Here is a 230,686-nt window from a genome sequence, read left to right on the forward strand (position 1 = left end):
GTGAACGGCTCCGCGAATCGGCTTTTCTGTTAAAAGGATTCAAAATAGAGTTAATCGATAAAAGACATGATCGTCACGATACCTTTCATTATGAAACAGGTATTCAAGCCTTCGTTTCATATTTAAATGAAGAAAAAGATTCACTTCATCCAGTCGTCTTTTTTGAAGGGATTCACCATAATATTGAAGTTGAATTTGCCTTTCAATTTAATGATGGTTATTCTGAAACCATTTTATCATTCGTTAATAATGTTCGTACCAAGGATGGTGGAACGCATGAGTCCGGTGCAAAAAGCGCTATGACGCGTGCATTTAATGAATACGCCCGTAAAGTAAGCCTGCTAAAAGAAAAAGACAAAAACTTAGAAGGAACGGATATACGAGAAGGCTTAGGAGCCATCGTTTCTGTAAGGATACCTGAAGAGTTGCTTCAGTTTGAAGGACAAACAAAAGGAAAGTTAGGTACAAGCGAAGCTCGTTCGTCTGTAGATGCAGTTATTTCTGAAAAACTTGCCTATTTCTTAGAAGAAAACCCGGACGTAAGCTCTCTTCTTGTAAAAAAAGCAATCAAAGCTGCTCAAGCGCGTGAAGCAGCACGAAAGGCGAGAGAAGACGCAAGAAACGGGAAGAAACGAAAGCGTCAAGAAACCGTTCTAAGCGGAAAGTTAACGCCTGCGCAATCAAGAAATCCTCAGCGAAACGAACTGTACTTAGTCGAAGGGGATTCCGCCGGAGGTTCAGCAAAACAAGGAAGGGATCGCCGCTTTCAAGCTGTGCTGCCACTGCGAGGGAAGGTTATCAATACCGAAAAAGCCAAGCTTCAAGATATTTTTAAAAACGAAGAAATTAGTACGATCATCCACGCGATAGGCGGAGGAGTAGGAGCAGATTTTGCAATTGATGATATTAACTACGATAAAATAGTCATCATGACCGATGCGGATACGGATGGCGCTCATATTCAAGTGCTTCTGCTAACGTTTTTCTACCGCTATATGAAACCGCTTGTGGAAGCAGGAAAAGTATTTATTGCTCTTCCACCGCTTTATAAAGTAAGTAAAGGGTCAGGTAAAAAAGAAGTGGTTGAATATTCATGGAGTGACGAAGAATTGCAAGGTGCTATCGATAAGGTAGGAAGAGGGTATATGATTCAACGCTATAAAGGTCTCGGTGAAATGAACGCAGATCAGCTGTGGGAAACAACAATGAACCCAGAGACGCGTACGCTGATTCGTGTCCGTATTGATGATGCTGCTCGCGCTGATCGTCGTGTGACCACTTTGATGGGCGATAAAGTAGAACCTCGCAGAAAATGGATTGAAAGCAACGTAGCGTTTGGATTAGAAGAAGATCCAAATATTTTAGATAATGAAAATGTATTAACGGTCGCAGAGGAGGACGTACAATGACACAAACAGAACGCTTTTTAGATTTACCTCTTGAGGATGTACTAGGCGACCGTTTTGGTCGATACAGTAAATATATTATTCAAGAGCGTGCACTGCCGGATGCAAGAGACGGGTTAAAACCCGTTCAGCGCCGTATTTTATATGCAATGCACGTAGATGGAAATACAGCAGAAAAAGGCTTTCGCAAGTCAGCCAAAACTGTAGGGAACGTAATTGGTAACTATCACCCTCATGGTGATTCATCTGTATATGAGGCCATGGTTCGAATGAGTCAAGAATGGAAAGTTAGAAATGTATTAATCGAAATGCATGGAAACAACGGAAGTATTGATGGAGATCCCCCAGCAGCAATGCGTTATACAGAAGCTCGCCTTTCATCGATTGCTGCAGAACTTCTACGAGATATTGACAAACAAACGGTTGAGTTTGTGTCTAACTTCGATGATACAAGCAGCGAACCAACTGTGTTACCGGCTATGTTTCCTAACTTGCTAGTAAATGGATCCACGGGTATTTCAGCTGGTTATGCTACAGAACTTCCTCCTCATCATTTAGGTGAAGTAATTGACGCAACGATCATGCGAATTGATAAACCAACGTGTACAATTGAAGAGTTGATGACGGCTATTCAAGGTCCTGATTTTCCTACGGGAGGAATCATTCAAGGGGTAGACGGGATTAAGAAAGCCTACGAGACAGGTAAAGGAAAAATTATTATTCGCGGAAAAACGGAAGTGGAGTCCATTCGCGGCGGAAAACAGCAAATTGTTATTACGGAAATTCCGTTTGAAGTAAACAAAGCCAACCTTGTTAAGAAAATGGATGAGCTTCGTTTAGATAAAAAAGTGGAAGGCATTGCTGAAGTTCGCGATGAAACGGATCGTACCGGTCTACGCATCGTAGTAGAATTAAAAAAAGATGCAAATGCTCAAGGAGTACTTCACTATCTCTATAAAAATACGGATCTGCAAGTACCTTATAATTTTAACATGGTTGCTATTGCTAAAAAGCGACCAAAGCTTATGAGTTTGGCTAATATTCTTGATGCTTATATTGATCATCAAAGAGAAGTGGTAACAAATCGTTCTAAATATGAACTGCAAAAAGCACGTGAACGTGAACATATTGTAGCGGGATTGATTAAGGCCCTGTCGATTTTAGATGAAGTTATTGCGACGATTAGAGCTTCTAAAGATAAGCGCGACGCTAAAAATAATTTAATTGCCAAATATGAATTTACAGAACCTCAAGCAGAGGCGATTGTATCGCTTCAATTATACCGTTTGACAAACACGGATATCACAGCTCTACAAGCGGAAGCCGAAGAGCTAGGTGCTAAAATTAACGAGTTAGAAGAAATCTTACATAGCGAGAAAAAACTTTTTAATGTAATCAAAAAAGAATTACGCCGTGTAAAGAAGCAATATAGTACAGAACGCCGCTCAAAAATTGAAGCGGAAATCGAAGAAATTAAGATTAATCTAGAAGTGATGGTTCCATCTGAAGAAGTGATGGTGACAGTCACAAAAGACGGATACGTAAAACGAACAAGCCTTCGTTCTTACACCGCGTCTAACGGGCAAGACTTCGGTATGAAAGATACGGACCGAATTTTAGCGAAGTATGAAATTAATACAACCGAAACGCTACTCATCTTCACAAACAAAGGGAATTATTTATATATGCCAGTGCACGAACTTCCTGATATCAGGTGGAAAGACATGGGGCAGCATATCATGAACATTGTTCCAATTGATAAAGAAGAGCAAATTGTACGGGCGATACCGGTGAAAGAATTTAAAGAAAATCAGTATCTGCTTTTCTTTACGAAAAATGGTATGGTCAAAAAATCAGAATTACTTCAATATAAAGCACAGCGCTACTCCAAAGCTCTTGTCGCCGTTAATTTAAAAGGCGATGATGAAGTAATCGATGTATATCAAACGGATGGTAAAAAACAAGTGTTTATTGCCACTCGTTCTGGCTACGGACTGCGTTTCCGGGAAGAAGAAATCAATATTGTAGGAACTCGCGCTTCTGGTGTGAAAGGAATTAACTTAAAAGACGATGATTATGTTGTAAGCGGCGTTATCTTCGATGAAGATGAAGCTCTATCAACTGAATTATTTATCGCCACGCAGCGAGGAGCTGTGAAAAAGACAAAAATTACTGAGTTTGAAGAATCAGCACGAGCAAAACGAGGGCTAGTGATGGTCCGAGAACTAAAAGCTAATCCGCATCAAATTGCAAAAGTAAAAGCAATCTCTAAAGAACATTACATGATAGTGGAATCATCTAAAGGTCAAATCGAGCAGGTTGATCCGTCTACAATGCGAGCTAGTGACCGATACAGCAACGGTTCATTCGTATTGGACCAAAGCGAAGCTGGCAATTTAGTTGATGTGTGGCTGGAAGAAAAATAACAAAAAAAGCAGTAAAGTTTTTAAAGCTTTACTGCTTTTTTCACTTTATATTTTTAAATTAAACTATGTTCTAAATAAACAATATAAAAGAATTACTCTACTCCTCATCCCAAATAAACATTATACACATCCTACACAGGCCTATAAGAAACTTTTGAATGTTCCAATTGTCCTAAACATATATATATAAGAACAACTAGGAGGTGTTATACATGAACTATTTTATTCACGTAACTCCTAAGACTAAACTTTTTGTTCGGGATATCGGAAAAGGGGAACCCGTTCTTTTCCTTCACGGGTGGCCTGTTAACGCTAAAATGTACGAATACCAATTTACAACATTGCCGGCCCGAGGTATTCGATGTATCGCTCCTGATCTTCGAGGATTCGGAAAATCAGATGCGCCTTTCACCGGCTATTCTTATAATCAATTAGCGGATGATGTTCGCATGTTAGTAGAAAGATTGGAGCTTAAAAATTATACGCTCGTAGGCTTTTCTATGGGGGGAGCCATTGCCATTCGATATATGAGCAGACATTTAGGATATGGCGTGAAGAAGTTAATTTTATTAGGAGCAGCGGCTCCTAGTTTTATTCAAAAAACTGATTTTCCATATGGACTTCCTTCTGAAGAAGTATATACAATTATTCAAAATACGTATAGAGATCGTCCTAACATGCTTGAAGAGTTTGGGAAAAAGTTTTTTAATCAGCCAACCAGTTCAGCTTTTAGAGGGTGGTTTCAAGATTTAGGTTTAGAGGCATCCGGTCATGGAACGATTAAAACTGCGGTGTCTTTACGAGACGAAGACTTACGGGAAGATTTAAGTCAAATTTTCGCTGAGACATATATATTACACGGAAAAAAAGATCAAATTTGTCCATTTGATCTTGCAAAAGTTATGAATCGTCATATTTCATTTTCTACACTTCTTCCATTTGAAAATAGTGGACACGGCCTTTTTTATGATGAACGTGAGAAAGTAAATGACACTCTTATTGAACTCATTGCTAAAAGCTCAGCCTATAAGTAAGGATATACACTTAAAACCGAACTGGCAGCCAAATAAAAAAAGTAAAAACCCGGCACCTAACGTAATGAAACGAAGAAGCTTAGGTGTGATAAATTTTCTTGTGAAATGAATGCTGCAGGCAATATTTAAATTCCAAAGAAGGATGCCAAAGATAATAAAGAAACTGTGAAAAAAGACAGATAGCCACGTTTGACTGTGGAGGCTTTCGCTTAAGCTTGACCCAAATACACCAAACCAAAACACAATATTTAAAGGGTTCATAAGAGCAATGAAGAAGCCTGAAAAAAACGATTTATCTCCTTTAATAGAGGGTTTATTTACATCGACTGAAAAGGAACGAGAGACAGCTTGTTTCATACTTTGAAAGCCAACAAATGTGAGCATGACAAAACCAGTTGCATACAGGGAAACAGTAACAGCCTGCATCTGAACAAAAGGCGTTAACCCTATTAAAATGAGGAGCATAAATAAAATGTCGGCCGTCATGCCTCCTAAACCAACTAGCCAAGAAGCCCAAAAACCTTTTGTCAGCCCTTTTTTAATCATCTCTATATTAATTGGACCTACCGGTGCTGCGAGACTAATACCTAGAATTATTTGTTTTATAGCAATCAAAAACCATTCCACAAACACAGCCTCCTTTCTAACTTGTCCAATAGTAGCTTATATATATATAGATTAGAGTTTTAAAATTTAGAAGCGACATTTAGTTAAAAATGCTCATAAACTTTCTTTTCTTTAATACACATGTAACGTTGAGTTCCATAAGGAGGGTTTTAATGGCATCAAAAATACTTTTTCGAGCCAATGAGGTTTTAGAGTCAACGCATGTCCCGTTTTGGGGAAAAGATGCTTTTCAATATTTCCAAAGCGATATATTATCAGAAGAAAATCCATTTCCTTGTATATTAGGGGTAGAAGGCTTTAAAAAAGATTTACTGCGGTTTTCATTTGTGACTACTCCTTATAACTACCAAGATATTAGGAATGCAGCGTCGGCACTTAGAGAATACATAGATACTTTTAAAACCATAGGTCGCTATACATCCTTTGTGTTATTCTTTAAGCCTGAACATAAAGAACGTTCAATGGAAGAGTACGAAACGATGTTTTGGGATACGCTGACGTTTCTTCATCAAATTGATCAAAAGAAATGGCCGCAAGACATTCCAAAAGATCCAAAAGATCCATTGTGGGAATTTTGCTTTCACGGAGAACCTACTTTTGTCGTCTGTAATACGCCTGCTCATTCTTTACGTAAAAGCCGTAAGAGCAGAGGATTTATGATTACATTTCAGCCTCGATGGGTGTTTGAAGGAATGACAGGAGATTCAAAAATAGGGAAGCACGTACAAAAGGTCGTCCGTGATCGGTTGGAAACATATGATGACGTATCAGCTCATCCTGAATTAGGATGGTATGGACAGCAGGAAAACCGAGAGTGGAAGCAATATTTTTTGCGCGATGATAACAACTATACTACCGGACAGTGTCCGTTTAAATTAAAAAGGAGTGAGCAGCATGGACGTAAAAAAAGCCTCTATTAAAAAAGGAGTTGGCGGAAAGTTTGAAGAAGTAATTAAAGAACTGCTTCCGGCGTATACTGGATACGTTGAAGTACAGCACGATATTGCTTTTCAAACGCACCCATCTCATACCCATCCAACTGATGAAATTCTTCATATACTTGAAGGATCTATTTACTTTACAGTTGAACATGATACGGTTCTATGTCAGGCAGGAGATCGGATACATTTACCGAAACAAACGGTTCATTCGTCAAAAGCCGGATCTGATGGGTGCACATACGTTATTTCCATTTTAAAATAAAGATGAAAGAAGATGATGCTTATGCTACGTTCCCGGCCAGTGCTGCTGCTTATTGATGTACAAGAAGGATTTTATTCACCACAGTGGGGGGAAAGAAACAATCTAGATGCAGAAAAACATATGCTGACACTACTGCAAGCATGGAGGCGCCAAGATTATCCTGTCATTCACGTACAGCATGCATCAGAAAATCCAGATTCTCCTTTACACCCAAGTTCAAAGGGGTTTCAGTTCAAAGAAGGGTTTGGTCCACAAGAAGACGAATACTTAATTCGCAAACACGTGAACAGCTGCTTCATTGGAACAGAGCTAGACAGTTATTTAAAAGCAAATGGCTATGATACGCTTATCTTAATAGGACTAACTACTAATCACTGCGTCTCTACGACTGCCCGCATGGCTGGAAATCTAGGGTACAGGACGTACGTTGTAAACGATGCAACAGCTTGCTTTGATTGTATGTCCTACGATGGAAAAACAAGGCTTCCTGCAGAAGATGTACATACATTCGCACTGTCTTCTTTGCATGAGGAGTTTGCGACGGTCGTTTCTACAAAAGAGACACTTCAAGTTCTTCAAACCTTTCAATATGCTCAAAATCACAACTGATGTGCATGCGCACATCGGTTTTTTATGTAGATTATGTTTATTAAAAGAAGTAAAATAAAGATAATTCTATACTATAAGGAGTTTGTACATATGATCATTCGTTATGCTAAAGAAGAAGATTTACCTATGCTTGTTGAAATTTATAACCAGTCTGTTCAAACAAGTGCTGCTACTTTTGACTTAACGCCTGTAACGGTAGAGCAAAGAAGGAGCTGGTTTAATAATCATATTAGCAATGAACTTTTTCCGCTTATTGTCGCAGAAAAAGATGGGGTAGTAGCGGGCTATGCTTCGCTTTCTTCTTATCGAGATAAAGAGGCGTACATTCAAACGGTAGAGCTATCGATTTATATTGATAAAAACCAGCAGGGGCATGGCATTGGAAAAAAGCTTATGAAGCGAATTTTGGAATTAGCTAAAGAACTCAACCATCACGTTGTCATTTCAGGGATTACAAAAGGGAATGATATCAGTATCAAAATGCATGAGCAATTTAATTTTACATTTTGCGGAGAATTTAAAGAAGTAGGCTGGAAATTCGATCAGTGGCAAGATGTTCTTTTTTATCAGCTTATTTTATAAGATGTATGACACCTTTACACATTGCAACGTTTTAGTTTCATGTGTAAAGGTTATTAAAATAATAAGTCGTTTTATTATTTTAATACGAAAGGTGTTAGCTATCATGAATACACATGTTCAATATCAGCATCTAAGAGCTATTCCAAAAAAATGGTCCAAAAAAGAACTGCATATCCAGCTGAATAGAATCAAACACAACTCTGAACTATCTACTATAGCAGCAGATCCGCTTTTTCATCTGTTAGAATGTACTCATTCGGGCCTTCAAACTAAACAAGAAATCATAGACTACATCCAAAGCATTCCTACTCATCAACTTCTATCTTTTGTAACCCATTTAAGCAGGTTAATTCAGCATATTTATTATATAGAAGCTGCTGATTACTGTAATCGCCCCCTCAAAGGTTATATGCTTGTTATGAAAAATCAGCCCGCCTATATATCTCTTCATTTTGCTGATCAGGTCACATAAAAAAGCTCTCTATTCAAAAGAATAGAGAGCTTTTTTTATTCGTATTTTTTTACTGTTACTTGGCATTCTTTTAACGGAATAAGTTTTGACTTTTTCGTCCATTTGTATCCTAACCAAACAATTAAGAATAAAGGAAGTCCGATATAAGAAACAAGTACACCGTACCAGTCAATCGAATCACCCGTAAACGCCGAATAGTTTTGACCTAAAATGACAACAGCACATAAAATAAAGGCAAAGATAGGACCAAACGGGAAAAGTTTTGCATGATATGGAAGTTCACTCAAATCATGACCTTGGGCAACAAATGCTCTTCTAAAACGATAGTGGCTGATGGCAATTCCTAACCAAGCAATAAAACCAGACATACCAGAAGCGTTAAGTAACCACGTGTATACCGCACCGTCTCCAAAAAATGAAGCACCAAATGCAAGTGTACCGACAAGTGCCGTTGCGATTAAAGCATTAACCGGAACGCCTCGTTTATTTACTTTTGCTAAGAACCTCGGTGCTTTTCCATCTTTCGCTAAGTTCCACAGCATACGCGTAGAAGCATACATACCTGAGTTACCAGCAGATAAAACGGCTGTTAAAATAACGGCATTGATAGCTGATGCTGCAAACGCCAGACCTGCTCGTTCGAATATTAAAGTAAATGGACTTACCCGCACATCATCACTTGCTAATGAATCCGCTGTGTATGGAATAAGCATCCCGATAACAAAAATAGCTAAAATATAAAATAACAAGATGCGCCAGAAGACTTGTTTAACTGCACGAGGAACCGTTTTTTCCGGATCTTCACTTTCTCCAGCTGCGACTCCAAGCAACTCTGTTCCTTGGAATGAAAAACCAGCAGCCATAAAAATACCTAAGACAGTAAAGAATCCACCGTGAATGGGTCCATCACCAAGCGTGAAGTTTTTAAAACCTGGTGCTGCATTGTTAAAGATACCAAAAATCATCATAATACCAATAACTAAAAAGATGATAACCGTTACTACTTTAATTAACGAAAACCAAAATTCAGATTCACCAAATCCTTTTACAGAAAGGTAGTTAAGCCCAAACATAATTAATAAAAACAGGGCACTCCATAAAATAGAAGAAGAGTTTGGGAACCAAAATTTCATAATAAGGGCTCCAGCAGATAATTCAGCTGCAATCGTAATAGCCCAGTTATACCAATAGTTCCAGCCGAGAGCGAAACCAAAGGATGGATCTACAAACCGAGACGCATACGTACTAAACGAACCGGCTTCAGGCATATAAGCTGCGAGCTCCGCTAGGCTGGTCATCAAAAAGTAAACCATGACACCAATGATAGCGTAAGCTAAAAGCGCTCCCCCAGGTCCTGCTGTGTGAATTGCTCCACCACTTGCTAGGAATAAGCCGGTTCCGATGGCTCCTCCTAATGAAATCATCGTTAAGTGGCGAGATTTCAACCCACGTTTTAATTCTTGCTGCTCTTGCATAGATAAATACTCCTTTCGAATGTACGGAAAGAGACGGGATAACATAAAAAAAGCCCGCAGTATATGTGCGCGCTTTTAAATCTGAAAACCGCGTCAACCTTCCGTGAAGATAGCTCTTCACATCACTCGCATGATGTGACAGTTCTGTTCCTGTTCGGAGACAGCCCCAGCTTAAATCAACCGAGAAGTGATCTAAACTTCGGCAATTTTTCCTTTCAAGCAACATCCTCAATGTTCTCTGCATTTCCGTTGCTTTACTATTAAAAACTGCGACCTCTACCTCATCGATTAGGATGAGGGTTTTTTATATTCATTTGACATAAAAGAAGTATACCAAATACTAAAACGATTGTCATTATAAAAAATAGATTCAGAAAATAGAAACATCTTTGAAATCTCTCGAATCTATTTTGTTACATATGATATAATGAATGTTGTCATAATACTACATAAATATCCGAACGTACCACAGGGGGAGCCGCCGTGCTGAGAGTGAACAAATTGTTCAGACCCTTCGAACCTGTTAGTTAACGCTAGCGTAGGAATGTGGGAATAGTAGCATATATTTGCTTACTCCTGTGTAAACCGTTTGATATGAATGATTCAAAAACAGGAGTGAGAAACGTGAATAAAGCATTACCTTTACAGGCTAAAATTGAAATAGCTATTTTTGCAGCATTAGCACTTCTACTTGATCTTTTGCCTTCCATTAAGATTGCAACGGCTGTGAGTATTTCGTTCTCCATGGTGCCCATTTTTATTATGTGCTTTCGCTGGGGAGTAAAAGGCGGGGCTCTATCTGGTCTATTATGGGGGCTTTTACAGTTGGCAACAGGAACGGCTTATATTTTAACAGCGCTGCAAACGTTTATTGAATATATTGTGGCTTTTGCTTTTATAGGTTTTGGAGGTATTTTTTCGCAATCTATTAAAACAAATTTAGCTAACAATAACAGATCAAAAGCTTTTGTTTTGATTGTTTTATCCCTTATTATCGGCAGCTTCGCACGGTATTTCTGGCACTTTATTGCGGGTATTATTTTCTGGGGATCATATGCGCCAAAGGGCATGTCCGCTCTATGGTATTCTTTTTCAATGAACGGGATTTCAATGGTAGGATCACTAATAGCCTGCTTAATCATTCTTTCACTATTAATTCCATCGGCATCAAGAATGATTATAACTAAATCACACTCATCATAAGCAAAAAGACTAAATCTACCAAGATTTAGTCTTTTTTGTCATTTGTCACCTTTGTTTACACAAAAGTGTGTCAGGTTTGATAACATAGTTAGTGAAATATTCAAAAAACTGTTTTATGATAATCACCATATTCAAACGAGATAAAGGATTGATAGCATGCTACAGAAATGGATCACGAGCATAGGTTTAGATATTGGAACAAGCACAACGAAACTGATTGTAAGCAAGCTGTTAATAGCAAATCAACAAAATCAGTTTACGCTGCCAGGCTGTCAAATTATTGATCGTCGCGTAACCTATGCAAGTTCTATCTATACCACCCCTATGCTAAACGATGTTGAAATCGATGTTCAAAGATTAACGGTACTACTAGAACAAGAGTATAAGAATGCAGGAATCTCCTTAGATCAAGTGGAAGCAGGTGCTGTTATCATCACAGGAGAAACGGCCAGAAAGCAAAATGCAGAAAGTATCGTTCACTATCTAGCCGAACATGCTGGGGATTTTGTTGTTGCAACAGCTGGCGCTGACCTGGAAGGAATATTAGCAGCAAAAGGATCAGGAGCAATCGAACATTCTGCTGAAACAAATGCAGTAATTGCCAATATTGATGTAGGAGGAGGAACTGCTAACATCGCTTTATGTCAAAATGGAAAAGTTATAGAAACGTTTACACTGCATGTGGGGGGAAGATTAATTCGTCTGAATTCAGACGGTTTTGTCACCTACGTTTCGTCTCATTTAACTGAATTTTTGGAAAATAATTCTTTAACACTGCGAGAAGGTGAAAAAGCAACATTTGAAAAGCTCTCGTCTATCTGTCAATTACTAGCTGAAGAAACCGTGAATTATGTAAATGCGCTGAATCAAAATTCCTCGCTTCTCGTTTCTCCTCATACAAGATTTTCTATCCCCGAAATGATCATGGTTTCAGGAGGAGTAGGAGCAATGATGGAGAAGCAAAAGCCAAAAACAGTGAAAGAAGTGGCCATACATGGAGACGTTGGTCCGCTTCTAGCATATCATTTTCAATCCATCCAAGTTTCTCAAGCCGCTGAGACAACGCGCGCTACTGTAATTGGGGCTGGTATGCAAAATACAGAAGTTAGCGGATCAACTGTATACATTGGGTCGAAGCGGCTGCCGTTAAAAAATATCCCGATTGTAGAGATACCTGTTCAGCAAGAAGAGAAATGGAATCCGCTGATGTTTCAAGAAAGAGCTCGAGCGGCATGTATGCAGGCTTCAACTATTTTCAGCGCAGAAGATCCCCCCGCTGCTATTGCTTTATCTCATTTTCCTTACTGCAGCTATAAGATGCTTCAAGAATTAGCAAAAGTAATAAGCGCTGAATTTATTGCTTGTTTTAAAGGAGCTAAGTGCCTCGTTGTTCTATGCGAGCAAGATATTGCAAAAGCTTTAGGACAAGCATTAGCTAAACAGAGGAAAGAGTTAGAAATTATTTGTTTAGATCAAATTGATTTTACACACGGAGATTACATTGATCTAGGGTTACCAGTAGCTGGAGAAGCGATCTCCGTTTCCGTTAAAACGCTCGCTTTTTCATCATAATCTACTAAATATAGAAGGAGGAAACGATGTTTAAAACTACACGATTGTTAGGAGAAACATTTTCATTTTATAGCTTAAAAGAAATCATGGCCAAAGCAAACGAAGAGCGTTCTGGAGATCAACTCGCAGGAGTTAGCGCTGAGTCAATGAAAGAACGAATGGCAGCAAAGCAAGTTCTAGCTGATATCACACTTGCTGATATCAGAAACTACCCGCTGCTCAGCGCAGATGAAGACAACGTCTCGGCATTAATCGAAAGTCAGATTGATTCATCTGTTTACGACATTATTAAAAATTGGACAGTAGGGGATTTAAGAGAATACATTTTATCCGATCAGCATAGCGGAGAAGACCTTCTTGCACTTAGCAAAGGATTAAGCAGCGAAATGATTGCGGCGGCTACTAAAATTATGTCCAATTTAGATTTAATTCAAGGAGCTGACAAGATAGAAGTGCAAACTACTTGTCAAACGACTATCGGCCAAAAAGGAGTATTGGCTTCTCGAGCCCAGCCTAATCATCCTTCAGATAACTTAAAGGGAATGAGAGCATCTCTATACGAAGCGTTAAGCTATGGAATTGGAGATGCGGTTATCGGAATTAACCCTGTTATTGACACAACGGATAATATCTACGCGCTTTTGAATGAAACAAAAAATATAATCAATGAATGGGCAATCCCGACTCAAAACTGTGTGTTGTCACATGTGACGAGTCAGATGAGAGCAATTGAAAAAGGAGCATCTGCTGACTTGATTTTTCAAAGTTTGGCAGGCACAGAAGCCGGTAATGATTCATTTGGAATTTCACTGTCTATGCTTGATGAAGCGACAGCGTTAATTCATGAAAAAGGGACGGCAAAAGGTCCGAACCGCTGGTATTTTGAAACAGGACAAGGTTCTGAACTGTCATCAGAAGCTCACTATAATATTGATCAAGTAACGCTCGAAGCTAGATGCTACGGCTTAGCTCGTCACTATAAGCCTTTCTTAGTTAATACGGTTGTTGGATTTATTGGACCTGAATATTTATATAACAGCAAACAAGTTCTACGAGCTGGGTTAGAAGATCATTTTATGGGCAAGATGCACGGCCTGCCTATGGGAGTAGACGTATGTTACACCAACCACATGGATGCTGATCAAAATGATATGGATAATTTAAGTATGCTTCTGGGAACAGCTGGAGTGAACTTTGTCATAGGAGTGCCCATGGCTGATGACTGCATGCTAAACTATCAGTCTCTTAGTTATCATGACATCGCAACGGTGCGTAATGTGTTAGGCCGCACCCCAACGCCGTTATTTCAAAAGTGGCTTGAAGAACAGCGTATTGTGGACAACGGGCGCTTTACATCAAGAGCTGGAGATCCAACTATTTTTATGAATTTGATTTAAGGAAGGTGCTTACTATGATACCAAAGTCAAATCGAGATCCACTAGAAACACTTAAACAATTTACCCCTGCCCGCATAGGTGTCGGACGTACAGGAACAAGGCCGCTAACAAAAGACGTTTTATCTTTTCGCACGGATCATGCTGCAGCCGTCGACTCTGTATATGGAGTAGTTTCAGAAGATATTTTAGCCGAGTTTAACCTTTTCTCTGTGAATACACGCGTGAAGTCAAAAGAACATTATTTAAAACGGCCGGATCAAGGAAGGTTATTAGCAGATAACGCTAAGAAAGAAATTTTTAAAAACTGCGTGCACCGGCCTGATATACAAGTAGTAGTCTCGGATGGGCTGAGCGCCAAGGCAATTGAAGAAAATATAAGTGACGTCTATCCAGCTTTAATTGACTCCCTGCAGTCATATGGACTTCATATCGGGACTTCATTTTTTGTAAAAGGGGGAAGAGTTGCGTGTATGGATGAAATAGGCGAGATCATAAAGCCAAAAGCACTTGTGCTATTGATTGGGGAGCGACCTGGACTGGTCAGTGCTGAATCAATGAGTGCTTACATGTGCTATGAACCTAGCAAAGGCAAAAAAGAGTCTGATCGTATGGTCATTTCTAATATTCATAAAAGAGGGACGCCTCCTATTGAGGCAGCCGCACATATCGGTACTATGATTGACAAAATGATTAAGCAGCAAACAAGCGGTGTACATCTTATTGTCTAAACATCAAAAGGAGGAGAACGTATGGCGTTACAAAAACAATTAAAACCTATTCATTTATGGGCTATTTCAGTTGGTATGGTTATTTCAGGACAATACTTTGGGTGGAATTACGGGTTTGAACAAGGCGGGATTATCGGACTTGCAATTGCAACCTTAATTGTAACTGTGTTTTACACCACGTTTATGTTCAGTTATGCAGAGCTTTCAACATCTATCCCGCAAGCAGGTGGACCTTCAGCTTATGCAAGAAGAGCACTTGGACCTTTTGGGGGATATATCGCAGGAATTGCCTGCTTGCTTGAATTTATTTTTGCTCCTCCTGCTATTGCGGTCTCAACAGGAGCATACCTACACTTCCTTATTCCAGCCGTTAACCCTGTATACGCAACGGTAGGAGCTTTTATCTTCTTTGTTTTATTAAATTTAATCGGGGTAAAAGAAGTAGCAGTGATTGAGCTTACAGCTACCATTGTTGCACTAATTGGTTTATCTATTTTTTATGTAGCTGGTTTGCCTCATGTACAAACATCGAATATTTTTAATGATCATTCATTTATTAATGGGCCAACAGGGGTACTAGCAGCGATTCCGTTCGCTGTTTGGTTTTATCTGGCAATAGAAGGAGGAGCAATGGCAGCGGAAGAAGTGGAAAATCCTAAGAAAAACATTCCTAAAGGATTTATTGGAGCGATTATTACTCTAGCAACCGCAACGTTGTTTACACTATTTGTAACAGCAGGACTTGGCGGAGGAAGCGGGAAGCTAGCCGATTATCCACTTCCACAGGCGCTGTCTTCTGTATACGGAAACGGCATTTCAACCGTTGTTGCTATTATCGGGCTATTTGGCTTGATTGCTAGCTTAAATGGAATCATCATGGGATTTTCAAGACAAACCTATGCGCTTGCACGAGATGGTTACTTTCCTAAATTTCTCGCTAAAACGAATAAAAAAGGAGTTCCTGTCGGCGGTTTGTTGATTCCGGGAGCAATCGGCGTGATTTGTGCAGGATCTGCAACGTTTGCCAATGCACTTATTATCTTATCCGTGTTCGGAGCAATGATGATGTACTGCATCAGTTTAGTTTCTCTTTTTATTTTACGCAAAAAAGAACCTAACCTGTCCCGTCCTTTTAAAGTAAACTACCCGGTCGTGCCAAGCATTGCCTTAGTATTAGGGATTCTGTGCTTGTACAGCATCATAAAATACAGTGTTCTTACAACAAATTTAATGCTGTTTGGCGTTTCTCTACCTTTAATTTATGTGATTCTTGGAATTTTCCTTCTTTCAATTATTTACTATGTCTTTTATGGCTCTAGACAGCTCAAAAAAGAAGCAGCCAATTCATATCAAGAAGCATCCATTAAATAGGAGGAAAAACGGCTCGCTGTAAAGGCAAGTCGTTTTTCTTGTGAAATTAAAGGGTTGAGCGTTTTTTTGTAGAATGATATACTAGGTCTGTTTGTTGGAAGAATATACATACATTTATTAGATAAAGAAGGGGCAATTATGATGAACAAACGTAATACAATCATTATCACGGTTGTTTCATCTATTCTGTTATCAGCCTGTCAGCAAGAAGAAACATTAAAAGACGGAAATACAATGATAGTAGAAAAAGATGCAAAAAAAGTACTAAACGAACCAAAAACACAGGTAGAAAGCATTCAATCGATTGATTTAAATAAAGAAGCAATGAGCGGGAAATTTATTACAGCCTGGATGACTGATTACTTTTCAGCGTTTGGAAAAGCAGTGGATCAAAACTCTTTTGATGATTTAAAAGTTTTTTTGAAAGCGGGCAGTTCTTTTTATAAAGAGCAAAACCTTCTTGTTGAAAATTTCACACGCCAAGGCATCGAGCAGAAGAAGCAAACGTTTCATATTGTTAATTGGTATGAAGAACCTAACCATGTGTTCAAAATACAAACCCACGAAGAAAGCTTATTAAAACAGCCGGGTAAAGATCCTTATACTAAAATTTGTGACCGCCTTTATACAGCCGTTTATCAAAACGATACGTTAAAGTTATCGAGTGTAGAACCATTTGACTTTTCATCTAAACCAAATGCAAGCACTGAAACTCCCACTACACAAACAACAGATTTACACGACTACGATGGAAAATGGACCACTGGCAATGATAACGGATCTCCTATCATTCAATTTCTTGCTACATCAAACTCGGAAGCAACGATTAAAATAAATTCGTACCAGCCACCTAGCAAAATCCGCGTGTCAACCGTTGAACAAAAAAATATTCGCTTTGAAAATAACCAAGCCGCCATTGAATATGAAAATGATGGACAAGGAAATAAAGGAACAATTGTCATTACGCTCAAAGAAAATTCCATTTCATTACTTGCTAAAACAGATCAAAATAAAAAGGCAAAGTGGGGAATTCCAAGCGGTGATTACGTGCTCGATACGTTTGAGAATTAAAGATCATTTTAAAAACAGACTAAATTCGGCATTGAGGAGGACACCTTATGCATAAAAAATGGACGATTGCATTCGTTCTACTGCTGCTAATGGTTTTAACAGCCTGTGAAGAAAAAGAAACAGTTAAGTTATCCAAACCAACCGAACCTTCCTCAGATGAAGTGATCCCAAAAGATCAAGCTAAGTCATCTATCAAGCCTGACCTTGTATCAGAAAAAAAAGCAGAAAAAACTGCGGTTGAGACGATGAACAAAATTTCAAGTACTTATAAAGAATTAGGCGAAGAGTACGAATGGGAAAATGAATCTAACCCTGCTGATTATGAAACGCTAAAAAAAGCGTTAACGCCATATGCAACTTCATCTTTAATTGCAACAAAGCTAAAAAGTATTTCTACTAATTATTACTGCAAAGAATGCAATATGAGCTTTTTTCCTGATGTAACTCATCTGATTCGATTTGAACTTATTAACAATCATGCTGGGCAATTTTCAGTCTCGGCTATTGAGCCAATTAGTAAAGAAGGAAGCGGCGGACTGACCATTTACATGAATTTTAAATACGTTAATAAGCACTGGAAGTTAAACGAATGGGATGAAGTCACCTATCATCAAAAATACCTCAACATTACGGCCGATGAATATATCGAATACGTAAAGTCAATTAATCCTTCTAGTGATATTTCATACCAAGGTAAAACGACCCGTACAAATGAAAAAGGGGAAAAGGAAGAAATCTTGGTTTTCAAAGAGAACAACACAAAGTATGCCATCAGCAAAAACAGCTCTCAGCGAATCGACAATTTTAAAGAAGATGAAAAAGAAAAAGAAGAGAAGGAAGAAAAAGATTTTAATTTAAAAAACATCCAAAAAGTTGATCAAGAAACAGCGGATATTTTTATTGAACATTACTTAAGAGATTTAACAAAGTCCATTAACACAAATAAATTTGAATACGTACAGCCTTATATCGAACAGGACAGTGTTTTATGGAATGATCAAAAGCAGCTTGTGAAGATGCTGTATGAAAGAGATATTCGAGAAGAACTCGTTGATTATTCGGTATTAGATGTTGAACTCTCAAGTGAAGAAGAAAGTGAATCGGTCTATGCAATCCGAACAAAAGAAGTTATTTCTATTACAACGAACGGACAAAGTCAAGAAAAAGAGTATTACCGAACCTATACCGTTTCTTATAATAACAAACAGCTCCACCTGACTAAAATTGAATCACTTTAGCAAACATCACGCTCTGCGTGATGTTTTTGTGTATACACAATTTGCGGACTTCTTACGAAGATAAATTTTAGCGTTCCAGCATAAAAAAGCATACTTTACTTTTGAAAGCGTAAAAAGCATATCCTTAGAAAGAAGCTTTTTTTTAAAAAACACTTTATCATACTAACGCAAGATAACTCTTCCTTATCAAGCGTTCGTATGATAAAGTAGATAAATAAGCAGAAAACAGAATTTATTTTACATATAATGGATTTTTTTATTAAAATCTTTAAAAAACCGGCTTTTTAAATTGAGTTTTGAAAGGTTTTTAAAAATTTTTAATGGTATTTGTTGTGGATTAATAAAAGTTCGTTATACTCCATTTTGAATCATTTAAAAGACATGTATTTATTTTTAATCATTAGGAGGGATAAAGTGGAAGAATTTGAATTGTCGCCTGTTAAAAATTCGTTTCGCCAGCTAAAAGAGCAGTGGGAAGAAGCAGAACTGTTAGATGAAGATAACAACTTGAATTTAAAGCACGTTTCAGATGAAGAATTTATTCAGCTCTTTTTTTCAATGCGTATTATCAAAAAATCACTTTCTCCTCATACAATCAGATCTTACAATCAAGACATGAAAACGATTCTGTCTTTTTTCTACGAACGAGAGATTACATTAAAATCGATTGGATTTATGGAAGTCAAATTATTTAATGAAGAAATGATGAATCAATATGCCAATCGCACCGCTGCAAGAAAGCTAGAATTTTTTAGAAGAATGCTAGAGTTTGGACACGCTACTCATTTTTATCCTTCGCTGTATACGACGTGGATTGAAAAACCATCTATTGCTAAGGGACATTACAGCGACAAGGAAAAACAAAACCGCACCGAGTACCGAGAGCTAACCGACCGCGAAGCCCAGGTGATTGTAAATGCGTTAGAATCAGTCGTGCGCATTCGTCAGCATGAAAAGGAATTTAAAGTGCGCAATCGCTTAATGGGAATGCTTTTGTATATGAGCGGAATGCGTTCAAGTGAACTGCTGAGTTTAAATTGGGGAAGCTTCCGCGAAGACCGCCGAGGAAATCTGGTTGTAGATGTGATTGGTAAAGGAAAAAAAGAACGAACGATTCCCGTGTTTGATGATGTGAAAGAAACGCTTTTCGCTTACCGGCAAATGTTAAATGAAAGCACTGAACTAAGTCCTTTTGACACCGAACCCCTTTTTTATTCCATTAAAGAGTACTATCGTACCGGGGAAAAGAAGCGACTGTCCTATACAACGTTGTATCGAACGATTAAATCAGCTGTTTATAAAGTAAAAGGAAACGAATCTATTTCTCCTCATTGGTTTCGTCATACCTTTATTACAAATAGTTTAGCTAATGACGTTCCGCTTGCGGTTGTGAAACAAGTAGTAGGGCATTCTTCTATTGCTACAACGAACATTTATCTTGAAAAACTTCAAGAAGATACGGTATACGACGCGTTTCGAAAATCGGGTTATCGCTAATTACTTATAATATTTTTATGTAAACTAAAAAACATATATTTTCATTTTTACTGCTTATGCGTATGAAATAAGTTGTATAAATGAATAAGTTACTTTTCCTACAATATAATGGTAGAAAGTCGATAAAGGAGGGAGCTACCTATGACGGCTAAACATCCGCTTCACTACCATTTCGGAGAAGTAACGGAGCTTTTTCATTACATATACGAAGTTTGTGAAACAGCAGGTATTTATATTGACTGGAGCGGAACAGCCCAAACCGTTCAGCTATATAGAAGCAAAGAATCTTTTTTATCCGGAGAACGCTACATCGGAGCGATTCAGTATGAGGGAAGCAATCAGTTTCAAAAAAGATGGCCTTCTACCGTCAGTTTGAGATTTCGACGTGCGAACTTGTCGTTTATTTTAAAATATTGTTTAGAACAAATTGAAGACTACCGCAAAGACACGAACAAAGAACCCTTCATTAATCCAAATGCAGAATCCATCGCGTTTAAATTCACCTCTTTAACAGATGAAACCAAACAAGTGATTTCAAAAATCAAAGAAGTGCTATGCATCGCCAACTACGTGTAAAACCCCGCAGAATGTTAGCTGTGGGGTTTTGGGCATTTAACGCAGGTCTTCTGTGTCTTGAAGCAATTGTTCGGCGCGGTATTCAAGTTTTTGTAAAGTTTCGGTATAAATTTTCACCTGCTGCTCGTTTAATTCGGACGTTAATTCGAAAAATACCTGCTCCACAGCAGGCGTTACTTCTGCTTTTAAACGCAGGCCGTCTTCTGTTATTTGAATAAAAAACGAGCGGCGATCTTCTGGATTTCTGATACGCTGAATCCAATTTTGCTTTTCTAGTAAATCTAAAATTTTAGTCAGCGTCGCTTGATCTTTATCCGCTCGTTCAGCTAATTGTTTCTGCGTACTATATTCAGCTTCTGATACGCGTTTTAAAACGGTCCACTGTTCTGGTGTAATCCCAAAAGGACGCAAGCGTGCGGCAACTACTCTACTTAAGCGCTTACTTGTACGAACGGTGGGAATGCCGAACATTTCTTCTAACGATTCCATATAAAACCTCCTGCATACATACATGCTGTGATTATATCAGCTGTTTTTATTTCTGTAAATTTGTTTGTAAAGAGGACGCTTGATAAAAATAAATTTACAGAATAAATCGCAAATACACTAGACTTATTGTGTGTATCCTTGTAATCTAGTGTAAGAATAGTTAAACTTTTTCAAAAACAGTAGGGGGTACACACATCCATGATTAAAGCGGTATTTTTCGACTTAGACGACACGCTACTTTGGGACCAAAAAAGCGTAAAAGAAGCATTCGTTGCAACCTGTACATATGCAAGTGAGAAATATAATTTAAAACCTGAAGAACTAGAAGAAGCGGTGCGTAAGGAAGCAAGAGAATTATATGCTTCGTATGAAACCTATGAGTTTACGCAAATGATTGGCATTAATCCATTTGAAGGATTATGGGGAAATTTTTTAGACGATCATGATGAATTCCGCAAAATGAAAGATATTGTTCCTGCTTATCGCAAAGAAGCTTGGACTCGAGGTCTTCGTACCCTAGGAATTCACGACGATGCTTTTGGAGCAGAGCTAGCTGAGCGTTTTCCGTTAGAGCGCCGCAAAACACCGTTTGTATACGAGGAAACGTTTGAAGTGCTTGATAAATTAAAAGGAAAGTACAAGCTGCTGCTGTTAACAAACGGTTCACCTGACTTACAAAATACCAAATTAGATATTACATCAGAACTAGTTCCATATTTTGATGAGATTGTGATTTCAGGTGCATTTGGCCGAGGTAAGCCTGATCCATCTATTTTCGACCATGCTTTATCACTTATGGATTTAAAGAAAGATGAAGCGATTATGGTTGGAGATAATTTAATGACAGATATACTGGGTTCTTCTCGTGTTGGAATGAAATCTGTATGGATTAATCGTCACGATAAAGAGCGAAATGAAGTCATTCCTACTTATGAAATTACCCATTTAAGTGAACTGCATTCAATTTTAGATGAACTAAATTCATAATATGAACAAACAAAAAAGAGGCGTAAATCGTCTCTTTTTTGTTGTAAAAATAAGCACAGCAGTCTTTGAAGGTTCTATATCCGTTCCAAATCTCACTGACTTCATTCACATTGCACCAATATTATCCTTTATTCCTAGATAAATACCATGTAGCATAGTATATAGACTAGTCATTGGAGGAATAACATGAAGAAAATAGTTACCAGAAGCCTTATAGGGGCTGCTTTGTTCACAAGTCTCGCCGCTTGTGAAGACAAACAAGGCGATACGCACGTCACTTATAAAAACACTCAACCTAAACATGCCCCTGGAGCAGACACCATTTCAGCAGCCGATGAAACGATGGCTCCTGTAAGTCGGGTAGCTCAAGAAGATGAAACCGATGATCGATTAGCATTTGGAGAACGATCAAAACACGGTCAATATTATGTGTCCACAACGGATGCGCAATTTTATCCTGTTAAAGGAGCTAAACAAGTAAACACCCATTACATTGTCGTATCCGTTCAGTTTCAGCGAACACCTAATGAACATTCGACTGTAGTATTAAACGACACGACGCTTACATTACAAGACACAGCAACTTATCAAACCTACGAACCGTCTGATGGAGGAAATTTATCGACAGAAACCCCGCACACCCTGTGGACAGCTTTTTCATCACCGTCACTATCTGACGATGAACCACTTAACCTCGATGTTGCATTTAAAATTCCAAAAAAGGCCAACCGTACGTATAACCTATTAATTACACAGCAATCAGAACGAGCGGATGTGTTTAAGTTTGAAGAAGCCAAACAAGATTATTAATTACATACAAAAAAATGCCTGTCTTTTGTTTTATAAAAAAAGAAGGCGTTTTTTTGTAAAAACCATCTTGTTTCTCATAGAAAGAGCAAACGATACTACAACTCCTGAATCAAAAGAAGGAATATACAAGGGAAGCGGAGCAAACGATAGACATAAAAAGAAAAAGAGAATAGACATGAAACGCGTTAGTGTAGTCAAGTTCAAAAAGAACGTGTATCATTGTAACTGCTGGTAACAAAAGATAGACATAAAATATAAATAACAAAGTTATGAGAAAGGAAAAGGTGCGTACATCACGTTAAAGACATATGAATCATAAACATACAAAAACAACTACTGAATTTAGTAATAAAAAAATAAACATGCATTTGAATAGAAAGCTATCAGCCGCTATTACAGCTGCGTTTCTTTTTACTTTACTTTTTTGTTTTATGCCAGGTATAAAAGAGTCAATTCCCAATTTTTCTATTAAAAAAACCAGTCCGCATTTCATTGATTTATTTCCTTTATACCTTTTATTTTTTACACCCTTCTTTTTAATAATGGGGACGTTAGGCACGGTTATCGTTGATTTATTAGTCAGTGCTTTTGTAAAAGACCGTAGTAAAAAAATTGATTTTATCATGTCATTCATGTTTCACGCCATTTTTGGGTTATTAATGTTTGAATTCGGAATGCTGGGCGTCATTCTTATTTTTATTGTTGATCGCATTCTTTCAATCCGTAAAGAAAACTACTCTTATTTATATCCACTGGGTTGCTTAATACTGTCGGCCATTATTGGAACTCTCGTCTATTTCATTTTTGCTATGGTTTAATAAAAGAATACTAAAAAAGAGACCTCAAAAAGTTAGATGCAGCCTAACAAATGAGGTCTCTTTTTTTGCTTTTTTTCTTCTTTTAAAAACACTATTTGGGTAAGTTGTTTAGTTTGCTATGCTATCGTTTGATAAACCAAAAAGATATTTAAACAAATGACTAATGCAGCTATCCCCCAAGCTACAGCCGTTGTAGCTTTATGATTAACCAATCCGCCCATGATTTTTTTGTTGCTTGTAAACATGATAAGAGGAACGAGCGCAAATGCAATTCCGAACGATAAAATAACTTGACTGACAACTAGTGCACTTGTTGGATTTACGCCCAATCCGATAATCAAAAGCGGCGGAATAATTGTAATGAACCGGCGAAGATATAAAGGGATTCTGCGTTTGATAAATCCTTGCATGATGACGTCTCCAGACATTGTCCCGACCGAAGAACTTGAAAGTCCTGAAGATAATAATCCAACTCCGAACGCAATAGCTGCAAAGGGACCAATTAAATGTTCAAATTGTGTAAAAGCCACGTCCAAATCTTGCACGTTTAGTCCGTTTTTAAAGAACAGAGCGGCTGCGACAATCAGCATGCTTGCATTAATTGCACCAGCGATAATCATGGCAATCACAATATCGATAAATTCAAAGCGGAAAATCGCTTTTTTCTCTGATTCTGTAGTTCCTACCACGCGGCGCTGCGTAAGAGCTGAGTGCAAATAAATCGCGTGTGGCATAACTGTAGCACCTAAAATCCCAGAAGCTAACAGCACGCTGTCTGTCCCATGAAACTGAGGGACAAATAAGCCGTGGACAACACTTGCGCCGTCTGGATGCGCAAGAAACATTTGAGTCCCAAAAGCTAATACCACAATAAAAACCATCGCTGCAATCGCTACTTCTAGCAGTCGAACACCTCGTCTTTGTAACTCTAAAATAGCAAAAGAACCTACCGCTGCGATAAGTGCAGCTGGGAACAAAGGAATATGAAATAATAAATAAATTCCAAGAGCAGCCCCGATAAATTCTGCTAAATCCGTCGCCATAATGACCAGTTCCCCTTGTATCCAAAGCCCAAAAGAAACGAAGGACGGGAAGTGTTCCTGTGCTATCTCGGGTAAATTCAAGCCCGTCGCAATCCCTAATTTAGCTGATAACGATTGAATTAAGACAGCCATTAAGTTAGAAATTAATACAACCCAAAGCAGCATGTATCCGTATTGAGAGCCCGCTGCAATGTTAGTAGCAAAATTACCTGGGTCAATATAAGCAACCGCTGCGATAAAAGCAGGCCCTAAGAAAGGCAATAATCGCTTAATTCCTTTTGTTTTACCCGACAATACGTCTTGAGCACTTAGCTGCATAGCCGATAATGCTTTACTGCCGTTTTGATCTTTCATGTCTAGTGCTCCTTTCTTTGATGAACAATAAATAGCCCAAGCTAATTTTTTTATATGAAGTATAAAATGTTTCCTTAATGCAAATTATATGCTAGCAAAGGTTCTTTTGACAATAAAAAAGTTTAGCAAAAAATATAGATCATCTTCAGCTGTTTTTCATCCCGTTTGGCACAATTCTTTAAATGCACAGCCGTGACAGGAGGCAGGCATATCTGTTTGAGGGAAATGCTCAAGCGGAAGAGGCTGATTTACCTCTGAGTCTCCCAAAAAAGTTTTCATATAATCAATGCTTGTATCAACTTGCTGAAGAACAGCTTCAATTTCGTGAAGAGTAAGCTGATACGTACGCGCACTGCCTGAAAGCAAGTATTCGTTCCGGACTTTTATCTGATCAACGGAAATATTATATTCGGCTAGCACGTAGAGGGCGTATATCGCCAGTTGAAACAAATCATCTTTTGTTTGTTTACTTGTTTTCCAATCAACAATCGTAAATTCGTCTGTGACTGGATTTTTAAAAAGAGAATGAAAAGGCGCATATACTTTATGATCGTACACATTTATAGAACGAAACGACTGGTGGGGCTCCACTTCTAAAAAAGGTGAAGATACGATGTCGCCAAACGATTTACTTTGTAAAAAGTGATGTACACAAATTTGTACCCGTTTTTGCATGTTTTTAAGATCTTCTTTAGAAATATAGCCGTTTTCGTAGAATTCTAAAAGCATCTTATACTGAGCGGGCTTATGATACCAAAGCTCTCCATAGTCAGTAGAATCACGCAGTGCGTTATTTAGTAGCTGCTGCGCTTTCTCCGTTAAGTTCTGTTCATCCGGAACAATCTGTGTAGAGGTATAGTCAGAAATGGCCTCTGTAATCACTTGACGAACGGCTTGTCCGGCGTACATAGATAAAGTGGAAACCTTTTTTAGACGATAAGCGCTCTGAGACTGAGCAGAAGCGCTGTCAAGCCATCCGTTATGTGAGACATAATAATGATAGGCATACTTTCGTTTGCACTCTGTGACCATTTTATGCCTGGAGTACGACCATGAAAATTCAGGGAAATCAGTGATTTGAAACAAGCTATTCACATCCTTTTTCAAAAACTGCGCATAGGTTGGTCTATTAGTATATTCGTACATGAGTTAAAATAGACTCGAAATGTAGAAAGTGAATAGCTACGCATGCATATTATTTTGTGGATTCTCGTGAAATATGTATAAATAGAAAAAACTATTTAAAAATTGATTGCTTTTTTCTGTGGCGGATGTTATATTAATAAAGCGATGAGCTAATTTGTGTAAGTCGAAGGACATGCTTTCGAGCTAAACGTGTGAATGTGGTCACACGGTCCCCGCCACAAACGCATCAAAGACGTCCTGCGTGGACGTCTTTTTCATTTTATAAAAAAGAGAGCGCTAGCGCTCTCTTTTTTTGTGGGATTATTTTCTGAAAAAGTTAAGGGCTGTTATTTGAATGCTTTCACTATATTTTTAATATTTCTTTTTTATTCCACACATCGTTTCCTGCTTGCAACAAGAGTTTTCTTATCCGATTTTCTCGACCAAACGTAAATATATAAAAACTTACTGTATTTGCACATTTGCCGCATATTGCATGGTTCCTCTTGTAGAGTTAATTGCAATATCAACAACGTACAAACCTTGATTTTTAGGAACCTCAAATTCATTATTTTTGACAAACAGCTTGGTTTTTTCACCGTTATCTCTCCATATATGCACACTCACACTACGAATATAAGCACCGTCTAAATTCGAAAAATGGAGCTTAACTGATTGCTGCTGCTTCAATGGTATGCTTTTTTGCTGCGATATGTATGTATATAAATCATATACATTTATTTCTTTTTTTGTTGTTGAACGGCCGTTTGACCAGTTAATAGAACCTTTGTGAAGGTGATAGGTATGTTCGTTGACCGCAAGCGCAGCTTCAGGTTTGTTTTGATCGTATTCTTCCTCTAGAAAGAAAGCACTGTTCTTAAGTAAAAGTAAGAAGAACACAATAACAGCTCCTAGACCGCTTAAGACATATACACCACATTTTGCGGGTTGTACTTTCATAATAATTTCCTTTCACAGACCAATAATTAAGGAGGATAGGTACATAAAATTTCCACTTTTTCTATTCTAAACGATTACAAGTGAAATTACATTTATTGCTTTCTTTCTTCACAAAAAACAGGATAATAGTCATGCGTTTTTTATAAAAGGTCTCCTTAGATCAAAATCAAACCTATAGAAAAGGAAGATAAATGGAAATCAAAAGAGGGAATCTAAAAAATTTACAGAAGTTGATAAGTGATTTAAAATTATACAAAGGAAAAAAAGTATTTCAAAAAAAGGGAGATTAGTAGGTTTTTTGTTCTACTCCCACTTCTTAAAAAGTCGTATTTTTCGTAAGAAACTGTAAAGCTATATTTTATAAAGGTGAACCAATACATATACAAACAAAAGGGACACAGAAAAAGGGGGATCAGCATGGAAATTAGAGAACTAGAATTACATGATGCTGCAAACTTTGTAGATTTGCTTAAACAGATTGAAGAAGAAAGTAAGTTTATGCTGTTTGAAAGCGGAGAGCGAAAGCTGAGTACAGATCAGCAGGAGAAAAACATCGAAATCTTTAAGCAACAGCCAAACTCTACGATTATTGTAGCAGAAGAAAGCGAGATGCTTGTGGGATATATAGCTGCAACAGGGGGGGGAGCTAACCGAAACGCTCACATCGCTTCTTTGACATTAGGCATTCGAAAGACGTTTCAAAATCAAGGAATTGGGACGGCTTTAATCGGTGCTCTTGAAGAATGGGCGAGAGAACATCATATTCATCGTCTTGAACTGACAGTCGCTATACAGCATGAAAAGGCTCTTTCTTTATATGATAAAGTAGGATTCGAAATTGAAGGAACAAAAAAACATTCACTCCGGATTGGCGGTTTGTTTATTGATGAGTACTATATGTCTAAATTGCTGAACTAAAAAAGAAACGACGTTTAAAGACGCCGTTTCTTTTTTTAACTTCCTCTATAAATTTGGTATCCCCACGGTGACACAAGCAAAGGGACGTGATAATGTTCTTGTTCAGAAGACAATCCGACTCGAACAGAAACTTGATTTAAAAAGGGCGGATTTGTTGTTTGGACTTCTTTTTTTTTATAATATTCCCCGATATGAAACAGAAGTTCGTAATCTCCTGATTCAAACTCTTCAGAAGAGAAGAGCGGAGTTACTAACCTCCCGTCTTCATTTGTAGTACCGTGTGAAATTTTTATTCGTTTACTTTCCGACTGAATATGATAAAAATCAACTTTGACAAAAGCAGCCGGACATCCGTGGGTAAGATCTAAAATATGCGTTGTGATTTTAGTCATGCTCGTTTCTTTGTCCCCTTATCTTCAATGATTTTATCAGTTAAGCGAAAGAAAGCAATCTTATATACTTCTTCTAATGCTGTATCAAATTCCGTTTGCTCGGTATTTAGTAAACGACTTTGCATTGCCTCGTATATATCTTCTTTTTGTTTACCTCGTACTGCCAAAATAAAAGGAAACGGAAACTTCTCCATATACGTTCCATTAAGAGAAGAAAACTGTTCATACTCATCTTGCGTTAAGTTTTGTAAGCCTGCTTTGGTTTGTTCTTCAGTAGAAGCAGATGTCATGGCAATATTTTCACCTAGATTTGGATGAGCTTGCAGCAGCTTCAGCTGTTTTTCTACAGACGCTTGCGCTACAATTTCTTTCATCATAGCATGAAGTTGTTCAACGGAAGAGAAAGGACCTTTAGAATAAGCCTCTTCTGCAACCCAAGGTGAATGTTCAAATATATCACCAACTAGTGAAACAAAATGCTTCTTGCTAAGCTGATTTACATACTGCACAGATACGTTATTCATACTACACCACCTTTATTATATTTCTGAATAATCGGTCTTCTCTAAAGAGACAGAAGGTACTTTTCGTTCAATTGATGCGTTAAAAAAGAGATTTAATAAAATGGCAGCTAAACTTCCCGTAATAACTCCATCGCTTACAATTACGCGCAAAGCATTTGGGAGCTGAGCGAATAGATCAGGTACCACCGTTACACCAAGGCCGAGTGAAAGAGAACACGCAATAATCAGCAAATTTTCTTGTTTGGACAAATCAACAGCACTTAGCATTTTGATGCCTGATGAAATAACTAAACCAAACAACACGACCATTGCTCCTCCTAAAACAGGGGTGGGAATAATGGTTGTAAAAGCAGCGATTTTCGGAACAAGCCCCAGTAATATGAGAATGAAGCCGGCTACTACCACTACATTTTTTGTTTTTACTTTCGATAATTGAACCAGTCCTACATTCTGAGCGAATGTATTGTAAGGGAAAGCATTAAATAGCCCTCCAAGGACAATGGCGATTCCTTCTGCACGGTAGCCTTTTGTAAAATCTTTTTCCGTTAATTCCCGATCACACAGCTTTCCTAACGCTAAAAATACGCCTGTAGACTCAATGATAATGACCAAGCATACGAGAATCATTGTTAAAATAGGGCCGATTTCAAAAGTAGGCATCCCGAAATAAAAAGGAGTGGGAATGTGCAGCCAAAAAGCTTCATTAAAATTAGCAAAATCAACTTTTCCCATTAATACAGCGGCTATTGTTCCAACTACAATTCCAATCAACACAGAAAGAGAACGAAGAAAACCGCTGAAAAATCGATTTAAAATTAAAATAAGCGCTAGAACACCAAAAGAAAGAAGAAGATTAGAAAGAGAACCAAAATCTTTGCTTCCCACTCCTCCTGCCATATTTCGGACGGCGGATGGTACAAGCGATAAACCAATCATCGTCACAACCGTTCCCGTGACAACGGGAGGGAAAAATTTAATAATTTTGCCTAAAAAACTTGCTGCCAGTACGATGAAAATACCACCGGCAATAATCGCTCCGTAAACGGCACTAATTCCATATTGAGTTCCAATTGCAATCATAGGAGTCACCGCTACAAATGAGCTTCCAAGTACAACAGGAAGACCAATCCCAAACCACCTGTTCGTCCAAGCCTGCAGCAGCGTAGCTAGTCCGCAGGTCAGTAAATCAATGGCTACGAGATAGGCTAAGTCATGTGCATTTAAATTTAATGCGCGTCCTACCATCAGCGGAACGAGAATGGCACCCGCATACATAGCGAGTACGTGCTGTAATCCCAATGAAGCTAGTCGAAACGGTCGATTTTGGTTATCCACCTAAAAACCTCCTTTAATTATATCACATGTAATGTTAATAAATATTACATTTAGAATGATACATTAATAGTAAAATGTTTTTTAAGGGATGTCATTAGTCAAGTTGACCAAAAACAGAGGTTTCAATATCTACTTTTTTACAATATACAGAGAAGCAGGTAAGCTATCGTGTAAAAAGATGTTACATTTATTTTTTAGTACCAGATATTAATATCAAGTGATATAATTTTGTATATATTTTCAAATAATAGAGGGAAGAGGAAATGTTTATGTATAATCTTGCGGCTCACGCATGTAAATTTTTATTAAAAAGAAGAGGTAAGCTTTACATAAGGAATAAAGAGTTTTTACCAACAGACACAGGTTTTGTGATCGCTTGTTCGCATAAGGGATGGGTAGACGTTGTAGCGCTTGGTGCGGCTATTTTGCCTCACCAAATTCATTTTATGGCAAAAAAGGAGCTTTTTAATCATATACTCACTAGTAATGTATTAAAAAAACTTAACGCATTCCCAGTAGATCGTAACAACCCCGGACCCAGCAGCATTAAAATACCTATTAAATTAGCAAAAGAAGGACATATCGTCGGGATTTTCCCTAGCGGCACGCGAACAGAGGAAGACGTTCCTCTGAAAAGAGGGGCAGTCACTATAGCGAGCATGGCAAAGGTTCCTATTGTACCCGCAGTTTACAAAGGACCTGCAAATGTAAAAGAACTATTTTCGAAGGATCCTATTGTTATCTCCTTTGGAAAACCTATCTACCTTGGGGAAGATAAACTGACAAAGGATCGCCTTGAGGACGTGTCAAACCATTTAACAGCTTCAATTCGTGCGTTAGAGGAAACAGCAAGATAACTTCATAGCGGAGGTGCACCATGAAGGATTGGGTACAGAGAAAGCTAAACGATGTAATTAGTGATGATGTGCAGGCAAAAATGAAAGAAAAGATGGCTGAAAGCGGGGTAACCGTTCCTATATCCGCTTCTATGCTCATGCGAATTTTTCAAAAACAAATGACAAAGCAAGATCAAATTCAGCAATTTTCTATTTCATTTCAAGACTCCTATATTCACGTGAATGGAATTATTAAAAAATTTCTGGTGAGAATTCCATTTTCTATTGTGCTAGAACCCCTTGAGGCAAAAGAACGTACGCTTCTATTCAAAATCCATGAAATGAAACCTCTTAATCAAAATTGGATCAACTATCGAATTTTTCACAAGCCGCCTGTTACTACGTATGAAGAAAAACAAATTCATATCAATCTCAATGAAATTGATAAAGTGAAGGTCATTCCAGTGGGGAAAATCAAACAATTTTCAATACAAGATGAAAAGCTTCGAGTGAAAATTGGTTTATAAATAGTTGTAAATAAAATGTAGAAATAGTTTTTTCAGAAAGAAAACCTTTTCAGTTCAGCACTTAATTTGATTAGGTGCTATTTCTTTATAATTTTTATAAAATTTTTAGAATTTTTCGTCTCTAACTATTGTGACACGCTTCCCTAAAGTTGTACAATGTAACTTATATAGAGGTTTAAGCGCAAAACCCGTAAATATAAAGAGCAAGGAGAAACAACTATGACAACTTATTCAATCGATGTAACACTAAGTCAAACAAAAAAAGAAAAGCCGCAATCTGATCAATTGCAATTCGGGAAAGTCTTTACGGACCATATGTTCATTATGGATTATACAGAAGGCCAAGGATGGCACGATGCTCGTATTGTACCTTATCAACCTATCACATTAGATCCGGCATCCATGATCTTTCATTACGGGCAGTCTGTTTTTGAAGGACTAAAAGCATATGTAACAAAAAAAGAGCAAGTATTATTATTTAGACCAGATGAGAACTTCAAACGTTTAAATAAATCAAACGATCGTCTTTGTATTCCTCATGTTGATGAAGAATTAGCGCTAGAAGCGTTAAAACAGCTGATTACAATTGACCGCGAATGGATTCCTACTGCTGAAGGTACATCACTATACATTCGCCCGTTTGTCATCGCAACAGAGCCTTACTTAGGAGTAGCGCCGTCTGACCGCTATCAATTTATCATTATTCTTTCTCCAGTTGGTTCATATTACAAAGAAGGGATTGCTCCTGTAAAAATTGCGGTTGAAAGCGAATTTGTTCGTGCTGTAGCCGGAGGGACAGGAACGGCTAAAACAGGCGGAAACTATGCTTCAAGCTTAAAAGCTCAGCAGCTTTCTGACTCAAAAGGATATTCACAAGTACTGTGGTTAGACGGAGTTGAACGCAAGTACATTGAAGAAGTAGGAAGCATGAATATTTTCTTCAAAATCGATGGAGAAGTAGTAACGCCATCTGTGAACGGAAGTATTTTGGAAGGAATTACGCGTAAATCGATCATTGAGCTGTTAAAACATTGGGATATGCCTGTAACTGAGCGCCGTATTTCTATGGAAGAAATTCAGCAAGCTTATTCCGAAGGCAAACTAGAAGAGGCATTTGGAACAGGTACAGCTGCAGTTATTTCTCCAATTGGCGAACTATTTTGGAATAACGAGAAAATGGTCCTCAACGGTGGAAACACGGGAGAAGTGTCACAAAAACTGTATGACACTCTAACAGGTATTCAAAATGGTACAGCGGAAGATCCATTCGGCTGGGCAGTGGAAGTAGAATAAATTTCGATAATCGAATATCTTTTTACGTAAAAGAAGCGGGACAGCTCCCGCTTCTTTTTTTATTTGTTGCCGAATAGTCCAAAAGAAACAAGTTATTTTTTGAATATTTAGAACTATTTATATACTTTTATTGTAAAATAAAATATAATTATCCTTATAAAAACGATACTTTGTCTTTATTGAAATTCACAGCATTACTTATTCGTTATAAGGGGGAGAACAAAATGCTTTTTTTATCACATGATGAAAAAATTAAACAGCTGGCTTCACACTTAGCTGAACGACTCGAAAGAGAATTAAACCAAGAAACCTCAGGTGAACAAATGCACGTGCTCATCGGCTATTTATTTGCTTCTCATTTAATCGAGCACCGTCCTACGGGTTATTACGTAAGGTCTCAATACCCTGAGCAGCTAAAAGATTTATATGAAACTTTACACGTCCACCAATAAATTATCTCTTCCTCTTTTGTCCTATATCGTGTAGAATTTTAGAAAATATATGATTTTCTAGTTGATGGCAGAGCTAGGACATAGTGTGGTGTGGCATTTACCTTTAAATGATTAAGTAATGGCTTTAGAGGTGAATAATGTTAGCGCAGATCAAAGAAATGAGTTTAGATAAAAATCGTCGTAATCCACATTACCGCGTATTGTTGCAGTGTCCAGACGGGAGTGAACTATTCATTCACTTTAATTATACATACCGATCAAAAACATATTGGTCAAGAGATGTATATCACAACAATGTTCATAAAAAATCTCAGCTTGCTTGGTATACCCAAAGCGTAGAGGAAATGACTGCTCAGCAGTTTCTTGAAGAGCTAGGAGCTAAAGTAAATGAACATTTCGATTTTACACTGCGACGATAACCCAAAAAAAGCACCCCTTCATATGGGGTGCTTTTTTTGGTTGTTTTACACAAATAAGGACAGAATAATGTATATTCTCTTTTTTGAAATGAAAGGTGGAATGTTCATGGCGCAAATTGTAATGTGGGTGTTTTTTATCGGTCCTTGGCTATTGCTTTTTGCAGTGGATAAAGAGCGAGTAAAGCGGTATATGGCTGTATCACTATTCGGAGTGGTATTGTTAACGATGGTTTTTCAAATTGCAGATCGCTTTAACTGGTGGGAAGTGAATAAAACTCTTTTTTTCTTTGTTAATATGACGCCTTTTCCTTTTGGCATATTTATAATAGGCACGCTTTTTATTTTTTATTTTACCTATCCTGGCTTTTGGATGTTTATGATTATCAATGCAGCTTTCGATTTATTTCAAGCACTTGTCATGAGTCCTATCTTTGAAAAACTAGACATTTATACACTCAAGGAAATGAATCATTTTTTATTATTTGTACTAATGATGGTTATTGCTGTTCTACTTTTTCTTTATCAAAAGTGGCAAGATACTGCGTTTAAGTTATCTATCAAGTGATAGATAGAGAGCTTGTGTTTTATCGCTAACTTTTATATAATGATCGTATAAAACCCTCTATTTATATCGGAAATAGAGGTGTTTTTACTATGGGAAAGATACAAAATGGCAAAATATCTGCGGATGAACATCATTTTTCGCAAAAAAATTAAAATAATGTAAAAGTTTATGTTAAAATGGCAATGTTGCGTGAACGAATTAACTAACTTTACGCAAGAATGCTATTTACATACGTAAGAAGGAGAGAGATTTAAGATGGCAAAGACGTTAATTTTTGGACATAAAAATCCTGACACAGATACAATCTGTTCTGCAATTGCATACGCTGATTTAAAGAATAAATTAGGTGTAGACGCTGAACCAATTCGATTAGGGGATATTAACGGTGAAACGCAATTTGCTCTTGAAAAGTTCAACGCTGAACTACCACGTTTCGTTGATGAAGTATCTAAAGAAACAAATGAAGTTATTTTAGTGGACCACAACGAACGCCAGCAAAGTGCAAACGATATTGATCAAGTTCGTGTGCTTGAAGTAATTGATCATCACCGTATTGCTAACTTCGAAACAGCAGATCCTCTATACTATCGTGCAGAGCCAGTTGGATGTACGGCAACGATCTTAAACAAGATGTATAAAGAAAACGGCGTAGAAATCGAACCTAACATCGCAGGTCTTATGCTATCAGCTATCATTTCTGATTCTTTATTATTCAAGTCACCAACTTGCACAGACCAAGACGTTGCAGCTGCTAAAGAATTAGCCGAAATTGCAGGCGTAGATGCAGAAGAGTACGGATTAGCAATGCTGAAAGCTGGAGCTGACTTAGGCGATAAAACAGCTTCACAATTAATTTCATTAGATGCTAAAGAATTCAGCATGGGTACAAGCAAAGTAGAAATTGCACAAGTAAATGCAATTGACGTAAACGACGTTTTAGTGCGCAAATTTGAATTGGAAGAAGCTATTACTAAAACAATCGAAGAAAAAGGATTACAATTATTCCTTTTAGTTGTTACAGATATTTTAAACAGCAACTCTACTGCATTAGCATTAGGTTCTGCTGCTTCAAAAGTAGAAGAAGCATATAACGTAACGTTTGAAAACAATACAGCTGTCTTAGAAGGCGTTGTATCACGTAAAAAGCAAGTAGTGCCTGTATTAACATCTGTATTTGCTTAATAAAAAACGGTTCGTGTCTAAACACGAACCGTTTTTTTGTCCATTTGCACTTCAAGCCAATTTAGTATATAGTCTATCACTTCATCTTTATTTAATTCATTAAGCAACTCATGACGGCACTGTGTAAAAAAGCGGTAGCTTACGTTCTGCAATCCGGCTTTTTTAAAGTCGTTATATACTTTGCGTACACCTTTTGTATAGCTGCCTACTGGATCATGTTCTCCAGATATTAAATAAACAGGCAGGCTTGATGGGACTAGCTTTATATTAGCTAAGTTAGAGATTTGTTTGATTCCTGTTAATAAGTCATAGAAAAATCCCGCTGTAAAAACTCCTCCGCAGTTCGAATCATTTATGTAGGCATCAATCACTTCATGATCTCGGGTAAACCAGTCAAACGACGTGCGAGCAGGTTCAAACGCCTTATTATATTCCCCGAAAGATAGCTTATTAAGAAGAGGACTTGGTGACCGTTTTCCTTTTACTTTCATCTGTAGGTTAGCTATAAGTATACCTCCGGTTCTAGCTACAGTATGAACCGTTCCTGTACCTTCTAAAATAACTCCATGAATATTATCCGTATTCAATTGAATATATCTTCTCGTTAGAAAAGAGCCCATGCTGTGACCGAAAAGAAAGATTGGTAAGCCGGAGTGTTCCCTTGAAATGTGCTTAGTCAGAGCAATCATGTCGTAAACTACGGTGTCAAAACCATTTTCTTCAGCAAAAAAACGCTTTTCTTCATCTTTTAAAGCTGTTTGACCGTGACCGCGGTGATCATTTCCATATACGATATAGCCATGTTGAGTTAATACATTAGCAAAGTATTCGTAGCGTCCAATATGTTCGGCCATCCCATGGGCTATTTGGACAACGCCTTTTGCAGAATTGTTTTCAACATTCCATTTTTGTGCAAATATTTCTTTTTCCTGATGACCTCTGTAGTAAAAGGATTGTTTCATGCTCAGCATTCACCTTCTGCTTTCCTGTAAAATAAGGGATATATGTATATATTATACTAATTTATGCAGATGATTTTACTATTTTAAAATAAAAAATGATTATTTTGTCATAAACCTTTACAAACCTTTATGTGATTTGTTAAATTAGTATTTATATTAAAAATTATTAAACAATTTAAAAAGATTTAGTTTTTAATAGGTTAGATGAATACGGAGGGAATTATTGTGGCAGAATTAAGAAGTAACATGATCAAAAAAGGATTCGACAGAGCACCGCACCGCAGCCTACTGCGTGCAGCTGGTGTAAAAGAAGAGGATTTCGGCAAACCGTTTATTGCGGTTGTCAATTCATATATTGATATTGTACCAGGTCATGTTCACTTACAAGAGTTTGGTAAAATCGTAAAAGATGCGATTCGCGAAGCTGGTGGCGTACCTTTTGAAATGAACACTATCGGTGTAGATGACGGTATTGCGATGGGACATATCGGTATGCGCTATTCATTACCAAGTCGTGAAATCATTGCTGACTCAGTTGAAACGGTAGTATCTGCTCACTGGTTTGATGGAATGGTATGTATTCCAAACTGTGATAAAATCACGCCTGGGATGTTAATGGCTTCATTACGTCTGAATATTCCGACAGTTTTTGTTAGCGGCGGACCAATGAAGGCTGGCGTAACAAGCGACGGTCGTAAGATTTCTCTTTCTTCAGTATTTGAAGGCGTAGGAGCTCATCAAGCTGGTAAACTTGATGATAAAGGATTACTTGAATTAGAACAATTCGGCTGTCCGACATGCGGATCTTGTTCAGGAATGTTTACAGCGAACTCAATGAACTGCTTAGCTGAAGCGTTAGGACTTGCTTTACCTGGAAATGGTACAATCTTAGCAGTTGCTCCTGAACGTAGAGAATTTGTTAAGAAATCAGCTAAACAGCTTATGGAATTAATTAAATTAGATTTAAAACCACGTGATATCGTCACAGAAAAAGCAATCGACAACGCATTTGCTTTAGACATGGCGTTAGGTGGTTCTACAAATACAGTTCTTCATACGCTAGCTCTTGCGAATGAAGCTGAAATTGATTATCCGTTAGAGCGCATCAATGAAGTAGCGGAACGCGTGCCTCACTTGGCAAAACTCGCTCCGGCTTCGGATGTATTTATTGAAGACTTACATGAAGCAGGAGGCGTATCGGCTGCTCTAAACGAGCTATCTAAAAAAGAAGGAGCTCTTCATTTAGATACGATGACGGTTACTGGAAAAACGCTAGGCGAAAACATTGCAGGATGCGATGTAAAAGACTATAACGTTATTCATCCAATCGATAAGCCGTTTACAGAAAAAGGCGGACTTGCTGTATTGTTTGGTAACTTAGCTCCAGACGGCGCGATCATTAAAACAGGCGGTGTTCAAGATGGCATTACTCGCCACGAAGGACCGGCAATTGTATTTGAGTCTCAAGACGAGGCGCTGCACGGTATTGCTAACGGAAAAGTAAAAGAAGGACATGTCGTAGTCATTCGTTATGAAGGACCAAAAGGCGGACCGGGAATGCCTGAAATGTTAGCTCCAACTTCTCAAATTATGGGAATGGGACTAGGTGCAAAAGTAGCACTATTAACAGACGGACGCTTCTCTGGCGCTTCACGTGGATTATCAATTGGCCACGCGTCTCCAGAAGCTGCTGAAGGCGGCCCACTAGCATTTGTCGAAGATGGCGACCACATCGTGATTGACATTGAAGATCGTTCGATGAATGTTCAAGTTTCTCCAGATGTTTGGGCAGAACGAAAAGCAAACTGGAAAGGCTTTGAGCCAAAAGTTAAAAAAGGCTATCTTGCAAGATATTCTAAACTTGTAACTTCTGCAAGCACGGGCGGAATTATGAAAATCTAATAGCACAAAAAAGGCTCTCTGCTGAGAGCCTTTTTCTTTACTAAAGTAACGGTGCAAAGAAGCATTTTTAACACGAAAATTCTTTTTTCATAATAACGTGTGGAATACCGTCTTCCATAAAGACATCAGAAACAGTCTTATAGCCTAACTTATGATAAAAAGGTTCAGCCTGAACTTGACCGTGAAGCTTAGCTTGAGTTAATCCTTCTTTTTTCGCTGCTTCTTCTAAGCTGGCCACCACTTCTTTTCCGAGCCCGTATTTTCTAAATTCCTTTAATACGCATATTCGCTCTATTTTGGCGTAATCGTCTACTATGCGGAATCTACCAGAAGCTGCCGGTTTATTGTTATAGTAAATCAACATATGTTTTGCCGTTTCCTCATGTTCATCAAATTCATCTTTTAAGGGCACGCCTTGTTCTTCAACAAACACTGTTTTACGTATACGGAATACTTCTTCAAGCTGCTCTTTTGTTGTAACATGCTCAATTTTCATTAAAATCCTTCCTTTTCTACGAATTTAAGCTTCTTTTTTGTATAATAAAAATACGTGATATAAAAAGAGTATAAAGGAAAAATAAAATGTTGTAAATGCAACAAAAATTAACTAATGAACATATTACACAAATTTGTGGTCATTGCTCACTGTTTAAACGACTTCAGAAATAATAAAATCAACTGAAACATGTTAAAAAAGCAAAGAAAAGGGATTATGAAGCGCTGTGAATCTACATAACTTGTAAAAAGAGAAATATTTAAAATAGTAGTGGGATGAAAAAGGGGAATGTATCATGCAAATAACCTTAGTGTATAAAGATGAGCAATCGAATAAATTTTGGAAAGTTGAAAGAAGAGACAGCAAGTTAGTCATTCACTTTGGAAAAGTTGATACAGCCGGTCGCATGCAAGTGAAAGAGTTTGCTTCCAAAGAAGCTTGTGAAGCGGAAGCTGAAAAGCTGATTCGTGCAAAAATGCAGAAAGGATATAAACCTTTAACTTGTTCAATGCAAGTAATGAAAGACAGCACGATGTCAGAGGATCTCTTTTGGGAACTGATAAAAAAGGCGAAGACAAAATTAGATGTCGACGAGCAAATGGAATGGCTCCGCTCAACGCTAGCAAAGCGTTCTGAAAAAGACATTTTCCGCTTTGATCAGCTATTAAATCAGCATTTTGATCAATCCTATACTTCTTCATTGTGGGCAGCAGCTTATATTGTAATGGGCGGTTGTTCAGATGATTGTTTTGATTATTTTAGAGCGTGGCTTTTATATCAAGGAAAAGACATATATTATAAAGCAATTGAATCTCCTGAGACGATGATTTCTGTTCTTCAACCACTAGAAGCAGAAGGCTATGCTCCTCAATTAGAAGAATTACTTGCTGTAGCGTGCGAAGCTTACGAAGAAAAGACAGGTTTAGATAACGACTATTATTATGATAAATATGACCAGTTTGACCCAATGTGGTACGATGAGCAAGATTTGGATCTTGATTGGGATGAAGATGATGAGGACGGTTTACAGATGCGATTCCCTGTGCTTTGGAGTCGCTATTGGAACAATCACCTCGAATATTAAAAAGAAGAGATGAAAATCTGTTTACAGACTTTCATCTCTTCTTTTCTTATTTTGATAGAGTGGGTGACGACGCGGTCTGAGATAGTTTTGTTTTTTTGTTTAGCATACTGTTCATAATCATTCCAATTACGATTATCGTCATACCAGCTAACGCAATCCCTGTTGGCATACGGCCATTTAATAAAAACACTTCGCCAAGAACGGTAAAAATCATGCTGCCTGATTGAGTTGCTTCGACCGCTCCAAGCAAACCTAAATTTTCTTTTGCCAAGTCTGTTGCGTAAAAGAACGTCATCGTAGCAATTACACCTGAACTCATTGCCAAGAGAAAGGCTTGAGAAAATTGAGGAGCACTCGGAATACCTGTAGTAAAGAAACCGTATATTGCGTAAATAATGCTTAGGGGAATGCTTCCTAACGCCATTCCCAATACACGTTGGAACGTATCGAGCTTTCCGCTGCATATTTCCATCATTTTTCGGTTTCCAAGCGGGTATAAAAATGCAGCGACAACAACAGGTAGAAACCCTAGAATAAACTGCATAGCCGTAATATTTTCTGCTTCTTTTACCTGCATAAGAATCACGCCTACTAAAATAAACGCTGAAACGCTAAGCGTTTTTAGCGGAATTTTCCCTCTTACTTTTTTATATCCTTCTGCAGTTTGAACTTTTATAAAAAACAACGGAGAAAGAAGAGCTCCAGCTAGAATGGTCACTTGCCACGTTCCTGCCACTAGCCATGATGGTCCGAAAAGTGAGGAAAAACTTAAGAGAGAATAAAAGCCTACTCCTGCAAGTGTACCCCAGCCAAGCCAAGCCCACGGATGTTTTTTCATTTCCTTCCACAGAGGCGTAAATTTCTTTTGCAGCAGCACTAAAATGAGTAAAATAGGAATAGCGAATAAAAAGCGGAGGGATGCAGTCCATGCCCAACTCGTTCCAGATACATTCATTGCTCGGTTGACGATAAACGTAGCGGAAAAGAACATGGAAGATAATAGTCCCCATATTATTGCTTTCATTGTTTACCCTCCTTATCAAATATATTATAATATGTTAATTACTCAAAAAAGTTTATCATAATATACATCAGAAAGGAAGGAAGAAATGCATACAGAAGACATGATTAAAAAAGTAGGCAGTGAATTACGAAAAATCAGGATGCAAAATCATTTGACGCTGGATGAACTGGCTGAAAAGACAGGAGTCAGCAAACTCACATTAGGAAAAATTGAAAGAGGAGAGACGAACCCTACTTTAGGGGTGATGTGGAAAATAACCACAGGTTTAAATATTCCTTTAACCAAATTAGTGTCAGTAGAACCTTCAGTATCCCTATCTAAGTGCGGAGGGGGATTTTCTCTTAAAGGACCAGATGAAGCTTGGAAAATTGAGTTTATGTTTCAAAATCAAATGGATTCGACGATTGAAATGTACCGAGCATTTCTTTCACCTCTTGCTACATACAGTCCGGAACCGCATCACAAAGGATTAATTGAAGTAGCAACGGTAATGGAAGGAAGAGTTGAAATAAAGATTGAAGAAGAGGTATACGAGTTAAACCAATTTGACTCGGTGAAATTTGAAGGAAGTCACACGCACTCATACAAAAATCTCGAAGAACGTCCCGCTGTGCTGCATCTACTAGTAAAATATGAGCAATAAAGCGGCAGAGCCGCAGTAAAACGAACCATAAAAAATAATTCGTTTTACTGCGGCTCTAATAGCTGTTTATTCATCAGCTTGTTTTGGTAGCTAATATATTTTTTTACTTTAATGATACTTAATGAATATTCTTCAATTAAACGGTGGATAGATTGAACCATACACTCTGGATAATGATGTTTTTTCTGTAAATATACTTTATACTTTCGAATTTGTCTTTCAAAATATAAAATAACTTGTTCAGGCGTTTTCACCAGTAAAGATTGCATGTATTCATTTACTTGCGTTTCAAGAAAAGAATAGCGATTCGTGATAAAAAATGTCTTCATCTTATTTTCCTCCCTATATGTTAGTGGTACAAAAAAGAAACCCTTGTGCTAGGATTTCTTTTTTGCTTTTTATTTGAATCAGCTGTGCGCAACTTTTAGGCACTGATACTTGAAATCGAAGACTCTCTATATTTTTTTATTTTGCATTTTATATATGTAGGCGTTTCGCCGAAAAGATTTGCTACGTGTGTAATAGCTCCATAATACGTTTTAGCATCCATCATTTCTTTATTCACAATATAGTCATACAGGGATGATTCAATATCATCAACAAAAGCTAAAATGTGACGCTTTTCGAATAGGAGTTGATAAAGTTCATTAATTAAGTATGGGCTTTGATCAAATTTGTCTTGCAGCTGCTCTACTCGGTACTTTGTCATAGGCACTTCACACAAGATAATGTATCGTAACTCTTCTAAAAATAATTTATTCATCTTTCTCACATCCCTATTCTGTTAATAATTATATAATAGCACTATGCCTTCATATTTGGAAGCGTTTTCAATGTATTAATTTTAATATTTTTTTTCTTCTCATTTCCTTTCGTTTTTTCTTTTCTTACGTGAATTATCTGTAGTATAGTTCGTTTTACGTAAAGACTCTAGCTAATTGTTAAACTACCTGACATACTTTTTGGAATTTTTATTATTGATGTCAAAAACTCTTACATACCTAAGCGGAAACACCTTAAAAATAACATCCTATGAGCCGGAATCGTCTGTAATTGTGATAAAATAAAAAATGGAAAATACATCATATAGGAGAGAGGCTATGGAAAAAGATCATATTTCAGAGCTTAAGATTTTAAAAGACATTGCCGAGATTTTAAATGAAGGCACTAATTTACATACAATGCTTCACGATGCTCTTTTAAAACTGCTGCAAATAACAGATTTACAAACAGGCTGGATCTTTTTTATTGACGAAAATGGAAAACATGAGATGATTGCCGCTCAGCATTTGCCGCCGGCTTTATTAAATAAAACCGCTCAGCCTATGTGTAACGGAAGCTGCTGGTGTGTTGATCGGTATATGGATGGCCGGCTTCAAAAAGCATCTAATATTATGGAGTGCAAGAGACTTGAAGATTCCGTCATTCATGAGTGGGGAGATACACACGACATTACTCATCACGCAACGGTTCCTTTACAAGCAGGGGATGAGCGCTTTGGATTATTAAATGTAGCTGCCCCTCATAAAATTCATTTTGAACAGCGAGAGCTTGATTTATTAGGATCTGTCGCTCTTCAAATTGGCACGGCTATCAAGCGGATTAAGCTGACTCAATCTCAGCAGGAAGTAAAACTTATTGAAGAAAGAAACAGACTGGCCAAAGATCTTCACGATTCTGTTAATCAGCTGTTATTTTCGATTAATGTCACAGCCAAAGCCGGAAGCAGCTTAGCGACAGATGGGCAGTTAAAAGAGACTTTTTCCTTAATCCAAGAAACCGCTCAGCATGCTCAAGTAGAAATGAAAGCATTAATTTGGCAGCTTCGCCCTCAAGGATTGGAAAACGGCATTGTCAGCGCGTTAAAAAGCTATGGTCAAATGCTAGGTCTTAACGTAAAAGAACAAATTAAAGGAGTGTCCGTTTTGCCTGCTGTGATTGAAGAGACACTGTGGAGAGTCGGACAAGAAGCTTTTAATAATTGTCGAAAGCATGCGGATACGGCAGAGGTACATTTAAACGTAAATATAAGCAAGGAACAAGTAATTATGAAAATTCAAGATAGCGGCAATGGATTTATATATAGCGCTTCAGCAGAATTGCCGACGCTTGGGTTAAAAACCATGCAGGAGCGAATAAACAGATTAAATGGCAATCTATCTGTTACAAGCAGCATAGGAAACGGAACGGTTGTGGAAGTATCTATTCCTCTTTCATAACAGAAAGGAGCGCACATGAAAATAAAGATTCTAATCGCAGATGATCACCACGTTGTCCGAAAAGGACTAGTCTTTTTCTTACAGACGCAGCCCGACTTAGAAATTGTAGGAGAAGCTTCTAACGGAGAGGAAGCTTTAAAGTTAGCGACATCTCTAGAGCCCCATATTGTTTTAATGGATTTATCGATGCCCGTTCTCGACGGAATTGAAGCAACAAAAGAATTAAAAAAACAAGCACCGCATATACAAGTTATGATTTTAACAAGCTTTTCAGATCAAGACCATGTGATACCGGCACTAGAAGCTGGAGCTTCAGGCTATCAGCTAAAAGAAAGTGACCCAGATGAACTTGTAGCCGCTATTCGAAAGCTAATGAACGGAGAAAATCAGCTTCATCCAAAAGTCACCACACACTTGCTGACACGGTTAACCAAAAGCAGCGAAAAGAAAGTCAATTTTATTGACCACTTAACGAAACGAGAAAAAGACGTATTAAAAGAAATTGCAAAAGGTAAAAGCAACAAAGAAATTGGTGCTTCCTTACATATTACAGAAAAAACAGTAAAAACACATGTATCTAATATTTTATCGAAACTCGGTGTTCAAGACCGCACGCAAGCTGCTCTATATGCTGTGCAGCACGGCATTTCCTAACCTACGACTTTAGTTGTAGGTTTTTCTCCGTGCTTCTCCGTCTATATTGGTAGCTTTCTTTCTATCAATAGCATGACGAAAAAAAGTTCAATCATCCCTATACTATACATATAACCAAACGACAGAGGAGTAGATAAGCATGAACATACTTATTATCAATGGAAGTCCTAGAGAAACAGGCCGAACAACACAAGTGACGAGAGAGCTTCACAAAAGCTATCAAAGTTCTTTTTTAGATTTAAGCCAATTATCGCTTCCTATATTCACAGGTGAACCTCATCAATATGAAACAGAAGAAGTACAAGAGCTAATTGAAAAAATAGAAAAAGCGGATGGTATTTTACTTGCGACGCCCGAGTACCACGGAGCTATGAGCGGAGCGTTAAAAAACGCATTTGACTTTTTAAACAGTGCGTATTTTGCGCATAAGCCCGTAGCACTTTTAGCAGTATCAGGAGGAGGAAAAGGAGGCATTAATGCTTTAAATAACCTTAGAACCGTTACACGCGCTTTGTATGCGAATGTTCTATCTAAGCAGCTGGTATTAGACCCTGCAGACATCGTGGAAAAAGGGACTTTACGAAAAAATGCAGCTGACGGAATTCATGAATTAGTTAATGAGCTGACTTTGTATACACAAGTGTCTAAGCAAATTTTAGAAGCTAAGCAAAACGTTTGATGAAGGCGCTTTATAAAGACCGTCGCTTTCAAGCCGTAGTTGCTGCAAATGTTTTATCATCGATCGGTTCTGGTATTACGATGATTGCCATTCCTTTACTGTTAGTTGCATCTCCAGATGGAAATAGACTATTTGGTACGATTATGCTGATTATGACGGTGATTAGCTTTGTGGCTACTCCGTATATTGGTGTTCTTATTGATCGAATGTCACGAAAGAAACTGCTGTTAACCGTAGAATTGATAGGTTTTATCACGGTCATGTTATTTGTAATCGTCGGTTTTGTTACAGACTATTCAACGATTCACTACGTCATTTTGTATGGAACCGGAAACCTTTACTACACCTTTTTTTATCCAACGATTTTTGCGTTAAATCAAGAAATTTTTTCAAAAGATGCGTTTCACTCATTAAACAGTATCATGGAAATACAAGGTCAGCTATCAAGTATGCTTGCAGGAGCTTTGGCGAGTCTAGTCATTACTCGTTGGTCGCTTCAATGGATTTTAACAGTCGATGCAGCTACGTATATAGCTGCATTTCTTTGTCTATTGAGTATTCCATATAAACAAAGCAGGGAACGAAGCGACAAGAAAAAGACTGCTATGAAAGAAGGGGTAACATTTATAAAAGAAAATCGCTCGGTCTCTCTTTTTTTACTGCTTTCTTTTATGCCTTTCATCGCTGTGATGATGACGAACTATTTATTTCCTATTTATCTGACTCAAGAATTAAACGCAAGTCCAGCAGCATATGGGATTGAAAGTGCTGTATATGGTTTCGGGGCGTTAACGGCAGGGGTATTTATCGTATCTATTATGAAAAGAACAGGCACAGAGCTAGCGATTATGCTGAATATAAGCCTTTTTGCACTCGGAATATCTATCATCTTCTTTATGAAGCTTTTACCCATTTATTTTTCTATTGTGTTTCTTCTTGCTTTTGCAAATGCAGGTACAAGAGTAGCTCGAAATACGTTTATGATGCAAAAAATACCAAATATCATCGTGGGAAGAGTCGACAGCTGTTTTCGCTTTATTACGTTAGGAATTCGGATTGTACTGATTTTCTTCTTTACGTACGTTACGGCTAACGATCGTATAGGACTGGCTTTTTTAGGGCTGAGTCTCCTTTTATTATCATCGGCTGGAGCGGGCTGGATACTCTACAAAAGAAAACAGCGAAAACAGTCTGCATTGCTTAAGAGTGTTTTATAATGTCTGTTGCATGTTATAATAGAGGAATTGACAAATAATGTTCAACGTTTATGACGTTGAACATTATTTGTTCTGAATAGAAATTAAACAGCAACAGCATTGACTGTTATGCGATTGGAAGATTGTGAAGCGATGATAAATAAAACATTAAACAAAGAACAATTAAAAGATTCGTACTCAAGCAGAACGTACTATAGAGGACACACGTATTACAAGCAGGGACGTGTGCTTGATTTGGAATACAATGAACAGACCACTACGTGGACAGCATCGGTTCGAGGTGCGGAAATGTATACAGTAATGGTTGAACAAAAAGGAAATTCTTTTTATTCATTCTGCGATTGTCCTGCTTATCACGAGTTTTCAGAATGCAAACACGAAGTAGCTGTTTTATTAACCATTTGCGATGAGCGAGCAAAGCCGCAGCCAATTAAAACAAAGCCTTTTCGCCAAAGCAAAGAATACGAGAATGTAAATCACTTTATCGACTTATTTTCAAGCTATCAGCAAACCATAAGTGACCATAGGAAATATGCCGATAAAGATCCGTTGAAAGTAGAATTTATTTGCAAGTCTTACTCAGAAGAATTTTTACGTTCAGAAGGAATGTACGTAGCGCTTGAAATGAAAGTGGGCGTCGACCGGACGTATGTAGTAAAAAACATTCAAGAATTTTTAACAGACGTTAAAGAATTCCAAACTCACGAATTTACCAAGCGCTTCGAATATGACCCGGCGGAACATTTTTTTATAGAAGAAGATAGAAAAATCATTGAGCTGCTGATGGATATTATGACAAATGAATCATTTTATAAAAATTCTTATTCCATGTATCGTTCGTCTGCAAATAACAGAGAACTAATCATTCCTTCCATCATAGCCAAAGAGTTATTTCAATTGCTCAAAGATCGGAACTTTACATTTATTCATGACGAGCACTCATATGAAAATATTATCTTTGCTGAAAGCTCAGCTCCTTTTTCGTTTCAGTTAAATAAGCACCCGGCAGCTGGATTTGAACTAGACTTTACGGAGCTTCATCAAGCTTCGTTTTTTGATCGATACGGGTGGCTATTTTTAAAGGGGACGTTTTATGAGCTATCTCAAGATCAGTGTATGCTTCTTGAAGGGCTTCGAAAAACGGCGCCTTTGAAGCCAGTCGTACCTATAGCAGAAGAACAGATGGGCAATTTTTTATCTCACGTCGTTCCAGGACTGAAAAAAGTGGGGAAAGTGGATATCGCAAAAGAAGTATCCCATCAGATTATTGCACCTGAACTAAAAGCAAAAGTATTTATTGACCAGGAAGATGAACAGCTGTTTGTGACACTTGGGTACCACTACGGAGAGATTTCAATTAATCCATTTTCACCTCAACCTGAAAAGTACGATAAAATCTTAATACGAGATTTAGAAAAAGAAGACCGCGTGATGGATTTAATTGAAACAGCTCCTTTAAACATTTATAAAAATCAGCTGTATTTAAATCAAGACGAATCATCTTTATATGAATTTTTGTTTCATATTGTTCCAAAGCTTGATGAAATAGCGGATGTGTATATTACGGATGAGATGAAAGATTATGCTTATACGGATTTTTCTGCGCCAGTAACAACGGTTGACATCAAAAACAGCAATGGATTATTAGAAATTAATTTTGATTTAGGAGACATTAATCATCAGACCGTTCAAGATGTTTTAAAATCTGTTTTAGAAAAGAAAAGCTATCATCGTCTAGATAACGGTGCGTTTATTCCTCTTGAAAACGAAGGCTTTGAGCATATTCAAAATCTGTTTCGTGAGCTGAACGTAACCGAGAAAGACTTAAAGGATAACTCATTGCAAGTACCTTTATACAGAGGGATGCAAGTAGAAGAGATTATGAGTGCGGGTGATAAATCAGCGGCTAAGTTCGGCTCAGCATTTAAAAGGTTACTTACACAGCTCAAATCCCCAGAGGAAATGGATTGGGAAGTACCGGAATCCTTGCAAGCATCCCTGCGTGATTATCAGTACAATGGGTTTAAATGGTTTAAATCTCTGGCTCACTACTCTTTAGGAGGCGTGCTGGCTGATGATATGGGGCTTGGAAAAACGCTTCAAAGCATTGCCTATATCTTATCTGAAAAAGAGCTTGATGAAGACAGCAATGCCTTTTTAATTGTTGTGCCGGCTTCCTTGATTTATAACTGGCGCAACGAATTGGAGAAATTTGCACCGAATTTAACGGTTCAAACCATTACAGGAACGCCGAGCGAGCGTGAGGAGAAGCTAAAACGCACAGCTGACGTATGGATTACATCTTACCCAACGCTGCGTCAAGATATCGATTTGTATCAGCATCTTCATTTTCATGCTTTAATTCTAGATGAGGCTCAAAGTATTAAAAATCATACAACGAAGACAGCAGTAGCTGTTAGGACTATTTCAGCTAAAAAACGTTTTGCGCTTAGCGGTACGCCTATTGAAAACTCACTTGATGAGCTTTGGTCAATTTTCCAGACCATTCTTCCTGGCTTATTTCCAGGACTTCGCCAGTTTAAAAACATGTCATCGGAGCAGGTCAGCCGAATTGTAAGACCATTTTTACTGCGACGAGTAAAAAAGGATGTGTTAAAAGAACTGCCTGATAAAATTGAAACAACTCATTTATCTGAGCTGACTAAAGAACAAAAAGAGTTATATGTAGGCTATTTAGAACAATTAAAATCATCTTTAGCCGGTGAAGATTTTAACAAAAACCGAATGAAGATCTTGGCGGGACTAACAAGACTTCGCCAGATTTGCTGTCATCCGTCTTTATTCGTTGAAAATTACGAAGGGGATTCAAGCAAATTAGAGCAGCTGCTTGAGATTACAAGAAATGCGGTTGCCAACGGAAAACGCTTGTTAATCTTCTCTCAGTTTACAAGCATGCTTCACATTATTCGAGAAGAGCTCCAAAAAGAAAATCTCTCATACTTTTATTTAGACGGTCAAACGCCATCAAAAGAACGAGTGGAAATGGCGGATCGGTTTAATAATGGAGAACAAGACATTTTCTTAATTTCATTAAAAGCCGGAGGCACGGGTTTAAATTTAACGGGAGCCGATACGGTTATTTTATATGACTTATGGTGGAACCCGGCGATTGAAGAACAAGCGGCAGGCCGTGCACACCGCATTGGACAAAAAAATGTTGTGCAGGTCATCAAGCTTATTTCTCAAGGAACCATCGAAGAAAAAATTTACGGCTTGCAGCAAAAGAAAAAAGAACTCATCGAACAGGTTATTCAGCCGGGAGAAACAATGCTTTCTAGCTTGACAGAAGAAGAGCTTCGAGAACTGCTTAGTATGTAGCAAAGGACGTGTAAAGAATGAAAAAATGGGCGTTTGTATCAGATTTTGATGGCACAATTTCAAAAAAAGATTTTTACTGGATTGTGATTGAAAAGTATTTTCCAGAAGGTGAAGAACTGTTCCACCGATGGAAAGCAGGAGAAATAAAAGATATTGATTTTTTATCTACTGTTTTTCAATCCATTCACCAAGAAGAACCGAAAATTTTAGAAGAAGTAGCGAATATTCCAATTGATGAATACGTGCCCGATTTTATTAAAGCTGTTCAGGAAAACGGCGGAGATTTTTATATTTTAAGTGCTGGAACAACGTACTATATTAAACCGATTTTAGATAAATACGGTGTTGAAAAAGTGGAAGTTTATTCAAATGAAGGATATTTCCATCAAAACAACGTTCACTTGCGTCTAGACCCTGCTCACAGATGGCATTCAGAACGCTACGGCATTGATAAATCGGCTGTTATTAAAGAACTAAAAGAGACATACGAAACGATTTATTTTGCTGGAGACAGCGAGCCGGATTCGCATCCGGCAAAATATGCAGACGTCACATTTGCAAAAGATTCTTTGCAAGATTTACTGCGCGAACAAAACGTTTCATTTGTTCCAGTTGAGACATTTGAAGATATTGAGCAATATTTAATACAACACAACGTGATAAGAAAAGGATAAAAACAGCGGTATTATTTGATTACTTCAAATAATACCGCTGTTCCTATTCCGCCTCCGCTTCCTAAAGCCGCTATGACATATTGCACGTCACGGCGCTTGCTTTCATAAAAAAGACGCGTAGTTAAAATAGCTCCTGATGCTCCGTACGGGTGTCCTAGCGTCAATGCTCCACCGCGAATATTTACTTTTTCTTTTGATATCCCCAGTTCTTGCATACAAGCAACAACTTTAACGGCAAAGGCTTCATTGATTTCAAATAAGTCAATATCATCTACCGTAAGAGAATTTCGCTTCAAGATATTTTTAATCGCAGAAATGGGTGCAATAGCAGGGTAAAGAGGTGACACTCCTGAAATATCGGCGTCGATAAAACGCAAAACGGGCTGAAAGCCTAAGGCGCGTGCTTTTGTCTCTTCCATCACAAGGGTAACGCAGGCACCGTCGTTAATTCCACAGCTGTTGGCTGCGGTGACGGTGCCTTCTTTTTTCAAAAAGACGGGGCTGGCTTTTTGCAGCAGCTTTGTTAGGTTTCGTTTTTTCATAAATGCTTCATCGTGCATCATGTTTGGAAGAGGAAGCGTTTCTTCTTCAAACAACTTTTTTTCAAAAGCCTCCCAGCTTCTTTCATGACTTAAAAGAGCATATCTGTCCTGCTGATCTTTAGATATATTGTATCGCTGAGCTACGTTTTCTGCTGCAATCCCCATGTCAGGGTCACCAATTTTATCAGGAGAAAAACGTGCTCTTTTTTCAAAAGGAGAAGTACTTGTACTTTCAACGCCTCCAGCTAAATAACACGTTCCAGCGCCTGCTTTTATCAAATAGCTGGCCATTCGAATCGCTTCTAAGCCAGCTCCGCACTGACGATCAATGGTCATTCCCGGGATAGAAAAAGGGAGGTCTGCTTCTAAAGCGGATAGCCTAGCTACGTTTCCTCCTGGACCTACAACATTCCCTAAAATAACGTCATCAATTTCATGTTCAATTCCAGCGCTAAGATGTTTTAATAAAGGAGCCGTTAGCTCTTGAACATGAAAATCTTTCAGTAGACCGTTTTCTTTTCCAATGACCGTACGCTTCGCTTTTACAATTGCTGCTTGATAGATAAGTCATCACTTCCTTACATAGAAGCCGTGTTAGAACGGCCAGGTACCGCTACTGCTTTTCGAACTTTTGTAATTAGATAAGCCGCGACCACTGCTTTTATACAGTCACCTGGAAGGTAAACGAAGCTTAGCTGAAGAGATTTTAGAAATGGAGTGTGAAGCTGTAGTGCCTGTACAGGAATGCCGCATGCATATACCAACCCAATCCCAAATAACACATTTACGGCAAATGCTTTTGCAACCGTTACATTTTTTAATCGTGACAGCGTCCAGCCAATAAAGAAAGCTGCAAACACATAGCCAATGATATACCCAGCACTCGGACTCAAAAATACCCCGATTCCTCCGCGTCCTCCAGCAAGTAAAGGAACGCCAGCTGCTAGCAAACATAAAAAAAGAAATTGACTTAAAGCTCCTAACCTAGCTCCAAGGATTCCCCCCGATAGCATGACACCCATAGGCTGAAGAGTAATTGGAACGGGTGTAAAAGATAAAAAAATAGGAGGGACGAGTCCTAGAGCTCCCATTATAGCCGTGAATAATGCAACGTACGTCATATCTTTTGTTTTCATCGTAAACCTCCGCTATGTATGATAAAACATGACTATCGTATCTTATTAAACTTAAATTAGTCAACTCAATTTTTATTAAAGTTTACATTTTTATTTTCTCAAACCCGTATTTACGGTACACTAAAAGTAAAAGAAAAAGGGAGTTTAAGCAGTAATGAAACGAATTGAAGAACTAATTTTTTATCAGTGTCAACAAACGCCTGGAAAACTGGCACTATCGGATTCTGTTAATAAACTAAGCTACGGTCAAATGTGGGATCATGTATGCAAAGCCGAAAATCAGCTGAAAGAAAAAGGGATGGAAAAAGGAGAGGTCGTTGCGTTAAGTATGCCAAACAATGCAGAAGCTGTTGTGTCATTTTTAGCGATTTTAAAAGCGGGTGGAATTGTGATGCTTTTACATAATGAGCTAACAGAGGCTGAAGTAGATACCTATTTTTCTATTCAATCCCCGAATTGGCTATGGAAAACATTTTCTTTAACTAACATAACAAAAGAAAAACCAATCCTGCCCGTACGGCGAGTGAATGCACTATCCGATTTATTTTTATTTGGATTTACCTCTGGGTCAACAGGGAGACCAAAAGGGTTTGTAAAATCGCATTATTCTTGGTCTTCATCATTTCAAGAGTGGTCAGATATATTTTCTTTAGAGCAACACCACAAAGTGCTTGTTCCTTTACATATCTCGTATTCTGCCCAGCTTTACCCAGTTTTGCATGCGCTTTGCAGCGGTATGCACGCTATCATGCTAGAAGCGTTTACACCTTCGGCTGTTTTTAACAAGGAAGCTAGCTGTATGTCTATTACACCTGCATTAATTTCTCCGTTGCTTCGTTATGTACAAAGCAGACCAAAAGAAAAACGACTTCTGCCAAAAACCGTGATTTCAGTAGGCAATAAATTATCTCCTTCCGTTCGAAAGAAATTTTCACAAGCATTTCCTAATGCCTATCTGTATGAATATTACGGATCTTCCGAAATGGGATTTGTTACGGTGCTTTCACCACATACAGCTAAAACGATGCCTCATACAGTAGGCTATCCTGTTAACAGCGTAGACGTTTTAATCCTGACCGAGCGTGGAAAAGCAGTAGAAAAAGGAGACAAAGGAACACTATTCGTGAAAACAAATCAAGCATTTGAAGGGTTTGTTAATGACAGCGAAGAAACGAACCGCTCATTTTTTAATGGATATGTTACGTCGCATGATATTGCGGTTCAGCTTCAAGACGGAAGCATTACCATCGTAGGAAGAGACAAAAATGTAATCAAAAGCAGCGGAAGCTTAGTGTATGCCGAAGAAATTGAAGAGCTGCTTTTACAAATACCGGGCGTTAGCGAAGCAGCCGTTTTTAGCGTAGCGGATGCTGAACGTTCAGAAGTAGTAGGTGCAGCAATTGTTTTAGAGAACATTGCTCTTTCTGATGTGAGACAAGCGCTGACACAACGAGTATCCCCTTATAAAATCCCGCGCGTATGGAGAGTTTTAACGTCCTTTCCGCGAATGAAAAATGGTAAAATTGATAAAGCAACGATATACAGCTACTTTACAGAGAAAGAAGGGAAGACATATGATCTCATTTGAACCTATTACAGCTGACACGATGTATATTGTGTCAGAGATTATCAATTCAAACGAAGCTTATAACGTGTTAGAAAACGGTAAAAAAGAGCGGAGTGAAGAAGAGCTTTTTAAAGAATATACGAATGAAAAAACGGACAGTTACTTTATAAAAGCCGACGATACATACGTAGGGGTTATTGATTACATGAAACAAAACCCAAATGATGACCGTCCATGGATTGGGGCTTTTATCATTCATAGTGCCTACCACAATTTTAGTTTCGGAACGCAGGCGTATCTAGCGTTTGAAGACAAGCTAAAAGAAGAAGGAGTTTCCGTTCTTCGCCTTGGCGTTCTGTCTCAAAATCCTAGAGCCAAGCTGTTTTGGGAACGCCTTGGTTTTACACATTATGCCACTAAGCCGCTGCATCATAATCAAGTTAACTGTTTGGAAAAAGAGCTGTAAGAAAATCCCTGGATTATGGGACTGACCCCATAGAGTGAGACAAATAAAAAACACCTTTAAGTTAAAAACCGGTATGTAGTACCTAACAATAACTTGGAGGTGTCTTTTCTATGGGAACAAGAGTGAGCTATCCAGTAGAAGTGAAATTAAAAGCAATTGAAATGAGATTGGCAGGAATCCCCGTCAAAGAAGTGATGGAAACGTTACAGATTCGTAATCGTACACAGCTTAAAACAAAGAAAGAAGTGGCTTGGGTATATATAATCTGTACACTTTATTACAGAACAGCTGATTTAGTTGAACTCTTCTTTAGTTAATAAACTTTCTTCTGCGCACGTTGACACCCCTAATCTTTCTGTATATAGGTCAATATCAATCGCATACGGAGGCCTCTTTTTTACTTCTATAAATATCTTTCCAATATATTCTCCTACTACTCCAATACTTATTAACTGTATGGCACCTAACAACCAAATAGAGATCATTAGAGAGGTCCAGCCTATACTTGTATTGCCTAATACCTTTTGAATAAACGCATAACAGCCTGTCATCACACTTATAAAAAATAATAAACACCCTAAAAGAGTAAAGGCTCGGATTGGAACCACACTAAATGAGGTAAGACCATTAAAGGCAAAAGAGATCATCTTTTTCAGAGGATATTTGGTTTCACCGGCTAAACGTTTTTTTCGACTATATGTTACGTTTGAGGAGTTAAATCCAATCAAAGGAACAATTCCTCTTAAAAACAAATCTGCTTCTTTATAACGCGAAAGTTCTTCAATCGCTCGCTTGCTCATTAACCGATAATCTGCATGGTTGTAAATAAGGTTGATATTCAACTTTTGCATAAGACGATAAAAACATAAAGCAGTATTTCGTTTAAAGAAAGTATCTGTTTCTCTGCTATCGCGTACACCATATACAATTTCATCTCCCTCATGATACTTTAAGAGGAAACTTCGAATAACAGAAACTTCATCTTGTAGGTCGGCATCAATGGAAATGACACAGTCCGATTTAGATTTAGCTTTTTCTAGTCCGGCAAGAAGAGCTTTCTGATGCCCTACATTGCATGATAGCTTTAGTCCCGTTACATAGCTATTAATGGTACTTTCCATCGCAATTAATGACCATGTCCGATCTTTACTACCGTCATCTACAAATAATATCTTACTGCTAGCTGAAATTAACTCTTCTTTTCTTAAATCATCTAAAACAGAGGATAGTTGAGTAATGGTGTCTTTTAATACTTCTTGTTCGTTGTAACATGGAACCACTATTGTTAGTAAGGGCCGCATTGACTTCAATTTTTATACCTCCTACATTACTTGATACAAGTAAATCTTCCATGCAGATTCTTTATGATTAAATTCCTTCAAGAGCGAAAGGTTATTATCTTTCGCGTTCAAAATAGGGACCGATGAAAAGATATATCGACCACCCATTTTTTTAAATTTATTCGTGTTTAACTGTAGATGATGTATCTCTTTTTTCTGGTCTTTTCTGAACTCATATCTTTTACCAAGTTCATCAACGAAGAGATAACAACGGCTTCCCCATTCATCGTAATATTTTCTTAACTGCTTATTTTTGTCTAACTCTTTGGCTATTATCTTTCGAAATTTATACTTATATTCAAGGGGATATACATTGTTATAAGTATCTAGGGTATAAAACCCATTGTATTGTGAAATAGCTGGGTGAATTCCAATACTTGCTACTCGGTACGAATCTTGAGAATCCCCTATATATTTCTTTATCTCGTTGAACTGTTTTGTAGCATAAAACTCCCTAAAAGAAGGAGAGTGAAAGTAATGGCCATAAAGAAGTTCTTCATTAAACAGGAGAAGTGTTATGATTTGACTTATAATTGCTAAAGTAGCTATTTGCCTCCAAAACTTTCCTAATGACCATAGAACGTAACAGGCTAAGCTGAAACTAAGGTAAATAACAATAATTCGTAAGAAATGAAACCTCGCAAAGTTAAATGTATTTAAAAAGCTGATCTTTTCTTTGAGAGGGATCCATAAATTATTAAACCAAAAAGCGTACCATATCGATAAAGCAAAATTTAAAAGAAATAAAAAAATGAATATTTTGTTATATTTTATCTTCCTCTTAAAAGCTAATAGAATAAGGGTCAAAAATAATATTGGGAGAATAACATGCGTATGAACAGTCATAACATGTGTATGCCCTATAAGAAAGTTTTTAAGGGAAAGGCGCATAGAGTGCCAAAAATCATGTCGTGAAGATATAAATTCCATCCTATGATTTGGCTGTTCTGAGATAATCATTGAATAGACAAGGCGATACTCAATTAAAAGGTAAAGGAATGTCATAAAAATAAGGCTAAATAGAAACGGCCAATTCCACTTTCTCTTTCTAATTAAGTCATAAATCCATAAAAAAGAAATCGCTACTAAAAAGAAGAAAAAGCCAAGTACAAAGCTTGAATAAAAGGGTAGAAGGAAAAGAACCACCCATTCCTTCCATGAAAAATCTCCAGAACGAATATTCAAAAATGCCCATAAAGCAAGAGGGTAGCCTAATGTACTTAACATGCCTGAAGGCCAAAATGGAGTAAGTGCAAAGGCAAGTGAAACACCAATACGAACAAAGTGGGCATCTTCGTGTTTAATAAAGTGCTTCTTCAATAGTAAATACATTCCACAAAAAGCAACTAACCGAGTAATCGTTTGGCTTAAAGCGTAAGCAGTCATGGAAGGAAAGAGAGCATGAAGCCAAACAATTCCACTAAATGCCGTCCCGAACGCATCACGCGGTAATCCATTAATAACCTGGGGGATCGTAGAGTGAAGGTCCCCAAATATCTGACCACTTTCAGCCAGCACCTTATACCAGGCAATATTAGAATCTAAATTATCATGAACACGTATGTGAGCATTTTCTCCTAATACATACATAGGAAGAAAATAAAGAAAAAGTAGTACAAGTGCAATAATGATATAAATTTTCTCTTTTCTCTTTCCTGTTGTAGACACTGACATCTATTACACATCCATTGTATTATTTTTAAAGCGTATTGATTCTTTTTGGAGATTCTACTCATCCAAAATATCTGTTTGTTACTATTCCCATCCTTATAACGAAAATGTATGTTAGAGAAAGATTTTGAAATCATCATGAGACCATATGAATAAAACTCCTTAATCCTTAAGGAGTTTTACCATATGCATAGAATATTTGACGTTTAGTTAACTTCAATTAGACCTTTTTATCTTTGTGCGCCACCCTGCCCATGCTCCTATAAGAAGGCCTCCTAAAGTATCGGCAATTAAATCAATCATCGTATCTTTATTTCCACCACCCTGTAAAGTCATTCCGAAAAGTTGATCTGAGCTAAATTCGTATATTTCCCAAATGACGCCTCCAAGTGCAGCAAACGAAAAGGTAAATAGAAAAACAAACCATGCTGATATATACTCTCCTGCACTTCGATGTATCAATCGTTCATATAAAGCGATCCCCACAAAAGCAAGGATAGCACCACTTATTAAGTGTAAAAATGTATCCCACCATCCTAATCCATACCAACCTACAATTGAACCCAGGTACTGTGAGCAAAATAAAAAAACTAAGTAGGAAATGATGATAGGCAAGTTAAATTTAAGCTTAGTAAAAAAAGCTAACAAAAGGGGGATTAATCCGCATGCAAAACCACCTATTGAAACCATGGTCTTAAAGGATTCATTACTCACATAGTAAAATGCTGTCAAGCACCCCATAAAAATAACGTAAATCAAACTAAACAATATAACAAGCTTACGTTTCATTTCAACACCTCCTATATTATTTATAGTTTTTCTCGTCGTTTCATAGAATAAATAGCAGTTAAAAGAGCTGATGTCATACCTAAGATCATGTCATACATAGTATCTGTATTTCCTCCTGATTGCATAGTGTGAGTAAAAGTCAAATCACCTAAAAACTCATAAACTTCCCACAAAACTGTAGCATTCACGGAGATTGAAAGTACAAATAAGAAAATGGCCCATCTAGAAATTTCAGCTTGTATACGAGTAGCTATAAGTCGCTTATAAAGAGAAATTCCTACAAATCCCATGAAGATTCCTTTGTGAAAATGTAGAACAGCATCCCACCATTTAAAGCGATTATAAAAATCTTCAATTGACCCTAAAAACAGGGTGCAAAAAAGAAAAACATAATATCCCACTATAAGAGAAATTGGGAAGGGATTAACCTTCATAAACAATAACAAGATTGGTAATGCGCTTACTATCACCCCTCCCAATGCTACCTGCCAACGAGAGGAATCTCCTTTAATTAGATAAAAAAAGAGTAAAAAAAGCATAAATGCAATAAAAGCTATACTAAGAATTAAGATTATTTTTGATTTCAAGTTTTCACCCCATTTGTCAAAAAGGTTCTTCTTCGAGTAAGCACCATATAGCTAGTTCTTAAGATCCAAGGAATCCAATTTTCTCTATATTTTTTGATAAATAATAAATGCATATACTCTTATTAAAAGAATTTTAAAAATTGTATTGGAATGGATGGAGAATAAAACAGCATTCTTTACGTCAAAAGGGAAAATAACAGCTTAAAAAATAAAAAACTCCCTTCGATTGGAAGGGGATTTTTCTGCTACATTTATTTGATTAAAGGACTGATGCCTCACGGCGTCCTGAGTAGTTTGCTCTGTATACAAAAGTTTATTACTCCTTGAATTTTCAAGGTATTTCTTGTAATTATTTAAAAAACAATGTAAACCTTAATACGTATATTACTATTAGAAGGAGTGAAAAAAGAATGAAGACAAAAAAGTATGTACTGGGACTCTTATCAGCTATTTTATCAGTAGGATTTCTTTTTGGTTGTAATGATAAAAAAGATGAAGCTGAGCCTGATCCAACTGAAGAACCGTCTGAACAAAAAGCTCAAAATAATCGTGATAACAATGATCTACGAGACGTGGGATTTCAACCCGACGGTGTTCAAAATAATAATGTAGATAATAATAATCAGACACGATTAGAGGTAGCTGATAAAGCTGCGGAGCGTATTGCTAAATTAAATGAAGTAGACACTGCAAATGTGATTGTTACAAACCGAAATGCATACGTGGCTGTTGTTTTAAAGAATGAAGCAAACAATGAAGTAACCGATCGTTTAAAAAAGAAAATTTCAGATCAAGTTAAAGCTACAGATAAAGATACTCGAAATGTGTATGTGTCATCCGATCCTGATTTTGTAAATCGTATGGAAGAGTACGGAAACCGAATTAATGAAGATGCGACAAGAAATGGCTTATTTGAAGATTTTACTGAAACTGTTAAAAGAGTCTTCCCTAACAATCGTTAAATAAAAATGATGCGATATAACAAAGCAATTTTTTATGTTTTAAAAAGAGAGGCCTCCTTATAGATTAAGGAGGTTTCATATATTATAACTGGATTTATTTAAGACAAATCCTGTAATTAGCTCATTAAATTGAACCCACTTTTTTGTAGGCAGTTGATGACCCTGTTGTGGCAAAACGAAGAATTCAGCATGCTTACATTTATTTTTATATTCTTTCATATAATGGGTAGTCCAATCCTTTTTCCCACCATATATACACAACAAAGGCATAGTTAAGTGATGAAGTTTGTCTAAACAGTTATAGTGTAATGAATGATTATAATACTGATACCATGATTCTTGATCTGCTTTTTTCATATAACTAACTAGGCTCTTTCTTAGTGTCTTGTCCCGAGTATGACTTATAGAAAGGCTTTTTATTAATATATTTAGGTGTTCTTTCACCATATACATTCCTATTTTATGTAATAGTTGTCCAGGTATATCTCTTACTATAGGGTAAGTTCCTGAGAAAACTAATAATTCGATTCTATCGGGATGATAAATAGCCAGCTCTTGAGCAATTAGACAGCCAGCAGAATAACCACATATAATAGCCTTGTCTAAATGCAGCGCATCCATAAAACACAATACTTCGTTTGCATAGAAGGAAATTGATACAGTTTGTTCAGCTTTAGGACTTCGTCCATGACCACTTAAATCTGGAAAGATGACTCTCATATGTTTGGATAAATCGTATTGATAATGGAAGACTTTATTTCCCATGCCAGGTGGATGAATAAAGATGACTGGCATACCCTGTCCACGCTCTTCATAATACAAGTATTTATTCGTGTCTATTTCAATAAAAGGCATGATTATTTCTCACTCCAAAATCCATTAATAATTACTTTTTAGTTAAGGTTAATCTAGTTTATGAAAATCAAGATCGTTTTTCATCTTACGTTTAACTCCATATAATTAACTATTTGTTCTGTATTGTTTAAAATCAAAGATCCTTTTTATTATTTATTATGAGGTTATTATAGTGAGACTATACAGACTAAAAAGGAGGAGATTTTAGAATTGTTAATAGGATTTCTGATAATGCTGATTATGTGAACTAAACATGTATACAATACACAGCTTAAAAAGCAGAAAAACTCCCATCGGTTGGAAGGGAGTTTTTCTACTTTTTAGGAGTTTGCTATAGTATTATGATTTGTCCATCTTGAGTAGTTTGCTTAAAAGATAAACTTTTATTCATTTACATAAAAAGAAAAAACATTCATGACAGGGAGCTAAAGCTTATACATATAGTAAGAGATAAATTGATTAAAAAGGTGATTATTATGTTTCAAAAAATACCGGTTGTTCTTGTCGGAAGCTTATTGTTAAGTATAGGAATTAATGGATTTTTAGTTCCTCATTATTTGTTAGATGGAGGAACAATTGGAATTGCTCTTATCCTTCACTATTATTTTGAATTTCCTACAGGTGTAACGATGATTATTTTGGGCTTACCATTATGTTGGTTTGCTTGGGTCTATGAAAGAACTTATTTTTATAATAGTTTTTATGGATTACTTATTTCTTCTTTATTGATTGATTGGCTAGAGCCTCTTAAAGACCAGTTTCAACTTTCTGTTTTTCCTAGTGTAATCTTTGGAGGAATATGTATTGGGACGGGAGTTGGTCTTATGCTTCGATACGAGACAAGTACTGGAGGAACAGATTTACTAGCACAACTTATATCAAAAGCTTTTTCCTTAAACATTGGGATGGTTATTTTAATTATAGATGGTTTTATCATAACAGCAGCTCTTCCTTTATTAGGACCTAAAACGTTTCTTTTTTCATGTTCGACAATTTTTATAGGTGGAATGACGACTTCGTTAATTACAAAAAAGGAATAATTCGGATTATAAAGTTAGTATTTTCTATCCTCCGTTTTTTGCCCCTCCCTTTCTACAACCTTCAATCGCTTTATAAGTTCATGTTGACTATTTTGACTTATAAACCTAAAATCCTTCTAAAAATGGCCTTCTTTTAGAGTGATCTAAAATACATAAACCTTTTCGTGAAAATTAAGGAATGCTGCTATGACATTTGTTTGATTATAAATTGAATACCATATCTCTTTCTAAATCATACTATATAAGTACATTTGTATTTATATGAAAATCAGGAGGGTCTATTAATGAGCAATGGTAATACACCGGCAATTGGATTCATTTACAACGGTGAATTTTACGAGATACTTATAAATAAGAAGTCCACAACATTTAAGGAAAACATTAGCCCCCAGGAATCTAGATTACCTACGAAGTTAAACTTTCCTGGTGAAGACGAAAAAAAATTAATTTTTGTTTCCTATAATTCCACCGGAAATGGTCAGACACCAATAATACTTGAGAAATCTAATCAATTACCAGAAAACGCTATAAAAATGCTATTAGAATACAGTATTGATTCATCTAGACCTTTCTTATAAAGAAGACTTAACGTGGAATCTATTTTCAAAAAAATATAGCATAATTCTTCATAAGGACTATTTTTATAGGAACTAACATATTATATAATGCAGACTTTTTATGCATTCACCTTCCACTGGGGTATCGAGAAAACGTAGTCATATCAAGGGTGTATAAAAAGCTGCATGAACGAGAAAATATCCTCATCGAGAACCCTTACTGCCACAAGGGTTCTTTTGCTTTCTTGCTTCCTTCCTTGAAGAGTGATTATGTTAAGTATATCCATTTAAATTTCATCGGTATATAATATCTTCAAGAGTTTATTAGATTGGAGAAATAGATTGCATAAACTGAAAAGCATATTATTAATGATATTTGTTTTTTTAATTTTTCAGGGGAATGAAGAACCAAGTCTAGCAGAGGAAGATAAAGAAGAAGGAGAATATATGACAATGGCTTATGATAAAGCAGAATGGCATTATGAAGGTGATTTTCCAGAAGGATTGGATGAAGATCAAGGATTTGTACATACAGGAATGTATTTAGGTTGGGTTATAGATAACAACTTGTATAGCAAGGAGTTTAAAGAAGTGTCTTCTAATGAAATAACAAAGTTTAAACAAAGTCAGTTATCAGGAACGGAAATATATATGAATTGGGATGGCGTACTAGCTAGTGACATGTTAAGTAAAGAAGGAAATGATTTTACAAAAGATTATTATGATTCAGGAACATATTTCGAAGACTATGCAGACCTATTTCCTGATGTTAGCTCTGTTTATGAAGTAAATGATACATTGGATAACTATAATATCGTAAAAAATAAGCTTAATGAACGTTTTAAAGAATGGAAAAGCGAGTAGTTTTATAAGTTTTAAAACCCTAAAAAATTTACTTTCTTAGGGCTTTTTATTTCCGATAAATGGTTTTATGTTAACTAATGTTGTATATGATATACACCTTTAAAAAACAAAAAAAACCTACTGATCATCTCTGCAGCAGGTTTCTTTGTAACGCAATCTTATTTTTGATGAGTCCGTTCATCTTGAGTAGTTTGCATAAATTATCAATAACTTATGTATTAAAAAGAAAAAACTACTGAACAGGGATCAGTAGTTTTCTCATGAAGCATCTTGTGAACTCAAGAAGTAGTGATGATTTCCAAATAGAAGCTTCACAGCGTCTTAAATAGTTTGTTCAAAGGTTGCCAGAGATATGCAACCTTTACATAGCAAATATGTTTTGAAAATATTTTTTATATTAACTATAAAGTAAAAAAGCTACCTTTGGTGCGGTGGGTTGATCAATATGGACTAGAAAAAGTAAAAGCCATTGAACTGAGAATAGCCGGTGTAGCTGTAAAAGAAGTATTATTGCAACTAAACAACTAATTACCTCTACAATACAGAAAATTGGTTATTTAAAAAGTGTTTTGATCCCTGTCTCAAAAACAGGGGTCAGCACTAAGAAGATACAAGCTTTTCCCTAATTTGTTGTTTAAGTAGAGATAAGTACTTACTTTAAACTTAAGGTTACTTCTTCATTTAGATATGGAGACGTAAAAGTTACTGTTTTTTCATTTTTCCATTGGGCATTGTCAGCTCCTAGAATATTTAAATCTCTCATATTCGTACCTCGTGTTATAACATGAATAGGTTTCTGGTTGAGTCGTTTTTTTACCAACGGAAATCCCGTTTGTTTATAAAAGTCATAGTAATGATTAGTTTCCCCTAGACTCCAATTAGAATATCCAATAACGAGTTTTTGTGTATTATTAGGGGAACTTAGATCGTAATAGTCAACTTTATTAGTATAAAAGAACGCTAGCCATCCAACGATTGCTATAGGTATAAGAAAGAATGGGGAAATTACACCCCAAAGAACTTTAAATGCTTTTGTTCTGATAACGCTTATAAGGGCTATGTATAAATAGACGAAATGTATTACGAACACACAAAAATATATTGAAACACTTGTGGAAAGAACATATAAGTTATTCAGTGCTAAAAGATAAAAAAGTATATCTATAGCAAGTAAAGCAATAACTAAAACTTTTAATATACTTTTTTTATTTTTATATTTCATTAACTACAAATTCTCCTCATTCGATATACTAATCATCTTTATCGATAGAATTTAATTTTCGTTGTTAGATACATGTATAAATTGTTTTCTTTAATGAAAGAGATAATATATCAATTATATCTTCTATTGTGATAATTTTATTAAGATTTCTAATCATAAAAGATATACCTTTTATTCCTATATTAATTAATAATTTATTATATTAAATCCATGTATAGTTACAAATTATAAGTTTTCAAAACCTATATGTAAATAGCATAACTAACTTATAAAAATATATGTTTTATTATTTACACTAAGTGACGACAAATAGAACCTTTTCTACAAGGTATGTAATAGACAAAATTATTTTTAAGTAAATAATTTAAACACTACTCAAAGGTAGTAGATGTTTATGTGCAAACTAATGATTTAAGGAATATTTATTTTTATATTAAGAATTATTTTTTTATTCAAAAAACTACGTTGACAAAATGAGTAGATAGATATAATATTGCATGTAATCAAATAATAATAAGCAAAGATTGGAAATAGTAGAAGGATATATAAACTTGTCAGAGAGCCGATGGTTGGTGAGAATCGGTAGTTATTGCCTTTGAACTCATCCAAGAGCTACTCCCTGAATATTATAAGTAGGGGATGTCGGTTTTCTACCGTTATGAAGATAGGTGGTGATAGCTGCCGAAAATGAGTGGGTTAATTATGTAATGATTGATCAATTAGAGTGGTACCGCGAGCAACGCCTCGTCTCTATGTTTTTATAGAGACGGGGCTTTTTTTTATACATTAATATGACAAAGGAGTGTTTCTGAAATGACGAGAAAAATTTGGATGTTTGATACGACTTTAAGAGATGGCGAGCAAGTTCCGGGGGCTAAGCTGAACCTGTATGAAAAACTAGAAGTAGCACAGCAACTAAAGAAGCTGAAAGTCGATATTATCGAAGCTGGTTTTCCTTCATCTTCAGCTGGTGATTTTAATGCTGTGAAAGAAATTGCTATGAAAATAGGAAATACAGACGAAACGATCATTACAGCGTTAGCAAGAGCAGTAAAGACTGATATTGATGCTGTTTATAATAGTGTGAAATATGCTGAAAAACCGTTAATCCATATAGTGTTAGGCGCTTCAGACATTCATGTAGAAAAGAAGTTTGGAAAATCGAAAAGTCAAATCTTAGATCTTGGTGTTGATGCAGTAAAATATGCCAAAACATTTCTACCAAATGTACAATATTCAACGGAGGATGCGTCTCGCTCCGATTTCGAATATTTATGGGCAACGATCGAAGCTGTTGTAAAGGCGGGGGCTACCATTATTAATGTGCCCGATACAGTTGGCTATGCCGAGCCGGAAGAGTTTGGTGAACTAATCTTTAAAATAAATGATCGCTTGAAAAATTTGAATGATAAAGTGCTTTTAAGTGTCCATTGTCATAATGATCTTGGTATGGCGACTGCGAATACGTTAGCTGCAATTAAAAATGGGGCAGATAAAGTTGAGTGTACGATAAATGGCATTGGTGAACGTGCAGGCAATGCTGCACTAGAAGAGGTCGTGATGGCAATTAATACACGCTCATCAGTTTATAATGCGTACACAAATATTAATACAAAAGAAATCATGAATACATCTAGATTGGTAAGTAGTTTAATGGGACTTGATGTACAAGTAAATAAAGCCATTACGGGTGATAATGCTTTTGCTCATTCTTCAGGTATACACCAAGACGGCTTATTAAAAGCAAGAGATGCTTACGAAATCATTAGCCCGATTGAAGTTGGTTTAGATGATATGGAACTTGTTTTAACCGCCCGTTCGGGACGTCATGCGGTGAAAAATGCTCTTGAATCATTAGGCTTTAATGAGATGACTAACATGCAATTTGAAGGGATATTTGAAGCTTTCCTTGCATTGGCAGATGCAAAAAAAGAAGTATATAATCATGACTTATATGTCATCGTTGAGAATTATTATGCGAAAAATGATATTCATAATCAGGATATAATGCACTATAGTAATCATTTTTATGAACTAATCGACTTGCAAGTGATTAGTAATACAAATTTCCCGTCTGCAAGTGTGAAGATTAAAAAGGGTGATCAAATATTGAAAAGTAGTGCAGTCGCTTCTGGCCCGATTGATGCCTTGTATTCAGCTATTACAGAAATTAGTGATTTAGATATTAAATTGATCGAATATAATATTAGCAGTGTATCAAGAGGTAAGGAAGCATTAGGGAAAGTGAAGATTCAAGTGGAATATAGAGGAGAAAAGTATGTTGCCAAAGCAACAGATACGGATGTTATGAAAGCAAGTGCATTTGCTTATATCAATGCTGTAAACAGTATTGTGGTTGATACGTTGCTTCCGATTGAATAAATAAAAGGAAATATTTAACGGAATGTACTTAGTTTGTTAAGGTATGGACTTGTCAATATTTACTGGATACTAAGTTAGGCTACTATAACGAATGAAAAGAAACATGAATACAAAGAAAACCTTAGGAATCTATAGATTTCTAAGGTTTTTGTATTCCGGGAACCTGAATTATTTTAACTAAAATTGAATATGACACATCGTCTATAAAGGTAAATTACTTTTTGTTCGTCCAAAAAGGTCTAATTTATTAACTAAATAGACCTTATATCATTTGAAACTACATAGTCTAAAAAGGTGTACCTTTCTGAACCATCTATATTAAAAAGCCTTTGTGAATTACACAGACTTTTTATTTCCGATAAAAATGTTTTATGTTAATCAAATTGATGATTATTGATTATTTAAGAAAATAATTATTTTCTTAAATTTTTTCCTTTTATATTATAAAAAAACTTAAAATGATTGTACACTTTTTTACTATGTATACGTTATAACACGGAAAAAAAGATTTAACACACTATATATTATTAAAGTTTCACTGTTTACACTTGCTGACGATAAATGCTTTATTTTTTACAACTTATATCAATCATGTAACTATTTTTAAAAGAAGGCAGGGCGGATGCGCGAGTACGACAGTTGTAGCATAGGAGGAATAAAACACCTCTACGTGATTACCAAGTAATCACGTAGAGGTGTTTTTAATTATTTTATTAAAACCGTTGTATTAGCCGGAATTACAAGCTGATTTTTGACTTTTTTAGCACCTTTTTCACTAGCAAAAATCAATTTACCTTTCGCTGCTACAGATACTTTTACAGGTTGATTTGAAATATTATGATACACGCTAATCGAGTTGCCTTTATACGTGCGACTATAGGCAACCACTTCTTTACTGTCTACTGAAATAGATTGAAGCGTTCCTTTTACTAACTCTTCATGCTGCTGACGCACGCGAATCATTTCACGATAATGATTTAACAAAGAATCCTTTTGTTTGGTTTGTACTTCTACAGACACGCCGTTGCCGCCTTTGTTATATACAGGTGTTTCCCAGCTAGTTTGTCCAAGTCCGTTTCCTTCGTACCAGCGGAATGGTTCACGGATTAACTCATCAGGCTTTTCACCGGTCATGCCAATTTCTTCACCGTAATAAATATACGGGTTGCCAGGAAGCGTAAGTAAGATAGAAGCAGCTGATTTTGCTTTGTTCACATCGCCTCTCAGCTCACTCATGACGCGATTTTGGTCATGGTTGGTTAAGAAAATGCCGTCAATTTTATTTGGATTGTATGATTTGAACAGTTCATCTGTTGCCGCTGCTGCAGTGGCGATTCCTTGATCATTTCCTGCTTTTACAGAGCTGACAATTTTTCCTGCTAAATCAAAATTAAATAAAGAATCAAGCGATTGATAGTAAGGAGCTACCACTTCAGGCTGATCCCATACTTCACCCGTTAGATATACGTTAGGGTTTTCTTTTTTCATCGCATCTCTAAACTCATTCCACCACAGGATATTTTTCTTAGCGCCTTCAGGTGTTTGACCTTTAAAAATATGAAGCGCAGCATCTAAGCGGAAGCCATTAACGCCTTGCTTTAGCCAAAACTTTCCGACGTTAATCATTTCTTTTCTTACTTCAGGGTTATCGTAATTTAAGTCAGGCATTCCTTCCCAAAACGTTCCGTAAAAATACTCTCCGTTTGGAGCTTTATGCCATACTTGCTGCCCCCAAGATCCTTTTTCATTCAAATCGGTATTTTTATCAGCCCAAATATAGTAATCTCTGTACTTGCTGTTTTTATCTTTTAATGCAGCTTGAAACCAAGGGTGTTCGCTGCTCGTATGATTCACAACAAGGTCCATAATGACTTTTACGTCTCGTTTGTCTGCTTCTTTCATCAGCTTGCGAAAATCTTGCAGATTTCCGTACTGAGGATCAATGTTATAATAGTCCGTTACATCATATTTATGATAGCTAGGAGAAGGGTTGACTGGCATCATCCAAATCCCGTTTACTTGAAGATCATTCTTTGTATGAGAATTGCCGTCATTTAAATAATCCAACTTTTGTGTCAGACCTTTTAAATCACCATGTCCATCTTTATTTGTATCGTAAAAAGAGTTTACATACACCTCATAAAAGACACCGTTTTTATCTGTTGCTTCAGACTTACCTTTATGTACGGTTTCGGCGTGAACGCCTGTTGATAAGCTAGCAGCCAGCGGCAGTGTTAGAGCTAAAGCTGTCCATTTTTTCCCTTTCATCGTTTCATCCCCTTTTTTTTGCAATCGTTTGCATAAATTGACTACAATTGAAATATAGCACCTATTTGAAAACGATTACAACGAAAATTTCATTTTGATTATTTTGAACTAGTAATTATTCTGACAACCTAGTTATTTACTGTGTCCAATGACATTGAGCGGCTGGGTTATATTAAGGCTATAGATAGAATATAGCAATAAAATAAGGTAGTATTATCCAAGTGAAAATAATGACTATGTCAAATATTCTGACAATGTTGTTGTTCAATTCATCATCTCGTGCTAAAATCCAAATATAACTGAAAAACGGTACTGTGGTTCCGGAAAACGGAACTAAAAGTATTGATGCAGATAATAAAGCTTGAATTTTATTTACTATCTGTAAATGATTACGCTTACATTAAAGGGGTTAAGGGGGAAGAACGCATTGAGTAAAGTAGATTTAAACTGTGATTTAGGGGAAAGCTTTGGTGCTTATCGTATTGGCAATGATGAAGCCATTTTAGATCACGTGACGTCTGTGAACGTAGCCTGTGGGTTTCATGCAGGGGATCCGAGCGTCATGAGAAAAACGGTAAAATTGGCCGCTGAAAAAAAAGTGCAAATTGGGGCTCACCCTGGTTTGCAGGACCTTATCGGTTTTGGACGCAGAAACATCAATATTTCGCCTCAGGAAGCCTACGATATCGTGGTCTATCAAATTGGGGCATTAAACGGTTTTTTGCAAGCAGAAGGGCTATCGATGCAGCATGTAAAACCTCACGGTGCACTATATAACATGGCTGCTAAAAACAAAGCGTTGTCTGAAGCAATAGCAAAAGCTGTTTATAACATAAATCCTGAGCTGATTTTGTTTGGGTTATCTGGAAGTGAGCTGATTCAAGCAGGTAACAGAATTGGTTTAAAAACGGCTAACGAAGTATTTGCAGACCGTACCTATCAGTTAGACGGTTCTCTCACTGCTCGTACAGAACCAAATGCTTTAATTGAAAATGACGACGAAGCTGTTTCTCAAGTTATTACAATGGTGAAAGAAGGGAAGGTAAAATCTCAGCAAGGTAAGGATGTAGAATTGCAGGCAGACACGATTTGTATCCACGGAGACGGGGCTCACGCACTTGAATTTGCTCGTCATGTGAACCGTTCTTTACAAGCATCAGAAGTGGTAGTTAAGGCTATTTCACAATAAAGACTACATACAATCAGGAGGAAGATGATATTGGAGCCAATTAAAAAATCAACACCTCAGCAAAAGCTTTCGGCTGCACCTAAAGTAAACTGGACGTTAATGCTTGGAGCCGCTTTTTTAATGGCCACATCGGCTATTGGACCAGGCTTTTTAACTCAAACTACCGTATTTACACAAAATTTAGCTGCAAGCTTCGGATTCGTTATTTTAATTTCAATTATTCTTGATATCTTTGCTCAAACCAACGTATGGAGAATTATTGCCGTTTCTGAAAAACGCGGACAAGAAATCGCCAACATGGTATTTCCCGGATTAGGGTATGTGCTCGCTATTTTAATTGTTATTGGAGGACTTGCATTTAACATTGGGAATATTGCTGGTGCCGGGCTTGGATTAAATGCGATTACGGGTATTTCTCCAACAGCCGGCGCTGCAATTAGTGCAGTTATTGCCGTGCTAATCTTCGTTGTAAAAGAAGCTGGAAAAGCAATGGATCGTTTCACACAAATTGCAGGTTTTGTCATGATCGGGCTGATGCTATATGTAGCGGCTACCACTTCACCTCCCGTTGGAGAAGCTGTAGTGAAAACTTTTGCTCCTGACAAAATCGACATCATTGCAATCGTTACGCTGGTTGGAGGAACTGTCGGTGGTTACATTACCTTTGCTGGTGGACATCGTCTTTTAGATGCCGGCGTAAAAGGCATCGATTCTTTACCTCAAGTAACAAAAAGTTCTGTAACAGGAATTCTCATCACTTCTGTTATGCGAATCGCTTTGTTTTTAGCTGTACTTGGCGTTGTGTCTAAAGGTTTACAAATTGACCCAGCCAATCCTCCGGCATCCGTGTTTCAGCTCGCAGCAGGAAACGTCGGTTATAAAATCTTTGGTATTGTCATGTGGTCTGCCGCTATTACGTCTGTGGTAGGAGCTGCTTATACATCCGTTTCGTTTATTCAAACGTTTAGTGAAAAACTTAATAAAAACTCAAACTGGATTATTATTGGATTTATTATTATTTCAACTCTGTCGTTTGTCTTAATTGGAAAACCTGTAAAAGTTCTTCTTTTAGTTGGAGCAATCAATGGATTAATTCTGCCGATCGCTCTTGGGACGCTACTGGTTGCTGCATACAAAAAAAGCATCGTCGGCGAGTATAAACATCCTTTATGGCTTACCATTTCTGGTGTACTTGTCGTTATTGTAATGGCTCTAATGGGCGGCTATACCTTAATGGATCAACTTCCTCAATTATTTAAATAAAACAAGGTGCCCGCGCGTAAGTTGCGTGCGGGCAATGATGGGAGATAGAAATATGACAACCCTTTCACAACTAACTCCAGCTGAACTTCGTCAGCAAATCCGTAACAATCAGCTTATTCAACCAACAGCAGGCATGGCAAACGGCTATGCTCAAGCTAATTTAGCTATTTTACCAAAGAAACAAGCTTTTGACTTTCTATTGTTCTGTCAGCGTAACCCTAAATCGTGTCCTCTTTTAGATGTCACAGACGTTGGATCTCCGGTGCCAAAATTTGCAGCTCCATCTGGAGATATTCGTACAGACATTCCAAAGTATCGAATCTATGAAAATGGGGAACTAGTAAAAGAAGTAACCGATATCACAGATTACTGGACAGAAGATATGGTAGCTTTCCTTATCGGCTGCAGCTTTACATTTGAACACGCACTGTTAAACAACGACATACCTGTTCGTCACATTGAAGAAAATTGTAATGTTCCTATGTATAAAACAAATATTTCATGCGCTGAAGCGGGAATATTCCATGGCTCGACGGTAGTTAGTATGCGGCCAATTCCTCAACAAGATGTAGTACGGGCAGCCCAAGTAACTTCACGTTTTCCAGCTGTGCACGGAGGACCTATTCACATTGGAAATCCCGCTGCGATAGGCATTGAAGACCTTCACTCTCCGGATTTTGGCGATGCTGTTTCAATTAAGGAAGGGGAAGTGCCCGTATTCTGGGCTTGTGGTGTAACTCCTCAAGCAGTAGCAATGGAAACAAAACCTTCTATTATGATTACACATGCTCCGGGGCATATGTTTATTACAGATATTCGAGATGAAAAACTAGGTGTTTTATAAAAGAAAGAGGTGTAGATATGAATCAAACTGTAACAAAAGCATCGGCTGTTATTTCTCCGCTTGGCGACTCAGCGCTTGTTATAACGTTTGGAGATAGCATTCAATACGACATTCATAAACAAATTAAAACGTGTAAAGATTCGATAGAATTAAATCCTTTTCCTGGATTTGTTGAGTGCGTGCCGGCATTTACAAATCTTACAATTTTCTACAATCCTCTTGAAGTTGTAGCGGCCGTGGGGAAAAAGCAGAAGAAGGAATTTGTTTCTCCTTTTGAAGTAGTGTCGTCTATCATTCAACGTAAAATAGAAAACGAACAGACAGAAAAAGAGTTAAACCATCGTACGGTTTCTATTCCAGTTTGCTACGGAGGAGAGTATGGACCTGACCTTGAATATGTCGCTCGTCACCATAACTTAACAACTGAAGAGGTAATTAGTATTCATTCTGAAGGCAAATACTTAGCGTACATGATTGGATTTGCTCCTGGATTTCCATTTCTCGGAGGGTTATCTGAAAGAATTGCTACGCCTCGCCGGCCATCTCCTCGCACCTCTATTCCTGCTGGCTCGGTTGGTATTGCGGGGATGCAAACAGGGGTGTATCCTATTTCCACTCCCGGAGGATGGCAGTTAATTGGTCAAACGCCCGTTAAATTATTTTTGCCGGAACAAAACCCACCAAGTTTGCTGCAGGCTGGAGATATTGTAAAGTTCGAGCCTATCTCTAAAGAAGAGTATCAAGAAATGAAAGCAAAGGAGGAGGGAAAATGAGTATGCGAGTAAGTAAAGTCGGCTTATTAACGAGCATTCAAGATTTAGGAAGAAGAGGGTTTCAGCAGCACGGTGTGATTGTAAGCGGTGCAATGGATTCTTATTCCCTTCGAATTGCTAATTTACTAGTTGGTAACGATGAAAAAGAAGCAGGACTTGAAGTTACGCTAATGGGGCCTACCCTTGAAATAGAAAATGATTGTTTAGTAGCAATTACCGGAGGAGATTTAACTCCTTCGGTCAACGGAAAGCCAGTCCCGATGTGGAAACCTTTATTTATTCCAAAAGGGAGCACTTTATCATTTGGTCCTTGCAAAACTGGGTGTCGTTCCTATCTATCTGTAGCAGGAGGATTTGCTATTGATGAAGTGTTAAATAGTAAAAGTACGTATTTAAGAGGTGAAATCGGGGGCTACAAAGGAAGAGCATTACAAACAGACGATGTTTTACCCCTATCTGTTCCTGATGCTTCAAAGCCTGCTTTTCTTTCAAATGAACTGATAAACGGAGTATATACTTCTTCATGGTCCGTAAATTATAAAGAACTTGTTCACTTTACAAAGAAACTAGGTGTCCGTGTTATTAATGGCAGTCAATACGATTTATTTACAGCTGAAAGCAAAAGTCATTTTACGAAAGAGCCTTTTAAAGTATCAAATCAATCAGATCGAATGGGCTATCGAATGGACGGACCTTCTCTTCAGCTTCAAGAAAAAAAAGAGTTATTGTCTGAAGCTGTTTCGCAAGGTTCTGTTCAAGTCCCGCCGGATGGAAATCCCATCATCCTGTTAGCAGACCGTCAAACCACGGGGGGATACCCTAAAATTGCTCAAGTCATCACAGCGGATTTACCGCTTTTAGCTCAAGTAAAGCCCGGAGAATCCATCTATTTTTCTCACATTTCGCTTCATGAAGCGGAAAAAATCTATTTAGAAAAAGAACAGATGCTTCAAGAATTGAAGATTGCTATTAATCTTGCGTCAACTAAATAACACAAAACGGGAGTGACAAGAAATGATAAACGTACGTGAATTGCAAGAAGTTGTTTCATTAATGAATGAATCTGGTATTCAAAAGCTTCATATTGAACATGAAGGAACAAAAGTTGTCATTGATAAAGCGGGAATTCCTTTAGAGGACACAGCTGTTACAGAAGTGAAAACAGATGAAGTAAAAGCCTCTGCCACTGAGCAAGCGCCTCAAGATTCTATGTCTGTAAGCGCAGCAGACAATAATGAAAAGCAAATCTTATCACCAATGGTCGGAACGTTTTACGCCAAGCCAGAAGCAGACGCCGATCCCTTCGTTCAAGTAGGACAAACAGTTGAACGTAAAGATGTTGTATGTGTGATTGAAGCGATGAAGCTGTTTAACGAAGTCGATGCGGGAATAGAAGGAGAAGTGCTTGAAATTCTTGTAAAAGACGGGGATGTTGTTGAGTTTGGACAGCCATTATTTACCGTAAAATCACACTAAAGTATACATACTGTCAGGAGGAGTCATTATGTTTAAAAAGATCTTAATCGCAAACCGCGGCGAGATTGCAGTTCGTATCATTCGGGCTTGTAAAGAGATGGGGATTGCAACCGTGGCGGTTTATTCAGAAGCAGACAAAGATGCACTTCACGTGAAGCTAGCAGATGAGTCATTTTGCATTGGCAAAACGTCTTCTAAAGAAAGCTACTTAAACATTCGTAATCTGCTTACCGTAGCGCAAGTAACCAAGGCAGACGCTATTCATCCCGGCTATGGATTTTTAGCTGAAAATGCTGATTTTGCTGAGATGTGTGAATCCTATGATATTACCTTTATTGGTCCAAAAGCGGAAGCCATCCGTAAAATGGGAGCAAAAGCCGTAGCGCGAGATACAATGAAACAAGCCGGCGTGCCTATTGTACCTGGAACGGAAGGGCTGATTAAAGATAGCAGCTCAGCTATTCCAGTAGCACGAGAAATAGGTTATCCAATTATCGTAAAAGCCACAGCGGGCGGTGGCGGAAAAGGAATGCGTCTAGCTCATAGCGAAGAAGAGCTAGAAAAAGCAATTCGTCAAGCTCAGCATGAAGCAGAAACTGCCTTTGGAAACGGCGGCGTATACCTTGAAAAGTACCTAGAAGAGCCAAAACACATCGAAATTCAAATCATTGCGGATGAAGAAGGGAGTGTGGTTCATTTAGGGGAACGAGATTGTTCGATTCAACGCCGTCATCAAAAATTGGTAGAAGAAGCTCCGTCTCCTGCGGTAGACGAAAACCTTCGTGCTAAAATGGGCAAAGCGGCTGTCTCGGCAGCTAAAGCAGTTGATTATACAGGTGTCGGAACAGTTGAGTTTCTGTTGGATAAGCACGGGCATTTTTACTTTATGGAAATGAACACGCGAATTCAAGTTGAACACCCTGTTACAGAACTTGTAACAAACATTGACTTAATTAAAGAACAAATTTCAGTAGCGGCAGGCTACCCGCTATCATTTACTCAGCAGGATATTCAGTTAAAGGGATGGGCAATTGAATGCCGGATCAATGCAGAAAATCCGGCTAAAAACTTTATGCCTTCTCCTGGAAAAGTCGAGATGTATTTACCTCCTGGCGGCTACGGAGTTCGTGTAGACAGCGCCGTTTACCCAGGATATGAAATTTCCCCATTTTATGATTCAATGGTGGCGAAATTAATTGTAACGGGGAAAGATCGAAATGAAGCGATTCAACGAATGAAACGCGCGCTCGAAGAATTTATCATTATCGGTATTCATACAACCATTCCTTTTCATTTAGAATTACTGAACCATCCTTCTTTTAAAGAAGGGGATTTTACAACCAAATTTCTAGAAAGTAACCCTATTTCAATTAAAGAACTAGAAACGGTGTAAGAAAGGAAAGTGCTCTTATAAGGGAGTGCTTTCCTTTTTTTCTTCATGTATAATAAAAAGAACATATGATTAGCTAGTAAGCTATACGTCTATCAAATACATGTATTCGCACAAATAAGGGAGAAGGTTTTATGCAAGCTAACAATAAAACAGTCGTTAAATCCATGCAGGTTCTCACTCTTTTTATCAAGCACCCTAAGCTTACCTTCACAGAAATGATGGAATATTCAGGCGTTCCAAAAACTTCTTTGCACCGGATGGTTGGTTCGCTTGAAGAAATGGGATTTTTAACAAAAGATGAGCAAGGATACTATTCGCTAGGACTTTTATTCTTGCAATTTGGTCAGCTGGTGGCTAATCGCTTAGATATTAGAAATATCGCAAAGCCTGTAATGGAAACGCTCCGAGACGAAGTAGAAGAAGCGGTTAATTTAATTGTACGAGATGGGAATGAAGCTATGTATATTGAAAAAGTAGATACGCTTCATCCAGTGCGTCTTTATACATCAATTGGAAGGCGTTCACCTCTTTATGCAGGAGCTTGTTCACGCATTATCTTGGCGCATTTACCCGAAAAAGAACAAGAGGAATATATTACTCAAACGGAGCTAGCTCCAATAGGAATTGGAACCATTACAGATCAAAAAAAGCTAAGAAATGTATTAAAAGAAGCAAAAGAAAAAGGGTATACCATTAGCACCTCTGAATTAGAAAACTTTACAACATCCGTGAGCGCGCCGATTGTAAATCATCAAAATGAAGTGGTTGCAGGCATTAGCGTAGCGGGAATTGAAGCGAGATTTCAAGGAGACAGACTGCCGTTCATTATTCAAAAAGTAACAGAAGCGGCGAGCCTAATTTCTGAAAAACTCGGTTATCAAAGATCATTAAAGTAGCATACATAGAAAAATGGAGGTAGACCATTGAAACGATTAGAAGGAAAAACAGTCGCACTCGTAGGTCAGCGTAAAGTAGAAGAAATCAGCAAAATTGTTGAAAACCTTGGCGGCACCCCGCTTGTACGACCTGCACAAGGAACAATCTTTTTAGATGACACACATTTAGAAGCAGATATTAAAGAACTGGTAAAAGGAAATTATGATTGGTTTATTTTTACGACAGGCGTCGGGACGGAAATTTTATATAAAACGGCAGATAAGCTAGGCCTGGCGGATGAATTTCTTTCTTCTTTACAAGCAGCTCATATTGCTGCACGCGGGTATAAAACCGTAAATATGTTAAAAAAGCTCGGTGTTACTCCAACCGTTCGAGATGATGATGGAAGTACAGCGGGACTAGTCAGGGCGCTTCATTCGTTTTCTTTTGAAGGAAAGCATGTAGCGCTTCAGCTTCACGGAGATCCTGCACCAAAATTAATTGACTTTCTATCGAATCAAAAAGCCCAATTTAAAGAGGTTTTACCGTATCAGCATATTCCGCCACAAGCAGAAGTCATGGAACAGCTTATAAACGAATTAATAAGCGGAAAAATTGATGCTGTTAATTTCACAAGCGCTCCGCAGGCCCGCTTTTTATTTTCATTTGCAAGAGAACACGGACAAGCTGATCACATTCGCGAACTCTTTAAAAGCTCTGTAGTAGCTGTATCCGTAGGAAAAGTAACCGCTGCTGCTTTAAAAGAAGAAGGAGTAGATCGTATTGTTATTCCTGATCAAGAAAGAATGGGAAGTGCAATTGTAGCTTTAGAGCATTATTATCAGCAGCGTGATTAACAAAAGACCTTCTCGCCTCACCGTGAGAAGGTCTTTTGTATGACTTCATCCAAACGTTGTCGAATATTGTTTGATAATTACCTATCACACTTTTTTTAAACACGTGCAAACAACAGATAAACATAGATTTGTTACTATTTCAGAAAATCATTTTCAAATATTGTAAAAATAGCAGAAAAAGGTAAAAAACAGACGTGGATGTTAAAAAATTGTTACGTTTTTTTTAGCAACAACTTATATCCAACCAGCTTAAAAAATATTGATCTCCTATTTTATCATGTTAAAAACATTGCTGTGTAAAGCCCGGTAGATTATTTGTTTTAACAGGGATATAAAGGTATATTTTTGCAGGCGAAAGATGAATGTATACATAAGCTTTAAATGTTACATTACTGAAATACAATTGTAATATTGTTATTCTTTTTTTCAACGTTTATCGTGGTATAATTTTCGTAGATTTTCATTAGCATATTTAGCTATTTATCGACAAATACAGTGAACTTTACATAAATTGTCAGACTTTTATACATATTGATACATAATTAGAAATTACTAGTTTAACAGAGCGAGAAAGCGGAGGAATTCATATTGAAAAAGAAAATGCTTTTACTTAACACAACGGTTTTATTAGGCCTAGGAGGAGTTTTATCAACTCCAGCGTATGCCTCTACCATTCAGGATATGGAATCACAAAAATCTCAACTTCAAAATCAGCGTCAAGATGTGCAATCTAACATCAAAGCAGCTTCTGATGAATTAACAAGCCTTCAAGCAGAACAAGATCAAATGAAAGCACAGCTTGAGCGATTAACAATAGCAGAAGAAGAAAACAATAAAAAAGCCCAACAAACAGAAGCCGATATTAAAGAAACGTCTAAACAAGTAGAGCAGCTTGAAAAAGAAATTAAGCTGCTTCAAGAAAAACTTGAAAAGCGAAACGATATTTTAAAAGATCGTGCACGTTCTCTGCAAGAAAGCGGCGGTAACGTAGAGTATTTACAAGTTTTACTTGGTTCTTCAAGCTTCAGTGATTTTGTAGACCGCGCGCTAGCTGTTTCAACTATTGTAGATGCAGACCGTGGTATTTTAAAAGAAACTAAAAATATGCAAGACGAATTAAAAACAAAACAAGCTGATGTTAAATCTAAGCTTGCTAGCTTAGAAGACATGAAGGCAGAACTAGATGAAATGACTGTCCAGCTAGCAGCTCAAAAGAAACAAAAAGATGCACTGGCAAAAGAACTAAAAGACAAAGAAGCAAAAAATGAAGAACTAAAGGCTTCTCTACAAGCAAAAGACAGCTCTCTTGCAAATGAACAGTCTACGCTTGAACAAAATATTAAAGATCAAAAAGCTGCAGAAGAAGCAGCAAGAAAAGCAGCTGAACAAGCGGCTAAAGAGGCGGCTAAGAAAGCAGCTGAGCAAGCTCAAAAAGCAGCGGCCGCGCCAGCTGAAAAAGCCGATTCATCTTCTGCTAAGGCAGAAGCACCAAAAGTAAGCAGCAATGACGTGGCACCTACAAGCGCTCCGGCTCCAAAAGCTAGCAATGTTGTAACAGTAGGAAACCGCTGGATTGGAAACTCTGCTTACGTATTTGGCGGAGGACGCAGCCAGTCTGATATTAGCCGCGGTTTATTTGACTGCTCGTCATTTGTACACTGGGCATATTCTCAAGTAGGCGTTAATCTTGGACCTCTTGGATCTGTAAGTACAGAGACGTTAAAGCATGCTGGAACACAAGTGTCTTCTAGTCAAATGCAGCCTGGCGATCTTGTTTTCTTCGATACATATAAAAAAGACGGCCACGTTGGCATTTATGTAGGAGGCGGCAAGTTCATCGGTGCTCAAAGCTCAACAGGTGTTGCAATTGCAAACATGAGCAGCGGCTACTGGAAACAAAAATTCAACGGACGCGTAGTTCGTATTTAATAGGGTATAGTAAAAAGAAAACATCCCATCTGGATGTTTTCTTTTTATATTGTAAGGAGCGTATGACTATGAATTCTATTTTTGATCATATACAACCCAACTTAGATATTTTATTTGTCGGTTTTAATCCAAGCATCCGTTCAGGTGAAACGGGTCATCATTTTGCGAATCCAACCAATCGCTTCTGGACGATTCTTCACAAAGCAGGTTTGACAGATCGTAAATATCATCCGGAGGAAGATCACTCGCTGCTCCAGCTGGGGTACGGTTTAACAAATATTGTAGAGCGTCCTACAAAGGCAGCTGATGAGATTACAAAAGAAGAATATGCAGAAGGCAGAGAAATCTTAAAGGAAAAAATAGCTACATATACGCCTAAAATCGTTTGTTTTGTTGGAAAAGGTGTCTATCAGCAGTACAGCGGACGCAAGCAAGTAAAGTGGGGTAAACAAGAGAAATCGATGGTATCAGGAATAATGGACTTTGTTGCCCCGTCTTCAAGCGGGCTCGTTCGAATGAAAGTAGATGAAGTAGTCGCCATTTATGCAGAGCTTCCGACGTTGCTGCGTACGTTAAAATAGAGAAAGCCCTAGGGCTTTCTCTATTTTGTAAACGAAATATCAATTTGAATAATTTCCGATCGGCTCCCGATTCGAAGCGGAGGACCCCAAAAGCCAAATCCTGAAGAGACAATGGTATGCAGTTGGTTATTTTGCTTGTAGCCCCAATCAATTTCAAATAACCGCTTTGTGATCAAATGATTAGGTGCCATTTGCCCTCTGTGAGTATGACCGCATAGCAGCAAATCTACACCTGCTTGTTCCGCTTCTTTTAAGGAAAGCGGCTGATGATCCATCGCAATGACAGGTAGGGAACGATCCGCTTCACTCGCTAAATCGAAAAAGCTGTCTCGGTTTTTATCCGTCTTATCTTTTCTTCCAATTAAATACAAGCTATCACCTATGTTTAAGACTTCATCCATTAAAATAGGAATGTTCATTTCTTTCATTCTTTCCACAAACTGAGGAATCTTCCCGCCGTAATACTCATGGTTTCCCAAAATTCCATATGTGCCTAAAGGCGCTTTGAGCTGCTTCATCATAGTATCCATTTCTTTTTTAAAGAATACGTGGGGATCATCGTCAATAATATCTCCAGGAAGTAAAATAAGATCCGGCTGTATCTTTTGTACATGAGTAATTAACCTCTGCAAATGTTTTTTGCCGGACAATGTGCCAAAGTGCATATCGGATGCTACGGCAATGCGAAGGTTTTTCCGATTCGTCTTTTTAGCAAGCGAAATCGTGTATTTTCTTACCACAGGACTGTAAGCATTATACGTACCGTAAGCAAAAATGAATAAAAAAGCGGCAATTATGAAAAATCCAATTGAATCGATAGCTGTAGAAAGCGAAGCGCCTAGAAGAGTAAGAATATATACGGCTAGATTACTTATAGGAAGCAAAAGCACCGAATATTGAATAAATCCTAACCAGTACGATCCCACAATTTTAAATATGCTCACTTGTTGAAACGCCCGACTGATGATAAAGGAATAAGCAAAAAAGACAACGATCACTGTAAGAATCCATTTGTTTTCCACTTCAAACATTGTGTGAAGCCACATCCAAGCGTTCCATCCGATGTACAGAACGAACAAATTATATAAAATAACAACTAAAATAGACCTTACTAACACACTTACTTTCATACGCTAACCTCTTTTCTTTCATCCGTAATTCCACTATAGCTCATTTTTATTGCTTCAACAAAATTTTATCTCTTCTTCTTATCAATAAAATTTTTGCTTGTCACACAAACGAAAAAACACACCTATAAAACAAGGTGTGTTTTTTGTATTAATGATGGTGATGCGCGTGGTGAAGGCTGCTAATCACAAATTCAGGCTCTGGAACGTGGAAATATTGAATCCATACGCCTTCTAAAAATTTCTCGCGTTTATCTAAAACGATATCGATATCTTTATCTGTTTTTACGATTTCATCATGTTCAGTCGGCGTATCGAATTTCCAATCATAATGCGCGTGATCACCGTGGTCGATAGTTACATATACACGAATCATTTTCCCTTGACCTTCTGGGCTAGCCAATGCATTTTTTAACACTTTTGCTGCGTTTCGATTAATTTTTACTTCCATTTTGAAAACTCCATTCTGTAACTTGGTATGTAACGTATTTTCGCAAACTTAAACGAAAAAGAGAAATTTTTTGCCTGACGCTCCGGATAGAGTTGCTTCATTCCAACGTAATACGCTACACTACACCATATTAAATGAAAAAGGAGCGTATCATAAATAAAGATTGTTATTTTAGGTGACACCCATATTCCAAAAAGAGCGAAACATTTTCCGGAAAGACTCTTAGCCGAACTGAAAACAGCTGATGCTATTATTCATACGGGGGATTTTCAAACGATAGATGTCTACAATGACCTGCGTGTGTTTGCTCCTGTACACGCTGTAATTGGAAATGTAGACAGTGAAGAGCTTCAGGAAGTACTTCCATCTTCATTACTTCTTCCGTTTGGCGACGTTACGATTGGCGTAGTCCACGGTCATGGCAAAGGAAAAACGACTGAAAAACGTGCACTTTTGGCATTTGAACATGAACAAGTAGACGCAGTGATTTTTGGTCATTCTCACATTCCTACTCATAAACAAATTGGTGATATTACGTTGTTTAATCCAGGTTCCGCTACTGACAAACGGCGGGAAAAGCAATTTTCGTTTGGACTTCTGTACATACAAAAAAACACGCTGCGTTTTGAACATGTTTTTTACGATTCTAAAGACTAAAACAAGAGAGGACTCTTGTTTTAGTCTTTTTACGTTGTATGGTCTAAATGAGCAATATACTCGTGAAGCTTATTTTCTTCGTAATCATTTAAGTCATGCATCGGAATAACCTGCTGAGTTTGAGGATCCGTTCCTCTTACTTCTACAATTTTTACTCCTTCTTTATAGATATTAAAAATATCTTTTTCTTCCCCGCGCTTAACCTTTTCTGTTTCAAACATTGAAAAAGACTTGCTGTTTTTACTTTCTTCCATTAAAATCACCTACTTTTTTTATCGTACTCTTATCTTTTCACTCCCATTGTTAATTATGTATACACTCGATGACTAAAGGAATATGAAGTCTTGCCGATAGAAAGAAGGTGCACGATCACTTTTAACTACGGAGAGAGAGGCTACATAGCATGGAGAGAGTAAGAAAAAAAAGGTCCCTTAATAACTTTAAGATAAAGCTGGGGCTAGCATTTGCAGCGATCTTATTAGTGCCATCTGTTACGATAGGTGTATCAGCTTACATAACAGCGAAACATGAAATTGAAAACCAAATTATTAACACAGCACAGCAAAATGTACAGTCTATTAATTCAGTGATTGACGATACCATTGGACCAAAAATTCATGATGTAGAGTTTTTTGCATCAGTGGTAAACAACGAGCGCTACAATGAAAAAGATATGGCTACTTTAAGCAAAGATTTTAACTTATATGCTTCGCTTCATCCAGAAGCCGTCAGCATTTTTACAGGAAATCAGCAGGGGAAGTTTATTCAATCGCCTAAAAAAGTGCTACAAGCAGGCTATGATCCCAGAAAACGAGATTGGTACAAGCTAGCCATGCAAAACAAAGGAAAAACAGTTGTCACTGAACCTTATCCATCAGCCTCTACAGGTCAGACCGTTATTACTGTAGCGAAAACATCGGCGGATGGCACAGGGGTTATTGCTTTAAATTTAGATATAAGCCGCATCAATAAAGCTGTCAGCAAAGTAAAGATCGGAGAAAAAGGATATCCATTTCTTTTAGATGGAGAAAGAAAATATATTGTTCACCCTACGGAAAAAGCAGGTACAAAAGCGACAGATTCTCTTTTTGACAAGCTTTATGCCAAGAGCTCTGGGTCTTTTGAATATACCTTTAACGGGGATGAAAAAAAGATGGTCTTTACGACAAATAAAACAACAAACTGGAAAGTTGCAGGCACTATGTATTCATCAGAAGTTAGTGAAGCTGCACAGCCTATCTTTTACAAAACACTATTTATTATTGTAACTTGTCTGATAATAGGGAGTCTTACCATTTTTGTGGTATTGCAATCAATTATTAAACCGCTCAAACAGCTTAAGAATCAGGCTCTGAGCGTTAGTGAAGGAGATCTGACAACAGCGATTACCGTCAATTCAAAGGATGAAATCGGCGAGTTAGGGTATGCTTTTAGTCAGATGCAAAACAATCTTCGCACATTAATTCAAAATGTTGAAATGAGTGCAGAACAAGTGGCTGCTTCATCAGAAGAGCTAACGGCCAGCTCACAGCAAACGAGCGCTGCGACTGAACAAGTATCAGTTGCGATACAAGAAGTGGCTTCTAGCGCGGAAAAACAAACGGCTGTTATTGACCAAAATGCAGCTTCTTTAGATGAGATTGTACAAGGAGTTTCTACTATTGCTCAGCGTACAGAAGCTGTTTCTCAGCTATCAAATCACACAACGTCTGAAGCTGTAGAAGGCGGAAAAGCCGTGAGAGAAACGGTAGAACAAATGGAATCCATTTCTCAATCCGTCGAGCTGTCTAATACAACGATTCGTACTTTGTTTCAACGTTCAAAAGAAGTTGGAACCATTTTAGAAGTAATCAGCGGTATTGCTGCTCAAACAAATTTACTAGCCTTAAATGCTGCAATCGAAGCGGCACGAGCTGGAGAACATGGAAAAGGGTTTTCCGTTGTAGCAGCAGAAGTAAGAAAGCTGGCAGAACAATCACAAGTGTCCGCGTCTCAAATTTCTGAGCTTATTCAAGCTATTCAACAAGATACTCAGGAATCTGTACATACAATGGAGCAAGTTACAAACAAAGTTGAAGAAGGACGAACAATTTCACAAACGGCTATTCAAAAATTCGAACAAATTCTAAGCAGTATGAATGAAACGACTCCGCAAGTAGAAGAAGTGGCTGCGACTGCTCAGCAAATTGCAGCAGCGGTTGAAGAAGTGGCTCGTACAGCAGGTGAAATGGCGATCCTTGCTAAAGGAAATGCAGCTACATCTGAAGAAGTGGCCGCATCAACTGAAGAACAGCTGGCTTCAATGGAGGAAATTGCCGTTTCCGCACAATCTCTGTCTCAAATGGCAGAACAATTAACAGCGCTCATCAGCAAATTTAATTTGTAAACTTTCGTCAAATCGTCATAGACCTCTTTTATATTGGAAAAAGTAGAACATACACACATGAAAGAGGTGACAGTATGATGGAGCAAACAAAAATGACCTTTGAGCCAGCTTCAATTAACGATGATATGCATGCGAAGCTTAAACAGCTAGAAGAGCAGTTTCAACAAACATTAGGAAAAAGAGTAGCTTTAGTTGCATACGAAGCTGAAAAATAAAGAGACAAAAAAAGAAAAGACACTAGGTCTTTTCTTTTTTTATTTCAATAAGGTTAACATACATTAAATTACAAGTTTTCTTCATTTTTAGTGTAAAATTACACTATATTAGTGTTATTTCACTTTTTTATATGGTATAATTTCACAGAAATAAAGAAAGGAGCTTACAGTTTGTGATGAAGAAAAACGTGTTGTTAGGAACTTTTTTATCTTTTTATCTAGTAGGTTCATATGCCTCCTATCATATTTATAAACAGCAGCAAAGCCGTCCTGTAACGAAAGATGTTGCTCGGCTTCTTCCTACAAAAGTCAAAGAAATAAAGCATGGAACAACTGAAAAACAGCTGAAAGATTGGGTGAAAACCGCTTCACAGCATCATGAAAAAATAGCGATTGCAGGCATGCAGCACAGTCAAGGAGGGCAGACTTACTATCCGAATGCTATTTTACTTGATATGAAGCAGTACAATAAAATTATAGATTACAAGCCCCGTCAAAAAGAAATTACGGTTCAAAGCGGGACAACGTGGAATGATATTCAGCAATATATACATAAAGACGGTCTTGCTCTTCAGGTTATGCAATCACAAAATATTTTTACCGTTGGAGGTTCTATTAGCGTGAACGTACACGGCAGAGATATTCGATACGGTTCTTTAATGGATACGGTAAAATCTATGCGTCTTTTGCAGGCCGACGGATCTATTATCGAAATTAGCCGGACAAAACACCCTGAGCTGTTTTCTTTAGTAAACGGAGGCTACGGGTTATTTGGAGTCATTTTAGATGTGACGCTTCGTTTGACGGACGATGAATGGTACGAAGATGAAATTATCCGCTTAGATTATAGACAGTATACAGCGTATTTTAAAAACTACGTACAGCATAACCCAGACGTTCGTATGCATATGGCGCGTATTTCTATTTCTCCTAATCAATTGCTAACAGATATGTACGTCACAAACTATCGCTTATCTTCTCAAAATACTTCTACTGTAAACGAACCGCTCAAAACAGAAAAAATAGTGGCGCTTCCTAAATTTATGCTAGGGCTATCTCGTTACAGTGACTGGGGAAAAGATATGCTGTGGGAAACGCAAAAGGCTTATTTCTTAAGACAAAATGGCCGGCTTGAAACAAGAAATAACGTTATGCGTTCTGAAAGTGATTTTATGGAATACGAAAGTGTTAGCCGGACGGAAGTTTTACAGGAATACTTCGTTCCGGTTGATGAATTTGCTTCTTACATCGATGATTTACGCGAAGTGTTAGCAACAGAGAAATTAAATTTACTGAACATTACTGTTCGCTATGTAGAAAAAGACAATAAAGCCGTCATGTCTTATGCAAAAGACGACATGTTTGCTCTCGTTTTCCTTATTAACCAGAAAAAAGATCATCAAGGCATGGCTGATACACAAAGAGTTGTCAGAAAAATGGTGGATGTAACGCTGCAGCATCAGGGAAGCTATTACTTGTCTTACTACGGCTACCCAAGCAAGAAGCAATTAGAAGAGGCTTACCCTCATACAACCGCCTTTTTTAATTTAAAAAGAAAATATGATCCAAAGGAAACGTTCGTTAATTTATTTTATAAGGAGTATGGAAAATGACGTACAAACAACTCTTACACTCACAAAGCCTGATGATTACCGCAAGCAGTATTGTTTTTCCTTTTTACCTGTTACTGCTTCGAAATCTTGGCGATAGTTATTCACAATTTGGCTTAGCTTACGGAATTTTCGCTTTAACCGCAGCTTTGAGTCACCCTTTAATCGGTTCATGGAGTGACAGAGTAGGAGAAAAGCGCTTGCTCATTTTATATACGTTTGGGATGGCTGTTGTTATGCTTGTGATTCCCGTTCTATCAACTATTACGCAGGTGTATATCATTCAAGTTATAATGGGGCTACTTGGAGCTCTTCAAAAAACAGCAGAAAAAATAGCGTTATCTAGGCAGACAGATCGTGCTCATACGGGAAAACAAGTAGGACACTATCATTTATGGACCTCTATATGGGCAGCTTTAGCCGTAATTGCAACAGGGTATATCATTGATTTCCTTACAATCGGCAGCCTTTTTTACATCACTTCGTTTATGTATGTAGCGGCAGGGGTATTAATATGGCAAAAACCAAAAACAATCGAGCTTGAACGCCACCATTCGCTGTAAAAGCATATATGGACAGGTCACTTGAATTTTTTAGTTCGTATTATAAGATACTATAAAAAATTTATGTTCTCCCGATATAAGTACTGAAAGGAGAAACGTTTATGCAAGGTATAAGTATATCAGGGCAAGATGCATGGTCTTCTATTATAGTATCGTTCGCTATTTTCATCATTATATGGGGTCTGATTCCAGGCTTAACTATAAAGTATGTATGTAAAAGTCAAACACTAGGTATAGCAAGCTTTTTCGTTGGCATTGCCTATGGAGTTAAAGCAGGTCATTTCATTATTTAAATACGATTTGGTGTAGGTAAGGAAGCTTGGACCGCTATTAGCTAAGTGGGAATCCCTTTTGTTTCCTGTTATTTTTTTAGAGCAATTCTCCATAATAACAGTTAAAGAGGTGAATCCAATGACAGATAACAATGTTGGGTTTGGAGTTAGCGGAGGCGAAGAGACGAGAAAAAAATCTACTGTTTCTAGTGAAGCTCCTATATCTAATGATGTAAAACAAAATCAGAAACAAGATAACTACGAAAAGCTTAGCCACCAACTAAATTCATTATCTGATGATGAATTTAGAGCAGATCGTGATGAAGATTAAGGGTTTCCTATCAAAAAAGAATATTTAAATTAAATAAAGTATTATGAAAGTAAACTAATTGGATTCCATGACTTTAACGTGATAGCATTAAATACTGGTACAAACATACCACTTGACTATTTTGACATGCTATTTTGTCAAAATTCTTAGTTATTTCTTTGATAACTGAGAATCCATTTGTAACCTTTAAGTAGAGATATAAAGGTAATCCTTCACTTTAATAAGTGAAGGATTTTTTTTATCATTTCGTAATGGTTTTGCGATTGTTTGGATTAACAGGGATAAAACATTTACATTGTATACAATGTAAATGTCGTCATGTATAATGTAACTTGTTCTTAGTTGAAAACTTGAATGAGCAGGGTAGACATACTCGAGATAAGCGGAGGCATACACCAGTGTCTAAGAAAATACATGATTTTAATGATATTATCCGAAAGCTGCGCAAAAAACTTTTTGGAAAAGGTCCAGAACGAATTCATACTGTATTTGTTCAAAATATGGCTATTTCAACTTTGTACGGCAACTTAACGCCAGCTGAACAATTTATCGCGAGAACAACCGAAGGTAAAGAGACGGTACATATGGCAAGAACAAAGCTTATTCAAAACCTTTATGCTTCATCTCCTCCAGAGGGGCTTGAAGACTTGTTAGGAGCTAAGCTGGAGTACTTATTTTCTGATATCAAAGTAGAAGAAGATATCGCTGTTTCTGTGTTTGTGTTTGAAACCAATATTCAGTAGAACAACGCAAAATACATAATTTAATTAAATGAAAGAAAGAGGAGTAGGATCTGCTTGTTTTTTATTTGATTTTATTATAGATAATGATGACTGATATACTGTAAAGAAAGTGCAGGATTATTAGGCAGCATTCAAAAACCTTATGTAAAAGGTTTTTTTGAGTGCTGCCTTTTTTAGTTAAGGAGGAGTTTTATGGCATTTCACAAGCCGGATAAAATGTTACACATCGCTTTAGAAGCGGGGATTTCAAAAACGAAGCTGTCCCTTTCTTCCATTCTCATGCTTGGGTTTTTAGGAGGCGCGTTTATTGCGCTTGGTTTTTTACTAGATGTACGCGTCATTGGTAATTTACCAGCCGAATGGGGAAGTTTATCAAATCTTTTAGGAGGCGCCGTCTTTCCTGTAGGTCTTATGCTGGTAGTACTTGGGGGAGCAGAGCTCATTACGGGGAATTTAAAGGAGAGTGAAAAAATTGAAGTTCATGTTTGCTGTTTTATTAATTATATTTGGCAGCATTTTAGTTGGATTGACCAGTAACAGTCTAGGCGCGACAGGTAATAACATCATGCATTTAGCTGGAATTGGGTGCCTTATAGCAGCTATTTTTATAGTAAAAGGAAAAAAAGATACTAAACGCCGTACAAAAAGGGAATGCGATGTTTAATCACGCATTCTTTTTTGATGTAAGCAGTTCTAGGCCTTTGTCGTCCACTTTTTCTTACGATTATTATAAAATAGAAAGTAACAGCGATACATACAGCAGTAAGGTGGTATTCAATAATGAAACAATCTAACAAAACGATCGGTATTGCAGCGCATGTCGATGCAGGAAAGACAACGTTTTCCGAACAGCTTCTTTATCATACCAAAAGTATTAAACAGCGAGGAAGAGTTGACCACAAAGACTCCTTTCTTGATACCCATACGATTGAAAAAGAACGAGGAATTACGGTATTTGCCGATCAAGGAACTTTTTCATATAACGGTTCTACTTACTATTTAATTGATACGCCGGGCCACGTCGATTTCTCACCTGAAATGGAACGTTCTATTCAAGTAATGGACTATGCGATTGTTATCTTAAGTGCAGTAGAAGGAGTCGAAGGCCATACAGAAACCGTTTGGCAGCTGCTTCAAAAACATCGTGTGCCCGTATTCTTTTTCATCAATAAAATCGATCGTGTAGGAGCAGATCCTGAACGTGTTATAAACGATATTAAACATAACTTAACCCCCGATGTTTTTGACATAACGTCAGAGCTTATAGATGGCTCGTTAAGTGAGGAACTTATTGAATTTATAGCTGAAAAAGATGAAGAGCTTCTAGATGCATTTATGGAAGGCAAGAATGATCAAGCTTATTGGAGAGCCGCTATGCAAAAGCTTATTCAAACCAATCAGCTTTTCCCGTCTGCGAGTGGTTCAGCTTTACAAGATATCGGCATTGAAAGTTTTTTAGAGAATCTCGATTTGCTAACAGAAACTCGCTACGCGAAGGAAGAAGCATTTTCAGGTCGTGTATATAAAATTCGGCACGATGAAAACGGCATGCGCATCACGTTTATCAAAGCTCTAAGCGGGACAATGCAGGTGCGTGATGAAGTGGCTTATGAAAAAAACGGAGAGCTATACGAAGAAAAAATCACTCAAATTCGTGCTTATAACGGACGTACATTTAAAAACGTAAATGAAGGTTCATCCGGCGAACTTTTTGCCGTTACAGGGTTGTCTTCAGCATCGATTGGAGACGGTCTTGGAACATTAAAAGAAAGCCGCTCCTACGAACTTTTGCCTACGTTAAAATCAAAAGTTGTTTTTGAGCCTTCTGTTCATCCAAAAGAAGGAATTAAACTTTTTCAATTATTAGATGCTGAAGACCCTTCTTTACATGTGACGTGGGAAGAAAGGACTCAAGAGCTTCATATTCATGTGATGGGAGCAATTCAGCTAGAAGTCCTCGAAAAACTGATAAAAGAACGTTTTAATATAAACGTACAGTTTGAAGAACCAGAAATTTTGTACAAAGAATCCATTCAAAATACAGTGATGGGCTACGGGCATTTTGAACCGTTAAAACACTATGCAGAAGTTCATTTGAAAATAGAAGCAGCGGAACGAAACAGCGGAATTACTTTTGAAAATGCTTGTCACGCCGACGATTTATCCGTGGGGTATCAAAATCTAGTCCGTCAGCATATATTTGAAAAGCCGCATCATGGTTTGCTGACAGGTTCACCTATTACTGATATAAAAGTGACATTATGTACTGGACGAGCTCACAACAAGCATACAAGCGGAGGAGATTTTAGAGAAGCAACGTACCGTGCACTGCGACAAGGGTTAGAAAAAGCAGAAAATATTGTGCTAGAACCGTATTATGATTTCAAAATTAAAGTGGATATTGATCAAATGGGGAGGGTATTAGCGGATGTTCAAAGTGCAAACGGTCGCTTTGATTCTCCTATAACAACCGAAAATAAAGCGATTATTACAGGTAAAGTTCCTGTTGCTACTTTTATGAACTACGGTTCGACGCTAGCATCTTTTACGCATGGAAAAGGAGCGATGTCTCTATTATTCGGAGGGTATGAACGCTGTCATAATGAAGAAGAAGTTATTGAACAAATCCGCTACAATAAAGAGGCGGATCCCCAATACAGCTCATCCTCCGTCTTTTGCGCAAAAGGACAGGGCTATACGGTTCCTTGGAAAGAAGCAGAAGAAAAAATGCACTGTTTATAAAAAGCACTGTAGCGATGGCTACAGTGCTTTTTTCGTAGTAATCTTTCAACAGCTGTTTTCTCCATACCTTTACAATAAAAACCACATTATAGTATAGTTTACTTATATTTCTAAAAACGAGGTGACAGAAACGTGGATGCTACTGTTAAAACAACTAAAAGCGGGATAATAGGAGGGATTCTTGGAGGGATTTCACTTTTATACGTCATTATTAATACTTTATTGATCCTTAACTTTTTTACAGGACTTATTGCGGCTGAAAAGCTTCAAGGACTGCCTATTATCGCACCTATCTTTTTAGTTCCGCTCATGATTGTTCCTGCAATTATTGGGTTTTTTATAAAAAAAGACAAGCTCTGTCTATGGGCAATTATTTTAAATATCATCTTGTTTCTTGTACCAATTGGCTACCATGTCATCGGTACATTAGTATTCGGCCCTTAATTACAAAACGAACAAACTTCAATATAAAGTTTGTTCGTTTTTTTATATCACATAACCACTATTGAGCCGGAGCAGTAGCTGTACTGCTATTTTCGTCTTTCACCATCATCCTTACGCCTTGTACAACCGCAATTCCTTCCCACTTATCAAGATCAGGTTCAAGAAATTCTAAAGCAAACGTGTGGGGACGTAATGACAGAAAAGAAGAGAGTGTGCGGACTTGAATAATAGGAACGCCGGAACACAAAACGTCGAATTTACGATCTGTTATATTCCCCGTAATTTCATATGTATCGCCATCGTTTCTGATATAAAGGTACTTCTTTTTAAAAAAAGTGAATTTCCGCTGAATCATGCCAACTTCATTTCCGTGGTGATCTGAAATGATCAGCTTTGGCATAAGGGCAAACATTTTAGATTTACCTGTAAATACGATCTCTTCGTCCTTTAAAATCTCAAATTTATTAGCAATAGATAACTTATATGCGACATTTCCAATAACGTCTTGTGATTCATTATAAATAGGAGATTCGCCTAACTCGAAAAACTTGTCTTGTAAGATAATCCCTTGTTTCTCCATTTAAAAACCTCCTTTTACAATATATTACCATATTTTACACCTTTTGAGTTTGGTAAGACCATTTTCATGGGTATTATTAAATAAAGTTTGTCCTTACGTGCTACGGATAATGAAAAGAATGAAAATAGGTTTCAAAGCTCATAATGTGTAAAGGAGACCTGCTTGTTACAACACCATGTGGAACGTAAAGCAATTTGTTAGATATACATAAGGAGATGATACTTTATGCCTCAATGGCATCCGCATCGTGAACAAAAAAATTTACCTGATGAATTTCCTGTTAATCCGCTTTTTTCTCGACAAGGAGAAGTGACGATTCCAAGGCTGCGTATCGGTGATCAAGGTATGCTTCCAGAAACAGCTTATCAAATCATTCATGATGAAATTGCTTTAGACGGAAATGCCCGTTTAAATTTAGCTACGTTTGTTACTACTTGGATGGAACCTGATGCAAAGCGTTTGTACGGAGAGTCTTTTGATAAAAATATGATTGATAAAGACGAGTATCCGCAGACAGCGGCTATTGAAGAGAGATGCGTACGTATTTTAGCGGATTTGTGGAATTCACCTAATCCTGATACAACGATGGGCGTTTCTACTACAGGTTCATCTGAAGCTTGTATGCTTGGTGGACTAGCGTTAAAAAGACGCTGGCAAAAACTGCGTAAAAGCAAAGGTCTATCAACAGAACGGCCGAACATTGTATTTAGTTCATCCGTTCAAGTGGTGTGGGAGAAGTTCGCAAACTATTGGGACGTAGAGCCTCGTTATGTGAACATTAATGCAGATCATCCCTATTTAGATCCAGAAGGCGTCATTAATGCGGTTGACGAAAATACAATTGGTGTCGTACCGATTCTTGGAGTGACGTATACAGGAGTTTACGAACCAATTGCTGCTATCGCAAAAGCATTAGATGAGTTACAGGAAAAAACAGGGTTGGATATTCCTATTCATGTAGATGCTGCTTCTGGAGGTTTTATCGCTCCATTTCTTCAACCAGACCTTATCTGGGATTTCCGCTTGCCGCGAGTAAAGTCTATTAACGTGTCAGGACACAAGTATGGTTTAGTTTACCCTGGTTTAGGGTGGGTGATTTGGAGAGAAAAAGAAGACTTGCCTGAAGATCTTATTTTTCGCGTTTCTTATTTAGGGGGCAACATGCCAACTTTTGCGCTCAACTTTTCTAGACCAGGAGCACAAGTTCTTTTACAGTACTACAATTTCTTGCGTTTAGGTAAAGACGGCTATTATGCTGTGCAAAAAACCTCCCAAGAAAACGCGCTGTTTCTCAGCAAAGAAATTGGAGAAATGGAAGCATTCGAAATTATCGCGGATGGTTCAGATATCCCCGTTCTTGCTTGGAAACTAAAAGAAGGATATACACCAAACTGGACGCTTTATGATTTGTCTAGACAACTGCGTACGTACGGATGGCAAGTTCCTGCTTATCCGCTGCCTGCAGACATGGAAGAAATAACAATCATGCGCATTGTTGTTAGAAATGGATTTTCAAGAGACCTTGCTCATTTATTTATGGTTAATTTCAAACAAGCCGTTGAATTTCTTAACTCGTTGGATAGACCTGTTCTTAAAGACACGAAATACGACAATGGATTTCATCACTAACATCTGTTACGAAAACACAAAGCCGTGTTATGAAAAATTGCATGGCTTTGTGTTTTTTATGCATAAAAAGATAATCTTTTCAAAAAAATACCATGAATTAAACAAGAAAATATTCTTATATTTTCTTAATTTTGGTATAATAACCCCTAAGGTTTTATAGTTCTTTAGAATTATATAAAACCTAAAAAAAGATAAAAAAGGGGATAATAGTCTATGAAAATGTTGAAAGTTGCTTTTGGTATTCCATTATTAGCTATATTGCTAGCAGCCTGTAGTGATAAATCCAGTGAAACGGTATCGCAAAAGGAAGAGCCTACAGAGAAATCAACAGCGGTTCATACGAAAGAAAATGGCAATAAAACGACTGTAAAAGAATCATCGCCGAATACATTACAAACAAAAGCATCAACAATTAAAAAAGCAGTTAATTCTAAAGAAGCTGATCGTGATTACTTATTAAATGTAATGAATGGTTATCAGTATATCCAAGTAGGTGACAATCAGTATATTTACTATGGCATTAATCAAGAGCAAAATGTTTTTTGTATGATGGAAGTTAATTTTGACGCCAGTGGTGATTATGTAGAAAACATCAATTTTGTTGATAATGCTTCAGAAGAACAAATTGCTTTGCTTCAAAATCAAATACAAGAACAACAAAAGCAATTATCAGACCTTGAACAGCAGCAAATGGAAAAAGAATTAGATGATTACTATGCGCAGCTAGAAGAAGACCGACAAAAAGAAGAAGAGGCGCAGGCTAAAGCTTCTGCAGAAGCTGAAGCTCAGGCAGAAGCAGATCGTAAAGTGGAGGAAGAACGTTTAGCGGAAGAAGAGAAGAAACAGCAGGAGGAAGAGGAAGCTCAGGCAAAAGCGGACGAGGAAGAAGCTCAGGTTGACTCAGAAGATGAGGCCCAAATGGACTCGGAATCAGAACCAGAGCAAGAAGAAGATACAGAAGCCCTTGAGGAAGAGGAAACAGCGGAACAAACAGTTTCCAAAGAGCAAGCTATCCAGCTAGTTCGTGATCAGCAAGGCATATCTGAAGATTCACCTCTCCTTGTAGCATATGATCACCTTGACGACTCAGGAAACTATATTATCCATGTTTATGAAAATGTTGTAGATAATGAAGAAACAGGAGAGGAACATACAGCTACACAGGGTTGGTATCAAGTAAGTCCTAGTGATGGGTCAATTACTGATGTTACGGTAGATGGTTACTAATAGAAGAAACAGGGGTTATTAAAAGAAGCATTTCTAAAAGGGGGTTGCATAGTAAAAGCCTACTTAACTAAGTAGGCTTTTTTAGAACCACATTTTTTTACACGTATTTTTACGATGAATGTCATATATTTGGCTGATGCCGTGTTTATCAAATTTATCAAGTAGCTTATCAGTTCCACGCTTCATTTTATAGTTCATTTCACTTTCAAGAGTCGTAGAACAAGGGATGCGAAGCTTAAAGCTTATATTCAAGGTGCTAAGAAATATAATTTTCTTATAATATGGGAATATGACTTCTAGGGGTTTTCCATAAAAATATTACAACAGGTTTATGTATAAAGGGCTTCAAATTGAGTTAAGCTCTGCATTTACAATCAGTTACCACTTTGGTCCAGTAGGTATTTCTTCAAGCATCATCATATGCTTTACTTTTGTCTTAGCATGTTTAACTTCTTTTTCAACCTTTTCCAGAGTGTCAATCTTTTTAGTAAATGTATCAAAATAGGACTCCATCTCCTGTTGAAAGGCATCTTTTGCATTACCGGATTTCCAAGTAGTTAGTTCTTCTACTTTGTTTTTTACTAGTAGTTGTTCGGCGCGTAGGTTGGAAATGAAAGAGTCTAACTTTGTACTTAACGTATCCAAATCCTCTAATTCTCTTTTATATTTTTCTAATTTCTTTTCGTCTATCATTTTAAAACATCAGCCTCCACAAATGATGCCGCTGCAGCATTCAAGTTATTTGTCATTCGAGAGGTATCCTCAGCAAACCAACTACTAAGATTGTGTGCTTGTCCAATTACTTCGTTCACGACACCTTCAGATATTTGAATACCATCTAACATTGTTGCATCCCGTTTAAAGGAAGAACAAAGCTCTTTAACACGTGACACATATCCTTCAAGCTCACTCGCTAAATTAATTAAGTGTTCCGGCATAACATTGATTGTTGCCATTTCTCCAGAAGTATATCTAGGGGACTGTGCTAAAGACTGACCAGTTAGAACGTTGGTAAGAATAGGGTTGTCTAAATTGCCTACACTATCAAATTTGAAGTGCTTCATAGCATGATAACCTTCTCCAGCTAGTGAACCCCATGCTCTTGAAACAGGATTGTATCTGTTTTTTGAGTTCGCAAGATCAAAAGAAGAACCGATGTAATATGCGGAACCAATGTATCTTTTATAAGGGTTAACAGCTCCAGAACTTATAGAGTCCTTAGGGTGAATGTAATTTACGATTTGTTTATCAAATTCTCCCTTAACTGCTTTCTCCTTTAAATCTTCAGGAAGCAGGTTGATAACACTTGGTCCGTTAAACGTAACAGCTTCTACATTATTTTTAGCAGCTGCATAAGATGCAACGGAACCAGCCAAAGAGTGTCCTGTTAACTTAATATTGTGATCAGGATATTCTTTCTTTACATCTTGAACAAGTTTATCTCCTTGTCGGAATTGATTCTTCTCGTGGAAATCAACAGACAATTCACCATTGTCATATTCAATATTTAACCCCAGACGATCAACTGTCTTACCCCGAACAATATATGTATAATCTGTTTTAACGTCTGGCCATGCGCGTCCTTGTTTAACATTCTCTATTGAGTTTGCTTCAGTGCCACGATAGGCAATAACAATATTCTTTTCGTTTTTGACAACTAATGCATCAAAACCAGTATCCACATCATGTATTTTGAATTTTTTATTATGAATTACCGTCCATTTTTCCTTACCATCTTCATAGTTAATAGTATAGGATTTCCTCGGCTTAATATCATAGGCAAAGCCGCTTAGTTCCCTATAGGTTCTATCCCTTATATCTGTAATCATAATTGAAGCCTCTTTCCCTATTAGTGTATAATTCTATTATATAAGAATTTCCAAGAATTTGGAGAGATATGGATGATTAAAAAGAAATTGTTTGGTATTATTTTTATAATTGGAACTTTATTAATAGCAGGATGTGGCAGGGAGGACGACAAAGATATGAAAGAGATAGAGGAAACTGCTTCACATGTAGCTTCGGAATACATGAAAGTAGAAGAGAAGATGGATTTTATTGTTACTAGTGTAGATTTTTTCGATGGTCAAGGGGTAACAACTGTAGCTGTTAATGGACATGAAAAGGGGAAGAAGAAAGAACTAGCAGTTATCATTGATTATGGTGATGATTATAGAGTACAGGGAACAGCGGAGAATTAAATAAAAAAAGCAAAACTCCCGGTAGTTACGTATACCTGGGAGTTTTGCTTGTGAAATATATTATCAATAGTAGCTACGATTATTCTAACTGTGCAGTTTAGATTAGGACATTATGTAATGACTTAGCATTGACTTCGTCAAACAGTGTATCTAGATGGTAGAGAAATATACAAAAATCTTAAAGTTTGTTTTCCGCTTTCTTATAATATAAGGGGTGACTAGCTTTGAAGATTGTAGAGACGACTATTTTTACCATCGAACCTGATGATAATTGTTTAAATATCATTAATGCAGATTACAAAGATGAATATGGACTGGTCTTAGTTCAAAAACGCCATAATAAATTCGAACTGTCTGTAAACGGTACTACACTTTATCCACGTTTAAAAATAAACTATCCTTTTGTCAGATGGATTGATCATAAGCATTTTTTGATAATGAATCCCAGAACCAAGGGAGAAAAGCACAATTTGTTTATTATGAATATTGAGGGAGAAGTCATGCGGTCATTCTATTGTGGTAAAGCTGTACAAGACATAGCTGTTAGTAAAGAAGGAATATGGTGCAGCTATTTTGACGAAGGCGTTTTTGGTGAAGGGATATCGACAGAAGGGTTAGTATTATTTGATCATACAGGTTTACCAACTTTTCAATATCACTCTTATTTACCAGATGCTCCGTCCATTGAAGATTGTTATGCAATTTGCAGAGGTGAAAATACAACACTTTGGTTATATCCATATACAGATTTTGAGTTAATTCAAGTAAATCCCGAGAAAAATTCCTTCATTGTATATCAAACTCCTGAAACGTTACATGGATCACAAGCTATAAGTATTAGAGGAAAATATAGTTATTTTTACAGCCCATACAACAAGGGGGGAACTTTATACAGTTGGAAACCAGGAGAGAGCAGTGTTAAAAAAATAGGTAAGTTAAGCGGAACCCTTAGAGGGCTAGATGCAAGGCAAAATGCTCATTTTATAGGGATTGAGGAAAAGAACATAAAAGTTTACACCATCTTGAACCCGAAAGAGTATTAAAACATAAATAAAGTATTTTAAATTATATAAATCAAAGAGGTAATGTATTGTATGAAAAATTGGTTCAAAAAATATTCTAACAATAAAAAAATTGAGGATAATACACCTTGGCAATTAGATAATGTTTACAAAAGAAATAAAGAATCTCCTTATACATTTTACAAGCCAAGCAAAGCGGTGACGGATAAATTAAAAGCGGGAGACCTAGTGAAGTTAATTTTCTTTAGTGATTCAGATCAAGCTGGTTACAAAGGAGAAAGAATGTGGGTGGAAATTACGGATAGAAACAAAGAGAACTTTGTTGGAAAGCTTGATAATGAACCTTATCATTTAAAGAGCTTAAAACTTGGTCAAACCCTGCATTTCGATACTGAACATATTTGTGATACTGAATATGAAGACGATGATGCTGCAAAGATGGACTATTACTTTGATACCCTCGTAACAGTTAGCAATGATGTTTTAGAAAGAAACGAGTTTAATTTTTTGTTAAAAGATAAACCAAACGAACCGAATGATTCAGGATGGGTTATCTTTAGCGGACACGAAGAAGATGAGTTCAACAGTAATCCAGATAATTTTCAAATTGTAGCTCTAGGAGTCGTTTTAAATGTTGATGACTCAATTTTAGCTTTTATAAATGAATCACCGCTATGTGCTTACGAAAGAAGTGAGTTTGGGCAATTTGATAAAATTCATGACTACGATTGGGAAACATACCTTAGTGAGTGAAGCCTTGAAACTAGTAACTTGAAAAGTTTGTATGACAAGCGGATGGAGGGTAAGAAGTTGTTCTTTTTCCTTTTTTTTCGCTTCTACATTAGATCAACTACTATCACACTGATTCATAGCTACTTTAAACTTGGGATGCAAAATTGTAAAGTTCTAGGATAAATCATAAGGCATTACTTAATTACATATAAAATGATACGTACTGGCGTACTCAGGCGATTGTGATTAAGCGAGCGGTCATTTTAACCATTTCTAAGATATAATCTATAGCTTGTACATATTTCAAACTCATTTGACTTTAAAAGCATACTTCAGTCGATTTTTAAGAGTTCTGTTTACAGCCCCAAATTAAAATCATGAGAGCAAAATCAGCTAAACCTACACACTTTAAAGAAAAAGCAAAAGGTGATAGACATTCCAACGTTCTAAGAGCAAGGGAGACTCTAACGATTTTATTTCTTTTTCTAGTTTACATAATATATATTCTAGGAACCAATAGATAAAATACGAATTCTGTCTCATTATAAAAGTATACTTATGATAGTGAGACAGAATTTAAAAATGAGATAGGGTTTGCGTTTATATGATTAAACTCACTAAACTACTTATCATCAAGATTTGTTCAATTAGAACAAATCTTGATATGATTTTATAGAATGCATATTGATTTCACCAGATTGTTTCTGGGTTTAATCAGTTCGACTTATATTTTATAGATTTTGAAAAATGAATGAGTTTATTTGTAGGATTTAGATTTTACACTCATTTATTTTTTTCTCATCGTATTCTCAATGAACTCTTTGCAAAACGATGAAATCTGTTTGTGTTTGATATCTTAAGGATTTATTTGCTACTGAACGTATATTTTTCATTCAGTACATATGTTTGCATTAAATGGATTTTTATTCATTGTCAAAAGTAAAAACCTCGTATTTTCTGCAATAAAATACATCAGTTAGTATTTTTATTCTATAAAATTCTGTATTAAAATCACAACAAACCCCTTTCCTATCAGCTTTTTAGTGATTTTAGTTGTAGTTTCCTTTTTCATCGGGTATAATATTAAATAAATAGATGACGGTATAAATTGGATGTCATTATCCAGTTTTAAAGGAGCGATACTCATGAACATTACAATTTATTATGGAAATCATGAAGATAAAACAATTCATACAATGGATTGTCACGTAGATATCGATTTAGATGACGAAGATATGGTAGCTTTAACAGAAGCTCGTTAATGAATATATAAAAGGCTGTGGATGCTTTTCATCTGCAGCCTTTTATTTTTTTGCTCTCCCCCTTCTTCTTTAACTTCTACTAACCGCTACGTTTTACAAATCTTAGTTACTTTTATTATAAAATTTCAAATTCTCCGTTAACTTCTCTTTACTTTTCGACACATTTTTTGTATCATTAAATAAGAACGTATGTTCGTTTTATTTTTATCGTATTGATGATCACAAGGAGTGTTTTTGAATGACGGTACGAAAAAGAAAAAGAAAGAAGCTCCCTCCTACCCTATCTAACACTGGCTTTATTGGAGCAACGTTTGCTGATACAGATGAATTAGCACGCAATGAATATCACTTTCCTCGTAAGCAAATGAAAATTACCCATCATGTCTTAGATGCCTTGCTTCAAGGGGCAACGCACTTATTTCAACAGCATAAAGTTGAAGCCGCTATCTCATGCGTGTATTTACCTAAATACAAAAAGATTGGTTTGGTTCTTTCTAAGCAGCCTTTTGGTCACGATGAAGGCATTGGATACTTTATTAATTATTTAAAAGAAATCGGACATATTGAGTGGGATGAAAAGACGAAAGACTACGAAATACATAATACGAGTTTTATCGGCGTGGTATTTGCAGACCTAGAAAAAATTGCTAAGTTCACTTTTGATTTTGAGCTGGAATTGCTGTCAAAGTTCGTCAAAGACTTAATTATTCCCGCTAAAGAGCTGTTCTTGCAGCATAATGTAAAAGCGTATCTCTCAGGCGTTGAAAATGAAGATCAGCATAAAGTAGGGTTTGTTTTATCCATCAAGCCTTATGATGAACGTAAGGAAGCAGACTTATATTTTGTGGAGTATTTAAAAGAACGTGGTTTATACGAAGAGGACGAGTCTGAAGAAGAGCTAGTACCTATTCATACAAAATGGAGCTTATTTAAATAACATACGTTATACCCGCTGTCTTAATAAGATAAGCGGGTCTTTTTTTGCTTTTTTACTAAAACCTAAAACAAATTAGTAGCAAGTACTAATAGTTAGTAATATAATAATAATAATGATAAAAAATCATTGATATCTATAATATAAGGAGTCGTTTTTATGATTCAACTAAAAGATTTAGTTCCAAGTGAACATTACAACTTAACAGAGGAAATTGAAAAACATGCATCGGATCAGCTTGCGCTAAAGTGGCAGGACGCTGACGGTGTGCGTGAGGAAATTACATATAACGAACTTTTAGCAAAAGCAAATAAGGTGGCAAACGGGTTAACGGAGCTAGGATTAACAAAAGGCGATCATGTTTTGGTTATTGCACCTCGCCTTATTGAATCGTATGCTATTTACTTAGCATGCTTAAAAGCAGGTATTATTGTAATTCCTTCTTCAGAACTATTACGCGCAAAAGATATCCTATATCGTTTACATCACGCTGAAGCAAAAGCGATTATTTCTTACCATCCTTTCTGCAATGAGATCGATAAGATTGAAAACTTCCCTACTTCTCTACAACATAAAATTACGTTTGGTGCTGATGTTACGTCATGGACGCGCTTAGAGTCACTTACGGCGGATGCATCAGAACAGTTCCAAGCAGCTAAAACAACTAAGGATGATACGGCATTCCTTCCTTATACATCTGGTACAACAGGACAGCCAAAAGGCGTTGTTCATACTCATGGATGGGCTTATGCTCACCTTCGTATCGCTGCTGCTGAATGGCTAGATATTAAAAAAGGCGATACTGTCTGGGCAACAGCAGGTCCTGGTTGGCAAAAATGGATTTGGACTCCGTTTTTATCTGTACTTGGACAAGGTGCAACAGGCGTTATCTATAACGGACGTTTTGAACCTAAAAAGTTTTTAGAAATTTTACAGGATGAAAAAGTCAACGTACTGTGCTGCACGCCAACAGAGTACCGCTTTATGGCTAAAATTGATGAGCTTGAACGCTTTGACCTGTCTCACCTTCATAGTGCTGTATCTGCCGGTGAACCGCTAAATGAAGAAGTCATTAATGTGTTTAAAAAATATTTTAATATCCAAGTACGTGATGGATACGGTCAAACGGAGAATACTCTTTTAATCGGTACATTAAAAGGTGTAAAAACAAAGATTGGTTCAATGGGTAAACCGATGCTTGAAGGATTTGTAGAAATCATTAATGAAGACGGCGAACCTTGTGAGCCTGGAGAAGTTGGAGACATTGCCGTTCGTAGAGACCTCCCTTCTCTTTTCAAACATTATTATAAAGATATAGAGCGCACTGAGAAAACGTATAAAGGAAACTACTATTTAACAGGTGACCGCGCTTCTAAAGATGAAGAGAACTATTACTGGTTCCAAGGACGCGGAGATGATATCATTATCAGTTCCGGCTATACAATTGGGCCATTTGAAGTTGAAGATGCATTAATTAAGCATCCAGCGGTGAAAGAATGTGCCGTTATAGCTAGCCCGGATGCTGATCGCGGCCATGTTGTAAAAGCATATGTTGTTCTTGTCGATCATGTAAAAACAACAGACGCAGGGTTTATTAAAGAGCTTCAAAATCACGTAAAGACTTTAACTGCACCTTACAAGTATCCTCGCGTAATTGAATTTATTGATGAATTGCCAAAAACTAATTCAGGTAAAATTCGACGTGTGGAGCTTCGTGAACGCGAGCAACAAAAAGCATAATAAATAAAAAAAGACGTATCTGTTAGGATACGTCTTTTTTTATTAGATGGAACGCTGTGAAGTACGAACATCTACCGTTAAAACACCGGTATTTACGTTTGCGTACGCTTTAATGATGACAGGATAATCTTTGTTGTTTGTGAACTTAAAATCAGGTCCGCCCCACGATACGGTTGCATCTCTTCCTGCAGGTACATAACCTACATGTTTTGAATGGTGAGACCTAGCTGTCACTTGAAGACCAGCGCCGTCAATCGCATTAAATAGCGTAGAAGATGTTTGACAGATCCCTCCGCCAATTCCCATCACCAGCTGTTTATTGATAATTTCAGGAGCAGGCTGATAGCCTCTTTCTGCTGTGCGCTCCCCAACTGTTTGATTATAAGAAAATGAATCTCCTGGTCCTAACACAACGTTGTTAATTGCTTCTGCGGATAGCTGAACATTTCTGTTTCTGCTTGTATCACTTGGACGGAAACGTGTAGAATACGAAGCTAGCGATACATCAGCGATCCCTTTAGCAGATGCTGCTGTGACATTTGGAGCGGTTTCGTAAATCGGAACCTTTACATCCAATTGTTTCGTATTTAAGTTCTGCAGATTTTCAACAAGTTCTGCTTCTTTTAAGATGATTTGCTTGGACCCGCCAGTCAACGATCCATTTTCATCTATTTTTATGTTTTGCATAGGTGTATCGATCCCTTTTGCCAGCTCAGACGCTAACTGTTTAATTTCTTGGTCGTATACGTCTTTATCCTTGTAATGAACCGGCTTGAATTCTTTCATTACTTCTCCTGTACGGGAATCTTTTAACTGATACGTCAGTTCTTCGACTTTAAGGATTGGCTTTTTCTTTTTCTCAGCCTTTTTTTCTGGTTTTTTAGCCGCTTGTTTTTGTTCTATCGCAGCTGTTTGCTTTGCAGAATGATTGGTATACATGCCGTACGCAATAAACGCACTAACAATTGTCGCGCCAAGCAAAAGCGCCCCTAAGACTTTCTTCATGTAATTGAATCCCCCCATATCTCGGCTTTACCTCAATATGTTTTTTCTATAAAAATATGTATACATTCATTTTATACAAACATCTTAGAAAAGACGATATGTCAAAGTGAATAATCACCATTTTTTATATTTTTTTCTTTGTTCAACACATGAGGTAAAGCGGAATGATGTTCATAGACCCCATTTTTTCTTATGAACTCAATAGAAAACAAATGTTGTATGCGTTTCCTGTTATTACTATTCTTATATATAATAGCACGAAAACAAGGATTTTTTAACGAATTATGGTAATTATTTTAAAATTTTTCTGACAATTTTCGCGGTGTTGTTCATTTTTCTATGGGCCTTATACATGGTATAATGGTGAAAATGGAATTTGTTTTATGAGGAGGATTTACGCTTGACTGAACGTTATAGCAAAGAAGAGATTAGTCATCAGCTAGAAAGTATAGATCATGTAAAAGAAGCTCTTTTAAAATATAAAAACACCGTAATCGGTGAGAAATATGATTTGCTTCCCTACCATTTAACTTCAACAAAAGAGGCAATCTTAAAGACCGTTCACGATAAAAAAAGCTGTATTGTTAGCGATATCACAAAAGTACTTGGGCTCTCACCTGGTGCTATCACCATTGTATTAAATCAATTAGAAGATGATGAGCTTGTGAATCGTATTTATAAAAAGCAAAACCGCCGAAGCGTGTGGGTGGAGTTGACGGAAAAAGGCGAAAAAGTTGTCGAAATATTGCAAGCTACTCGTGTCGATTTTTGGTCAGATTTACTTTCACACTTATCAGAAGAAGAAAGAGATCAATACTTTCACATTATGAAAAAAATATCTCAAAAATTACAGCAATAAATATAAAAAAGCGGCTATAACGGCCGCTTTTTTATTATGCGTGTGCTAAGGCTTGTTTTTTCACTTCGTTTTTCAACACTTTTCCTACGCTGTTTTTAGGAAGTGATGAAACAAATACAACAGTTGGCACTTTATATGGTGCTAATCGTTCTTTACAGAAGTTCACTACATCTTCTTCAGTTAAAGCGGATGCTTCTTGTTTAACAACAAATGCATATGGAACTTCTCCGTACACATCATCAGGCATGCCGACAACTGTCGCTTCTAACACACCATCTGCTGCTAGGACAACTTCTTCTACTTGATCTGGGTAGATGTTGTCTCCTCCATATACAATTACATCTTTATAGCGTCCTTCAATGTAGAGAAATCCGTCTTCATCTAATCGACCTGCATCGCCCATCGCTAACCAGCCATCTTGTAAGACAGCGTTTGTTGCTTCTTCGTTTTGCCAGTAGCCTTTAAATAGATAAGGGCTTCGTACAAGTACTTCACCCTTTTCTCCAGTTGAAACTTCTTGACGTGTTTCGGGATCTACAATTTTAACTTCCACATGTGGAGCAGGTTTTCCAGCAGAGCTTACCTTCTTCCATCCCATTTGAGGATGCCATGAACTGATAATCCAAGCTTCTGTGCTTCCGTACCCTTGAGCTAAAATCATTCCATTACGATCATATTGTTCAATTAAAGACTCTGATACTTTTGTTCCGCCTGACACAGCAAGTTTTAGAGGGAAATCATAGTGATCTCCTTTTTCAAGCTCTTCTACGATGTATTTTAATGCTGGTGGTAGTGCAAACAGCATTTTAATGTTTTCTTTTTCGATTACCTCAATTACTTTAGCTGGATCTGTTTCTTCAGAACATACCATTGTGTTTCCTGTGTTAATGCACATAAATAAAATGCTCATCGAACTCATGTGGAAGAATGGATGAACAAATAAATAGCGCATGCTTTTATCAATATTTGCACGTTCTTCCTGTCCACCAGAGTTTAAAAAGGCACTTACCGATCCGTGTGCAATCATACATCCTTTTGATTTACCTGTTGTACCTGATGTAAACATCATTAATGCTAAATCTTCAGGAAGTACTTCAGGAAGTGCTTCTGGTGTGTTTGTGTTATACGCTGAGAATTGGGTTGTAAATTCTTTTGCATCCTCAATTTTTAACGTAAAGCTAAGTCCAGCCGTTTGTTCCGCTTTTTCTAATACAGACGTAAATTCATTATGGTGGATAATCGCTTTTAACTGTCCGCTTGTAATAATGCTATCAAGCTCATAAGGTGTCATGCTCTTACTTAATGGAACAACGACTGCTCCCACTTGTAAAATCCCCATTGTAACAACTGGGTAAGCAATGCTTGTATGAGCTAAAATACCAATACGATCTCCTTTTTGAATTCCTTTCTCTAAGAAGTAATGAGACAATTGATTTACTTTTTCATGAAATTCATTAAATGTATAACGTTCATTATGTTCAACTAGTGCTTCATGTTGAGGAGAAATCTCTGCACGTTCTGCGACTAAGTATTGTAATGTGTTCATTTTATCCTCTCCTTTGTCCGCTTGGACTAAATATTTCGTTCGTGAATATTTTAATGACTAAAACATAATAACAAAAAATTTTTCCGAAGTAAAAGTTTAAAATTATCAAAATGTGTTTATATAGGTTGTATCGGGAAATGTTAAAAGAGATACTGTTTTTAAGAAATGTTGTATTACCAAGGGTTTGATAAAATTTTACAAAATTTAAATAGTTCAGACACTGGGTTTAACGAACTATTTTTTTCCTTTTTTTGTTTGTAAATTAGTTTTTATTTCTTGTTTTTCATTTTTTTAATATATTTTCTTACTTTCCCCTTATTCACCGGATTTTGAGCTCATTTATTGAATGAAAACGGTGAATATGAAACAATAATATATAAGTATTTGGATTTGAAAGGAGCAAATTTAGACATGAAAGTTCTTGTAATTGGTGCGAATGGTCAAGTAGGTAAACATATTGTAAACATTTTGAATGAAAGTGATGTGCACACTGTACGTGCGATGGTTCGTAAAGAAGAACAAGCAAAAGAACTTGAAGCAAGAGGTATCGAAACGGCTTTTGCAAGCTTAGAAGGCACTGTACATGAAATTAAGGAAGTGATGAAAGGCTGTGACGCCGTTATCTTTAGCGCAGGATCAGGCGGAAATACAGGCCATGATAAGACACTTTTAATTGATTTAGACGGTGCGGTAAAAGCGATGGAAGCCGCAGAAGATCTAGGTATTAAACGATTTGTGATGGTAAGCGCACTTCAAGCACATCACCGTGAAAATTGGAATACTTCACTAATTCCTTACTATGTAGCCAAACATTATGCAGATAAAATCTTAGAAGCAAGCGGATTAACATATACAATTGTTCGACCAGGCGGATTGTTAAATGAACCAGGAACAGGACGTGTAGATGCTGGGGAGAACAAAGAGCGCGGATCAATTCCTCGCGAAGATGTAGCGCGTGTTGTAGTAGAAACGTTAAGTGAAGATCATACATTTGGACGTTCTTTTGATTTAGTTTCAGGCGATACGCCTATCACAGAGGCTATTCAATCTATTTAATATAAAAAAAGCAGCGAATACCATTCGCTGCTTTTTATTTATCATTTAGTACATGTATTAAATGATAAATCACTTTTGCTGTCAGTCCCCATATGACTCGATCTTCATAGTAATAAAAATGTTCTTCCATCTCTCTTGTTTGCCAATTATAATTTTCGCCACCAATAATCGCGTCATAAGGAAAATTATGTTCGGGTTCTACTCTGAAATGGATATTGTGTATATCAGGTTCGGTACGCTGAAAAAAAGAAAGAGGCACGGTAAATACTTCTGCTACTTCCGAAGGATTCGGTCGAAGTTCAAGCGACTCATCAATGAAACCTACATAAGGATAAATGATTGTTCCGAATTGAGAAACAATATAATCTAAAGCTTGTACTTGCTGAATAGATTGGAGCGTAATCCCTAACTCTTCAGAGGTTTCGCGGATAGCCGTTTCTTTTTCATCTGCATCCGTCTTTTCAACACGCCCTCCTGGAAAACAAATTTCTCCGGGCTGCCTACGTAAATCGAACGCTCTTACTTCAAATAAAACATGCAGTTTTCCTTGTTTTTCAATAAGCGGAACAAGAATGCCGAAGCGGGAGAACTGCTCCATCCCAAGGATTGTCGGCATCCGGTTTTCTAACTTAGCTATAATGCGGGATGCATCCATACGTCCACTTCCTTTCACAAAATGAATTATCAAAAGAATAGCGAGTTATAAGCTGCGATGTCAACTAACCTGCAAAAGAAAGCTGTTATCTTTATTATATGAAGAGATGTATTGAATTGACACTACAATTGATAAAAATATATAACATGAATATAAATAAAAACAGATAGCACCGGCTACCTGTCTTTTTGTCTTGTTTTTAACAACCCATAAATAAGTAAAAAGAATGCAACCACACTGATAAGCAATCCTCCTACTTGCTTATCAGTGAGTCCAAAACGAAGCTGAAGCCAAAAGATAACCAAGCAAATCAAAATGACGCTGGTAGCTAAATAAAAGTAAATGCTGTAGAAAAACGGATTCGTTCTTTTCCGTTTGTAGACAAGTAGTGAGATACCTATATACGTACCTAAAAGTGTGAGTAATACAACAACTTCCGTTAATGTTCTCACTGCATTCTCCCCTCTCCCTTTTTTCTTCTATACCCCGTTTCTTCTTTTATCAAAAGGTAAAAAGGTATTCATAAAAAACCGCTCTTACGACATAAGGCGGCTTTCTCGATACGCTTTATCTTGAATTATTTGCTTTTTTACATTGGTCGTTTTCCTGTTGCTAACATCAGCTGTTTTTTTACAAAGGCGTTTGTACTATACATCAAGAGCAAAGGTAATGACCGCTTCACAAGCTAATTCCCTGCCTACAAATGCTTTTCCTTTTCCTTTTACAATCTTTCCGCGCTGCTTAAGAATCTCAAATTCTAAGCGAAGTGTATCTCCTGGCCTTACTTGACGCTTAAAGCGGCATTCATCTATCCCTGCCAAAAAAGCAAGTCTTCCTTTTGGTTGGTCATCCGCAGCCATAGCAAATCCACCAAGCTGAGCAAGAGCCTCGACAATAAGTACCCCTGGCATCACCATATAGTCCGGAAAGTGACCTTGGAAAAAAGGTTCATTTGCTGTTACTTGTTTAATTCCTACAGCAAGCTTTCCTTCTTCTTGCTCTAAGATGCGATCAACAAGTAAAAAAGGATAGCGGTGTTGAATGGTATGTTTTATTTGTTTTATATCTTTCATATGTATCGCTCCTTTTTCTTATAATAAGGGGTCCTTGCCGTCAAATGCAGGAAACGTATCTGGATGAAGAAGAGGCGCGAGTTTTTTTAATCCTAACAGCAACCGAGGTGAAGGACGACAATACAGCCATTCTTCTAGTACATGTACGCGATGTTCTTTAATGGCACACATGTCAGACCAGTTGGGTCTTTTATGTAAAATAGTCGGATTTACTTTGTTTGTCTGCACTCCTACCCAAGCCAGACAAATATGTTGTGGATTTCGTTTGAACACTTCTTCCCAATTACTCTGTACATTTGCTTCTTTATGATCAGCAAATATATTTTCTCCTCCCGCTAACTCACTAATTTCAGTCAGCCAGTTTGCTTTGCCAGGAGTAAAGATAGGTTTTGGCCACCATTCCCAGTATACAGTGGCTTTTTCATCAATTTGATTTGCAATCCCTTTATATGTAGAAAGAAACTGATCATAACGCTTTAACAGTTCAGCTGCTTTTGATTCAATGTTTAATCGCTGACCTAAATCCTGTAGATTGTGACGGATATCTTCTAGCGAATTAGGATTATATACGACATAAGGAAGCTTTCGTTTTTTAAGTTCTTCAATATTTCGCTCCATTCCAGGAACGCTTAGTGATGCTAGGACTAAATCGGGTTTAGCTTCTTCCACCGCATCCATATTAATAGATAAATCGGGACCTAAACGCGGCAGACCTTGAATAGACTGCGGCCAATCGGAATAATCATCAATTGCTACGAGCAAATGCTCACATTTTAAATACGCTATTAGTTCTGTATTGCTTGGACAAAGCGAAACAATTCGCATAGTTCCCCTCCTGCATTCATTTCTTTTTTTCTATTATACAATAGATCCAAATATAAAAAGCAGAGACTTTCACTGAAGTCCCTGCTTGTGGTGCTCTCTCTTATCCGCCCATCGCGTGATAAAAGAAGTAAAAGAAACCTAAACAGCCAAGTGAACTAATGCTTGTAGTTAAAATGCCGATTGAAAGCAACGCCTGTCCGTCTTTTTTTCGTTTATATCGCAGCATATAATAAAAAGCTAAACAGGTGCCAAGAAGTAAATAAATAGCCCATATGTAAGGTAGATTCTGTAGCTGAAAGATGTATCCTTGATTAAATAATAAACAGTAAATAAAAAAAAGATTTACGATAAAAAATATAGGAAGTACACTTTTCTTCATCTATTAAACCCTCTTCTATTCTTTATTTTCTGCTATAGTTGCTCTGTTTTGATTTCTCAGCTCATCCCGTATTTCACGTAAATATTGATTTCTCTCTTTCATTCGCTTTAACACTATAACGATAACAGCTATAATACCAGCAATGATTCCTATATAAAGAACTCCAAACACTAAGATAGGTACTACACCCCAAAGCTCCATCTCATCCCTCCTTTTTTTGGGTTATTACCTTATTTTACCGTATTTTGTAAGGATGTCACGTCTTTTATCCATGAAAAAGGGAGTTTGAATATACATTCAAACTCCCTAAAGAGATAATAAAAAATAATATTTATTATAGCGCTTTGCTTTTGACACTCGCTCCCGTTCCGAAGAACTTATCAAAAATTTGATAAAGAGCAGACAGACCAACTAACCAATAAATCGTTGTTACTAACCAATCCCAAGAGCCAAATAGCTCTTCTACTACATTCACGCCTAATGCTACAGCTAACCAATTTAAACCGCCTAAAATCACAAGAAGAGTCGTTAAACCTGAAAGAAATTTCACGTTGTCACCTCCTTGCGAACTGCATTAGGAAAAGCAGCTCATGTTACATCTTATGCGCTGTGTAGATCAGTATATGCCTAGGCGCTATGTAAAATAGTTATAAAGAATATGTGATTTATTCTTTTTTATTTCCTTATTATTGTGCAGCTGCAGCTTTCCCAATTTGCTTAATCGTTTCTACATGCATCGCTTCATGATAGAAGCTGAATAAAAACGTTTCGCCAACTGTTGTAAAGTTGATACCCGCTTTATTTGTAAAAGGTGTGATTAACTGCTTATCAAACTGCTGAGGCATGAACTCTTTAATGCGATGTGCTTGATCTTTCAACACATTCGCAATTTCTTCAAGAGAAGGAGCAGCCTCCGTCCAATCGGCAGGTTTTGTTCCTGCGCCGAAAAAGCTTTCATAACTCTCTGGCGTTTGCATCGGTTCACCAGCTAAGCCAAACACAAGTTTTTCTTGAATAAAGGCAATGTGTCCGAGATTCCAGCGGATATTGTTATTGAATCCTTTTGGTGTGATGTCCGCTGCCTCTTCTGTTGTTTTTTCGAGGATACTAATCGTAATCCCTCTTACAACGTCCATATGTTTTAAAATCATGTTTTCCATCGTCTAATCTCTCCTTACGTTGTCGTATTAGATAAACTATTCAATGTCTATTGTGCACAAATTAATCTTTAAATGCCACTCATAACATTTAAACCTTAAAATAAAAGAAAATTCAAAAGAAAATTCAAAAGAAAATCCCCCTATATAAAAACTAGGGGGATGTTTTAAGCAGAAGACTTTAAATTTGAGACAGGTCCTTTGTTTGGCTTCGGTTTTAGCTGACCAAGCTTATTTTTCAGATAATCTTTTAATGCGCCGCGTTTTCTCTTGCGTCTTTTATCACGATTTTTAATAGTAATCTCCTCCTTTCCTTTTAGTTTTAAGACCTGCGTATTAAATGGATTCTGCTTTTATACATAAAATCCTTTTGAATTCTCAAATTTACCTTCATGTAATTCTTTCCTTTTTACAAAAAAAGATCAAAGTATCAAAACTTTGATCAATCAAGCTACATACGTAATCGACCCAATAGTGGAAATAATAGCGCTGTTTCTGTCGTACCAAACAACGGGTTCGTATCTAACTGCAAAATAACTGAGGTGAGCGGTGTGAAGTCTGACAATTTCATCTGACAGGTAAGCAGATTGCTTTGCGTCATCTTTTCTCTTTAAATTTAACACTTCAATAATTCTTTCCCGCGTCGTAATTCCAATCCCATGACCAAAATATAGAGTTTCATCTAATACAATGGTGTTTTCACCTTTCCACTGGGGAGTATCAGGATTATAATCAGGGTTCTTAAAATAAGCACAGTCTCCGGGCAAGTAGTCAGATCCTTTATAACCATGGAGCTCAAGATCCTCATCGTATTGCCAATCGTGTAAATAAAGATCAGCAAAAAGCCTGTTAAAGTTTGCTTTTCCAATATTATTTAATACAGCTTTGTAAAAGATGATGATAACAGCCGTCGCGCATTCAAACGCGTATTCGTGTCCGTTGTAAAAAATATCATCGATGGCCTGATGAGGAGAAACGGTAGGCAGTAGTTGAAACCCTCCGTTATCGGTTCGTTTCCAATACTTTTCGTTACACCTAGAACGTGCAAATGTGGCAAACCTGGCGCCGCTTTTGCGCAGCAACACAGATGATTCAATAATTTGTAATTTAACAGATACATCAAAATCAAGCTGGTCAAATGTAGCATACTCATACACTTCCCTATAGGCATCCATCTGTTTTAAAATGTCTGCTTTTTCTTTTGTTAACGAACTATTATTTAAATCGCTTATTTTCACAATTTGTTGATTAACTTTAATCATAGACGTTCTCTCCTTTACAGAAAATGATATCAATCACTTTCTCTAACAGGATATTGATAAAAAAATATTTTGTGTATCTTCATTTAGTTAAAATCATGAAGATTAGAAAAAACGATAAAAAAAGTAAGTTAACCGCTAATCTTTTCATTTGTTCCTTTTTGTCCTTTTGTAACCTTTTTAAATATAAAGCGAGCACACAACACGTACAGTGGTAACACAAGAATGACGGCAATAACATTTAAAACCCAAGGTATTGTCCCCATAAAAACATTTGAAGATGCTTTATCATACCAACTCACAATCAGTAGTAAAAAGACCACGCTGGATATAAAAGTACTTATATATCCCTTCTTATAGTTGGTACTTCTCACAGCAATAACAAAGCCAATTACCAAGGAAATGCCTGCTGCAATTAAGACAAAAATCAAAAATAAGTTTGCTACCTTTTGAACGTCCATTACTTCCCTCTTTCTTATAAAATTTTCACTCCAGAATCTTCGTTACGTCACTTATAAAAAAAGTAAATTTAAGTACTTTGAACTCCCTAAAACAATTAACGCCCTTTTCTAGATACAATTCCTACAGTTAAAATTAAAGTCATACCTACAACATATAGTGCTATAAAAGTATAAAGTGATTTTATGTAGCCAGCTGGATAAAGCGTAGCGCTCATTATTAATAAAATTCCTAATATGTTTAATAACTTTGTTTTTTTAATTTTTGTTTCAACCTCTTCCTTTCTATCTCAATATCCCTTTGACTTATATAAAATCTGGAAGCTGAAATTTCTTGGCAATCCACTTGGTAAATGCTTATACTTCTTTTCTTAGGTCTTAATATAAATTCGTAGATAGACCAATAAGTTAAAGGAAACAAAACGATAACAAGAAACCCGTTTTCAGCTGATATATATTTTTAGATTAATAGCATAATATTTAATGTTTTTTTGTACGGTCGTGTAAATAAAAGCTTAAATTAAAGGAACTTAACTTCTTACCAAGCTTTTTAAATAAAATTATAAAGGCTGTAAAAGTTATCAGTGCACCTATAGCGATCCAGGCATTTAAAATATTTAGCCAAATACATATACCCATTATTAAGATAAGCAATAATACATTAACAACAATAGGAATCTTCTTACGAGTATCGATGGCTGTGTAAAATAGACTAAAAACAAAGAAAATTATTATAAGTCCTAGAGTTATGTTGATGCTGATCTTCATCACTCCTCATTCTTATATGTACTTATTTTATTTACATTTACAACTACATTTGGGCCCTTTAAAAGAAATAAACAGACTAAACCGATAACGCCTACAAGTACTGAAGCAAACCCATACTTATTCACTACTTCCCCCCCTTTATTAAATGACTTTACCCCTACCATACTCTATTTGATTAAAATTGTAAATTTATAGATTAATTGTATTTTAATTTCCTTATCATAAGTCTTATTTATATACATACTTGGTTAAACAGTATGTTTTTTGTTACTAAGATGTTAGCAAGAAAGGTTAAGTTTAAAAATCTCATCTCTTTTATAATTGGTATGTAGTCTATATTAAAAAGGTGGGATTTACCGTGGAATTTAAAGAGGTTATAAAAGAAGATTTTGTAATGGTTGGATTTAGCGGCGCCGGTAAGTGGACTAAGGAGGTTGTATACCCTATTCCTGAACTTTGGGATAAAGCATACAAGTCTTTCTTAACTAAAAACCTAAAACAAATTATCGGTGTATGTTTGCCGCCAAGGAGTGATCATTATTTCTATACGTGTGGAATTGAAATATCTTCTGTACTCTATAGTGAAATTGGAGAAGGAACGACTGTACATACTTTCCCTGCGCAAAGATATGTCGTTTTCAAGCACACTGGTCCTGCTACAATGATTCCTAATACATACGGCAAGCTATGGGATACATTTGATTCAAATGGCTATAAAATAAAACCAGGAGCTCCTGAAATTGAAATAGTAAATAGTGATATGGCTGGACAAGAACAATCTCCATTATATGAAATGAAAATATGGATTCCTGTAGAAAGCTCTTTAAACGCTAAATAAGTAAAGTAAGTCTTTAATATCATTATTTTGGAGCGGAACACATAATAACCTAATTTGTTATGTCAACGTAAAAAAGAGCATCAATGGATGCTCTTTTTTTATTAGATGTATTTATTATGGAAAGATGAACGTAATAAATAAGCAAAAACTGCCCAATGATTAACCTTTCATTATAGTTTGCACACATAAAAGTTGGATTGATGTGGTGTGTTTGGGCATAGCTTTATATCCCCTACCTGTACACTTTATGGCAAAAAAAGAGTTGTTTCAAACAAAGCTAATTAAAAGGCTACTAGAAAATTTGAATGCATTTCCTGTAGATAGAAAAAATCCAGGTCCTAGCGTCTTAAAAATACCTATAAAATTACTTAGACAAAACAAAATAGTGGGATTTTTCCAAGTGGGACAAGAGCCTCAGAGGAGAAAGAATTAAAAAATGGGGCAATTCATATTGCTTCAAAGGCAAATGTACCAATTATACCTGCAGTTTATATTGGGCCCTCTTCTATAAAAGACTTATTAGGGAGAAAGAAAAGAACAATTATAACAGGAGACCGCATTAAAATTCCTAAATTGCATATTGACAAAAAGGCTATTATAAAGACAGCAAATGAATTGATTTCAAATTCGTTTGAAAAGTTAATACAAATAAAAAGCAATAATATATAAATACATTAAAAAAACAACTTAGTTACTAAGAGAATATCTTAGCCGCTAAGTTGTTTTTTGGTTTATTTATTATCATTGGTAAGCTCAATTGAAAGTTCCTGAGACAAAATTTTGTTACCAACAAACCAAAATATAAGCGTACTGCCTGCCAACATTAAAAGCGATACAGTAATTATTACTTTATAATCTATTACAAACTCGCCAGGATCAACTAAAAGAAGTATAAAGGTCGTTAGTAAGCCCATTATTATACCAATAATTAATCCAATCCCAATATATAGGTTCACTTGTGACAGTATAACTTTACGAAGACCTTTTGGTGTCACGCCCATTGCACGTAAAACAGCAAATTCTTTCCGTTTAGAGTATATGTTATTTGCTAAAGAGTTAAATACACCAACCATCGTAGATGCAACTAATGTAGCTATGACTAAAATAAATATCCCCCAGCGCTGATAAAACATTTTGTTTGCTTCTTTTACCGATTGTTCATAGTTACTGATTTTAATTTCTGGATACTGACTCTTTAATTCCTCAAGTTCATTAACTGTATTTTTTATATGTTCGGAATCCACATAAAGGGTATAGAAAATAACATCCAGCAATTTTTGGTTATTCCAGTCTACATATGCATCTGCGTTATTTAACAGTTGCTTTTCTATGGCAATGACTTTAAAGGTTCCTTTAGACTCGACAATTTGTGTCTCGTTAGAAAACTCTCCCACTGGAACTGTCTGCCCTACTTTTAAATGGCTCTGCTGTGCAAATCTTTCAGATAATATTAAGCCATTACTAGGAGTTTTACTGTTTAAGTGAGCCATCAATCCTTGTGCTTGTAGTCTTTTGAGATCAACTACTGCATAATTCATATCTACTTTCTTTCCTTCGGTTTGTAATTCTGCCAACCCTAGGGTGCTAAAGTTACTAACGGACTTTACACCTGATAGTTCCTCTACTGTTTTAGTGAATTCCATAGAATTTATTTTGGAATTATCAATTCGAGTTTCAATTAGAATAGGAGTGGCAAAATCTTTTTTCAACTGTTCCAGTTGGCTTATTTGAATTGTACGTAATGTAACAGATCCAAATACGGCAATTATCATTAAGCTGCTTATCATTAAAATAATAGCAGTGTTCTTTCTGACTTGAGGAATAAGGTTTTTCACAGAAATATAAAACTCTTGCCCAAATAACCTTTGCCCATAAGGTAAGAACCATTCTAAGATTTTTGGTAACCAGATAGGAAAAACCAACACAAAGGCTAGCAATACTAAAACCACTGATATTAAAAGCATAGCAGACCCATACGTCCCCCTTGTGGGCAACACTTGGCTACCAATAATTAAGAATACAGCAATTCCGACTAAAACTTTTGAGAGAGTAACCCTTACTTTTGAATAACTATAATTAAGTTTTTCGTTTTCCTCCATTGTTTTAAGCGGTAATACCTTTGTACTACGGTAAGCTGGAACAAATAAAAAGAGCTGAATAACAATAAAAGCTAAAATAGAAATACTTATAGCGGCACCCACATTAAATTCCGAAGGTGTGGTTGGAATATTAAATAGCTTTTCTACCCAACTATACAGGGTTCTCTGACTTAAAAAGTTTAGTATAAAACCCAAAGATATACCGGTAATGTTAATCACAGTGCTTTGTATCATAATAATTTTACTAATTTGTTTAGTACTTGCACCTAATGAACGCATAATTGCGAATTGATTTCGCATTTTATAAAGCAATAGTTCGAAATTTGAAATGATAATAAGAGAAGTAACAATTAACACTAATACAGACAATACAACAATAAATAGATGTAATGATTGCAAATTACTTTTTACCCCATAATCTTGCTCAGCAATATCAATGCGTAAGTCTTTATCATAAGATTTTATTTGATTGGCTAAAGTCAGAGTATTTACATTCTTCTTTGCTTTAATTAATAAATAAGTAGCTTCGGCTTTACGATTATCCTTTGCTTGGATATAGCTCTTTACAACCTTTTGGTTAAGTATTAGCATATCTGGGGCAGAACCCGTAGCAGTTAAGTCATCTACTGTCTCTACCAAAGTGTATTTTTTGTTTTCAATAAGGATCTTATAGCCAATTTTTGCGTGTAGAACTTTTGCTAATCCTTTGTTCATTACAACAGACTCTTCATTTAAATCCTCAGTAAAATGGTATCGGCTTTTGGGTAGATAATTATTTTCTGCACCTACTGTATAGATAGCGGTGTCCATCTTGTTTACGTTTAAGTGAGCAATAGAAACTTTAGATACTTTATTAACTTTTTTGTTTTGAACAATTTCGTTCACTAATTTTGGTGTAAGGACGTTGCTTTGGTCCATATTAAATCCTACTGATAAATCCATTTCCCCATACGCCTGTTTCATCTGATTCTTAAGCGTATTCTGAGCATTAAATGAAAATAACACCATACTAAGTACAAGTGTTGCAGAGATAGCTATGCTTAAGATAGATGAAAAGACAATAAACTTATTAGCTTTAAACAAACGTAAAGCTACTCCTTTTATGGTCCTCATAGCGTTTGTTTCTCCGGCTTTGTAATAAGTTTAAATTTCTCCAATATGTAATCTAAATCATTATTTCCGTTACAGTTATACGTATCAACAATGCTACCATCGTGAAAGAATAAAACTCGATCTGCATAAGTGGCTACGTTAGGGTCGTGAGTAACGAGTAATATACTTTGGTTAAGCTGCTTCTTCGTAGACACCAGTGTATTTAATATATCTTCCGAAGTATTAAAATCTAGATTACCTGTTGGTTCATCCGCCAATATGATAGGTGGTTCAGTTATAATCGCTCTTCCTATAGCTACCCGCTGCTGTTGTCCACCTGACAGTTGTACAGGACGGTGTTTTTTCCAAGCTGTTAAGCCCAAGAGCTCAACAATGCTATTTACTTTTGAATCAATTGCATCCGATGTAAGTCCTTTTAAAACGAGCGGCAGAGCTATGTTTTCTTCTACAGATAAATCTTTTAATAAGTGGAATGATTGAAAGATAAATCCAATATTATCTTGTCTGTACGCTGAAGCTTGAGGTTCTTCGAACATATCTTTTGAAAGCATTCCTTTTAATTTAATCGTTCCACTAGTTGGCTCATCGAGTGCTCCTAAAATGTTCAGCAGCGTACTTTTTCCTGAACCACTCGTTCCCATAACAGCAACCATTTCACCTACCCCTAACTGAAAGGATATATCATTTAGTGCAGTGACTTCATAGCCCTCTCCTTTATAAACTTTAGTTAAATTTTCCACCTCTAAAATATGTTTATTTTTCACGTCTTCACCTCGAAGTAAGTTTCTTTTTTGTAGTAACAAAGATGGTTAACTCTTTTATCGCATCTACCTTTGTAAATTTCTCCTATATCTAGTACGTTTCAAAACAGGAATAGTTTTACATTTTGTGAAAAAAAGGAAAAATTTTTAGTTATTTATAAGAAACACAAAAAAGTAGAAGTTTATTAGATAAGCTGCTACATTCAAATTCAAACAAAAACAGTGTTGTATTTGACTCTGTTTTCTTGCTTAAATTCACTTGAACTCACATAAAATATTTCCACTTTTACCCTTATGTCTTGTAGTCCAACACGTAAACAATTATACTTATTTTAGTAAATATTCATAAAAAAGGAAGTGGAGAAACGTTATGCCGCCAAATCCATCACACCATCCTATTATTCTATTTGATGGTGTTTGCAATCTTTGCAACGGATGGGTACAGTTTGTTATCAAACGAGATCCGCGTGCTCTATTTCGTTTTGCGTCGCTTCAATCTGATAATGCGGGGATCTTGCTGCGTAAGCATAACTACGAGGACCCACCGCTTCAGTCGGCCATTCTTCTTATGAACGGGAATCTTTACACAGAGTCTACGGCTATCCTACATATTGTCCGCCAGCTTCGAGGACCCATTCAACTAATGGCGTGTTTCCAAGTGGTTCCCGCGTTCATTCGAAACCTGCTCTATCGTTTCATTGCACGTAATCGGTATAAGTGGTTTGGAAAACAAACGTCATGTATGTTGCCAACCCCTGAAACTAAAATGCGATTTTTGGACTAAGCATACAAATGGAGGAAAACAATGCGTTTATCAACAAAAGAGAAATTTCGTTTAAGTATTCTTGCGACCCTAAGGTGGACCATGGCCATTACGTTTCTTATTTATGGAATGACCAAAATCTACCCAGGACAATTTATAACAGGCGATTTTGTGTTCGATTCAACAAAAGATTCTGCGATGAAACTGGCGTGGTATTTCTTTGGGTATTCCGATTTCTACAACTATTTTATTGCCGCTGGCGAATTATTAGCTGCATTGCTATTGGTGATTCCGCGTACCGCAACACTAGGGAACATTATTTTTCTCCCCATTATTGCCAACATCACCGTCCTTAACTATTGTTTCAACATTCCTGCCAAAGTGGTGTGTGTTCCGCTGCTTGCAATGAGCTTGCTATTAGTATTGATGGAATATTCAAAGTTAAAAGGCATCTTCTTTGTCAATACCGCTACCCCAATGCAGAAAGTAGACGTTCACTCATCCGAAAGGAAGGTGACCGTTAAATGATTGTCTTTCTTTTGCCGCCCATTATCTTCGGTTTGGCGTGTACTTATTATTTTGGTCTTCGCAAAGAAGACTGAACACAGACAATTCCTATTTTGCTTTGAATAGTAGTTTACGGAAACCAGAGAAGTTCTCCATAAGATGCTAAAAAAAACTGCTGCAGGTAAGCTAATAAAAGCGCAACTTAATGCCACTCTCAAAAACAATAAAAAAGGCAGCAGCTCAACTTATGAGCTGCTGCCTTTTATTTATAGAAACATAGGAATAGCCTTTTAACGATACCAAATCGTTTTATCTTGATATGGAATACGTTTTGATAAAGCTTCTTTATTAGGATGTCCGACGTAAATTAAGCCTAAGAGCTTATCGTCTTCTTCTAGAGATAAAAAGTCATTCAGTTCTGTCTGATAGACAATTTCACCTGTTCTCCAAATTGTAGCCAAACCTTGTTCTTCCGCTACTAATAGCATATTTTGTATGCTTGCCGCTACGGCAGAGATTTCTTCAATTTCAGGCACTTTTCCTGAAGGACTTACTGCTACAGCAATAATGACAGGAGCACGAAGCGGGCCTTTTTTAGCTTTTGTTGTTTTTTTCAACGCTTCTTCTTCACTTAAGTGAGCAGTTTTTTGCTTCGTAATACGTTCCATTTCGTCTCCTAAACGAACGCGTGAATCCCCTGTAAACACTCGAAACTTCCAAGGCTCTGTCTTTTTATGGTTAGGAGCCCAAGTGCCTGCTTCTAACATAAGATTGATAGCATCTTCTGATACATCTTTGTCTTGCATAGCTCCAATCGTTCTTCTGGCTTTAATAATATCTAATACGCTCATGCTTTTCGTCTCCTTTTTTACATTCAATTTATTATAGTTATGTATTTGTCTTGAATATAGAATAATTGAAAATCATTCTCACTGTCAAATGTTTTGATTATCAATTAGGTAACGATGAATATGCCAGTTTTTTAAGCATGTTTGTTTTTTTAGCAGTTTTTCTTTTAATTATTTGGCAGTTCCGGCAAATAAAAAACGATTTGGAACATGTAATCCAAATCGTTTTTTTATCTTATACCCAGCCGCGGAAACGAGAAGCTTCAGCTGATTTTTTGATTCCTGCCATGTAAGCAGCGAGTCTCATGTCTACGTCATTTTCTTGAGCGATTTGATAGATCGTTTCAAATGAATCCACCATTACCTTGCGTAATTTGTAAGCTACTTCCTCTTCAGACCAGTAGTAGCCTTGATTATTTTGCACCCATTCGAAGTATGAAACCGTTACGCCTCCAGCACTTGCTAAAATATCTGGCACTAAAAGCACGCCTTTTTCATCTAAAATGCGCGTGGCTTCAAGCGTAGTCGGTCCGTTCGCCGCTTCGACTACAATAGAGGCTTTAATGTGATGAGCGTTACGAACCGTAATTTGATTCGAAATGGCTGCGGGTACTAAAATATCACATTCTTTTTCTAATAGTTCTTCGTTTGTTATCACATTTGCAAATAAATTCGTTACGGTACCAAAACTGTCGCGTCGATCAAGGAGGTAATCAATATCAAGACCAAGCGGGTCATAAAGAGCTCCGTACGCGTCTGAAATGCCAATCACTTTTGCACCTGCATCGTGCATGAACTTAGCAAGAAAACTGCCGGCGTTTCCGAAGCCTTGAATAATAATCCGCGCTTCTTGCAAGTTAAGGTTTTTCTTTTTAACGGCTTCTTCAATACAAATGGTTACGCCTTTAGCCGTTGCAGTTTCACGTCCTTGAGACCCTCCGAGTACGATAGGTTTTCCAGTAATAAAACCAGGAGAATCGAATTCACGCAGTCGGCTATATTCATCCATCATCCACGCCATAATTTGAGAGTTTGTATAGACATCCGGTGCAGGAATATCTTTAGTAGGTCCAACTATTTGACTGATAGCTCTTACATAGCCGCGGCTTAGTCGCTCTAGTTCACCAAACGACATATTTCTTGGATCACATACAATTCCGCCTTTACCGCCGCCATACGGAAGGTCGACAATTCCGCATTTCAAACTCATCCAAATAGATAATGCCTTCACTTCTTCTTCATTCACTTCAGGATGAAAACGCACGCCTCCTTTAGTCGGTCCGACAGCATCATTATGCTGAGAGCGGTAGCCCGTAAATACTTTTACCGCTCCATTATCCATTTTAACTGGAATACGAACCGTCATCATGCGCAGCGGTTCTTTCAGCAAATGATACATTTCTTCACCATACCCTAGTTTTTGAAGCGCTTCTTGAATAACGGTTTGAGTAGATAAAAATAAATTAAGTGATTCCTGTTCTTGCTGCTGTTCTTTTTTTAATTCACTAGCTGTTTTTGTAATGGACATTCTGTTCACCCCATATTAATCATTGAATTTTCTCAACGATTTAACATGCAATTCCTGTGCCAATTTCTGCTGCTTTACAACGGTTCTTATATTATACATAATCCGCATTAGCAAGCCTGATATTCCCTGCATAGGCTGATATTAGTATATACTTAAAGAAATAAGACAAACTATTTATACTGCAAAGGAGGAAAGTGCTATGTTACATGAAAGAAAAGAACAAGAGCGAAGCAATCACTATATAGAATGCTGTTCCATCTGCGGAGAAAGGCTAACATCTTTTCAAGAAAAAGAAATTTTCACATGCGACAGCTGCTTTGAACAAAAAGTCAACGATGTGCTTTCTGAGCTGTAATCAGGTACTCTATTTTCTAGAAACAGGTGTCACAATATTAAAGTTTGGATCGATAGAATCCTGACAAGACAAAAAGAAATCCCATTTTGATTTATCTCCTTGAACAAATATGACCGAGCTATAAGAGTGATCATTTGTAGTTGTTAGCCGATATAAGGTATCTTGCCACATCGTTACCGTCACCTCAGCTTTCTTTCGCGTATCTCCGAGGTACCTAAAGATTCCATGCTTAAGTTCTGTGAGAGCTACTTCATTGCGATCGGGTATCACAAACAATATACGATAGTTACATGCGCCTGCCTTTAATCCATCTACGCGAATGCTAAATAGTTCTAAAATATTTTTCAAAGGAAGTGTATCCCATACTTCTTTTGTAATAATGTTGACTGGCAGCGGTATATTACCTAAACGAAGTTCTTTGGCTCCTGTTAAATATTCATTTCGCCAAGGACCAGATTCAGCTATATACCCTAATTGTTCAAGCGCGTCTGCGCATAAAAGTTTTGCCTTCACATGGTGAGGATCAGCGTAAATTACTTGTTTGGTCACTTCAGCTACCCATTGATAGTCGCCTTGCTGAAAACAGCGCTGTGCTTTTTTGACAATGTTGTCCGATCCGCCCATATACTCTACATATTTCTTAGCTGACTCTTCAGGAAACAGTTTATTTAAATCTACAGGATTGCTGTTATACCAGCCCATATAGCGCTGATAAACCGCTTTTGCGTTATGGTTAACCGTTCCATAAAAGCCGTTTGTATACCACTCGTGAGATAGAGTTTCCGGAAGCTTCATCATTCGGCCGACGTGGTCGATGGTATAACCTTGATTCATCAGCCTTAATGTTTGGTCATGAATATATTGATAAACATCTCGTTGATTTTCGATATAGGTAATACACGACTCGTTTCCGAACCTTGGCCAATTATGTACCCCAAATACAGTTGTTAGCTCTTGGCCAAATAAATCGATTGCTTGCTGCAAGTATCTTGCCCATGCTGCTGCGTCTCTTACTTTTGCTCCTCTGAGCGTATAGAGGTTGTGCTGAGTGACCGTACAGTTTTCTGCAATACACAGAGACTTTTCACTAGGAATATAGATGTTCATTTCAGCAGGCGCTTCTGTTCCTGGCGTAAGCTGAAACTGAAATGAGACGCCGTCAATTTTCTTACTTACATAAGAATGATGTTCGGAAGAACGAATTTCTTCTATTCCTTTAATAAGCGTGATTGTTCCAAATGAAATTTCTTTTCCGATACCGTTGTCAATTAGGCCTTTTTCATCGCGTCGCAGTTGAATACCGTACATGTATTGACTTCTTCGTGTCATTGCTGTGGCTGCCGTGACGTTTTCATCAATAACCGCATCCATAAACCCAGCAGGAGCATAAACTTTACTAGTTTTATTTTGTATTGAATCAGGTAATACTCCTAAAACTCCACCGTAATGGTCTATATGTGAATGTGAGAAGATAACGACTCTAACAGGACGCTTCCCGCAGTGCTGGTTTACTAGTTTAAGTGCTTCTTCTGCTGTTTCTCTTGACGTCAAGCAATCAATAACAATCCATCCCGTTTTTCCTTTAACAAATGTAATATTAGCCATATCAAAGCCTCTTACTTGAAAGATATTTTCAGTTACCTGATATAAGCCGGCTTGTACATTTAATTTTCCTTGTTCCCACAGTTTAGGGTGGACAGTAGCAGGTGTAGATTGTTCAAATAAAAAAGCGTACTTTCTTAAATCCCATACAGGATACAGCTGATTTTTTTTGAAAATCAGAGGAAAAGGTACGCGTACAAGAGCTTGGTAATCCGCAAGATTTTGTTCTAATTTCACTTGTTCCCAGTCTATGTTTTTATAAGTCTCAGCATTAGTCGCTGCAGTCTTTTGAGTAGCATCTTTTCGGTGAATCGTTAACTCTCGTTCATAATCAAACAGCATAACCCCCTCCTTTTTATTACTTTATGCGTAAAAATAAGACGAAGTACAAAAAGGGAGGGAAAATAGAGTCAACAAAAAAAAGAAGATGCGCTTAGTACGCATCTTCTTTTTTATACTGAATGTTATGTTTGAATAGTCGAGTGTTCTGTCTAAATTAGACAGCCTAGCACTTAGTATAACGATTGTTTACCAATGTGCCTTTTGTAATCAAAACAAATCTTCCTTCTAAGGTGCTCAATACGTTTCTTGAAGTCGCTGTAAAACAATGCATGTGTGTACAGTCTCTCCTTTCTTGTATTGGCCTTACATAGAATATATACCCGGAAAAAAATAAACAAAACACGATTTGGTTATTTTTTCAAAAATAATAATAAATCCACTCTGGGGTGTTTTTTAGAGAATGTTCCCATTTAGGTAATTCATCTATTACTCTTTTGGTTAATCTACGGCTATTTGTTTTATCTTCATTAATTTCTCGTTCTACGTGCGTAATCATCTCGCGATCATAAATGATACAGCTCGCTTCATCATTTAAATAAAAACTTCGGGGATCCCAGTTGGCTGTGCTAATATTGGCGATTGTATGATCAATGATCATTACTTTTCCGTGAAAAAACCCTTTTTTATATAAGAAAATTTGAATACCTTTGTTTAATAGTTTCTCTGTTTTAGGGTAACTAGGCGGTTTAGTGAACCACGCATCGGTATTGTCTGGAAGTATAATATCGATTGAAACACCTTTTTCTTTTGCTGAAATAAGTGCATTCATTAAACGTTCACTTGGAATAAAATAAGGGGTAGCAATGGTAAGCTTTACTTTGGCACGGTTGATTAGATCAATCATCTTTTGCTCAAGTTCTTCTCCAGTTGAAAACAGCAGCTGATAGTTTGCTCCGTTAGAGCGAGCGATAGGAACTCGCTGAGGAGAAATATGTTTTCCCGTGTCTTCTTCCCAATCTTTCAAAAATTGCTTTTCAATTTCAAAAACACCTTCTCCTTTGATTCGTAAGTGGTAATCACGCCAATAGCCCAATTTTTTATGCTTCCCTAAGTATTCTTCTCCTATATTAAAACCTCCCAGATAAGCTTCTTGGCCATCTACTACGACAAACTTTCGGTGATTTCGATGATTAATACTATAGAAAAAGTGCTGCCTGCTTGCTTTTCGACTAAATGTAAACTCAACTCCGCTTTTCTTAAGATCATCTATGAGTATTCGGGAGAGATCGTTTCCTCCAAAACGATCTACAGAAAGTTTAACCTTTACCCCTTCACCTGCTTTCTCTTTCAATAGTTTAAACAGCTTCATGCTGATGTTGTCCGCTCGAATAATAAAAAATTGAATATACACGTATTTTTTTGCTTTTTTAATATCTTCAAATAAAGCAGGATATAAACTACTTCCTTCTGCATACAGTGCTAACTTACCTTGGTAAACAGGCGTTTCGATAAGCGGATGTACACGAACGTAAGCATTATATCCTTTTTTTACGTCCCATTGAAAAAACAAACACAAACAAAGCACGCATACTAAAATAAACAGCGTTTTTTTAATCATACTGTACTCCTGATTCATCTAATACGTATAGGCTTTGGAGGTTTGTTTTATTTTATATGAGGAAATGTATGGAAATATAGAGCCTGTAACACAAAAAGCTTAATCATTTTTTGATTAAGCTTTTGTGTACTTCGCTAGCATTTAGTAAATATAGTCCTTATACAAGTCGGACTGAATAACCTTTTTATAAGCGAGTCCGTGTTTCTTGGTAAGGGCTTTCACCTCATCCACACAGCTTTGAGCGCTTCTTGGGGATACGTAAATTTCATTGATAAGCTGATGTAAATTACATGTAAGGAGGTTACCATGCTCGTGAGAAAAATCATACGATCTTTTTTCAAGGATATCCATTCGTTTTTGCCATTGATTTGCGGAAATACCTTGAATTTCGAATAGCTTTTGCAGCTTCCAAGCGTGTATGCGACTTGCTACAATAACAAGCCTCAATTCGTTTTCATGCTGATAGGATTTGCGCTTGTAAAATAACGTGTCATATACAGAATGACTGACCATTTCTTTTTGGAAGTCTATGTACTGCACTTTGCCAGAGAAGATTTTATAGCGTAAATCTTTAATACTGCACAATAAATTTTCATAGGTGGTTTTAATAGCTACGCCATCATTCCCCTTTAAATATAGATCCCACATTCCAGCGGCTTCGTAATCATTGATATGCCAGGATGAAACAGCAGAAAATTCATGGATTTTTCTTATATAGGTTCTAGAGGTACGGTTATGACGTTCGCCTTTTTTTCTTAGCTCTTCTATGTTCCACATTGAAGAGCATCCTTCAAGAGGGTCCGAAAATGCATCAGGTTTTGCGAAAAAAAGCGCATTGGTTTCCAGTAAATCTTGAAAATCAGACAGCGGCATAAATCGCCACACCGTCGGATTATTGTGCACCTTATAGCGTTCATCATAATCGTCATAGCTAGATTCGAATCTTTTGGCATATTCGTAAGCTTTCTCTCTATAAGCTAAATCCATTGGTTTTCCTCCTCTGAATGCATATTCATACTTGAATTATAGCACTTAATTGTTGTAATTTTCAAAATTATCCACCTGTATTAAGTGTTATTAGAAAAGAAGACACGCCTCAACATCTGCAGCGTGTCTTCTTATTTAATGAAATGAATGTTTTGCTTAACACTTTCACTTTCTGGCTGATTTAATTCCAATAAATAAATTTTATCCGCTCGAAAATCAGTATTCTTCATTTCTTTTTTTAAGGTACGAATAAAGGCAGCTGAAGTTTTTCCGTAGGCTTCAAAATAATGAAACGTGTGTACAACAAATAGAATGGATGCCCCGCTGTAATCTTTTTTGCTCTTTTTTTGGATGTTTTCTAGCACTTTTTCTATATACTCTTCTACAGAACCTTCCGTCTGGATACGGGGTAGAGCAAAATTTCCTGAATTGACCCTCTGTGCATCTTCAAATTCCAGTTTTCCATCTTTGTAGGAAGTAATTTCAATTCGTTTTTCAGTACCATCCGGCTGAAGAATTAATCCGTCGTATCCTTGACTTCCAATAATAAGTTTTAATTTTGAATTCCTCGGACAGTAGGAAGATTGGCTGAAGCAATAAAGCGGATAAAACTCTTCAAAAAACTTTTTGAAAAGCCCTTTTTTAAGTCGAGCTAATTTTATATATTCTCTGTTTTGATGAATCATTTTCTGCGTATGTTCAAAATACTGCTTCATTTCTTCTTGCGTCCTGTACACATCAAGATCTTTAAATAATTCATCCATCTTTTTCACCTTCAATCCCACCAACTAAAAAAGTCTTCTTACTTAGTAGATACATATTCATAAATGTGTGTGACAATTTTCTTTTTTTAAGATATAGCCTTTTTTAAAACAAAACGTGCACACTTTTCATTTTTTTGCATATCCTGTTATTCGTGCGTTCAATTATGAGCGTACGTTTCAGCCTTTAGTTGTAAAAGATGAACCGTAAAGTTACAGCTGATGGCGGATGATATGCGTCTGATTATTTCATAAACTATAACAAACAGGAAACTTAACAATAATTGAGGTGTTGGAAATGTTTGATAACGATTACGTAGTTAAAACCATTCACGATTTACATGTAAAACGTACAGAAAGCAAATTAAAAGTCTTCTTAACTTATTTTTATCATAAAAAATAACATGGATTTATAGACGGTAATATATAGTCAGTTGTTACTTGGAGTTTTTTATAGGAAGAAGAGTTTGATACAAGTAAAAAGGAATAGCGGATTATTCGCTATTCCTTTTTACTGTACTTGCAATTCTCGAATAAGTTCAGCAAGAATTTTAATGCTTTTATCGATATCTGGTAAAGAGGCATAGGCGTAAGAAAGCCGAAGATAACTGCCGGTTTCTTGTGCATAGATACTTCCGGAATTAAGCAATATCCCTCTTTTTAAAGCACGAGAGTATAAAGATTTCATTGAAATAGAAGGTTGAATATGCACCCATATAAAAAAGCCTCCTTCAGGATTCGTCCATGTTGCTACATCTCCTGCATATGTTTCTAATGCATTCAGCATAACTTTTCTTCTTGTTCGCAATTCGATTCGTACCGTTTCCATATGCTGTTGATATAAGCCATTTTTAAACCATTCTGCTGCTACTCTTTGAGACAATGAGCTAGATCCATAATCCGTTTGCATTTTAATATCCGCCAAACGCTCAATGACTGGTGCTGGGCCGACTATCCATCCGATACGTAATCCCGGGCTTAATGTTTTAGAAAGACTGCTAACATATAACACGTGTCCATTTTTATCTAAAGCCTTTAATGGCAACGGAGGCTGTTTATTTAGCCATAATTCGCGGTATAAATCATCTTCAATAATAGGAAGCTGATGTTCCTCACATTCTTTCAGCAAATCGTAACGCCTTTTTTGTGACATTAATGTTCCCGTTGGGTTATGAAAACATGGATTTGTATATAAAATAGCTTGCCCTTCTTGAGGGTCGGCGCGTTTTATAGCTGTTACTTTTATTCCTTCCTCATCCATAGAAAGACCTTTGAGTTTCATTCCCGCTGATTGGAATACATGTAAGGAGTATAGATAAGAAGGTTTTTCTAGCAAAACCGAAGAGTTCTTTTGCAGCAGTCCAATTGAAATAAGCTGAAGAGCTTGAAGAGCGCCGGAAACAATTAAAATAGAATCTGGAGAAGATTCAATCCCCGTTGTTTTCATATACGCACTTAACTCTTTTCGTAAAGGAAAATACCCCTTTGGTTCTTCGTATCCCAGAACCTCCATGTTTTTTGCTACTTTTTCCATAGCGTATTTCATTTTATCTTTAGGGAATATGTCAGGTGAAAGCTCTCCTTTGCTTAATTGAATAAGGTTTGAGTTAAATTCGGATTCATTAATATCTTGTACCATTGCTTGACTCGGACGATGCATACCTGATTTCACATGAACATTCCAATCGGGCGGAGTCGTAGCCAAAAGTGTCCACGTATTATTTATAACGATTGTTCCCTTTCCCATCTTACCTTCAATTAAACCGTCCGCTGTTAATTCCTCTAATGCCGTGATGACCGTACTTCGGTTAACATCGAACATAGCAGCAAGCTTTCGCTGACTAGGAATTTTACTTCCAATCGGCCATTCTCCACGCGCAATGTTCTCTTTCATAAAATCAATGATTTGTTTGTATTTTGGATAACTTGAACTGTTTCCTTGATTCATACATTTACTCCTGTTTTTAAAGTGGTTGGGTTAATTGCTTTTAAACTGGTTGAAGACATTTTATCAAATGTTTATTAACATGGGAACCACAATAGATACTGGTTGGATTCAAAATGAAAAATGGAGATGAATAGGCATGAAATTAACGTTTAGTCTGGTGTTCTTACATATACTGATGATTAGCTTATGGGCTTCAGCATTTCCAGTTATTCAAATAGGGCTGGAATCGTTTTCTCCTCAGCACCTTGCTTTTGTTCGGTTAAGTATTGCTTCTTTAGTACTGTTAGTTATTGTAATAGCTACACGCATGCGCTTGCCTGATATAAAAGATATTCCACTTCTTTTAGCACTCGGTTTTTTAGGTTTTACCGTATATCACACGGCATTAAACATTGGAGAAAAAACGGTGAGTGCGGGTATTGCGAGTTTACTGGTCTCGACTACTCCTATTTTTTCTTCGCTTTTAGCTATTTTTCTTTTTCAGGAGGAGTTTGGAAAAAGAAAATGGATTGGGTCTGCAGTAAGCTTTGCAGGTATTGCACTTTTAACCTTCAGCAAAGAGAACTTTGTACACTCAATTAATGGAATCTTACTGATCCTGCTAGCTGCCCTTGCAGAAAGCATCTATATAGTATGTCAAAAAAATTTATTAAAAAAGTATGGTTTTCTTTCTTTTGTGACGTACAGTATTTGGGGGGCTACAATTTCTATGCTTGTTTTTTTACCTGGGTTAGAAACAGAACTTGCACATATCTCTGTCAGATCAGCGATAAGCGTGACATATTTAGGATTATTTCCAACCGTTATTCCCTATATGGTACTCGCTTATCTGACATCGCGTATAGGTTCTGCTGAGGCTGCCATTTCTCTTTACTTAACTCCTGCGCTGTCCTTTTTCTTAGCGTGGCTGCTTTTAAAAGATATCCCGAGTGCAGCTTCCATTGTGGGAAGCATCATTACGTTATGCGGCGTGTTGCTTACACATAGTAAAAGAAAAGTAGTGGTAAAAGAGACAAAGTTCACAATGCAAAGATAATGTGTATGCTTTAAGGAATTATCTTAGAGGCTATGTTTTTTATTTATATATTTTATTTAGAACATACTTTAATTTCTTCTTTTTGCAGTTTAATTAACAATTAATAAAAAAGCGCCTTTCTTTAATCTTGGTTTAAGATTTAAAGAAAGGCACTTTTTTATGTAGTTTCTAATTCCGCTTTTATTTTCCCAGCCACTGCGTGAGTCAGCTGCTGAAGATCGTAAATCTCTTCTCCTGAAAGTACTACATGTCCGTTTAAAATGTGGTTATGTTTATATGCTCGATACGTCACTTCGATACTTTTTATCGCACGCTCTACTTCATCATTTACCATAATACTTTCATAGTGATAGGATAGTGTTTCAATTCGAATCTGCGTATTTTTCATATTTATTCACCCTCCATGAGCCGTTGACTAAAAATATGACTGTTAGAGGTGAACTATACATAGAAACTTTTTTGTTATTACCTACTTTGTTATTTAGAACATATTTTAATTACTTAATTCATCTCTGCTATTCTTTTTTTACAAAATACCCAAATAAACCCCTGCTCTTCGGAGCGGGAGTTTATTGCTTGTAGTACCAGCCTTTTTTATCTAAAAACTGTTTAACTTTTACAAAATCCAGCCCAGCTGCGGTAAGTTCAGCGGATGGATTACCTATTGCATGTACGTGTAATTCACTGTCGATTCCTTCATTTTTTAAGAAAGCACGAAACTCTGTTTCCATGTCTTTACTTAATCCGCCTGTTTTAATTGTAATTGGGATAGGTTCTACGTCTTTCATTTGCACAAATCCGCCTGGAACAGCCCATGCTGCATTCGTATAGCCATATACACTAAATACCGTGCCTTTTTTTATCGCTCTAAAATTCTCTGTTATATTCGCATATTTGTAGACTCCAATATCCTTCTTCGCTTTTACTTGAAAAGAATACTTTTCTCCGAGTGAAGTAACCTTTGGTAATGATTCTTCGACAGGATTGCTTACACCCTTGAGTAATTCCATCATTTTAGCTAATGTTTTCTCATCAGCTTTTCCAGTTGACGTTAATCCATACTTTTCTTGAAGAGCTTTAACAGCCGCAACAGTTTCACTGCCATATTGACCATCGGTCCCTTGCTGGGAAAGTTCAAATCCTAATTTAATTAAGTTTTGCTGCAGTTCTTTTACAGCTAGTCCGCTATCACCTTGCTGTAATTGTGCTGATGGCTTATTATTTTCCACCACCGTCACGCCTGTATTAATACTATTAAAGAAATCCAGATCCATTTCATTGATATCAACATTGCCTTTAATCCCGTTTACTTTTCCTTGATCTGTATATTGAAACATAGACCATCTATCCCAAATCGTCGTATCACCTGGGTTAGCAAATCCCTTAGAACGGTTACTTCCACTGTAACGAGCTATCCATAGCGGATATCTTGCTACAGCGCTTGTAAAATTGGATTTAATAAAACTATACCCCGTGTAAAGAATAGGCGTAATGCTTGTTTTCCTTTCAATATACTCCATCCATCTAACTGCAAAGGCTGTGACCTGGGCTTTTGTTTTCCCTTTATTTTCTTCCAAATCTAAGCAATGAGGCAAATCAATCTTCATGCTGCCTAATTTATTTAAAAAGAAATTAACTTCTGCAATGGGATCATTATCAGCATGAGCAAAGTGATAAAAGCCTACACGTAGACCTGCATTTTTTGCTCCTGTATAATTATCATACGATTTTTTATCTAAGAAGGTTGTACCTTCTGTTAATTTAATATATGCGCCTCTTACACCATCCGACGCCACTTTTGCCCAATCAATTGTTCCGTTGTGATGAGAAACATCAATGACCTTAATATTTTGATTATTACGGTTTTGCATTGCTATCACTCCTTCATACAAACTATGAACAAAAAAGGAAATGGCAACTGATACAGGCCTATTAAATAGATATTAGGCTTTATAAAAAACTACAGTAAGAAGGGATTTTGGTAGCCTTTCCTTATTAGAAGAAATGAATTTGTGCAATTTTATAAAGTGAGGAAAGCTATATTCGTTTATACTAATAATATGAAGATATACTGAATAAAAAGTGGAGGAATATGATGTCTTTAATAAAAGAAGCACGTAGATATGCAGAACACGCTCATAGCGGCCAAATGCGCAAGCTGTCCGATATACCTTATATTGTTCATCCTATTAACGTAGGTAATATTTTAGAAAAAGCAGGTTTTAGTGAAGAAGTAATTGCAGCAGCTTATCTGCATGATGCTGTAGAAGATACAAGTGTAACACTCGAAGAAATTATACAAAGATTTGGTTTAGAAGTAGCGGGTATTGTTGAAGCTCATACAGAAGACAAATCAAAAAGCTGGGAAGAACGTAAACAGCATACAATTCAAATCGTGAAAACTGGTTCTCTTGAAGTGAAATCTTTAATTGTAGCAGATAAATTAGACAATTTACGGTCTTTAAAAGAAAGCTACGATCAGCAAGGAGATACGATTTGGAATAGCTTTAAAAGAGGATTCGAAAAGCAGAAATGGTACTACGAATCCATCAGCAAATACGCTGCAAAAGGATTGGAACCAAACCAAATTCCAAGTTTTTTTTATACGTACAAACAAGAAGTAAATGATTTTTTTAGAAGTTAATATTCATATAAAGAAATTAGAAAACACTGAAAATAACTATTGCGAACGCGCGCCATACGTATTAAAATATAGTAGAGTCAACACGCAATAAAGGCTCTACATAATCGGGACTGTAGTTCAGTGGGAGAATACTTGTCTGGCAGACAAGGGGTCGTGGGTTCGAATCCCATCAGTTCCATAAAACCAGTCGTATCAAGAGTTTAAAACACTTTAAAACTCTGCAGGATGGAATGGTTGCAATACTATTTCATCTGACCTCTTCATGATTTCCATGAAGAGGTTTTTTATTTTCTTTTTACGATTGATCCTCATGATTTTTATGATTATTTTTTTCACTGCTCCTGCTGACAATTTCTCTAAGTTCGCCCTCGTCGCCTTTTGCATTGATGATTTCAAAAAGCTGATTCAGCCCTTCACTTGTTTCATCGTTTGGTTCTTTGCTCATTCTATCCCCTCCTTTTGCTTCTAGGATGCCCATTTTTTTCGCATTGTTTCATGTAAAAAGCAATTCATCAATATTAATCGGCCGTAAAAGTATACCTTTACGACCCTTGTACAATTACTGGTTATACAGATATACTCAATCAATTCTTTAAATTTTGCAGCGTTTTATAGGGTTTCTAATACTCATCTATAATGAAATGATCATCACAAACTTCGTTAAAATCGTTCTCTTCGTGGAGATCTACTTCTTTATCTTTAGATATCTCGTTTTCTGTTGTAAATAGTTTAAAAAGCTTGTTGAACATTGTTCCACCTCATATCTTTTATTAATACATTCAGTATGATTAATTTATATAAAGCCAGTATGAATTGAAACTTAAGATAATGTGAATGTAGACATTAACGTGAGATGTTAAGCATGCTTATACCCTTGACGAAAAGGTTACTTAATTCTACAAAGAAGTGATTAGTATATCAGCTGTATGTGGCATTCGTTCTATAACAGTTGTCTTTGTTATTCGTTTTGCTATTGTACTAGGTAGCTTAGTTTTATGTATTATCGCTTTAATCCCTTAGTTATCAACATCCTTAAATACCATTCAAATGGCTTGTGTAGTTGGAATTATCCTTTTGCTTGCTTTGTTTTTCTTTAGTTATATCCACAATTAAACGAAAAAACGCAAGCTATAAAAAAAGAACTTTGTATGTTGCTGCAAAGTTCTTTTCATAAACACTTACTGTTTGTTAAGAACTGTATGAAATATTAAATAGCTTATACAATCGTTAAGGCCTATTCAGTTAACAGTCCTTCTTACGTTTTTTCTCGAACCATCCATATGCAATTTCAGCTTCAATTTCTTTGTTTCCCGGAGAAACTAAGAAAATAACGTATGAACCATTGTTTGGAAAGATAAATTTGCCATCTTCATCACTTACTAATGTACTTTTCGGCGGAACAACACGGTTAAATACGTTTACCCCTTTAGCAGGAAAGCCTTTTACCATTTCTGCAAATTTAATTTTCCCTTTTGGCTTTGAACGTATTGTAGTATTTGCTGGACTCACATTGTCTGAAGTTGTTCCTTTTCCAGGCGGGATAGAGTTAAACCAAATTTCAGCAGTAAAAGGTTCATTGGAATAGTTAGTGATAGTAAAAGCATTCACAAATAAATCTACTCCGGAGCCAGAAGGGTTAACTAACCCGCCCCAAGCATTTCTATTTCCACCAAAACGAATAGGCTCAGTTTGTCCAACAAAATAGTCTCCTTTTAAAGATTGATATAAAGGATTAGGTATATTAACAGCTTTAATATAAGGTTTGCTCGACTCGTAATTCGACATACAATCATCTCCTTTCTGTACTATATTTTATGAGGTTTTTCTATAAATGCTTGGACACGTGCATAATATATTTAATCTTTATATAAACGCAAAAAGATAGACCCGGTACTGAGCCTATCTTTTCCTATCGCTTAATGCCCTCGTCGACTGCTGGTGTATAAACGGATTGTTTTTTGACTTTATATTCCAATGCTTTTTTAATACTTCTACTATCACTTCTTAAAGTAGTAATCACCTATTCTTTTGTAGTCATAAAATGAAGAATTCTTACTTTTTTTTCACAATATTCAACAATTTCATAACAGGCTGTGAGAATATCATGTCTAGACAGTTCTATTTCATCCAATACAAACTTTGAAAGCTGCTTCTGCAGGACCTCCAGCTTTTTGCTGTCTTCTTCATCAATCCATAGCCCTTCCGTAATACACACATCTGCTAGTTTGTTAATAGATTGAGCCGTCCAGTTTAAGCCGGCTGAAGAAACGGTTATTGTCAGTAAATCATTTTTTATTGCTAGAATAACTTGACACACATGGGTATAAGCATCAACTTTCTTTTGGATAAATGCTTTCCGAAGCTCTTGCTTGTATTGCTCTTTCGACATCACTACGGCTACGACAGACGTAATGAATGTTCCTGCCAGCGCGATGAGTGACCCTATCAAAATTCCTATCAGTTCTCCTGACAAAACGCTCACCTCTTTAAAGGTATTTCTATATGCTATGGGAATGAAGGAAATGATATGAAGATAAACACTATGTAAAAACAGCCCTAACTTTTCTAAGTTAGGGCTGCAACACTAAAATATGAGGGTAACCGAATTAGATAATACGACTTGTAATAATTCCTTCAATTTGACCAATTTTTTCTTCTAGCTCAGGCACAATCTCGTCACTTACTTGATTGTCAATATCGATCATTGTATACGCATATTCACCGCGGCTTCTGTTCACCATATCTGCGATGTTTAAATTGTAGTTTGAGAATACTTGCGTAAGTTGTCCTACCATATTCGGAACGTTGTGATGGAAAGCAGCTACGCGTTTTTTCCCAGTGTAAGGAAGAGATGCATTCGGGAAGTTCACTGAGTTTTTAACGTTTCCAGTTTCTAAGAAATTTTTCACTTGACGTGCTGCCATTACCGCACAGTTTTCTTCTGATTCTTGAGTTGATGCCCCTAAATGAGGAATTGGTACAACATTTTTCATGTTCAAGACATTTTGATTTGGGAAATCTGTAATGTATCGTCCAACTTTTCCACTTTCAAGAGCAGCTTTCATATCTTCTTCGTTTACAAGCTCACCGCGTGAGAAGTTCAAAATATGAACATCAGGTTTCATGATGCTAAACGTTTCTTTATTGAAAACACCTTTTGTGTCGTCCGTTAATGGAACGTGAACCGTAATATAGTCAGATGCTGCAAATAGTTCTTCTAGAGACATTGCACGCTGTACGTTGCGAGACAAATTCCAAGCTGTATTAACAGAAATGAATGGATCAAAACCAATTACGTCCATATCTAAATCAAGCGCGTCGTTTGCTACAAGAGCACCAATTGCACCTAAACCAATAACGCCTAATGTTTTACCTTTGATTTCTTTTCCAACAAACTGTTTTTTACCTGCTTCAACTAACTTAGGAATTTGATCACCTTGGCCGTCTAATCCTTTTGTCCATTCAACTCCAGCAAATAAGTTACGAGAAGAAGCCATAATTGTAGTTAAAACCATTTCTTTTACTGCGTTTGCATTAGCTCCTGGCGTATTAAATACAACGATACCTTGCTCCGTGCAAGCGTCCACCGGTATATTATTAACTCCTGCTCCAGCTCGTGCAATAGCTTTTAAATTTTGGTCAAATGCCATGCTGTGCATGTTAAAGCTACGCACGACAATCGCATCTGGATTTTCGCTGTCGTTGTCAATTTGATAACCTTCTTGATTAAAAACATTTAGACCTTTTTGTGCAATGTTGTTTAATGTTTTGATTGTTTGTACTTTTTCTAATGTTAATGTGCTCATTTTGTACTCTCCTCTGATTATCATCGTAATTTTACATGTTTTTACCTTTGGATAAAGGAACTTCATTTTTAATTTTTTTAAAAGTCTGGTTTTTTAGCCTACATGTCTGATAACTTCTATATCCTCTCCCCCTAAACAGAAAGAGGTAAGAGATATGTATTAATCCCTTACCTCTGCCCAGGCGAACGGCTACGTCACTATATGCTTCCTCACGGTTATCCGCGTTTCGCCAGTCACATATAGTCTTTGAAATTAAGTATATTCTAGCAAACTCTTTCAGAACGTTCAACCTTTTTTTAAAAGTTTGCTTTTTTCAGTCTAATTTTAAATCTCTTTAGTGAATCTCCTAATATATTGACAAATATCCTAATACATGTTAAATAAAAAGAGTGATTAGCACTCTATCCACTCAAGTGCTAATTATTTTATAAGCCCTATTTGGAAAGGAGAACTTCTTATGTCAAAAAAAGAATTCAAAGCCGAATCAAAGCGATTATTAGAGATGATGATTAATTCCATCTATTCTCAAAAAGAAGTATTTTTGAGAGAACTTCTATCAAATTCAAGCGATGCAATCGATAAAATTTATTACAAAGCCTTAACAGACGACTCCTTGCGTTTTAACAAAGAAAGCTATTACATAAAAGTAACACCACATAAAACTAACCGTACCTTAACCATTACGGATACTGGGATTGGCATGACGCAAGAAGAGCTTGAAAGCAGCTTGGGCACAATTGCGCGAAGCGGTTCCCTTGCGTTTAAAAATGAAAATGAAACAAAGGACGGACACACGATTATTGGCCAATTCGGCGTTGGGTTTTACGCAGCGTTTATGGTGGCAGATGTCGTAACGGTGATTAGTAAAGCGTTAGGCAGCAATGAAGCCTATAAATGGGAATCTACTGGTGCTGATGGTTATACAATTGAACCTTGCGAAAAAGAAACGGTTGGAACTCAAATCATTTTAAAAATCAAAGAAAATACAGAAGATGAAACATATGATGAGTATCTAGAAGAGTATCGTTTAAAAGAGATCATTAAAAAATATTCAGACTTTATCCGCTACCCGATTAAAATGGACATAACGGAAAAACGTCCTAAAGAAGGTTCTGATAACGAGCTAGAAGATTATACAGAAGAGCAAGTTATCAACAGTATGGTACCGATCTGGAAGAAAAACAAAAATGAATTGACTTCAGAAGACTATGAGCAGTTTTATTCAGAAAAGCGCTACGGGTTTGATAAACCGCTCACTCACCTTCACATTAATGTGGATGGAACGATTCGCTACAATGCTATTTTATTTATTCCAGAAAATAGTCCGTTTGATTACTACTCAAAAGAATTTGAAAAAGGACTTGAACTGTATTCAAACGGCGTATTAATTATGAATAAATGCGCAGATCTTCTTCCAGACTACTTTAGCTTCGTGAAAGGTATGGTAGATTCTGAAGATTTATCTCTTAATATTTCGCGTGAAATTTTACAGCAAGATCGCCAGCTTCAGCTGATTGCCAAAAACATCGGCAAGAAAATCAAAAATGAATTAAAAAGTTTGCTTAAAAACGAACGTGAAAAGTACGAGAAGTTTTATGAATCATTTGGCCGCCAGCTAAAATACGGCGTTTACAGTGACTTTGGCAGCAACAAAGACGTATTAAAAGACCTGCTTTTATTCTATTCTTCTACAGAGAAAAAGCTCGTAACACTAGATGAGTATGTATCGCGCATGCCTGAGGATCAAAAGTATATCTATTATGCATCAGGTGAATCGTATGACCGAATTGAAAAGCTTCCTCAAGCAGAATTGGTTACAGATAAAGGGTACGAAATTCTGTATTTCACAGAAGATATCGATGAATTTGCAATTAAAATGTTAATGACGTACGAAGAAAAAGAATTTAAATCTGTTTCAAGCAGTGACTTAGGGATTGAAGCAGAAGAAGAACAGCTCAATGAGTCTGAGGAAAGAGAAAATAAAGAGCTATTTGACTATATGAAAAAAGCTTTGGCGGGAAAAGTAGGAGATGTGCGCGCGTCTAAACGTTTAAAAACACACCCCGTTTGCTTATCAGCTGATGGTGAAGTAACGATTGAAATGGAGAAAATTTTAAGTGCTATGCCTGATAACCAGCATGTAAAAGCAGAAAAAGTGTTAGAAATTAACGTAAATCATGATGTATTCGCTTCTTTAAAAGATGCATTTGAAAATGATAAAGGGAAATTAGACCTTTATACAAATTTATTATATAACCAAGCTCTTTTAATTGAAGGCTTATCTATTAGTGATCCAGTTGAATTCACAAATGATATTTGTAAAATTATGATATAAAAATCAGGCGCAGAATCATTCTGCGCCTGATTATATGTATGGCATAATAAAATTAGTTATATAGTAAGAAGCGATAAAAATGGGTACGGGCAGTTCTTCTGTTACTCTTATTGAGTGTTTGCCTTCTTTAAAATGAAAAAGCTCTGATTTAAATTCTGCGACTTTTTCTCTTTTTCCATTAAAAATACACGCTTCCTCTACGGCTTCATGACTGTTTAACATGTAGACGTTATTTCCCCATCTAATTTCTTGTGCTCCTTCGTTTTTGATTATTCCTTTCCCTAATAGATACCCCACTGTTTTTCCACTTTCTTTTATCACCCACCGGTGTTTTTTTATGTGATCAATAAACACCGTTCTTCCTTCCCATTGAACTTGTAAATGTACCTTTAAGCCGCAGGAAAAGATAGGAAACCAAGAAATAGAATCTAAAACTGGAAGTCCATCACGAGTTAAAAAATCAATACTTTTAGTCCACATATTTTTATGCATTCTCTTAAGCTGTCCGACATTTTCTCCATTTTCATTTGTAACTGCTACGGTCTTCCCCGCTGATTTAAAATAGGGAAAATAAAAAATATATTCCTGCATATAAGCCTCCAAAGCTTCTGTACCTTATATTAACAGCGTGTACATAGTTATGTTTCTATCTTTCATATATTTCGTTTGTTTCTTTTGATTTCTTCCTTTGTTTAAATTGGCTCTGATTTTCTTTTAAATGCTTTAGTAAAGCAACAATCAAGAAACTAACAATCACAAGAAGAAGCCAAGAGCTAATTTTACTTATATGAACCATTGTCCACTGCTGCTGTTGATCTGGATACTGCCATGCTCCGAAAAATGTTGCGATATTTTCAGCGATCCAAATGAAAAAGCCTATCAGTACAAAAGACAATACTAAAGGCATGCGATATGTACGTTTGTTAACCGTAAAATACACAAAAGCTCGATAAAAAATAAGTAAAGTAAAAAGTTTTAAAAACCAGCGGAAGTCGTAAATAAAATGATGCGTGAAAAAATTAAGGTAAATAGCCATACTTAGTATACTGACAATCCACGTAGAAGGCCAATTCGTAAGCTTTAATTCAAGCCTTCTCCACACTTGGCACATGTAGCTGGCTACACTAGCATACATAAATCCGCTGTACAGCGGAACTCCCCAGACTTTAGTGAAAGCTTTTTCCGGATAGCTCCATGAGCCCATATGAACTTTGTAGAGTTCTAACGCTAGTCCAATTAAATGAAATACTGCGATGACTTTTACTTCATCAAGCGTTTCGCGTTTAAACATCACCATTAAAACTTGAGTTCCTAGACAGACTAATAAAATAAGGTCATATCTAGAAATAAACGGTACTTCAATTATTTTTGTCAGAGCCAATGTAAGAAAAATAATAACAGGAAAAACACAAGATTTTGCTTGTTCTAAACCAAAATAGATTAATTGCTTCATTGTAACATCCTATCTTTATAGTATTCCTTAGTATTTTCACAGAAATGATTCTCTGAAAATTATTGCAGATTTTTCAAATTTATTCAATAAGCATCTCCGCTGTTTTTGTAACGAAACTATCATACCCAGCGGAGATCATTTTTCTCCATTAACTTTTCAAAAAATCGGTTACTCGCTGTACATAGCCCTCTTTATCGTAAGATAAGTACAGATAACTAGTTAACTGTACAGGCTCACCAAAGAAAAAACGTTCATACAGCGTTTCTCTTGTGCCAAACGGACTCATCGTTAAATCCCACGCTAGTCGAAAAAGCTTAATTCGATCTTCTGCTCCTCTCGATTTTGCTTGCAAATAACGCGTAATATCTTCTTTAACCAATGAGCGGCACGTATTTTCTGTTGGTATTGCCATTAGTCCGCTTGCACCTAAAAGCTGGATAATTTCTGTAAAGGTAGGATATGTTTTTGAAAATATATTTGCGGCAATACGAAGTGTAGTTTCATTCGGACGCATGTATCCCCATGGATCAATCTCCGCTTCTTCTTCTGCTTTCATCACGAGAGCTTTCATCGTTTCTAACGCAATAATAAGCTCTGTTGCTTTTTCTCGTACATGCGGATAGTCTGTAATGTTAATGGTTTCAATCAGAGATTGTACAATTCCTAATACAAATTCTGTTTTGACAATTCTCCTTGAAGTTACTTGATGCAGAGCAAAAGCTGAGAAAGAACTAGAAGCAAGGAATGTATTTGATACGTCTACATTTTCATAGAAGAACACGCGGTTCCACGGTACTAATACATGGTCAAAGACAACAATTGTATCCATTTCTTCGAATCTAGAACTTAATGGATAATCAAACGTCGACTCTTTTCCTGCAAATGATTCTCTACAAATAAATTTAATTCCTTTTGTATTACTTGGAATTGAAAAAGCAAACCCTTTTTCTTTTCCTTGAATGCCCGCTGAAGACAGTACGAGCAGCTCATCTGTCATTCCGCCCTGTGTAGCAAGCAGTTTCGCGCCTTGGATAACGATTCCCTCATTGTTTTTATCAACTATTTTTGCAGCTATCGGTTCGTCGTTTTGCTCGTAATAAAATTGGATTCGATTGACTTGAGGATCGATGAATGTATGAGTGAGCGATAAATCTTGCTCTCTCACATATTCATAATAAGAAAGGATGTTTTCAGGAAAGCAGTTTTCCGTTCCTCTCAGGAGTTCTGCAGAGGATGCAAAAGCCATTAATACGGTATTCATATAATCTGGACTTCTTCCCATCATACCATGGGTTAATTGCGCCCATTGCTGGGTCATCTCTCGTCTTTTTTTTAACTCTTCTTTTGTTTTAGGCTGTAAATAAGATGTACCAACAAATTCTTTAGAAGACGGAGATTGATATGTCATGATATCTTTAATTTTTTTATCATGCTGAAGATCATAAAGCTTAGCTTGACTGTTAATGGCTCCTTTAAAAGCCGGATGTTCTGATATATTGCCTGTTACGAGCTTGCCATCAATCCATACATTTGCTTTTAATTGATTAATTCTCTCTACGTATTGCTTCCCATTAATTGCTGACATACTCCCACTCCCAGACTTTCGATAAATATTTTTACCTATTGCATTTTTATCATATTACGATGTCTTTTCCATGTTTCCTTCATACATCACAGCTTTGAGCACAAAAAAAGAAGGTCACAGTAACCTTCTTTTTTATAATTTATTTATATTGAATATCATTTCTTAAGGATTCAACTTTATTTAATGCTTGGTCAATATCCGGCTCTTCAACATTAAAGTGAGCAAGTGCATCGTGAAGATGCTTAGCAATTGCATTAAAATGTTCGGGTTGAATATTCATATTTGCATGTGCTTTGGCCATCGACTTTCCTGAATATTGATTCGGGCCACCTAAGGCAAAACTTATAAACTTAGCTTGATGCCGACGCTGTTTATCCATGTCCGTATGCTCGAAAAAGTGACTGACCGTTTCGTCTTTTAATACGAGTTCAGAATAAAAATAATCAACTACTTTTTCAATCGCTTCTTGTCCGCCCACTTTTTCATACAATGTTTGTTCCAAAACAATTCCTCCTTTTGTACCTTTTCCCATTATTACCCAATAGAAGTGTTCATATTCTTTAAAAGGCTTCTTTATGGAAATTCGTTGTCCCCATATTTTATTCCTCTTCCACATAAAGAATAAAATGTAAAGAAGTGAACACAATGTAAAGGAATTGTAGAAGCTGCATGTAACATCTCTCGTTACTAGGCTTAGGAATCATTACATTTTCACAAGCGCTTATCTAATATACGTAAGTATAAGCAGGGACGCCTTTCACTCCTACTCGGCATGAAAAAAGAGAGCCGGCAGCTTCTTCGTATTTTTCTTCTTCCTTAGCTGTGGTGATAAATAAGGTTTGTAAATCGTCTCCTCCAAATGTACAGCAGGTTACATTGGAAACAGGAAGATGAATAGATTCTATAATTTCTCCTTTATCTGGATCTACACAAATGACTTTCGAACCTCCCCAAAGTGCTACCCATAATCGATCATGTTCATCAATTGTCATTCCATCGGGAAACCCGTCCATATCCGAAAGGTCAATCACCACTTTTTCATCTTCGAGCCTTGTTGTTTCTTTGGAAAATGAATAAGACATAATTTTATTTTTCGGTGAATCAACCAGAAAGAATTTGTCTCCTGTTCGATTCCAAGCTAGCCCATTTGACACGCTTAATCCTTCTTTAGCGCTCTTAATGACACCTTTTTCATCTACTACGTACAGCTGGGCTTTTCCTTCTTCATCTTCTTCACTCATCGTTCCAATCCAAAAGCGATTATATGGATCACATTTCCCGTCATTAAAACGCATGGTTTTTTCAAGAGTATCTAAACGGATATACTCTTCATGATTCTTTTTGTTTTTATCAACTAAAAGCAGCTGATTACGGGTAGAGACAATCAATTTTGAATGATTGGTTTTAGAAACGCTTGTAACGACTGAAGGAAGAGCAATATCTTCTAAGGTTGTCGTTTTTGGATCGTACGTAAGAAGCTTTTTATCTAAGATGTCTACTAACACTAATTTTTGATTTTCTTCATCCCATAGGGGTCCTTCAAGCAAACGGCCATCGTACTTTTTTTCAATTTTTGCTTCCATTTTCAAGCTCCTTTTTCATTTTTATGTACAATCATTTTTTTATAATCGCTTTCTCAAAAAAACATTCTTTTAAACAAATAGAAAAAGTTAGGAATATCTTTCCTTTTTCATAAATACCCGTTGTATGACATTCTTTAAACACCAGGTTCTAAGAGAATCTTTTCATAAAAAAAGCAGCACGCTTTGTATAGCGTGCTGCTTTTTTTATTATAAAGTTACGTGTTCTTTTTCAAGCTCTTTAACACGTGCTGCAAACTCTTCTTCTGTTAAACCGTGTTCTTTTACATAGCGGTTACGAGGGCTCACTCGGCATTCATGTGAACAAGCGCGTAAATATTTGTGTTCATTTTCTTCAGAAGCTAAGATTTTCTTATTGCATTCTGGGTTTGCGCAGTTAACATAACGTTCACAAGGCTCGCCGGTAAAGTGGTCTTTTCCGACAATCACATGCTCTTTTTGGTTAACTGGTACGCTGATGCGCTCATCAAATACATAGCACTGACCGTCCCATAGTTCACCTTGTACTTCAGGATCTTTTCCGTATGTTACAATACCTCCGTGAAGCTGGCTTACGTCTTCGAAACCTTCTTCAACAAGCCACCCAGAGAATTTTTCACAGCGAATACCGCCTGTGCAGTAAGTTAAGATTTTTTTATCTTCAAACTGATCTTTGTTGTCGCGAATCCATTCAGGAAGCTCACGGAAGTTTCGAATATCCGGACGAACAGCTCCTCGGAAATGACCTAAATCGTATTCATAATCGTTTCGTGCATCAATTACGACAGTATTCTCATCTTGCATCGCTTGATAAAATTCTTTTGGGCTTAAGTAATTACCCGTTACGCGAAGAGGATTCACATCTTCTTCTAATCGAAGAGTTACTAATTCTTTGCGGTGACGCACGTGCATTTTTTTGAACGCATGTTCATCTGCTTCGTCTATTTTAAATACAATACCTTCAAAACGAGGATCATTTTTCATCGTTTCCATGTATTTATCTGTTTGTTCAACTGTTCCTGATACCGTTCCATTGATCCCTTCAGCCGCAATTAAAATGCGTCCTTTTAATTCAAGCTCTTTACAAAATGCCAAGTGCTCAGCTGTGAACTCTTCAGGATTTTCAATTGGAGTGTACAAATAATATAGTAGTACTTGATATGGTTTTCTTTCAGTCATGTTGCTTCTTCCACCTATCTGTTTATATTTGCAAGATATAATGCATGTAGGTCGGTTATTGTGAACCGAATTGATGGTAACAATTCATTACTTAAAGGTACATTACGACAAAAACAACATCCTTTTTATGAGGATGCTTCTATCTAAAAAGTATTACAGTGAATGATTGTTTCAAAAACATACAGTATTTAAGCCTGTAATAGTATAACATATCAAAGCGTCCACTTCTAGGATTTGTTCGTCAATAAAAATTTTATTGACGCGATACGTTCTACCTGAATTTTCCCGCGCATACATGATGAGATATAAATCTTTGAGATTGGGGGCGAAAATAATGCCTTTTTATACAGTAAAAGACAGTGCAACTTTGTACTATGAACAACAAGGGGAAGGAACACCTATTATTTTCATTCACGGAGTTTGGATGAGCAGTCGTTTTTTTCACAATCAGCTTTCTTTTTTTTCGAAACAGTATCAAACTATTCTTTTGGATTTAAGAGGACATGGAAATTCAAGTCATACTCCATACGGCCATACAATTTCCACTTATGCTCGTGATGTGCATGAGTTTATAACCACTCAACAATTAAAAGACGTGATATTAGTAGGCTGGTCGATGGGTGCTTTTGTTGTGTGGGAATATTTGAAACAATTTGGTCAAGAAAATGTAAAAGGGAATATTATTGTAGATGAAATGGCTTCAGACTTTAAATGGCCAGATTTCCCGATCGGTGCATTTGATTTACCTGAGCTTATTTCGCTTATGCAGGGTATTCAACTTGATCGAGCAAGTACATTAGAAAATTTTATTCCGCTTATGTTTAAGGATGAATTAACTGAAGAAGATAAACATTGGATTATGAAAGAAGTAACGAAAATGCCTGAGTCGATAGCCAGTGCTATTTTGTTTGATCAATCCATTGTGGACTATCGAGATTTTCTCCCGTTTATTACAATCCCTACCTTACTGTGCTTTGGAAAAGAAGAAAAGCTCATTCCGGTAGCAGCTGGAAGACATATTCAAAAGCTGGTTTCAGGTTCTGTACTTGAAGTTTTTGAGAACAGCTGCCACTGCCCTTTTCTTGAAGAAAGCGATCGATTTAACAAAGTTGTGAGCAACTTTATCGAACATATCTAATTTACAAAAAAAAAGAATTGTCTTATTTCTAACGGATTCGGTTGATAAAAAGAAGCATAAGTTAGAAATACAAATCAGCAATATAAATGATAAGTAAAAGCGCTCGAAAAAAATCCGAGTGCTTTTACACTTAATGTTTTGCCCCCTCATTAAACTTAACTCTTTTACAGTTTAAGGCAATAACTTATAAGAATATTTTTTACTTCAAAACCAACTTTCATATATACTCGATTTGCTTGACTATTCGGCCTATCAACAGTTAGTTTAATTTCATTAATTTCCGGGAATGAAAACATCTCGGTTAAAACTTCTTTTAACAACATCGTTCCTAGACCTTGACTCTGAGCATTCTTCGAAATACAAATATACTCCAATGAGCCCTCTCCCATTTCAGTATCGACTTCAAAGTACGCATAACCTTGCAACTCGTTAGAAATATTTTTGAGTATCTTTAACATATTTCTATCGTTAAGTCTCTCAATAATTGTTTTTCCATTGTAATAAGTATTTTGAAACATTGCATTGTGTAGTGTTTCAAATGCTTGAAAATCACTATGTTTAAATGACTCACTTTTCATTTCAGTAACTTTATCAAAATTTTGTTCTTTAATTTCTAAGATCAAGTGTTCACCAGTCTTTTTTGCTTTTATTTCATTCATAAATACTTGTTGCAGCTCATTTTCTTCATTGATAAAAAAATGAAATTTTTGAATCAAAGGGTTTTCATTAACTAACTGTTTCCATAATTGAGATTGCAAATAAATAGAAGATGTTTTATTAAAAGGTCCCCACACTTCTGCTACCGTTTCTTCGATATCAAATCCAATAGCCCCTAAAATTTCCCCTGTCTTATCTCTGGCGATTAGAAACTTGATACCTCCATCGCTACTAATAAACTCTTCTTTTAATGTCTGATGGATTTCTTCTTCTTTTTTACCACAATAACCAATGTGTGATGTTTTCTTTCTATTTATTTCTGATAGAAATCGAGATAATTCACCAATGTTAGTAGCTTTTTCTATAATACTCTCCATAACACTATCCCTTCTTTAAATCCAATTTAGTGTCATGTTCGTTCCTACTGCAAGATATTCCTGCATCCCAACCCCTTCTGCCTCGTTAGTTTGGAATTATTCTTCTACAATATATAAAAAATCCTTTCTGTGCATCACTATACTTAAGGTAATAAAATCTCGCGTCCGTCATAGGCAAAGCTTACGTTTTCATCTGAGAGCATCTCGGCATGCTTTCGGATATCAATATCATGTGATAAATGAGTAAACACCATGTTTTTTGCCTGTAGCTTCGCTTTGATCTCCACTGCCTCTGTCACGTCATATACGGATCTTTTTTCTTTTTGAAGATATTCTTTCCAGAAAGATGTACCAAATATCAGTAAATCTAAGTGGTAAAAGGGCTGCCACTGTTCTTTTGTCACATTAAAAGAATCGGATACATACGCCCAGCGTTCGCCCTGTTTTTGATGAACCACAATGCCGTAGGAATGACCGTTAAATCCGTGATTTACTTTATGAAACGTAATCGTTGTTTCTCCACTATCCCATTTTAACGTTCCTTTAAAGGTAAGCCCTTTTCTTTTTGCGAGATAAGGAAATCTTTCGGTTAACTCGCTGATGACTTCAGGCGCTCCTACGACTTCTGTATTTACATTATTCCAATAGCATAAGTCAGCTAAATCTCCTAAACCAGCAACATGATCATTGTGAGGGTGCGTAATAAATACAGTAGAAGGGATTTTTTTGTTATTGTATAAATGAAATTGATGTTTAAAATCAGGTGAGACATCAATCAAAAACACGTTACCGTCCATTGTAAATTGTGCACTAGGTCTTGTGCGCTGATTTAATTGATCTTTTTGTGTACATACTTTACAGTCACACAATAATCGAGGCACTCCTTGAGCATCGCTCGTCCCGTAAAATAAAAGTTTGTTCATTGCTCTGTTTCCCCCTTTTTTTCTTCTAAAGGTCTATTTTTTATTCCAAGAAATGTCCTATGTTGTTCTGCATCGTTCTTTTATTTGTCCTTCTAGAATAAAACCAGCTTTTATGTAAAATAGCCAGTCTTTTTAACGACTGGCTTTGCTATATTCCCTATAAAAAACGTTTTTATGCTTTTTCTATTGATTTCTTTCTTCATCTCTTTCAACAATATGCTGAAGAATAGATAATTTGTTCGTCCAAAATTGCTCGTAGTAAGAAAGCCAATCTTGTACTTCTTTTAAAGGCTCTGGCTGAAGATGATACACTTTTTCTCTGCCTTTTTTTTGTCCATGGACTAAGTCTGCTTCTGAAAGTATATGAAGATGCTTGACAATAGCGGTACGGCTTATTGAAAAATGAGACGTTATTTCTGATATAGGCAATTCTTTTTCAGAAAGCAGCTCAAGTACTTTTCTTCGAGTAGGATCAGCAATGGCTTGAAAGATATCATGCTTGGCAGCTGATGAAGTCATTTAGTTTTCAACAACCTTTCGAAGTTTTTCATTTACGAGACTAATCCACCCGTAGCTCATTCTATCTCGTACCACTGAACTCTTTTCGTTTGCTTTTTCAAGAAGTGTTTCAGCTTCTTTCCACCCGCTATGAATAAGCGTAAATTCAGTTTGATTACCCATTTCTTTTAAGGTAAACGAAACGACCCATCCATCCGTATCCCAAGAGAAAGAAAGATAGTTTGGTGCATCTATTTCTAATACTTTACACGGAGATGGTCCAAAAGGCGATTGCAAATGAAATTCATATCCTACCTGAGGCTGAAAATCATTAGGCATGAACCATTGTTGGAGCCCTTCTGCGGTTGCTACTTTATCCCAAACTTTTTGAATCGGCGCGTTAAAGATTATCGTCTGTTTTACATCTTCTACTACACTTTTATCATTCATCGTTATCTTCATTCTCCTTTTTCAAAAAATAACACCAAAAGGTTTCATATAAGAATGATATAACATCTTTTGATTTCATGTCAATTCCTTTGAAAATGAAATCCTTCAATACATCTCCGTTCTTTGATAAAGAAAGTTGTTATGATGTTGAATGAGTGCATTTTATTATATTTCAAATATATCTTTTAAACAATGCTTCGTCCGCTTTGTGCCAATGCATAATGAATGCCGTGCTGCAATGTTTGAAAACAATCATATTTTGATAAATCAATGTGGGTCTCTGATATAACTAAGCCTAAGTCGGCAGAAATCCCTACTAAAATTGTTTTCGTACCAATCAGGGACGCTGCTGCACCTAATTTTTCAATAAGACTTGCCGTATATTCAGTAAGTTCTTTATCCAATCCAGTTAAATCCAGCACAAGATAATTAGCCTGATGTTTTGGAAGGTTATTTAATGTATTGACAATCAAATCTTCCGTTCGATCCTCGTCGTATTTGCCAATCAAAGGAACGACGACTATGCCTTCCAAAACCGGAATAATAGGAGAAGAAAGCTTTTTAATAAGATCTTTTAACTCTGCTGTTTTTTCTGCTACAATGTTTTGCAAATGTTCTATTTTCTGCGCTTCTTTTCTTCTGGCTAATTGATGAATATTTTGAGTGATATCAATGTTAGAAGGGAAGTATTCTACTGTGGTGCATTCATGCTCTTCTATTTGATGTTGAATCACCTTGTACCAAATATTTGTTCCGAATAGTCCTGTGAAAATCCCTGCATAATGGGCCGGAAGAAAATTTCCTCCCTTTGTTTTCTTTTGCGCAACGTTAATTTTATGTTCCCAACTGTCTTTTAATTCAGCAGATAGAGTTTTACTTTCAGGATTTAAATATTTGATAGTAGTTTTTCCCCATCCAGCCGAAGCGTATGTATTGGTAATTAACTCAGCCGCTTCAAAAACCGTTACGCCTTTCATATTTTGAAAGTACTCTCCTACTACTAATCCCTGTCGGAAACCAGTGGTTTCCAGTACTACAGAAGCTGCCTCTTCTCCAGATATTTCTTCGATTGTGTCAAACAATGTTTTCATCGCAGAAGAAATCCAAAAAAGGATCGCATCTTCTCCTTCAAAGCTAAATTGTCCTTTTTCTAAATCCCAAGCAAAACTAAGACCACCTATATCAATATTCTTTTTTTCACCCATGGCGGAATCTCCTTTTTATAAAGTTCTTACCTTCTTTATATTTTATCTTATGTTGAAGAAGCTGGTAATAAAAATTGTTGCATATTTTCTATTGCTTGTCTAACCATTACCCATGTTTTCAATTAATAGAAAAGAAAGGTGAATGCTATAGAACTTTGAATTCGCCAACTTTTCTTTCTTTTGTATCAAACATACATGATAAAAAGGAAGAAAAGCAAATTGTAATATAACATCACATTACGTTATAATATAATTATATTCAAAAGAAAGTATTTAGGAAAGAGGAGGAAAAAGATGAAGCTAAATACTCATAGCTCTACGCCTTTATATATGCAGTTAAAACAGGCTATTACAGAAGATATTAATAAAGGAGTTTATACTCCGGGTGAAAAACTTCCAATTGAAACGGATTTGTGCGATATATACGGAGTAAGTCGGATTACGGTAAGAAAAGCCGTATTAGATTTAGTAGAAGAAGGCCTTCTGATACGTCAGCAAGGAAAAGGAACCTTTGTTCAATATCCAAAAGCTAAGAGAGAGCTGTTTGCCGTTAATGGACATACAGAGTATATGTCGGAATTAGGGAAAGTACCGCAGACTAAAATTTTGTCTTTTGGTATAAAACCTGTAAAAGCTCATGTGGCAAAGATGTTATCCATCCCTCCAGAAAGTGAAGTCCTTGAACTGCAGCGCATCCTGTATTATGATGACCAGCCTCTTACCTTAGAAATTTCTCACTACTCCTTAGAATTGTTACCACACTTAGATCAGCACGTCCATAATTCAGTTTCAATGTACGATACTATAAAAAACAAGTACAATATTGCTCCGGTTCATAATAAAAAATTATTGAACATGGTATTTGCAAATGTGGATGAAGCAAAACATTTAGAATGTGAAGTCGGAGAGCCGCTGTTTAAAGTGGAAAAAGTGGCGTATGATGCACAAAAAAGACCGATTCATTCATCTTTTCTACACTATCCTGCGAATCGCGTTACGTTCACTATAGACAGTTCTAATTCTTAATAAAATAGCGCCTTGCTTCAAAAGCAAAGGCGCTATTTTATTCATTTTAAAACCATCGCACAGTCTGTATGATATTCTTTTCCATATCCAAAAGCTCCGTAATTTTGACAAGTTTGTGATGCCACTAATGCTCCATTATGGAGAGCTTTTGCTATGTTTTTTTCTAGTAGATAAGAAGAAAGAAAACCGGCGATGAAAGAATCTCCAGCACCCAATGTATCGACCACTTTTGTAGAGATTATAGGCTGTTTGAATAATTGGTTTTCGACTGATAATAAAGCTCCATCTTCTCCTCTTGTCACGCATACGACACTGGTTCCTAACAGGTGTACTCGCTTTATTAAATCCATACACTCTTCTTCTGGCAGGCTGCTTCCTGAGAAAAATGCATAGCTGATATATGGACATACTTGCTGTAAATATTCCTCATCGTATCTTGTAGAAAAATCAAAGGAAATATCAATGATTTTATGTAGCAACGGAAGGTCAGATTCTAAATGACTAAAAACGCTCGTATGAAGAAGATCGTGCTGGCGGATATAGGTTAAATCCAATTCATTCAGCATTAGTTTTAATCTAGATTGAACGCCTCCTTTATTTGATCCTACAAAAATTCGATCACCTTGTTCATCAAGTGTTACAACCGCCATTCCATTCTCTCCTACAGCTCTTCTTACTCTGCTAATCTCCATCTTTTCTTGCTGCAGAGTATTTACTACATGTTCTGCCGATTCGTCATTCCCCACGATTCCCATATAGGAAGACTGATTATGACTCAATCTATTACAAAATACGGCCACATTTAGCGCGTTGCCGCCCGGATAGATCTTTCCTTGATCTTTATAGTAATCTACTACATTATCCCCTACTCCAATTAGTTTCATCTGCTTGTCCTCCTATTATTTAACACTTCCGTTAGCAATGCCACGGATAAAGTATTTTTGCATAAACAAAAACAACATAACAATCGGTGCTGCTGAAATGGTCAGTCCAGCTAGTAATACCCCCCAATCTGTTTGCAAAGCGTCTCTAAATTGCATTAATCCTGCTGGGATTGTACGCAAACTGTCATCGTCGATAAAGATAATGGCAAACATAAATTCATTCCATGTGTAGTAAGCTGTCAAAATTGTCGTTGTTAATAAAATGGGCGTGCTCATTGGAATGAAAATTCGAAATAAAATCCCCAAGCTTGTACATCCATCTAAACGAGCCGCTTCCTCCAGTTCTTTTGGAATCGAAAGAAAATAAGCTCGAATTAACAAGATGGTTAAAGGAATTCGATAAGCAACATAAGGCAGAATCAGTGCCAAGTGTGTATTATAGATTCCAAGTTTTTGAATAATGCTATACAAAGGGATTAAACTTACCTGAGGAGAAAGCATAAGCCCTCCGAGACATATAATGAGGACAAAAGCTTTTCCTTGAAACTCAAAGCGTGATAGTCCATAAGCTCCTAATGCACTGACCAGGACCGTCAAAAAACAAGACGCGCCCGTGACGAACACACTGTTTAAAAAGTAAGAAGATATTCCACTTTTCCACGCTGTCACGTAATTTTCAATTAGCCAAGTATGCGGCATAGACCAGCTGTGAGTAAAGATTTCATCCGTGCTTTTAAAAGAACTTATAATCATCCAAAGCAAAGGATACGCAATGATGATAAAATAGACGATCAATCCGACATATACTATCGTTACACCTGTGTACCTCTTCTTTTTTCTTTCTCTAGTGGCTGTATTGACAACATTAGGTAAGGTGACATTTGTTTTAGGCATCTGCATCAAGCGTCTTCCTTTCCTGTTTTAAATGCTTTCATTTGAACAAGAGAAATCAGCAGTGTAATAATTAAAATGACAGTAGCAATTGAGGAAGCGTAGCCCATCATATCTTTCGAAAAGGCTGTTTTGTATAAATACGTACTTAGCACTTCAGATGATGTACCCGGTCCGCCTCCTGTTAAAATATAAGGTTCATTAAATACTGTAAAAGCACCAGTAAGCGTTAAAATAACAGCAACAAATGTCATTTCTTTTGTTTGCGGTACAGTAATATGAAAGAACATTTTAAATTTATTAGCGCCGTCTATTTCAGCTGCTTCATACAATTCAGGTGAGATTTTTTGTATCGCTACAATATACAGCATGGCGATATAGCCGATAGATTGCCACTGAGATACAGCAATAACTGCATAAATAGCCGTATTACTATCTCCTAGCCAAGGTTTTGCCAATGAGTCTAATCCGATCATTTTGAGCATTTGATTTAAGAGCCCTACTTCAGGATTGTAAAAAAAAGTAAACAACAAGGCAATAACGGTCATCGAAACGACTACTGGTAAAAAATAAACCGTTCGAAAAAAAGGAGAAAACCTTCGAATAAGTTTATCTTCTAAAACGGCAGCCACAATTAGACCGCCACCCACTTGAAAAATAATTGAAATGACCGCATAAAGAATATTATTTTTGAGTGCCTGATAAAAGACAGGGTCTTTAAATAAGTGCACATAATTATCTATTCCTACAAAAACTTTGTCTGGTGAAAATGTGCTCCACTCATAAAGACTATCCCAAATATTCTGAAAAATAGGGATGTACACGAGTAGTAAAAAAGCAAAAGCAGGAAGAAGATATAAATAAGGGGTTAGCTTATTGCGTTTTAACATCGCTTTTTCACTTCCTTACTTTTTAGATTCAGCACGAACACTCGCTGCAGCTTTTTGCACATCTTTCATTACTTCTTTAGGTGTTTTATCAGCATTTAGCATCAGCTGAGCCCCTGTTAAATAAGCATCTGCAATTCGAGCATCGATTGCCATATCAAACCATGGAGCCATCTCTTCGGCTTGTAAAATATTATCTACTGCTTCTAATTGCTCCGGTGTTGAATTACTGCTGTTCGCTGTATCATTTACTGCACTGTATTTCCCTACTTCTTTTACTAGCTTTTCACCCATTTGTTTTGATGTTAAAAATTCAAGAAATTCCATCGCTTCTTTTGGATGCTTGGTTTTAGAAGAAATCATAAACCCTTCAGGTGATCCAGTTAAATTAGTAGCATTTCCTTTTCCATCCTCCACTTTAGGAAAATTAAACATGCCAATCTTAAATTTAGTTGGACCGAAAAGCTTAATTTCAGCAGTTTCAGCATAAAACATAGCTGCTTTTCCATTTGAAAATTGTTGTCTTGCATATTCATGATCAATCGAGTTTGTATTTTTATTAAAGTAAGGAACTAATTCTTCTAATTTTTCTAGAGCTCTTACATAGCCTTTATCTGTGAATGTCCCAGTTTTTGAATTATAGTCTTTTGAAAGAACGTCGGGCTTTACCATGCGCTGATTTAAGGTTCCTACGTAGTGAGAAATGGTCCACGTATCCTGGCTTCCAAATTCTAAAGCTGTATAATGCTTCTTTTTTAAAACGCTTAAAACATTTAGTAGCTCGTTCCAGTTTGTAGGCGCTTTTAATCCTAATTTATCGAAGATATCTTTGTTGTAAAAAAACATTTTCCCGTCCATTGTGACAGGAACACCGTAAATTTTCTTATTAACGGTATATGGTTTAATTTGAGATTGAACAAGCTTGGAAGACCACGCTGAATCCTTCTTATAATAAGAGGTTAAATCTAAGGCTTTGTTTCCTCTGACAAATTGTCTAGCAAACTCATCGCTCCAAGAAAAGTACACATCAGGAGGGGTATTAGTGCCTGTCATAACTTTAATTTTGTCTTTATATGAATCGTTTAAGACGGCTTCTGTTTTAATATCAATATCAGGGTGCTGTTTCTCAAATTCTTTTACAACTTCTTCAAAGTAGCTTTTTTCAGGTTCTTTTGGCCATCTGTGAAAGAATGTTAATGTTGTCTTTCCTGTGTCTGAGTCTGAAGACGTTTGTTTTCCAGCACACCCCCCGAGCATTAAAGAACAACTTAAAAGTGAGGCTAAGATTAAATTTGTCTTTTTCATATAGAAACCCCCTTATTGTAAGTGCTTTCATATATAAGTTATACTATAATGTTTTATAACATTATAGTATAACTCGTAAGGAAAATATACAGATTTCTATCTTTATTAGGAGATTATTAATATTCTACTTTCCACATGTAGCGTCTTTTACTTAAAGGGTGATTGCGTGCTTCGGCTAATTCTTCGGCATACTGACGCAGTACACGATTTAATACAAGAGGAGCGATATACCCTTGCACACCTTTATCAATTCCTTCGAAGTCATATGCTTTTGCATCTAGAACAGTTAATTTCTTTCCATATCGTTTAGAGAATGATAAGGCGCGTTCTTCTAAAGGTCTTGTTTCATCTAGTCCAGCTAGGATGATAAAAGGTACGCTTTCATCAATAATTTCGAATGGACCGTGGAAATACTCTCCAGCGTGAATAGCGTGAGAATGAATCCATTGCATTTCCATTAAGATACAGATGCTGAATGAATAGGCTGCTCCATAGTTCGAACCGCTGGCCATTGTATAAATAACCGGTTCAGACTTATGTGATTCAGCAAATTTTCTTGCGTTGCTCGCTTCGTATTCTAGAGCTTTTTCATAAACAGACTGTAGATTTTCTAAGCTAGTAACTAACTTTGCAAATTTATCATTTTTTTCTGCTACGTATAAGAGACCAAATACAAGCTGATATAAAACGCCTAAGTTTGTTTCAAAAGCATCGATGTCATTGCCCCACTCATACTTAATAAAAATATCTGCGCTGTGTGCTAAAGGTGAAGTAGGTTCATTTGTTAAGGCTACAGCATAAGCGCCTTTGCTTTTAGCGAACTTAGCTGCTTCTGTAGTCTCAGGAGTTGTTCCTGACATGGAACATAAAATAACTAAGGAGTCTTTTCCTAGCTGCTGCGGATTGCGGTGGATAAATTCGTTCGAGCTATACAAATCGGATGTAATATGTTGAGCTTCTCGATCTAGTACATACTTAGCTGGATACATGATCGCAGAAGATCCTCCACATGCGACGAAAAACACATTACGAATTTGCTTGCTTTTTAATTCGTTTAATACGGCTTGCACATCACTTTTTACATTCACTACTGTTCTGCTCATTTTCCCCACTCCTTAAATAAAATATGATATACAACATTATGTAATGTTATATATTGTTATGTTAAACTGTAAACATTAACTAGTCAATACATTTATCAGAATATTTAACTTTTTTATCTATATTTGTAGAAATGCGCTCTTCTGTTTCTCCATCAAAAAAATGAACGTAGGTTAAATTCAACGAAAAAACGCCTTTGTCCCCTGCTTCAAACTCACATAAAAGAGGCACTCGAGCCACAAACGTTTGCTTTTCTAAACTAGCATATAAAATTGTTTCAGCACCTAGTACCTCTATCATATCTAGTGTCGTAGTGAAGCAAAACTCATCGTTCAACTCTCTCTTACTATCCTCTTTATGATATATAATGTGTTCAGGACGCGCACCCATTATGACTTCTTTCTCATTATGACCTTGAGAATGTAAAGCGTGTATTAGAAAATCAGGAAGCTGTATTTTAGTTTCTCCCATTATAAAATAAGTGCCTTGGAGATATCCCCGAAAAAAATTCATTGCGGGTGATCCAATAAAACTGCCTACAAATACATTCCTAGGATGTTTGTAAATATCTTGAGGGGTTCCGATTTGTTGAATAATCCCGTCTTTCATAACCACTAGGCGAGTAGCCATTGTCATAGCTTCCACTTGATCATGCGTCACATAGATTGTTGTTGTTTGCAGCCTTTGATGCAGTTTAATAATCTCAGCACGCATTTGTACTCGCAGCTTCGCATCCAAATTAGATAATGGTTCATCCATTAAGAAAACTTTTGCTGCCCGAACAATAGCACGACCTAAAGCAACTCGCTGACGCTGCCCTCCGGATAAAGCTTTTGGCTTTCTATCTAAATATGTTTCTAGACCTAATGTTTTGGCTGCTTCATTTACCCGTCTATCAATTTCGTCTTTCTTTATTTTTTTTAATTTCAAACCAAATGCCATATTTTCTCGAACAGTCATATGAGGGTAAAGAGCATAATTTTGAAAGACCATAGCAATGTCACGATCTTTTGGAGCTACTTCGTTCATATGATCTCCATCAATGTAAAAATCACCTTTTGAAATCGTTTCTAGACCTGCAATCATTCGCAGCGTAGTAGATTTGCCACAGCCTGAAGGTCCAACAAATACAACAAACTCTTTCTCTCCGATCTGAAGGTTAAAATCATTTACGGCGATATTTTTTTTATCATATATTTTATATACTTTATCTAAATGTAACATTGTCATCTCACCTCAGCTCCTTATATTTAAAGTTTGAGATACATTATTGCAAGTTACGCGTCTCTTTTTCCTTAATCCTTAATTCTTTCCTCCTTTTTATTTAAATTGTTAACTTGAGACATTAAAGTAACTTAATGACTATACTAATCGAATCTAGTTAGACAGAAAATAAATATGTAAAGGTTGCTAACACAAAACATACAAGCAACCGTTCACCTTCAAAAAAATAAAAAGGTTTCACATCATAATCTGCATAGAGACTGCCTTTGCCTTATTTCTGAAGATTTTATTACATATCTTCTTTGCCTTGACAGCTTGGACACTCATAAACATGCACAAAATAAAGTCCAATATGGTGGAATCGTTTCCCTAAGCAATCTGGACATGTTCCTGCTTCGCGCATTTGTTCCCGTCGCTTGTCTCGCTGATTAGCTAAGAAATTTACAAATTTCATAAAAAACCTCCCTCATGTTTTTGACTATAGGTTTTCCTGGTGAGAGGTCTTTTATTCGACTAGGTGTATTTATAACAGCACCTGCTTGATTGTGCTTTTAAACTATACTCACGTTTTCCAATAATACAAAAAGGATAGATAAAGCAGTCTTATGACGCTCATCTATCCTTCATTTTTACCCTATATAATGTTTAACGCTATACAGGCGTCTATCACTATTTCCTAACAAATATCTAATTTTTGATACAGCTATCATATACAAATTATTCTTCTACTTTGTGTTTTTCTTTTTTTCGAAGAAACGGCCACCAATTTCCTTCTCCAAGCGTTACGACAATCGCTGGCATAAGAAGGGGAAGAATAACAAGGCCATAAAGTAAAAGACCAATAATAACAACCGTTGCTACATGAACAAGTGTTAATACACCCGATGGTATCATAGCCCCAAACGTTCCAGCTAAGATAATAGCAGCAGTAATAATAACCGATCCCATCTTACTCATGGACGTAACCATCCCTTCTGATACGCCGCTTTTTACTTCTTCGTTAAAACGGTCTAACAAGAAAATAGAATAGTCAATTCCAAGGGCAACTAAAATAACAAAACTAAAGAATGGCACAGCCCAGCTGATTCCGTCATTCCCCATTATATCCACGAATAGAAGCTCTGAGATTCCCATTGCTGTATAATACGTAAGCAGCAGTGAAGCAATCATGTATACAGGCATGATCATTGAACGGAATAAAATGGTCAGCACAATAAACAATCCAATCATCATAATAACCATTGTGCGTGAAAGATCCGTTGTAGATAAATCTTTTAAATCCGCATTTGAGCTCGATACCCCTCCGTACACAATTTCTGTATGCTCAAACGGCGTATCAACGACTTCGCTTGCCACCGCTTTTTCAATATTTTTTACGGTTGAAATGGCTTCTTCAGAATATGGATTTTGATCGAGCACTACACTGAGCTTAACTCCTTTTCCATCTGCAAAAGAATAGCTATCGATGGATTGTTTAAACCCTTTATCTTTCATCACTTCTGCTGGAAGGTAAATACCCGTATCTCTAACTGTTGAGCTGTCACTCATGTTATCAAGCATATCTGTTGCTTTTGTTAAGCCATCTGAGATCTTCGTCAGTCCGTCATTCGCACTGTTAACGCCTTTTGCTAACTGATTGATACTGTCTGATAACGCTCCAACTTGACCTTGCTGAGCTGAAAGATTCTCATTTGCTTGTTGGAGACCAGTTTGAATGGTAGTAAGCTGTTTACTGATTGCAACAAGCTGCGGAACCGCTTGCTGCACATTTCCTGTTGTAGAGAGCTGAGTGCTGACAAGCTGCAGCTGTTGATTAATTTGAGCTAATCCATCTGCAGCAGGTGCAAGCGACCCGCCAGATTTCTCTTTAGAAGCAGAACCCGTTTGGTCAGCTATTTGATTTAGCCCTTTTTCAACATCACTTAATCCTTTTTGTACATCTCCGATTCCTTTAACAGCATCTTTGATTCCATCTGATGCAGAGCCTAGCTGTGAATTAACATATAAATCATCAATCTTTTCTCCGGTAGGCTGTGTGATAGTCATAACAGAATCCACGTGATCCACTTTTTCAATTGCTTTGCTTATATTTCCTAAATAAGGAATAACATCCGCCTTTGTTAACTCTTTATCTCCTTTAATAATAACATTGACAGGAAACGCTTTTCCTTCTCCCAGTGCATCACTGATAGCATTTAGTCCTTTTATAGATTTATAATCACTGCTTATTTCAGCAGTAGAATCAAACGATACTTTTGAGTCGTACGTGACAATAAAAGGCACGGTAATAATCGCTGTAATGACTAAAAACACGAACGGTCGCGCCACTGCCTTTTTCCCTAAAAAGCCCCACAGCTTATTATCGCTATGAGAAGCCACTTTTTTAGACGGCCAAAATAATTTTTCTCCAAGCGTAACCATAAAAAGTGGAAGCAGAGTAAATAAAATGACTAGCAGTACACCTACGCCCACTGCTACCCCGACAGCCGACTGGAAAATGGCAAACTTGGCAAATCCAATGGCTGCAAACCCAATAAATACGGCAATTCCGCTGATAAATAGCGTTCTTCCTGCTGTACGATAAGCCGTGATCGTGGCCTCTACTTTATCATGTCCGTTTGCCAATTCTTCACGGAAACGATTAAGTAAAAGAATGCAGTAATCCGTACCAATTCCAAACAAAATAGCTACTAAGAACGTTTGCGTGAACGTTGAGATTGGAAAATCGACATTTTTAACTAAAATCCCTAGTAACGATTGACTGATTAAGTATGTGATTCCCACAATTAAAATAGGAATAAACGGCGTCACGACTGAACGGAAAACGAGTAAAAGCAAACCTAAAATCAAAAAGATAGTAATAAACTCCGTTTTCTTTAACCCTTCTTCTGAACTGTGTGCAAAATCCTGATTAATAAGAGATGCACCTGTTACATATGCCGTAGTGTCTTTTGGTACGCTATCATAAATCTGATTTGCTATTTTTTCAACTTTTTCATCCGATCCACTGACAGTAACCGGAACTAAAACGGTTTTTTTGTCTTTAGACATTAATTGATTACGAACATCTTGATCATCTGTTAAAGGCGTTGTGACATCTTTTACACCTTTAATTTTCTCTGTCTTATCAATGATTTTCTGTATTTGTTTCTCACTGTCTTTATCTAATGCGTTATCTAACTTGATGACCATGCTGATGGTATTACTGTCTTCTCTAGCATTTTTTAGAATTTGGCTGGCTCTGGATGAAACGGCATCGTCGGGAAGCTGAGACTGCCCTTTTTCACTTGCGAGCTTTGTTAAATTTGGTGACGTTAGCATCAATATAACTGTTAAAGCTAAAATAAAGGCCGCAATCACCCATTTAAATTTCACAATAAATTTCATTCTTTGCTTTCCCCTTTTGTAGTTAACTTTTCTTTTGCCATTGTAAGAATTTCAATAAATGTATCTATTTTTTCTTCTTCTACATCATCAAACAAATTCTCAATGATACTAAAACACGCGGCATTTCCGTCATTTATTACCTTTTCTCCTTCAGCCGTAATCTTAATAAGCTTAGAACGTTTATCGCTCTCTAGTTCATTAGTGTCCCACTCCACAAGCCTTTTTTCGAGCAGCTTTTTGATTCGATTCGAAATAGCACTTTTATGAACACCTTGCAAGACAGCAAGACTGCCAGGTGAAGATGGACCTTTAATCATTAAACTATTTAACAAATCAAACTGCTGCCTAGAGACATGTTCAAAGAGGTTATGGCTGAGCTCTCTATGAATTACTTCTGTTCCTACAAACAGCACTTCTTCAAAAAGTTCTACAGCTTGATATAACTTGCTTTTTGTCACTTCTTTCCCTCCTTTGCTCATTTAGTTTATAGGTATAAACTATTTAACTTTAAAAATAGTTTATAGGACTAAACTTTATTCTGTCAATAAATTTATGTCTGACTGTCTTCATATATGATAAAGATAAATAGAAATCTCTAAAGATACCGCTTACATCAGCTTTTTTGGTTGTCAAAGCTCCATCACTTAAGTATTATTAGTAATTGACTTCTTTTCAAGGAGATATAAATTTTATACACAGAAAGGGTGATCACACATGAATACAATGCATGCTAATGAGCAGGTCAGTAAGAAAGATTCCTTTCCAATTGCTCTCATCTCATTGACTCTTGGAGCTTTTGCTATTGGAATGACGGAATTTGTTATTATGGGGATATTGCCTAACGTTGCGGAAGACCTTCACGTTAGCATTTCGACTGCTGGTCAGCTAATTACAAGCTATGCTTTAGGAGTAGCAATCGGCGCGCCAATTTTAACCATTTTTACTCATCGACTTCCTCAAAAGCTTCTGCTTTGTTTACTTATGCTTTTATTTATTCTCGGAAATGCGATTGCTATTATTGCACCTAGCTATGGAATTTTAATGGGAGCTCGTTTAGTTACGGCATTATGTCACGGTACTTTCTTTGGAGTAGGCGCTGTTATTGCTTCACGGCTCGTACAACCTCATAAACGTGCAAGTGCTGTGGCAACAATGATGGCAGGTTTAACCATTGCAAATATAATCGGCGTTCCTGTGGGAACATTCATTGGGCAACACTTAGGCTGGAGAGCTTCGTTTGGAGCTATTACGATCATGGGGATTATTGCATTTATTGGTATTATTCTGTTTATCCCAAAGCTTGGTCAAGACAAATTAACGGGTCTAAAACAGCAGTTTGCTGCTTTTACTCAACCAAAACTTCTTGTGATGCTTCTTTTAAGCGCAATAGGATGCGGTAGTTTATTTACTGTATTTACGTACATTACACCGCTTCTTGAAGACGTTACGGGAGTAAGTGAACATAGCGTTACGTGGATACTTGTATTATATGGATGCGGAGTTACGCTCGGAAACGTTGTTGGAGGCAAGCTAGCAGACTGGAAGTTAATGCCTTCGGTTGTAGGTATATTTGCTTTTCTTTGTATTGTGCTGACTATTTTTACGTTTACCGTTAAAAGCCCAACAGCAGCGATTATCACGCTGTTTTTCTGGGGGGCAGCAGCATTTGCTGTAATGCCTGGTATTCAAGTGAAAATTATGAACTTAGCACAGGAAGCACCTGCTTTAGCTTCTACTTCGAATCATTCGTTTGCTAACTTAGGAAATGCTTTTGGCGCCTTTTTCGGAGGCGTAATTATTAACCATATGGGACTTACTTCACTTCCTTGGGTCGGCGCCATTTTTGTAGGAACGGCTTTTGTTATCAGCACTTGTCTTTTTATTGTGGAAACACGCAAAAAACATAGTGAACAATCGTCCTAACTGTCTAACAACCGAACAACAAGTAAAAAAGAGCCTTTCTTTGCTGAAAGGCTCTTTTTTACTTTTAACTCGCTTTTTTCATTTCTTTACTTGTTAATCGACTGTGTTTACGAGAATAACCGACATATACAACTATACCAAGCACAATCCATATGCTAAAATACAGCCATGTTGTTTTAGGAAGATTAATCATTAAAAATAAACAAGATAATACAGATAAAATTGGTAAAACCGGGACAAACGGCATTGTAAATCCACGTTTTAAAGTTGGATGCGTTTTACGTAAGATGATAATGCTGACGCCCACCATGCCGAAAGTTAAAAGAGCTCCGATATTTGCTAAATTCGCAAGTTCTTTTAGATCAATAAACCCTGAAATTAACGCTCCGATAATCCCTACTAGCCAAGTAGAAAGACTCGGAACTCCCGTTTTCTCATTTGTTTTAGCAAATGCTTTTGGCAACAAGCCGTCGCGGCTCATTGAGAATAAAATGCGTGTTGCTGCATAAATGTAGGCGAAAATAACAGCCATGATTCCGATGACAGCTCCTGCAGCAATAACTCCTGCCACTGCATTTTGTCCTACTGAATGGAGAACATAGGCCATTGCTTCTGGGACATTCAGTTCCTTGTACGAAACAACTCCGGTCATAACAAGGCATACTGCTACATAAATAATCGTGCAGATCACAAGTGAACTAATAATTCCAATGGGCAAATTGCGCTGCGGATTCTTTACTTCTTCTGCTGATGTAGATAAGGCATCGAAACCTAAGAAAGCAAAAAATACGGCCGCTCCCCCTGTCACAACACCTTCAATTCCATAAGGCATAAAAGGTGTCCAATTAGACGGTTTTACATAAAAAGCTCCTACAATAATGAAGAGAAGGATAATAAACAATTTAACAAGCACCATAAAGTTATTCACTTTTTTACTTTCTTTTGTTCCTCTTGAAAGCAGCCATGTAATAAGAAGCGTAATACAAATAGCAGGAAGGTTTACTAGGCCTCCATTTGCAGGGATTGTAATCAATTCTTTTGGCAGTGAAAAACCAAAGCCTTCTAAAAAGTTGTTAAAATAAGAAGACCAGCCGTTTGCTACTGCTGACATCGTTAACAAATAGACAGAAAGCAACGTCCATCCCATTAAGTGCGCTACCACTTCGCCGATGGTTGCATATGTATAGGTGTAAACGCTCCCAGATACAGGTATAGTTGAAGCAAATTCCGCATAGCACAGCGCTGCAAAACCGCATACAATAGAAGCCAATATAAAAGAAAAAATAACGGCTGGCCCAGCATCGTTAGCAGCTACTAAGCCTGTTAATACTAAAACCCCCGTTCCGATTACGGCTCCAATACCAAGAAGAGTCAAATCGAATGCTCCTAATGTTTTGACTAGAGATTTGTTTTGACTTTGTTCTAATAATTGCTCGATTGACTTCTTTTTAAATAGTTTTCCCATTGCACTCTCTCCTTTCTGTTGCCACTCATCCATTAAAAACTTGAAAATAACGTCTTTCCCATTTGCCTGCGCGTTTTCACTTCAGATACAGTAGTAATTATATAGAAATAATTACTAACTTGTCTATTAGTATACTAATATCATTATATATATTTCAAGAGTTTTTGTAAGCGATTTCTTATTATTGCTCTATTTTGTATTTATAAACTAAATAAAGAGATTATCATTATGCTTACGTATAATAAGTTTGAATAAAAATAATATTATGAAAAATTATTTTATATTTTTTTTAAATAACTTTTTTACTAACTATCTTCAGATATAAATTCCTGACATAGAGATTATTTACAGAACGATGAATGTTTTATCTTACCGGGTGTTATAATGATGAAAACTGAAGTGTATGAAGGGCGGAGAAAGATGATTAACTTACTTATTGGCTGTATTTTACTAGCATTAGGAGTATACTTTATGTTTAAATTTCTTTTTTACTCTCCTTCTAAAAAGAAGCGAGATCAGCAAAACATAAACAAACCATCAGGTGAAGCTTCAGCTTCATCCACAAACGATTCGAATAGAATAAGATAAATTTTTTTATAAAATAACGGCGTTTATCTAAGACAAAAGTTATACTGCTGATATATATTATCTTATACCCTTCTAGTTCAATATTCCCTTCATTTTAGTGTGAGACAAGATGAAGGGAATCACTATCCGACTTAAAAAATCGGATTTTTCTATTTAGCAAGGTAAATGGCTTCAATAAACTCCGTTTGAATTTTTTTCTTTATTCAAGTTTACAGCTGCCTCTTCCACACTTATTGTTCCTATATTTTTCTTCCCATGCTTTCGCATAGCAAGCGATTCATTTTCCACTTCTTTATCTCCTATCACAGCCATATAAGGAACTTTCAGCATTTCTGCTTCTCGAATTTTTAGCCCTATTTTTTCAATGCGATCATCTACTTCCACACGATATCCTTTTAACTCCATCTCGTGTTTCACTTTATATGCATATTCCATATGCGGCGGTGCAATAGGCAATAGTTTGAGTTGAACAGGAGCCAGCCAAAGAGGAAATTGACCTTCGTAATGTTCAATCAAGATGGCCATAAATCGTTCAACGGAACCGTATATAGCGCGGTGAATCATTACGGGACGATGCGGTTTATTGTCTTCCCCAATATACATACAGTCAAACTTCTCTGGCATTAGAAAATCAAGCTGAACTGTTCCGCACTGCCAGCTGCGACCTAAGGAATCTAAAATATGAAAATCGATTTTCGGCCCATAAAAAGCTCCGTCTCCTTCATTAACCTGGTAATCTAAGCCTTTTTCACTTAACACAGATTGAAGCGACTTTTCTGCTTGGTTCCATGTTTCAATATCTCCCATGAATTTTCCAGGTCGTGTGGATAGCTCCACTTTGTAATCGAAGCCAAAATGTGAGTAAAAGTCATGGATAAACGCTAGGATGCGGCTAATCTCAGCTTCAATCTGACTGAGTTCTACGAATAAATGAGCGTCGTCCTGTGTGAATGAACGGACTCTTAGCAATCCGTTTAAAGAGCCGGAAAGCTCGTGGCGATGAACTAATCCAAGCTCTGCGTATCGAATCGGAAGTTCTCGGTAGCTTCTTCGCTTGCTGTTAAACAACAAAATGGCTCCCGGACAATTCATAGGTTTAATCGCATAGTTTTGTTTGTCAACATTTGAAAAATACATATTCTCATGATAGTGCTCCCAGTGTCCTGATTGTTCCCATAGCTCCTGTTTCATCATGATTGGTGTTTTTATCTCCTGATAGCCTGCTTTGTAATGCTTTTGTTTCCAGTAGTTTTCTAACTCATTTCGAACAATCATTCCGTTAGGTAAGAAAAACGGCATGCCAGGAGCTTCTTCCATCGACATAAACAGCTCCAGTTCTTGACCTAATTTTTGATGATTTCGTTTTTCTGCTTCCATTTGTTTTGACATGTTCATTCCTCCAATATGTTTTTATTCAACAAAAAAGCCGCACTCATCCCTAGTAAAGGGACGAATGCGGCCGTGGTACCACCCTAATTCAGTAAAATACCCATACGTATTTTACGCTTAAAAAGATAACGGTTTTACCGGTTGCGGTTTCAGTGTATATACATTCCCCGCCGCAGCTCCAAGGTGGTAAATTCATTTCGTTTTCTAAGGGTTCTCAGCCAGTGACCCTACTCTCTGTAAAGAAAATCCAAAAATGATTCATGTCCTTTTCATTGCTCGTATATTCATTTTTTCTACATAAAAAAACCGCACTCATCCCTAGTAAAGGGACGAATGCGGCCGTGGTACCACCCTAATTCCGTAAAATACCCATACGTATTTTACGCTCAAAAAAGATAACGGTTTTACCGATTGCAGTTTCAGTTATGCACGTTCCCTGCAATAGCTCTAAGGTGGTAAATTAGATGATTTCTTAAGGGCTCTCAGCCAGTGACCCTATTCTCTGCGAAGAAAACAGCACCTAATTCATGTCCTTTTCATTGCCAAATACTGTTTATTAGTTGTTAAAAGCGATTATAGTGTATAAATTTAACAGAAGTCAAGAGATAATTTTTTATTTTTTAATGGTATAGAATTACTTTATGCTTGAATTCTTGAAAAGTTACTTAAGAATATACGGACTTAAAAAGTTTTTTATTATACTATTAACGACTACATTCTATTCTTATTTTTACCTTTATTTTCACAACAATAAAGCGCAAAAGAAAGATACCGTAAGTCCTTATTTGTTTTATCTATGCGGAATTAACGAAGTAAAACCAATACTATCCCAAACCAGAACAAGTAACATAGCACAAGCATCATCAGGTTTTTTTATTTATATACTAAAATATTAAATATACCTTTTTCTGCTCACCCAAATAGTTGACTTAAATCCGTAGAAACTATTTTTTATCTATCTTTAGACTGAAGCTCATCATACATACTTCCACTTTGCGGAAAAATCCGTTTTGTCCTGATTTGTTCTTTAAGAATAACATCAAGCTGCCGCTGAATTTCCCTTGTTTCATTTGTCGAAAAGTACGGGTGAGCCAGATTTACTGTTTCTAACGGATCCTTGGTCAAATTGTACATTTCAATTTGATCGGGAACACGTGTTGTTTTGAGGGTAGTAAGACTTACAGGGTAACCTTCATATTGCTCTCCGTGAATGAATTCATCTTTTTTGTCATCTGCTGACCAAAATTGCGGATTATCATGATAGCGAGCGTATTTCCAAATTTCCTTTCCTGCCGCTGACGAAAACTCGACAATGACCGCTTGAATGTGATTAGGCTGAACAACTGACGGGTAGCTTTCTCCTAAAAAACTTGTTTGGTGAAGTCCTTTTGTCGGGTCATCATCCGTCATGAAGAAAACCGGTGTTTGCTCTTGCTCAAGAGACGATTCTCCTCGAAGTATACCTGACAGGTCTCGCCCAACAAATGGATGTACTTCCGTATGACTTTTTTGTAATTGCTTTTGAACAGCGGAAGCATTGATATTAGCTAAACTAAGCATTGTCGGGATCAAGTCAACGTGACTAGTCATCAGGTCTGTACGTTGATAATTGGTAAACAAACATTTGTTGTGAATGAGAAGCGGAACGTGAATAGATTCTTCATACATGTTGTACCATTTTTGATGTAGTCCCCCGTGAGCTCCAAGCAAATCACCGTGATCAGACGTAAAAATAATAATTGTATTTTCATAGAAAGAAGATTGTTCCATGGTCCGAAGAACTTTTAAAATTTGTTTATCAACATTTTTTTGCAGCTGATAATACAAGCGCCGGTAGAAGCTAGAATTTGGCGTTGGCTGCAGCGCTTTTGGAGAGAGTATTTATAGCTGCTTTGAGCGCAAGGCTTTGTTTGTAAAGGTTCTCTAATGGTAGGCGGCGGATCGATGTTCGGAATCGTCTCATCAATAGAAAACTGAAACATAGGAAGGTGTTTGGTAATCGCTCCAAACAGCGCAATGTCATGCGGGTTCACAAACGAAGCTACCATGAGCCAAGGCTGCTCAGTCGCTTGATGTTCTAATCGTTGAATAAGCTCTATGATTTCCTCTGCATATATTTCGTCTCGTCCGCTCACTCCAACGGCCGCAGATGAACCAGAATTGTGCGGGTTTCTCCCTTCCGGTTCTGGACCAATCCACCCTGAAAAACCAAACTTTTCAAGCTTATTAGCCCGTTGATAGAGGCATTCTTTTTCCGGATCTGGTATTCCTGTTTGCATCTGGTAGCTAGAAAAAACATTATGTGTTCCTGGAATTAAGATGTTCTCATCAGAAATGTGCCATTTTCCTTTATAAAAGGTTTGATACCCAGCCTGCTTAAAATAATCCCCCATCGTCGGGACGGTATTAGGCTGCAGCCAAAACATATCAGGATCTTGTGACTTCTTTGCGATACCTTGCGTTTGCGTAACTCCGTGCAAGGAAGGATACTGCCCTGTAAACAATGTAGCTCGACTTGGTGAACAAGCTGTAGAACCGACGTAGTGAAGGGTAAATTCCATTCCATGCTGTTTTAAAAATTCATGTGCTTTTAAATGTTTTTTCTCCACTTTTTTAGTTCTTTACTTTCATATAAGGGTGGAAATCGCTCCTCGTCCACGACAATTTACAAAAAATTAGGCTGTTTCTGCATGTTTACTCCTCCGCGTGTTTATCAAATTTTCTGTATTGATAAACTATGTAAAAAGCACTTTTTTTAGAAGAACGGAGTACGGTTCATGTCTTTTTATACCCAAACGAAAAAAGACTTGGAGGATTTCTCTAAGTCTTTCATAGCTCGTTTCAATACGATATTCCTTATTTTTTGTATGCTTTTAGCTGCTGATTTCGTTTATAGGTGCCAATGATACTAGGTATACCTACAATTATACTTATCATAAAACTCCACATCATGTAGCGCCAATCCCCTGTAAAAAGCGCTACTCCCATAAAAAAAACGAGCTGACCAGCAAGAGCTAACCATGAAGCTATCCAAGCAAACATCATATTCTCTTTCACGTTATCACCTCATATTTTTAATTATGAATGACTTTTTATATTTTACCATGAAATTCTAATTTTAAAGGTTGTTCTACTGTTTATTTTATGTACATAACTAAAAAAGCTAATAGCAGCGCGCAGCTAGCCATTAGCTTTTTTATTATTTTGCAAATACATGATTTCCTATTTTAATTGTTTCTTGTTTTTGGCGCAGCCATTGATCTCCCGTTTTATCAGGATTAAAGAAGAATAATGAACCTTTCCCTTGACCTTGGAAGTTAATTGCTTCTTCTACAGCTTTTTTTGAATCTTTGTCTGCAGGTTTATTAACTTGACCGTTGCTCACCGGACTATACTGACCTTTTTGATAAATAACGCCTTTTACAGTGTCCGGGAATTTGCTGCTGTCGACTCTATTTAATACAACTGTCGCCACGGCTACTTTGCCTGCATAAGGCTCTCCTTTGGCTTCGGCTGATACGAGACGAGCTAATAATTCTTTATCATTTTTATTTACTTGAACGTGCTGTTCATGAGCGGGCGCTGCAGCAAATGCTGAGTAACCTGCACCAAAACTTGGGATAAGCATCGCTATAGCGATTACTAGTTTCTTTATCATAAAAATAAAAAGCCTCCTTGCTATTTCTTGACGTGGTTCATATGCTAGCAGAAATATAGGAGTCTTTCATTGCAAAAAATTATCCAATTCCCAAAGAAATTGGATGTTATTGTCTTCTTTAAACAATCTTTAGCTTATAAAGAATCCTTTATGATTACGTATGAGTTGCACTGCTAAATCTTAAAGAAATTATATTTTTTCTGTTTGAAATATAAAGTTTGAACTGTATATTTCCTTAACTACTGAAGAAAGAATATCAATTCCTTTCTTTAACTCCTCATCTGTAGCAGTAAGACTTATACGAATACACTCCCGGTTGTGAGAAGAAGATTGGCTGCCGTGAAAGAATGAGCCGCCTGGTACTACAATCAAGTTTTCTGCTTTTAATTTATTGTATAGATCGCTATCACTGAAAGGCAAACCTTCTAACCAAAGCCAACCAAATAACGAACCTTCCGCTTTGTGCAAATACCAAGGAATATCATCCGGCATACGTGTAGTTAAAAGATTTTTTAAATAGTCATGTTTTTGCTTATAATGAGTTCTTATATAGTTAGCTGAAATTCCGGCTAACTGCCCGCTCTTTAAGGTGCTAGTCACCATTCGCTGACCTAACCTAGAAGAGTGAATCAAAATATTTGATTGAAATGCTTCCATTACTTTTATGAACTCACTTTTTCCTATAGCAATTCCTATTCTCTCTCCAGGCAATCCGGCTTTAGAAAGACTCATGCAGTGAATGATATTATCATGTATGATTGGATCCATTTCAACAAAGTTCATAGCCGGAAAAGGAGGTGCGTACGCTGAATCAATTAGCAATGGAATGTGATAGTCCTTGCATACTTGGGATATAAAGTGTACGACTTCTTTTGAAAGAATGTTGCCGCTTGGATTATTAGGTCTTGATAATACGACAGCTCCGATGTCTGGGTCCTGAGCTATTTTATCTTTAAATGCCTGTTTGTTAAATTCATAGCGAAACGTATGACGATCAAGCTTTGAAAGGATAGGAGGAATTCCCTCTATTACACCTTCCTCGAGCGCGACTCCACTATACCCAGCGTAATCTGGCAGCATAGGTATTAATGCTTTTTTTACTCTTTCTTCTTTACTTGTACCGCAAAACGAATTTAAAGCTAAAAAAAAGAGATTTTGACTTCCCGACGTGATCAAGACTTGTTCTCTGTCCAGTTTAATACGATAATTCGTAAAGAAGTATTCTCTTATGCAATCAATTAATTCATGCGTACCGTAACTAGAACCATATTGGCTAATCAAATTTTTTAATTGTTTTTCGTTCACAATATCTCTTAAAGCTTCTTCCCACATTTCATAAACTTGAGGGAGGATGGCGGGGTTGCCAGCACTTAAATTCACATATTGATTGAGGTTGGAATTGAGCACTTCTTGGATGTCATGCATAATAGCGCGAACGCCTACTTTATTAGTCATTTTGTTTCCGATTTTACTTAAATGCAAAGCATTCATTAGTGCATCTTCTCCTTAGAGATTATGGTCATCGAATAGTAAGTATGGAACTTCAATCTTTTTATTTTGCTGATTAATAAAGTACTTGTTCGGAATAGTAAATTTATCACCATTCTCACTAGGCAATAAGTATTTTCGAACATAATGTTCAGCTTTTTCTTTATAGTCAGAGTCACTTTGAACCGTTTCAAGTTCTTCAATTTCTTTTACTAAAAGATCCAGTTCTTTTAAGCATATGTCTAAATCTAAATAAGCATGGTCTCCTTTTCGGGATATTGAATGCCCATTTGCAACTAGCCAGCTAAAAAGAAAAAATCCTGTTCCAGAATCAAAGTTTCGGGGTGCATTATGCTGAATAGGGTATCTTAAAAGTCGTTCAAAGAGAACAAATTCTGTTATCTCTTCCCAAAAAGGATATTTTCTTTTATGAAGAGTCAGCACCGTCTGACAGTCTACTTTAACTTCTTCCAGTATGCCTGCAAAAAAATTCATTTTTGCCTGTATATGCTGGTCAAAAGGTTTATTTCCGCAGTGATGGTAATAATCATGTAGATATCCCCAGATTACCCTTGCCTGATAGGTGTCTTCTCTATTCATAGTATGAGATTTAAAGTTAAAATCAGGAAAGATAGAATACGCTCTTTTTAATGTATCATCATTGTATATGCTGTGAAATTTATTAAAGAAAAATATCGCGAAGTTTTGACTTGTTACCTTTTCTTTTGTTTTTACATTCTCAGGGAAAAATACAATACACTTCCCTTCCATAAATCCTTGAGTACCAGCCAACAGCTTTAAAGATTCACATCCATTTTTAGGATGAGGAAGGTCTGCTTCAATGGAGTTCATGATTTCGGGTTCATCACGAACGGCGATAAAGGCTTCTAAATAAAACCCTCTTTTTGTAGGGCCATTAGGCGTTACAATCGGTCCTAAAAAGAACGTCGCCTCTCCGTTTGCAGGCGGGCTATAAGCAATTAACGTTTGATCAAAATAAGGAGCTTGATCGAGTCCTCTTTCAATCCAATCACATACGTCATTTTTTAATGCATTCCACACTTCAGGTAAATTTAAAGAGTCATATATTGTTTCAGTTTCAGCAACTACTTTTAATAAGAGCTCTCTAGCTTTTTCGTAATTTCTTTTGACCTCTCCATTTGGGCCCTGATATTTTCTTATCTCATATAGAGCAGGTACTATTTTATCGTTTAATAACTCCACTAAACTTTGAGTATGATTTTTTGTTAACATGATTAAAACACTCCTTTTTTAGAACAGCTACTTAGCAGAAATATTTTTAGATGATGTAAGAGTAGAGTTATTTGTGTTTTTCTCTATTTGCTTTTTCAAGTTAATAAATATAACCCCTGCTATTACAAACGCTGTACCTATATAGACCTGTTTGTTTAATGTTTCACCTAAAAAGACAAATCCTACATATAAGGCGATAACCGGTGAAATAAATAAATGCGCCGTTGCTTTTGATATATGCCATTTTTTTAATAAATAAATATTAATAGAAAACCCTACGACCGACCCTATAATGGCCAAGTATAATAATGAGATAAGGCTAATCCCGGAGAAAGTGCGATTTCCATTTTCCACAAATAAACTAACAATCAGTAAACAAGCGCCTCCACTTAGCATCGAAAAAGAATTAAAGGTCATAATAGGCAAGGATTTTATGCGAGATTGAACTTGAACAGTTATAAAAGCTGAACCTAGCATAGCCATTAAAATGACGATCATGGCTACTATTTGAATCACATTTCCCTGTATAAACAGCTGATTTCCAAATACAACGCTCATACCAATTAAGCACATGACTACACCTAGCTTTTGTCCTTTTGTAGCTGGTGTTCCTTTAAATAAGCGATTAAATAAAAGAGCAAACACTGAAATGCTGGCAGCTAAAACGGAAACAAGCCCGCTTGGCAAATAGACGGATGCCCAATAAACAGAACCAAACGGTAGAGCAAAGTACAAAATTCCGTTTAATGCTGAAATGATTACTACTTCTTTTGAAACGGCCATTTTTTTTGTGAGTAAGAGGTAGAGGGCAATTATTAAACTAGCAATTAAAAACCTCATACCTGCTGACCATAGAGGCAAGCTATCTTTTAATCCAGTCTTTTGAAAAGCCCATGTCGTTCCACCGATGACGGCTAATAGACAGAACAAAAGATGGACATGAATACGGGTTAATTTAGAAATCACTGTTTCACCTTATTTCTTTTTAAAGTTAAGCCTATTTTCTTCCGTGGAGCGTAAAACACATCGGCACTTCTCCAAAATCTTTTACAACTGTTAACCCCTGCTCGTTAGCGGCTTTACTTGTTGTAATACATGCGTCTACCTTTCCTTCTAAGCAATCAATCGCCGCTTGAGCATTACTATTTACTAACTGAACATTAGGACTGATGGAATGAGCTAAATCAACAGGGGCAGGATGTGAAGCAATTAACAGGTTGTTGTTTGTTATCACCTCTTCTTTTGAGGCAAGCACCATGTTATACGTCGGCATAATAAAGCTATCTACTAGCTCTAAACTAGTTAAATTTTTGAACACAATATCATGTAAGTAAGGATATACTGCGCAGCCTAGAAGAGCCGAACTCTCTGTTTCTTTCACATGAACTAAAGCTTCTTCCAACGTTTGATGCAAAAAGACCTGACCTTGTATGCTTTGGCGTTCGAACCACAGATAGCCTGCTTTTTCACAATTTGTTCCTTCAGGCCCTAAGGTATGGATAATGCTAATTTTTTGAAGCTGCTGATTTTTCTTACTAGACGACTCTGCAACTATCATAGCCTTTGATACCCCCTATGCGTTTACTTTATTTTTATAAACGATTTTTACTTTGTTATCTAAATAGCTGTAATACTGCTCACAGTCGGAATAAGAGTCATGAGTGGTTAAAATAAATCCAGGGTACCCTGAAAAGTGCGGATATGGTAAAATGTCTGTCCCTTTAGTTATAAATTGAATAACTCTTTTTACTTCAGTATCTCTACGCACGTCTTCTAAGCCTCGAATTTCTTTAAAAATTCCATGGCCTTGCACAGGGATAATGTAGTTGCCCACCACTTTCTTTCGTTTTCTTTCATTTTTTTTTACAGAAGGTTTTACTCCTAATACATAGTAAAAAACTAGCTCCATATAGTTAATACCTGTACTTTCCTTTACGATATAGTGAGAAATCCCAGATCCTCCAATGCGCGCTCCTATTTCAATCACATAAGGTTTTCCCGCTGGGTCCAGGCGTAATTCAATATGAGCCGGGCCATTCTCAATTCCTAAAGCATTTGCTGCTCTAGCTGCTTCTTGTGCAATAGATTGCCAAACGTTTTCTTCTAGCTGAGCTGGAGCTATATAAACACCTTCTTCAAAGAAAGGTCCTTTGGAATTTCCTTTATAACCTATAGAAAGTACATAAATTTCTCCTTCTACAGAAAACGTCTCAATAGCAAACTCTGGTCCGTCTATAAATTGTTCAATTACCATGCTCGTTTTATTTTTTGTGAATTTGCTTAGGTCTTCTTCATTTACGCGTCTCACTTTTTCTATGCTGTCAATCAGTTCTTTTTTATTATTCGCTCGTGATACACCTTGACTGGAAAATCCGTTAGAAGGTTTTACTACGACAGGATAAGGCATTGAAAGATTCGTTAATTCCTCCGTATTTTCAACCTCTTTAAAATACGGAGTGTTAAGATCATTATCTTTTAAAACATCTCTCATCTTCTGTTTGTTGCGACAGTTACTAATCACAAACGGTGATAAGCCCGGTAAGTTTAACTCTTCTGTCAACTGAGATACAAACTCTAATGCAGGCTCATATAATGTCATAATGCCGTCAAAAGGATTTTTGTGATGCTCTGCTTTAATCATCTCAAGAGCTTTGTCTGGGGTGTGAAATAAATCAATGGGTATGAAATTTTGTACGTTTTTAAGATGCTTAGGTTCTACTTCTTCTTGGTTATAAAAAAACGTCACGTTAATTCCGAGAGCTTCTGCTTCTTCAAAAATAAACGGTAAATATGTATTTTGTAACACAACTGCTAGATGCTTATTTTGTAACGGCATTTACTTCCCCCCTACTTTTAAACAGCTCTTCACTGTTCGATGACTAAATTCTAATAACCGCTTCATATATTTGTCAATTTAATTTTATATAACATTAGGAATATATAGAATATTTGATATATTAGTAAAAAGTAAAGAAAAGAATGGTTTATAGGGTTAATACTAAAGCGAAATTAAAAGCAGGAATTTTGCTATTTGATTATAAAGATATTGTTAGAAAAAATTTAATGAGAATTTTTCTAAAAAAAAGAAAGGTCGACATAGATTCAACCTTTCTTTTTTATATTTTTTATTAAAATAGATATTAACCATTTATAAAGTTACATCTTTTTCAGCCATCTCATTTAGTATTTTTTTTTTAACGTAGCATTTATTTCATAGGCTGCAAATGATTATTAGCTTTTTGTTTGGCATCACGCTGAACGAAAAAAATGATGCAAAGCGCCAGAAGATATAAACATGCAAAAGCTGTTATGTACCAAAGTGCTGATGTGATTCCGCTTACATCCATAGTAAAGCCAATAAGTGCAGGGAAAACAGCTCCTCCAAGCCCTGAAAAACCAGTAATTAAACTTGTTACAATACGAGCAGATCCAGTAAACGTATGGTTAGCATATACCATCGTTATCGAATAGATACCTGACATTGCAAGCCCTAAAAACCCTAATAAAATATAGCCTGCTACTGCTTCTTTTAACACAATAAACAGCACTAAACTCACAATTGTTCCTCCAATGCTGCCAAAAAGATAACGTTCGTATGTAACGATTCGAATAATCCATCCAGTAGCCACTCGTCCTATTAGCATAGCCACCCAAAAAACGCTTATGCTCAAAGTAGCCTGTGACGGAATTACATCTAGATACGCGATAAAAATAGACGAAAGAAAATTATTCATACTGCTTTCTACTCCGGCGTACATAAAAATCATTACACTAAAAAGAGCAAGTATTTTCCATCTTTGATTTTTAGCAAGCACAGGGGGAGGTTCTGAGTTGGCGTCTGAAGCATCGCTTTCTGAAGTTAAAACAGTCTCTTTTTTAAAAGGAATCATTTTACAGACCACAACCATTAGTAAAGCTAGTACACTCGTTATAAAAAATGAAAACCTCCAGCTGTTCTGTGAAATCAATAAGCTAGCTACTAACGGCATCAACAGCGCACCTAGACCAAATGATACTTCTAAATAGCTCATAACAATAGCTCTTCTACCAATAAATACTTCCATCATTAAAGTAGCTACAACTACTTCCAATGCGGCTACACCAATACCGTTTAAAAAATTGAATGCGATAATCCACTCAAATGGAGGCAATAAAAGCATACCTATTTGTGATAGCGCTATCATTAGTGCGGAAACTGTCAGTAAATTCATTTCTTTGAAGCGTCCTAATAGAAAAGAGGATAGCGGAACTCCTATCAAAAATCCTAAAGAACCTAATAATACAAGCTGTCCGCCAACCGTATAGGACACATGATAATGTGTTAACAATTGCGGTAAGACGGACCCTACGGCTGTAATGACTAATCCGCCCAGCAAATAAAGCGCATATGAAGCTAGCGCAAACTTTTTCATCTTCCCACTCCCTTAAATTCTCTAAAACTTTCTTTCTGTACTTAATTATAAAGCTTTTCCTTTAGTTGTTAACTGAAATTTGAGAAAAAAACCATTCTTCCTCCTCTACTTAATTTCCAGTCATTTATAGGATAAAACAAAAAGAAGAAGACAGATGTCTCCTTCTTTTTTGCTTTTTACTTTACAGTGACGCTTTTAAAATAGCTAAAATATCATCTTTATTTAGTTTTTTAAAGTTACCGAAACCTCCGTACTCCATTTCGCGAGCAGCAATTCCAGCAATTTCGTCTAGTCGCTCTTCTCCGATATCGTAATCTGCTAAGCGAGAAGGTGCACCAAGACTCGACCAAAAAGCGCTTAGTTTATCGATTCCTTCTAATGCAATTTCTTTGTCGCTTTTACCTGCAGTTTCAATATCGAACATGCTTGTCATTACACGTTTCATACGAGTAACATCTTGATCTACAACGTGTCGCATCCAATTTGGGAATAGGATTGCTAAACCGCCTGCATGAGGAATGTCATATACCGCTGATACCGCGTGTTCAATTGTATGTGAAGCCCAATCGCCAAAGTAGCCCATTTGAAGTGTTCCGTTTAGCGCGATTGTTCCGGAATATAAAATCGTTTCGCGGTGCTCGTAGCTTTGCAGATCTTCTAGTAATTTTGGTGCTGTTTCAATTACTGTTTGTAATACAGAATAGCACATACGATCTTGTAAAGGCGTGTTTTTCACGTTATGGAAATATTGTTCAAATACATGACTCATCATGTCTACCATGCCGTAGATAGTTTGATCTCTAGGAACAGACATCGTGTTCACAGGATCTAATATAGAAAATACAGGATGCGTAACGGCGCTTCCCCAAACGTATTTTTCATTTGTTTCCCAATTCGTAATAACAGAATCAGGATTCATTTCAGAACCTGTTGCTGCCAATGTTAATACCGTTCCGAACGGCAGTGCTTTTGTAGCCGTTACTTTTTTGTTAATAATATCCCAGACGTCTCCTTCATATTCAGCTCCGGCAGCGATTGCTTTTGTGCAGTCAATAACGCTTCCTCCACCGACTGCTAACATGAAGTCAATGTTTTCATGTCGGCAAATTTCAATTCCTTTTCGTACCGTAGATAGTCGAGGATTTGGCTCTACGCCCGCTAACTCATGTATATTTACGTTTAACTCTTTTAACAGCGTAAGAACTTGATCGTATAAACCGTTTTTCTTAATGCTTCCTCCGCCGTAAACAAGCAAAATATTTTTTCCGTATTTCGGGAGCTCTTCTGATAATGCTTGAAGCTGATCTTTTCCGAAGATTAATTTTGTGGGATTATGATAAATGAAATTTTCCATACTATCTGTATACCTCCTAGTTGAATATAAAGTAAGTTGTCGCATTACGCGAACAAGAATGTAAGTATAAATGTAAAACAAAAATTTTTCAAGAGTTAAGTTCTCAGATCGCGTACTTTATTTTATTGAGTGATTAAAATGAAGAAAATGGCTTCTTAGATATAAAAAAGAGAGCAAGTAAATGCTCTCTTTAAAGTTCTTTATAAGCCATTTTTCTATACGTAACAAATCCTTCTTTTTCGTAAAAGCTCTCGGCAATCGTATTGTCGCGCCAGTAATCTAACTCAATTGTAGTGATCTCTTTTTCACGAGCAATGCTATAAATTTCTTTCATTAAACTCGAACCAAACCCTTTGTTTTTGTAAGGTTCTGCAATATTTATTTGATGAACATAAATTGACTTGTAAGTCTTTTTAAACACTGTCTCTGAATACTGCTTTATTTCCAGCCAAGCGAATCCCACATGCTGTCCTTCGTCTTCTCCTAAAAGAAAGACAAATCTATCGTCTTTCATCACTTTCTTAAAAAATTCATGTACCTGATAAAAATCATATGTTTGAAAGCGCTCGGGGTATAATTCTACATGCAGTTGATGAACAGACTGATTAAGCTTGGCAATTGTATCAGTATCGAAAGTACGGCTAATCTTCAATTTTTTCTCTCCTATATATCTCGTATTTAGTAATGGTCATTATGAATTTATTTCGTTTAATATAGCCGGTGCGTTTGAGGTAAATAACAGATAGTTTTTATTGGTCGTTTTTATAAAGATGCGGTCAGTCGTTCCGTACGGAGGGCCAATTCGAATGGCGCTTACTTCTTTGCCTCCGTACGTGTCATCTTCCATTACTTCAAGAATGTCTTCTAACGGAATCGTAAAGTGTGAAAGCTGCCATTTTATAATGAGATTATCATTTATTTTTCGGACACTGATAGTTGGTGTAAACATTTTATACATCCCCTTCCCCTTAACTTTCTCCCTGTGAAATGTGTTCTTTTATCCTTAAAATTGCTTCTTTCGGACAGCCTTGAAAATACCCTCCATGGTAACAAATAACATGCTCAATGTCGTAGTGTAAGAATTTTTCCAGTGAGTGAACTGCTTGGTCCATATTTAAGGTCGTTTGTTTAACAGGTCCCATTAGTTGTTCATTTGCAAATACTAAAGCATCTCCAGCAACCAGTGTTTTTGATTTTCTTAAATAAAAGCTTACATGCCCAGGCGTATGTCCGGGAGTGAAAATAACTTCAATGCCTCCGCAGTATGGAAGCAGTTGATCTTTTTTGAATAATGTATCTACCTCAACTTTTGGGGGATTTTTATATAAATATTTTATTTCGTCAGGTATAGCTGCTAGTTCTTCGTTACTCATTCGACTCGCATTCGTTTTAATAAGCGGAAGTTTCCCTTCAATATACGGCTTATCAAATTCATGAGCATGTACGATGATATTTTCATTTGATTTTTTTCGTATATCAGTCGCACATCCTATATGATCTAGATCTTGGTGTGTTAGAAGAATTGCTTTTAGCTGTTCAATAGATATATTCAATTCACTCAAGGCCTCTTTCAGTTGATCGGTTTGCCCAGGCATTCCTGTATCAATTAGAACAGCTTCATCGTTATTCCAAACTAACGTAGGATTTAATATTATATCTTGGTCAAAAGCTCTGGCAGTCAACTGTAGCATTTCAACACCTGTAGAAATTCTCATTGCACTCCCCTTTTCTTATTAAAGTAAAAAGATTTTCAACCTCCACAATCGCTTAGCATGCAGTGGTATTCTTGAATTTTATCAATAAACAAAATAAAAACCAGACTGGAAAAAAATCACTTTTTATGCTATAATATCTATAAAATAAAGCTTACTATGATAGATTTTTATAAATAAAAAGGTGAACCTCGTTGTCCGAGGTTCACCTTTTTTGCTTATCGTTAGCCGTATAGCTTTTTTATTTCTTATCTTCTCTTTGGATACACGCATGCAAAGGTACAACCTTGGTTTTCTTTGCTATTTTATATCCCCACCACGTCGCTAAAAAGAGAGGCAGACCGATGTATGAGACCGTCAAGCCGTACCAATCAATTTTGTCGGAAAGTACCGCTTGATAATTCTGTCCTAGAATAACGATGAGGCACATTCCAAATGCAAGAACAGGACCTAGAGGAAACCATTTTGCTTTATACGCCAGTTCATTTATATCCCGTCCTGAAGCAACATATGCTTTTCGGAAACGATAGTGGCTGATGGCAATACCAATCCACGCAATAAATCCGCTCATGCCTGAAGCGTTTAAAAGCCACATATACATTTGATCACCAAAAATTGATGTTAAAAAGGCAAGACCGCCAATGATAGTGGTTAAAACAAGGGCGTTTACTGGAATTCCTCGACGATTAATTTTTCGAAGCGCTTTAGGCGCTTGCCCTTCATTGGCCATGGACCATAACATTCGCGTAGAAGCATATAAGCCAGAAGTTCCGGCTGATAAAACCGAGGTAAGAATAACAGCATTCATCACTGAAGCAGCTGCAGCAATTCCTGCTTTTTCGAAAACAAGCGTAAATGGACTAACAGCAATGTTATCCACATCTCCTCCTAGAAGAGATGGACTTGTGTAAGGAATGATAAGCCCGATTACAGCAATGGCTGCAATATAAAATAGAAGAATGCGCCAAAAGACTTGGCGAATGGCTTTTGGGATATTTTTTTGAGGGTTTTCACTTTCCCCCGCCGCAATGCCGACTAGCTCTGTACCTTGAAAAGAAAATCCCGCGATAAAGAAAATGCTTAGTACGGACAGAAATCCGCCGTTGACCGGCGCTTCTTCTAATGTAAAGTTTTTAAAACCGATATATTCACCGCCGAAAATACCAAAGATGGTCAGAAGGCCCACTCCGATAAACACGATGATGGTTACTACTTTTACGAGAGCAAACCAATATTCAGATTCTCCATAGCTTTTTACAGATAGGAAATTAAGTAAAAAAATTAAGCCTAAAAACAAAGCGCTCCAGATAATACTTGGCACATCAGGGAACCAAAACTTCATAATAATAGCAGAAGCAGCTATTTCTACAGCGAGCGTAACAGCCCAGTTAAACCAGTAGTTCCAGCCGAGCGCAAAGCCGAGAGCTGGGTCTACATAGTGACTGGCGTACGTTGAAAAAGAACCTGATACCGGCATAAACGTGGCCATTTCTCCAAGACTAGTCATGAGAAAGTAAACCATAATTCCAATAGCCCCGTAAGCAATCAGCGCTCCTCCAGGTCCAGCAGTTTGGATGGATGATCCGGTAGCTAGAAATAAGCCCGTTCCGATTGACCCTCCAATGGCAATCATGGTCATATGACGCGCTTTTAAATGGCGTTTTACATGCTTATCGTCCTGTTTTTTTTCTTCTTCATTACGATTTATATCGACCGCTTCCATACTTATCCCACCTTTATAAATGAACTATGCGCACATGTTTAACGTAAAGCGTATGAGAATATCCATCTCCCACAAAAAGTAGGAGATGGATCCTTCATTGCTTACTTTGAAAAATCAAAGTAGTTTCGTTTTAATAGACGAGGCAGGCTCATAAGCTGTTCGTACGTTACACTTTTTTCTAAGGCAGAGGTGTTGATTAAAAACAGTTGATCTTCAATGTGTCCAACCGTTGTATCTGTTTGATACGTAATTCCGCATTCTGAACATGTAATGGAAGGCGTCTCTTTAATTTCTATAGCTTTTGTGCCGTCAGGAAGCTCCCAATAAACCGTTGCATCCGTCTCTTTCGCTTCATAGGATTCGCACCATTGACATTTCAATATTATTCCTCCTTCGCTCCCGCCGTTTCGTATTTTTTCATTTGCGTTTCAAATTTTTTCTCTTTTAATTGATCGCGCTTTTCACGCTTGTCTTTTAAAGAGCTATGCTCTGGATTTTGGTCATACGTTTTCCGGCGGTCAAGACGGTTTAGACCTTCCGGTGTTAAGTTGAACTTTGTATCATCAATAATCGAAAGAACACCGTTGCTTTCAAATTTTTCAAATACTTCAGGATATACTTTTTTATAAAATTCTTCTGCGCTTCCACTTTGGTAATTTTGCGGCTCTGGATAAGATGTAATAACACCTTCAAAGTTTCGAAGCACCACTTTATTGGAGCTTTGAGAAATAATATAGTTTGGCTGCAGCGGAATTTTACCTCCTCCTCCAGGAGCATCCACGATAAATGTAGGAACTGCATAGCCGGACGTATGGCCTCGAAGTCCTTCCATAATTTCTAGCCCTTTGCTGATTGGCGCACGGAAATGACCGATTCCTTCTGATAAATCACATTGATAAATGTAGTAAGGACGCACGCGAATCTTTACTAAATCATGCATAAGCTGCTTCATGATTGGCACGCTGTCATTAATTCCGGCTAAAATAACCGCTTGGTTTCCGACTGGAACTCCTGCGTTCGAAAGCATTTCACAAGCACGCTTTGATTCTTCTGTAATTTCAATTGATGTGTTAAAATGCGTATTTAGCCAAACCGGATGATATTTCTTTAAGATATTGCACAGGTTTTCTGTAATGCGCTGCGGGAACACCACCGGTGCTCTTGTACCGATACGAATAATTTCTACGTGCGGAATATCGCGCAAATTTTTCAAAATATATTCTAAAATATTGTCATTGATTAATAGTCCGTCTCCTCCGGAAATTAATACATCACGGATTTGAGGGTTGGCTGCAATGTAATTAATAGCTGTATCCAGCTGTTTTTTTGGAACGCCCATGCCAATTTGTCCTGAAAAACGTCTTCTTGTACAGTAGCGGCAGTACATAGAGCATTGATTTGTAACTAAAAACAGCACGCGGTCGGGATAACGATGCGTTAAGCCAGGAACCGGTGAATCTTCATCTTCATGAAGCGGATCTTCTAAATCATACCGTGTTTTATGCAGTTCTTCTGAAATAGGAACGGACTGCATTCTGATTGGACATTTCGGATCGTTCTCATCCATTAACCATGCGTAATAAGGAGTGATATTTAACGGAATCGTTTTGGTTGCAATTTTTACGCCTTCTTCTTCTTGAGGTGTTAAATTTATGACTTTCTTTAAATCTTCCAATGTTTTAATTGTGTTTGTCAGCTGCCATACCCAGTCGTTCCACTGCTCGTCCGTTACATCTTTCCAAAGCTCGATTTCTTTCCAGTGTCTGCTTACTTTATATAATGTATTTTTCATTTTATATTCCCTCCAAAGTTCATTTTTTGAATAGATGTTCTACTAAGAAATTGACCGCACCATATAATAGCGATCTTCTCCTTCGCCAAACTCTCCTGATCGCGTTTCTTTAATCGTAAAGCCCATTTTTTTATACAGCTTCACAGCGCCTTCATTTTTCACATTCACAGTCAAACAAACGCTTTCAAAACTATCTTTTTGTAAAATCGAAAATATTTCTTCTAAGAACAGCTGTCCAATTCCGCTTCCTTGTTTATCAGAGCGGACGTAGAAACCAAAGATATAAGCTTTTGTGACATCTTTGTAATCTCGAAGCAGCTCGCAAATGGCAATTGGCCTTGCGTCATTTTCCTGGAAATATTGAATGAGCTTTCCATAGCGTGCTAAAGGTACAAGCGTCTGTTCATCAACGGCTCCCATGCCGGGAAACGCATCTTTTTCAAGTTCAATCATCATTTTTTGCTGCTCAGGATTTAACGATTCCGGCACTTCGATATAGTACTGCTCTTTTAATGCATCCATTTTTCTTTCCTCCTTTTTTCACTTTCATATTTTGCATCTTGCAGCGGCCATATTGGACTTGGAAGGTGCTGATAATTAAAGGTCGTTAAGCGGTTTGACGCTACGCCTGGCGCATCCACATAGATGATAGATCCTACAAGCGGTTCAAAAGCGGCTCTGAAATGATTTTTAGCTTTTAAACCAATGATTTTTTTCGTCGCTGGCTCAATGCCAATATGGCGAAAAAGTTCAGGATCATTGGCTGATACCGGCCTTCCAATCAGCAAAATATCCAATTCTCCTACTTGAATGTGAGCTGCACCTTTTACATTTACTTTTAAATGCTGATTAAACGGTCCTGAATTGTAAAACTCACCTTCCGACAAAGCAACGACCTTGGCCTCAACTTCAACGGGCTTTCCGAACTCAGGAGAAACTTTTCCTCCTAAGGAAAGAGAGACGTAATTCCCAGCTCCTGCTTGCACGCATTGTTTAATAGATTCAGGGTCATAAAGACCTCCAAACAGTGTCCTCGGCATATTTAGCTTCAGCATGTATTCCAAAAGCTCTGTTGTATCGCCGCTTCCGCAGCTTAAAGGATTGTCCGCTATATCAGCGAGCACTATTGGCTGTTCGTCTGATAGTTTTAACGCTGTTTGCAGACCCTCTTCAACGGTAGGCAAATCCACGATAAAATCTTCTTTTATACTCCAAAACTGAGAAGCTAGTCTCTTTGCTATTTTTTCTGCTGTTTCAGGATTCAAAGCTGTTACGAGCACGCTTGCTCCGGCAATTGAAATATCAGAATAAGGAAAGCCTCCAAAAATAGAAACATTGTATACGTCTTCTTCTTGCTCGGCTTGCTTAGCAAGGTCCATCATTTTTTTCATCGGCCCTTCTGCTGTTCGCATATTAATCGACGGCAAAAGCATAGGCATTTTTTTAAAAGATGCATAATAGATAACGCTTTCTTTTACTTGTGTTAAAAGCGCTCGCGCAGCGTTCACTCCTTGTTCGTACATATCAACATGAGGATATGTTTTAAACCCGAAATGAAGCGGCGTGTACGTAAGCATATCTTCACTGATATTTGCGTGCATATCGAGCGTAGTAGCAATGGGAACGTCGCTTCCTATGCAGCTTCTTATCTGACTTAACAAATGAGCTTCAGGATCGAAAAGATGCTCTACTACCATTGCGCCGTGCAAAGCGATTAATAAGCCATCTAGCGGGCCGGCGTGAGTAAGCGTATGCAACATTTGCTTTTCAATTGTGTAATAAGCTGCTGAAGATACAATCCCAGACGGAACTGCAGCTGCACAAACAAGGGGAACGATTTCTACCTGCTTCTCTTGCTTTAATACATCTAAAAATCCCCCTACTTCTGTTTTGGTTCCTGAGTATGCTTTATATATTTCCGTTCCAACAAAATAGCCTTCTTGTACAAAGTGTTCTATTTCTGTTTTTAATGGACTAAAGCTGTGAGATTCATGATAAAAAAAGGCAATGCCAATGCGATATGAAGACATGTGCTCCTCCTTTTCGCTAAGGTGCGAGATTAATAGTTGGTGTAGACAGACTTCCATTCTGTCATCACATCAAATGCATGATGAGAAACTTCCCTGTGGCCGTTGCCAGACATTTTCATTCCTCCGAATGCTACTCCCATTTCAGCATTAGATGTTCCGTTATTGATATAGACTAATCCGCTAACAGCGTCTTTTGCCGCTCGGCTGGCATAGTGCAAGCTGCTTGTATAAATAGAAGTGGAAAGCCCGTACATCGTTCCATTATTGACGCTCATTGCTTCTTCGTAGCCATCTACTTCAATAAAAGCAAGCACGGGACCAAAAATCTCCTCTTGAGCAATTGTGTGGTTCGAATGGACGTTATCAATAATTGTAGGCATGTAATAACAAGTTCCTAACTCTGATAAAGCATGACCTCCAAGCGCAATATTTCCGCCTTCTTCCACCGCTTTTTGTACGTAATTTTCTACTAAACGGCACTGCTGTTCATTAACAAGCGGTCCTATCACAACTCCTTGTTCAAGACCATTTCCAATCTTCATTTCTTTTGTAAGAGCTATTACTTTTTTCAAAAGCTCTTCTTTTACTGAACGCTCCACAATCACTCTGCTAGCTGCGGTACAGCGCTGCCCCGTTGTCGTAAATGCTGATTTAACAATTCCTTCTGCTGCTTTATCCAAATCGGCATCCTTTAACACAATAACAGCGTTTTTTCCTCCTAGCTCTAAAGAAATTCGTTTTAAGGTTTTGCTGCTCATTTCTGCTAACTGCTGACCAACTTCCGTAGAACCTGTAAATGATATGATTTTCACTTCAGAGTGCGTAGCAAGCTTTTGTCCAACAATTCTGCCCGATCCTGTAAGCAAGTTAATTGTTCCTTTTGGAAGCCCCGCAGCGTGCAATACTTCCATAAAAATCTTCGCTGAGAGCGCCACTTCTGAAGCCGGCTTCCAGACAACGGTATTGCCAGCGATTAAAGCGGCAAACATTTTATAAGAAGCGAGAGAAACAGGAAAGTTCCAAGGTGTAATACATGCCACAACTCCAAGCGGTTCGCGAACCATTTTTATATCTCGGTCAGGAAAGCCAGCGGGCACTATTTCGCCAAACAAACGTCTTCCTTCTCCAGCCATATACTGAGCTGTTGCAATGACGACACCAACTTCCCCTATGGATTCTGTCAGCGGTTTTCCCATCTCTTTTGTCATCACTTGAGCTAACTCTTCTTTTCTGTCTTCAAAAAGCTCAGCTGCTTTTGTTAAAAATGCTGCACGTTCAGGAATAGATGTATTTTTCCAGTGGCTGTAGGCTGTACTAGCCGCTTTTACCGCATCATCAACTTGACTAGCCGTAGCGACTGCGCACGTTCCAACGAGCTCTTGTGTTGCAGGGTTTATACTTTCAAAATAGGTTTGCTCCTCTTCACTTACCCACTCGCCGTTAATATATAAATTTCCTTGTAACAGTTCGATTTTAGTCTGACTCATATTGTTACCCTCCTTTTCATTTAAAAAGCTAGTTAATTGAAACTGCCTCTGTGATGGCTTCTTCTAGTAAAGACAGTCCTTGATCCAGCACGTCTTTATCAATATTTAGCGGCAGCATTAAACGAATGGTTTGCCCTTTGACTCCACAGTTCATAATTAGCAGTCTTTTTTCCAGCGCTTTTGATTTAATAACAGGGACATAAGCAGCTGCTGTTTCAACATGAAATTCAATACCAATCATCATACCAATTCCTCTAACCTCTTTAATAGCCGGTAAATGTCCGATAGAATGCTGAAGGCGTTTAACAATATCAGCGCCTACTTTTTCACTGCGCTCTACAAGCTTTTCTTCTTCAATGATTGAAATATTAGCTAAAGCCGCTGCGCACGATACTGGATTTCCGCCAAAAGTAGAACCATGTCCAGCTGTTGGCCATTTCTCATGCAGTTCTCGGCTTGCTACAATGGCTCCTAAAGGCATGCCGCCGGAAAGAGCTTTTGCCAAAACTAAAATATCTGGTGTGACTCCAGCATGTTCTGCGGCAAACATTTTTCCAGTGCGCCCAAATCCCGTTTGCACTTCATCAAAAACAAGCAGAATGCCATAATCATTCGCTATGTCTCTCAGTGCACGTAAAAAGCTAGAAGGAGCAGGGTAATAGCCTCCTTCGCCCATGACTGGCTCAATTACAATCGCCGCTACGCGTGAAGGATCCACTCGCAGATCAAACAGCTTTTGCAGTTGATTTAAGCAATATGCTTCTGCATCTTCCTCGTCAACATTAGGAAGCTGACTTGGATAAGGATAAGGGACGTGATACACTTCTCCTAAAATCGGCTCGTAGTAGCTGCGGTATTTTGAGCTTGAAGCCGTAATAGCTGTAGCTCCTAATGTACGACCGTGAAAAGAACCTTCAAAAGCAATTATCGCTGGTCTGCCAGTGGCCGCTTTTGCTAATTTGAGCGCACCATCAATGGCTTCTGCGCCTGAGTTTGAAAAAAACACCGTGTCTAAGTTTCCAGGCGTAATTTGCGCAAGTTTTTCTGCCAAATTCACTGCTGTTTCGTAATAGCCGTAGTTTAAGCCTAGGTGAAGCAGCTGATCTGCTTGTTTTTTTATCGCTTCTACCATCTTTTCATGCGTATGACCCACTGCATTGACAGCTACTCCTGATACAAAATCAATATATTCCTTGCCATCAGCTGTCCAAAATTTCGCACCGTGCGCTTTTTCAACAACAAGCTCTGTTACTCTTGTCATCACCGGTGATAAATGTTTTTTTCCTTTGATTTGAAGCTCTTCTGTTTTATTTTGCACTTTCATATGACTCATCCTTTCTTATGTGCTGATAAAAAATAGAAAACGCATGATCTAGCAATCTTACTATTTCATCAACTTCTGATTTCGTTATATTTAAAGGAGGACTGATAATGATATGTTCTCCTTTATGTCCATCTATAGATCCGGACCCTGGATAAAAGACGCCTCCAAGCTCCATACAAATTTCATTGAGCTTTTCGCTGGCTGCTTCACGTGGCTCGAAAAATATCTGTTGATTGGCGTCTTTCATTAGTTCTAACCCAATTAAAAGTCCGCGGCCGCGAATATCTGAAATATAAGGATGCTTGCGCTGCAGAGCTACTAAACATTCCATTAAATACGCGCCTTGAGTTTCAACGTTTTGAAGGATATTCATTTCTTCATACATATCCAAAGCAGCAAGACCTGCCGCTATTGAAACAGGATGTCCACTGTACGTATAGCCATGAAGAAATTTCCCGCTACTATTTTCTAACAGACCTTGAATCAGACGGTCATGCACGATCATTCCTCCTAAAGGAGCGTACCCAGCTGAAACTCCTTTACCAAACGTTAGGATATCGGGTTCGATGCCGAATTGTTCCACTGCAAAATCAGTTCCCGTTCTCCCGAAGCCTGTCATCACTTCATCAACAATCAAAAGAATGTCATAGCGGCTGCAAAGCTCACGTAATTTTTTGAAATAGTCAAGCGGAGGTACAACAGCTCCTTGCTGACTTCCTACAATGGGCTCTGCGATAAAAGCTGAAATATTTTCCGGACCGAACTCTAAAATGGTTCGTTCAATATCGGTGACGCAGCTCCAGTTTTGATTTGCCACGCAGTCTTCTTGATTGCGATTATACGGACAGCGATGACAATAAGGAGAATAAACGTGCGCAAAATGTAAAAGATTAGGTGTATACGGATATCTTCTTTTTACGTCTCCTCCAGCTGATAGTGCGCCTATCGTATTTCCGTGATAAGACTGCCACCTTCCGATTACGATGTGTTTTTGCGTCTTTCCGGCATCTCTGTGATATTGCCTTGCTAATTTTAATGCACTTTCATTTGCTTCTGATCCCCCTGATGTAAAATAGACTTTGTTTAAATGAGTGGGCGCCATTTTACCAATGACACCTGCAAGTTTATGCAAAACATCCGTTTCAAAACGCAATGTGTGAACAAACGCCGCGTTTTTTGCCTGCTCAGCCATCGCCTCGGCTATTTGTCCAATGCCGTGCCCTAAATTTGCCGCCACGGCCCCGGAGCAGCCGTCTAAATACTTTTTTCCTTGTTCATCTATTAAGTAGCTTCCTTCGCCGTGCGTGATCATTGGGTACTTTTTTGTTAAATCTCTATGAAACACATAATCTCTTTTTATTTCGTCCATCTTTCCACCACCATCGCCATTCCTAAGCCTCCTGCAACGCAAATAGTAGCCAGGCCGTATCGTCTTTTTTGCTTGTGAAGCTCATGACACAGAGTTGTGATAATTCTTGCCCCGGAGCAGCCTAAAGGATGTCCAAGCGCAATTGCTCCTCCGTTTACATTCACTTTCTCTGATGTGATATCCCATTCTCTTAAGCAAGCAATACTTTGGGCGGCAAAAGCTTCGTTTAATTCAATCAAGTCTATATCATCTAAGCTTAAACCAGCTTTATTTAAAGCAATTTGTGAAGCCGAAACAGGGCCAATTCCCATTTCCTTTGGAGAGACGCCCGATGCTGCAAACGACACAATCTTTGCCATAGGTGTTAATCCGAGGTGCTCAGCTTTTTCTTCCGACATCAGCAGCAGCATCGAAGCGCCATCGTTTCTGCCGGATGAATTGCCGGCTGTCACCGTTCCATTTCTTTGAAAAACAGGCTTAAGCGCACCAAGCTTTTCTTTGCTAGTAAGACGAGGAAATTCATCTGTTGCAAAATGCCTCATACCTTTTTTTCCTTCTTTTACAGCTACCGGGATAATTTCTTCTTCAAACAAATCAAGTTCTATAGCCCGCCTAGCTTTTTCCTGACTATAAAAAGCAAACTCATCTTGTTCCGTGCGGCTAATACTATATTTTTCAGCGAGCCATTCGGCCGTCTGTCCCATCGTAAACGTTCCGTATAATGTTTCAGGCTGTGATTTTGGCTGACTTTCTGTATTAGAGTCATAGAGTGTTAAATCACCAACGTGAAAACCAAAACGAGTGCCTACCGTATAGTGCGGTGCTTGAGACATGCTTTCCACTCCTCCGGCTAATACCACTTCGGCTTGACCTGATAAAACGGACATAGCTCCATTCATTACAGCCTGCATGCCTGATCCGCACTGGCGGTGCACGGTATAAGCTGGAATACGTTCAGAGAATTGAGCTTTCAGCCCGGCTACTCTCGCTATATTAGGAGCATGAGCGCTTTGTTTCGTCTGTCCGACAATGATTTCATCAACAATCTCTGACGTATATCCCGCTGAAGACAAATTGTTTTTCATCACAAGAGAGACTAGTTCTTCTGGAAGCGTATCTGCAAGCGAACCGCCAAAATTTCCAATAGGCGTTCGAAATGCATTTACAATCACTGCCATTATGCTGTCACCTCATTGTTTTTATTAAATAATTTAGAAACGCGAAAAGAAGCCTGCGTTTTTTGTTGCACTGTCTCTAAAGAAACACCCGGAGCTGTTTCAAGAAGTTCAAGACCATGTTCTGTTACCGAAAAGACAGCTAATTCTGTAATAATCATATCGACTCGTCGCTCTGAAGTAAGCGGATAGGTTAAATTCCTAACTACCTTGGACTCTCCTTGACTATTCGTATGAAGAGTAGTCACAATAACTTTTTTTGATCCTTCTAATAAATCCATTGCTCCTCCCACGCCAAGAACACTTTTCCCAGGAACAGCCCAGTTTGCAATTCGGCCTGTTTCATCTACTTGAAGCACTCCAAGAATCGATACATTCACATGGCCTCCGCGTATCATGGCAAAAGAATCAGCGCTGTTAAAAAATGAGGCACCTTCCAAAACCGTGACGGGCAGCTTTCCCGCATTCACAAGTTCTGGATCTATATAATCTTCTTCAGGAGTAGGGCCAACGCCAAGAATCCCGTTTTCTGAATGTAAAAACACGTGAACATCGGGTGAAATATAATTAGCAACTAAAGTAGGAATGCCGATTCCTAAGTTCACTACATCTCCGTGACAAAGCTCTTTTGCAGCACGCGCAGCAATATATTGTTTGACGTTCATCTTATTGTTCTCCTTTCATTACGATATAAGTGACGTATAAATGAGGAGTTACAATTTCTTCAGGAGAAATCTGTCCAACTTCAACCACTTCTTCTACTTCAGCAATCACGATATCAGCAGCCGTTGCCATCATTGGATTAAAGTTTCTTGCTGATTTACTGTAAATAAGATTTCCGAGTCGATCTGCTTTTTTAGCTTTTATTAGAGCTACATCTGCGTGCAGCGATTCTTGCAAAACATATTTCTTTCCTTTTAATACTCGTTCTTCTTTTCCTTCCGCAAGCTGAGTCCCTACGCTCACAGGCGTATAAAATCCTCCGATGCCTGCTCCTCCTGCCCTAATAGCCTCGGACATTGTTCCTTGCGGGATGAGCTCCACTTGGAGTTCTTGTTGTTGATAAGCGTGTACAACTTCAGGGTTGGAAGTAAAATAAGAACCTATGGCTTTTTTTACTTGTTTTTTTTGAACCAATACACCTAATCCTTTTCCAGGTTCACCGAGGTTATTACTAATAATCTCTAAATCTTTAAGGTTTGATTTGGCAATCGCTTCAATCAGACTAAGCGGGCTTCCAACGAGACCAAATCCACCTACCATAATGCGTGCGCCATCTGTTATTTTTTCTATTGCTTCTTCGCGCGTGATGATTTTGTTCATTTTGTTTCCTCCTTTTCTTTTTATATTTCACAGCGCTTTACGCGAAAAAAACCAAGCAGGATACAATGACTTCCCAAAGAAACAGGGATGTCCCCACTCTTTGTAAAGTGTGTGTATCTGCTTGGTTTTAATAAGACCATGAAAAGAGGTTGTCTTCTCACTTTATTCTAACCAAACGCTATGTAATTTTTTGATTCACATTATCCCAGTAACGTTGGATTGCAGCCTGAAGCGCTACGATAATCGCCTGTTGAGATGGAGCAAAATAATAGTTTTGAATACGTTCAATAAGAGGTTCAATTCCATCTGCAAGGCAGTAACCAATAAGCAGCTTCCGGAAAAAATTTTGCGTCAGCTCCGTAATAAACGTAAACTCAGCATTTACAATTTTATGCTCTGTCAGATCCACTTCTAGTACAATTCCCGCATGCTTATACATTTCATACATGGAAGTTCCCTGTGGAGCTTTTGCATATCCTGTCACAATGACTGTATTCAGTATTTGCATGCCCCTTAATCTCCTTTTAAAAACTATTTAATTACTCCGCACTTTTACACTAATAATTCTGAAAGGTCAAATGAGATTAACTCATTTTCTTTTAGTTATGTAAGTGCTTTCATTTTTAAAAAGATATATTCTTACACAACTAATATTTCGCCTTTTCTAGACAAAATCCTTCTTTTCTTTTAAAAAAACTTTCTATTTTTTTATTTATTCGGCTTTATTGAAATTTATTCGAGTCTCCATCAAACTTTTCATCCGCTATACGGATGGACTCTGTTGGACAGCCTTCAAACGCATCTATTAAATCGTCTTCCAGCTCTTGGGGCACTTCAGCCGTGCCTTGATTATCATCAAGTATAACGAACGCAATTCCTTCATCATCGTAATCATAAATATCAGGTGCCGCAGCTCCGCATGCACCGCATGCAATACACGTTTCTTTATCGACTATCGTATATTTCCCCATAATCATTCTCCTAACTAAGTTTAAAAGTTATTACTCATTACCAGCCGCGTTCTTGCATACGATTTTCTGGTAATAATGATGAAATTTCAATTCCTTTCATTGCACTTCCTAATCCTTTTGATAAGTTTGCAATGAGTTCATAGTCTTGATAATGCGTTGTTGCTTCCACGATTGCACGCGCAAATTTTTCAGGGTTGTCTGATTTGAAGATTCCTGATCCAACAAATACACCGTCTGCTCCAAGCTGCATCATTAACGCTGCGTCCGCGGGTGTTGCTACGCCGCCTGCTGCAAAGTTTACAACCGGTAAGCGGCCTTCACGTTTAATTTGCAGTAATAGCTCATAAGGCGCACCTAATAGTTTTGCTTCTGTCATTAACTCGTCTTCATCCATGCCTACAACTTTACGTACTTGAGCGTTTACTTGGCGCATATGACGCACTGCTTCGACGATGTTTCCTGTTCCTGGTTCGCCTTTTGTACGAAGCATCGAGGCACCTTCACCAATTCGTCTTGCTGCTTCCCCTAAATCACGGCATCCGCATACAAATGGAACCGTAAATGTACTTTTGTTAAGATGATATTCCTCATCAGCTGGAGTGAGTACTTCACTTTCGTCAATGTAGTCTACACCCATTGCTTCTAGCACGCGTGCTTCAACAATATGGCCAATACGAGCTTTTGCCATAACTGGAATGGATACAGCATTCATCACTTCTTCAACAATTGTTGGGTCTGCCATACGAGACACGCCGCCTGCTGCACGGATATCAGCTGGAACACGCTCTAACGCCATAACAGCAACAGCCCCTGCTGCCTCTGCAATTTTTGCCTGTTCTGCATTGATCACGTCCATGATAACGCCGCCTTTTTGCATTTCCGCCATTCCCCGCTTCACGCGGTCCGTTCCATTTCTCACCATATTCAATTCCTCCTTTATATGTTCAAACACTTATTATGCAACTTCCATGCCAGTGTTAAAATATAGAAGAAATTAGTAAAAAGCATTGATTTTTATGCCAAATTATTAAGCGATTTTTAAAAATTTGGCAGGTGAAAGCCAATTTTTTAAACCAAAACAGCTCCCATCCCTATTAGAGACGGAAGCTGTTTTGTTAAGGAACTAACACTAATTTTCCGGTCGTTTTTCTTCCTTGAAGCAGACGATGTACATCTGCCGCTTCATCAAGTGAAAATGTGCCGCCCAGCATTAATTTTAACTGACCGGAATTTACGTAGTTTAATAGCTCATGCAAACTTTGCTGATAAAGTGTTGGTTTTGCCATCATTTGAGGTAAGAAAAAGCCGAGAACCGATTGATTTTTTTCCATCAGGCGGGCGGGGTTGAATTTTACAGGTTTTCCGCTAGCCATTCCGTAAAAAACGAGGCGCCCAAATGGTGCAAGACATTGAAGAGATTCATAGAATATATGCCCTCCTACCATTTCTAAAATAATATCGGCTCCTTTTCCTTCCGTCACTTCTAAAATTTGTTTTTCCCAGCCTGTTTCTGTATAGTTAATCGCTTCGTCAGCTCCGAGATTTTTTGCAAGCTCAAGCTTTTCTTTGGAGCTCGCTGTAGCAATAACTTTTCCAGCTCCAAAAATTTTGGCAAGCTGAACAGCTAAGGTTCCAACACCGCCTGCTGCCGCATGAACGATGACGGTTTCTCCTTTTTCAAGGCGACCCATTGTTTTTAAAATATGATAAGCCGTGAGTCCTTGAAGAGGCAAAGCAACCGCTTGTGTTAAATCCACATTCTCCGGCAACGGAATAAGGCCTCTTGAATCTGCCAGCGTGTACTCAGCGTATCCTGTTGCTCGATTAGATCCCAGCAGCGTCACGACTTTTGTACCTACTTTTATCCCTTTTACATCCTCGCCTACTTCAACCACTTCGCCCGCAACTTCAGAACCTGGGATAAAAGGAAGCGGTGTTTCGACTACGTATGCTCCTTCACGGCGCGCAGCGTCGGCGTAATTAACGCCGATTGCCGCAACTTTAATGAGCACATCTTTCTTTTTTGGTACAGGGCGTGCAATATCGATCACTTGAAGAACATCAGGTCCTCCGTACTGCGTAAATTGAATGGCTTTCATCTTATATCCTCCTCTTATTTCCCTTGAAATAGTGGCTTTCTTTTTTCTTTAAACGCAGATATTCCTTCTTGATGATCTCTTGTTTCTACCATAAGAACTTGCGTTAGCCTTTCTTGTTCAAGGACTTGTTCTAATGTTAAATGAAAGGAATCGTTGACAATTTTTTTCATTTTTCCATACGCTTTGGTTGGTCCTTGTGATAAGCGACTTGCAAAGGATGTGACCTCATCTTTCAGCTGATTTAACGGTACTACACGGTTTAAAAAACCAGCTTTGTAAGCCGTGTCGGCATCCATAGGCTCTCCTAAAAATAATAGTTCCTTCGCTCTATGGGGACCAACGACCTTTGTAAGAAAGTAAAGGCCTCCTCCGTCTGAAATCAATCCAACTTGAGAAAAGCTTAATACGAACCGACTTTCTTCTGACGCAATGATAAAGTCAGAAGCGAGAGCTAAATTAAAAGCCGCTCCTGCTGCAAATCCATGAACTGCTGAAATAATTGGCTTCTCTAGATTTTGCATCGCTAAAATACATTCATTTAAACGGCCGATATGTTCATAAACATCAGATCCGGATGCTTGGCCCATCGTTTTTACATCGCCTCCGGCAGAAAACGAGCGCCCTGCTCCATTTAATATAACCACTTTAATAGACTCATCGCTTTGCGCCTGTTTTATTTCAGCTGTTAACTTTTCAATCATTTCCTCACTGAATGCATTTAAACGATCCGGCCGATTCAACGTTAAAGATAAAATAGTCCCCTGCTTTTCTACTACTAAATCACTCATAATTCGGATTCCCTCCTCTTTAATTTGCATTAAACGATAAGCCACCCGCCATCTACTAATAAATCACTTCCCGTCATATAAGATGCCTCTTTAGACGCTGCGAAAGCAATAACATTTGCAATTTCATCTGGTTTACCTACACGTTTTAAAGCCGTATTTTTTTCGATTGCCTTAGTGAAGCGCTCATTTTCAAGTCCAGGCTGCGTTAAAGGTGTTTCTACGAATCCAGGAGACACAGAGTTTACTCTGACTCCACAGGGAGCTAACTCAAACGCCATTGCTTTTGTAAAGTTAATTAAAGCAGCTTTAGCAGCGCTGTAGTGAGGGATTTGTGCACCTGCTTTATGTCCTGAAAGAGAAGCGATGTTAACAATAGATCGATTTCCTCCTATTTCTTCAGTTAAAAAAGGAATCAAATGTTTTGTAACAAGAAATACGCTTGTTAAATTGACGTCCTGCACGTGTTTCCACTGTTCAAGCGTTGTTTCTTTGATGGTTGAATTAACTGATCCGCCTGCGTTATTAATTAATAAATGAATTTGTCCGTACTTTTCTTTTATAAACTCAGCAAGCTCTTTGACGTCTTCTTCTTTCGTTACATCAGCTGGGAAAATATCCGTGCATTTTCGTTCACACCGTGTGTCAATAGACGATGCAGCCTGTACTAGCTTTTCTTTCGTTCGCCCGACAAGAATGACGCGAGCTCCTTCTTTCGCCATTCTCTGAGCGGTCGCTTCTCCAATGCCGCTTCCAGCTCCTGTAATAACAGCTATTTGCCCTTCAAAACGCATAATATCCCTCCTTATACAACATATCGCCCGCTGTCGATAAATTCACGGGCAATATCTCGATTGCGCGTGAACTCTCCTTCACTTTGCAAATCATTCATCCATTTCCCAAGAATTGTACGGTATTGTCGGTGTTTTTCACCCGTTAACATCCCGTTTATTAATTGTCGAGCCTGCTTTTCAATTTCAAATAGCGTTTCACTGACAACGGTTGCTGTCAGCTTGCTTTTTAACTTTTCTTTTTCTTCTCCATTTCTGATTACGGCTTTTTCCGCGCGCAACACAGATGACTCTATGGCAAATAGTCCAACAGCAATTTCTGCGAGCTTCATCAGCGTTTCTTGTTCTTGTGCTAAATTGGCGTTAAACGTTTGGAATGCTGTTCCTAACAAAGCAAGAAATAAATGTCTTGTTGTAATAACCGCCTGCTTTTCTCTTGCTAGAAGTTCATTTGAAGATATTTCCCACTGACCGCTCATCAATTCACTAACAGCATGTTCTACTTGTTTGCTCAGCTCTATTTCTCCTTTGGCTGATTTTTTTAGAAGCTGAGTTGGAAGCAAAAGGCGGTTGATTTCATTTGTGCCTTCAAAAATACGATTGATGCGTGAGTCACGATATACTTGTTCTATTTTATATTCTTGAATAAACCCTGCGCCTCCATGAAGCTGCAGCGATTCATCGGCAATTAAATCAAGGGTTTCCGATCCGTACACTTTACAAACTGAACATTCCATTGCAAATTCAGCCAGCTGTTTAGCTACTAACTGATGATTTTCACTTTCATATAAGCCGCCAAGTGCCTCTTCTAGTAAACCAGCTGTACGGTACTGAATAGATTCAGATGCAAAAATACGAGCTGCCATTTTTGCTATCTTTTCTTTTGAAGCATTAAATTCTGCAATAGCTGTTTTAAACTGCTTGCGTTCTTTTGTATAACCTAAAGCAAGTTCAAACGCATATTTCGCTGCGCCCATACATGCAGAACCTAAGTTAAAACGCCCAAGGTTTAAGACGTTTAACGCAATCAAGTGACCTTTTCCTACTTGTCCAAGTACGTTTTCTACGGGTACTAAACAATCTTCATAAATAACCGGGCGAGTAGACGAGCCTTTGATTCCCATTTTCTTTTCTTCTGGCCCAAGAGATAGTCCTTCAAAATCTTTCTCTACAATAAAAGCGGTAAAATGTTCTCCGTCTACTTTTGCATATGTGATGAACGTATCTGAAAAGGCAGCATTGGTAATGTACTGCTTCGTTCCATTTAATACATAATGCGTTTTTTTAGGATTTAATACGGCTTTTGTTTGGGCTGCAAGAGCATCAGAACCAGCTTCTGGCTCTGTCAAACAGTAGGCGCCAATATATTCACCGCTTGCCAATTTAGGCAAGTATTTTTCTTTTTGCTTCTTGGTGCCAAAATACGTAATAGGAAGTGTTGCAATGCATGTATGATTAGAATGAGCCACTCCATATCCACTTGTCCGGCCAATGATTTCACCGACGAGTCCTTTGCTTACTTTGTCAAGACCTAGTCCTCCATATGTTTCTGGAATACTGTGAGCAAGAAGTCCAAGCTCGCCTGCTTTGTGCATCAATTCTACTACTTTATTAAAATCCTGCTGCTCAATGTCATTATGGTAAGGGTCTACTTCTTTTTCAATAAACTGCTTTGCTGTTTGAGCAATCATACGATGCTCATCCGTTAAGTCTTCGGGTGTATAGACGTGATCCGCAGATGTTTTTTTTAGTAAAAATGCTCCGCCTTTTGCTTCGGTTTTCATTTCAGACATATCGTTTCCTCCCCGTTTACTAGCTTTTTTTTCACTACCTTAGGAACTACGGAATAGACGTTTTTTCGGCTTACAAAGCCAATTTCTTCTAGAAATCCATACTGAGTGAGCATTTCTCCTACGGCTGAGCGCTTCAATATTTCAACAGGTGAATGCTCATAAGCCTCATATAAAAGCAGTGCGGCTTTTGCAGCATCCGTTAAATGAAATGGTTTTAGTTGCAGCAGACAGCTTATAAAGTACCCCGCTCCATACAAATCTTCTAAACAGAAGCGATCGGATGAACCTGAACAAACTAATAAAACAGTTTCATCTTGACTTGGTTGACAAACAGAACTGGCAACCGCTTCTCCGTTTAAAAGCGAAGCTGTATATACATGGCTGGCTTTTTCAGCGTTATGAATGGCTACGGTTCCGTTAGTCGTGGACAAAATAACTGTTTTATTTTGAACATGCTGCTTTAATGTGCTGGGATTCGGATCAAAAAAGCCTTCAATCGTTTTCCCTCTATATTCGCCTACAAGCGCAATATCATCAGGCTTGTACGTTTTTGCTTTTTTACGCGCTTCTTCTTCGTTTTTTACTGGAATAACTTCTCTTGCTCCTTGCTGTAAAGCAGCGGCAATTGTTGACGTAGCTAATAAGACGTCAAATATAACAACCGTTTTTCCTTCTAGCTTTTTGGCAAGAAGCTCTTCTTTTTTTAGTATTACGTGAACTTTTCTTTTCATATATGTCCCCGTTCTGTGTGCAGAGCATGAATAATTAGTGTTTTTACATAATCTCCAAATTGTGAAAACCGTTTATCATTTGTTTGGCCTTTTTTATAGCGGTAATAAATTTGCTGACAAATGACAGCAAGTTTGAAGTACGCAAACTTCAGGTGAAAGTCAATGTGTGAAACATCCCGTCCGCTTTTTTTAGCGTATGCTTCTACAAAATCTCGACGGGAATAAAAGCTTTTTTGCACAGTAACAGGTGGATTTCCGAGTCCTCTTTTTAAAAGTTCAGGATCGCTGTCTTCCATCCAGTAGCTCAGCGCCACTCCCAAATCGGCAAGCGGGTCTCCAACGGTTGTCATTTCCCAATCAAATAATCCTACAATTTTATTTCCATCCGGTGAAAATAACGTATTGTTAAGCTTATAATCATAGTGAATAATGGTCGAATGCTGTGTAGTGGGGATGTGTGTAGTCAACCATTTTTTTAGGGCTTCTACTTCCGGTATGTCACTTGTTTTTGATTTTTCATAACGATGAATCCAGCCGTGTACCTGACGTTCTAAAAATCCTTCGGGCTTGCTGATTTTTTCAAGAAGCGTACCTTTATAAGGAACATCATGAAGCTGAGCAAGGACATCCACCATTTGTTCTGAAATACGACGGCAAAGTTCGCTAGTTCCTTTCACGTCTTCTGGAAACGCTGTGTCGATGAGAACACCGTGCTTTCTCTCCATTAAAAAAAAGGGTTTCCCGACCACCGTCTCATCTTCACAAAACACATACGGCCTAGGAGCGAGAGGGAAAGACTTCGATAAAACAGATAAAATCTTGTATTCTCTTTGCATGTCATGCGCTTTTGGCGCAACTGGTCCAAAGGGAGGGCGTCTCAACACCGCCTCCCACTCTCCGACTGAAAGAGCGTAGGTTAAATTGGACGCACCTGATCCAAATTGCTTGATTAAAAGAGGCTCTTTAGGTAAATCAGAAATCGAAACACGGAGAAACTGATGCAGTTTTTCCGTGTTTAATTCCTCTCCTTTTCGTACGGGAATGATTTGTGACATTCTTTTACCACCTGCTTTTTTATAGTTAAACAGCTACTTTATAATTCATCAAAAACTGCTTAATGTCTGCTGGAATAGAAACGCTTTTTTGTGCATCAAAATCAAAGTACACGATGACAGCTTCTCCTTTAGCAATAAGCGACCCCGTCTTGCTGTCGGTAATTTCATGGCCAATTGTAAAGCTTTTATTGCCGACATTAGATACAAAGGTTTTAATCATTAGCACTTGATTAAAATAACCTTGCGCAACAAAATCACATTTAGTAGAGGCTAAAATATACTCCCACTTTTCTGTATGCATGGATGCTCCCATTTCTTCAAAAAAAGCAATCCGGGCCTCTTCTAAATAAATGAAATAGCTCGTATTGTTAATGTGACCGAGTGCGTCTGTTTCGCAAAAGCGCACTTTGACCTGTGTTTCATACATGATCTTCTCCTCCTTTATTTATGTGAAAAAACAGCGGGACGCTTTTCAATAAATGCTGATACTCCTTCTTTAATATCTTCTGTTTGAAAGACTTCTTCAAACAGCTCTGCTTCAAGTTCAAGACCTTCAGATAATGTACGATTTATTCCTTCGTTTACCGCTGTCTTAATTCGAGAAAGTGACGGAAGAGAGTGACGGTTAAATTTCTTAGCCAGCTCTTTTGCTTTTTCAAGCCCTTTTCCTTTAGGCGTGACATGATTGACAAAGCCTGCATGAAGCGCTTCTTCTGCAGAAACAGGACTGCCGGCAAACATCCACTCTTTAGCTTTAGAAACGCCAATTACTCGTGGAAGACGCTGAGTGCCGCCGCCTCCAGGAAACAATCCGAGCTTCACTTCCGGAAGACCGATTTGAGCATGTTCTTCGGCAATACGTATATCAGCGGTTAGTGAAAGTTCGCATCCTCCTCCAAACGTTAAACCGTTTAACACGACAATTGTTGGTTTTTCAATGTTTTCAAGTTTTTGCAAAACACGATGGGTTTTCATAAATTCTTCTTTAATGCCGCTTTGCCCCATTAACTGAGGAAACTCTTTAATATCAGCTCCAGCCATAAACGCCCGATCGCCCGCTCCTGTTAAAATGATTGTAATGACATCAGGGTCTTTACTAAGCTCTTCATACGTTTCTTCAAGCTGCTGCACAACAGTCTGGCTCATTACATTTAAAGGCGGGTTATCAATCGTTACAATTGCCGTTTTTCCCTCTTTTTCAACACGTACAAATTTTTTCATCATTACTTCACTCCTTGTGTGTGGTATGTGTAAAAACCTTTTCCTGTTTTACGTCCAAGCTCGCCTTTTTGAACTTTTTCTTCAATACACGCAGCTGGCTTGTCCTCTGGATCCCTCGTTTCGCTATAGCGCTGCTGCATCACAAAATATCCGACGTCAATTCCCGAGAGATCCATCAATTCAAAAGGACCGATCGGGTGATTGAGTGCTTTTTTGCAAATCGTATCAATATCTTCAAAATCTGCGTATCCATTTTCATAAAGAAAAACGGCTTCTTTTTGCAACGCTCCTAAAATTCGATTAGCAATAAAACCTGAGATTTCTTTTTTCAGAAGGACTGCTGTGCGATTAATTTGCTTGCAAACGTCCATTGTCGTTTGAGCTGTTTTTTCACTTGTCTTTTCACTCATCACAACTTCTACGCAGTCCATTACAAGGGGAGGGAAAAAGAAATGCATGTTAACGATTTGCTCTGGACGGTTTGTTGCACTTGCAATAAGCGAGTTAACAATTGTTGAACTATTCGATGCTAAAATGGCGTGACTTGGTGCGTACTCATCTATTTCTTTAAAGACACTTTGTTTTACATCTAACTTTTCTACCACAGCTTCAATTACAAAATCAGCATTCGAAACCGCTTCCTTTAATGTGTTTGTAAAAGACAATCTTCGAAATGCGGCTTCTTTAGCCTCAGAAGAGATTTTTCCTTTATGAACCCACTTGCCTATAATTGCTTCCAGCTTGTTTTTCGCATCAATGAGTGATTGTTCATTCATATCTTGAATAATTGTTTCATATCCTCCGAGTGCACAAAGCATACCGATTTGATGTCCCATTTGTCCTGCTCCAATAACAGCAATACGCTGTATATCTTTACTATTCATGTTATAACCTCCTTTTAATATAAAAGGAGAGAAAGAGCTTGTACTTTCCCGCCTTTTACGAGCACTGTCTAGCCCAGCAGCTCCTATGACTCAATACCTTTCATCAGCATCTTATAAAAAATAGCCGCAACTTCTCGATCTGTCTTTTCACCATCCGGCTGAAACCAAAAATAGCTCCAATTCGTCATTCCTAATATGCCTAGCGTGACGATATCTGAAGGCAAATCTGAACGGAACTGCCCTGCTTCCATGCCTTTTTCAATAATTTCCTGTACGTTTTCTTTAAAACGATCGCGCTTTGGAATGATTTGTTCTAAGTGTTCTTCACTCAAATGACGCATCTCTCGAAAAAACACTTTAGCTCGAAGACCTTCTTTCTCAATATCATGAACAAGTTTAAAGATAATACTGTGCAGCTTTTCTGGATAAGATGTTGTCTTATCTGCAAGAATCGCCTCTTGGTTTTCTATTAATCTTTCAATATATTGAAGGTGAATGTCCATTAAAAGCTCTTGTTTGCTTTTAAAATAATAATAAAACGTTCCTTTTGTGACGTTTAATTCATTTACAATATCTTGAATCGACGTTTCTTTGAAACCTTTTTGAGCAAAAAGCTGAATGCTTCGTTCCATCATCAAATCTTTCATCGTCAAACCCTCTCTGTCTTTTCTCATTTTCACAAATTATACCATGGCTTAGAGGGAGCTTTTGAAAAAGTTTGTTTATGTTCAGCTTATTTACATCGTTTCTTTCACCACTTCTTCTCGCAGTGCCCGTCGCAAAATTTTTCCTACATTGGTCTTAGGGAGCTCAGCGCGAAACTCAAAGATTCGCGGAATTTTGTAAGCGGCAAGGTGCTGTCGACAATAAGAAGTAAGCTCTTCTTCGGAAAGAGATTTCCCTTCTTTCACTACCAAAATCGCTTTAATTGTTTCCCCTCTGTAAGGGTGCGGCACACCAATTACAACGGCTTCTTTAATGTAGCTGTGTTCATATAAAACTTCTTCAATATCTCGAGGGTACACATTAAAACCACTCGCAATAATCATATCTTTTTTGCGATCAACAATGGATAAATACCCGTCTTCATCTATCTGTCCAATATCTCCTGTGTACAGCCAGCCGTTTCTAAGCGCGTGAGCCGTCTCTTCAGGTTGATTCCAATAGCCCTTCATAACTTGAGGGCCTTTAATTACTATTTCTCCAAGCTCTCCTCTTGGCAGTTCTTTTGTTCCTGTAGCCACATCAACAATTTTATAAGCAGTTTGCGGAACGCCAAGTCCGACTGTACCTGGCTTTCTCTCACAAAACGGCAGGTTGCAATGCGTCACAGGAGATGCTTCTGATAACCCGTACCCTTCTAACACTTTAGCGCCCGTTTTTCGTTCGAACTCTTTCATCAGCTCAACAGGCATCGGCGCACTGCCGCTGTTGCAGATACGAATACTTTCGATGTTGTATTCTTCTGCCTGAGGATGATTGGTAATAGCAACATACATAGTTGGAACACCGGGAAAAATACTAGGCTGCTCTTTTTTTATTGTATTTAGTACTTCTTCCAAATCAAAACGCGGCAATAGCAATATTTCATTTCCGCAAAGAATTGATAAATGCATACAGGAAGTCATGCCAAATACGTGAAACAATGGAATAACGGTTAAGCATTTTTCTTTTCCCAATTCAATATCATGCTTAAATATTTCGTATGATTGAACTGCGTTTGTGTAAATGTTTGTATGTGTAAGCATCGCACCTTTAGATGGTCCGGTCGTTCCTCCCGTATACTGAAGAACAGCAATATCGTGTGATGGATGGATAACCGGCTGATTAAATTCATGTTTTATGGTTAAAAAATCTAGGAAGGAAAGGTCTGGTGATGCAGGAACAAAAGGTTTTTGCAAGCTGACGGTTATCGCTTCTTCTATATCAACGCGATTTCTTATTTCTTGAAGTCTCGTATAAAAATCATCGAGTATAATGATTTTTTTTGCCCCGGAATCGTTTAAAATATGCTCTAGCTCTTGTTCGACAAGCATAGGGTTGACCTGAGTAACAATGCCGCCCGCTGCTACAATGCCGAAATAGCTTATTATATATTGCGGACAGTTTGGCAGCATAATTGCTACACGATCTCCTTTTTCAATCCCTTTTTTCTGTAGTGCTCCTGCAAATACGCGAACTGAATGATACAGCTCCTGGTACGTTAACGTATGCTGATACATGCGCGTTGCCGTATGAGCAGGATAACGTTCGGCTGTTTCTTTCAGCATATCAAATAGTGAAATATCTTCGATGTGAATGTCATGAGTGTAGGCTTCTGGATAAGGTGTAAACCATTTTTTAACGTCTTCCATCAAGGTACTCCTTTCTTATTCACATAGCATGAACTCCACCGTCTACTGTCAGAATATCTCCCGTAATATAATTGGACGCCGCAGAAGCAAGAAAAACAGCTGCTCCTTTTAAATCAGCTTCGGAGCCAAAGCGTTTTAAAGGGGTTTGACTTAGAAAATAATCTTTTCCTTGTTCCATAATCGCACCTGACATTTTAGTAGGGAAAAATCCCGGCGCAATCGCATTAACTTGAATATTATGCTGTCCCCATTTGACAGCTAAATCTTTTGTAAACGTAATGACCCCTCCTTTACTCGTGTTGTACCCGATTGTATCCATGTACTGAGGATCCGTTCCTCCAAGACCGGCAATCGAAGCAATGTTAATAATCTTGCCAGCTTTTTGTTTAATCATTTCTTTTCCAGCTTCTTGGGACATTAAAAACGTTCCTGTAACATTAATATTCATCACTTTTTGCCATGCTTCAAGAGGCATTTCTTCAACCGGAGCACCCCACGTAGCTCCGCTGTTATTAATTAAAATATCAATACGTCCGAATGTTTCAATTGTCTGATGCACGACATTTTTAATATCTTCAGGCTGACTGATGTCGCAAGTTAAGGCGAGCGTTTTTACATCGAGGCGGGCCAATCGGTCGGCTACTTGCTGACATGCTTCTTTCTTTCTCGAACATAGAACAATGTTTGCCCCTGCTTCTGCAAGCCCTTCTGCCATTTGTTCTCCTAATCCTCTGCCTCCGCCGGTAATAATAGCTGTTTTGCCAGTTAAATCAAACAAATCCTTTATGTGCATAGGTTGCCTCCTTTTCTTGATAGGGTTTTAGCTCAAGCCTTGCAAGCTGTGCTTTGTGCACTTCATCTGGACCATCAGCAAGGCGCAGAGTGCGAGCATTTGCCCAAAGTGCCGCAAGCGGCGTGTCTTCTGAAACACCTGCTGCTCCAAATGCTTGAATAGCGCGATCAATGACTTTTAAAGCCATAGCAGGAGCCATTACTTTAATCATAGCAATTTCTTTCCGCGCTTTTTTATTTCCAACTGTGTCCATCATATAAGCAGCTTTTAATGTTAATAAGCGAGCTTGCTCAATTTCAATACGCGATTCTGCCACCCATTCTTGAATAACCCCTTGCTGAGAAAGCAACTTATTAAACGTAGAACGACTTTGAATACGCTTACATAATTCTTCAAGCGCTCTTTCAGCTGCTCCTATTAAACGCATGCAGTGATGAATACGTCCAGGCCCTAATCTGCCTTGAGCAATAGCAAACCCTTTTCCTTCGCCTAAAAGCATATTAGACGCTGGCACACGCACATTGTCATAATGAATTTCAGCATGTCCATGAGGAGCGTGGTCGTATCCAAAGACTGGAAGCATGCGTTCGATTTTAACTCCTGGAGTGTTTAATGGAACTAGAATCATAGACTGCTGTTCATATTTAGATGCGGTAAAATCGCTTTTTCCCATGACAATAGCAACTTTGCAGCGAGGATCTCCCGCACCTGAAGACCACCATTTTCTTCCGTTGATTACATACTCATCGCCTTCTCTTACAATACTGCACTGAATGTTTGTCGCATCAGAAGAACCTACATCCGGTTCTGTCATAGAAAAGCAGGAGCGAATGTCTCCATTTAACAGCGGCTTTAGCCATTTTTCTTTTTGTTCAGGCGTTCCGTATCGAACCAGTACTTCCATATTGCCGGTGTCAGGAGCTCCGCAGTTAAAAGCTTCTGGTCCAATAATAGAACGGCCCATAATTTCGCAAAGAGGGGCATATTCGACATTTGTTAGACCCGCTCCGTATTCGCTTTCTGGCAAAAATAAGTTCCATAATCCAGCTTGCTTTGCTTTTTCTTTTAACTCTTCCATGATCGGAGGAACAGCTGACCATCTAGACGGCTGTTCATTCAGCTGTTGTTCGTATAGCCGTTCATTTGGGTAAATATGCTCTTCCATAAAAGAGGTCAATTCTTTTTGCAGCTTCACTACTTTGTCAGAGTAAGAAAAATACACGGTAGTCCCTCGCTTTCATTTACTTACTAACCGGTTGGTATGTTACATATTCATCATAAATGAAGGGAAATAATTCAGCAAGATATTTTTAGAAAAATTCTAAATATTATATTATTTAAAATAAAAAAAGAGAGGTTTTATCCTCTCCTTCTCGTGTTTACGCGGATGTCATTTCCTCAAATACGGCTGATACCTTTTCAAACTCCTCGTCATCTTCAATTGAAGACCATTCACCATCATCTTCAATTTTCAAAAAGAAAACATCAATTTCTTCTTCTGTTTCAATTAAAACTTCTTCCACAAACGCAACGGCAATATAATCATGCCCTTCAATCGTCATTTTTCCAAGCACTTCAATATCTTGCTCTTGATCATTTTCATCTAAAATTGTAAAAATCTCTCCCGTTTCAATGCGTTCCATCTTATTCCCTCCTTATTTTAACCTCATTATTCGTTCACTAACATGTATTCCCCTTTAGAAAAGGTTTCATGCTTATAAAAGTAGAATCTACTTTTTAAAAGGCAAAAGAATGTCTACGGTAGTTCCTTTTCCAAGTTCACTTACAAAATTAATTTCTCCTCTATGTTCTCGAATGATCTTATAGCACACCATCAGTCCAAGCCCCGTTCCTTTCTCTTTGGTACTATAAAAAGGTTTTCCTAAATGCTGCATTCTTTCCTGCGTGATGCCTGGCCCCTCGTCGCTAAACCGGACAACAAGGTTCTCCTGATTAAACCTTTTTAGTTGAATCGTTACGGTTCCTCCACTTGGCATAGATTCGACTGCATTTTTAAATATATTACTAAACACCTGTTTCAACTGATTTTCTTCGCATAATACGAGAGGAAGATGAAGATCAATTTCTTTTTTTACGTGAATTTTCTCTGTAATCCCCTGCACCTCAGCTAGCTTTAAAGTATTCTCTAAAATATCTTGGACATGTTTGTCCCTGTAGGTTTTCGCTTGAGGCTTTGCAAGACTCAAGAACTCATCGGTAATCAATTCAATTCTGTCTAACTCATGATTTATCATTTCTACATAGTAAGGCTGACCGCTCGTTTCTTTTAATAACTGCATAAATCCTTTTACCGCCGTCAGAGGGTTTCGAATTTCGTGAGCAATACCAGCCGCTAACTGTCCGACTAAGGAAAGCTGAGCGGATTCACGCAGCAATTTTTCAGTTTTTTTACGTTCTGTAATATCACGAAACAAAACTTGAATGGCCTGCTTTCCCATATAGGGAATAGGAAAGGCAATGGTTTCGGCATCAATCGTATGACCGTCTTTATGAATAAACTTTTCTTCCTGTAGGTCTACAGATTTATTTTCTGTTTTCATTCGATAAATTCGCTGTTTTACAACATCATAGTAATCAGGGTGAACAAACTGATAAACACAAGCTCCTAATACGTCTTGAGGACTTTTGTATCCTAGCGCTTTAGCTCCTGCAGGGTTGATGTAATCAATTTTACCTTCACTATGAACGATAATCGCTTCCGGCGATAACTCAATCAAGCTTCGGTAGCGTTCTTCACTTTCTTTTAAAGCCGTTTCGGCCTGCTTGCGTGATGTTATATCTCGATAGACAAAAGCAATGCATAGCGGCCAATCATTCATATTTTTAACGCGGAATAGTGTGACGCTTACATTAATTAAATGACCGTCTTTATGCTGTCTGACCGTCTCAAATTCCGTTTTCGATTCACCTGATTGAATGGTCTTATGAAGTTCCCACACTGGCTCCTTTAAAAACGAAGGTATAATCGGAAGAGGCTTTTGATAAATTTCTTCAAACGTCCAGCCAAATGTATTCTCAAACGCAGGGTTCACTTGAAGCGTTTTACCTTCTAAGTCAACGACAGCAACAGCATCTGCGTTATGATAAATAAAAGGCTGAATCTGTTCTTTTTTCTCCTGATAACTAGTTATATTCACGCAATGTCCCATGATTTCAGGCTTTTCTGTGTAAGATAAAGGGGTTAAGTTTACTACATAGCGTTTATCATTTATTTGAAGCTCGTACATAAGCTTTTTCTTTTTATTTAGTGCTTCGAAAAAATGCTCATACGAGACCCATTCTTCCAGAGGGATTTTTTGCTCATGAACGCTTTCACCTTGATACATACTGTAAACAAGATAGTCATCTTTTTGTTTGTAAGCAAATATGATTCCTAGCGCCTCATCTGAATGATTTTCTGCATGTAATCGGACTATTTTTTTATTTTCGTTCATATTTACCTACCCCTCACTAGCATCTTTCCTACTCGTTCTCATTCTCTTAATTTTACATGAGGATTTTAGAATTTACTAGATAAAGAAGCGGATATTTTCCATTCATTCACATAAAAAAACGCCTGTAAAGGCGCTTTTTTATGTGAATATGAATTACTTTGAATGATGCATTTTATGACAGTGTCGCTTCGGCACAAAACCATTTTTCTCCATATGCTGATAGCGATTTTCCATATGTGAAGAAATATTTTGACTCTCCGTTTTGCTTAACACGCCATACTCCACATATTTTGAAAGTATTTCTTTCTTTTTTGCTAGTATTTCTTTGTACAGCACGGACAATTCCTGCTTTTGCTGAGATGTCAGCTGCACGTCTTTTGTTTCTGGCTGAGGATGGTTTTCCGCTAATACAGGCGTCGCGCTCATAAGTAAAAAAGCTGCTGCTGCACTTATCATAATCTTTCGCAAACAATCTACTTCCTTTCATCATATAGTAGTTATAGTTTGCGAACCTCTATTTGTTTTCATTCATTCTGTTTACTTAAGACTCGATAGCTCCTCTTAAATCATAGTCGCTAAGATCAATTTCCATTTCCATTTCAAGTGCTAATTTAGCAAGCTCTGAACCAAGATAAGGACCCGACGTTAAGCCTGAAGCTCCAAGACCATTGGCTACTAGTATTCCTTCGTAAACCGGAAGAGCTCCAATGACTGGCAAGAAGCCTGGAGTAAATGGTCGAAACCCTACCCTTGTTTCTAAGACTGTGCTTTCTGTTAAGCCGGGTGCAATTGATAAGGCCTTTGAAAAAATCTCATGAAGCCCCCCAGCAGTTACTCGCAAGTCATAACCCGTGTCGTTTTCATGTGTTGCTCCAATGACAATTTGACCTTGTTCAAACGAAAGAATATATTGGTCGCTTGGAGGCATCACAACGGGCCAGTCTTTTGTATCTAAATCTGGAAGGTGCAAGTGGACAATTTGCGCTTTTTGAAAGCTTGCTAAAAATTTCACTCCAAGAGGCTCTAGTAATTGATTTGCCCACGCTCCTGCTGTCACGATTGTTGTAGTTGCTATAAGGGTTTGCCCATTTACGGCAACGCCCGTTACTTGATTATTTTCATAAAGAAGTTCTGCGTTTCCTTCTATTATTTTTGCACCGTTTTTCTTCGCTGCATTCACAAGTGCGTTTCGAAGAGCTCTTCCGTTAACGCGAGCGGCTCCACTAATATGAACTGAACTGTATTCTTCCGAAAGAACCGGAAACAAAGCCTGTGTTTCTTTGGCGGATAAACGTGTAATCTCGCCTATTTCGGGAGCTTCTTCCCGACGTTTATATGCTCGTTCTTCCATTTTTTTAAGCTTTTGTTCATCAGTATGTAAGCTAATTGCTCCCACTTGCTTATATCCCGTATCCGTTTCTCCATCTTCTTCTAATTGCTGAATTAATGTTTGATAGTACTTGGCGCCGCCTTTTGCTAAGCGGTACCATGCTTTATTTCGACGCTGCGAAAGCCATGGACAAACAATTCCTGCTGCTGCATCAGTAGCTTGACCAGCATCCTTGCGATCTACCAATGTCACATCTGCTCCTGCTTTTGCTAAATGATATGCTGTAGAAGCTCCAAGTATCCCAGCTCCAACTACGATGTATGTTTTCATACCAAAACACCCTTTTCTTTCTTCTAGTATTCTTATGCTATATGTACGCAACTTTAGCATAGCAAAAAAAGAAGTCACATACTAGGCGGAGCTATCTTGAGCTTATTTTTGAGTCTTGCTGACTTTGACATATAGTTCCTTTCATTGTAAACAAAAGCGCAATAAGTTCTTTTACGGGAATTATGGTGAGATGAAGCAAACCACAAATAGTGATCACCCATATTTAACACTGCGCTTACCGCTTTTTTATTATAGTTTCTGAATAAAAAAATGAAAGAATAAAACCACTATAATATGTAAATAAAAAGAAATAACCATTATTTTAAGGAGAGCGTATGCAATCTTCATTTGTATTATTTTTTATCATTCTTGGTTTACTATTTGGCAAGTGGCGAAGGTATCAAGAATACTATCCTACTTTGCTGTTTTGGGTCACGGGGAATTTGCTTTATGAAGTACTGCTGTTTCATCACCGCGTATGGGTATTTCACCCTGTTGGTATTGATCACCTTTTTCTACCCGATCACCTAATGGTTTCCCTTGGAATAACCTTAATTATTTATCCGTTTGTTATACCGGTTTTTTTAGGAAGGCTGCCGCTGCATGTAAGCGGCCGGCTGTGGTGGATTCTTTTGTGGGCGCTTTTATTTACTGTGATTGAGTTCATTGCTTATGTTAATCACAGTATTACTCATCATTATGGATGGTCTCTGCTGTGTTCTTTTCTCTTCAATATTGTCACGTTCTCACTTTTAGTCATCCATCAGAAGACAGCACTGGCCGCTTGGGTTCTATCTGGCAGCTTCATAGCTTTCTTATTTATTCTTTTTGATATTCCTATGCCTTAACTTTTCATTGACTAGACGGAGGAAAAGGAAATATAATAGAAATTACATTTAAATATAATTTTCCTCTCTGAGAATAGAGGTGCATGAAATCAAGAGTCACTTATTGGAGACTAATGGAGTCTGTGAAGATAAGTAAAAGGGATTTCGTGCCGAAGTATATAAACATCCATTGTGTTCATATACTGGTTCAGTATTGAATAAATGCTGAGCTGTCACAAACCATTTGGTTTGTGGAGAGCTATTGAAGAGATGTTGATGCCTAGAATGTAATAATATTTTATTATTATGAAACCAAGACGCGTGAACATCACTTCACGGGTCTTTTTTGTGTTTTTCTACTGACCATCAAAGTTCAAAGTTATAGTTGAATGATTTAAATGGAGGGATACGGATTATGTACTTACATGGAACGAGTAAAATTAACAGCAGCAATCATTTAGAAATTGGGCAGTGCGATACGGTCGAACTGAAAAAACAATACGGCACTCCCCTATACATCTACGATCAAGAATTAATTGAGACAAAATGCAAGGCCTTCCATTCAGCCTTTCGAAGAAGCGGATTTTCATATCAAATCGCCTATGCAGGGAAAGCCTTTCTTTGTATGGAAATGGCTAGCCTTTTAACGAAGCTTGATATGTCACTAGATGTGGTCTCAGGAGGCGAATTATTTACAGCGCTTGAAGCTGGATATCCAGCTGAACGCATTCATTTTCACGGAAATAATAAAACGATTGAAGAAATGGAAATGGCTCTTGATGCGAATATTGGCTGTTTTGTTGTTGATAACTTTACCGAACTTGAAGTTCTGCATGCCTTAGCAGCTGAGCGCAAACAGAAAGCATCTATTCTTCTGCGTGTTACTCCAGGGATTGAAGCCCATACACATGAGTATATTATGACCGGACAGGAAGACTCAAAATTTGGATTTGGTCTTTCCAATGACCAAGCCATGAAAGCGGTAAGTTTTGCGTTAGAAAAGCCTTACTACGATCTTTTAGGCATTCATTGTCATATTGGTTCGCAAATTTTTGAAGTAGATGGTTTTTCTCGCGCCATTGATATTTTAACTGATTTCTTATTCAGCATTCGTGATAAAATGGAATTTGAAGTAAAAGTTTTAAACGTAGGTGGTGGTTTTGGTATTCGTTATACCGAAAGCGACTCTCCTCTTCCAGTTGAGTATTATGTAGATGCACTGACAAAAAAGCTAAGCCGCACGTTAACTGAACAGAATTATACCCTTCCAGAAGTCTGGATTGAGCCTGGAAGAAGCATCGTAGGAGAAGCAGGTACAACGCTTTATACAATTGGATCAACGAAGGAGATTCCAGGTGTACGCAAATACGTAGGAATTGACGGCGGTATGACTGATAATATCCGTCCTGCTCTTTACGATGCAAAACATGAAGCTGTCTTGGCTAATAGAGTGACGGATAAAAAAGATGAAACAGTATCAATTGCGGGTAAATGCTGTGAATCAGGAGATATGCTTATTTGGGATATTGACTTGCCGCGCGTTAATCAAGGAGATTTATTAGCAGTGTCCTCTACAGGTGCCTACAACTATTCAATGGCTAGCAATTACAACCGTATTCCGCGCCCTGCTGTTGTATTTGTGAAAAATGGAGAAGCTCGTCTTGCTGTAGAGCGAGAAACATACGAAGATTTGGTGCGTAAAGATGTAAAGCCAGTCGTTACTACGTATGCAATGAGCAAATAATAGCTGTTCTTGCGTAGTAAAGAAGCTATTGTTGTTTGGAGGAAATCTAACTATGGTTTTAAGTGTATTTAAAACGTACAGATCATCGCTTATTCTGCTTCTCGCTATTTTAATTGGCGGGATAGCAGGATATGCTATTGGACCCGATGTGGCAGTCGTGAAGCCTTTTGGTGATTTGTTTCTTAATTTGATGTTCATGATTATCGTTCCCCTTGTCTTTTTTAGTGTGGCTTCGGCGATTGCAAACATGAACGAAATGAAACGTCTTGGTAAAATTATGCTAGGAATTGCCGTTGTGTTTGTCGCCACTGCTGCTGTTTCAGCCGTTTTAGGCTTTTTAGGCGCATCACTTTACAATCCGCTACATAATGTAGATACTTCTGCCATTAAAGAATTGATGGGTGACAGTGAAAATACAGCTGAAAAAATGACGCTTTTAAATCAGCTTGTTAGCACATTTACTGTACCTGATTTTGTTCAGTTATTTTCGAAAGAGCATATTTTACAATTAATTGTCTTTGCCGTTATTTTCGGTATTGCTACCACAATGGCCGGTGAAAAAGGACAGCCTATGGCGAAATTTCTGACTTCGGGTCAAGAAGTATCGATGAAGGTTGTTAAAATCGTGATGTACTATGCCCCCATTGGTTTAGGATGCTATTTTGCTACTGTAGTAGGAGAACTTGGACCAAAGATCTTACAAGGGTACGCTAGAGCATTTATTCTTTATTTATTAATTGCAATCGTTTACTATTTCGGTTTCTTTACGCTATATGCATGGATTGCTGGCGGTAAAGCAGGAATTAAGTTGTTTTGGAAAAATGCAGCTGCTCCTTCTATCACCGCTATTGCTACCTGTTCTTCTGCTGCATCTATTCCGGTCAATTTAGATGCAACAAAGAAAATGGGTGTGCCGCTGGATATCGCTGAAACGGTGATTCCATTAGGAGCAAACACGCATAAAGATGGTTCTGTGATCGGTGGTATTCTAAAGATTGTTTTCTTATTCAGTTTGTTTGGCAAAGATATGACGTCTGCTACGAGTATTTTGAGCATTTTAGGCGTAGCCTTTTTAGTTGGAGCCGTAATGGGAGCAATCCCTGGAGGCGGTATGATTGGCGAAATGTTAATCATTACAATTTATGGATTTTCGCCAGAAGTTCTGCCCATTATTGCGGTCATTTCCACAATTATTGACGCCCCTGCTACGCTTTTAAACAGTACGGGAAATACAGTAACAGCGATGCTTGTTACAAGGTTTACAGAAGGAAAAGACTGGATTAACAAAATTATCACCACCGATAAAGTCGCTTAGTAAAAAAGCAAAGGGAACAGTTTAGTGACTCTCCCTTTGCTTTTTTCGTGTGCAGTAATATCGATAGCGGTGTATAAAGTCTGTAAATACGCACATTCTATAGGTATGTTTCATAACCGGACTGGAGGTGTCGTCTAATGAGTAACGCTGCAGGAGGTTCAAAGAAGAATCAACCGAATGATGCGAATCACGTAAGCGCAGAAACAAAAGCTCATCAAAAACGTCTCACTGAGCAAAACAAACAAGAGCATCAAGCTGAAGAACGAAAATAAAATGACGTTAAAGAGCGCAGCGCCTGCGTTCTTTAACGTCATTTTATTTTTAGAGAGAACTTCATAACCCCGCTCGTTATGGGGCTATCGTACAACCTCCTTTTGAACTTTTACATATTCTATTAATAGGTTTGTAAAAGGAGGAATGATATGATGTTTTCTTGGCTAGAGATTACAGCCGCAGCCTTTGGACTTTCAGTTATTTTGATAAGTTTTGCATTTTTGCCCGAACGTACATGCAAAAATCTTTATATTCCTCATCAGCTAGTAGCAAAATCTATGTTTCTCTACAAAAAAATTATTCGTTTTATAAATCAATTTCGAGAGAAACTTTAGTTCATTTCCTTTCCCTGTTTTTATTCATTGGATATATCCTCCCCCTTTTTAATCAGCGCATTTACAGTAAATAATTTAATGGTTAAAATAAAGAGTAAAGAAAAAGGATAAGCAGTTTGCAGAAATGGAGTTTCACATGGAAATCAGAGACTTAGAATACTTTATAGAGGTAGCAAACCATAAAAATTTTACAAAGGCAGCGCTGCAAGTTCATTTGTCACAAACGGCTTTAAGTAAAGCCGTCAAAAAAGTAGAAAATGAACTAGGATTTGAGCTTCTTGATCGTTCAACAAGAGAATTAAAGCTAACCGATGCAGGAGAGGTTGTGTATCATCAGGCAACTAAAGCTCTGTCGGTGTTAAAAGACATGCCTCACTTGTTGGGAGATTTAATGAATTTGCAAACAGGGCAAATCAAGATGGGAGTCCCTCCGCTCATCGGGACCTTGTTTTTCCCGAAGATTGCAAAAGCATTTAATGAACAATACCCTAAAGTATCTCTAGAGCTTATTGAATTTGGAGCAAAAAAAATTGAAGCACTTGTGGAAGAGGCTGGTGTAGATATGGGGATTGTTATGCTTCCTCTTACAAGCGGTCATGATGAACATTTTCACGTATACCCGTTCGTTAAGGAGAGATTTCTTTTATACGCGCATAAAAACCATCCTTTAGCGAAACGTTCTTCCGTCTGGATGAAAGAATTGGAGCATGAAAAATTCATTATGTTTAGTGAAGAATTTACGCTGCACGACCGGTTAATTCAAGATGCTTTAAAATCAGGCTTTGTGCCTTCTATAGCGTATAAAAGTTCTCAATGGGATTTAATTATTGAATTAACAGCGGCAGAACTAGGTATTGCTATTTTACCCGAATCGCTTTATGCCAAAGTGAAAGATCCCAATATTACTACCGTACCTATTGCAGATCCTGAAATGATGTGGGAACTTGGAATTATTCTGTTAAAAGAGCGCTACAGTTCATTCGCTGTACGAGAATTGATTAATTTTTTAACCGAAAAACAAATGACAGATAAATTGGGACCCATTTAAAAAGAGTCTGGAACAAAAGTATGTTAGTTCAAGGACAATCCGAACGAGTTTGGTTGAGAATCCAACTCGTTCGGATTTTTTCGTGGGGACGCTGAACGTAGGTTTCATGTATGTATTTGCTTCTAGCTGTTGATTGGATGGGTTTAGTTATGTCTCCGTCTTTTTTGATGTGTAATACAAATTTTATCATTCAACAATCCCTACAATGAATCCATCATAGCCTTTGCTTCCAACGGTTTGTATAGCCGTGGCGCTGATTCGTTTTTCTTGATCCAGAGCATTCATAAATTGGCGAATTCCCTTTACATTTTCATCTTCACTTTCTGAGTTCACCACATGCCCTTGACGAACAACATTATCACAAATAATCGTACTTCCTCTTTTCGATAATTCTAGAGCCCACTTTAAGTAATTTGGGTTATTCGGCTTGTCAGCATCAATAAAGATAAGATCAAATGGCTCTGTTCCCTTATCCTTTAATACAGCTAATGTATCAAGCCCGGGGCCGACAAGGACTTCTACTAAGTGGCTTACTCCCGCTCTTTTTAAATTAGCTCTTGCTACTTCTGCATGCTGAGCGCTCAATTCGAGCGTAATCAGCTGTCCGTCTTTCGGAAGAGCTCTGGCTAGCCAAATCGTGCTGTATCCTCCAAGAGTACCAATTTCCAAAATGCGTTTAGCTCCTTTTAATGAAGCTAACAAATGCAGAAACTTCCCTTGACTAGGCGATACGTCGATGGCAGGTAATCCAGCCTCTTGATTTGCCTTCAATACCTCATCAAGAATAGGGTCAGGTTGTATAAGCTTATCATTCATATAAAGATCCACTTCATTCCAAATTTCATATATAGACATTTCCATACTCCTCCACATAAGTGATAAAAGCTTTATTATTTCTATGAATGTGTTCTAGCTCTCTAATAAACTATCCTGCTCGCTCTTAAAAAGAATTGTTATATGTCCATAAAAAAAGACCTTCAGAGAGGTCTTTTTTATCTTTAAATAATCGTAACTTTACTAAGATCTATCTTGGCACTTTTTAAAAAGTTATATGTCAATTTATCCATTTTTGCACCTTCAAAATCGGATTTTTTTAAATCTGATCCTCGAAACTGTACATTTAGCAAAGTGGCGTTGCGAAATGAGGCTTTTTTTAATGATGTTCCTTCAAAGATTGTTCCCTTAAATGTTTCCTCGTCAAATACAATGTCTGTTAAATTACATTGCTTAAAGTACGTGTTGTCATAGATACAGCCTTCAAAACTGGCCTGTTTAAAATTTGCCCATTTAAATTGTACGCCTGTCAAATTAACGTGATGAAATATTGCTTTTGTTAAATTGCTGCTTTTAAACATGCTGTCTGTAAGATCTGCATAGCTAAAATCAGACTCATTCAAATTACTGGCATTAAATTTCCCTTTATACACCGATACAGAACGAAAATCAGATTTTGTAAGCTCGGACTTTGAAAAATCCATAGGGACGGTTTGCTTTAATTCCTTGGTTTCTACATTCATTGATTGAATCAGTTCTGTGATATCACCGATAGAATTGATTGTCATATAATAAGCCTGTTCTTCACTATGCCCGTCTTTTTTGTAATCTGTAAATTTTTCCTGCAAGTTCTGTGATAGTTCTTCTTCTAGATCTTGAACATTTTCTACATCCTGATAAGGAGACAAAATGTTATGCACATGATTTTTTATTTTTTCGTTCATTTATAACATCATCCTTTCTTACAACAATAAATCAATAATTTTTTTCGCTTGCTCCCAATTTTCTTTGTTTTGTTTATATACGCTTTTTCCTTGTTCTGTAATTTTATAATACTTTCTGCGGCCGCCTTGTACAGCATCTCCCCAGTAAGAAAGAATATGGCCGTCTTTTTCCAGGCGCTTCAAGCTTGAATACATTGTGGCTTCTTTTAATTCATACTGCTCTTTAGAGTAGGTATAAATAAGCTTACTGATTTCATAACCATACTTATCACCGCTGAGAAGTAATTTCAAAATCATTGTATCTGTATGTCCCCGAAGTAAATCTGAAGACATTTTTGCATATACCAAAGTATCACCTCTTTATGTATAATTTAAATCATATTACTATGACAGTCAAGGTATTGTATTCAATAAAATACACTAATATATAATTACATATATGTAAACAGCTTAACCAATAGAAAATAGCCGGTAGAAACGTACCGGCTATTTTCTAGGAGACACCTTATTCTTCGTTATAACTGAGCTTAAATACTATGGGCGTACTTTCTGCTGATATTTTCCAAACCATGTGATGATACCCCTTGCTCCAGTAATCTTTCACTAAATAATCAGGGATTCCAAATATGTTTTTCCATACTTCCTGAGCACTTTTGTATCCGCTGTCCAAACAAATTTTTTTAATTTCTCTGCTTTGAAGCGTAAGCAGCATAGTATGTAAAAGCAGTGTGCCTACACCTTTTCTTTGGTACTTTGGATGAACAAAAACTGTGCCGATTTCAATCCATCCTTGCAGCTCTCCTTTTGTACACGATGTAATTAATTCACTAGCAGGACCATATTCAATACAGCCAATAATCTTATTGGTGCACGTATCTATTCCGAGCCAAAAGAATCGATGTTTTCCACCGCTATCAAGGTCACTTTTTAAATATTGTTCTTTACTTTCAATTTCTATTTTTATATCGTTCACCATGTCTGATAGCCCCTCTTTATGAAAGGTATCTGTGATTACTTCCTTAAAAAGCTCATGAAGTTCTGCGCGGTCTTCTATTTTTGGTCTTCTTATTTCAATATGATGCAATGTTTATTCCTCCTTGTTATTTCACGGCAGAATATGAAGCTTTACCATTATTATTTATTATTTATCAATCTATGTTGATACTCCTTTTCTCTTTCTACTGTTTTTCCAATAAAAAAGCACGAGAAACTTTGAGTTCTCGTACTTTTTAATAATATGGATTCTGCTTTTCTATTGGGAACGGTTAATACTGATTCACAAAGCTCTGGATTTTACATACGAATTCAGAAAGATTCTCCTTTATCTCTTTGTCCTCTGTTTTCTCTACTTGCTCCTGTATGGCATCAATCATTAAACGTGCTCTTTTAGGATCTATAGAGGCCGGTTGGCTGCTGTTGTTTGATAGACTTTTCAAAATTTGATTAGTCATTTTGTTTTTATCGTGAATATAAAATAATATTTGAGGAACTTGATTAATTAACAAATTTACGTATCTGCGAAACTCCTCTATCTCATATAATTCTCTTGAATTACCTTTAAAGCCATCAACGGAAAGCATAAGACTCTGGTAGCCTTTATCACTGCGTTGATTAAGTGCTTTAATCACTTTCAAAAACCGATCGAACTTTAGATAGCGTATTTCGTCTTTCCTTAATTCTAAAAATTCAATTTCTCCTTTTTCCAAAAAGGGATCTTTGATAAGACTATTATCATTCATATACATTCTCTCCCTACTAATTTATTAGTTGCAGAGCTTGTTTTGAATTCATTTGTCTATCGTTTTAGTAATTGTTTACCTCTTTCAGGCTCGTTTTAAAACCTTTATTTGTAAAACGCTTACATAAATGTTCTCAATTGCCTGACGTGTTGACGGAATTCTGCTTATTATCGAATAAAAAAGAGCTCCTTTACAGAAGCTCTTTTTTAAAAATTATAGAGATGCTGATAACTTTATATCTTATTTGCTTCTTTTAATACCTCTAATAAGTATTCCCATGTCTTAATAGTAGACGGAATGCTCAGGTGTTCATCAGGTGTATGAACGTCGTACATATCGGGACCGAGCGAAATGGCGTCTAATCCAGAGATTTTTTCCAGGAAAATACCGCATTCAATTCCAGCGTGGATGGCGATGATCTCCGCCTCTTCCCCATACTTTTCTTTGTAAACCTTTTTACATAATTCACGAATTTTCGAATCTGCATTGTACGCCCATTCAGGGTAATTACCTTTTGTTTCAACTCTTCCTCCGACTACTTGAGCAAGTATATGCACTTGACTTACTATTTTTTCTTTTAAGCTTTTTACTGAGCTGCGGATTTCATTTTGAAAAACAATCTCAGACTCTGTCGTCGTAATCACACCTAAGTTGGTAGAAGATTCTACTAATCCTTCGATATTCATACTCATGCTTTGAACGCCGTTTGGTGTTAGCATAATAGCTTGTACAATTCGTTCTGTCGTTTCTTTTGTAAAACATTTCTCAACGGAAGAAGATTTGTTTATTTTTACATATACGTTCGGATCAGCCGCTTGTAATTCATTTTTTACTATTTCGTTCCATTCACGAATCTTATTTTCTAGCTTCCCTACCTCAGAAGGCTCAACTGATAGAATTGCTTCTGATTCACGGGGAATCGCATTTGATTTTAATCCTCCGCTAATGCTGCTTAAAGAATAGGGAAGTTCATGTTGTAAATCATATAAAACTCTCCCTAGCAGTTTATTCGCATTTCCTCTTTCTTTATCAATTTCCATTCCAGAATGTCCGCCGCGCAGTCCACCGATGCTTAAGCTATATGTTTCTGAGTTATCGGAAGACGATTCCCAGTCTACGGGAATAAGAAGCACGCTTTTTACCCCGCCTGCGCTGCTGACAAGCAGCTTTCCGTCTTCTTCCGTATCAAGGTTAATAAAAATTTTCCCTTCAAAATGAGCTGGATTTACAGCGATGGCTCCACCCATCGTTGTTTCTTCCTCAGTAGTAATGACTACTTCAAGAGAGGGGTGAGCTATATCATGAGCATCTAGTAAAGCCAGTGCATATGCAACGGCAATCCCGTTGTCAGCTCCTAGCGTAGTACCATTTGCATAAAGCATATCTTCCACAATTCGCAGTTGAAGCGGATCTTTTTCAAAATCATGCACAGTCCCTTTATTTAACTCGCATACCATGTCCATATGTCCTTGCAAAATGATGGCTGGAGCATGTTCATATCCTTTAGCTGCCGGCTTTTTAATAATTACATTTAAAGCCTCGTCTTGTATAACTTCAAGGCTTCTTTCTTTTGCAAAAGAAACTAAATAGTCACTAATTTTCTTTTCATTTCCAGATTCTCTAGGAATAGCTGAAATTTCGTTAAAAAAATAAAAAACCGGATGTTTAATTAATTCATTTACTGTTTGCACCATATGTATCATCCTTTCTGAACTGTAGGCTTTTTTATCATACTATTTATGCCTAGTTATATTTTAACGTTGATTAGCTCGATAGAATAGATATAACATAAAAAAGCATAAAGGAGCTCATTAGACTCCTTTATGCTTTTAATGACTTATTCTATTTTTTATTGAGCTGTATATCCGCCGTCCATTACTACCGCTTGACCAGTTACACCTTTTGCTTTATCACTCGCTAAGAAAATAGCGTAGTCAGCAATTTCGCTCACGTCTAGTAATCTTTTTTGAGGGACTAAAGGATAAATAACTTCTTCAAGCACTCTCTCTAATGGTACATTTCTTGTTTTAGCTAAACCATCTAACTGACCTCTCACTAGTGGTGTATCCACATAGCCAGGACAAAGTGCATTCACCGTAATACCGTGTGCTGCGCCTTCAAGAGCAGCTACTTTTGTTAGCCCTATTACACCGTGTTTAGCACTGTTATAAGCTGCTTTGCCCGCAAAACCGATTAAACCGTTGATAGAAGAAACGTTAATAATACGTCCGAACCCTTGCTTTTTCATAATCGGAAACGCGTGCTTAATCGCCATAAATGGAGCTGTTAGCATAATTTTAATCATTAACTCATATTTTTCAGTTGGAAACTCTTCGATTGGAGAAACATGCTGCAAGCCAGCGTTATTAATGAACGTATGAACCGCTCCAAAATGTGCGTTTGCTGTTTCAATTAAATGTTTGATTTCTTCTTCTTTTGTTACATCGGCTTTGACACCAAGCGCTTCAAATCCAGCTTCACGAAGATTTTGTGCTGCAGCTTCTACAGCAGCTTGATCAATGTCGGATAACACAATTTTTCCGCCGTTTTCTGCGAATCGTTTACCTATTTCAAACCCAATTCCTCTTGCTGCTCCTGTGATTACAATTACTTGATTTTCAACCATGTGTATTCTCCTCCTGTTTTTAAATAATACCGGCTGCCGCTAATGCGACTCCTGCAAATAAAGCGATTGTCGGGATGATAAATGCAACAACAAATACGTCTTTATACGTTTCTTTATGCCGAAGACCAGTTACCGCTAATAGCGTTAACAACGCACCGTTATGCGGTAAAATAGATGCACCTGACGCAACACTTGCAATACGGTGAAGAGCATCGGCACTTAAATTCGTTGTTTGAGACAAGTGATACCACGTATCTCCTAATGCTTGAAGCGCAATACCCATACCGCCGGATGCTGAGCCCGTGATCATCGCTAGCACTTGAACGCTTAACGCTTCTGAAACGAGCGGATTACTCGAAATGTTTAGCAACACATGCGTGACATCTTTAAACTCTGGAACTGCTGTAATAACCGAGCCAAAACCTACTGCTGCACTCGTGTTAATAACAGCCATCACGGATCCTTTTGCTCCTTCATTTATAGAAGAAATAAACGTCTTGTAGTGTTTAAAATTAATAAGTAAAATAGAAAAAATACCAATTAATAACGAAACGATAGGCTCCCATTTTAAAACGTTTAATGTCACGACAACGACAATCAGCGGTAAAATAGCTAATATTACATTCATCGAGTCCTGTTCTTCACTCGCTGCGACTGATGATTCATTAGGCTCGGTAAACCCTTGATTTTTAGCTTTTAATTTTTTATCGCGATAAGCTAACCATAAATATCCTCCCACCGCCATAATAAGACCTGAGACAATTCCAATAATCGAACCGGACATTGCATTGGTTTTAAATGTAGCAGTCGGAATCAGATTTTGAATTTGAGGCGTACCTGGAATCGCTGTCATTGTAAACGTAAATGCTCCGAGTGCAATTGTTGCTGGCAGTAAATTTCGCGATACGTTGGCTTCTCGAAATAGCGCGATTGCTAAAGGATAAATCGCAAAGACAACAACGAATAGACTCACTCCGCCGTATGTCAAAATGGCTGAAGCAATCAGCACTCCTAAAATGGCTCTTTTACTTCCAAACAATTTAGCAATACGCTGCGCCAACGACTTAGCTGCGCCTGTATCTTCCATTAGCTTTCCGAAGACGGCTCCTAATAAAAAGATGGGGAACCATTTTGCAGCGAAATCTACAAACCCTCCCATATACACATCTGTATAAGTAGGCAGCACTTTTAAACCACTAAAGTAAGCAACGAATGTAGCTACAACAGGTGCCACCCAGATAATAGACCATCCTAGATAAGCAAAAAACATCAATAATAACAATCCTACAATAATAACCACACGGTAACCTCCTTTCCTTTTAAAATCTATACATAATGGATTATTTCACAACACAACAAGTTTACACCTGTTGTTTTTATAAGTAAAATGAATAAAAGGAATCAAAACTATGAATAAAAGTCGTAGTTTATTTTAAAATTCACCCTCCATTATTTTTTTTATATAATTTCACTCTGAGTAGAAGCTATAAAATACCCTTCCTTCCTTTTTCCTTGTACAAGCTAATTTTTTTCTGTCACATCCCGCTTTCTTCCTTTATTTTCTTTTCTTTTATAAGTTTTTCCGAACATATAGATGGGTATTTGAATGTTATGACACAGAAAAAGAGGCGATCTTATGCTACACTTCATAACAGACTTACTGAAACAATTTGGAATTTGGGGACTTTTAAGCGGACTGGCCCTTGAGGCTTCCTCCCTGCCGTTTCCTGGTTCTCTTCTCACCCTTACCTACGGATACTTATTAAACATGCATATAGTGCAATTACTATTAATCGCTCTTGCAGGAAGCGCCGTTTATACAGCTTTTAGTTTTATACCGTATGGGATAGGCTATAAATTAGAGGATAAGGTAAAGAAAAAATTATCAAAAAAGAAAAAAGCATTTGAGAAATCACAAAAATGGTTTAAAAAATGCGGATTATGGAGTATTGCGATTGCTCGTCCTTTAGGGCTCGGCAACTACATTTCCTACCTTTCAGGGCTATCTAAAGTGAAACCTATGCCGTTTGCTCTGCTCACATTTCTTGGTATCTTTCCTTTGAATATTGCCATGCTTTGGTTAGGACAAATCGGAAACTTTAAGTCCATTCAATCTTTTATCTCAGATGCACAAACCTATATTTTAATTGCAGCGGTAGTGGCTGTATGCGGATTTTTAATTTATAAGTTCTATTTTAAAAAAAGCAGCTGCAGCGAACAGTCTAGTTCAACGTAAGAGTATAAAAAAAGACCCTTTGGGGTCTTTTTTTATCAAATAGAAATAACGCCTAAAATTAATGCAGCTATTGTCATCACTGCCGTAGTTCCTAGCGCCCACTTAATTAAAAAGCGTTGTAAATCACTAAATTCAATTCCTACCATTCCAATTAATAAGTGAGCTGCTGCTACCAAGGGACTTATCACGTGAACGGGTTGTCCTAAGATAGCAGCTCTTCCAATTTCAGCTGCGCTAATGCCATAACTTTCGGCAGCTTGAGCAATAATCGGCAATACGCCAAAATAAAAGGCATTATTAGACATAAAAAATGTAAATGGTGCACTTAAAAATGCTACTACAACTGGCAAAAAAGGACCCATTGCATCTGGGATTATTCCTACAAGTGTATTTGCCATAGCATCAATCATCTTTGTTCCAGACATAATTCCTGTAAAAATACCTGCTGCAATAACAATTGAAACGACGGCTACCGCATTATTTGCATGAGATGAAATTCGCTGCTGTTGATCTTTGATGTTTGGATAATTTATTAATAATGCAATAGCAAACGCTACCATGAACAAAAGCATCAGCGACATAAAGTCCATAATTAAGCAAACCATAAGACTAACGGTAAGGAGAAAATTAAACCATACTAATTTAGGACGTCGATAGTCTGAATGTTGCGCTGTTCCCTCTAATTCATGTGCGTGTGCAATTTCATTTGCAGAATGTTTAATATTGATAACTCCTAACCTTTTTCTTTCCCTTCTTCCAAAGACAACAGAAACAAACAGCACCCATAGAAGTCCAAAACCCATTACAGGTATCAAAGGCAAAAACAACTGAGACGAATCTAAATTCAATGAACTCATAGCCATAGCAGAAGCACCTCCCCACGGAGTCATATTCATAACTCCCATAGATAGCATCGCAACTCCTGCTAGGATAAGCGGATTTATTTCTAGGCGTTTATATAATGGAAGCAAAGAAGAGACCGTTATCATATAGGTAGTAGTTCCATCACCATCTAAAGCAACCATCATTGAAAGCACAGCAGTTCCGACCACGATTTTTAGAGGATCTCCTTTTACAACCTTTAAAATGAAGGAAACGAGAGGGTCAAACAATCCTGAATCAATCATTAATCCAAAATATAAAATAGCAAATAAAATCATAATAGCTGTAGGAGCAATATCTTTTACACCCTCTAGCATCATAGGTCCCATTCCGCTAGCAAACCCACCTACTAAACCAAATATAATTGGAATAATGATAAGAGCAACCATTGGGGTAAGTCGCTTTGACATAATTAAATACATGAATACTGCAACCATTAAAAATCCTAATAAAGAAAGCACGGATATTTTTCCTCCTTTTTGATAACGTTTTCATTATTGCTTGCTACACGTTACTAAAAAGGTATCACTTGTTGAAGCAGGTTCATAGATAACCAACATAAGTTTAATATCTTTTATAAAAGTAATTTTTTTCATTTTTTTCATGCATCACTTCTACATAAAAACGAGATAGCGGTTTTTTACCCGCTATCTCGTTTTTATGTAAGATTAGTTACTCGATATTTCCGTTCAGGCCTCCCTACACTTCCATATACTATTTCCACCTGCATTTCCTTGCACGATACTAAATACTCTAAATACCTTCTCATTGTTGAATAACTGATACCCACTAATTGAGCAAACTCATCTACATTCAAGCTTTCCTGAACTTTGCAAACTTTATCTCTGACTAAACGAAGAGTATGTTTATCAATGCCTTTAGGAAATTCTGTTACTGCAGCCGCTGATTGATTGCGTCGATTATGATGTGTTCTAAATAAATGGTCTATTTTGTCTTGATTAACCATTTTATTTTCAGTTAATTCTATTCTCGTAGACTGATAATGTTTTAAAGTAGATAAAAATTTATCAATAATTACAGGTTTCACCAAATAACCAAATGCTCCGCCTCTTATTGCTTCTCCTACTGTTTCAACATCGTTGGCCGCCGTTATTAAAATAATGTCGATCCCTCGATAGTTCTTTCTAATTTCCCATAGCAGTTCCACTCCGTTGATATCCGGTAAAAAGACATCTAATAAAATTAATTGCGGCGTAAATATTGTTAGTAATTCTAAAGCCTGTTCTCCAGATCCTGCTGTCGCAACAATAGTGAAATGTTCTAATTTTTTAGTAAACTGCTCATAAATTTGTGCAGCTGTAGAATCATCTTCTATAATCATGACGTTAATTTGATTTTCAGTCATATCGATTCTTCCTTTTCGTTATTTAATAGCTTTGGGATAACTAATGTGAACCTTGCCCCTTGTAACATGCTTTTGCTTATGTATAGTTCGCCTTTAAGCAGCTCTACAGATCTTTTAACAATGGTCAATCCAATCCCGTGATTTTCACCTTTTTTCGTTGTATAACCATCTATAAAAATCATATTTTCTACTTCTTTTGATATCCCTTGTCCATCGTCTTCAACTTCAAAAATCAGGTCGTTTCCTACATCTGTAAAAGATACCAATACGTGACCTTTATGTTCTCGCACAGCCTCGAGCGCATTATCAATTAAATTCCCCAAGATGGAAACAACGTTTTTTGCATCTTCGATATCTAAAGTACTTGTTAAGTTACTATCTTGATCAATTTCTAAAGTGACGTCCAATTCTTTCGAGCGATTGATTTTCCCAAGTAAGCAGGCAGCAATCAAAGGATCCTTCACAGAAGACATTAAAAAAGAAATAATATCTTGGCGTTCCTTTACCTCTGATGAAATCATTTGCATGACATGCTCATATTTCTTTAACCTTAATAACCCGTAAATTACGTTCAGCTTATTTAAAAATTCGTGATTTTGAGCACGTAAATTATCAGAGAACATTTTAATTTTAGAAATCTCTTCAGTCAGTTCTTCAATTTGTGATAAAGTTCTTATGGTAAGAACGATACCTTGCACTTCTTTTTTTCTTACAATAGGAGATAAATCTAAAATATACTGCTGACCATCTAGTACAAGGGACTGGTTAGAATACACCCGCTGCTTTTCTATCGCTTGATCAATTAGCTGTCCTAGACGGGCGTTCTTTATCTCTCCTCCTATTTGAAGATGACCAAATAGCTCTCTAGCCCTTCTGTTCATTGACGTTACATATTTTTCAACATTTACAGTAACAGTAGCATCTCGAATAGATTCAAGGGTAGCCTCCTTTTCTTTAAAAAGAAAGGAAATCTCCTCCGGTTCTAGTCCAAATATTAGTCTTTTTACCCGCCTTGCAATGAAGAAAGCTCCAAATGCTCCAATAAGAAAAGGAATACAAGACAATTTAATAATTTTTATTCTATAGTCATTAATCTGTTTTTCTATATTGCTTACAAGAAACCCTACCGAAGAAACACCTATTACGTTTCCTTGGTTATCCCATATAGGGGTTTTGGCTTTAATTGCAAATCCTGAAATTCCTTTTCCTTTATAAATAATGGATTGATGCTTCTTTAAAGAAGCTTCATTGCTTGTTTTAGTATGTTTTCCAATATAGCTACTATTGGGATGAGAATAGCGTATTCCTTTATCATTAGCGATGGTAACGTAATCTGCCCCTGTGGTTTTTCTTATTTTTTCAGCAACAGGTTGGATGTCCTTAGGAGGATTTTTCTTCTTAAAAGCTTTTACAATAATTTTATCTTCAGAAGCTAATTTTGCTACTGTCATAGCTTGATTGCCTACATATTTTTCGACAATTTCATCTACCATTGCAGAAAATAAAATGCATACAAGGACGGTACTAACAAGAATAACTACCGTGATGAGTAATGTAATTTGGGCAAGTAAGCTAGGTCTTCTATTCACGTAAAGAGAACGCATACATTCCTCCTTTTAAGGAATTAATAATGAAATAAAATACCGCCTTTTGTTTTAAGTTTAGCATAAAAAAAGAAAGTTTAGCACCAAACTTCAAATGTTTATAATCAGACTTATAAAGGGAAAAATAAATCGAATAAACGCTTGACTTAAAGTATACTTTAACAATTATAATCAATTCGAAAACATCGAAAATGGAGGAATCAACATGAAATATACAGTAATCACTGGCGCAAGTTCAGGAATTGGATATGAAACAGCTTTAGCTTTCGCAGCACGCGGAACAAATCTTATATTGGCTGCACGTAGAGAGGACAAGCTAGAAGAGTTAAAAGAAAAGATTGAAGAACTGAATCAAGGTGTAAAGGTTATTGTCCAGTCGGTTGATTTATCCGTGGCAGAAAATGCGCATACGTTTTATGAGTCACTCAAAAAGTATGAATTAGAAACTTGGATTAACAATGCTGGATTCGGAAACTTTGCTTCTGTCGGTGAACAAAAATTAACTAAAATTGAAACAATGCTTCATTTAAATATCGAAGCCTTAACCATTCTTTCTTCTCTATTTGTAAGAGATTATGAAAACGTTGAAGGTACACAACTGATTAATGTCTCTTCTGGAGGCGGCTACACCATTGTTGCTGATGCAGTCACTTATTGCGCAACAAAATTCTACGTCAGTGCATTTACAGAAGGTCTTTCTCAAGAATTAAAAGGAAGAGGAGCAAAAATGCAGGCTAAAGTTCTAGCTCCGGCGGCTACTGAAACAGAATTTGCACAGCGTTCGATGGATATGAGTGATTTTGAATACGAAGGACGAGTACCTAAGTTTCATACGTCAAAAGAAATGGCTGCTTTTATGCTGGACCTTTATGATAGCAATAAAACGGTAGGACTTGTAGATGGAGTGACTTACGAATTTCACTTAAAAGATCCTATCTATCCATATGCAGACAGAGCAACAAGCTCAGATTCTTAAACAAAAAACACCCTTCCAAGGGTGTTTTTTTATGGCCGTTTAAATGAGTAATTATCTTGTTTATGTAATGAAGATGCTTAAAGATAATCTTTTCCTATTTATCTTTCCACGCTTTACTTCCTAATTTTTGTTTTGCTTTTTGTACATACTAACCGAACGGAGGTGACGAAAATGGGTACAAAAAAATCTGCTAACCGTGGTCAAGTGGCTCCTGGAGTTAACCCTCAAGGACACGGAAAAGATGTTGAATTTTCAACAGAACCAAAAAGTGAACTTGAAAACAAAGCGAAAAAATCAAATACAAAAATTTAATTAAAAAGGAGAAGATCACTCTTCTCCTCTCTTCCTTCTCTTAATTCCTTTTTCGAAAACGAAACTCCACAGATTGTTTACTCCTTTCTGCTTCTTATAAAACTGCATTAATAGTATAAAAAAGTATACTATACAACAAAAATGTGCGTACTTGTTAGGATGATTTATATGATTTATGATAAATTTGCAAACGGGCTTTATGACAAATTGTATGTTAACTAACTGTTAGTTGTAAGCTATACAGGGTATAGGATACTCTAAACAGTTCATCACTAAATATTTTTACAGAAAGGTTGTTTA

At 37.3% G+C, this 230,686-nt stretch carries 228 protein-coding genes, 1 tRNA gene, 4 pseudogenes, 4 riboswitches and 3 other annotated features (1 of these 240 cut by a window edge); of the genes and pseudogenes, 98 read left to right on the forward strand and 135 right to left on the reverse strand.

Translation table 11 applies throughout. The features are described from left to right. The 3 genes from parE to AC2YJL_RS11490 form a co-directional block, all read left to right on the forward strand. Positions 1-1,409, forward strand: the 3' portion of a protein-coding gene (parE, locus tag AC2YJL_RS11480) for a DNA topoisomerase IV subunit B (RefSeq protein WP_028408350.1). Its footprint begins 568 nt before the window's first position; only the last 1,409 of its 1,977 coding nucleotides appear in the window; the start codon falls outside the window, past its left edge; the stop codon is at positions 1,407-1,409. Continuing rightward, positions 1,406-3,832 carry a DNA topoisomerase IV subunit A gene (parC, locus tag AC2YJL_RS11485; protein ID WP_251568204.1) on the forward strand — a complete coding sequence of 809 codons (2,427 nt, stop codon included), beginning with the start codon at positions 1,406-1,408 and terminating at the stop codon, positions 3,830-3,832. Before parE ends, parC begins: the two co-directional genes overlap by 4 nt. A 212-nt stretch (positions 3,833-4,044) precedes the next feature. After that, positions 4,045-4,866 carry an alpha/beta fold hydrolase gene (locus AC2YJL_RS11490; RefSeq protein WP_251568203.1) on the forward strand — a complete coding sequence of 274 codons (822 nt, stop codon included), beginning with the start codon at positions 4,045-4,047 and terminating at the stop codon, positions 4,864-4,866. Here the strand turns inward: AC2YJL_RS11490 and AC2YJL_RS11495 are convergent. Further along, positions 4,852-5,493, reverse strand: a complete 642-nt coding sequence (locus AC2YJL_RS11495) for a LysE family transporter (protein WP_028408353.1) — start codon at positions 5,491-5,493, stop codon at positions 4,852-4,854. The two genes, AC2YJL_RS11490 and AC2YJL_RS11495, sit on opposite strands and share 15 nt — an antisense overlap. 152 nt (positions 5,494-5,645) lie before the next feature. Here AC2YJL_RS11495 and AC2YJL_RS11500 point away from each other — a divergent pair, with 152 nt between their 5' ends. The 5 genes from AC2YJL_RS11500 (at position 5,646) to AC2YJL_RS11520 (ending at position 8,359) form a co-directional block, all read left to right on the forward strand. Next, on the forward strand, positions 5,646-6,413 hold the full coding sequence (locus tag AC2YJL_RS11500; RefSeq protein ID WP_195696910.1) for a YqcI/YcgG family protein: 768 nt from the start codon (positions 5,646-5,648) through the stop codon (positions 6,411-6,413). Continuing rightward, positions 6,388-6,696: a cupin domain-containing protein gene (locus AC2YJL_RS11505; RefSeq protein ID WP_028408355.1), complete on the forward strand. Its 309-nt coding sequence runs from the start codon at positions 6,388-6,390 to the stop codon at positions 6,694-6,696. Before AC2YJL_RS11500 ends, AC2YJL_RS11505 begins: the two co-directional genes overlap by 26 nt. A gap of 21 nt (positions 6,697-6,717) precedes the next feature. Continuing rightward, positions 6,718-7,305, forward strand: a complete 588-nt coding sequence (locus AC2YJL_RS11510) for a cysteine hydrolase family protein (protein WP_034276016.1) — start codon at positions 6,718-6,720, stop codon at positions 7,303-7,305. A 90-nt stretch (positions 7,306-7,395) separates the two neighbouring features. Next, the gene (locus AC2YJL_RS11515; protein ID WP_050689738.1) at positions 7,396-7,887 is read left to right on the forward strand and encodes a GNAT family N-acetyltransferase; all 492 of its coding nucleotides are present in this window, start codon (positions 7,396-7,398) and stop codon (positions 7,885-7,887) included. Between the two features lie 103 nt (positions 7,888-7,990). Then, the gene (locus AC2YJL_RS11520; protein WP_195696912.1) at positions 7,991-8,359 is read left to right on the forward strand and encodes a hypothetical protein; all 369 of its coding nucleotides are present in this window, start codon (positions 7,991-7,993) and stop codon (positions 8,357-8,359) included. Positions 8,360-8,394: 35 nt separating this feature from the next. Here AC2YJL_RS11520 and AC2YJL_RS11525 read toward each other — a convergent pair whose 3' ends face one another. Next, entirely contained in the window at positions 8,395-9,834 is a 1,440-nt protein-coding gene (locus tag AC2YJL_RS11525; RefSeq protein WP_251568202.1) for an amino acid permease, read from the reverse strand. A gap of 102 nt (positions 9,835-9,936) precedes the next feature. Further along, positions 9,937-10,121, reverse strand: a riboswitch (Lysine riboswitch). Between the two features lie 174 nt (positions 10,122-10,295). After that, positions 10,296-10,396: riboswitch (TPP riboswitch) on the forward strand. Between the two features lie 32 nt (positions 10,397-10,428). Between AC2YJL_RS11525 and thiT the strand changes: the two genes are divergently transcribed. The 9 genes from thiT to AC2YJL_RS11570 all read left to right on the forward strand — a co-directional run bounded on the left by thiT (position 10,429) and on the right by AC2YJL_RS11570 (position 20,487). After that, positions 10,429-11,037 (forward strand): energy-coupled thiamine transporter ThiT, encoded by a 609-nt coding sequence (thiT, locus tag AC2YJL_RS11530; protein WP_050689751.1) that lies wholly within the window; start codon positions 10,429-10,431, stop codon positions 11,035-11,037. Positions 11,038-11,193: 156 nt separating this feature from the next. After that, positions 11,194-12,609 (forward strand): ethanolamine ammonia-lyase reactivating factor EutA, encoded by a 1,416-nt coding sequence (locus tag AC2YJL_RS11535; RefSeq protein ID WP_251568201.1) that lies wholly within the window; start codon positions 11,194-11,196, stop codon positions 12,607-12,609. 26 nt (positions 12,610-12,635) lie between these two features. Continuing rightward, positions 12,636-14,006 carry an ethanolamine ammonia-lyase subunit EutB gene (locus AC2YJL_RS11540; RefSeq protein ID WP_195696914.1) on the forward strand — a complete coding sequence of 457 codons (1,371 nt, stop codon included), beginning with the start codon at positions 12,636-12,638 and terminating at the stop codon, positions 14,004-14,006. A 14-nt stretch (positions 14,007-14,020) separates the two neighbouring features. Next, positions 14,021-14,734 (forward strand): ethanolamine ammonia-lyase subunit EutC, encoded by a 714-nt coding sequence (gene eutC, locus AC2YJL_RS11545; protein WP_050689742.1) that lies wholly within the window; start codon positions 14,021-14,023, stop codon positions 14,732-14,734. Between the two features lie 21 nt (positions 14,735-14,755). Beyond that, on the forward strand, positions 14,756-16,105 hold the full coding sequence (gene eat / locus AC2YJL_RS11550; RefSeq protein WP_028408364.1) for an ethanolamine permease: 1,350 nt from the start codon (positions 14,756-14,758) through the stop codon (positions 16,103-16,105). Positions 16,106-16,243: 138 nt separating this feature from the next. Next, positions 16,244-17,176, forward strand: a complete 933-nt coding sequence (locus AC2YJL_RS11555) for a TcaA NTF2-like domain-containing protein (RefSeq protein ID WP_251568200.1) — start codon at positions 16,244-16,246, stop codon at positions 17,174-17,176. 47 nt (positions 17,177-17,223) lie between these two features. Continuing rightward, positions 17,224-18,414 (forward strand): TcaA NTF2-like domain-containing protein, encoded by a 1,191-nt coding sequence (locus AC2YJL_RS11560; RefSeq protein ID WP_251568198.1) that lies wholly within the window; start codon positions 17,224-17,226, stop codon positions 18,412-18,414. Between the two features lie 414 nt (positions 18,415-18,828). Next, positions 18,829-19,911, forward strand: coding sequence for a tyrosine-type recombinase/integrase (locus tag AC2YJL_RS11565; RefSeq protein ID WP_195696918.1), 1,083 nt, complete (start codon positions 18,829-18,831; stop codon positions 19,909-19,911). A gap of 141 nt (positions 19,912-20,052) precedes the next feature. After that, positions 20,053-20,487 (forward strand): hypothetical protein, encoded by a 435-nt coding sequence (locus AC2YJL_RS11570; protein ID WP_013083346.1) that lies wholly within the window; start codon positions 20,053-20,055, stop codon positions 20,485-20,487. Between the two features lie 36 nt (positions 20,488-20,523). Here AC2YJL_RS11570 and AC2YJL_RS11575 read toward each other — a convergent pair whose 3' ends face one another. Then, complete coding sequence (locus tag AC2YJL_RS11575) at positions 20,524-20,976, reverse strand: MarR family winged helix-turn-helix transcriptional regulator (protein WP_114895552.1); 453 nt, start codon at positions 20,974-20,976, stop codon at positions 20,524-20,526. Between the two features lie 198 nt (positions 20,977-21,174). Between AC2YJL_RS11575 and AC2YJL_RS11580 the strand changes: the two genes are divergently transcribed. From AC2YJL_RS11580 to AC2YJL_RS11590, 3 genes are all read left to right on the forward strand, one after another. Further along, complete coding sequence (locus tag AC2YJL_RS11580) at positions 21,175-21,963, forward strand: HAD family hydrolase (RefSeq protein WP_195696920.1); 789 nt, start codon at positions 21,175-21,177, stop codon at positions 21,961-21,963. Between the two features lie 186 nt (positions 21,964-22,149). After that, positions 22,150-22,773 carry a hypothetical protein gene (locus tag AC2YJL_RS11585; RefSeq protein WP_487374764.1) on the forward strand — a complete coding sequence of 208 codons (624 nt, stop codon included), beginning with the start codon at positions 22,150-22,152 and terminating at the stop codon, positions 22,771-22,773. Positions 22,774-23,081: 308 nt separating this feature from the next. Beyond that, positions 23,082-23,591, forward strand: a complete 510-nt coding sequence (locus AC2YJL_RS11590) for a hypothetical protein (protein ID WP_487374765.1) — start codon at positions 23,082-23,084, stop codon at positions 23,589-23,591. A gap of 116 nt (positions 23,592-23,707) precedes the next feature. On the opposite strand, the gene AC2YJL_RS11595 is transcribed toward AC2YJL_RS11590, so the two are convergent. The 3 genes from AC2YJL_RS11595 to AC2YJL_RS11605 form a co-directional block, all read right to left on the reverse strand. Further along, positions 23,708-24,988, reverse strand: a complete 1,281-nt coding sequence (locus AC2YJL_RS11595; protein WP_251568196.1) for an Nramp family divalent metal transporter — start codon at positions 24,986-24,988, stop codon at positions 23,708-23,710. A gap of 156 nt (positions 24,989-25,144) precedes the next feature. Further along, entirely contained in the window at positions 25,145-26,074 is a 930-nt protein-coding gene (locus AC2YJL_RS11600) for a PD-(D/E)XK nuclease family protein (RefSeq protein ID WP_285852746.1), read from the reverse strand. Between the two features lie 504 nt (positions 26,075-26,578). Then, positions 26,579-27,073: a hypothetical protein gene (locus tag AC2YJL_RS11605; RefSeq protein WP_230932689.1), complete on the reverse strand. Its 495-nt coding sequence runs from the start codon at positions 27,071-27,073 to the stop codon at positions 26,579-26,581. 417 nt (positions 27,074-27,490) lie between these two features. Here AC2YJL_RS11605 and AC2YJL_RS11610 point away from each other — a divergent pair, with 417 nt between their 5' ends. Continuing rightward, positions 27,491-27,991: a GNAT family N-acetyltransferase gene (locus AC2YJL_RS11610; protein WP_195696926.1), complete on the forward strand. Its 501-nt coding sequence runs from the start codon at positions 27,491-27,493 to the stop codon at positions 27,989-27,991. A gap of 35 nt (positions 27,992-28,026) precedes the next feature. Here the strand turns inward: AC2YJL_RS11610 and uraH are convergent, their stop codons facing one another. The 3 genes from uraH to AC2YJL_RS11625 are packed head-to-tail and all read right to left on the reverse strand — an operon-like array spanning position 28,027 to position 30,242. After that, on the reverse strand, positions 28,027-28,383 hold the full coding sequence (gene uraH / locus AC2YJL_RS11615; protein ID WP_195696927.1) for a hydroxyisourate hydrolase: 357 nt from the start codon (positions 28,381-28,383) through the stop codon (positions 28,027-28,029). Further along, a complete protein-coding gene (gene uraD / locus AC2YJL_RS11620; protein ID WP_195696928.1) occupies positions 28,380-28,907 on the reverse strand; it encodes a 2-oxo-4-hydroxy-4-carboxy-5-ureidoimidazoline decarboxylase in 528 nt (175 codons plus the stop codon). Before uraD ends, uraH begins: the two co-directional genes overlap by 4 nt. Positions 28,908-28,922: 15 nt before the next feature. After that, positions 28,923-30,242, reverse strand: a complete 1,320-nt coding sequence (locus AC2YJL_RS11625; RefSeq protein WP_308201948.1) for a nucleobase:cation symporter-2 family protein — start codon at positions 30,240-30,242, stop codon at positions 28,923-28,925. Between the two features lie 269 nt (positions 30,243-30,511). Between AC2YJL_RS11625 and AC2YJL_RS11630 the strand changes: the two genes are divergently transcribed. From AC2YJL_RS11630 to AC2YJL_RS11660, 7 genes are all read left to right on the forward strand, one after another. Beyond that, entirely contained in the window at positions 30,512-31,099 is a 588-nt protein-coding gene (locus tag AC2YJL_RS11630) for a lysophospholipid acyltransferase family protein (protein WP_251568194.1), read from the forward strand. 20 nt (positions 31,100-31,119) lie between these two features. Next, positions 31,120-31,605, forward strand: a complete 486-nt coding sequence (locus AC2YJL_RS11635) for a hypothetical protein (RefSeq protein ID WP_013057211.1) — start codon at positions 31,120-31,122, stop codon at positions 31,603-31,605. A 219-nt stretch (positions 31,606-31,824) separates the two neighbouring features. After that, entirely contained in the window at positions 31,825-32,898 is a 1,074-nt protein-coding gene (locus tag AC2YJL_RS11640; protein WP_251568192.1) for a branched-chain amino acid aminotransferase, read from the forward strand. Positions 32,899-33,122: 224 nt separating this feature from the next. Beyond that, the gene (locus tag AC2YJL_RS11645; protein ID WP_098658324.1) at positions 33,123-33,350 is read left to right on the forward strand and encodes a hypothetical protein; all 228 of its coding nucleotides are present in this window, start codon (positions 33,123-33,125) and stop codon (positions 33,348-33,350) included. 137 nt (positions 33,351-33,487) lie between these two features. Continuing rightward, complete coding sequence (locus AC2YJL_RS11650; protein WP_195696932.1) at positions 33,488-33,769, forward strand: hypothetical protein; 282 nt, start codon at positions 33,488-33,490, stop codon at positions 33,767-33,769. A 106-nt stretch (positions 33,770-33,875) separates the two neighbouring features. Continuing rightward, on the forward strand, positions 33,876-34,334 hold the full coding sequence (locus AC2YJL_RS11655) for a hypothetical protein (RefSeq protein WP_013083333.1): 459 nt from the start codon (positions 33,876-33,878) through the stop codon (positions 34,332-34,334). A 255-nt stretch (positions 34,335-34,589) separates the two neighbouring features. Further along, positions 34,590-35,516, forward strand: a complete 927-nt coding sequence (locus AC2YJL_RS11660; protein ID WP_487374766.1) for a manganese-dependent inorganic pyrophosphatase — start codon at positions 34,590-34,592, stop codon at positions 35,514-35,516. 17 nt (positions 35,517-35,533) lie between these two features. Here the strand turns inward: AC2YJL_RS11660 and AC2YJL_RS11665 are convergent, their stop codons facing one another. Beyond that, positions 35,534-36,478, reverse strand: coding sequence for an alpha/beta hydrolase (locus tag AC2YJL_RS11665; protein WP_251568188.1), 945 nt, complete (start codon positions 36,476-36,478; stop codon positions 35,534-35,536). 225 nt (positions 36,479-36,703) lie between these two features. Here AC2YJL_RS11665 and ilvD point away from each other — a divergent pair, with 225 nt between their 5' ends. Continuing rightward, entirely contained in the window at positions 36,704-38,380 is a 1,677-nt protein-coding gene (ilvD, locus tag AC2YJL_RS11670) for a dihydroxy-acid dehydratase (RefSeq protein WP_013083330.1), read from the forward strand. 67 nt (positions 38,381-38,447) lie between these two features. Here the strand turns inward: ilvD and AC2YJL_RS11675 are convergent, their stop codons facing one another. Next, positions 38,448-38,876: a GNAT family N-acetyltransferase gene (locus AC2YJL_RS11675; RefSeq protein WP_153252880.1), complete on the reverse strand. Its 429-nt coding sequence runs from the start codon at positions 38,874-38,876 to the stop codon at positions 38,448-38,450. Positions 38,877-39,171: 295 nt separating this feature from the next. Here AC2YJL_RS11675 and AC2YJL_RS11680 point away from each other — a divergent pair, with 295 nt between their 5' ends. Next, positions 39,172-39,960, forward strand: coding sequence for a DUF4240 domain-containing protein (locus AC2YJL_RS11680; protein WP_195696935.1), 789 nt, complete (start codon positions 39,172-39,174; stop codon positions 39,958-39,960). A 46-nt stretch (positions 39,961-40,006) separates the two neighbouring features. Here the strand turns inward: AC2YJL_RS11680 and AC2YJL_RS11685 are convergent, their stop codons facing one another. Then, a complete protein-coding gene (locus AC2YJL_RS11685; protein ID WP_195696936.1) occupies positions 40,007-40,984 on the reverse strand; it encodes a DMT family transporter in 978 nt (325 codons plus the stop codon). A gap of 85 nt (positions 40,985-41,069) precedes the next feature. Here AC2YJL_RS11685 and AC2YJL_RS11690 point away from each other — a divergent pair, with 85 nt between their 5' ends. Then, positions 41,070-41,627, forward strand: coding sequence for a helix-turn-helix domain-containing protein (locus AC2YJL_RS11690; RefSeq protein ID WP_195696937.1), 558 nt, complete (start codon positions 41,070-41,072; stop codon positions 41,625-41,627). Between the two features lie 44 nt (positions 41,628-41,671). Here the strand turns inward: AC2YJL_RS11690 and AC2YJL_RS11695 are convergent, their stop codons facing one another. After that, the gene (locus tag AC2YJL_RS11695; protein WP_028408390.1) at positions 41,672-41,956 is read right to left on the reverse strand and encodes a hypothetical protein; all 285 of its coding nucleotides are present in this window, start codon (positions 41,954-41,956) and stop codon (positions 41,672-41,674) included. Positions 41,957-42,051: 95 nt separating this feature from the next. Then, a complete protein-coding gene (locus tag AC2YJL_RS11700; RefSeq protein ID WP_050691151.1) occupies positions 42,052-42,390 on the reverse strand; it encodes a hypothetical protein in 339 nt (112 codons plus the stop codon). A gap of 337 nt (positions 42,391-42,727) precedes the next feature. Here AC2YJL_RS11700 and AC2YJL_RS11705 point away from each other — a divergent pair, with 337 nt between their 5' ends. From AC2YJL_RS11705 to AC2YJL_RS11730, 6 genes are all read left to right on the forward strand, one after another. After that, positions 42,728-43,846, forward strand: a complete 1,119-nt coding sequence (locus AC2YJL_RS11705; RefSeq protein WP_269067594.1) for a GAF domain-containing sensor histidine kinase — start codon at positions 42,728-42,730, stop codon at positions 43,844-43,846. A 15-nt stretch (positions 43,847-43,861) separates the two neighbouring features. Beyond that, a complete protein-coding gene (locus AC2YJL_RS11710; RefSeq protein WP_050691149.1) occupies positions 43,862-44,500 on the forward strand; it encodes a response regulator in 639 nt (212 codons plus the stop codon). A gap of 139 nt (positions 44,501-44,639) precedes the next feature. Next, positions 44,640-45,179 (forward strand): NADPH-dependent FMN reductase, encoded by a 540-nt coding sequence (locus AC2YJL_RS11715; protein WP_050691148.1) that lies wholly within the window; start codon positions 44,640-44,642, stop codon positions 45,177-45,179. Then, positions 45,179-46,396 (forward strand): MFS transporter, encoded by a 1,218-nt coding sequence (locus tag AC2YJL_RS11720; RefSeq protein WP_230932688.1) that lies wholly within the window; start codon positions 45,179-45,181, stop codon positions 46,394-46,396. Before AC2YJL_RS11715 ends, AC2YJL_RS11720 begins: the two co-directional genes overlap by 1 nt. 132 nt (positions 46,397-46,528) lie before the next feature. After that, the gene (locus tag AC2YJL_RS11725; RefSeq protein ID WP_251568186.1) at positions 46,529-49,735 is read left to right on the forward strand and encodes a DEAD/DEAH box helicase; all 3,207 of its coding nucleotides are present in this window, start codon (positions 46,529-46,531) and stop codon (positions 49,733-49,735) included. 17 nt (positions 49,736-49,752) lie between these two features. Next, complete coding sequence (locus AC2YJL_RS11730; RefSeq protein ID WP_230932686.1) at positions 49,753-50,409, forward strand: MtnX-like HAD-IB family phosphatase; 657 nt, start codon at positions 49,753-49,755, stop codon at positions 50,407-50,409. Positions 50,410-50,420: 11 nt separating this feature from the next. Here the strand turns inward: AC2YJL_RS11730 and AC2YJL_RS11735 are convergent, their stop codons facing one another. Together AC2YJL_RS11735 and AC2YJL_RS11740 are read right to left on the reverse strand one after the other, a co-directional pair. Then, positions 50,421-51,515 carry an acetyl-CoA C-acyltransferase gene (locus tag AC2YJL_RS11735; RefSeq protein ID WP_487374872.1) on the reverse strand — a complete coding sequence of 365 codons (1,095 nt, stop codon included), beginning with the start codon at positions 51,513-51,515 and terminating at the stop codon, positions 50,421-50,423. 14 nt (positions 51,516-51,529) lie between these two features. Then, a complete protein-coding gene (locus AC2YJL_RS11740) occupies positions 51,530-52,087 on the reverse strand; it encodes a biotin transporter BioY (RefSeq protein ID WP_230932685.1) in 558 nt (185 codons plus the stop codon). Between the two features lie 154 nt (positions 52,088-52,241). On the opposite strand from AC2YJL_RS11740, the gene AC2YJL_RS11745 reads away from it, so the two are divergent. The 3 genes and pseudogenes from AC2YJL_RS11745 to AC2YJL_RS11755 all read left to right on the forward strand — a co-directional run. Next, positions 52,242-53,675 (forward strand): class I adenylate-forming enzyme family protein, encoded by a 1,434-nt coding sequence (locus AC2YJL_RS11745; protein ID WP_251568183.1) that lies wholly within the window; start codon positions 52,242-52,244, stop codon positions 53,673-53,675. After that, complete coding sequence (locus AC2YJL_RS11750; protein ID WP_195696945.1) at positions 53,662-54,120, forward strand: GNAT family N-acetyltransferase; 459 nt, start codon at positions 53,662-53,664, stop codon at positions 54,118-54,120. The genes AC2YJL_RS11745 and AC2YJL_RS11750 overlap by 14 nt, the downstream gene beginning before the upstream one ends. Positions 54,121-54,230: 110 nt before the next feature. Further along, a pseudogene (locus AC2YJL_RS11755) lies at positions 54,231-54,356 on the forward strand (IS3 family transposase); the annotation flags it as partial. 57 nt (positions 54,357-54,413) lie between these two features. Here the strand turns inward: AC2YJL_RS11755 and AC2YJL_RS11760 are convergent. From AC2YJL_RS11760 to AC2YJL_RS11775, 4 genes are all read right to left on the reverse strand, one after another. Further along, positions 54,414-55,430: a glycosyltransferase family 2 protein gene (locus tag AC2YJL_RS11760; RefSeq protein WP_251568182.1), complete on the reverse strand. Its 1,017-nt coding sequence runs from the start codon at positions 55,428-55,430 to the stop codon at positions 54,414-54,416. A gap of 12 nt (positions 55,431-55,442) precedes the next feature. Then, positions 55,443-57,134 (reverse strand): DUF6044 family protein, encoded by a 1,692-nt coding sequence (locus AC2YJL_RS11765; protein ID WP_251568180.1) that lies wholly within the window; start codon positions 57,132-57,134, stop codon positions 55,443-55,445. Between the two features lie 213 nt (positions 57,135-57,347). Then, complete coding sequence (locus tag AC2YJL_RS11770; RefSeq protein WP_487374767.1) at positions 57,348-57,920, reverse strand: DUF2238 domain-containing protein; 573 nt, start codon at positions 57,918-57,920, stop codon at positions 57,348-57,350. 20 nt (positions 57,921-57,940) lie between these two features. Then, positions 57,941-58,507, reverse strand: a complete 567-nt coding sequence (locus AC2YJL_RS11775; RefSeq protein ID WP_195696949.1) for a DUF2238 domain-containing protein — start codon at positions 58,505-58,507, stop codon at positions 57,941-57,943. Positions 58,508-58,917: 410 nt separating this feature from the next. Here AC2YJL_RS11775 and AC2YJL_RS11780 point away from each other — a divergent pair, with 410 nt between their 5' ends. After that, positions 58,918-59,469, forward strand: coding sequence for a YhcN/YlaJ family sporulation lipoprotein (locus tag AC2YJL_RS11780; protein ID WP_195696950.1), 552 nt, complete (start codon positions 58,918-58,920; stop codon positions 59,467-59,469). A 75-nt stretch (positions 59,470-59,544) separates the two neighbouring features. Here the strand turns inward: AC2YJL_RS11780 and AC2YJL_RS11785 are convergent, their stop codons facing one another. Continuing rightward, the gene (locus tag AC2YJL_RS11785; protein WP_230932681.1) at positions 59,545-60,324 is read right to left on the reverse strand and encodes an alpha/beta fold hydrolase; all 780 of its coding nucleotides are present in this window, start codon (positions 60,322-60,324) and stop codon (positions 59,545-59,547) included. 455 nt (positions 60,325-60,779) lie between these two features. On the opposite strand from AC2YJL_RS11785, the gene AC2YJL_RS11790 reads away from it, so the two are divergent. The 3 genes from AC2YJL_RS11790 to AC2YJL_RS11800 all read left to right on the forward strand — a co-directional run bounded on the left by AC2YJL_RS11790 (position 60,780) and on the right by AC2YJL_RS11800 (position 62,785). After that, entirely contained in the window at positions 60,780-61,364 is a 585-nt protein-coding gene (locus AC2YJL_RS11790) for a YitT family protein (RefSeq protein WP_195696952.1), read from the forward strand. 284 nt (positions 61,365-61,648) lie between these two features. Continuing rightward, positions 61,649-61,942, forward strand: coding sequence for a hypothetical protein (locus AC2YJL_RS11795; RefSeq protein WP_195696953.1), 294 nt, complete (start codon positions 61,649-61,651; stop codon positions 61,940-61,942). Between the two features lie 426 nt (positions 61,943-62,368). Beyond that, on the forward strand, positions 62,369-62,785 hold the full coding sequence (locus AC2YJL_RS11800) for a DUF7832 domain-containing protein (protein WP_161515497.1): 417 nt from the start codon (positions 62,369-62,371) through the stop codon (positions 62,783-62,785). 652 nt (positions 62,786-63,437) lie between these two features. Here AC2YJL_RS11800 and AC2YJL_RS11805 read toward each other — a convergent pair. Then, on the reverse strand, positions 63,438-64,007 hold the full coding sequence (locus AC2YJL_RS11805; protein ID WP_195696954.1) for a hypothetical protein: 570 nt from the start codon (positions 64,005-64,007) through the stop codon (positions 63,438-63,440). Positions 64,008-64,518: 511 nt separating this feature from the next. After that, positions 64,519-64,762, forward strand: a binding site (T-box leader). Positions 64,763-64,820: 58 nt separating this feature from the next. Between AC2YJL_RS11805 and AC2YJL_RS11810 the strand changes: the two genes are divergently transcribed. Then, positions 64,821-66,389 (forward strand): 2-isopropylmalate synthase, encoded by a 1,569-nt coding sequence (locus AC2YJL_RS11810; protein WP_251568176.1) that lies wholly within the window; start codon positions 64,821-64,823, stop codon positions 66,387-66,389. A gap of 705 nt (positions 66,390-67,094) precedes the next feature. Here the strand turns inward: AC2YJL_RS11810 and AC2YJL_RS11815 are convergent. Further along, positions 67,095-68,657 carry an alpha-amylase family glycosyl hydrolase gene (locus AC2YJL_RS11815; RefSeq protein WP_251568175.1) on the reverse strand — a complete coding sequence of 521 codons (1,563 nt, stop codon included), beginning with the start codon at positions 68,655-68,657 and terminating at the stop codon, positions 67,095-67,097. Between the two features lie 427 nt (positions 68,658-69,084). Here AC2YJL_RS11815 and pxpA point away from each other — a divergent pair, with 427 nt between their 5' ends. From pxpA to mug, 11 genes are all read left to right on the forward strand, one after another. After that, complete coding sequence (gene pxpA, locus AC2YJL_RS11820) at positions 69,085-69,846, forward strand: 5-oxoprolinase subunit PxpA (RefSeq protein ID WP_195696957.1); 762 nt, start codon at positions 69,085-69,087, stop codon at positions 69,844-69,846. Between the two features lie 24 nt (positions 69,847-69,870). Then, a complete protein-coding gene (locus AC2YJL_RS11825) occupies positions 69,871-71,109 on the forward strand; it encodes an NRAMP family divalent metal transporter (protein ID WP_045295487.1) in 1,239 nt (412 codons plus the stop codon). A 52-nt stretch (positions 71,110-71,161) separates the two neighbouring features. Then, the gene (locus AC2YJL_RS11830; protein ID WP_230932677.1) at positions 71,162-71,953 is read left to right on the forward strand and encodes a putative hydro-lyase; all 792 of its coding nucleotides are present in this window, start codon (positions 71,162-71,164) and stop codon (positions 71,951-71,953) included. 17 nt (positions 71,954-71,970) lie between these two features. Next, positions 71,971-72,726 (forward strand): 5-oxoprolinase subunit PxpB, encoded by a 756-nt coding sequence (gene pxpB / locus AC2YJL_RS11835; protein ID WP_195696959.1) that lies wholly within the window; start codon positions 71,971-71,973, stop codon positions 72,724-72,726. Then, positions 72,723-73,718 carry a 5-oxoprolinase subunit C family protein gene (locus AC2YJL_RS11840; RefSeq protein WP_251568173.1) on the forward strand — a complete coding sequence of 332 codons (996 nt, stop codon included), beginning with the start codon at positions 72,723-72,725 and terminating at the stop codon, positions 73,716-73,718. Before pxpB ends, AC2YJL_RS11840 begins: the two co-directional genes overlap by 4 nt. 22 nt (positions 73,719-73,740) lie before the next feature. Beyond that, the gene (accB, locus tag AC2YJL_RS11845) at positions 73,741-74,202 is read left to right on the forward strand and encodes an acetyl-CoA carboxylase biotin carboxyl carrier protein (RefSeq protein WP_251568171.1); all 462 of its coding nucleotides are present in this window, start codon (positions 73,741-73,743) and stop codon (positions 74,200-74,202) included. A gap of 28 nt (positions 74,203-74,230) precedes the next feature. Then, entirely contained in the window at positions 74,231-75,595 is a 1,365-nt protein-coding gene (accC, locus tag AC2YJL_RS11850) for an acetyl-CoA carboxylase biotin carboxylase subunit (RefSeq protein ID WP_195696962.1), read from the forward strand. Between the two features lie 131 nt (positions 75,596-75,726). Then, a complete protein-coding gene (locus AC2YJL_RS11855) occupies positions 75,727-76,491 on the forward strand; it encodes an IclR family transcriptional regulator (protein ID WP_098622047.1) in 765 nt (254 codons plus the stop codon). A 27-nt stretch (positions 76,492-76,518) separates the two neighbouring features. Next, entirely contained in the window at positions 76,519-77,328 is an 810-nt protein-coding gene (locus AC2YJL_RS11860) for a uroporphyrinogen-III synthase (protein WP_195696963.1), read from the forward strand. 588 nt (positions 77,329-77,916) lie between these two features. Next, on the forward strand, positions 77,917-79,257 hold the full coding sequence (locus tag AC2YJL_RS11865) for a coiled-coil domain-containing protein (RefSeq protein WP_251568169.1): 1,341 nt from the start codon (positions 77,917-77,919) through the stop codon (positions 79,255-79,257). A 68-nt stretch (positions 79,258-79,325) separates the two neighbouring features. After that, positions 79,326-79,838 carry a G/U mismatch-specific DNA glycosylase gene (gene mug / locus AC2YJL_RS11870; protein ID WP_230184109.1) on the forward strand — a complete coding sequence of 171 codons (513 nt, stop codon included), beginning with the start codon at positions 79,326-79,328 and terminating at the stop codon, positions 79,836-79,838. Positions 79,839-79,858: 20 nt separating this feature from the next. On the opposite strand, the gene AC2YJL_RS11875 is transcribed toward mug, so the two are convergent. Continuing rightward, positions 79,859-80,968, reverse strand: a complete 1,110-nt coding sequence (locus AC2YJL_RS11875; RefSeq protein WP_251568167.1) for a metallophosphoesterase — start codon at positions 80,966-80,968, stop codon at positions 79,859-79,861. A gap of 148 nt (positions 80,969-81,116) precedes the next feature. Next, entirely contained in the window at positions 81,117-81,416 is a 300-nt protein-coding gene (locus tag AC2YJL_RS11880) for a hypothetical protein (RefSeq protein WP_013083290.1), read from the reverse strand. 156 nt (positions 81,417-81,572) lie between these two features. Here AC2YJL_RS11880 and AC2YJL_RS11885 point away from each other — a divergent pair, with 156 nt between their 5' ends. Continuing rightward, positions 81,573-82,073: a metallophosphoesterase family protein gene (locus AC2YJL_RS11885; RefSeq protein WP_251568367.1), complete on the forward strand. Its 501-nt coding sequence runs from the start codon at positions 81,573-81,575 to the stop codon at positions 82,071-82,073. A 29-nt stretch (positions 82,074-82,102) separates the two neighbouring features. On the opposite strand, the gene AC2YJL_RS11890 is transcribed toward AC2YJL_RS11885, so the two are convergent. Beyond that, positions 82,103-82,327: a hypothetical protein gene (locus AC2YJL_RS11890; protein ID WP_251568166.1), complete on the reverse strand. Its 225-nt coding sequence runs from the start codon at positions 82,325-82,327 to the stop codon at positions 82,103-82,105. Positions 82,328-82,476: 149 nt separating this feature from the next. Here AC2YJL_RS11890 and AC2YJL_RS11895 point away from each other — a divergent pair, with 149 nt between their 5' ends. The 10 genes and pseudogenes from AC2YJL_RS11895 (at position 82,477) to AC2YJL_RS11940 (ending at position 91,379) form a co-directional block, all read left to right on the forward strand. Then, the gene (locus AC2YJL_RS11895; RefSeq protein ID WP_251568165.1) at positions 82,477-84,459 is read left to right on the forward strand and encodes a methyl-accepting chemotaxis protein; all 1,983 of its coding nucleotides are present in this window, start codon (positions 82,477-82,479) and stop codon (positions 84,457-84,459) included. A 74-nt stretch (positions 84,460-84,533) separates the two neighbouring features. After that, a complete protein-coding gene (locus tag AC2YJL_RS11900) occupies positions 84,534-84,674 on the forward strand; it encodes a hypothetical protein (protein ID WP_016764236.1) in 141 nt (46 codons plus the stop codon). A gap of 176 nt (positions 84,675-84,850) precedes the next feature. After that, on the forward strand, positions 84,851-86,287 hold the full coding sequence (locus AC2YJL_RS11905) for an FAD-binding oxidoreductase (protein ID WP_251568365.1): 1,437 nt from the start codon (positions 84,851-84,853) through the stop codon (positions 86,285-86,287). Beyond that, complete coding sequence (locus AC2YJL_RS11910; RefSeq protein ID WP_116516163.1) at positions 86,284-86,847, forward strand: MFS transporter; 564 nt, start codon at positions 86,284-86,286, stop codon at positions 86,845-86,847. Before AC2YJL_RS11905 ends, AC2YJL_RS11910 begins: the two co-directional genes overlap by 4 nt. A gap of 101 nt (positions 86,848-86,948) precedes the next feature. After that, positions 86,949-87,140 (forward strand): hypothetical protein, encoded by a 192-nt coding sequence (locus tag AC2YJL_RS11915; protein ID WP_195696969.1) that lies wholly within the window; start codon positions 86,949-86,951, stop codon positions 87,138-87,140. 118 nt (positions 87,141-87,258) lie between these two features. Continuing rightward, entirely contained in the window at positions 87,259-87,450 is a 192-nt protein-coding gene (locus tag AC2YJL_RS11920) for a hypothetical protein (protein ID WP_195696970.1), read from the forward strand. Positions 87,451-87,848: 398 nt separating this feature from the next. Beyond that, complete coding sequence (locus tag AC2YJL_RS11925) at positions 87,849-88,193, forward strand: Na-translocating system protein MpsC family protein (protein WP_013057171.1); 345 nt, start codon at positions 87,849-87,851, stop codon at positions 88,191-88,193. Between the two features lie 192 nt (positions 88,194-88,385). Beyond that, a pseudogene (locus AC2YJL_RS11930) lies at positions 88,386-88,649 on the forward strand (formate/nitrite transporter family protein); the annotation flags it as partial. Between the two features lie 324 nt (positions 88,650-88,973). Then, a complete protein-coding gene (locus AC2YJL_RS11935) occupies positions 88,974-90,935 on the forward strand; it encodes a GTP-binding protein (protein ID WP_487374768.1) in 1,962 nt (653 codons plus the stop codon). Between the two features lie 132 nt (positions 90,936-91,067). Then, the gene (locus AC2YJL_RS11940; protein WP_057236456.1) at positions 91,068-91,379 is read left to right on the forward strand and encodes a hypothetical protein; all 312 of its coding nucleotides are present in this window, start codon (positions 91,068-91,070) and stop codon (positions 91,377-91,379) included. Between the two features lie 58 nt (positions 91,380-91,437). On the opposite strand, the gene AC2YJL_RS11945 is transcribed toward AC2YJL_RS11940, so the two are convergent. Beyond that, the gene (locus AC2YJL_RS11945) at positions 91,438-91,959 is read right to left on the reverse strand and encodes an LURP-one-related family protein (protein WP_251568163.1); all 522 of its coding nucleotides are present in this window, start codon (positions 91,957-91,959) and stop codon (positions 91,438-91,440) included. A gap of 225 nt (positions 91,960-92,184) precedes the next feature. On the opposite strand from AC2YJL_RS11945, the gene gad reads away from it, so the two are divergent. Both gad and AC2YJL_RS11955 read left to right on the forward strand, forming a co-directional pair. Further along, positions 92,185-93,588 carry a glutamate decarboxylase gene (gene gad, locus AC2YJL_RS11950; protein WP_251568162.1) on the forward strand — a complete coding sequence of 468 codons (1,404 nt, stop codon included), beginning with the start codon at positions 92,185-92,187 and terminating at the stop codon, positions 93,586-93,588. 213 nt (positions 93,589-93,801) lie between these two features. Beyond that, entirely contained in the window at positions 93,802-94,815 is a 1,014-nt protein-coding gene (locus AC2YJL_RS11955) for a hypothetical protein (protein ID WP_251568161.1), read from the forward strand. Between the two features lie 378 nt (positions 94,816-95,193). Here the strand turns inward: AC2YJL_RS11955 and AC2YJL_RS11960 are convergent, their stop codons facing one another. Both AC2YJL_RS11960 and AC2YJL_RS11965 read right to left on the reverse strand, forming a co-directional pair. Continuing rightward, positions 95,194-95,508 carry a WXG100 family type VII secretion target gene (locus tag AC2YJL_RS11960; RefSeq protein ID WP_487374769.1) on the reverse strand — a complete coding sequence of 105 codons (315 nt, stop codon included), beginning with the start codon at positions 95,506-95,508 and terminating at the stop codon, positions 95,194-95,196. Next, a complete protein-coding gene (locus tag AC2YJL_RS11965; RefSeq protein WP_251568157.1) occupies positions 95,505-96,644 on the reverse strand; it encodes a lipase family protein in 1,140 nt (379 codons plus the stop codon). Before AC2YJL_RS11965 ends, AC2YJL_RS11960 begins: the two co-directional genes overlap by 4 nt. A 72-nt stretch (positions 96,645-96,716) precedes the next feature. Here AC2YJL_RS11965 and AC2YJL_RS11970 point away from each other — a divergent pair, with 72 nt between their 5' ends. The 5 genes from AC2YJL_RS11970 to mbcS all read left to right on the forward strand — a co-directional run bounded on the left by AC2YJL_RS11970 (position 96,717) and on the right by mbcS (position 102,706). Further along, positions 96,717-97,016: a hypothetical protein gene (locus AC2YJL_RS11970; protein WP_074897354.1), complete on the forward strand. Its 300-nt coding sequence runs from the start codon at positions 96,717-96,719 to the stop codon at positions 97,014-97,016. Positions 97,017-97,240: 224 nt separating this feature from the next. After that, positions 97,241-98,059 (forward strand): TetR family transcriptional regulator, encoded by an 819-nt coding sequence (locus tag AC2YJL_RS11975; RefSeq protein WP_251568155.1) that lies wholly within the window; start codon positions 97,241-97,243, stop codon positions 98,057-98,059. 51 nt (positions 98,060-98,110) lie between these two features. Then, positions 98,111-98,791: an immunity protein Imm33 domain-containing protein gene (locus AC2YJL_RS11980; protein WP_251568153.1), complete on the forward strand. Its 681-nt coding sequence runs from the start codon at positions 98,111-98,113 to the stop codon at positions 98,789-98,791. Between the two features lie 1,479 nt (positions 98,792-100,270). Then, positions 100,271-100,969: a hypothetical protein gene (locus tag AC2YJL_RS11985; RefSeq protein ID WP_230932660.1), complete on the forward strand. Its 699-nt coding sequence runs from the start codon at positions 100,271-100,273 to the stop codon at positions 100,967-100,969. A gap of 156 nt (positions 100,970-101,125) precedes the next feature. Continuing rightward, positions 101,126-102,706 carry an acyl-CoA synthetase MbcS gene (gene mbcS, locus AC2YJL_RS11990; protein ID WP_195696984.1) on the forward strand — a complete coding sequence of 527 codons (1,581 nt, stop codon included), beginning with the start codon at positions 101,126-101,128 and terminating at the stop codon, positions 102,704-102,706. Positions 102,707-102,748: 42 nt separating this feature from the next. On the opposite strand, the gene AC2YJL_RS11995 is transcribed toward mbcS, so the two are convergent. Then, positions 102,749-103,711: a VanW family protein gene (locus tag AC2YJL_RS11995; RefSeq protein WP_230932659.1), complete on the reverse strand. Its 963-nt coding sequence runs from the start codon at positions 103,709-103,711 to the stop codon at positions 102,749-102,751. Positions 103,712-104,111: 400 nt separating this feature from the next. On the opposite strand from AC2YJL_RS11995, the gene AC2YJL_RS12000 reads away from it, so the two are divergent. Next, positions 104,112-104,570, forward strand: coding sequence for a MarR family winged helix-turn-helix transcriptional regulator (locus AC2YJL_RS12000; protein WP_195696986.1), 459 nt, complete (start codon positions 104,112-104,114; stop codon positions 104,568-104,570). A gap of 34 nt (positions 104,571-104,604) precedes the next feature. Here AC2YJL_RS12000 and AC2YJL_RS12005 read toward each other — a convergent pair whose 3' ends face one another. Beyond that, positions 104,605-106,116 carry a class I adenylate-forming enzyme family protein gene (locus AC2YJL_RS12005; RefSeq protein WP_230932658.1) on the reverse strand — a complete coding sequence of 504 codons (1,512 nt, stop codon included), beginning with the start codon at positions 106,114-106,116 and terminating at the stop codon, positions 104,605-104,607. A gap of 411 nt (positions 106,117-106,527) precedes the next feature. Between AC2YJL_RS12005 and AC2YJL_RS12010 the strand changes: the two genes are divergently transcribed. Next, positions 106,528-107,172 carry an SDR family oxidoreductase gene (locus AC2YJL_RS12010; RefSeq protein ID WP_014459986.1) on the forward strand — a complete coding sequence of 215 codons (645 nt, stop codon included), beginning with the start codon at positions 106,528-106,530 and terminating at the stop codon, positions 107,170-107,172. 34 nt (positions 107,173-107,206) lie between these two features. Here the strand turns inward: AC2YJL_RS12010 and AC2YJL_RS12015 are convergent, their stop codons facing one another. From AC2YJL_RS12015 to AC2YJL_RS12065, 11 genes are all read right to left on the reverse strand, one after another. Next, complete coding sequence (locus tag AC2YJL_RS12015) at positions 107,207-107,827, reverse strand: NUDIX hydrolase (RefSeq protein WP_230932657.1); 621 nt, start codon at positions 107,825-107,827, stop codon at positions 107,207-107,209. Positions 107,828-108,003: 176 nt separating this feature from the next. After that, positions 108,004-108,279: a hypothetical protein gene (locus AC2YJL_RS12020; RefSeq protein WP_014459988.1), complete on the reverse strand. Its 276-nt coding sequence runs from the start codon at positions 108,277-108,279 to the stop codon at positions 108,004-108,006. A 195-nt stretch (positions 108,280-108,474) separates the two neighbouring features. After that, positions 108,475-108,900 carry a 3-hydroxyacyl-ACP dehydratase FabZ gene (gene fabZ / locus AC2YJL_RS12025; protein WP_116741061.1) on the reverse strand — a complete coding sequence of 142 codons (426 nt, stop codon included), beginning with the start codon at positions 108,898-108,900 and terminating at the stop codon, positions 108,475-108,477. A gap of 18 nt (positions 108,901-108,918) precedes the next feature. After that, complete coding sequence (locus AC2YJL_RS12030) at positions 108,919-109,725, reverse strand: cobalamin-binding protein (RefSeq protein WP_230932656.1); 807 nt, start codon at positions 109,723-109,725, stop codon at positions 108,919-108,921. 100 nt (positions 109,726-109,825) lie between these two features. Then, a complete protein-coding gene (locus tag AC2YJL_RS12035; RefSeq protein ID WP_230932655.1) occupies positions 109,826-110,104 on the reverse strand; it encodes a hypothetical protein in 279 nt (92 codons plus the stop codon). 15 nt (positions 110,105-110,119) lie between these two features. Then, positions 110,120-110,305, reverse strand: a complete 186-nt coding sequence (locus AC2YJL_RS12040) for a hypothetical protein (protein ID WP_013083262.1) — start codon at positions 110,303-110,305, stop codon at positions 110,120-110,122. Between the two features lie 133 nt (positions 110,306-110,438). After that, positions 110,439-110,654 (reverse strand): DUF378 domain-containing protein, encoded by a 216-nt coding sequence (locus AC2YJL_RS12045; RefSeq protein ID WP_013057146.1) that lies wholly within the window; start codon positions 110,652-110,654, stop codon positions 110,439-110,441. A gap of 136 nt (positions 110,655-110,790) precedes the next feature. Next, complete coding sequence (locus AC2YJL_RS12050) at positions 110,791-111,264, reverse strand: DinB family protein (RefSeq protein WP_098249668.1); 474 nt, start codon at positions 111,262-111,264, stop codon at positions 110,791-110,793. Between the two features lie 443 nt (positions 111,265-111,707). Then, positions 111,708-112,523 (reverse strand): protein-glutamine gamma-glutamyltransferase, encoded by an 816-nt coding sequence (locus AC2YJL_RS12055; protein WP_013057144.1) that lies wholly within the window; start codon positions 112,521-112,523, stop codon positions 111,708-111,710. Positions 112,524-112,651: 128 nt separating this feature from the next. Beyond that, positions 112,652-112,981, reverse strand: a complete 330-nt coding sequence (locus AC2YJL_RS12060) for a hypothetical protein (protein WP_230932654.1) — start codon at positions 112,979-112,981, stop codon at positions 112,652-112,654. 764 nt (positions 112,982-113,745) lie between these two features. Continuing rightward, positions 113,746-113,871, reverse strand: coding sequence for a hypothetical protein (locus AC2YJL_RS12065; RefSeq protein WP_014459997.1), 126 nt, complete (start codon positions 113,869-113,871; stop codon positions 113,746-113,748). Positions 113,872-114,104: 233 nt separating this feature from the next. On the opposite strand from AC2YJL_RS12065, the gene AC2YJL_RS12070 reads away from it, so the two are divergent. Together AC2YJL_RS12070 and AC2YJL_RS12075 are read left to right on the forward strand one after the other, a co-directional pair. After that, the gene (locus AC2YJL_RS12070; protein WP_195693807.1) at positions 114,105-114,584 is read left to right on the forward strand and encodes a GyrI-like domain-containing protein; all 480 of its coding nucleotides are present in this window, start codon (positions 114,105-114,107) and stop codon (positions 114,582-114,584) included. 172 nt (positions 114,585-114,756) lie between these two features. Next, positions 114,757-115,253, forward strand: a pseudogene (locus AC2YJL_RS12075) (lysophospholipid acyltransferase family protein). Between the two features lie 62 nt (positions 115,254-115,315). Here AC2YJL_RS12075 and AC2YJL_RS12080 read toward each other — a convergent pair. Then, complete coding sequence (locus AC2YJL_RS12080) at positions 115,316-117,766, reverse strand: FtsX-like permease family protein (RefSeq protein WP_251568151.1); 2,451 nt, start codon at positions 117,764-117,766, stop codon at positions 115,316-115,318. A 26-nt stretch (positions 117,767-117,792) separates the two neighbouring features. Further along, a complete protein-coding gene (locus AC2YJL_RS12085) occupies positions 117,793-118,560 on the reverse strand; it encodes an ABC transporter ATP-binding protein (RefSeq protein ID WP_230932652.1) in 768 nt (255 codons plus the stop codon). A gap of 367 nt (positions 118,561-118,927) precedes the next feature. On the opposite strand from AC2YJL_RS12085, the gene AC2YJL_RS12090 reads away from it, so the two are divergent. Together AC2YJL_RS12090 and AC2YJL_RS12095 are read left to right on the forward strand one after the other, a co-directional pair. Then, entirely contained in the window at positions 118,928-119,341 is a 414-nt protein-coding gene (locus tag AC2YJL_RS12090) for a thiol-disulfide oxidoreductase DCC family protein (RefSeq protein ID WP_230932651.1), read from the forward strand. A gap of 21 nt (positions 119,342-119,362) precedes the next feature. Continuing rightward, on the forward strand, positions 119,363-119,848 hold the full coding sequence (locus AC2YJL_RS12095; RefSeq protein ID WP_230932650.1) for a hypothetical protein: 486 nt from the start codon (positions 119,363-119,365) through the stop codon (positions 119,846-119,848). Between the two features lie 269 nt (positions 119,849-120,117). Here the strand turns inward: AC2YJL_RS12095 and AC2YJL_RS12100 are convergent, their stop codons facing one another. Further along, positions 120,118-120,678 carry a nitroreductase family protein gene (locus tag AC2YJL_RS12100; protein ID WP_487374770.1) on the reverse strand — a complete coding sequence of 187 codons (561 nt, stop codon included), beginning with the start codon at positions 120,676-120,678 and terminating at the stop codon, positions 120,118-120,120. A gap of 232 nt (positions 120,679-120,910) precedes the next feature. Then, positions 120,911-122,203, reverse strand: a complete 1,293-nt coding sequence (locus AC2YJL_RS12105) for a Glu/Leu/Phe/Val family dehydrogenase (RefSeq protein WP_195693823.1) — start codon at positions 122,201-122,203, stop codon at positions 120,911-120,913. A 199-nt stretch (positions 122,204-122,402) separates the two neighbouring features. Between AC2YJL_RS12105 and AC2YJL_RS12110 the strand changes: the two genes are divergently transcribed. Beyond that, positions 122,403-122,558: a hypothetical protein gene (locus AC2YJL_RS12110; protein ID WP_195693825.1), complete on the forward strand. Its 156-nt coding sequence runs from the start codon at positions 122,403-122,405 to the stop codon at positions 122,556-122,558. A 9-nt stretch (positions 122,559-122,567) separates the two neighbouring features. Here AC2YJL_RS12110 and AC2YJL_RS12115 read toward each other — a convergent pair whose 3' ends face one another. From AC2YJL_RS12115 to pdxR, 5 genes are all read right to left on the reverse strand, one after another. Further along, on the reverse strand, positions 122,568-124,502 hold the full coding sequence (locus AC2YJL_RS12115; protein ID WP_230932648.1) for an alkyl/aryl-sulfatase: 1,935 nt from the start codon (positions 124,500-124,502) through the stop codon (positions 122,568-122,570). 358 nt (positions 124,503-124,860) lie between these two features. Beyond that, positions 124,861-126,060 carry a phospholipase D-like domain-containing protein gene (locus AC2YJL_RS12120; RefSeq protein WP_487374771.1) on the reverse strand — a complete coding sequence of 400 codons (1,200 nt, stop codon included), beginning with the start codon at positions 126,058-126,060 and terminating at the stop codon, positions 124,861-124,863. 141 nt (positions 126,061-126,201) lie between these two features. After that, entirely contained in the window at positions 126,202-127,047 is an 846-nt protein-coding gene (locus AC2YJL_RS12125; protein WP_195693832.1) for a DUF2971 domain-containing protein, read from the reverse strand. 131 nt (positions 127,048-127,178) lie between these two features. Continuing rightward, on the reverse strand, positions 127,179-127,811 hold the full coding sequence (locus AC2YJL_RS12130) for a hypothetical protein (RefSeq protein ID WP_251568147.1): 633 nt from the start codon (positions 127,809-127,811) through the stop codon (positions 127,179-127,181). A gap of 508 nt (positions 127,812-128,319) precedes the next feature. After that, positions 128,320-129,756 (reverse strand): MocR-like pyridoxine biosynthesis transcription factor PdxR, encoded by a 1,437-nt coding sequence (gene pdxR / locus AC2YJL_RS12135; protein WP_251568146.1) that lies wholly within the window; start codon positions 129,754-129,756, stop codon positions 128,320-128,322. 136 nt (positions 129,757-129,892) lie between these two features. Here pdxR and AC2YJL_RS12140 point away from each other — a divergent pair, with 136 nt between their 5' ends. Beyond that, positions 129,893-130,792: a DMT family transporter gene (locus AC2YJL_RS12140; RefSeq protein ID WP_251568145.1), complete on the forward strand. Its 900-nt coding sequence runs from the start codon at positions 129,893-129,895 to the stop codon at positions 130,790-130,792. A gap of 157 nt (positions 130,793-130,949) precedes the next feature. Here AC2YJL_RS12140 and AC2YJL_RS12145 read toward each other — a convergent pair whose 3' ends face one another. Together AC2YJL_RS12145 and AC2YJL_RS12150 are read right to left on the reverse strand one after the other, a co-directional pair. Beyond that, on the reverse strand, positions 130,950-131,180 hold the full coding sequence (locus AC2YJL_RS12145; RefSeq protein WP_230932645.1) for a hypothetical protein: 231 nt from the start codon (positions 131,178-131,180) through the stop codon (positions 130,950-130,952). A gap of 181 nt (positions 131,181-131,361) precedes the next feature. Then, positions 131,362-132,663, reverse strand: coding sequence for a GH25 family lysozyme (locus AC2YJL_RS12150; protein ID WP_251568144.1), 1,302 nt, complete (start codon positions 132,661-132,663; stop codon positions 131,362-131,364). A gap of 224 nt (positions 132,664-132,887) precedes the next feature. On the opposite strand from AC2YJL_RS12150, the gene AC2YJL_RS12155 reads away from it, so the two are divergent. Both AC2YJL_RS12155 and AC2YJL_RS12160 read left to right on the forward strand, forming a co-directional pair. Next, positions 132,888-133,436 (forward strand): HD domain-containing protein, encoded by a 549-nt coding sequence (locus tag AC2YJL_RS12155; RefSeq protein WP_195693838.1) that lies wholly within the window; start codon positions 132,888-132,890, stop codon positions 133,434-133,436. A 106-nt stretch (positions 133,437-133,542) separates the two neighbouring features. Next, positions 133,543-133,614 (forward strand) — tRNA-Ala (locus AC2YJL_RS12160). A gap of 117 nt (positions 133,615-133,731) precedes the next feature. On the opposite strand, the gene AC2YJL_RS12165 is transcribed toward AC2YJL_RS12160, so the two are convergent. From AC2YJL_RS12165 to AC2YJL_RS12185, 5 genes are all read right to left on the reverse strand, one after another. Further along, positions 133,732-133,881 carry a hypothetical protein gene (locus AC2YJL_RS12165; RefSeq protein ID WP_016764191.1) on the reverse strand — a complete coding sequence of 50 codons (150 nt, stop codon included), beginning with the start codon at positions 133,879-133,881 and terminating at the stop codon, positions 133,732-133,734. 175 nt (positions 133,882-134,056) lie between these two features. Continuing rightward, positions 134,057-134,185 (reverse strand): hypothetical protein, encoded by a 129-nt coding sequence (locus AC2YJL_RS12170; protein ID WP_285852727.1) that lies wholly within the window; start codon positions 134,183-134,185, stop codon positions 134,057-134,059. Between the two features lie 493 nt (positions 134,186-134,678). Next, the gene (locus AC2YJL_RS12175) at positions 134,679-135,221 is read right to left on the reverse strand and encodes a DUF6143 family protein (protein WP_251568142.1); all 543 of its coding nucleotides are present in this window, start codon (positions 135,219-135,221) and stop codon (positions 134,679-134,681) included. Positions 135,222-135,456: 235 nt separating this feature from the next. Beyond that, positions 135,457-135,909 carry a hypothetical protein gene (locus tag AC2YJL_RS12180; protein WP_285852725.1) on the reverse strand — a complete coding sequence of 151 codons (453 nt, stop codon included), beginning with the start codon at positions 135,907-135,909 and terminating at the stop codon, positions 135,457-135,459. 133 nt (positions 135,910-136,042) lie between these two features. Next, the gene (locus AC2YJL_RS12185; protein ID WP_013057119.1) at positions 136,043-137,242 is read right to left on the reverse strand and encodes a phosphoglycerate dehydrogenase; all 1,200 of its coding nucleotides are present in this window, start codon (positions 137,240-137,242) and stop codon (positions 136,043-136,045) included. A 168-nt stretch (positions 137,243-137,410) separates the two neighbouring features. Beyond that, a riboswitch (ZMP/ZTP riboswitch) is annotated at positions 137,411-137,489 on the reverse strand. A 210-nt stretch (positions 137,490-137,699) separates the two neighbouring features. Between AC2YJL_RS12185 and htpG the strand changes: the two genes are divergently transcribed. Beyond that, on the forward strand, positions 137,700-139,577 hold the full coding sequence (gene htpG / locus AC2YJL_RS12190; RefSeq protein ID WP_195693844.1) for a molecular chaperone HtpG: 1,878 nt from the start codon (positions 137,700-137,702) through the stop codon (positions 139,575-139,577). Between the two features lie 30 nt (positions 139,578-139,607). Here the strand turns inward: htpG and AC2YJL_RS12195 are convergent, their stop codons facing one another. The 6 genes from AC2YJL_RS12195 to trhO form a co-directional block, all read right to left on the reverse strand. After that, positions 139,608-140,168 carry a tubby C-terminal domain-like protein gene (locus AC2YJL_RS12195; RefSeq protein ID WP_195693846.1) on the reverse strand — a complete coding sequence of 187 codons (561 nt, stop codon included), beginning with the start codon at positions 140,166-140,168 and terminating at the stop codon, positions 139,608-139,610. A 55-nt stretch (positions 140,169-140,223) separates the two neighbouring features. Beyond that, complete coding sequence (locus tag AC2YJL_RS12200) at positions 140,224-141,030, reverse strand: DUF817 domain-containing protein (RefSeq protein WP_230932641.1); 807 nt, start codon at positions 141,028-141,030, stop codon at positions 140,224-140,226. Positions 141,031-141,178: 148 nt separating this feature from the next. Beyond that, positions 141,179-142,615 carry a 4-hydroxyphenylacetate 3-monooxygenase, oxygenase component gene (hpaB, locus tag AC2YJL_RS12205; RefSeq protein ID WP_195693850.1) on the reverse strand — a complete coding sequence of 479 codons (1,437 nt, stop codon included), beginning with the start codon at positions 142,613-142,615 and terminating at the stop codon, positions 141,179-141,181. Between the two features lie 139 nt (positions 142,616-142,754). Then, a complete protein-coding gene (locus AC2YJL_RS12210) occupies positions 142,755-143,117 on the reverse strand; it encodes a group I truncated hemoglobin (protein ID WP_013083221.1) in 363 nt (120 codons plus the stop codon). A gap of 223 nt (positions 143,118-143,340) precedes the next feature. Further along, positions 143,341-144,198, reverse strand: a complete 858-nt coding sequence (locus AC2YJL_RS12215; protein ID WP_025751869.1) for an SMP-30/gluconolactonase/LRE family protein — start codon at positions 144,196-144,198, stop codon at positions 143,341-143,343. Between the two features lie 207 nt (positions 144,199-144,405). After that, a complete protein-coding gene (trhO, locus tag AC2YJL_RS12220) occupies positions 144,406-145,374 on the reverse strand; it encodes an oxygen-dependent tRNA uridine(34) hydroxylase TrhO (RefSeq protein ID WP_050688899.1) in 969 nt (322 codons plus the stop codon). Between the two features lie 334 nt (positions 145,375-145,708). Here trhO and AC2YJL_RS12225 point away from each other — a divergent pair, with 334 nt between their 5' ends. Continuing rightward, positions 145,709-146,512 (forward strand): alpha/beta fold hydrolase, encoded by an 804-nt coding sequence (locus AC2YJL_RS12225; RefSeq protein WP_251568137.1) that lies wholly within the window; start codon positions 145,709-145,711, stop codon positions 146,510-146,512. Positions 146,513-146,676: 164 nt separating this feature from the next. On the opposite strand, the gene AC2YJL_RS12230 is transcribed toward AC2YJL_RS12225, so the two are convergent. The 5 genes from AC2YJL_RS12230 to AC2YJL_RS12250 all read right to left on the reverse strand — a co-directional run bounded on the left by AC2YJL_RS12230 (position 146,677) and on the right by AC2YJL_RS12250 (position 150,622). Next, positions 146,677-147,546 carry a GNAT family N-acetyltransferase gene (locus tag AC2YJL_RS12230; RefSeq protein WP_251568134.1) on the reverse strand — a complete coding sequence of 290 codons (870 nt, stop codon included), beginning with the start codon at positions 147,544-147,546 and terminating at the stop codon, positions 146,677-146,679. Between the two features lie 143 nt (positions 147,547-147,689). Beyond that, a complete protein-coding gene (locus tag AC2YJL_RS12235; protein WP_098249694.1) occupies positions 147,690-148,469 on the reverse strand; it encodes an MBL fold metallo-hydrolase in 780 nt (259 codons plus the stop codon). 183 nt (positions 148,470-148,652) lie between these two features. Continuing rightward, the gene (locus AC2YJL_RS12240) at positions 148,653-148,988 is read right to left on the reverse strand and encodes an ArsR/SmtB family transcription factor (RefSeq protein WP_060745603.1); all 336 of its coding nucleotides are present in this window, start codon (positions 148,986-148,988) and stop codon (positions 148,653-148,655) included. Beyond that, positions 148,989-149,417 (reverse strand): SRPBCC family protein, encoded by a 429-nt coding sequence (locus AC2YJL_RS12245; protein ID WP_097823383.1) that lies wholly within the window; start codon positions 149,415-149,417, stop codon positions 148,989-148,991. It lies immediately after the preceding gene. A gap of 185 nt (positions 149,418-149,602) precedes the next feature. Continuing rightward, positions 149,603-150,622, reverse strand: coding sequence for an STAS domain-containing protein (locus AC2YJL_RS12250; protein WP_195693862.1), 1,020 nt, complete (start codon positions 150,620-150,622; stop codon positions 149,603-149,605). A 294-nt stretch (positions 150,623-150,916) separates the two neighbouring features. Between AC2YJL_RS12250 and AC2YJL_RS12255 the strand changes: the two genes are divergently transcribed. Continuing rightward, positions 150,917-151,648, forward strand: a complete 732-nt coding sequence (locus AC2YJL_RS12255) for a GntR family transcriptional regulator (RefSeq protein ID WP_013057106.1) — start codon at positions 150,917-150,919, stop codon at positions 151,646-151,648. Positions 151,649-151,689: 41 nt separating this feature from the next. Here the strand turns inward: AC2YJL_RS12255 and AC2YJL_RS12260 are convergent, their stop codons facing one another. The 9 genes from AC2YJL_RS12260 to AC2YJL_RS12300 form a co-directional block, all read right to left on the reverse strand. Further along, positions 151,690-152,532: a fructoselysine 6-kinase gene (locus tag AC2YJL_RS12260; protein WP_251568132.1), complete on the reverse strand. Its 843-nt coding sequence runs from the start codon at positions 152,530-152,532 to the stop codon at positions 151,690-151,692. 15 nt (positions 152,533-152,547) lie between these two features. Beyond that, positions 152,548-153,432: a carbohydrate ABC transporter permease gene (locus tag AC2YJL_RS12265; protein WP_487374772.1), complete on the reverse strand. Its 885-nt coding sequence runs from the start codon at positions 153,430-153,432 to the stop codon at positions 152,548-152,550. Then, positions 153,432-154,313 (reverse strand): carbohydrate ABC transporter permease, encoded by an 882-nt coding sequence (locus AC2YJL_RS12270; RefSeq protein WP_043982525.1) that lies wholly within the window; start codon positions 154,311-154,313, stop codon positions 153,432-153,434. Before AC2YJL_RS12270 ends, AC2YJL_RS12265 begins: the two co-directional genes overlap by 1 nt. A 15-nt stretch (positions 154,314-154,328) precedes the next feature. Next, entirely contained in the window at positions 154,329-155,615 is a 1,287-nt protein-coding gene (locus AC2YJL_RS12275) for an ABC transporter substrate-binding protein (RefSeq protein WP_251568129.1), read from the reverse strand. A gap of 116 nt (positions 155,616-155,731) precedes the next feature. Further along, positions 155,732-156,718 carry an SIS domain-containing protein gene (locus AC2YJL_RS12280; RefSeq protein WP_251568127.1) on the reverse strand — a complete coding sequence of 329 codons (987 nt, stop codon included), beginning with the start codon at positions 156,716-156,718 and terminating at the stop codon, positions 155,732-155,734. Between the two features lie 79 nt (positions 156,719-156,797). Continuing rightward, complete coding sequence (locus AC2YJL_RS12285) at positions 156,798-157,946, reverse strand: ABC transporter ATP-binding protein (RefSeq protein WP_195693872.1); 1,149 nt, start codon at positions 157,944-157,946, stop codon at positions 156,798-156,800. 283 nt (positions 157,947-158,229) lie between these two features. After that, positions 158,230-158,394, reverse strand: coding sequence for a hypothetical protein (locus AC2YJL_RS12290; protein ID WP_016764155.1), 165 nt, complete (start codon positions 158,392-158,394; stop codon positions 158,230-158,232). Between the two features lie 263 nt (positions 158,395-158,657). Continuing rightward, a complete protein-coding gene (locus AC2YJL_RS12295; RefSeq protein ID WP_251568125.1) occupies positions 158,658-161,327 on the reverse strand; it encodes an MMPL family transporter in 2,670 nt (889 codons plus the stop codon). After that, positions 161,324-161,785 (reverse strand): MarR family winged helix-turn-helix transcriptional regulator, encoded by a 462-nt coding sequence (locus AC2YJL_RS12300; protein WP_251568122.1) that lies wholly within the window; start codon positions 161,783-161,785, stop codon positions 161,324-161,326. The genes AC2YJL_RS12295 and AC2YJL_RS12300 overlap by 4 nt, the downstream gene beginning before the upstream one ends. 256 nt (positions 161,786-162,041) lie before the next feature. Between AC2YJL_RS12300 and AC2YJL_RS12305 the strand changes: the two genes are divergently transcribed. Continuing rightward, the gene (locus AC2YJL_RS12305) at positions 162,042-163,250 is read left to right on the forward strand and encodes an MFS transporter (protein WP_013057095.1); all 1,209 of its coding nucleotides are present in this window, start codon (positions 162,042-162,044) and stop codon (positions 163,248-163,250) included. A gap of 64 nt (positions 163,251-163,314) precedes the next feature. Here AC2YJL_RS12305 and AC2YJL_RS12310 read toward each other — a convergent pair whose 3' ends face one another. Then, entirely contained in the window at positions 163,315-164,715 is a 1,401-nt protein-coding gene (locus AC2YJL_RS12310; protein WP_195693878.1) for an amino acid permease, read from the reverse strand. Between the two features lie 384 nt (positions 164,716-165,099). On the opposite strand from AC2YJL_RS12310, the gene AC2YJL_RS12315 reads away from it, so the two are divergent. After that, positions 165,100-165,303, forward strand: coding sequence for a hypothetical protein (locus AC2YJL_RS12315; RefSeq protein WP_195693880.1), 204 nt, complete (start codon positions 165,100-165,102; stop codon positions 165,301-165,303). Positions 165,304-165,474: 171 nt separating this feature from the next. On the opposite strand, the gene thrS is transcribed toward AC2YJL_RS12315, so the two are convergent. From thrS to AC2YJL_RS12540, 45 genes and pseudogenes are all read right to left on the reverse strand, one after another. Continuing rightward, positions 165,475-166,692, reverse strand: coding sequence for a threonine--tRNA ligase (gene thrS, locus AC2YJL_RS12320; protein ID WP_049793997.1), 1,218 nt, complete (start codon positions 166,690-166,692; stop codon positions 165,475-165,477). A gap of 53 nt (positions 166,693-166,745) precedes the next feature. Beyond that, positions 166,746-166,974, reverse strand: a binding site (T-box leader). A gap of 40 nt (positions 166,975-167,014) precedes the next feature. Next, positions 167,015-167,241, reverse strand: a binding site (T-box leader). Positions 167,242-167,643: 402 nt separating this feature from the next. Then, positions 167,644-169,357, reverse strand: a pseudogene (locus tag AC2YJL_RS12325) (sulfatase family protein). A 191-nt stretch (positions 169,358-169,548) separates the two neighbouring features. Continuing rightward, a complete protein-coding gene (locus AC2YJL_RS12330; RefSeq protein WP_050688889.1) occupies positions 169,549-169,749 on the reverse strand; it encodes a hypothetical protein in 201 nt (66 codons plus the stop codon). Positions 169,750-169,891: 142 nt separating this feature from the next. Continuing rightward, positions 169,892-170,350, reverse strand: a complete 459-nt coding sequence (locus AC2YJL_RS12335) for a cell wall hydrolase (protein ID WP_230932634.1) — start codon at positions 170,348-170,350, stop codon at positions 169,892-169,894. A gap of 189 nt (positions 170,351-170,539) precedes the next feature. Continuing rightward, positions 170,540-171,841, reverse strand: coding sequence for a valine--pyruvate transaminase (locus AC2YJL_RS12340; RefSeq protein WP_251568120.1), 1,302 nt, complete (start codon positions 171,839-171,841; stop codon positions 170,540-170,542). Between the two features lie 15 nt (positions 171,842-171,856). Beyond that, a complete protein-coding gene (locus AC2YJL_RS12345) occupies positions 171,857-173,092 on the reverse strand; it encodes a DUF6421 family protein (protein ID WP_230932632.1) in 1,236 nt (411 codons plus the stop codon). A 27-nt stretch (positions 173,093-173,119) separates the two neighbouring features. Beyond that, entirely contained in the window at positions 173,120-174,058 is a 939-nt protein-coding gene (locus tag AC2YJL_RS12350; RefSeq protein ID WP_098790652.1) for a DMT family transporter, read from the reverse strand. Between the two features lie 31 nt (positions 174,059-174,089). Next, entirely contained in the window at positions 174,090-174,650 is a 561-nt protein-coding gene (locus AC2YJL_RS12355; RefSeq protein ID WP_028413322.1) for a hypothetical protein, read from the reverse strand. A gap of 15 nt (positions 174,651-174,665) precedes the next feature. Then, on the reverse strand, positions 174,666-175,928 hold the full coding sequence (locus AC2YJL_RS12360) for an ATP-grasp domain-containing protein (RefSeq protein ID WP_195693893.1): 1,263 nt from the start codon (positions 175,926-175,928) through the stop codon (positions 174,666-174,668). A 370-nt stretch (positions 175,929-176,298) separates the two neighbouring features. Then, a complete protein-coding gene (locus AC2YJL_RS12365; RefSeq protein ID WP_230932630.1) occupies positions 176,299-177,504 on the reverse strand; it encodes an MFS transporter in 1,206 nt (401 codons plus the stop codon). A 181-nt stretch (positions 177,505-177,685) separates the two neighbouring features. Further along, entirely contained in the window at positions 177,686-178,858 is a 1,173-nt protein-coding gene (locus AC2YJL_RS12370) for an iron-containing alcohol dehydrogenase (protein WP_195693897.1), read from the reverse strand. A gap of 190 nt (positions 178,859-179,048) precedes the next feature. After that, the gene (locus AC2YJL_RS12375) at positions 179,049-179,510 is read right to left on the reverse strand and encodes a GNAT family N-acetyltransferase (RefSeq protein ID WP_251568119.1); all 462 of its coding nucleotides are present in this window, start codon (positions 179,508-179,510) and stop codon (positions 179,049-179,051) included. Positions 179,511-179,549: 39 nt separating this feature from the next. Beyond that, the gene (locus AC2YJL_RS12380) at positions 179,550-179,807 is read right to left on the reverse strand and encodes a SunI/YnzG family protein (RefSeq protein ID WP_195693901.1); all 258 of its coding nucleotides are present in this window, start codon (positions 179,805-179,807) and stop codon (positions 179,550-179,552) included. 19 nt (positions 179,808-179,826) lie between these two features. Beyond that, the gene (locus tag AC2YJL_RS12385) at positions 179,827-180,573 is read right to left on the reverse strand and encodes an MBL fold metallo-hydrolase (protein ID WP_251568118.1); all 747 of its coding nucleotides are present in this window, start codon (positions 180,571-180,573) and stop codon (positions 179,827-179,829) included. Between the two features lie 238 nt (positions 180,574-180,811). Next, entirely contained in the window at positions 180,812-182,293 is a 1,482-nt protein-coding gene (locus AC2YJL_RS12390) for an amino acid permease (RefSeq protein ID WP_195693905.1), read from the reverse strand. Between the two features lie 101 nt (positions 182,294-182,394). Further along, a complete protein-coding gene (locus tag AC2YJL_RS12395) occupies positions 182,395-182,673 on the reverse strand; it encodes a YokU family protein (protein ID WP_195693907.1) in 279 nt (92 codons plus the stop codon). 2 nt (positions 182,674-182,675) lie between these two features. Next, complete coding sequence (gene kamA, locus AC2YJL_RS12400) at positions 182,676-184,085, reverse strand: lysine 2,3-aminomutase (RefSeq protein ID WP_098626453.1); 1,410 nt, start codon at positions 184,083-184,085, stop codon at positions 182,676-182,678. Positions 184,086-184,127: 42 nt separating this feature from the next. Next, entirely contained in the window at positions 184,128-184,607 is a 480-nt protein-coding gene (locus AC2YJL_RS12405) for a GNAT family N-acetyltransferase (protein WP_014460080.1), read from the reverse strand. Further along, positions 184,595-186,115 (reverse strand): M81 family metallopeptidase, encoded by a 1,521-nt coding sequence (locus AC2YJL_RS12410; protein ID WP_221779980.1) that lies wholly within the window; start codon positions 186,113-186,115, stop codon positions 184,595-184,597. Before AC2YJL_RS12410 ends, AC2YJL_RS12405 begins: the two co-directional genes overlap by 13 nt. Positions 186,116-186,144: 29 nt before the next feature. Then, positions 186,145-187,602, reverse strand: a complete 1,458-nt coding sequence (locus tag AC2YJL_RS12415) for an aldehyde dehydrogenase family protein (RefSeq protein ID WP_014460082.1) — start codon at positions 187,600-187,602, stop codon at positions 186,145-186,147. Positions 187,603-187,630: 28 nt separating this feature from the next. Beyond that, positions 187,631-188,926 (reverse strand): aminotransferase class III-fold pyridoxal phosphate-dependent enzyme, encoded by a 1,296-nt coding sequence (locus AC2YJL_RS12420; RefSeq protein ID WP_195693911.1) that lies wholly within the window; start codon positions 188,924-188,926, stop codon positions 187,631-187,633. Then, positions 188,910-190,295: an aminotransferase family protein gene (locus AC2YJL_RS12425; RefSeq protein ID WP_487374773.1), complete on the reverse strand. Its 1,386-nt coding sequence runs from the start codon at positions 190,293-190,295 to the stop codon at positions 188,910-188,912. Before AC2YJL_RS12425 ends, AC2YJL_RS12420 begins: the two co-directional genes overlap by 17 nt. Next, entirely contained in the window at positions 190,283-191,473 is a 1,191-nt protein-coding gene (locus AC2YJL_RS12430; RefSeq protein ID WP_195693915.1) for a thiolase family protein, read from the reverse strand. The genes AC2YJL_RS12425 and AC2YJL_RS12430 overlap by 13 nt, the downstream gene beginning before the upstream one ends. Beyond that, positions 191,473-192,135 (reverse strand): 3-oxoacid CoA-transferase subunit B, encoded by a 663-nt coding sequence (locus AC2YJL_RS12435; protein ID WP_195693917.1) that lies wholly within the window; start codon positions 192,133-192,135, stop codon positions 191,473-191,475. The genes AC2YJL_RS12430 and AC2YJL_RS12435 overlap by 1 nt, the downstream gene beginning before the upstream one ends. A gap of 1 nt (position 192,136) precedes the next feature. Further along, entirely contained in the window at positions 192,137-192,793 is a 657-nt protein-coding gene (locus AC2YJL_RS12440) for a CoA transferase subunit A (protein WP_043982486.1), read from the reverse strand. A 178-nt stretch (positions 192,794-192,971) separates the two neighbouring features. After that, positions 192,972-193,301 (reverse strand): DUF3870 domain-containing protein, encoded by a 330-nt coding sequence (locus AC2YJL_RS12445; protein WP_013057066.1) that lies wholly within the window; start codon positions 193,299-193,301, stop codon positions 192,972-192,974. A gap of 214 nt (positions 193,302-193,515) precedes the next feature. After that, positions 193,516-193,764, reverse strand: coding sequence for a ferredoxin (locus AC2YJL_RS12450; protein WP_013083172.1), 249 nt, complete (start codon positions 193,762-193,764; stop codon positions 193,516-193,518). A gap of 37 nt (positions 193,765-193,801) precedes the next feature. Continuing rightward, positions 193,802-194,686, reverse strand: a complete 885-nt coding sequence (gene pdxS, locus AC2YJL_RS12455) for a pyridoxal 5'-phosphate synthase lyase subunit PdxS (RefSeq protein ID WP_029321789.1) — start codon at positions 194,684-194,686, stop codon at positions 193,802-193,804. A 193-nt stretch (positions 194,687-194,879) separates the two neighbouring features. After that, positions 194,880-195,863, reverse strand: a complete 984-nt coding sequence (locus AC2YJL_RS12460; protein ID WP_075419904.1) for a quinone oxidoreductase family protein — start codon at positions 195,861-195,863, stop codon at positions 194,880-194,882. Positions 195,864-195,877: 14 nt separating this feature from the next. Beyond that, a complete protein-coding gene (locus tag AC2YJL_RS12465; protein WP_308201947.1) occupies positions 195,878-196,651 on the reverse strand; it encodes an enoyl-CoA hydratase/isomerase family protein in 774 nt (257 codons plus the stop codon). A 29-nt stretch (positions 196,652-196,680) separates the two neighbouring features. Then, complete coding sequence (locus tag AC2YJL_RS12470) at positions 196,681-197,442, reverse strand: SDR family NAD(P)-dependent oxidoreductase (RefSeq protein WP_195693923.1); 762 nt, start codon at positions 197,440-197,442, stop codon at positions 196,681-196,683. 11 nt (positions 197,443-197,453) lie between these two features. Continuing rightward, positions 197,454-199,232, reverse strand: a complete 1,779-nt coding sequence (locus tag AC2YJL_RS12475) for an acyl-CoA dehydrogenase family protein (RefSeq protein WP_230932623.1) — start codon at positions 199,230-199,232, stop codon at positions 197,454-197,456. Beyond that, the gene (locus tag AC2YJL_RS12480; RefSeq protein ID WP_230932622.1) at positions 199,220-199,963 is read right to left on the reverse strand and encodes a 2-phosphosulfolactate phosphatase; all 744 of its coding nucleotides are present in this window, start codon (positions 199,961-199,963) and stop codon (positions 199,220-199,222) included. The genes AC2YJL_RS12475 and AC2YJL_RS12480 overlap by 13 nt, the downstream gene beginning before the upstream one ends. Continuing rightward, a complete protein-coding gene (locus tag AC2YJL_RS12485) occupies positions 199,960-201,018 on the reverse strand; it encodes a phosphotransferase family protein (protein WP_251568117.1) in 1,059 nt (352 codons plus the stop codon). The genes AC2YJL_RS12480 and AC2YJL_RS12485 overlap by 4 nt, the downstream gene beginning before the upstream one ends. A gap of 25 nt (positions 201,019-201,043) precedes the next feature. After that, positions 201,044-201,445: an acyl-CoA thioesterase gene (locus tag AC2YJL_RS12490; RefSeq protein ID WP_013057057.1), complete on the reverse strand. Its 402-nt coding sequence runs from the start codon at positions 201,443-201,445 to the stop codon at positions 201,044-201,046. Positions 201,446-201,459: 14 nt separating this feature from the next. Next, a complete protein-coding gene (locus tag AC2YJL_RS12495; protein WP_025751917.1) occupies positions 201,460-202,242 on the reverse strand; it encodes an enoyl-CoA hydratase in 783 nt (260 codons plus the stop codon). After that, entirely contained in the window at positions 202,242-203,123 is an 882-nt protein-coding gene (locus AC2YJL_RS12500) for a 3-hydroxyacyl-CoA dehydrogenase family protein (RefSeq protein ID WP_116373059.1), read from the reverse strand. The genes AC2YJL_RS12495 and AC2YJL_RS12500 overlap by 1 nt, the downstream gene beginning before the upstream one ends. 83 nt (positions 203,124-203,206) lie before the next feature. Further along, positions 203,207-203,770, reverse strand: a complete 564-nt coding sequence (locus AC2YJL_RS12505; RefSeq protein ID WP_098658399.1) for a TetR/AcrR family transcriptional regulator — start codon at positions 203,768-203,770, stop codon at positions 203,207-203,209. A 90-nt stretch (positions 203,771-203,860) separates the two neighbouring features. After that, the gene (locus AC2YJL_RS12510) at positions 203,861-205,477 is read right to left on the reverse strand and encodes a long-chain-fatty-acid--CoA ligase (protein WP_251568116.1); all 1,617 of its coding nucleotides are present in this window, start codon (positions 205,475-205,477) and stop codon (positions 203,861-203,863) included. 19 nt (positions 205,478-205,496) lie between these two features. Then, positions 205,497-206,270 carry an SDR family oxidoreductase gene (locus tag AC2YJL_RS12515; RefSeq protein WP_251568115.1) on the reverse strand — a complete coding sequence of 258 codons (774 nt, stop codon included), beginning with the start codon at positions 206,268-206,270 and terminating at the stop codon, positions 205,497-205,499. Beyond that, a complete protein-coding gene (locus AC2YJL_RS12520) occupies positions 206,248-207,492 on the reverse strand; it encodes an acyl-CoA dehydrogenase (RefSeq protein WP_195693939.1) in 1,245 nt (414 codons plus the stop codon). Before AC2YJL_RS12520 ends, AC2YJL_RS12515 begins: the two co-directional genes overlap by 23 nt. Before the next feature lie 157 nt (positions 207,493-207,649). Continuing rightward, positions 207,650-207,913 carry a DUF1292 domain-containing protein gene (locus tag AC2YJL_RS12525; protein WP_028408533.1) on the reverse strand — a complete coding sequence of 88 codons (264 nt, stop codon included), beginning with the start codon at positions 207,911-207,913 and terminating at the stop codon, positions 207,650-207,652. Between the two features lie 87 nt (positions 207,914-208,000). After that, positions 208,001-209,725 (reverse strand): PAS domain-containing sensor histidine kinase, encoded by a 1,725-nt coding sequence (locus tag AC2YJL_RS12530; RefSeq protein ID WP_195693941.1) that lies wholly within the window; start codon positions 209,723-209,725, stop codon positions 208,001-208,003. A gap of 153 nt (positions 209,726-209,878) precedes the next feature. Beyond that, complete coding sequence (locus tag AC2YJL_RS12535) at positions 209,879-210,193, reverse strand: YckD family protein (RefSeq protein ID WP_195693944.1); 315 nt, start codon at positions 210,191-210,193, stop codon at positions 209,879-209,881. A gap of 73 nt (positions 210,194-210,266) precedes the next feature. Beyond that, positions 210,267-211,385 (reverse strand): NAD(P)/FAD-dependent oxidoreductase, encoded by a 1,119-nt coding sequence (locus tag AC2YJL_RS12540; protein ID WP_251568113.1) that lies wholly within the window; start codon positions 211,383-211,385, stop codon positions 210,267-210,269. Positions 211,386-211,720: 335 nt separating this feature from the next. On the opposite strand from AC2YJL_RS12540, the gene AC2YJL_RS12545 reads away from it, so the two are divergent. The 6 genes from AC2YJL_RS12545 (at position 211,721) to AC2YJL_RS12570 (ending at position 216,927) form a co-directional block, all read left to right on the forward strand. Beyond that, the gene (locus tag AC2YJL_RS12545; protein ID WP_195693948.1) at positions 211,721-212,233 is read left to right on the forward strand and encodes a CBO0543 family protein; all 513 of its coding nucleotides are present in this window, start codon (positions 211,721-211,723) and stop codon (positions 212,231-212,233) included. Positions 212,234-212,299: 66 nt separating this feature from the next. Next, positions 212,300-212,482: riboswitch (Lysine riboswitch) on the forward strand. Between the two features lie 145 nt (positions 212,483-212,627). After that, positions 212,628-213,956 carry a diaminopimelate decarboxylase gene (gene lysA / locus AC2YJL_RS12550; RefSeq protein ID WP_251568111.1) on the forward strand — a complete coding sequence of 443 codons (1,329 nt, stop codon included), beginning with the start codon at positions 212,628-212,630 and terminating at the stop codon, positions 213,954-213,956. Positions 213,957-214,008: 52 nt separating this feature from the next. Continuing rightward, positions 214,009-215,271 carry a dicarboxylate/amino acid:cation symporter gene (locus AC2YJL_RS12555; protein WP_033578970.1) on the forward strand — a complete coding sequence of 421 codons (1,263 nt, stop codon included), beginning with the start codon at positions 214,009-214,011 and terminating at the stop codon, positions 215,269-215,271. Positions 215,272-215,408: 137 nt separating this feature from the next. Further along, positions 215,409-215,543 (forward strand): hypothetical protein, encoded by a 135-nt coding sequence (locus AC2YJL_RS12560; RefSeq protein ID WP_013057043.1) that lies wholly within the window; start codon positions 215,409-215,411, stop codon positions 215,541-215,543. A 150-nt stretch (positions 215,544-215,693) separates the two neighbouring features. After that, positions 215,694-215,879: a hypothetical protein gene (locus AC2YJL_RS12565; protein ID WP_195693952.1), complete on the forward strand. Its 186-nt coding sequence runs from the start codon at positions 215,694-215,696 to the stop codon at positions 215,877-215,879. 136 nt (positions 215,880-216,015) lie between these two features. Beyond that, complete coding sequence (locus tag AC2YJL_RS12570; RefSeq protein WP_025751930.1) at positions 216,016-216,927, forward strand: LysR family transcriptional regulator; 912 nt, start codon at positions 216,016-216,018, stop codon at positions 216,925-216,927. A gap of 186 nt (positions 216,928-217,113) precedes the next feature. On the opposite strand, the gene AC2YJL_RS12575 is transcribed toward AC2YJL_RS12570, so the two are convergent. The 8 genes from AC2YJL_RS12575 to AC2YJL_RS12610 all read right to left on the reverse strand — a co-directional run bounded on the left by AC2YJL_RS12575 (position 217,114) and on the right by AC2YJL_RS12610 (position 224,310). Next, on the reverse strand, positions 217,114-217,800 hold the full coding sequence (locus tag AC2YJL_RS12575) for an O-methyltransferase (RefSeq protein WP_251568110.1): 687 nt from the start codon (positions 217,798-217,800) through the stop codon (positions 217,114-217,116). A gap of 125 nt (positions 217,801-217,925) precedes the next feature. Beyond that, a complete protein-coding gene (locus AC2YJL_RS12580) occupies positions 217,926-218,645 on the reverse strand; it encodes a pentapeptide repeat-containing protein (RefSeq protein WP_251568108.1) in 720 nt (239 codons plus the stop codon). An 18-nt stretch (positions 218,646-218,663) separates the two neighbouring features. Next, the gene (locus AC2YJL_RS12585) at positions 218,664-218,993 is read right to left on the reverse strand and encodes a PadR family transcriptional regulator (RefSeq protein ID WP_013057038.1); all 330 of its coding nucleotides are present in this window, start codon (positions 218,991-218,993) and stop codon (positions 218,664-218,666) included. 157 nt (positions 218,994-219,150) lie between these two features. Continuing rightward, positions 219,151-219,729 carry a GNAT family N-acetyltransferase gene (locus tag AC2YJL_RS12590; protein ID WP_251568106.1) on the reverse strand — a complete coding sequence of 193 codons (579 nt, stop codon included), beginning with the start codon at positions 219,727-219,729 and terminating at the stop codon, positions 219,151-219,153. A 181-nt stretch (positions 219,730-219,910) separates the two neighbouring features. Beyond that, entirely contained in the window at positions 219,911-220,384 is a 474-nt protein-coding gene (locus AC2YJL_RS12595; protein ID WP_013083145.1) for a hypothetical protein, read from the reverse strand. A gap of 233 nt (positions 220,385-220,617) precedes the next feature. After that, positions 220,618-222,078, reverse strand: coding sequence for an aminoacyl-histidine dipeptidase (locus tag AC2YJL_RS12600; protein WP_230932613.1), 1,461 nt, complete (start codon positions 222,076-222,078; stop codon positions 220,618-220,620). 155 nt (positions 222,079-222,233) lie between these two features. Continuing rightward, positions 222,234-223,010, reverse strand: coding sequence for a 3-hydroxybutyrate dehydrogenase (locus tag AC2YJL_RS12605; protein ID WP_230932612.1), 777 nt, complete (start codon positions 223,008-223,010; stop codon positions 222,234-222,236). Positions 223,011-223,029: 19 nt separating this feature from the next. Then, a complete protein-coding gene (locus AC2YJL_RS12610; protein WP_025751936.1) occupies positions 223,030-224,310 on the reverse strand; it encodes a GntP family permease in 1,281 nt (426 codons plus the stop codon). A gap of 336 nt (positions 224,311-224,646) precedes the next feature. Here AC2YJL_RS12610 and AC2YJL_RS12615 point away from each other — a divergent pair, with 336 nt between their 5' ends. Further along, positions 224,647-225,246, forward strand: coding sequence for a DedA family protein (locus tag AC2YJL_RS12615; RefSeq protein ID WP_195693960.1), 600 nt, complete (start codon positions 224,647-224,649; stop codon positions 225,244-225,246). Between the two features lie 35 nt (positions 225,247-225,281). On the opposite strand, the gene AC2YJL_RS12620 is transcribed toward AC2YJL_RS12615, so the two are convergent. The 3 genes from AC2YJL_RS12620 to AC2YJL_RS12630 form a co-directional block, all read right to left on the reverse strand. After that, the gene (locus AC2YJL_RS12620; protein ID WP_487374774.1) at positions 225,282-226,589 is read right to left on the reverse strand and encodes a CitMHS family transporter; all 1,308 of its coding nucleotides are present in this window, start codon (positions 226,587-226,589) and stop codon (positions 225,282-225,284) included. 197 nt (positions 226,590-226,786) lie between these two features. Next, positions 226,787-227,494: a response regulator gene (locus AC2YJL_RS12625; protein ID WP_195693962.1), complete on the reverse strand. Its 708-nt coding sequence runs from the start codon at positions 227,492-227,494 to the stop codon at positions 226,787-226,789. Further along, a complete protein-coding gene (locus tag AC2YJL_RS12630) occupies positions 227,491-229,098 on the reverse strand; it encodes an ATP-binding protein (RefSeq protein ID WP_050688843.1) in 1,608 nt (535 codons plus the stop codon). The genes AC2YJL_RS12625 and AC2YJL_RS12630 overlap by 4 nt, the downstream gene beginning before the upstream one ends. A 205-nt stretch (positions 229,099-229,303) precedes the next feature. Here AC2YJL_RS12630 and AC2YJL_RS12635 point away from each other — a divergent pair, with 205 nt between their 5' ends. Then, positions 229,304-230,074 carry an SDR family NAD(P)-dependent oxidoreductase gene (locus AC2YJL_RS12635; protein ID WP_487374775.1) on the forward strand — a complete coding sequence of 257 codons (771 nt, stop codon included), beginning with the start codon at positions 229,304-229,306 and terminating at the stop codon, positions 230,072-230,074. Between the two features lie 171 nt (positions 230,075-230,245). After that, positions 230,246-230,386 (forward strand): small, acid-soluble spore protein L, encoded by a 141-nt coding sequence (sspL, locus tag AC2YJL_RS12640; protein ID WP_013057030.1) that lies wholly within the window; start codon positions 230,246-230,248, stop codon positions 230,384-230,386. Positions 230,387-230,686: the final 300 nt, after the last annotated feature.

Source organism: Priestia sp. SRI_019 (assembly GCF_057586255.1).

Coding starts and splice junctions, on each gene's coding strand:
- parC (WP_251568204.1), top strand. CDS start 1,406: ATGACACAAACAGAACGCTTTTTAGATTTACCTCTTGAGGATGTACTA.
- AC2YJL_RS11490 (WP_251568203.1), top strand. CDS start 4,045: ATGAACTATTTTATTCACGTAACTCCTAAGACTAAACTTTTTGTTCGG.
- AC2YJL_RS11500 (WP_195696910.1), top strand. CDS start 5,646: ATGGCATCAAAAATACTTTTTCGAGCCAATGAGGTTTTAGAGTCAACG.
- AC2YJL_RS11505 (WP_028408355.1), top strand. CDS start 6,388: ATGGACGTAAAAAAAGCCTCTATTAAAAAAGGAGTTGGCGGAAAGTTT.
- AC2YJL_RS11510 (WP_034276016.1), top strand. CDS start 6,718: ATGCTACGTTCCCGGCCAGTGCTGCTGCTTATTGATGTACAAGAAGGA.
- AC2YJL_RS11515 (WP_050689738.1), top strand. CDS start 7,396: ATGATCATTCGTTATGCTAAAGAAGAAGATTTACCTATGCTTGTTGAA.
- AC2YJL_RS11520 (WP_195696912.1), top strand. CDS start 7,991: ATGAATACACATGTTCAATATCAGCATCTAAGAGCTATTCCAAAAAAA.
- AC2YJL_RS11525 (WP_251568202.1), bottom strand. CDS start 9,834: ATGCAAGAGCAGCAAGAATTAAAACGTGGGTTGAAATCTCGCCACTTA.
- thiT (WP_050689751.1), top strand. CDS start 10,429: ATGAATGATTCAAAAACAGGAGTGAGAAACGTGAATAAAGCATTACCT.
- AC2YJL_RS11535 (WP_251568201.1), top strand. CDS start 11,194: ATGCTACAGAAATGGATCACGAGCATAGGTTTAGATATTGGAACAAGC.
- AC2YJL_RS11540 (WP_195696914.1), top strand. CDS start 12,636: ATGTTTAAAACTACACGATTGTTAGGAGAAACATTTTCATTTTATAGC.
- eutC (WP_050689742.1), top strand. CDS start 14,021: ATGATACCAAAGTCAAATCGAGATCCACTAGAAACACTTAAACAATTT.
- eat (WP_028408364.1), top strand. CDS start 14,756: ATGGCGTTACAAAAACAATTAAAACCTATTCATTTATGGGCTATTTCA.
- AC2YJL_RS11555 (WP_251568200.1), top strand. CDS start 16,244: ATGATGAACAAACGTAATACAATCATTATCACGGTTGTTTCATCTATT.
- AC2YJL_RS11560 (WP_251568198.1), top strand. CDS start 17,224: ATGCATAAAAAATGGACGATTGCATTCGTTCTACTGCTGCTAATGGTT.
- AC2YJL_RS11570 (WP_013083346.1), top strand. CDS start 20,053: ATGACGGCTAAACATCCGCTTCACTACCATTTCGGAGAAGTAACGGAG.
- AC2YJL_RS11575 (WP_114895552.1), bottom strand. CDS start 20,976: ATGGAATCGTTAGAAGAAATGTTCGGCATTCCCACCGTTCGTACAAGT.
- AC2YJL_RS11580 (WP_195696920.1), top strand. CDS start 21,175: ATGATTAAAGCGGTATTTTTCGACTTAGACGACACGCTACTTTGGGAC.
- AC2YJL_RS11585 (WP_487374764.1), top strand. CDS start 22,150: ATGAAGAAAATAGTTACCAGAAGCCTTATAGGGGCTGCTTTGTTCACA.
- AC2YJL_RS11590 (WP_487374765.1), top strand. CDS start 23,082: ATGAATCATAAACATACAAAAACAACTACTGAATTTAGTAATAAAAAA.
- AC2YJL_RS11595 (WP_251568196.1), bottom strand. CDS start 24,988: ATGAAAGATCAAAACGGCAGTAAAGCATTATCGGCTATGCAGCTAAGT.
- AC2YJL_RS11605 (WP_230932689.1), bottom strand. CDS start 27,073: ATGAAAGTACAACCCGCAAAATGTGGTGTATATGTCTTAAGCGGTCTA.
- AC2YJL_RS11610 (WP_195696926.1), top strand. CDS start 27,491: ATGGAAATTAGAGAACTAGAATTACATGATGCTGCAAACTTTGTAGAT.
- uraH (WP_195696927.1), bottom strand. CDS start 28,383: ATGACTAAAATCACAACGCATATTTTAGATCTTACCCACGGATGTCCG.
- uraD (WP_195696928.1), bottom strand. CDS start 28,907: ATGAATAACGTATCTGTGCAGTATGTAAATCAGCTTAGCAAGAAGCAT.
- AC2YJL_RS11630 (WP_251568194.1), top strand. CDS start 30,512: ATGTATAATCTTGCGGCTCACGCATGTAAATTTTTATTAAAAAGAAGA.
- AC2YJL_RS11635 (WP_013057211.1), top strand. CDS start 31,120: ATGAAGGATTGGGTACAGAGAAAGCTAAACGATGTAATTAGTGATGAT.
- AC2YJL_RS11640 (WP_251568192.1), top strand. CDS start 31,825: ATGACAACTTATTCAATCGATGTAACACTAAGTCAAACAAAAAAAGAA.
- AC2YJL_RS11645 (WP_098658324.1), top strand. CDS start 33,123: ATGCTTTTTTTATCACATGATGAAAAAATTAAACAGCTGGCTTCACAC.
- AC2YJL_RS11650 (WP_195696932.1), top strand. CDS start 33,488: ATGTTAGCGCAGATCAAAGAAATGAGTTTAGATAAAAATCGTCGTAAT.
- AC2YJL_RS11655 (WP_013083333.1), top strand. CDS start 33,876: ATGGCGCAAATTGTAATGTGGGTGTTTTTTATCGGTCCTTGGCTATTG.
- AC2YJL_RS11660 (WP_487374766.1), top strand. CDS start 34,590: ATGGCAAAGACGTTAATTTTTGGACATAAAAATCCTGACACAGATACA.
- AC2YJL_RS11665 (WP_251568188.1), bottom strand. CDS start 36,478: ATGAAACAATCCTTTTACTACAGAGGTCATCAGGAAAAAGAAATATTT.
- AC2YJL_RS11675 (WP_153252880.1), bottom strand. CDS start 38,876: ATGAAAATTGAGCATGTTACAACAAAAGAGCAGCTTGAAGAAGTATTC.
- AC2YJL_RS11680 (WP_195696935.1), top strand. CDS start 39,172: ATGCAAATAACCTTAGTGTATAAAGATGAGCAATCGAATAAATTTTGG.
- AC2YJL_RS11685 (WP_195696936.1), bottom strand. CDS start 40,984: ATGAAAGCAATAATATGGGGACTATTATCTTCCATGTTCTTTTCCGCT.
- AC2YJL_RS11690 (WP_195696937.1), top strand. CDS start 41,070: ATGCATACAGAAGACATGATTAAAAAAGTAGGCAGTGAATTACGAAAA.
- AC2YJL_RS11695 (WP_028408390.1), bottom strand. CDS start 41,956: ATGAAGACATTTTTTATCACGAATCGCTATTCTTTTCTTGAAACGCAA.
- AC2YJL_RS11700 (WP_050691151.1), bottom strand. CDS start 42,390: ATGAATAAATTATTTTTAGAAGAGTTACGATACATTATCTTGTGTGAA.
- AC2YJL_RS11705 (WP_269067594.1), top strand. CDS start 42,728: ATGGAAAAAGATCATATTTCAGAGCTTAAGATTTTAAAAGACATTGCC.
- AC2YJL_RS11710 (WP_050691149.1), top strand. CDS start 43,862: ATGAAAATAAAGATTCTAATCGCAGATGATCACCACGTTGTCCGAAAA.
- AC2YJL_RS11715 (WP_050691148.1), top strand. CDS start 44,640: ATGAACATACTTATTATCAATGGAAGTCCTAGAGAAACAGGCCGAACA.
- AC2YJL_RS11720 (WP_230932688.1), top strand. CDS start 45,179: ATGAAGGCGCTTTATAAAGACCGTCGCTTTCAAGCCGTAGTTGCTGCA.
- AC2YJL_RS11725 (WP_251568186.1), top strand. CDS start 46,529: ATGATAAATAAAACATTAAACAAAGAACAATTAAAAGATTCGTACTCA.
- AC2YJL_RS11730 (WP_230932686.1), top strand. CDS start 49,753: ATGAAAAAATGGGCGTTTGTATCAGATTTTGATGGCACAATTTCAAAA.
- AC2YJL_RS11740 (WP_230932685.1), bottom strand. CDS start 52,087: ATGAAAACAAAAGATATGACGTACGTTGCATTATTCACGGCTATAATG.
- AC2YJL_RS11745 (WP_251568183.1), top strand. CDS start 52,242: ATGAAACGAATTGAAGAACTAATTTTTTATCAGTGTCAACAAACGCCT.
- AC2YJL_RS11750 (WP_195696945.1), top strand. CDS start 53,662: ATGATCTCATTTGAACCTATTACAGCTGACACGATGTATATTGTGTCA.
- AC2YJL_RS11765 (WP_251568180.1), bottom strand. CDS start 57,134: ATGTCAGTGTCTACAACAGGAAAGAGAAAAGAGAAAATTTATATCATT.
- AC2YJL_RS11770 (WP_487374767.1), bottom strand. CDS start 57,920: ATGAAACGTAAGCTTGTTATATTGTTTAGTTTGATTTACGTTATTTTT.
- AC2YJL_RS11780 (WP_195696950.1), top strand. CDS start 58,918: ATGAAGACAAAAAAGTATGTACTGGGACTCTTATCAGCTATTTTATCA.
- AC2YJL_RS11785 (WP_230932681.1), bottom strand. CDS start 60,324: ATGCCTTTTATTGAAATAGACACGAATAAATACTTGTATTATGAAGAG.
- AC2YJL_RS11795 (WP_195696953.1), top strand. CDS start 61,649: ATGAGCAATGGTAATACACCGGCAATTGGATTCATTTACAACGGTGAA.
- AC2YJL_RS11800 (WP_161515497.1), top strand. CDS start 62,369: ATGACAATGGCTTATGATAAAGCAGAATGGCATTATGAAGGTGATTTT.
- AC2YJL_RS11805 (WP_195696954.1), bottom strand. CDS start 64,007: ATGAAATATAAAAATAAAAAAAGTATATTAAAAGTTTTAGTTATTGCT.
- AC2YJL_RS11810 (WP_251568176.1), top strand. CDS start 64,821: ATGACGAGAAAAATTTGGATGTTTGATACGACTTTAAGAGATGGCGAG.
- AC2YJL_RS11815 (WP_251568175.1), bottom strand. CDS start 68,657: ATGAAAGGGAAAAAATGGACAGCTTTAGCTCTAACACTGCCGCTGGCT.
- AC2YJL_RS11825 (WP_045295487.1), top strand. CDS start 69,871: ATGATATTGGAGCCAATTAAAAAATCAACACCTCAGCAAAAGCTTTCG.
- AC2YJL_RS11830 (WP_230932677.1), top strand. CDS start 71,162: ATGACAACCCTTTCACAACTAACTCCAGCTGAACTTCGTCAGCAAATC.
- pxpB (WP_195696959.1), top strand. CDS start 71,971: ATGAATCAAACTGTAACAAAAGCATCGGCTGTTATTTCTCCGCTTGGC.
- AC2YJL_RS11840 (WP_251568173.1), top strand. CDS start 72,723: ATGAGTATGCGAGTAAGTAAAGTCGGCTTATTAACGAGCATTCAAGAT.
- accB (WP_251568171.1), top strand. CDS start 73,741: ATGATAAACGTACGTGAATTGCAAGAAGTTGTTTCATTAATGAATGAA.
- accC (WP_195696962.1), top strand. CDS start 74,231: ATGTTTAAAAAGATCTTAATCGCAAACCGCGGCGAGATTGCAGTTCGT.
- AC2YJL_RS11855 (WP_098622047.1), top strand. CDS start 75,727: ATGCAAGCTAACAATAAAACAGTCGTTAAATCCATGCAGGTTCTCACT.
- mug (WP_230184109.1), top strand. CDS start 79,326: ATGAATTCTATTTTTGATCATATACAACCCAACTTAGATATTTTATTT.
- AC2YJL_RS11875 (WP_251568167.1), bottom strand. CDS start 80,968: ATGAAAGTAAGTGTGTTAGTAAGGTCTATTTTAGTTGTTATTTTATAT.
- AC2YJL_RS11880 (WP_013083290.1), bottom strand. CDS start 81,416: ATGGAAGTAAAAATTAATCGAAACGCAGCAAAAGTGTTAAAAAATGCA.
- AC2YJL_RS11890 (WP_251568166.1), bottom strand. CDS start 82,327: ATGGAAGAAAGTAAAAACAGCAAGTCTTTTTCAATGTTTGAAACAGAA.
- AC2YJL_RS11895 (WP_251568165.1), top strand. CDS start 82,477: ATGGAGAGAGTAAGAAAAAAAAGGTCCCTTAATAACTTTAAGATAAAG.
- AC2YJL_RS11900 (WP_016764236.1), top strand. CDS start 84,534: ATGATGGAGCAAACAAAAATGACCTTTGAGCCAGCTTCAATTAACGAT.
- AC2YJL_RS11905 (WP_251568365.1), top strand. CDS start 84,851: ATGAAGAAAAACGTGTTGTTAGGAACTTTTTTATCTTTTTATCTAGTA.
- AC2YJL_RS11910 (WP_116516163.1), top strand. CDS start 86,284: ATGACGTACAAACAACTCTTACACTCACAAAGCCTGATGATTACCGCA.
- AC2YJL_RS11915 (WP_195696969.1), top strand. CDS start 86,949: ATGCAAGGTATAAGTATATCAGGGCAAGATGCATGGTCTTCTATTATA.
- AC2YJL_RS11920 (WP_195696970.1), top strand. CDS start 87,259: ATGACAGATAACAATGTTGGGTTTGGAGTTAGCGGAGGCGAAGAGACG.
- AC2YJL_RS11935 (WP_487374768.1), top strand. CDS start 88,974: ATGAAACAATCTAACAAAACGATCGGTATTGCAGCGCATGTCGATGCA.
- AC2YJL_RS11945 (WP_251568163.1), bottom strand. CDS start 91,959: ATGGAGAAACAAGGGATTATCTTACAAGACAAGTTTTTCGAGTTAGGC.
- gad (WP_251568162.1), top strand. CDS start 92,185: ATGCCTCAATGGCATCCGCATCGTGAACAAAAAAATTTACCTGATGAA.
- AC2YJL_RS11955 (WP_251568161.1), top strand. CDS start 93,802: ATGAAAATGTTGAAAGTTGCTTTTGGTATTCCATTATTAGCTATATTG.
- AC2YJL_RS11960 (WP_487374769.1), bottom strand. CDS start 95,508: ATGATAGACGAAAAGAAATTAGAAAAATATAAAAGAGAATTAGAGGAT.
- AC2YJL_RS11965 (WP_251568157.1), bottom strand. CDS start 96,644: ATGATTACAGATATAAGGGATAGAACCTATAGGGAACTAAGCGGCTTT.
- AC2YJL_RS11970 (WP_074897354.1), top strand. CDS start 96,717: ATGATTAAAAAGAAATTGTTTGGTATTATTTTTATAATTGGAACTTTA.
- AC2YJL_RS11980 (WP_251568153.1), top strand. CDS start 98,111: ATGAAAAATTGGTTCAAAAAATATTCTAACAATAAAAAAATTGAGGAT.
- AC2YJL_RS11985 (WP_230932660.1), top strand. CDS start 100,271: ATGACGGTACGAAAAAGAAAAAGAAAGAAGCTCCCTCCTACCCTATCT.
- mbcS (WP_195696984.1), top strand. CDS start 101,126: ATGATTCAACTAAAAGATTTAGTTCCAAGTGAACATTACAACTTAACA.
- AC2YJL_RS11995 (WP_230932659.1), bottom strand. CDS start 103,711: ATGAAGAAAGTCTTAGGGGCGCTTTTGCTTGGCGCGACAATTGTTAGT.
- AC2YJL_RS12005 (WP_230932658.1), bottom strand. CDS start 106,116: ATGAACACATTACAATACTTAGTCGCAGAACGTGCAGAGATTTCTCCT.
- AC2YJL_RS12010 (WP_014459986.1), top strand. CDS start 106,528: ATGAAAGTTCTTGTAATTGGTGCGAATGGTCAAGTAGGTAAACATATT.
- AC2YJL_RS12015 (WP_230932657.1), bottom strand. CDS start 107,827: ATGGATGCATCCCGCATTATAGCTAAGTTAGAAAACCGGATGCCGACA.
- fabZ (WP_116741061.1), bottom strand. CDS start 108,900: ATGAAAGATATAAAACAAATAAAACATACCATTCAACACCGCTATCCT.
- AC2YJL_RS12030 (WP_230932656.1), bottom strand. CDS start 109,725: ATGCGAATTGTTTCGCTTTGTCCAAGCAATACAGAACTAATAGCGTAT.
- AC2YJL_RS12035 (WP_230932655.1), bottom strand. CDS start 110,104: ATGAAGAAAAGTGTACTTCCTATATTTTTTATCGTAAATCTTTTTTTT.
- AC2YJL_RS12040 (WP_013083262.1), bottom strand. CDS start 110,305: ATGGAGCTTTGGGGTGTAGTACCTATCTTAGTGTTTGGAGTTCTTTAT.
- AC2YJL_RS12050 (WP_098249668.1), bottom strand. CDS start 111,264: ATGGAAAACATGATTTTAAAACATATGGACGTTGTAAGAGGGATTACG.
- AC2YJL_RS12055 (WP_013057144.1), bottom strand. CDS start 112,523: ATGATTAAAGTTAATCAACAAATTGTGAAAATAAGCGATTTAAATAAT.
- AC2YJL_RS12060 (WP_230932654.1), bottom strand. CDS start 112,981: ATGGACGTTCAAAAGGTAGCAAACTTATTTTTGATTTTTGTCTTAATT.
- AC2YJL_RS12090 (WP_230932651.1), top strand. CDS start 118,928: ATGCCGCCAAATCCATCACACCATCCTATTATTCTATTTGATGGTGTT.
- AC2YJL_RS12095 (WP_230932650.1), top strand. CDS start 119,363: ATGCGTTTATCAACAAAAGAGAAATTTCGTTTAAGTATTCTTGCGACC.
- AC2YJL_RS12100 (WP_487374770.1), bottom strand. CDS start 120,678: ATGAGCGTATTAGATATTATTAAAGCCAGAAGAACGATTGGAGCTATG.
- AC2YJL_RS12105 (WP_195693823.1), bottom strand. CDS start 122,203: ATGTCCATTACAAAAACAGCTAGTGAATTAAAAAAAGAACAGCAGCAA.
- AC2YJL_RS12110 (WP_195693825.1), top strand. CDS start 122,403: ATGTTACATGAAAGAAAAGAACAAGAGCGAAGCAATCACTATATAGAA.
- AC2YJL_RS12115 (WP_230932648.1), bottom strand. CDS start 124,502: ATGCTGTTTGATTATGAACGAGAGTTAACGATTCACCGAAAAGATGCT.
- AC2YJL_RS12120 (WP_487374771.1), bottom strand. CDS start 126,060: ATGATTAAAAAAACGCTGTTTATTTTAGTATGCGTGCTTTGTTTGTGT.
- AC2YJL_RS12125 (WP_195693832.1), bottom strand. CDS start 127,047: ATGGATTTAGCTTATAGAGAGAAAGCTTACGAATATGCCAAAAGATTC.
- AC2YJL_RS12130 (WP_251568147.1), bottom strand. CDS start 127,811: ATGGATGAATTATTTAAAGATCTTGATGTGTACAGGACGCAAGAAGAA.
- pdxR (WP_251568146.1), bottom strand. CDS start 129,756: ATGAATCAAGGAAACAGTTCAAGTTATCCAAAATACAAACAAATCATT.
- AC2YJL_RS12140 (WP_251568145.1), top strand. CDS start 129,893: ATGAAATTAACGTTTAGTCTGGTGTTCTTACATATACTGATGATTAGC.
- AC2YJL_RS12145 (WP_230932645.1), bottom strand. CDS start 131,180: ATGAAAAATACGCAGATTCGAATTGAAACACTATCCTATCACTATGAA.
- AC2YJL_RS12150 (WP_251568144.1), bottom strand. CDS start 132,663: ATGCAAAACCGTAATAATCAAAATATTAAGGTCATTGATGTTTCTCAT.
- AC2YJL_RS12155 (WP_195693838.1), top strand. CDS start 132,888: ATGTCTTTAATAAAAGAAGCACGTAGATATGCAGAACACGCTCATAGC.
- AC2YJL_RS12165 (WP_016764191.1), bottom strand. CDS start 133,881: ATGAGCAAAGAACCAAACGATGAAACAAGTGAAGGGCTGAATCAGCTT.
- AC2YJL_RS12170 (WP_285852727.1), bottom strand. CDS start 134,185: ATGTTCAACAAGCTTTTTAAACTATTTACAACAGAAAACGAGATATCT.
- AC2YJL_RS12175 (WP_251568142.1), bottom strand. CDS start 135,221: ATGTCGAATTACGAGTCGAGCAAACCTTATATTAAAGCTGTTAATATA.
- AC2YJL_RS12185 (WP_013057119.1), bottom strand. CDS start 137,242: ATGAGCACATTAACATTAGAAAAAGTACAAACAATCAAAACATTAAAC.
- htpG (WP_195693844.1), top strand. CDS start 137,700: ATGTCAAAAAAAGAATTCAAAGCCGAATCAAAGCGATTATTAGAGATG.
- AC2YJL_RS12195 (WP_195693846.1), bottom strand. CDS start 140,168: ATGCAGGAATATATTTTTTATTTTCCCTATTTTAAATCAGCGGGGAAG.
- AC2YJL_RS12200 (WP_230932641.1), bottom strand. CDS start 141,030: ATGAAGCAATTAATCTATTTTGGTTTAGAACAAGCAAAATCTTGTGTT.
- hpaB (WP_195693850.1), bottom strand. CDS start 142,615: ATGTCAGCAATTAATGGGAAGCAATACGTAGAGAGAATTAATCAATTA.
- AC2YJL_RS12215 (WP_025751869.1), bottom strand. CDS start 144,198: ATGGAAGCAAAAATTGAAAAAAAGTACGATGGCCGTTTGCTTGAAGGA.
- trhO (WP_050688899.1), bottom strand. CDS start 145,374: ATGACTGAAAGAAAACCATATCAAGTACTACTATATTATTTGTACACT.
- AC2YJL_RS12225 (WP_251568137.1), top strand. CDS start 145,709: ATGCCTTTTTATACAGTAAAAGACAGTGCAACTTTGTACTATGAACAA.
- AC2YJL_RS12230 (WP_251568134.1), bottom strand. CDS start 147,546: ATGGAGAGTATTATAGAAAAAGCTACTAACATTGGTGAATTATCTCGA.
- AC2YJL_RS12235 (WP_098249694.1), bottom strand. CDS start 148,469: ATGAACAAACTTTTATTTTACGGGACGAGCGATGCTCAAGGAGTGCCT.
- AC2YJL_RS12240 (WP_060745603.1), bottom strand. CDS start 148,988: ATGACTTCATCAGCTGCCAAGCATGATATCTTTCAAGCCATTGCTGAT.
- AC2YJL_RS12245 (WP_097823383.1), bottom strand. CDS start 149,417: ATGAATGATAAAAGTGTAGTAGAAGATGTAAAACAGACGATAATCTTT.
- AC2YJL_RS12250 (WP_195693862.1), bottom strand. CDS start 150,622: ATGGGTGAAAAAAAGAATATTGATATAGGTGGTCTTAGTTTTGCTTGG.
- AC2YJL_RS12255 (WP_013057106.1), top strand. CDS start 150,917: ATGAAGCTAAATACTCATAGCTCTACGCCTTTATATATGCAGTTAAAA.
- AC2YJL_RS12260 (WP_251568132.1), bottom strand. CDS start 152,532: ATGAAACTAATTGGAGTAGGGGATAATGTAGTAGATTACTATAAAGAT.
- AC2YJL_RS12265 (WP_487374772.1), bottom strand. CDS start 153,432: ATGCAGATGCCTAAAACAAATGTCACCTTACCTAATGTTGTCAATACA.
- AC2YJL_RS12270 (WP_043982525.1), bottom strand. CDS start 154,313: ATGTTAAAACGCAATAAGCTAACCCCTTATTTATATCTTCTTCCTGCT.
- AC2YJL_RS12275 (WP_251568129.1), bottom strand. CDS start 155,615: ATGAAAAAGACAAATTTAATCTTAGCCTCACTTTTAAGTTGTTCTTTA.
- AC2YJL_RS12280 (WP_251568127.1), bottom strand. CDS start 156,718: ATGAGCAGAACAGTAGTGAATGTAAAAAGTGATGTGCAAGCCGTATTA.
- AC2YJL_RS12285 (WP_195693872.1), bottom strand. CDS start 157,946: ATGACAATGTTACATTTAGATAAAGTATATAAAATATATGATAAAAAA.
- AC2YJL_RS12290 (WP_016764155.1), bottom strand. CDS start 158,394: ATGAAATTTGTAAATTTCTTAGCTAATCAGCGAGACAAGCGACGGGAA.
- AC2YJL_RS12295 (WP_251568125.1), bottom strand. CDS start 161,327: ATGAAATTTATTGTGAAATTTAAATGGGTGATTGCGGCCTTTATTTTA.
- AC2YJL_RS12305 (WP_013057095.1), top strand. CDS start 162,042: ATGAATACAATGCATGCTAATGAGCAGGTCAGTAAGAAAGATTCCTTT.
- AC2YJL_RS12310 (WP_195693878.1), bottom strand. CDS start 164,715: ATGGGAAAACTATTTAAAAAGAAGTCAATCGAGCAATTATTAGAACAA.
- AC2YJL_RS12315 (WP_195693880.1), top strand. CDS start 165,100: ATGATGAAAACTGAAGTGTATGAAGGGCGGAGAAAGATGATTAACTTA.
- thrS (WP_049793997.1), bottom strand. CDS start 166,692: ATGTCAAAACAAATGGAAGCAGAAAAACGAAATCATCAAAAATTAGGT.
- AC2YJL_RS12335 (WP_230932634.1), bottom strand. CDS start 170,350: ATGATAAAGAAACTAGTAATCGCTATAGCGATGCTTATCCCAAGTTTT.
- AC2YJL_RS12340 (WP_251568120.1), bottom strand. CDS start 171,841: ATGAATGCTTTGCATTTAAGTAAAATCGGAAACAAAATGACTAATAAA.
- AC2YJL_RS12345 (WP_230932632.1), bottom strand. CDS start 173,092: ATGTTAACAAAAAATCATACTCAAAGTTTAGTGGAGTTATTAAACGAT.
- AC2YJL_RS12355 (WP_028413322.1), bottom strand. CDS start 174,650: ATGATAGTTGCAGAGTCGTCTAGTAAGAAAAATCAGCAGCTTCAAAAA.
- AC2YJL_RS12360 (WP_195693893.1), bottom strand. CDS start 175,928: ATGCCGTTACAAAATAAGCATCTAGCAGTTGTGTTACAAAATACATAT.
- AC2YJL_RS12365 (WP_230932630.1), bottom strand. CDS start 177,504: ATGAAAAAGTTTGCGCTAGCTTCATATGCGCTTTATTTGCTGGGCGGA.
- AC2YJL_RS12370 (WP_195693897.1), bottom strand. CDS start 178,858: ATGGAAAATTTCATTTATCATAATCCCACAAAATTAATCTTCGGAAAA.
- AC2YJL_RS12380 (WP_195693901.1), bottom strand. CDS start 179,807: ATGTTTACACCAACTATCAGTGTCCGAAAAATAAATGATAATCTCATT.
- AC2YJL_RS12385 (WP_251568118.1), bottom strand. CDS start 180,573: ATGAGAATTTCTACAGGTGTTGAAATGCTACAGTTGACTGCCAGAGCT.
- AC2YJL_RS12390 (WP_195693905.1), bottom strand. CDS start 182,293: ATGGAAGCGGTCGATATAAATCGTAATGAAGAAGAAAAAAAACAGGAC.
- kamA (WP_098626453.1), bottom strand. CDS start 184,085: ATGAAAAATACATTATATAAAGTAAGCAGACACTGGAAAGAAATCGAG.
- AC2YJL_RS12405 (WP_014460080.1), bottom strand. CDS start 184,607: ATGGATGCATTAAAAGAGCAGTACTATATCGAAGTGCCGGAATCGTTA.
- AC2YJL_RS12410 (WP_221779980.1), bottom strand. CDS start 186,115: ATGTCTTCATATCGCATTGGCATTGCCTTTTTTTATCATGAATCTCAC.
- AC2YJL_RS12415 (WP_014460082.1), bottom strand. CDS start 187,602: ATGAGTCAGACTAAAATCGAACTGTTACAAGGAAATTTATATATTAAC.
- AC2YJL_RS12420 (WP_195693911.1), bottom strand. CDS start 188,926: ATGAAAGTGCAAAATAAAACAGAAGAGCTTCAAATCAAAGGAAAAAAA.
- AC2YJL_RS12425 (WP_487374773.1), bottom strand. CDS start 190,295: ATGGACGAAATAAAAAGAGATTATGTGTTTCATAGAGATTTAACAAAA.
- AC2YJL_RS12430 (WP_195693915.1), bottom strand. CDS start 191,473: ATGGCAGTGATTGTAAATGCATTTCGAACGCCTATTGGAAATTTTGGC.
- AC2YJL_RS12435 (WP_195693917.1), bottom strand. CDS start 192,135: ATGAACGTCAAACAATATATTGCTGCGCGTGCTGCAAAAGAGCTTTGT.
- AC2YJL_RS12440 (WP_043982486.1), bottom strand. CDS start 192,793: ATGAACAAAATCATCACGCGCGAAGAAGCAATAGAAAAAATAACAGAT.
- AC2YJL_RS12445 (WP_013057066.1), bottom strand. CDS start 193,301: ATGCAAATACTGAATACAGTCATTGTGACAGGATATGCAAAAGCTCCA.
- AC2YJL_RS12450 (WP_013083172.1), bottom strand. CDS start 193,764: ATGGGGAAATATACGATAGTCGATAAAGAAACGTGTATTGCATGCGGT.
- pdxS (WP_029321789.1), bottom strand. CDS start 194,686: ATGGTGAGAAATGGAACGGACCGCGTGAAGCGGGGAATGGCGGAAATG.
- AC2YJL_RS12460 (WP_075419904.1), bottom strand. CDS start 195,863: ATGAAAGCCATTCAATTTACGCAGTACGGAGGACCTGATGTTCTTCAA.
- AC2YJL_RS12465 (WP_308201947.1), bottom strand. CDS start 196,651: ATGAGTGATTTAGTAGTAGAAAAGCAGGGGACTATTTTATCTTTAACG.
- AC2YJL_RS12470 (WP_195693923.1), bottom strand. CDS start 197,442: ATGCGTTTTGAAGGGCAAATAGCTGTTATTACAGGAGCTGGAAGCGGC.
- AC2YJL_RS12475 (WP_230932623.1), bottom strand. CDS start 199,232: ATGTCTGAAATGAAAACCGAAGCAAAAGGCGGAGCATTTTTACTAAAA.
- AC2YJL_RS12480 (WP_230932622.1), bottom strand. CDS start 199,963: ATGAAAAGAAAAGTTCACGTAATACTAAAAAAAGAAGAGCTTCTTGCC.
- AC2YJL_RS12485 (WP_251568117.1), bottom strand. CDS start 201,018: ATGTCACAAATCATTCCCGTACGAAAAGGAGAGGAATTAAACACGGAA.
- AC2YJL_RS12490 (WP_013057057.1), bottom strand. CDS start 201,445: ATGTATGAAACACAGGTCAAAGTGCGCTTTTGCGAAACAGACGCACTC.
- AC2YJL_RS12495 (WP_025751917.1), bottom strand. CDS start 202,242: ATGATGAAAAAATTTGTACGTGTTGAAAAAGAGGGAAAAACGGCAATT.
- AC2YJL_RS12500 (WP_116373059.1), bottom strand. CDS start 203,123: ATGAATAGTAAAGATATACAGCGTATTGCTGTTATTGGAGCAGGACAA.
- AC2YJL_RS12505 (WP_098658399.1), bottom strand. CDS start 203,770: ATGAAAGATTTGATGATGGAACGAAGCATTCAGCTTTTTGCTCAAAAA.
- AC2YJL_RS12510 (WP_251568116.1), bottom strand. CDS start 205,477: ATGGAAGACGTTAAAAAATGGTTTACACCTTATCCAGAAGCCTACACT.
- AC2YJL_RS12515 (WP_251568115.1), bottom strand. CDS start 206,270: ATGCACATAAAGGATTTGTTTGATTTAACTGGCAAAACAGCTATTATT.
- AC2YJL_RS12525 (WP_028408533.1), bottom strand. CDS start 207,913: ATGGAACGCATTGAAACGGGAGAGATTTTTACAATTTTAGATGAAAAT.
- AC2YJL_RS12530 (WP_195693941.1), bottom strand. CDS start 209,725: ATGAACGAAAATAAAAAAATAGTCCGATTACATGCAGAAAATCATTCA.
- AC2YJL_RS12540 (WP_251568113.1), bottom strand. CDS start 211,385: ATGAAAACATACATCGTAGTTGGAGCTGGGATACTTGGAGCTTCTACA.
- AC2YJL_RS12545 (WP_195693948.1), top strand. CDS start 211,721: ATGCAATCTTCATTTGTATTATTTTTTATCATTCTTGGTTTACTATTT.
- lysA (WP_251568111.1), top strand. CDS start 212,628: ATGTACTTACATGGAACGAGTAAAATTAACAGCAGCAATCATTTAGAA.
- AC2YJL_RS12555 (WP_033578970.1), top strand. CDS start 214,009: ATGGTTTTAAGTGTATTTAAAACGTACAGATCATCGCTTATTCTGCTT.
- AC2YJL_RS12560 (WP_013057043.1), top strand. CDS start 215,409: ATGAGTAACGCTGCAGGAGGTTCAAAGAAGAATCAACCGAATGATGCG.
- AC2YJL_RS12565 (WP_195693952.1), top strand. CDS start 215,694: ATGATGTTTTCTTGGCTAGAGATTACAGCCGCAGCCTTTGGACTTTCA.
- AC2YJL_RS12570 (WP_025751930.1), top strand. CDS start 216,016: ATGGAAATCAGAGACTTAGAATACTTTATAGAGGTAGCAAACCATAAA.
- AC2YJL_RS12575 (WP_251568110.1), bottom strand. CDS start 217,800: ATGTGGAGGAGTATGGAAATGTCTATATATGAAATTTGGAATGAAGTG.
- AC2YJL_RS12580 (WP_251568108.1), bottom strand. CDS start 218,645: ATGAACGAAAAAATAAAAAATCATGTGCATAACATTTTGTCTCCTTAT.
- AC2YJL_RS12595 (WP_013083145.1), bottom strand. CDS start 220,384: ATGAATGATAATAGTCTTATCAAAGATCCCTTTTTGGAAAAAGGAGAA.
- AC2YJL_RS12600 (WP_230932613.1), bottom strand. CDS start 222,078: ATGGTGCAAACAGTAAATGAATTAATTAAACATCCGGTTTTTTATTTT.
- AC2YJL_RS12605 (WP_230932612.1), bottom strand. CDS start 223,010: ATGGTTGAAAATCAAGTAATTGTAATCACAGGAGCAGCAAGAGGAATT.
- AC2YJL_RS12615 (WP_195693960.1), top strand. CDS start 224,647: ATGCTACACTTCATAACAGACTTACTGAAACAATTTGGAATTTGGGGA.
- AC2YJL_RS12625 (WP_195693962.1), bottom strand. CDS start 227,494: ATGACTGAAAATCAAATTAACGTCATGATTATAGAAGATGATTCTACA.
- AC2YJL_RS12630 (WP_050688843.1), bottom strand. CDS start 229,098: ATGCGTTCTCTTTACGTGAATAGAAGACCTAGCTTACTTGCCCAAATT.
- AC2YJL_RS12635 (WP_487374775.1), top strand. CDS start 229,304: ATGAAATATACAGTAATCACTGGCGCAAGTTCAGGAATTGGATATGAA.
- sspL (WP_013057030.1), top strand. CDS start 230,246: ATGGGTACAAAAAAATCTGCTAACCGTGGTCAAGTGGCTCCTGGAGTT.